Origin of the sequence: Streptomyces sp. NPDC002896 (assembly GCF_040295225.1) — a bacterium.
Taxonomy (GTDB): domain Bacteria; phylum Actinomycetota; class Actinomycetes; order Streptomycetales; family Streptomycetaceae; genus Streptomyces.
On sequence record NZ_JBEOVA010000005.1, the window covers coordinates 283,875 to 505,046 of the forward strand.

At 70.9% G+C, this 221,172-nt stretch carries 189 protein-coding genes, 2 tRNA genes and 5 pseudogenes (1 of these 196 cut by a window edge); 126 read left to right on the plus strand and 70 right to left on the minus strand.

Features of this window, described 5'->3' with window-relative positions:
- On the minus strand, positions 1–30 hold the start of the coding sequence (locus ABT009_RS10760; protein WP_351291814.1) for a pyridoxamine 5'-phosphate oxidase family protein. 384 nt of this gene lie to the left of the window's left edge; only the first 30 of its 414 coding nucleotides appear in the window; the start codon lies at positions 28–30; the stop codon falls past the left edge of the window.
- Positions 31–146: 116 nt separating this feature from the next.
- Here ABT009_RS10760 and clpB point away from each other — a divergent pair, with 116 nt between their 5' ends.
- Together clpB and ABT009_RS10770 are read left to right on the plus strand one after the other, a co-directional pair.
- A complete protein-coding gene (gene clpB, locus ABT009_RS10765) occupies positions 147–2,744 on the plus strand; it encodes an ATP-dependent chaperone ClpB (RefSeq protein ID WP_351291816.1) in 2,598 nt (865 codons plus the stop codon).
- A 145-nt stretch (positions 2,745–2,889) separates the two neighbouring features.
- The gene (locus ABT009_RS10770; protein WP_351291818.1) at positions 2,890–3,426 is read left to right on the plus strand and encodes a YbjN domain-containing protein; all 537 of its coding nucleotides are present in this window, start codon (positions 2,890–2,892) and stop codon (positions 3,424–3,426) included.
- Positions 3,427–3,438: 12 nt separating this feature from the next.
- Here ABT009_RS10770 and ABT009_RS10775 read toward each other — a convergent pair whose 3' ends face one another.
- On the minus strand, positions 3,439–4,551 hold the full coding sequence (locus ABT009_RS10775) for a putative hexosyltransferase (protein WP_351291820.1): 1,113 nt from the start codon (positions 4,549–4,551) through the stop codon (positions 3,439–3,441).
- Between the two features lie 190 nt (positions 4,552–4,741).
- Positions 4,742–6,004, minus strand: coding sequence for a pyridoxal phosphate-dependent aminotransferase (locus ABT009_RS10780; protein ID WP_351291822.1), 1,263 nt, complete (start codon positions 6,002–6,004; stop codon positions 4,742–4,744).
- 932 nt (positions 6,005–6,936) lie between these two features.
- On the opposite strand from ABT009_RS10780, the gene ABT009_RS10785 reads away from it, so the two are divergent.
- The 13 genes from ABT009_RS10785 (at position 6,937) to ABT009_RS10845 (ending at position 20,501) form a co-directional block, all read left to right on the plus strand.
- Positions 6,937–7,455: a DUF2617 family protein gene (locus tag ABT009_RS10785; protein ID WP_351291824.1), complete on the plus strand. Its 519-nt coding sequence runs from the start codon at positions 6,937–6,939 to the stop codon at positions 7,453–7,455.
- A 268-nt stretch (positions 7,456–7,723) separates the two neighbouring features.
- Positions 7,724–9,373, plus strand: coding sequence for a polyamine aminopropyltransferase (locus ABT009_RS10790; protein WP_351291826.1), 1,650 nt, complete (start codon positions 7,724–7,726; stop codon positions 9,371–9,373).
- Between the two features lie 156 nt (positions 9,374–9,529).
- Complete coding sequence (locus ABT009_RS10795) at positions 9,530–10,420, plus strand: SRPBCC domain-containing protein (RefSeq protein ID WP_351291828.1); 891 nt, start codon at positions 9,530–9,532, stop codon at positions 10,418–10,420.
- Between the two features lie 174 nt (positions 10,421–10,594).
- Positions 10,595–11,383 (plus strand): aldose epimerase family protein, encoded by a 789-nt coding sequence (locus ABT009_RS10800; protein WP_351291830.1) that lies wholly within the window; start codon positions 10,595–10,597, stop codon positions 11,381–11,383.
- A gap of 10 nt (positions 11,384–11,393) precedes the next feature.
- Positions 11,394–11,942: an orotate phosphoribosyltransferase gene (gene pyrE, locus ABT009_RS10805; protein WP_351291832.1), complete on the plus strand. Its 549-nt coding sequence runs from the start codon at positions 11,394–11,396 to the stop codon at positions 11,940–11,942.
- A 267-nt stretch (positions 11,943–12,209) separates the two neighbouring features.
- Entirely contained in the window at positions 12,210–13,232 is a 1,023-nt protein-coding gene (gene fbaA / locus ABT009_RS10810; protein WP_351291834.1) for a class II fructose-bisphosphate aldolase, read from the plus strand.
- Between the two features lie 102 nt (positions 13,233–13,334).
- A complete protein-coding gene (locus tag ABT009_RS10815) occupies positions 13,335–13,748 on the plus strand; it encodes a DUF3151 domain-containing protein (RefSeq protein WP_351291836.1) in 414 nt (137 codons plus the stop codon).
- Between the two features lie 154 nt (positions 13,749–13,902).
- On the plus strand, positions 13,903–14,751 hold the full coding sequence (locus tag ABT009_RS10820) for a tryptophan 2,3-dioxygenase (RefSeq protein WP_351291838.1): 849 nt from the start codon (positions 13,903–13,905) through the stop codon (positions 14,749–14,751).
- The gene (gene kynU / locus ABT009_RS10825) at positions 14,744–16,000 is read left to right on the plus strand and encodes a kynureninase (protein ID WP_351291840.1); all 1,257 of its coding nucleotides are present in this window, start codon (positions 14,744–14,746) and stop codon (positions 15,998–16,000) included. The genes ABT009_RS10820 and kynU overlap by 8 nt, the downstream gene beginning before the upstream one ends.
- Before the next feature lie 149 nt (positions 16,001–16,149).
- The gene (locus ABT009_RS10830) at positions 16,150–17,019 is read left to right on the plus strand and encodes an alpha/beta hydrolase (protein WP_351291842.1); all 870 of its coding nucleotides are present in this window, start codon (positions 16,150–16,152) and stop codon (positions 17,017–17,019) included.
- A gap of 124 nt (positions 17,020–17,143) precedes the next feature.
- Complete coding sequence (locus ABT009_RS10835) at positions 17,144–18,511, plus strand: sensor histidine kinase (protein WP_351291844.1); 1,368 nt, start codon at positions 17,144–17,146, stop codon at positions 18,509–18,511.
- Positions 18,508–19,173 carry a response regulator gene (locus ABT009_RS10840; protein ID WP_351291846.1) on the plus strand — a complete coding sequence of 222 codons (666 nt, stop codon included), beginning with the start codon at positions 18,508–18,510 and terminating at the stop codon, positions 19,171–19,173. The genes ABT009_RS10835 and ABT009_RS10840 overlap by 4 nt, the downstream gene beginning before the upstream one ends.
- A gap of 110 nt (positions 19,174–19,283) precedes the next feature.
- Positions 19,284–20,501: a cytochrome P450 gene (locus ABT009_RS10845; protein ID WP_351291848.1), complete on the plus strand. Its 1,218-nt coding sequence runs from the start codon at positions 19,284–19,286 to the stop codon at positions 20,499–20,501.
- Positions 20,502–20,611: 110 nt separating this feature from the next.
- On the opposite strand, the gene ABT009_RS10850 is transcribed toward ABT009_RS10845, so the two are convergent.
- Positions 20,612–22,231: an ABC transporter permease gene (locus ABT009_RS10850; protein ID WP_351291850.1), complete on the minus strand. Its 1,620-nt coding sequence runs from the start codon at positions 22,229–22,231 to the stop codon at positions 20,612–20,614.
- Positions 22,228–23,145, minus strand: coding sequence for an ABC transporter ATP-binding protein (locus ABT009_RS10855; RefSeq protein WP_351291852.1), 918 nt, complete (start codon positions 23,143–23,145; stop codon positions 22,228–22,230). Before ABT009_RS10855 ends, ABT009_RS10850 begins: the two co-directional genes overlap by 4 nt.
- A gap of 113 nt (positions 23,146–23,258) precedes the next feature.
- On the opposite strand from ABT009_RS10855, the gene ABT009_RS10860 reads away from it, so the two are divergent.
- Positions 23,259–23,822, plus strand: a complete 564-nt coding sequence (locus tag ABT009_RS10860; protein WP_351291854.1) for a GbsR/MarR family transcriptional regulator — start codon at positions 23,259–23,261, stop codon at positions 23,820–23,822.
- Positions 23,823–24,117: 295 nt separating this feature from the next.
- Here the strand turns inward: ABT009_RS10860 and ABT009_RS10865 are convergent, their stop codons facing one another.
- Positions 24,118–25,086, minus strand: a complete 969-nt coding sequence (locus tag ABT009_RS10865; protein WP_502989843.1) for a diacylglycerol kinase — start codon at positions 25,084–25,086, stop codon at positions 24,118–24,120.
- Between the two features lie 331 nt (positions 25,087–25,417).
- Here ABT009_RS10865 and ABT009_RS10870 point away from each other — a divergent pair, with 331 nt between their 5' ends.
- On the plus strand, positions 25,418–26,701 hold the full coding sequence (locus tag ABT009_RS10870) for an adenylosuccinate synthase (protein WP_351291858.1): 1,284 nt from the start codon (positions 25,418–25,420) through the stop codon (positions 26,699–26,701).
- Positions 26,702–26,841: 140 nt separating this feature from the next.
- Here ABT009_RS10870 and ABT009_RS10875 read toward each other — a convergent pair whose 3' ends face one another.
- Together ABT009_RS10875 and ABT009_RS10880 are read right to left on the minus strand one after the other, a co-directional pair.
- Positions 26,842–28,380 carry a substrate-binding domain-containing protein gene (locus ABT009_RS10875; protein ID WP_351291860.1) on the minus strand — a complete coding sequence of 513 codons (1,539 nt, stop codon included), beginning with the start codon at positions 28,378–28,380 and terminating at the stop codon, positions 26,842–26,844.
- Between the two features lie 130 nt (positions 28,381–28,510).
- Positions 28,511–30,796 (minus strand): serine/threonine-protein kinase, encoded by a 2,286-nt coding sequence (locus ABT009_RS10880; protein WP_351292185.1) that lies wholly within the window; start codon positions 30,794–30,796, stop codon positions 28,511–28,513.
- 198 nt (positions 30,797–30,994) lie between these two features.
- Between ABT009_RS10880 and ABT009_RS10885 the strand changes: the two genes are divergently transcribed.
- The 3 genes from ABT009_RS10885 (at position 30,995) to ABT009_RS10895 (ending at position 34,114) form a co-directional block, all read left to right on the plus strand.
- Entirely contained in the window at positions 30,995–32,350 is a 1,356-nt protein-coding gene (locus tag ABT009_RS10885) for an aspartate aminotransferase family protein (RefSeq protein ID WP_351291862.1), read from the plus strand.
- Positions 32,351–32,615: 265 nt separating this feature from the next.
- Complete coding sequence (locus ABT009_RS10890; RefSeq protein WP_351291864.1) at positions 32,616–33,341, plus strand: GntR family transcriptional regulator; 726 nt, start codon at positions 32,616–32,618, stop codon at positions 33,339–33,341.
- Positions 33,342–33,463: 122 nt separating this feature from the next.
- Positions 33,464–34,114 carry a putative DNA-mimic protein gene (locus ABT009_RS10895; protein ID WP_351291866.1) on the plus strand — a complete coding sequence of 217 codons (651 nt, stop codon included), beginning with the start codon at positions 33,464–33,466 and terminating at the stop codon, positions 34,112–34,114.
- A 557-nt stretch (positions 34,115–34,671) separates the two neighbouring features.
- On the opposite strand, the gene ABT009_RS10900 is transcribed toward ABT009_RS10895, so the two are convergent.
- Positions 34,672–35,487 (minus strand): SLATT domain-containing protein, encoded by an 816-nt coding sequence (locus tag ABT009_RS10900; RefSeq protein WP_351291868.1) that lies wholly within the window; start codon positions 35,485–35,487, stop codon positions 34,672–34,674.
- Between the two features lie 296 nt (positions 35,488–35,783).
- On the opposite strand from ABT009_RS10900, the gene ABT009_RS10905 reads away from it, so the two are divergent.
- The 5 genes from ABT009_RS10905 (at position 35,784) to ABT009_RS10925 (ending at position 40,230) form a co-directional block, all read left to right on the plus strand.
- On the plus strand, positions 35,784–36,128 hold the full coding sequence (locus tag ABT009_RS10905) for a YbaB/EbfC family nucleoid-associated protein (RefSeq protein ID WP_351292187.1): 345 nt from the start codon (positions 35,784–35,786) through the stop codon (positions 36,126–36,128).
- Positions 36,129–36,209: 81 nt separating this feature from the next.
- Positions 36,210–36,809, plus strand: a complete 600-nt coding sequence (gene recR, locus ABT009_RS10910; protein ID WP_351291870.1) for a recombination mediator RecR — start codon at positions 36,210–36,212, stop codon at positions 36,807–36,809.
- Positions 36,802–37,467, plus strand: coding sequence for a DUF5063 domain-containing protein (locus tag ABT009_RS10915; protein ID WP_351291872.1), 666 nt, complete (start codon positions 36,802–36,804; stop codon positions 37,465–37,467). Before recR ends, ABT009_RS10915 begins: the two co-directional genes overlap by 8 nt.
- 259 nt (positions 37,468–37,726) lie before the next feature.
- A complete protein-coding gene (locus tag ABT009_RS10920; RefSeq protein ID WP_351291874.1) occupies positions 37,727–39,553 on the plus strand; it encodes a thioester domain-containing protein in 1,827 nt (608 codons plus the stop codon).
- Between the two features lie 134 nt (positions 39,554–39,687).
- Entirely contained in the window at positions 39,688–40,230 is a 543-nt protein-coding gene (locus ABT009_RS10925) for an SgcJ/EcaC family oxidoreductase (RefSeq protein WP_351291876.1), read from the plus strand.
- Here ABT009_RS10925 and ABT009_RS10930 read toward each other — a convergent pair.
- Together ABT009_RS10930 and ABT009_RS10935 are read right to left on the minus strand one after the other, a co-directional pair.
- Positions 40,193–41,623, minus strand: coding sequence for a sensor histidine kinase (locus ABT009_RS10930; RefSeq protein WP_351291878.1), 1,431 nt, complete (start codon positions 41,621–41,623; stop codon positions 40,193–40,195). The genes ABT009_RS10925 and ABT009_RS10930 overlap by 38 nt on opposite strands.
- Positions 41,620–42,396, minus strand: coding sequence for a response regulator transcription factor (locus ABT009_RS10935; RefSeq protein ID WP_351291880.1), 777 nt, complete (start codon positions 42,394–42,396; stop codon positions 41,620–41,622). The genes ABT009_RS10930 and ABT009_RS10935 overlap by 4 nt, the downstream gene beginning before the upstream one ends.
- Before the next feature lie 283 nt (positions 42,397–42,679).
- Here ABT009_RS10935 and ABT009_RS10940 point away from each other — a divergent pair, with 283 nt between their 5' ends.
- From ABT009_RS10940 to ABT009_RS10955, 4 genes are all read left to right on the plus strand, one after another.
- A complete protein-coding gene (locus ABT009_RS10940; RefSeq protein WP_351291882.1) occupies positions 42,680–43,951 on the plus strand; it encodes an aspartate kinase in 1,272 nt (423 codons plus the stop codon).
- 72 nt (positions 43,952–44,023) lie between these two features.
- Positions 44,024–45,082 carry an aspartate-semialdehyde dehydrogenase gene (locus ABT009_RS10945; RefSeq protein ID WP_351291884.1) on the plus strand — a complete coding sequence of 353 codons (1,059 nt, stop codon included), beginning with the start codon at positions 44,024–44,026 and terminating at the stop codon, positions 45,080–45,082.
- A 386-nt stretch (positions 45,083–45,468) separates the two neighbouring features.
- A complete protein-coding gene (locus ABT009_RS10950) occupies positions 45,469–46,140 on the plus strand; it encodes a SigE family RNA polymerase sigma factor (RefSeq protein WP_351291886.1) in 672 nt (223 codons plus the stop codon).
- Positions 46,137–47,534 carry a hypothetical protein gene (locus ABT009_RS10955; RefSeq protein WP_351291887.1) on the plus strand — a complete coding sequence of 466 codons (1,398 nt, stop codon included), beginning with the start codon at positions 46,137–46,139 and terminating at the stop codon, positions 47,532–47,534. The genes ABT009_RS10950 and ABT009_RS10955 overlap by 4 nt, the downstream gene beginning before the upstream one ends.
- A gap of 123 nt (positions 47,535–47,657) precedes the next feature.
- Here the strand turns inward: ABT009_RS10955 and ABT009_RS10960 are convergent, their stop codons facing one another.
- A complete protein-coding gene (locus ABT009_RS10960) occupies positions 47,658–48,467 on the minus strand; it encodes an SURF1 family protein (protein WP_351292189.1) in 810 nt (269 codons plus the stop codon).
- Positions 48,468–48,634: 167 nt separating this feature from the next.
- Complete coding sequence (locus ABT009_RS10965) at positions 48,635–50,479, minus strand: S9 family peptidase (RefSeq protein ID WP_502989844.1); 1,845 nt, start codon at positions 50,477–50,479, stop codon at positions 48,635–48,637.
- A gap of 181 nt (positions 50,480–50,660) precedes the next feature.
- Between ABT009_RS10965 and ABT009_RS10970 the strand changes: the two genes are divergently transcribed.
- A complete protein-coding gene (locus ABT009_RS10970; protein ID WP_351291889.1) occupies positions 50,661–51,032 on the plus strand; it encodes a VOC family protein in 372 nt (123 codons plus the stop codon).
- 36 nt (positions 51,033–51,068) lie between these two features.
- Here ABT009_RS10970 and ABT009_RS10975 read toward each other — a convergent pair whose 3' ends face one another.
- From ABT009_RS10975 to ABT009_RS10985, 3 genes are all read right to left on the minus strand, one after another.
- Positions 51,069–52,595, minus strand: a complete 1,527-nt coding sequence (locus tag ABT009_RS10975) for a sulfatase family protein (protein ID WP_351291891.1) — start codon at positions 52,593–52,595, stop codon at positions 51,069–51,071.
- A 134-nt stretch (positions 52,596–52,729) separates the two neighbouring features.
- Positions 52,730–52,825 (minus strand): putative leader peptide, encoded by a 96-nt coding sequence (locus ABT009_RS10980; protein ID WP_351291893.1) that lies wholly within the window; start codon positions 52,823–52,825, stop codon positions 52,730–52,732.
- Between the two features lie 179 nt (positions 52,826–53,004).
- Positions 53,005–53,973 carry a CPBP family intramembrane glutamic endopeptidase gene (locus tag ABT009_RS10985; protein ID WP_351291895.1) on the minus strand — a complete coding sequence of 323 codons (969 nt, stop codon included), beginning with the start codon at positions 53,971–53,973 and terminating at the stop codon, positions 53,005–53,007.
- Positions 53,974–54,285: 312 nt separating this feature from the next.
- Here ABT009_RS10985 and ABT009_RS10990 point away from each other — a divergent pair, with 312 nt between their 5' ends.
- A complete protein-coding gene (locus ABT009_RS10990; protein ID WP_351291897.1) occupies positions 54,286–55,122 on the plus strand; it encodes an ATP-grasp domain-containing protein in 837 nt (278 codons plus the stop codon).
- Positions 55,123–55,664: 542 nt separating this feature from the next.
- Here the strand turns inward: ABT009_RS10990 and ABT009_RS10995 are convergent.
- Positions 55,665–55,925 carry a helix-turn-helix domain-containing protein gene (locus ABT009_RS10995; protein WP_351291899.1) on the minus strand — a complete coding sequence of 87 codons (261 nt, stop codon included), beginning with the start codon at positions 55,923–55,925 and terminating at the stop codon, positions 55,665–55,667.
- Complete coding sequence (locus ABT009_RS11000; protein ID WP_351291901.1) at positions 55,925–56,545, minus strand: hypothetical protein; 621 nt, start codon at positions 56,543–56,545, stop codon at positions 55,925–55,927. The genes ABT009_RS10995 and ABT009_RS11000 overlap by 1 nt, the downstream gene beginning before the upstream one ends.
- 176 nt (positions 56,546–56,721) lie before the next feature.
- On the opposite strand from ABT009_RS11000, the pseudogene ABT009_RS11005 reads away from it, so the two are divergent.
- Positions 56,722–57,084 (plus strand): annotated as a pseudogene (locus tag ABT009_RS11005) (site-specific integrase); the annotation flags it as partial.
- Between the two features lie 65 nt (positions 57,085–57,149).
- Here the strand turns inward: ABT009_RS11005 and ABT009_RS11010 are convergent.
- Positions 57,150–57,223: transfer RNA gene (locus ABT009_RS11010), tRNA-Pro, on the minus strand.
- A gap of 160 nt (positions 57,224–57,383) precedes the next feature.
- Complete coding sequence (locus ABT009_RS11015) at positions 57,384–58,310, minus strand: metallophosphoesterase (protein WP_351291903.1); 927 nt, start codon at positions 58,308–58,310, stop codon at positions 57,384–57,386.
- A 76-nt stretch (positions 58,311–58,386) separates the two neighbouring features.
- Between ABT009_RS11015 and ABT009_RS11020 the strand changes: the two genes are divergently transcribed.
- The gene (locus ABT009_RS11020; RefSeq protein ID WP_351291905.1) at positions 58,387–58,851 is read left to right on the plus strand and encodes a GatB/YqeY domain-containing protein; all 465 of its coding nucleotides are present in this window, start codon (positions 58,387–58,389) and stop codon (positions 58,849–58,851) included.
- 135 nt (positions 58,852–58,986) lie between these two features.
- Here the strand turns inward: ABT009_RS11020 and ABT009_RS11025 are convergent, their stop codons facing one another.
- Positions 58,987–61,218, minus strand: coding sequence for a transglycosylase domain-containing protein (locus ABT009_RS11025; RefSeq protein ID WP_351291907.1), 2,232 nt, complete (start codon positions 61,216–61,218; stop codon positions 58,987–58,989).
- A gap of 475 nt (positions 61,219–61,693) precedes the next feature.
- Here ABT009_RS11025 and ABT009_RS11030 point away from each other — a divergent pair, with 475 nt between their 5' ends.
- Positions 61,694–62,035 carry a WhiB family transcriptional regulator gene (locus tag ABT009_RS11030; RefSeq protein ID WP_351291909.1) on the plus strand — a complete coding sequence of 114 codons (342 nt, stop codon included), beginning with the start codon at positions 61,694–61,696 and terminating at the stop codon, positions 62,033–62,035.
- A 71-nt stretch (positions 62,036–62,106) separates the two neighbouring features.
- Here ABT009_RS11030 and bagB read toward each other — a convergent pair whose 3' ends face one another.
- Together bagB and bagA are read right to left on the minus strand one after the other, a co-directional pair.
- On the minus strand, positions 62,107–63,489 hold the full coding sequence (gene bagB / locus ABT009_RS11035; RefSeq protein WP_351291911.1) for an ATPase BagB: 1,383 nt from the start codon (positions 63,487–63,489) through the stop codon (positions 62,107–62,109).
- Positions 63,486–64,463: an ATPase BagA gene (gene bagA / locus ABT009_RS11040; protein WP_351291913.1), complete on the minus strand. Its 978-nt coding sequence runs from the start codon at positions 64,461–64,463 to the stop codon at positions 63,486–63,488. Before bagA ends, bagB begins: the two co-directional genes overlap by 4 nt.
- Positions 64,464–64,535: 72 nt before the next feature.
- Between bagA and sp36 the strand changes: the two genes are divergently transcribed.
- The 4 genes from sp36 to ABT009_RS11060 all read left to right on the plus strand — a co-directional run bounded on the left by sp36 (position 64,536) and on the right by ABT009_RS11060 (position 66,985).
- The gene (gene sp36 / locus ABT009_RS11045) at positions 64,536–64,694 is read left to right on the plus strand and encodes a Sp36 family protein (RefSeq protein WP_351291915.1); all 159 of its coding nucleotides are present in this window, start codon (positions 64,536–64,538) and stop codon (positions 64,692–64,694) included.
- Positions 64,691–65,164: a RidA family protein gene (locus tag ABT009_RS11050; RefSeq protein WP_351291917.1), complete on the plus strand. Its 474-nt coding sequence runs from the start codon at positions 64,691–64,693 to the stop codon at positions 65,162–65,164. Before sp36 ends, ABT009_RS11050 begins: the two co-directional genes overlap by 4 nt.
- A 73-nt stretch (positions 65,165–65,237) precedes the next feature.
- The gene (locus ABT009_RS11055; RefSeq protein ID WP_351291919.1) at positions 65,238–66,158 is read left to right on the plus strand and encodes an NUDIX hydrolase; all 921 of its coding nucleotides are present in this window, start codon (positions 65,238–65,240) and stop codon (positions 66,156–66,158) included.
- Positions 66,155–66,985, plus strand: coding sequence for an MBL fold metallo-hydrolase (locus ABT009_RS11060; protein ID WP_351291921.1), 831 nt, complete (start codon positions 66,155–66,157; stop codon positions 66,983–66,985). Before ABT009_RS11055 ends, ABT009_RS11060 begins: the two co-directional genes overlap by 4 nt.
- Positions 66,986–67,091: 106 nt before the next feature.
- Here ABT009_RS11060 and ABT009_RS11065 read toward each other — a convergent pair whose 3' ends face one another.
- On the minus strand, positions 67,092–67,766 hold the full coding sequence (locus ABT009_RS11065; protein ID WP_030573597.1) for a Crp/Fnr family transcriptional regulator: 675 nt from the start codon (positions 67,764–67,766) through the stop codon (positions 67,092–67,094).
- Positions 67,767–68,041: 275 nt separating this feature from the next.
- On the opposite strand from ABT009_RS11065, the gene nth reads away from it, so the two are divergent.
- Positions 68,042–69,178 (plus strand): endonuclease III, encoded by a 1,137-nt coding sequence (gene nth, locus ABT009_RS11070; protein ID WP_351291924.1) that lies wholly within the window; start codon positions 68,042–68,044, stop codon positions 69,176–69,178.
- Here nth and ABT009_RS11075 read toward each other — a convergent pair.
- A complete protein-coding gene (locus ABT009_RS11075; protein ID WP_351291926.1) occupies positions 69,123–69,872 on the minus strand; it encodes a hypothetical protein in 750 nt (249 codons plus the stop codon). The genes nth and ABT009_RS11075 overlap by 56 nt on opposite strands.
- Here ABT009_RS11075 and ABT009_RS11080 point away from each other — a divergent pair, their 5' ends adjacent.
- Together ABT009_RS11080 and ABT009_RS11085 are read left to right on the plus strand one after the other, a co-directional pair.
- On the plus strand, positions 69,873–70,577 hold the full coding sequence (locus ABT009_RS11080) for an NUDIX hydrolase (RefSeq protein WP_351291928.1): 705 nt from the start codon (positions 69,873–69,875) through the stop codon (positions 70,575–70,577).
- A 116-nt stretch (positions 70,578–70,693) separates the two neighbouring features.
- Positions 70,694–71,893 (plus strand): MarP family serine protease, encoded by a 1,200-nt coding sequence (locus ABT009_RS11085; protein ID WP_351291930.1) that lies wholly within the window; start codon positions 70,694–70,696, stop codon positions 71,891–71,893.
- A gap of 156 nt (positions 71,894–72,049) precedes the next feature.
- On the opposite strand, the gene ABT009_RS11090 is transcribed toward ABT009_RS11085, so the two are convergent.
- The 6 genes from ABT009_RS11090 to ABT009_RS11115 all read right to left on the minus strand — a co-directional run bounded on the left by ABT009_RS11090 (position 72,050) and on the right by ABT009_RS11115 (position 80,241).
- Positions 72,050–72,238, minus strand: coding sequence for a hypothetical protein (locus tag ABT009_RS11090; protein WP_351291932.1), 189 nt, complete (start codon positions 72,236–72,238; stop codon positions 72,050–72,052).
- Between the two features lie 162 nt (positions 72,239–72,400).
- Complete coding sequence (locus ABT009_RS11095; protein WP_351291934.1) at positions 72,401–73,360, minus strand: alpha/beta fold hydrolase; 960 nt, start codon at positions 73,358–73,360, stop codon at positions 72,401–72,403.
- A complete protein-coding gene (locus ABT009_RS11100) occupies positions 73,357–73,863 on the minus strand; it encodes a phage holin family protein (protein WP_351291936.1) in 507 nt (168 codons plus the stop codon). Before ABT009_RS11100 ends, ABT009_RS11095 begins: the two co-directional genes overlap by 4 nt.
- A gap of 104 nt (positions 73,864–73,967) precedes the next feature.
- Positions 73,968–75,404, minus strand: a complete 1,437-nt coding sequence (gene nhaA, locus ABT009_RS11105; RefSeq protein ID WP_502989845.1) for a Na+/H+ antiporter NhaA — start codon at positions 75,402–75,404, stop codon at positions 73,968–73,970.
- Between the two features lie 204 nt (positions 75,405–75,608).
- A complete protein-coding gene (gene acs / locus ABT009_RS11110; RefSeq protein ID WP_351291940.1) occupies positions 75,609–77,606 on the minus strand; it encodes an acetate--CoA ligase in 1,998 nt (665 codons plus the stop codon).
- Between the two features lie 124 nt (positions 77,607–77,730).
- Entirely contained in the window at positions 77,731–80,241 is a 2,511-nt protein-coding gene (locus ABT009_RS11115) for a bifunctional SulP family inorganic anion transporter/carbonic anhydrase (RefSeq protein ID WP_351291942.1), read from the minus strand.
- 362 nt (positions 80,242–80,603) lie between these two features.
- Between ABT009_RS11115 and ABT009_RS11120 the strand changes: the two genes are divergently transcribed.
- On the plus strand, positions 80,604–81,953 hold the full coding sequence (locus ABT009_RS11120; RefSeq protein WP_351291944.1) for a polysaccharide deacetylase family protein: 1,350 nt from the start codon (positions 80,604–80,606) through the stop codon (positions 81,951–81,953).
- A gap of 75 nt (positions 81,954–82,028) precedes the next feature.
- On the opposite strand, the gene ABT009_RS11125 is transcribed toward ABT009_RS11120, so the two are convergent.
- Entirely contained in the window at positions 82,029–83,030 is a 1,002-nt protein-coding gene (locus tag ABT009_RS11125; protein WP_351291946.1) for an ATP-binding protein, read from the minus strand.
- 143 nt (positions 83,031–83,173) lie between these two features.
- Between ABT009_RS11125 and ABT009_RS11130 the strand changes: the two genes are divergently transcribed.
- Complete coding sequence (locus tag ABT009_RS11130; protein WP_351291948.1) at positions 83,174–83,998, plus strand: Fic family protein; 825 nt, start codon at positions 83,174–83,176, stop codon at positions 83,996–83,998.
- 431 nt (positions 83,999–84,429) lie between these two features.
- Here the strand turns inward: ABT009_RS11130 and ABT009_RS11135 are convergent, their stop codons facing one another.
- On the minus strand, positions 84,430–85,263 hold the full coding sequence (locus ABT009_RS11135; protein WP_351291950.1) for an HAD family hydrolase: 834 nt from the start codon (positions 85,261–85,263) through the stop codon (positions 84,430–84,432).
- Positions 85,264–85,819: 556 nt separating this feature from the next.
- On the opposite strand from ABT009_RS11135, the pseudogene ssd reads away from it, so the two are divergent.
- The 7 genes and pseudogenes from ssd (at position 85,820) to ABT009_RS11170 (ending at position 91,080) form a co-directional block, all read left to right on the plus strand.
- Positions 85,820–86,934, plus strand: a pseudogene (ssd, locus tag ABT009_RS11140) (septum site-determining protein Ssd).
- Entirely contained in the window at positions 86,931–88,139 is a 1,209-nt protein-coding gene (locus tag ABT009_RS11145) for a TadA family conjugal transfer-associated ATPase (protein ID WP_351291952.1), read from the plus strand. The pseudogene ssd and the gene ABT009_RS11145 overlap by 4 nt, the downstream one beginning before the upstream one ends.
- Positions 88,140–88,144: 5 nt before the next feature.
- Entirely contained in the window at positions 88,145–88,999 is an 855-nt protein-coding gene (locus ABT009_RS11150; protein ID WP_351292193.1) for a type II secretion system F family protein, read from the plus strand.
- The gene (locus ABT009_RS11155) at positions 88,996–89,778 is read left to right on the plus strand and encodes a type II secretion system F family protein (protein WP_351291954.1); all 783 of its coding nucleotides are present in this window, start codon (positions 88,996–88,998) and stop codon (positions 89,776–89,778) included. The genes ABT009_RS11150 and ABT009_RS11155 overlap by 4 nt, the downstream gene beginning before the upstream one ends.
- Positions 89,779–89,892: 114 nt before the next feature.
- Positions 89,893–90,102, plus strand: a complete 210-nt coding sequence (locus ABT009_RS11160) for a DUF4244 domain-containing protein (protein ID WP_351291956.1) — start codon at positions 89,893–89,895, stop codon at positions 90,100–90,102.
- 97 nt (positions 90,103–90,199) lie between these two features.
- Positions 90,200–90,580 carry a TadE family type IV pilus minor pilin gene (locus ABT009_RS11165; RefSeq protein WP_351291958.1) on the plus strand — a complete coding sequence of 127 codons (381 nt, stop codon included), beginning with the start codon at positions 90,200–90,202 and terminating at the stop codon, positions 90,578–90,580.
- Entirely contained in the window at positions 90,577–91,080 is a 504-nt protein-coding gene (locus tag ABT009_RS11170) for an Rv3654c family TadE-like protein (RefSeq protein ID WP_502989846.1), read from the plus strand. Before ABT009_RS11165 ends, ABT009_RS11170 begins: the two co-directional genes overlap by 4 nt.
- Here ABT009_RS11170 and ABT009_RS11175 read toward each other — a convergent pair.
- Complete coding sequence (locus ABT009_RS11175) at positions 90,993–93,461, minus strand: DEAD/DEAH box helicase (protein ID WP_351291962.1); 2,469 nt, start codon at positions 93,459–93,461, stop codon at positions 90,993–90,995. The two genes, ABT009_RS11170 and ABT009_RS11175, sit on opposite strands and share 88 nt — an antisense overlap.
- Before the next feature lie 155 nt (positions 93,462–93,616).
- Here ABT009_RS11175 and bldG point away from each other — a divergent pair, with 155 nt between their 5' ends.
- The 13 genes and pseudogenes from bldG (at position 93,617) to ABT009_RS11240 (ending at position 112,858) form a co-directional block, all read left to right on the plus strand.
- Complete coding sequence (gene bldG / locus ABT009_RS11180) at positions 93,617–93,958, plus strand: anti-sigma factor antagonist BldG (protein ID WP_010986038.1); 342 nt, start codon at positions 93,617–93,619, stop codon at positions 93,956–93,958.
- A gap of 100 nt (positions 93,959–94,058) precedes the next feature.
- Positions 94,059–94,499, plus strand: a complete 441-nt coding sequence (locus ABT009_RS11185; RefSeq protein WP_351291964.1) for an ATP-binding protein — start codon at positions 94,059–94,061, stop codon at positions 94,497–94,499.
- A gap of 316 nt (positions 94,500–94,815) precedes the next feature.
- Complete coding sequence (locus tag ABT009_RS11190; RefSeq protein WP_351291966.1) at positions 94,816–97,221, plus strand: sodium-translocating pyrophosphatase; 2,406 nt, start codon at positions 94,816–94,818, stop codon at positions 97,219–97,221.
- A gap of 193 nt (positions 97,222–97,414) precedes the next feature.
- Positions 97,415–98,002: a small secreted protein gene (locus ABT009_RS11195; protein WP_351291968.1), complete on the plus strand. Its 588-nt coding sequence runs from the start codon at positions 97,415–97,417 to the stop codon at positions 98,000–98,002.
- 118 nt (positions 98,003–98,120) lie between these two features.
- Positions 98,121–99,671, plus strand: coding sequence for a DUF7059 domain-containing protein (locus ABT009_RS11200; RefSeq protein ID WP_351291970.1), 1,551 nt, complete (start codon positions 98,121–98,123; stop codon positions 99,669–99,671).
- Between the two features lie 210 nt (positions 99,672–99,881).
- Entirely contained in the window at positions 99,882–102,182 is a 2,301-nt protein-coding gene (locus ABT009_RS11205) for a serine/threonine-protein kinase (protein ID WP_351291972.1), read from the plus strand.
- 405 nt (positions 102,183–102,587) lie between these two features.
- Complete coding sequence (locus tag ABT009_RS11210; RefSeq protein WP_351291974.1) at positions 102,588–102,785, plus strand: hypothetical protein; 198 nt, start codon at positions 102,588–102,590, stop codon at positions 102,783–102,785.
- A 229-nt stretch (positions 102,786–103,014) separates the two neighbouring features.
- Positions 103,015–105,861 (plus strand): type I DNA topoisomerase, encoded by a 2,847-nt coding sequence (gene topA, locus ABT009_RS11215; RefSeq protein WP_351291976.1) that lies wholly within the window; start codon positions 103,015–103,017, stop codon positions 105,859–105,861.
- 124 nt (positions 105,862–105,985) lie between these two features.
- A complete protein-coding gene (gene tmk / locus ABT009_RS11220) occupies positions 105,986–109,165 on the plus strand; it encodes a dTMP kinase (RefSeq protein ID WP_351291978.1) in 3,180 nt (1,059 codons plus the stop codon).
- 178 nt (positions 109,166–109,343) lie between these two features.
- The gene (locus tag ABT009_RS11225; protein ID WP_351291980.1) at positions 109,344–110,549 is read left to right on the plus strand and encodes a DNA polymerase III subunit delta'; all 1,206 of its coding nucleotides are present in this window, start codon (positions 109,344–109,346) and stop codon (positions 110,547–110,549) included.
- Between the two features lie 167 nt (positions 110,550–110,716).
- The gene (locus ABT009_RS11230; RefSeq protein WP_351291982.1) at positions 110,717–112,282 is read left to right on the plus strand and encodes an alpha/beta hydrolase; all 1,566 of its coding nucleotides are present in this window, start codon (positions 110,717–110,719) and stop codon (positions 112,280–112,282) included.
- A 147-nt stretch (positions 112,283–112,429) separates the two neighbouring features.
- Positions 112,430–112,675 (plus strand): annotated as a pseudogene (locus ABT009_RS11235) (hypothetical protein); the annotation flags it as partial.
- A gap of 106 nt (positions 112,676–112,781) precedes the next feature.
- Positions 112,782–112,858, plus strand: a tRNA-Thr gene (locus ABT009_RS11240).
- 310 nt (positions 112,859–113,168) lie between these two features.
- Here the strand turns inward: ABT009_RS11240 and ABT009_RS11245 are convergent.
- Positions 113,169–113,807 (minus strand): AAA family ATPase, encoded by a 639-nt coding sequence (locus ABT009_RS11245; RefSeq protein ID WP_351291984.1) that lies wholly within the window; start codon positions 113,805–113,807, stop codon positions 113,169–113,171.
- Positions 113,808–113,951: 144 nt separating this feature from the next.
- Between ABT009_RS11245 and ABT009_RS11250 the strand changes: the two genes are divergently transcribed.
- From ABT009_RS11250 to ABT009_RS11320, 15 genes are all read left to right on the plus strand, one after another.
- Positions 113,952–114,839 (plus strand): aminoglycoside phosphotransferase family protein, encoded by an 888-nt coding sequence (locus ABT009_RS11250; RefSeq protein ID WP_351291985.1) that lies wholly within the window; start codon positions 113,952–113,954, stop codon positions 114,837–114,839.
- A gap of 155 nt (positions 114,840–114,994) precedes the next feature.
- The gene (locus ABT009_RS11255; protein ID WP_351291987.1) at positions 114,995–115,528 is read left to right on the plus strand and encodes a 3-phenylpropionate/cinnamic acid dioxygenase subunit beta; all 534 of its coding nucleotides are present in this window, start codon (positions 114,995–114,997) and stop codon (positions 115,526–115,528) included.
- Between the two features lie 22 nt (positions 115,529–115,550).
- Positions 115,551–116,927 carry an aromatic ring-hydroxylating oxygenase subunit alpha gene (locus ABT009_RS11260; RefSeq protein WP_351291989.1) on the plus strand — a complete coding sequence of 459 codons (1,377 nt, stop codon included), beginning with the start codon at positions 115,551–115,553 and terminating at the stop codon, positions 116,925–116,927.
- On the plus strand, positions 116,920–117,564 hold the full coding sequence (locus tag ABT009_RS11265; protein ID WP_351291991.1) for an isochorismatase family protein: 645 nt from the start codon (positions 116,920–116,922) through the stop codon (positions 117,562–117,564). Before ABT009_RS11260 ends, ABT009_RS11265 begins: the two co-directional genes overlap by 8 nt.
- On the plus strand, positions 117,561–118,844 hold the full coding sequence (locus ABT009_RS11270; RefSeq protein ID WP_351291993.1) for an NADH-ubiquinone oxidoreductase-F iron-sulfur binding region domain-containing protein: 1,284 nt from the start codon (positions 117,561–117,563) through the stop codon (positions 118,842–118,844). Before ABT009_RS11265 ends, ABT009_RS11270 begins: the two co-directional genes overlap by 4 nt.
- Positions 118,845–118,896: 52 nt before the next feature.
- Positions 118,897–119,085 carry a ferredoxin gene (locus ABT009_RS11275; protein WP_351291995.1) on the plus strand — a complete coding sequence of 63 codons (189 nt, stop codon included), beginning with the start codon at positions 118,897–118,899 and terminating at the stop codon, positions 119,083–119,085.
- 11 nt (positions 119,086–119,096) lie between these two features.
- The gene (locus tag ABT009_RS11280) at positions 119,097–119,852 is read left to right on the plus strand and encodes an SDR family oxidoreductase (RefSeq protein ID WP_351291997.1); all 756 of its coding nucleotides are present in this window, start codon (positions 119,097–119,099) and stop codon (positions 119,850–119,852) included.
- 38 nt (positions 119,853–119,890) lie between these two features.
- Positions 119,891–120,910 carry a 2,5-dihydroxypyridine 5,6-dioxygenase NicX family protein gene (locus ABT009_RS11285; RefSeq protein ID WP_351291999.1) on the plus strand — a complete coding sequence of 340 codons (1,020 nt, stop codon included), beginning with the start codon at positions 119,891–119,893 and terminating at the stop codon, positions 120,908–120,910.
- On the plus strand, positions 120,911–122,035 hold the full coding sequence (locus ABT009_RS11290; RefSeq protein WP_351292001.1) for a DODA-type extradiol aromatic ring-opening family dioxygenase: 1,125 nt from the start codon (positions 120,911–120,913) through the stop codon (positions 122,033–122,035).
- The gene (locus ABT009_RS11295; RefSeq protein ID WP_351292003.1) at positions 122,028–122,900 is read left to right on the plus strand and encodes a nitrilase-related carbon-nitrogen hydrolase; all 873 of its coding nucleotides are present in this window, start codon (positions 122,028–122,030) and stop codon (positions 122,898–122,900) included. The genes ABT009_RS11290 and ABT009_RS11295 overlap by 8 nt, the downstream gene beginning before the upstream one ends.
- Positions 122,897–123,166, plus strand: coding sequence for a hypothetical protein (locus ABT009_RS11300; protein WP_351292005.1), 270 nt, complete (start codon positions 122,897–122,899; stop codon positions 123,164–123,166). The genes ABT009_RS11295 and ABT009_RS11300 overlap by 4 nt, the downstream gene beginning before the upstream one ends.
- Positions 123,166–123,990 (plus strand): GntR family transcriptional regulator, encoded by an 825-nt coding sequence (locus ABT009_RS11305; protein WP_351292007.1) that lies wholly within the window; start codon positions 123,166–123,168, stop codon positions 123,988–123,990. The genes ABT009_RS11300 and ABT009_RS11305 overlap by 1 nt, the downstream gene beginning before the upstream one ends.
- The gene (locus ABT009_RS11310) at positions 123,987–124,724 is read left to right on the plus strand and encodes a maleate cis-trans isomerase family protein (RefSeq protein WP_351292009.1); all 738 of its coding nucleotides are present in this window, start codon (positions 123,987–123,989) and stop codon (positions 124,722–124,724) included. The genes ABT009_RS11305 and ABT009_RS11310 overlap by 4 nt, the downstream gene beginning before the upstream one ends.
- Positions 124,725–124,898: 174 nt before the next feature.
- Positions 124,899–126,800, plus strand: coding sequence for an FAD-dependent oxidoreductase (locus tag ABT009_RS11315; protein WP_351292011.1), 1,902 nt, complete (start codon positions 124,899–124,901; stop codon positions 126,798–126,800).
- 81 nt (positions 126,801–126,881) lie between these two features.
- Entirely contained in the window at positions 126,882–127,682 is an 801-nt protein-coding gene (locus tag ABT009_RS11320) for an SDR family NAD(P)-dependent oxidoreductase (RefSeq protein WP_351292013.1), read from the plus strand.
- Here the strand turns inward: ABT009_RS11320 and ABT009_RS11325 are convergent.
- The 4 genes and pseudogenes from ABT009_RS11325 to ABT009_RS11340 form a co-directional block, all read right to left on the minus strand.
- Positions 127,679–128,068, minus strand: coding sequence for a carbohydrate ABC transporter permease (locus tag ABT009_RS11325; protein ID WP_351292195.1), 390 nt, complete (start codon positions 128,066–128,068; stop codon positions 127,679–127,681). The genes ABT009_RS11320 and ABT009_RS11325 overlap by 4 nt on opposite strands.
- Positions 128,069–128,126: 58 nt before the next feature.
- Positions 128,127–128,435 (minus strand): annotated as a pseudogene (locus ABT009_RS11330) (extracellular solute-binding protein); the annotation flags it as partial.
- A 283-nt stretch (positions 128,436–128,718) separates the two neighbouring features.
- Positions 128,719–129,687, minus strand: coding sequence for a LacI family DNA-binding transcriptional regulator (locus tag ABT009_RS11335; RefSeq protein WP_351292015.1), 969 nt, complete (start codon positions 129,685–129,687; stop codon positions 128,719–128,721).
- Between the two features lie 2 nt (positions 129,688–129,689).
- A complete protein-coding gene (locus tag ABT009_RS11340; protein WP_351292017.1) occupies positions 129,690–132,161 on the minus strand; it encodes an ATP-binding SpoIIE family protein phosphatase in 2,472 nt (823 codons plus the stop codon).
- A gap of 263 nt (positions 132,162–132,424) precedes the next feature.
- On the opposite strand from ABT009_RS11340, the gene ABT009_RS11345 reads away from it, so the two are divergent.
- The gene (locus ABT009_RS11345; RefSeq protein WP_351292019.1) at positions 132,425–133,162 is read left to right on the plus strand and encodes a D-Ala-D-Ala carboxypeptidase family metallohydrolase; all 738 of its coding nucleotides are present in this window, start codon (positions 132,425–132,427) and stop codon (positions 133,160–133,162) included.
- 30 nt (positions 133,163–133,192) lie between these two features.
- Here the strand turns inward: ABT009_RS11345 and ABT009_RS11350 are convergent, their stop codons facing one another.
- A complete protein-coding gene (locus tag ABT009_RS11350; protein ID WP_351292021.1) occupies positions 133,193–135,928 on the minus strand; it encodes a SpoIIE family protein phosphatase in 2,736 nt (911 codons plus the stop codon).
- Positions 135,929–136,057: 129 nt separating this feature from the next.
- Positions 136,058–137,788, minus strand: coding sequence for a bifunctional 3'-5' exonuclease/DNA polymerase (locus ABT009_RS11355; protein ID WP_351292023.1), 1,731 nt, complete (start codon positions 137,786–137,788; stop codon positions 136,058–136,060).
- A gap of 98 nt (positions 137,789–137,886) precedes the next feature.
- Between ABT009_RS11355 and ABT009_RS11360 the strand changes: the two are divergent.
- Positions 137,887–140,388, plus strand: a pseudogene (locus tag ABT009_RS11360) (FUSC family protein); the annotation flags it as partial.
- A 568-nt stretch (positions 140,389–140,956) separates the two neighbouring features.
- Here ABT009_RS11360 and ABT009_RS11365 read toward each other — a convergent pair.
- The gene (locus ABT009_RS11365) at positions 140,957–141,493 is read right to left on the minus strand and encodes a hypothetical protein (protein WP_351292196.1); all 537 of its coding nucleotides are present in this window, start codon (positions 141,491–141,493) and stop codon (positions 140,957–140,959) included.
- A gap of 515 nt (positions 141,494–142,008) precedes the next feature.
- On the opposite strand from ABT009_RS11365, the gene ABT009_RS11370 reads away from it, so the two are divergent.
- Positions 142,009–142,230, plus strand: coding sequence for a DUF397 domain-containing protein (locus tag ABT009_RS11370; protein ID WP_351292198.1), 222 nt, complete (start codon positions 142,009–142,011; stop codon positions 142,228–142,230).
- A gap of 70 nt (positions 142,231–142,300) precedes the next feature.
- On the opposite strand, the gene ABT009_RS11375 is transcribed toward ABT009_RS11370, so the two are convergent.
- Positions 142,301–142,792 carry an ATP-binding protein gene (locus ABT009_RS11375; RefSeq protein ID WP_351292027.1) on the minus strand — a complete coding sequence of 164 codons (492 nt, stop codon included), beginning with the start codon at positions 142,790–142,792 and terminating at the stop codon, positions 142,301–142,303.
- Positions 142,793–143,054: 262 nt separating this feature from the next.
- Between ABT009_RS11375 and ABT009_RS11380 the strand changes: the two genes are divergently transcribed.
- The 4 genes from ABT009_RS11380 to ABT009_RS11395 all read left to right on the plus strand — a co-directional run bounded on the left by ABT009_RS11380 (position 143,055) and on the right by ABT009_RS11395 (position 146,785).
- Positions 143,055–143,951 carry a Sco1979 family transcriptional regulator gene (locus ABT009_RS11380; protein WP_502989847.1) on the plus strand — a complete coding sequence of 299 codons (897 nt, stop codon included), beginning with the start codon at positions 143,055–143,057 and terminating at the stop codon, positions 143,949–143,951.
- Positions 143,952–144,005: 54 nt separating this feature from the next.
- Positions 144,006–145,463 carry an aldehyde dehydrogenase family protein gene (locus tag ABT009_RS11385; RefSeq protein WP_351292029.1) on the plus strand — a complete coding sequence of 486 codons (1,458 nt, stop codon included), beginning with the start codon at positions 144,006–144,008 and terminating at the stop codon, positions 145,461–145,463.
- 106 nt (positions 145,464–145,569) lie between these two features.
- Positions 145,570–146,118: a DinB family protein gene (locus tag ABT009_RS11390; protein WP_351292031.1), complete on the plus strand. Its 549-nt coding sequence runs from the start codon at positions 145,570–145,572 to the stop codon at positions 146,116–146,118.
- Positions 146,119–146,143: 25 nt separating this feature from the next.
- Positions 146,144–146,785: a PadR family transcriptional regulator gene (locus tag ABT009_RS11395; RefSeq protein WP_351292033.1), complete on the plus strand. Its 642-nt coding sequence runs from the start codon at positions 146,144–146,146 to the stop codon at positions 146,783–146,785.
- Positions 146,786–146,824: 39 nt separating this feature from the next.
- Here the strand turns inward: ABT009_RS11395 and gad are convergent, their stop codons facing one another.
- Complete coding sequence (gene gad / locus ABT009_RS11400; RefSeq protein ID WP_351292035.1) at positions 146,825–148,234, minus strand: glutamate decarboxylase; 1,410 nt, start codon at positions 148,232–148,234, stop codon at positions 146,825–146,827.
- Positions 148,235–148,430: 196 nt separating this feature from the next.
- Between gad and ABT009_RS11405 the strand changes: the two genes are divergently transcribed.
- Both ABT009_RS11405 and ABT009_RS11410 read left to right on the plus strand, forming a co-directional pair.
- A complete protein-coding gene (locus tag ABT009_RS11405) occupies positions 148,431–149,192 on the plus strand; it encodes a MerR family transcriptional regulator (RefSeq protein ID WP_351292037.1) in 762 nt (253 codons plus the stop codon).
- A 201-nt stretch (positions 149,193–149,393) separates the two neighbouring features.
- Positions 149,394–150,095: a DedA family protein gene (locus ABT009_RS11410; protein ID WP_351292039.1), complete on the plus strand. Its 702-nt coding sequence runs from the start codon at positions 149,394–149,396 to the stop codon at positions 150,093–150,095.
- A 114-nt stretch (positions 150,096–150,209) separates the two neighbouring features.
- Here the strand turns inward: ABT009_RS11410 and ABT009_RS11415 are convergent, their stop codons facing one another.
- Both ABT009_RS11415 and ABT009_RS11420 read right to left on the minus strand, forming a co-directional pair.
- Positions 150,210–151,862, minus strand: a complete 1,653-nt coding sequence (locus tag ABT009_RS11415) for a threonine/serine exporter family protein (RefSeq protein WP_351292041.1) — start codon at positions 151,860–151,862, stop codon at positions 150,210–150,212.
- A gap of 164 nt (positions 151,863–152,026) precedes the next feature.
- The gene (locus ABT009_RS11420) at positions 152,027–152,518 is read right to left on the minus strand and encodes an inorganic diphosphatase (protein WP_053746895.1); all 492 of its coding nucleotides are present in this window, start codon (positions 152,516–152,518) and stop codon (positions 152,027–152,029) included.
- Positions 152,519–152,727: 209 nt separating this feature from the next.
- On the opposite strand from ABT009_RS11420, the gene dacB reads away from it, so the two are divergent.
- From dacB to folE, 6 genes are all read left to right on the plus strand, one after another.
- On the plus strand, positions 152,728–154,269 hold the full coding sequence (gene dacB, locus ABT009_RS11425) for a D-alanyl-D-alanine carboxypeptidase/D-alanyl-D-alanine endopeptidase (RefSeq protein ID WP_502989848.1): 1,542 nt from the start codon (positions 152,728–152,730) through the stop codon (positions 154,267–154,269).
- A gap of 145 nt (positions 154,270–154,414) precedes the next feature.
- The gene (locus ABT009_RS11430; protein ID WP_351292043.1) at positions 154,415–155,539 is read left to right on the plus strand and encodes an Rv3626c family coenzyme F420 biosynthesis-associated protein; all 1,125 of its coding nucleotides are present in this window, start codon (positions 154,415–154,417) and stop codon (positions 155,537–155,539) included.
- Positions 155,540–155,773: 234 nt separating this feature from the next.
- A complete protein-coding gene (gene tilS / locus ABT009_RS11435; protein ID WP_351292045.1) occupies positions 155,774–156,805 on the plus strand; it encodes a tRNA lysidine(34) synthetase TilS in 1,032 nt (343 codons plus the stop codon).
- 64 nt (positions 156,806–156,869) lie between these two features.
- A complete protein-coding gene (gene hpt, locus ABT009_RS11440; RefSeq protein WP_351292047.1) occupies positions 156,870–157,433 on the plus strand; it encodes a hypoxanthine phosphoribosyltransferase in 564 nt (187 codons plus the stop codon).
- 213 nt (positions 157,434–157,646) lie between these two features.
- A complete protein-coding gene (gene ftsH / locus ABT009_RS11445) occupies positions 157,647–159,692 on the plus strand; it encodes an ATP-dependent zinc metalloprotease FtsH (protein ID WP_351292204.1) in 2,046 nt (681 codons plus the stop codon).
- 124 nt (positions 159,693–159,816) lie between these two features.
- Positions 159,817–160,422 carry a GTP cyclohydrolase I FolE gene (gene folE / locus ABT009_RS11450; protein WP_351292049.1) on the plus strand — a complete coding sequence of 202 codons (606 nt, stop codon included), beginning with the start codon at positions 159,817–159,819 and terminating at the stop codon, positions 160,420–160,422.
- Between the two features lie 25 nt (positions 160,423–160,447).
- Here the strand turns inward: folE and ABT009_RS11455 are convergent, their stop codons facing one another.
- The 6 genes from ABT009_RS11455 to ABT009_RS11480 form a co-directional block, all read right to left on the minus strand.
- Complete coding sequence (locus tag ABT009_RS11455; protein WP_351292051.1) at positions 160,448–160,936, minus strand: DUF3180 domain-containing protein; 489 nt, start codon at positions 160,934–160,936, stop codon at positions 160,448–160,450.
- Positions 160,937–161,006: 70 nt separating this feature from the next.
- Entirely contained in the window at positions 161,007–161,618 is a 612-nt protein-coding gene (gene folK, locus ABT009_RS11460; protein WP_351292053.1) for a 2-amino-4-hydroxy-6-hydroxymethyldihydropteridine diphosphokinase, read from the minus strand.
- Positions 161,615–161,974, minus strand: a complete 360-nt coding sequence (folB, locus tag ABT009_RS11465; protein ID WP_067282949.1) for a dihydroneopterin aldolase — start codon at positions 161,972–161,974, stop codon at positions 161,615–161,617. The genes folK and folB overlap by 4 nt, the downstream gene beginning before the upstream one ends.
- Positions 161,975–162,321: 347 nt before the next feature.
- Positions 162,322–162,885, minus strand: a complete 564-nt coding sequence (locus ABT009_RS11470; RefSeq protein WP_351292056.1) for a nuclear transport factor 2 family protein — start codon at positions 162,883–162,885, stop codon at positions 162,322–162,324.
- Complete coding sequence (gene folP / locus ABT009_RS11475) at positions 162,882–163,742, minus strand: dihydropteroate synthase (RefSeq protein WP_351292058.1); 861 nt, start codon at positions 163,740–163,742, stop codon at positions 162,882–162,884. Before folP ends, ABT009_RS11470 begins: the two co-directional genes overlap by 4 nt.
- Positions 163,743–163,880: 138 nt before the next feature.
- Positions 163,881–165,806: a phosphatidylglycerol lysyltransferase domain-containing protein gene (locus ABT009_RS11480; RefSeq protein ID WP_351292060.1), complete on the minus strand. Its 1,926-nt coding sequence runs from the start codon at positions 165,804–165,806 to the stop codon at positions 163,881–163,883.
- 207 nt (positions 165,807–166,013) lie between these two features.
- Between ABT009_RS11480 and ABT009_RS11485 the strand changes: the two genes are divergently transcribed.
- From ABT009_RS11485 to ABT009_RS11495, 3 genes are all read left to right on the plus strand, one after another.
- Positions 166,014–167,135, plus strand: coding sequence for an alpha/beta hydrolase (locus tag ABT009_RS11485; RefSeq protein WP_351292062.1), 1,122 nt, complete (start codon positions 166,014–166,016; stop codon positions 167,133–167,135).
- Between the two features lie 75 nt (positions 167,136–167,210).
- The gene (locus ABT009_RS11490; RefSeq protein WP_351292064.1) at positions 167,211–167,348 is read left to right on the plus strand and encodes a hypothetical protein; all 138 of its coding nucleotides are present in this window, start codon (positions 167,211–167,213) and stop codon (positions 167,346–167,348) included.
- Positions 167,349–167,662: 314 nt separating this feature from the next.
- Positions 167,663–168,904: a hypothetical protein gene (locus ABT009_RS11495; protein WP_351292066.1), complete on the plus strand. Its 1,242-nt coding sequence runs from the start codon at positions 167,663–167,665 to the stop codon at positions 168,902–168,904.
- A 157-nt stretch (positions 168,905–169,061) separates the two neighbouring features.
- Here the strand turns inward: ABT009_RS11495 and ABT009_RS11500 are convergent, their stop codons facing one another.
- Both ABT009_RS11500 and ABT009_RS11505 read right to left on the minus strand, forming a co-directional pair.
- Positions 169,062–170,345 carry a PH domain-containing protein gene (locus ABT009_RS11500; RefSeq protein WP_351292206.1) on the minus strand — a complete coding sequence of 428 codons (1,284 nt, stop codon included), beginning with the start codon at positions 170,343–170,345 and terminating at the stop codon, positions 169,062–169,064.
- Between the two features lie 206 nt (positions 170,346–170,551).
- Positions 170,552–171,115 (minus strand): PH domain-containing protein, encoded by a 564-nt coding sequence (locus ABT009_RS11505; protein ID WP_351292068.1) that lies wholly within the window; start codon positions 171,113–171,115, stop codon positions 170,552–170,554.
- Between the two features lie 31 nt (positions 171,116–171,146).
- Between ABT009_RS11505 and ABT009_RS11510 the strand changes: the two genes are divergently transcribed.
- A complete protein-coding gene (locus ABT009_RS11510) occupies positions 171,147–172,298 on the plus strand; it encodes an NADH-quinone oxidoreductase subunit D (RefSeq protein WP_351292070.1) in 1,152 nt (383 codons plus the stop codon).
- Positions 172,299–172,362: 64 nt separating this feature from the next.
- On the opposite strand, the gene ABT009_RS11515 is transcribed toward ABT009_RS11510, so the two are convergent.
- The gene (locus ABT009_RS11515) at positions 172,363–173,388 is read right to left on the minus strand and encodes an SAM-dependent methyltransferase (protein ID WP_351292072.1); all 1,026 of its coding nucleotides are present in this window, start codon (positions 173,386–173,388) and stop codon (positions 172,363–172,365) included.
- Positions 173,389–173,506: 118 nt separating this feature from the next.
- Between ABT009_RS11515 and ABT009_RS11520 the strand changes: the two genes are divergently transcribed.
- Entirely contained in the window at positions 173,507–174,712 is a 1,206-nt protein-coding gene (locus tag ABT009_RS11520) for a sensor histidine kinase (RefSeq protein ID WP_351292074.1), read from the plus strand.
- Between the two features lie 115 nt (positions 174,713–174,827).
- Positions 174,828–175,511, plus strand: coding sequence for a response regulator (locus ABT009_RS11525; RefSeq protein ID WP_351292076.1), 684 nt, complete (start codon positions 174,828–174,830; stop codon positions 175,509–175,511).
- A gap of 24 nt (positions 175,512–175,535) precedes the next feature.
- On the opposite strand, the gene ABT009_RS11530 is transcribed toward ABT009_RS11525, so the two are convergent.
- Complete coding sequence (locus ABT009_RS11530) at positions 175,536–176,654, minus strand: DUF5937 family protein (RefSeq protein WP_351292078.1); 1,119 nt, start codon at positions 176,652–176,654, stop codon at positions 175,536–175,538.
- Between the two features lie 317 nt (positions 176,655–176,971).
- Here ABT009_RS11530 and ABT009_RS11535 point away from each other — a divergent pair, with 317 nt between their 5' ends.
- Entirely contained in the window at positions 176,972–177,193 is a 222-nt protein-coding gene (locus ABT009_RS11535) for a hypothetical protein (protein WP_351292080.1), read from the plus strand.
- A gap of 65 nt (positions 177,194–177,258) precedes the next feature.
- Here the strand turns inward: ABT009_RS11535 and ABT009_RS11540 are convergent, their stop codons facing one another.
- Positions 177,259–178,413 carry a threonine aldolase family protein gene (locus tag ABT009_RS11540; protein WP_351292082.1) on the minus strand — a complete coding sequence of 385 codons (1,155 nt, stop codon included), beginning with the start codon at positions 178,411–178,413 and terminating at the stop codon, positions 177,259–177,261.
- Positions 178,414–178,578: 165 nt separating this feature from the next.
- Between ABT009_RS11540 and ABT009_RS11545 the strand changes: the two genes are divergently transcribed.
- The 10 genes from ABT009_RS11545 (at position 178,579) to ABT009_RS11590 (ending at position 187,143) form a co-directional block, all read left to right on the plus strand.
- On the plus strand, positions 178,579–179,514 hold the full coding sequence (locus ABT009_RS11545) for a Rossmann-like and DUF2520 domain-containing protein (protein WP_351292084.1): 936 nt from the start codon (positions 178,579–178,581) through the stop codon (positions 179,512–179,514).
- A complete protein-coding gene (gene panC / locus ABT009_RS11550; RefSeq protein ID WP_351292086.1) occupies positions 179,511–180,509 on the plus strand; it encodes a pantoate--beta-alanine ligase in 999 nt (332 codons plus the stop codon). Before ABT009_RS11545 ends, panC begins: the two co-directional genes overlap by 4 nt.
- 38 nt (positions 180,510–180,547) lie before the next feature.
- Positions 180,548–182,410: an L-aspartate oxidase gene (locus ABT009_RS11555; RefSeq protein ID WP_351292208.1), complete on the plus strand. Its 1,863-nt coding sequence runs from the start codon at positions 180,548–180,550 to the stop codon at positions 182,408–182,410.
- A gap of 5 nt (positions 182,411–182,415) precedes the next feature.
- Positions 182,416–183,411 (plus strand): carboxylating nicotinate-nucleotide diphosphorylase, encoded by a 996-nt coding sequence (gene nadC, locus ABT009_RS11560; RefSeq protein WP_351292088.1) that lies wholly within the window; start codon positions 182,416–182,418, stop codon positions 183,409–183,411.
- Positions 183,412–183,417: 6 nt separating this feature from the next.
- On the plus strand, positions 183,418–184,215 hold the full coding sequence (locus ABT009_RS11565) for a type III pantothenate kinase (RefSeq protein WP_351292089.1): 798 nt from the start codon (positions 183,418–183,420) through the stop codon (positions 184,213–184,215).
- A 339-nt stretch (positions 184,216–184,554) separates the two neighbouring features.
- Positions 184,555–185,286, plus strand: a complete 732-nt coding sequence (locus ABT009_RS11570; RefSeq protein WP_351292091.1) for a hypothetical protein — start codon at positions 184,555–184,557, stop codon at positions 185,284–185,286.
- Between the two features lie 13 nt (positions 185,287–185,299).
- A complete protein-coding gene (locus ABT009_RS11575) occupies positions 185,300–185,479 on the plus strand; it encodes a hypothetical protein (protein WP_351292093.1) in 180 nt (59 codons plus the stop codon).
- A gap of 138 nt (positions 185,480–185,617) precedes the next feature.
- Positions 185,618–186,034, plus strand: a complete 417-nt coding sequence (locus tag ABT009_RS11580) for a BlaI/MecI/CopY family transcriptional regulator (RefSeq protein WP_181656380.1) — start codon at positions 185,618–185,620, stop codon at positions 186,032–186,034.
- Positions 186,035–186,043: 9 nt separating this feature from the next.
- Positions 186,044–186,577 (plus strand): amino-acid N-acetyltransferase, encoded by a 534-nt coding sequence (locus ABT009_RS11585; protein ID WP_351292095.1) that lies wholly within the window; start codon positions 186,044–186,046, stop codon positions 186,575–186,577.
- 227 nt (positions 186,578–186,804) lie between these two features.
- Positions 186,805–187,143, plus strand: a complete 339-nt coding sequence (locus ABT009_RS11590; protein WP_181655948.1) for a histone-like nucleoid-structuring protein Lsr2 — start codon at positions 186,805–186,807, stop codon at positions 187,141–187,143.
- Here ABT009_RS11590 and ABT009_RS11595 read toward each other — a convergent pair.
- The gene (locus ABT009_RS11595) at positions 187,122–187,691 is read right to left on the minus strand and encodes an SCO3374 family protein (RefSeq protein WP_351292098.1); all 570 of its coding nucleotides are present in this window, start codon (positions 187,689–187,691) and stop codon (positions 187,122–187,124) included. The genes ABT009_RS11590 and ABT009_RS11595 overlap by 22 nt on opposite strands.
- Positions 187,692–188,123: 432 nt before the next feature.
- Here ABT009_RS11595 and ABT009_RS11600 point away from each other — a divergent pair, with 432 nt between their 5' ends.
- Complete coding sequence (locus ABT009_RS11600; protein WP_351292100.1) at positions 188,124–190,652, plus strand: ATP-dependent Clp protease ATP-binding subunit; 2,529 nt, start codon at positions 188,124–188,126, stop codon at positions 190,650–190,652.
- An 868-nt stretch (positions 190,653–191,520) separates the two neighbouring features.
- Positions 191,521–192,189 carry a M23 family metallopeptidase gene (locus tag ABT009_RS11605; RefSeq protein ID WP_351292102.1) on the plus strand — a complete coding sequence of 223 codons (669 nt, stop codon included), beginning with the start codon at positions 191,521–191,523 and terminating at the stop codon, positions 192,187–192,189.
- A gap of 75 nt (positions 192,190–192,264) precedes the next feature.
- On the opposite strand, the gene ABT009_RS11610 is transcribed toward ABT009_RS11605, so the two are convergent.
- Positions 192,265–192,849: a TetR/AcrR family transcriptional regulator gene (locus tag ABT009_RS11610; protein ID WP_351292104.1), complete on the minus strand. Its 585-nt coding sequence runs from the start codon at positions 192,847–192,849 to the stop codon at positions 192,265–192,267.
- A 161-nt stretch (positions 192,850–193,010) separates the two neighbouring features.
- Here ABT009_RS11610 and ABT009_RS11615 point away from each other — a divergent pair, with 161 nt between their 5' ends.
- Positions 193,011–194,639, plus strand: coding sequence for an MDR family MFS transporter (locus ABT009_RS11615; RefSeq protein ID WP_351292106.1), 1,629 nt, complete (start codon positions 193,011–193,013; stop codon positions 194,637–194,639).
- A gap of 84 nt (positions 194,640–194,723) precedes the next feature.
- Here the strand turns inward: ABT009_RS11615 and cseC are convergent, their stop codons facing one another.
- The 6 genes from cseC to ABT009_RS11645 form a co-directional block, all read right to left on the minus strand.
- Complete coding sequence (gene cseC / locus ABT009_RS11620; RefSeq protein ID WP_351292210.1) at positions 194,724–196,160, minus strand: two-component system sensor histidine kinase CseC; 1,437 nt, start codon at positions 196,158–196,160, stop codon at positions 194,724–194,726.
- Entirely contained in the window at positions 196,081–196,794 is a 714-nt protein-coding gene (cseB, locus tag ABT009_RS11625; protein ID WP_351292108.1) for a two-component system response regulator CseB, read from the minus strand. Before cseB ends, cseC begins: the two co-directional genes overlap by 80 nt.
- Positions 196,795–196,815: 21 nt before the next feature.
- Positions 196,816–197,475: a hypothetical protein gene (locus ABT009_RS11630; RefSeq protein WP_502989855.1), complete on the minus strand. Its 660-nt coding sequence runs from the start codon at positions 197,473–197,475 to the stop codon at positions 196,816–196,818.
- Positions 197,476–197,540: 65 nt separating this feature from the next.
- On the minus strand, positions 197,541–198,083 hold the full coding sequence (locus ABT009_RS11635; RefSeq protein ID WP_351292110.1) for a SigE family RNA polymerase sigma factor: 543 nt from the start codon (positions 198,081–198,083) through the stop codon (positions 197,541–197,543).
- Between the two features lie 186 nt (positions 198,084–198,269).
- Positions 198,270–199,253 carry an HhH-GPD family protein gene (locus ABT009_RS11640; protein ID WP_351292111.1) on the minus strand — a complete coding sequence of 328 codons (984 nt, stop codon included), beginning with the start codon at positions 199,251–199,253 and terminating at the stop codon, positions 198,270–198,272.
- 421 nt (positions 199,254–199,674) lie between these two features.
- Complete coding sequence (locus ABT009_RS11645) at positions 199,675–200,328, minus strand: phosphatase PAP2 family protein (RefSeq protein WP_351292113.1); 654 nt, start codon at positions 200,326–200,328, stop codon at positions 199,675–199,677.
- 196 nt (positions 200,329–200,524) lie between these two features.
- Here ABT009_RS11645 and ABT009_RS11650 point away from each other — a divergent pair, with 196 nt between their 5' ends.
- Positions 200,525–201,325, plus strand: a complete 801-nt coding sequence (locus ABT009_RS11650) for a hypothetical protein (RefSeq protein ID WP_351292115.1) — start codon at positions 200,525–200,527, stop codon at positions 201,323–201,325.
- A 428-nt stretch (positions 201,326–201,753) separates the two neighbouring features.
- Here the strand turns inward: ABT009_RS11650 and disA are convergent, their stop codons facing one another.
- Both disA and radA read right to left on the minus strand, forming a co-directional pair.
- Complete coding sequence (gene disA / locus ABT009_RS11655; protein ID WP_351292117.1) at positions 201,754–202,878, minus strand: DNA integrity scanning diadenylate cyclase DisA; 1,125 nt, start codon at positions 202,876–202,878, stop codon at positions 201,754–201,756.
- A 67-nt stretch (positions 202,879–202,945) separates the two neighbouring features.
- A complete protein-coding gene (radA, locus tag ABT009_RS11660) occupies positions 202,946–204,355 on the minus strand; it encodes a DNA repair protein RadA (RefSeq protein WP_351292119.1) in 1,410 nt (469 codons plus the stop codon).
- 264 nt (positions 204,356–204,619) lie between these two features.
- Here radA and ABT009_RS11665 point away from each other — a divergent pair, with 264 nt between their 5' ends.
- Entirely contained in the window at positions 204,620–206,452 is a 1,833-nt protein-coding gene (locus ABT009_RS11665; RefSeq protein ID WP_351292121.1) for a BACON domain-containing protein, read from the plus strand.
- A gap of 72 nt (positions 206,453–206,524) precedes the next feature.
- Here the strand turns inward: ABT009_RS11665 and ABT009_RS11670 are convergent, their stop codons facing one another.
- The gene (locus ABT009_RS11670; RefSeq protein WP_351292123.1) at positions 206,525–207,436 is read right to left on the minus strand and encodes a DUF3109 family protein; all 912 of its coding nucleotides are present in this window, start codon (positions 207,434–207,436) and stop codon (positions 206,525–206,527) included.
- Between the two features lie 71 nt (positions 207,437–207,507).
- Here ABT009_RS11670 and ABT009_RS11675 point away from each other — a divergent pair, with 71 nt between their 5' ends.
- The 4 genes from ABT009_RS11675 (at position 207,508) to ilvD (ending at position 212,065) form a co-directional block, all read left to right on the plus strand.
- On the plus strand, positions 207,508–208,437 hold the full coding sequence (locus ABT009_RS11675) for a Ppx/GppA family phosphatase (RefSeq protein WP_351292125.1): 930 nt from the start codon (positions 207,508–207,510) through the stop codon (positions 208,435–208,437).
- Between the two features lie 138 nt (positions 208,438–208,575).
- Positions 208,576–209,400 (plus strand): sugar phosphate isomerase/epimerase family protein, encoded by an 825-nt coding sequence (locus tag ABT009_RS11680; RefSeq protein ID WP_351292127.1) that lies wholly within the window; start codon positions 208,576–208,578, stop codon positions 209,398–209,400.
- Complete coding sequence (locus tag ABT009_RS11685) at positions 209,397–210,011, plus strand: TetR/AcrR family transcriptional regulator (protein WP_351292129.1); 615 nt, start codon at positions 209,397–209,399, stop codon at positions 210,009–210,011. The genes ABT009_RS11680 and ABT009_RS11685 overlap by 4 nt, the downstream gene beginning before the upstream one ends.
- A gap of 200 nt (positions 210,012–210,211) precedes the next feature.
- Positions 210,212–212,065 (plus strand): dihydroxy-acid dehydratase, encoded by a 1,854-nt coding sequence (gene ilvD, locus ABT009_RS11690; RefSeq protein WP_351292131.1) that lies wholly within the window; start codon positions 210,212–210,214, stop codon positions 212,063–212,065.
- Positions 212,066–212,134: 69 nt separating this feature from the next.
- On the opposite strand, the gene ABT009_RS11695 is transcribed toward ilvD, so the two are convergent.
- A complete protein-coding gene (locus ABT009_RS11695) occupies positions 212,135–214,255 on the minus strand; it encodes a serine/threonine-protein kinase (protein WP_351292133.1) in 2,121 nt (706 codons plus the stop codon).
- A gap of 182 nt (positions 214,256–214,437) precedes the next feature.
- On the opposite strand from ABT009_RS11695, the gene ABT009_RS11700 reads away from it, so the two are divergent.
- The 7 genes from ABT009_RS11700 (at position 214,438) to proC (ending at position 219,378) form a co-directional block, all read left to right on the plus strand.
- Complete coding sequence (locus ABT009_RS11700; protein WP_351292135.1) at positions 214,438–214,767, plus strand: SH3 domain-containing protein; 330 nt, start codon at positions 214,438–214,440, stop codon at positions 214,765–214,767.
- Positions 214,768–214,814: 47 nt separating this feature from the next.
- Positions 214,815–215,129, plus strand: a complete 315-nt coding sequence (locus ABT009_RS11705; RefSeq protein ID WP_351292214.1) for an SH3 domain-containing protein — start codon at positions 214,815–214,817, stop codon at positions 215,127–215,129.
- Between the two features lie 77 nt (positions 215,130–215,206).
- Positions 215,207–215,716, plus strand: coding sequence for an EamA/RhaT family transporter (locus ABT009_RS11710; RefSeq protein WP_351292137.1), 510 nt, complete (start codon positions 215,207–215,209; stop codon positions 215,714–215,716).
- A gap of 100 nt (positions 215,717–215,816) precedes the next feature.
- Positions 215,817–216,605: a class I SAM-dependent methyltransferase gene (locus ABT009_RS11715; protein WP_351292139.1), complete on the plus strand. Its 789-nt coding sequence runs from the start codon at positions 215,817–215,819 to the stop codon at positions 216,603–216,605.
- A gap of 113 nt (positions 216,606–216,718) precedes the next feature.
- Entirely contained in the window at positions 216,719–217,549 is an 831-nt protein-coding gene (locus ABT009_RS11720; protein ID WP_351292141.1) for an ABC transporter ATP-binding protein, read from the plus strand.
- The gene (locus ABT009_RS11725) at positions 217,546–218,343 is read left to right on the plus strand and encodes an ABC transporter permease (protein ID WP_351292143.1); all 798 of its coding nucleotides are present in this window, start codon (positions 217,546–217,548) and stop codon (positions 218,341–218,343) included. The genes ABT009_RS11720 and ABT009_RS11725 overlap by 4 nt, the downstream gene beginning before the upstream one ends.
- A 225-nt stretch (positions 218,344–218,568) precedes the next feature.
- The gene (proC, locus tag ABT009_RS11730) at positions 218,569–219,378 is read left to right on the plus strand and encodes a pyrroline-5-carboxylate reductase (protein WP_351292145.1); all 810 of its coding nucleotides are present in this window, start codon (positions 218,569–218,571) and stop codon (positions 219,376–219,378) included.
- 61 nt (positions 219,379–219,439) lie between these two features.
- Here the strand turns inward: proC and trpS are convergent, their stop codons facing one another.
- Positions 219,440–220,438, minus strand: a complete 999-nt coding sequence (gene trpS / locus ABT009_RS11735) for a tryptophan--tRNA ligase (protein ID WP_351292147.1) — start codon at positions 220,436–220,438, stop codon at positions 219,440–219,442.
- Between the last annotated feature and the right edge of the window lie 734 nt (positions 220,439–221,172).

Sequence of the window (221,172 nt, forward strand, 5' to 3'; positions counted from 1 at the left end):
ACGAAGCGGATCGACGGGGTACGCAGCCATGGGTGCGAATGTACTTCGTACTTCCCCGAGCAGTGTTGAGTGGAATAGACTCAACTTTGTGTACGTTGGCAAAGTCAGCTTGAGGATGGGCTGACACCAAGGAGGAGACAGCGAACGTGGACGCCGAGCTGACCAACAGGAGCCGGGACGCGCTTGGCGCGGCGAGCAACCGGGCCGTGACCGAGGGGCATCCGGATCTGACCCCCGCCCACCTGCTCCTCGCGCTGCTCGAGGGCCAGGACAACGAGAACATCACCGACCTGCTCGCCGCGGTCGAGGCCGACATGGCCGCCGTGCGCGCGGGCACCGAGCGCCTGCTCTCCGCGCTGCCCAGCGTCACCGGCTCCACCGTCGCACCGCCGCAGCCCAACCGCGACCTGCTGGCCGTCATCGCCGACGCCACGGAGCGCGCGAAGAGTCTCGGCGACGACTACATCTCCACGGAGCACCTGCTCATCGGCATCGCCGCGAAGGGCGGCCAGGCCGGGGAGCTGCTCTCCCAGCAGGGCGCTACCGCCAAGAAGCTGCTGGACGCTTTCCAGAAGACGAGGGGAGGGCGCCGGGTGACCACACCGGACCCGGAGGGTCAGTACAAGGCCCTGGAGAAGTTCGGTACGGACTTCACCGCGGCCGCGCGCGACGGCAAGCTCGACCCCGTCATCGGGCGGGACCAGGAGATCCGCCGCGTGGTGCAGGTGCTGTCCCGCCGTACGAAGAACAACCCCGTGCTCATCGGTGAGCCCGGCGTCGGCAAGACCGCCGTCGTCGAGGGCCTCGCCCAGCGCATCGTGAAGGGCGACGTGCCCGAGTCGCTGAAGAACAAGCGGCTCGTGGCGCTGGACATCGGCGCGATGGTCGCGGGCGCCAAGTACCGCGGCGAGTTCGAGGAGCGCCTGAAGACCGTCCTCGCCGAGATCAAGGACAGCGACGGGCAGATCATCACGTTCATCGACGAGCTGCACACCGTCGTGGGCGCGGGCGCCGGCGGCGACTCCGCCATGGACGCGGGCAACATGCTCAAGCCCATGCTGGCCCGCGGCGAGCTGCGCATGGTGGGCGCGACCACGCTCGACGAGTACCGCGAACGCATCGAGAAGGACCCGGCCCTGGAGCGCCGCTTCCAGCAGGTCCTGGTCGCCGAGCCCACCGTCGAGGACACCATCGCGATCCTCCGCGGCCTCAAGGGGCGGTACGAGGCCCATCACAAGGTGCAGATCGCGGACAGCGCTCTCGTGGCCGCCGCGACCCTGTCCGACCGGTACATCACCTCGCGGTTCCTCCCCGACAAGGCCATCGACCTGGTCGACGAGTCCGCGTCCCGGCTCCGTATGGAGATCGACTCCTCGCCCGTCGAGATCGACGAGCTCCAGCGGGCAGTGGACCGCCTGAAGATGGAGGAGCTGGCGCTCGAGAAGGAGACCGATCCGGCCTCCCGCGAGCGGCTGGAGAAGCTGCGCCGCGACCTCGCCGACAAGGAGGAGGAGCTGCGCGGGCTGACCGCACGCTGGGAGAAGGAGAAGCAGTCCCTCAACCGCGTCGGTGAGCTGAAGGAGAAGCTCGACGAGCTGCGCGGCCAGGCCGAACGCGCCCAGCGCGACGGCGACTTCGACACCGCGTCCAAGCTGCTGTACGGCGAGATCCCGGCCCTGGAGCGCGACCTGGAGGCCGCGTCCGAGGCCGAGGAGGAGGCCTCCAAGGACACGATGGTCAAGGACGAGGTCGGCGCCGACGACATCGCCGAGGTGGTCGGCGCCTGGACCGGCATCCCCGCAGGCCGGCTCCTCGAAGGCGAGACGCAGAAGCTGCTGCGCATGGAGGACGAGATCGGTCGGCGCCTCATCGGCCAGACCGAGGCCGTACGGGCCGTCTCCGACGCCGTACGCCGCACCCGCGCCGGCATCGCCGACCCGGACCGGCCCACCGGCTCGTTCCTCTTCCTCGGCCCGACGGGCGTCGGCAAGACCGAGCTCGCCAAGGCCCTCGCCGACTTCCTCTTCGACGACGAGCGGGCCATGGTCCGCATCGACATGAGCGAGTACGGCGAGAAGCACAGCGTCGCCCGGCTCGTCGGTGCGCCTCCCGGCTACGTCGGCTACGAGGAGGGCGGCCAGCTCACCGAGGCCGTACGCCGCCGCCCGTACTCGGTGATCCTCCTGGACGAGGTCGAGAAGGCGCACCCCGAGGTCTTCGACATCCTGCTGCAGGTCCTCGACGACGGGCGGCTGACCGACGGCCAGGGGCGGACGGTGGACTTCCGCAACACCATCCTCGTCCTGACCTCGAACCTCGGCAGCCAGTTCCTCGTCGATCCGACGACCGGCGAGCAGGAGAAGAAGGAACAGGTCCTGGAGATCGTCCGCGCGTCCTTCAAGCCGGAGTTCCTCAACCGGCTCGACGACATCGTGGTCTTCTCCGCCCTGGACAAGGACGAGCTGCAGCGCATCGCCAAGCTCCAGATCGACCGGCTCGCGAAGCGGCTGGCCGAACGGCGCCTCACGCTGGAGGTCACGCCCGAGGCGCTGGCCTGGCTCGCGGACGAGGGCAACGACCCGGCGTACGGGGCACGGCCGCTGCGCCGCCTCGTGCAGACCGCCATCGGCGACCGGCTCGCGAAGGAGATCCTCGCCGGCGAGGTCAAGGACGGCGACACGGTCCGCGTCGACGTCTTCGGCGACGGGCTGCTCGTCGGTCCGGCCACCGGCAAGACGCTCTGACCGGAAAGTCCGGTGACCGCAGGTCACCGGCGGGACGCTCTGAGCGGAATCCGGCCACGGATACCCGAACCACCGGGGGCGGGGCTTGCCATGCCCCGCCCCTCCTGAGGGAGGATGGCGAGATCCGTACGAAGGGAAAAACACGGTGAGCATCGACCCGTCCTCGATTCCGAACTTCGGGGGCCAGCCGGGGCCGCAACAGCCCCAAGGACCGGCGGGCCCCGTCGTCCCGGATCAGGACCTCGTGAAGCAGCTCCTGGAGCAGATGGAGCTGAAGTACGTCGTCGACGACGAGGGTGACCTCGCGGCGCCGTGGGAGCAGTTCCGTACGTATTTCATGTTCCGCGGCGAGGGCGACCAGCAGGTTTTCTCTGTGCGTACGTTCTACGACCGGCCGCACCAGATCGACGAGAAGCCGCAGCTGCTCGAGTCCATCGACGACTGGAACCGCCGCACCCTGTGGCCCAAGGTCTACACCCACACGCACGACGACGGCACGGTCCGTCTCATCGGCGAGGCGCAGATGCTGGTCGGCACCGGTGTCAGCCTGGAGCACTTCGTGTCGTCGACCGTCAGCTGGGTGCGGGCCGCCATCGAGTTCGACCGCTGGCTCGTCGAGCAGCTGGGGCTCGAGAAGGAGATCGACAACACCGAGAAGCCCGAAGACGAGGACGACGAGTAGACCACGCTCGCGTCACAGAGGGGTATGGGCGATCGCGACCAGATACGCGCCGTACGCCATCGAGAGCCCGGCCAGGGCGCCGACCACCAGGACGGCGTGCAGCGGCCGGGCTCTCGCCGTCCGTGCGAGCGCGCACGCGAGCGGCAGCAGCAGCGGGAACGCAGGCAGCAGGAAGCGCGGCTTGGACTCGAAGAACCCCGAGCCGGCGATGGTGATCAGCAGCAGGGCGCCGCTGTGGACGAGCAGCGGAAGCGGTGCGCGGTCGGCGATCAGCAGCGCGTACAGGAGCACGCCGGCCGCGACGATCACCATCGTCATGGGGAAGACCAGCCGGTCGCCTTCGAGCAGCAGATGCCTGACGAACAGAAGCGAGTCGGCACCGAAGTCGAAGCGCGAACCCCAGCCGCGCTGCACCGCGAAGTAGCCGCCGAGCGGATCCCCCTTGCGAAATCCGACCCACAGGACGAAGGCGCACCAGCCGACCGGAGCGAGCGCGGCGCCCGTCCACAGGCTGTGGGGAACGCGGCCGCGGCGCTTCCACACCTCGCACCCGGCCGCGGCGACGACCGCGGCGGCCACCGCGAACCCGTTGGGACGCGAGGCCCCGGCGAGCGCCGCCAGCACCCCCGCCCACAGCCAGCGCCCGGTGAGTACCGCGTACAGCGACCAGGCGGCGAAGGCGGTGAGCACCGGCTCGGTGTAGGCCATGGAGAGGACGACCGAGTGGGGGAGCAGGCCCCACAGAAGGACCAGCAGGGTGGCTACGCCGTGTCCGTGCAGCAGCACCCCGATCCGGTACATGCCCCATGCGGCGGCCATGGCGGCCGTCCAGGACACCAGCAGTCCGGCGGCGCCCCCGCTGACCGGGACGACGGCGGTGACCATCCGCACGAGGCCGGGGTAGAGCGGGAAGAACGCCAGGTCGCTGTGGATGACACCCGGCTCGAAGTGCAGGGTGCGGCCGTACCCGTGGACGGCGATCCCGAGGTACCACAGGGAGTCCCAGGACCGTCCCAGCAGCGCGAACGTGCTCTTCCCGGTGAGATGCGCGGCGGCCGCGAGGACGAAAACGCCGCACAGCCGGGCAGCGACGAAGAGCCCGAGAGCCGTGGCCGCCGTCGCCATGAGGCGTTCCGTCCGGGGTCCCACCAGGCGCCTGAGGCGCTGGTGGAGGCCCGGGTGGGCACAACTCGCGGTACCGGCCGCCTCGAGCGGAGCAGGGGCAACAGTGCGCGGGAAGGTCACATCCGCACCCTCTGTCCACCGACACGCCAGCGCGAGCGGAAATCCCCCAGTCGGGTGCGCGGCCGACCGCCTACGCCCTGAGGCGCTTCACGGCCTCCTCCAGGACCTCCTTCTGCTTGCAGAACGCGAAGCGGACGAAGGGCGCTCCCGCGGCCCGGTGGTCGTAGAACACGGCGTTGGGGATGGCGACGACACCGGCGCGCTCCGGTAGCGCCCGGCAGAACGCGAAGCCGTCGGACTCGCCGAGCGGCCGGATGTCGGTCGTCACGAAGTACGTTCCGGCCGGCCGGTAGACCGCGAACCCCGCCTCCGCCAGCCCCTCGCTGAGCAGGTCGCGCTTCTCCTGCATGTCGCGGCGGAAGCTCTCGAAGTACGTGTCGGGAAGCGCGAGCGCCTCGGCCACCGCGTACTGGAACGGTCCGGACGAGACGTACGTCAGGAACTGCTTGGCCGAGCGGACCGCGGTCACCAGCTCCGCCGGGGCCGTCACCCAGCCGACCTTCCAGCCGGTGAACGAGAACGTCTTGCCCGCAGAACCGATGGTGACCGTCCGCTCACGCATCCCCGGGAACGTGGCCAGCGGGATGTGCTCCGCGTCGTCGAAGACCAGATGCTCGTACACCTCGTCCGTGACGACGAGGAGGTCTCGCTCCACGGCCAGCTCCGCGATCGCGGTGAGCTCCTCGCGGGTGAGCACCGTGCCGGTCGGGTTGTGCGGAGTGTTGATCAGCAGCAGGCGCGTGCGGGCCGTGACCGCGTCGCGCAGCTCGTCGAGGTCCAGCCGGAACCGCCTGTGCACGGCGTCCGCGTCGCCCGGGTCACCGTGGGGGCTCGGATACGGCTCCTCGTGCGGGCGCAGCGTGACGGGCACGCGGGTGCCGCCTGCCATCGCGATGCACGCGGCGTACGAGTCGTAGTACGGCTCGAGCGCCACCACCTCGTCGCCGGGCTCCAGCAGCGCAAGGAGCGAGGCCGCGATCGCCTCCGTCGCGCCCGCCGTGACGAGGACCTCGGTGTCCGGGTCGTACGACAGCCCGTACCGGCGCTGCTGGTGCGCGGCGACGGCCTGGCGCAGCTCCGGCACGCCCGGGCCCGGCGGGTACTGGTTGCCGCGCCCGTCGCGCAGCGCCCTGACCGCGGCCTCGCGGACCTCCTCCGGGCCGTCGGTGTCGGGGAAGCCCTGGCCGAGGTTGATCGAGCCGGTCCGTACGGCGAGCGCGGACATCTCCGCGAAGATCGTCGTACCGAACTCGGCGAGACGGCGGTTGAGCAGGGGGCGCCGTTCCGTGCCGGAGGCGGCGGGGGAGCCGGAAGAGGAGGTCATGGCGGCCATCCTGCGCCGAAGCTCTGGACTTCCTCAACTCTGCTTTGGCCCCGCAAGGCCGGGGGCATCCCCAAGCCACGCAGGAAGCGAGGGTCCACGGGGGGCCTGCTTCGGGGGAACGAAAGGAGGGATGCAGCCATGGCAGTAGGCATCATCCTGGCGGCAGTGGTCGTTTTCGCGATCATTCTGATGCTCGTGGCGGCGACGAAGGGCGACAACAGAAGGGCCGGACGGAAGGCCGCACGGGGTTCGCGTGCGCGGGGTTCGTCGGACGGTGGCTGGTGGGCCGCCGGGGGCGTGGACCCCGGCGGGTCTTCGTCCTGCAGCAGCAGCTCGTCGTGCGGGGGTGGCTCTTCGTGTGGCGGCGGTGGTGGCGGCGGCGGAGGCTGCGGAGGCGGCTCCTGACGCGACCGGTCACCGCACGGGGTCACTGGAGCGCGCTACACAGAAGTGCGGAGCCCGGCGACGCGCGGTGACTGGAGCGCGCTACACACGGTGGCGAAGCCGGACGCGCGAACTGACGGTTCCAGGACAACTGGAGCGCGCTACACCCGTACGTGACACACCCGTCCGTACGACGCCGGTTCGGCGCCAGCAGCGGTTCGGTCTCCCTGGCAGAACAGCGCCCGCAGGGCAAGTCCCCTGCGGGCGCTATGCAGTTGAACAGGTGAGCAGTGGAGCCCTCGCGGGGATGGAAAGCTTGCCAAGTTGGGTAAAAGCGCTGTGACACCGCTGTTGTTCATGATTTCCTTTTAACCGTCAACATAGCCGCTCTTAACAGTCAACACAGCTTTCCGTGACCGTCAACGCAGCCCTCGGGGGACCTTCTCGTGGGCACGAGTCGGCGCACCGATCGCCCGGTGTCCGACCGGGCAGATCTCCTGGTGTCTTCCGGGGGCGCGCCGGCCTCCCCCTCTTTTGCGTGTTTATGCGGAGCCCCCATGCTCACCACCCTCAACACCGCCTATACCGACACGCGCGCGGCCGACCTCGCCTGGGCACTCGGAAGGGAGCCGCTCCCCGCGCTCGCCACTCTCGACGTCGAACTCCCAGGCGCAAATTTGCAGTTGAGGCTCCTCGGCGCGTCCCACCAGGTGCTCCTGGAGGAGGAGCACGGCACCTGCTCGGAGACCGTCGCCTGCATCCCGGGCAGCAGCACGCCGCTGCCGCTCGGGGTCGCCAAGCGCGTCGGCGACTGGGAGTACGAGTTCGCGGCGCGCGTCGAGACGCTCTCACCGGGCTCCTTCGCCGGACGCGCACAGGAGCTCCTCGCGCTGGTCGCCGACCATCCGAACGGCCTGGCGGGCGTCTTCCCCGGCAGTCCCTACGCGTTCACCGCGATGCTGGCCCAGCGCAACGAGGGGCAGGTGCACTGGCGTACGTGGCATGCGTACCCGCAGGAGGGGCAGCTTGTGGCGACCCGTACGCGCGTGGGAGTCAGGGTGCCGGCCGTGCTGTGACGACCACCCCGTTGTGTCCCCCGTTGTGACTGCCCTGTTGTGACCGCTCCGTTGTCCCCGCCCCGTTGTGACCGCCTCTTTTTGTGATCGGCGTGCCGTTTTCGGTGTGTTATGTCCGCTATGCCGTTGTCGGTCTGTTGTGTCCGTGTGTGGTGAACGCCCTTCTGGGGAAAGTGCGTTGAGATGTAGCCGAGTATGCGTTCGGCGCACCAGTTTCCACGCGTGTGGGTGACTGGACGCTGCCGTGCGGTGACGTAGCGTTCGCAGCGTGGTGGATACATCAGCGCGCGCCGCACCGACGGGCTCCCCGCCGTCCAGGAGCAGGGAGAGACCGGCGCCCCTGCCCGTGCGCTCCGAGACTGGACGGTTCTTCGTTCTCCTCGGCGCCTTCATCTGTGCGGCCTGCGGTCTTGTATACGAACTCGAACTGGTCGCCATCGCGACGTACTTGACAGGCGACTCGGTCACCCAGACCTCGGTCGTCCTGTCCGTGATGGTCTTCGCCATGGGGATCGGATCGCTCGCCGCCAAGCGGCTGCGGTGCAGGGCGGCGGCCGGATTCGGCGCGGTCGAGGCGGTGCTCGCGCTCGTCGGCGGGTGCAGCGCGATGGCGTTGTATGCGGTCTTCGCCTGGACCGGATCCCTCGGGGGAGCCTGGGCCGGCGGACCTCGGTATCTGCTGGTGGCGCTCTCACTGGTCATCGGCGTGCTCATCGGCGCCGAAGTGCCGCTGCTGATGGTGCTGATCCAGCGCATCCGTCGGCAGGACGCAGGAGGCGCGGTCGCCGATCTCTTCGCCGCCGACTATGTGGGTGCGCTGATCGGGGGGCTCGCCTTCCCGTTCCTTCTCCTCCCGCTGTACGGGCAGTTGACGGGTGCGCTGCTCACCGGCGCGGTCAATGCGCTCACGGGCGCCGCGCTGGTACTCGGCCTGTTCCGGCGGGACCTGTCGGTGCGCAGCCGGCGCACGCTGATCGCCGTCAACGCGGCTGTGCTCGCCCTGCTCGCCACGGGTGTCGCCCTCGTCGACGACTTCGAGCAGGCGGCACGGGAGGCCATGTACGGTCCGCACGTCCGGGCCGTCGTCCGGACCGACGAACAGGAGATCGTTCTCACCGCTGGCAGGAACGGTTCTGTGGATCTTTTCTTCGATGGGCGGCTGCAGATGAGCAGCCTCGACGAGCGCCGCTATCACGAGGCGCTGGTCCAGCCCGCGATGAACGGCCCGCACGCGCACGTGCTCATCCTCGGCGGAGGCGACGGCCTCGCGGCCCGCGAAGTGCTGCGGTACAGCGGGGTGCGGCGGGTGGACGTGGTCGAACTCGACGCGGGCGTCGTGCGGCTGGCACGCACCGATCCGGCGCTCAGCGCGCTGAACGGGCACGTGTACCGGGATCCTCGGGTGAACGTCATCGGCGGCGGTGCCTTCCATCGGCTGCGCGGCATGGACCATACGTACGACGTGGTGATCTCGGATCTGCCCGATCCCGCTCTCACGAGGAGCGCGAAGCTCTACTCCCAGGAGTTCTACGGGCTGGTCTCGCGGGTGCTGGCCGACGACGGGCGGCTCGTGGTCCACGCAGGCTCCGCGAGCTCCCGCCCTCGCGTCTTCTGGACGGTCGAGGCGACCGTCCGCTCCGCCGGGCTGCGGACCGCGCCGTACCGCGTGGAGGGGCGGCTCACCCGTTCCGCTTCCCTGCTCGATCGTGTGTCGAGTGGTTCGCGTGCGCCGCACGACTGGGCGTTCGTGCTGGCCGGCCGTACGCGGCCGCTTCTGGCGCTCGACCCGGCGGGGCCACCGCCCCACTCGCTCACCCAGTCCGTGCTGGACACGGGTGCGCGGGAGCTCGGGCGGGCGCGGCTGGCGGGGCTGCCGCCTTCGACGTTGGTGCATCCGCGGTATGGGGCGGGGAACTGAGGGGCCGGGGTCTGTGGGGCGGTGGCTTCGCCGGGGTTGCTGCATTCGCTGGGGCGGTGGGGCGCTGGGTCTGCCGGCGTTGCTCGGTTCGCAATGTGTGGGACTTCTGCGCGGACGCAGGTACAGGGGGCGGTTGTCGTGAGTAGGCTCGGCGGCATGGAGCATGAGGTGTTCGTTCCGGTTCCGGTGGAGCCTCTGCGGGAGGTGCTGGAGGACCCCGTGCGGGTCGCCCGCGCGGTCCCCGGGCTCCAACAGGATGCGGGGGAGCCGCCCGTGTCCGGCCGCCTCAAGGTCCGCATCGGCGGCCACACGATCACGTACCGCGGTGCGCTGCGGCTCAGCGGGCAGGCCGACGGGTCGTACGCCGTCGAGGGCGAGGCCACGGAGGCCCGGGGCACTGGCGGCATCAAACTCGCCCTGACGCTTGGCCTCACCCCCACGGACGAGGGCACGACGCTCGCGTTCAGCGCGACCGCGACCGCGGACGGCCGCGCCGCCGAACTCAGCCCCGAGTCGGTGGAGTCGGGGGTGCGGCGGCTGCTGAACCGGTTCGGGGAGGGATTGGCGGCGGGGGCCGGGCCCGGCGCCGGTTCGGAAGTGGTTGAGGACGCCTCGGACTCCGAGGGTGCGAGGCCGGCCGAGCCAGTGGAGGCTGAGCCGGCGGAGGCCGGGCCCGCGGAGGCCGGGCCCGCGGAGGCCGGGCCCGCGGAGGCCGGGCCCACGGAGGCTGAGTCCTCAGAGCCTGCGGAGCCCGGAGTGTCGGTCTTCGAGCCCGAGGTGCCGCCGTCGTCGCTGGATCCCTTCGCGGAGGACGAGGAGGTGCCGGGGGCCGAGCCTCCGGCGGAGGCCGCGCATGCGCGTCGGACGATGATCGGGCGCAGCGCGGAGGAGGTTGACCATGCGCCGCCGCGCGGGCGGTACGCGCCTGTGCCGGCGCCGGAGTCGATCTCCACGACGGCTACGTTGCGGTGGGTGGCGCCGGCCGCGGCGCTCGTCGTCGCCTCGGCGATCGTCGTGGGCCGGGCGCTGCGACGGCGCCGGGGCTGATCTCCTCTTTGTGGCCGTTGCGGGCAGGCGTTCCGCAGGGCTGGGGCGCCTCCCAGCGTTAACTGGGGGAGGGTGGGCGCAACCCACGACGGCGGGCGCCCTCGCGTCGTACCTGTGGCGCGGCCCCGCCGGGGCCCCGGAGCTCGCGCCGGGACGGCGCGTAGGGTCGGCAACGTGAGTAGTGGAGACATCACGCTGACCGCGGGCAACGCGGAGGTGACCGTGCAGCCTGCCAACGGCTGCCGACTCGGAAGTCTGCGGACCGCCGGCATCGAACTGCTGCGCCAGGGCGACCGCTACGGCTGCTTCCCCATGGTCCCGTGGTGCGGCCGGATCAGGAACGGCCGCTTCCGGGACGGAGCCGTCGTCCACCAGATGCCGCTCAACGCCGCACCGCACGCCATCCACGGCACGGCCCGCGACGGCAAGTGGCGCACGGGCCGCGTGGAGGAGTCGTCGGCCGTGTTCACGTACGACCTCACGGACCCCTGGCCCTACCCGGCGCGCCTCACCCAGGTCGTCGAGCTGGCGGAGGACGCGCTGACGCTGACCATGTCCGTCGAGACGTACGAGTCCACCTTCCCGGCCCAGGCCGGCTGGCACCCCTGGTTCAACCGCAATCTGGGCGGCGAGGACGTGCGCCTGGACTACGCGCCGGCGTGGCAGGAGGAGCGCGGCAGCGATCATCTGCCGACCGGGCGGCGGATCGCCCCGCGGCCGGGTCCCTGGGACGACTGCTTCGGGATGCCCGACGGCGTCGATGTCACCCTGACCTGGCCCGGGCAGCTGGAGCTGAACGTCAAGAGCCGCGAGCAGTGGGTCGTCGTCTACGACGAGCAGAAGGAGGCCGTGTGCGTGGAGCCGCAGACCGGGCCCCCCGACGGCCTCAACTCGGCCCCGCGCTTCGTCACCCCTCTCGAGCCGCTGGAGACGGCGACGACCTGGACCTGGCGGCGCCTTTAAGCTGACAGGCATGAGTGACGTACGCGGCGCGCTGCTGCAGCAGATCAAGGACAAGGCCGTGGTGCACGGCAAGGTGACCCTCTCCTCGGGTCTTGAGGCCGACTACTACGTGGACCTGCGCCGGGTCACCCTTGACGGCGTCGCCGCACCCCTGGTCGGTCAGGTCATGCTCGACCTGACCGCCGAGCTCGAGTACGACGCGGTCGGCGGCCTCACCATGGGCGCCGACCCGGTCGCCGCGTCGATGCTGCACGCGGCCGCCGCCCGTGGAAAGACCCTCGACGCGTTCGTCGTGCGCAAGGCCGCCAAGGCCCACGGCATGCAGCGGCAGGTCGAGGGTCCGGAGATCAAGGGCCGCCGCGTCCTCGTCGTCGAGGACACGTCGACGACCGGCGGCTCGCCGCTCACCGCCGTCGAAGCGGTCCGGGCGGCCGGTGCCGAGGTGGTCGCCGTCGCGACGATCGTCGACCGCGCGACCGGGGCCGCCGAGAAGATCTCCGAGGGCGCCGGTGTGCCGTATCTCTTCGCCTTCTCCAAGGACGAGCTGGGGCTCGACTGAGGGCGGATCCGACCGGCCACTACGGAATGCATGCAGTCGACGTCAATTCGTGACGCGGTGGCGGAGGTCCGTCATTAGGTCTCTGACCTGCGGCTTTGTTGGAGGGCGGGGGGTTTCACGTGAAACCTTCCGCCCTTTGCGCGTAGAAGGTCCCGTCCGTGGCTGGAGGAATCCGCCAGGTCTGGAAAGATGTGCCACGACGATGACGTCGCCCCCTAGGTCAGGGCTCCGAAGCAAGCCGACCCGCACATCACAAGGAGCGGACAGATGCCCATCGCAACCCCCGAGGTCTACACCGAGATGCTCGACCGGGCGAAGGCAGGCAAGTTCGCCTACCCGGCCATCAATGTGACCTCCTCGCAGACCCTGCACGCGGCGCTGCGCGGCTTCGCGGAGGCGGAGAGCGACGGCATCATCCAGATCTCCACCGGTGGCGCGGAGTTCCTGGGCGGCCAGTACAGCAAGGACATGGTGACCGGCGCGGTCGCGCTCGCCGAGTTCGCGCACGTCGTCGCCAAGAAGTACGACATCACCGTCGCGCTGCACACCGACCACTGCCCGAAGGACAAGCTGGACGGCTATGTCCGCCCGCTGCTCGAGATCTCCGCCGAGCGCGTCAAGGCCGGTCAGAACCCGCTCTTCCAGTCGCACATGTGGGACGGCTCCGCCGAGACCCTCGCCGACAACCTGGCCATCGCCCAGGAGCTGCTCGCCAAGGCCGCCGCCGCCAAGATCATCCTCGAGGTGGAGATCACCCCCACCGGCGGTGAGGAGGACGGCGTCACCCACGAGATCAACGACGAGCTGTACACCACCGTCGAGGACGCGATCCGCACCGCCGAGGCGCTCGGCCTGGGTGAGAAGGGCCGCTACCTGCTGGCCGCCTCCTTCGGCAACGTCCACGGCGTCTACAAGCCGGGCAACGTCGTGCTCCGCCCCGAGCTGCTCAAGGACCTGCAGGCCGGCGTCGCCGCGAAGTTCGGCAAGCAGGACCCGTTCGACTTCGTCTTCCACGGCGGTTCCGGCTCCACGGCCGAGGAGATCGCCACTGCCCTGGAGAACGGCGTCGTGAAGATGAACCTCGACACCGACACCCAGTACGCCTTCACCCGCCCGGTCGCGGACCACATGTTCAAGAACTACGACGGCGTGCTGAAGGTCGACGGCGAGGTCGGCTCCAAGAAGACCTACGACCCGCGTACCTGGGGCAAGTCCGCCGAGGCAGGCATGGCCAAGCGCGTCAGCGAGGCCTGCGCCAACCTGCGCTCCGCCGGCACCAAGCTGAAGTAACAGCCTGCATGACCGGCTGAGTCTTCGGCTGCCTGTGCGTATCCGGGCCCGGCACCCCCCAGGGGTGCCGGGCCCGTCTGCGCGGCAAGGCAGACTGGGGCCATGGCCATTCACGAGAATCTGCTCGGGGGACCGCCCCCGACCCATCTGCCCGACGACCCGGAGCCCCGTGAGCTCCTGGCGAGCGGGGCGGCGCCGGCCGACGTAGCCGCGAAGCACCCGACATCGTCGCTGGCCTGGGCTCAGCTGGCCGACGACGCGTTCCAGGGCGGCCGTGTCGTCGAGTCGTACGCGTATGCACGCACCGGTTACCACCGGGGGCTGGACGCGCTGCGCCGCAGCGGCTGGAAGGGCCACGGCCCGGTGCCGTGGGAGCACGAGCCGAACCGCGGCTTCCTGCGTGCCCTGCACGCCCTCGCCCGCGCCGCGCAGGCGATCGGCGAGCAGGAGGAGTACGAGCGCTGCTCCCAGTTCCTGAAGGACTCCTCGCCGACGGCGGCCCAGACGCTGAGCTGAGCCCCGCGGTACCCCTGAGACCCGTCTGGCCAAAGTGACCCAGGCGGGTCTTGCCGTCTCCGGGGGCCGTTGCGAAAGAATGCCTGTGGGGACCGGGGCCCCCGTGCCGGCACGGCAGGGGCGGACCGCTACCTGGAGTCCACAGGAGACAGAAATGTCCCACGAGGTGATCCATGGGGACGGGGCGCACGAGCCCGAGACCCCCAACCTCGACTTCGCAGGCACCACCCCGTACGAGGACTACGTCCAGGCGGACGTCCTCACCCACCTCCAGCACCCCCTCTCGGACGACCCGGGAGAGATGGTCTTCCTGGTGACCACCCAGGTCATGGAGCTGTGGTTCACGGTCATCGTCCACGAGTGGGAGACGGCGTCGCGGGCGCTGCGCGAGGACGATCTGCCGGTGGCGCTGGCGGCGCTCAAGAGGTCCGTACGCGAGCTGGAGGCCCTCAACGCCTCCTGGACGCCGCTCGCCGGGCTGACCCCCGCACAGTTCAACTCGTACCGGTCGGCCCTCGGCGAGGGCTCCGGATTCCAGTCCGCGATGTACCGGCGGATGGAGTTCCTGCTCGGCGAGAAGGCCGCGTCCATGCTGGTCCCGCACCGGGGCGCGCCGCGTGTGCACGCCGAGCTGGAGAAGGCGCTGCAGCAGCCGAGCCTGTACGACGAGGTGCTGCGGCTGCTGGCGCGCCGCGGGTACGCGATCCCGGCGGAGGTCCTGGAGCGGGACCTCGCGCTGCGGTACGAGCCGTCGGCCGGGGTCGAGGCGGTGTGGACCGAGCTGTACCGCGGTGAGCAGGACGCGGAGCTCGTACGGCTCGGCGAGGCCCTCACCGATGTCGCCGAACTGGTGTGGCGCTGGCGCAACGACCATCTCGTCGCCACCCGCAGGGCCATGGGAGCCAAGACCGGCACCGGCGGCTCCGCGGGCGTGGCCTGGCTGGAGAAGCGCGCCTCGAAGAACGTGTTCCCCGAGCTCTGGACGGCGCGCAGCCATGTCTGAGACGCCCGAGGAGAGGTACGACGAGAAGGCGGCGAAGGCCGCGCTGGCGGCGAAGCTGGATGCCGCGGACGAACTGGCCGGGCTGCGCGACCGGTTCGTGCTCGACACTGCATCTGATCATGCGGGCGGCGCCGCGGGCGTCTATCTGGACGGCAACTCGCTGGGTGCGCTGCCGTGCGCAGTGCCCGGGCGGGTCGAGGACGTCGTACGCCGCCAGTGGGGCGAGCTGCGCATCCGGTCCTGGGACGAGAGCGGCTGGTGGACGGCGCCGGAGCGGATCGGCGACCGTATCGCGCCGCTGGTCGGGGCCGCGCCGGGGCAGATCGTGGTCGGCGACTCCACGAGCGTCAACGTGTTCAAGGCGCTGGTGGCCGCTGTGCGTATGGCGGGTGAGAGTGGTTCGTCGCCGCGGGACGAGATCGTCGTGGACGCCTCGACGTTCCCGACGGACGGCTATATCGCCGAGTCGGCGGCCCGGATGACGGGGTGCCGCCTCATTCCGGTCCTCCCCGCCGACGTGCCGGGCGTGCTCGGTCCGCGTACGGCCGCCGTGCTGCTCAACCACGTCGACTACCGGACGGGCAGGCTGCACGACCTGCCCGGACTCACCGCCGCCGTGCATGCAGCGGGCGCCCTGGCCGTGTGGGACCTGTGCCACAGCGCGGGCGCGCTGCCCGTGGAGCTCGACGCAGGCGCTGTCGACCTTGCTGTCGGCTGCACGTACAAGTACCTCAACGGCGGGCCGGGTTCCCCTGCGTATCTGTACGTGCGCAGGGAACTCCAGCCGCGCTTCGACTCGCCGCTGCCCGGCTGGACCTCGCACGCCGAGCCGTTCGGGATGCGCCCCGAGTACGAGGCCGGAGCCGGTGTGGTGCGCGGCCGGGTCGGCACCCCCGACATCCTGTCCATGCTCGCCCTGGAGGCGGCGCTCGAGGTCTGGGAGGGAGTCTCGGTCAAGGCGGTCCGGGCGAAGTCGCTCGCGCTGACGGACTTCTTCCTGGAGTGCGTGGACGCGTACGTCCCTCAGGGGCTCGTCGAGTCGGTCACGCCCTCGGCTCACGCGGAACGCGGCAGCCAGGTCGCGCTGCGGTGTGCGCGTGCGGGTGACGTGATGCGGCAGCTCATCGAGCGCGGGGTCATCGGCGACTACCGGGCGCCGGACATCCTGCGGTTCGGCTTCACACCGCTGTACGTGGGCTTCGCGGATGTGGAGAGGGCGGCTCGGGTGCTGGGGGAGGTGCTGGGCTGAGCGGCGCCCGTTGCGGGCAGTTGCTCTAGGGCAGCCGCTCCAGGGCAGCGGCTCCGACAGGGCGCCTGTCCGCAACGGGGGTGGCGCGGCGGTGGGCCGTGGCGCTGATAATGTCCCGGCCAACCGCCGGAGCGCTGAGAGGTTGGATCATGTCGGAGGACGCCGCGCGCAGTGCCGCGGAAGAGGAGTCGGCCTTCTCGCATCCCGCCGTCCCGCCGGACGCCACCGTCACCTACGGCGACCATCCCGACCAGGTGATCGACCTCTACGCACCCCGGGACGGGGCCCCGTCGGCACCGCTCGTCGTCGTCCTGCACGGCGGCGCCTGGCGCGCCCCGTACGACCGGGGGCACATCACGCCCTTCGCGGACTTCCTGGCCCGCCGGGGCTTCGCCGTGGCCAACGTCGAGTACCGGCGGGGCAGCCTGATCCCCGCGCAGGGCGGCGAAGGGCCCGTCGCAGGGCGCTGGCCGGAGACCTTCGACGACGTCGCCGCCGCGCTCGACGCGCTGCCCGCGCTCGTACGCGAGGTGCTGCCGCAGGCCGATGCGCGCCGCACCGTCGTCACGGGCCACTCCGCGGGCGGACATCTCGCGCTGTGGGCCGCCGCGCGCCATCTTCTCCCCGAGGACGCGCCGTGGCGGACCGCGCGGCCCGCGCTGCTGCGCGGGGTCGTCGCGCTCGCACCGATCGCCGACTTCGCGGTCGCCCGCAAGCTGGACGTGTGCTCGGGAGCGGTGGAGCAACTCCTCGGTGGGGACGAGACGTTCGCGGAACGGCTGCCGTACGCCGATCCTGTCGCGCTGCTGCCCACGGGGATCGCCACCACGCTCGTCCAGGGCCGGGGCGACATCGACGTGCCCCAGCAGGTCGCCGAGTCGTACGCGGACGCAGCGGCGAAGGCGGGCGAAGTGGTGGGGCTGACGTTGCTTGAGGGCGTGGGGCACTTCCCGCTCATCGATCCGGCGGCGGACGCGTGCGCCGTGGTGGCGGAGGAGATCGCGCAGCTGGCGTGGTGAACGCGCGGCCGGGCGCCGCCGGCTGTGGGCGCGCGCCGTGCCCGAAACTCCTCCGTAGTACCTGAGACGGACCCGGCAGGACCGTTCTTTCTGCTGACGACTCCCGGGCGGGCGCGGCCCTACCTTGCTGTACGTGACCGAGACCCGTACCCAGCCCCTCGCGGCGGGCAAGCCGAAGTCCCGCAGTCCCGAGTACCACCTCGCCATGGGGATGCTCAGCGGACTGCGCACGGACCTGTTCCACGACGCGTTCGCGTATCGCCTGCTGCCTCCCATGAGCGCCGACGGCCCGCTGGTGCGCCGGTTCCCGCGACGGCTGCGCAGGTACACGCCCTGGACGCCGCACGCGTTCGTGGTGGCGAGCGCACTGCTGACGCTGATCATCGGGGTCGAAACCACCCGGTACTACACCAGCGATTTCGTGGCCCTGATGGTCGGCCTCATACCCGCGAGCGCGATTCTGACGACTCTCGTCCGGCCGGTCGCCGCGTTCTGGGCGTCCCTCGCGGTGACGCCGTTCGTCAGCGTCCTCGCCGGCAGGGGCGAATGGCCGTGGTCGCACAGCACGTTCTTCGCGCACCTGGTGGTCCTGACGGTCGTCGCGGCCCGGACGCGGCCGCGTATCGCCGGCTGGATGTGGGTGGTGACCGCCCTGTACGCGCTGCTCGCCGAGGCCGTGGTGCCGGTGAGTTACTACGGCTCCGACACCATGCCGTTCCTCTTCTTCTCCGCGATGGCGCTGCTGGTCGTCACCGTCCGGCACGTCCGCCGCGAGGCGGCGAAGGAGGTCACCGCGCAGCAGACCGTCACCGCACACGAACGCTCCAAGCGCACCCTCCTCGAGGAGCGCACCACCATCGCCCGCGAGCTCCACGACGTCGTCGCCCACCACATGTCGGTGGTCGCCATCCAGGCGGAGGCCGCGCCCTACCGCGTCGAGAACCCGCCGCCCGAGCTCGAGCAGGCCTTCGCGACGATCCGCGAGAACGCGGTGGCCGCGCTCACCGAACTGCGCCGCGTCCTCGGTGTCGTACGGGCAGAGGACTACGAGGCCCCCGACGCGCCGCAGCCGACGCTCGCCGACCTCGACGGGCTGCTCGCCAACGTGCGGGAGGCGGGCCTGCCCGTGGAGAAGACGGTCACCGGAGCCGTCCGTGAACTGCCGCAGGGCGTCGAGCTGTCCGCGTACCGCATCGTGCAGGAGGCGCTCAGCAACGCGCTGCGGCATGCGCCGGGGTCGACCGCGCGCGTCGAGATCGGTTATGTCCTCGGCGGCCTCGGCCTGCGCATCGTCAACGGCCCCTCGCCCACGCCCGCGATGGTGAAGTCCACGCATGGCGCCGGTCACGGCATCACCGGCATGCGTGAGCGCGTCGCGATGCTCGACGGCGAGATGACGGCGGAGGCGACGGCCGACGGCGGATACGAGGTGACTGTCTTCCTTCCGGTTCCGGCGGCGGAGGAGACCGCCGCGGAAAGGGGTCTCCGGTGACCATCCGGGTGCTGATCGCCGACGACCAGATGATGGTGCGCGAAGGCTTCTCGGTCCTGCTGAACGCGATGCCGGACATCGAGGTCGTCGGCGAGGCAGTCAACGGCCGGGAGGCCGTCCAGCGGGTACGTGAACTCGCGCCCGACGTCGTCCTGATGGACATCCGGATGCCGGAGATGAACGGCATCGAGGCAACCCGCGAGATCGTGGCGGCGGACGGTGCCGCCAAGGTGCTGGTGCTGACGACGTTCGACCTCGACGAGTACGTCTACCAGGCGCTGCGTGCCGGGGCCTCCGGCTTTCTGCTCAAGGACGCATCCGCCCGGCAGCTCGCGGACGGCGTACGCGTCGTGGCGGCCGGAGAGGCGCTGCTCGCGCCGAGCGTCACGAAGCGGCTGATCACCGAGTTCTCGAAGCTCGCGGACGCACCGACGCTGCCTGCGGTCAGCCGTGGCGCGTACGGGGAGCTCACCGAGCGTGAGACAGAGGTGCTGGTGCTGATCGCGCAGGGGCTCTCCAACGCGGAGATCGCCGAGCGGCTGGTGGTGGCCGAGTCGACGATCAAGACGCATGTGAGCCGGGTGCTGGTGAAGCTGGGGTTGCGGGATCGCACGCAGGCCGCGGTGTTCGCCTACGAGGCGCGGTTGGTCACCCCGGGGTGAGGCCCTGGGCGCCCCGGGGGCGGGTGGGCGTTTCCTTTGTGCCGCTCCGCTGCACCCGCACCCCGCCGCTCCGCTTCCCCGCTCTGTGGGGAAGCGGTTAGCGTCCCCGCATGGACGCACTGTTCGACCCGTTCGACCCCTGGTCGCCCGACTTCGTCGCCGACCCCTATCCCGCCTACGCGGAGCTGCGTGCCCGTGGCCGGGTGCACTTCTACGAGCCCACCAACCAGTGGCTGGTGCCGCGCCACGCGGACGTGGCCGCACTGCTGCGCGACCGGCGGCTGGGCCGCACCTACCAGCACCGCTTCTCGCACGAGGAGTTCGGCCGCCAGGCCCCACCGGCCGAGCACGAGCCGTTCCACGTGCTCAACGACCACGGCATGCTCGACCTCGAGCCACCGGACCACACTCGTATCCGCCGCCTGGTGTCGAAGGCGTTCACGCCGCGTACCGTCGAGGAGTTGCGTCCGTATGTGCACCGGCTCGCGTCCGAACTGGTCGGCGGGCTGGTCGCGGACGGCGGCGGCGATCTGCTCACCGCGGTCGCCGAACCGCTGCCCGTCGCCGTCATCGCCGAGATGCTCGGCATCCCCGAGGCGGACCGCCCGCAGCTGCGGCCCTGGTCGGCGGACATCTGCGGGATGTACGAGCTGAACCCGCCCGAGGAGACGGCCCGCCGCGCGGTGCAGGCGTCGGTCGAGTTCTCCGCGTATCTGAGGGACCTGATCGAGGCGCGGCGCAAGGAGCCGGGTGAGGACCTGATCTCCGGGCTCATCGCCGCGTACGACGAGGGCGAAAGGCTCACCGAGCAGGAGATGATCTCCACGTGCGTGCTGCTGCTGAACGCGGGGCACGAGGCCACCGTCAACGCCACCGTCAACGGCTGGTGGGCCCTCTTCCGCCACCCCGACCAGCTCGCGGCCCTGCGCGCCGACCGCTCGCTGCTGCCCACGGCCGTGGACGAGCTGCTGCGCTACGACACGCCGCTCCAGCTCTTCGAGCGCTGGGTGCTCGACGACATCGAGATAGGCGGTACGACGATCCCGCGCGGCTCCGAGATCGCCATGCTCTTCGGCTCCGCCAATCGCGACCCGGACGCCTTCGCCGACCCCGACACGCTGGACCTGGCCCGCAAGGACAACCCGCACATCTCGTTCAGCGCGGGCATCCACTACTGCATCGGCGCCCCGCTCGCCCGTATCGAACTCGCCGCCTCCCTGGGGGCGTTGCTCGACCAGGCCCCGACGCTCCGGCCGGCGGCCGAGCCGGAGCAGAAGCCGAACTTCGTCATGCGGGGGCTGAAGGAGCTGCGGGTCGAGCTCGGTTGATCATCCCGGCCCAGAGCCGCCCCACAGCTCAGGGATCACCGCGCCCCGGCGCCGGCCCTTCGGGGAAGGGCCGGCGCACGGCGCCCTCCCCACCCCGGCGCCGGCAGGCGTCAGGCCGACATGTCCCTCCGCCGCAACCCCACCAGGCCCCCCACCGCCAGCGCCACCGCGATCACGGTCAGCGCCACCACCGGCGTCCACGCCATCTCCGGCCCGGGCAGCTTCGGCAGATGTCCGAACGGCGACACGTTCATCACCGCCTGGGGGATGTCGAGCGCCGGGCCGATCCAGCCGAGTACCAGGGCCAGGCCCGCGGCCGCCCAGCCCGCCGCCACCGACGCCCTCGGGAACACGCCGTACAGGAACAGGGCGAGCGCGCCGAGTGTCCAGATCGCCGGGACCTGGAGCAGGGAAGCGCCCAGTACGGAGCCGAACTCCCTGCCATAGCCCAGTGCCAGGCCGAGGCCGCCGACCAGCATGATCAGTACCGCGCCGCCGAAGGCGATGAGCAGGTGGCCGCTCGCCCAGCGCAGCCGGCCGACCGCGTTCGCCAGTACGGGCTCGGCGCGCCCGGAGGTCTCCTCGCCGTACAGCCGCAGGACGGACTGCACCACGTACAGCGCGGCGACCATGCCCAGCATGCCGACCATCGCGGCGAGGAACGCGTCGGTCAGGCCTGCCTGGCCGCCCATGCGCTCGAAGATCTCGCGGGCGTCCTCGTTGTCGCCGACCAGGTCGGCAGCGCCCTCCGTCATCCCGCCGAAGACGAGTCCCGCGAGCAGGAAGCCGACGCCCCAGCCGACGACGCTGCCGCGCTGCAACCGCCAGGCCAGTCCGGCGGCGGTGGCGATCCGGCCCTCGGCCGGGCCCGGCCGGGTCGGCAGGAAGCTCATCCCGGCGTCGCGCCGCTCCGTGAGGACGTAGCCGATGCCCAACTGGATCACGACGGCCGCCGTGAGCAGCGCCAGCACCCACCAGCGCTCGTCCGCGTACGGCCGGGCGTTCTCGGCCCAGCCGAGCGGCGACAGCCAGGTCAGCACGGATGAACCGTCGTCGCTCGCGGAGTCGCCGGTGGCCCTCAGCAGGAAGGCGGCGCCGAGCACCGCGGCCGTGAGGCCCCTGGCGAACCGGGCGCTCTCGGTGAGCTGCGCCATGATCGCCGCCATGCCCGCGAAGAGCATGCCGATGCCACCGATGGCGAGGCCCAGCGCGAGTGCTCCCGCCGAGCCCTGACCGGACAGTCCGGCGGTGATGAGCAGAGCCACCGCCGCGTTGGCGACCAGTGCGGCGAGCAGCGCGGCCGTCAGGGGCGCCCTGCGGCCCACCACGGCGGAGGCCAGCAGCTCATGGCGGCCGGTCTCCTCTTCCTCCCGGGTGTGCCGGACGACGATCATCAGGCTCATCACAGCTGCCAGTACGGCCGCGAAGCCGCCGAACCGCCATGCGACGATCGCGCCGAGGGAGTCGCCGAAAACCGGCCCGTACATCGCGCGCATCGAGCCGTTGGCACTCATGTCCGCTGCCAGCTCCGCACGCTTGGCGGCCGTGTCGTAGAGCTGCCCGATGGACGAGACGCCGCTGACGACCATCAGGGCGACCACGGCCACCCACACCGGCATCATGACCCGGTCGCGGCGCAGCGCGAGCCTCAGCAGGGTGCCCGTCCCGGCCAGTTGACCAGTGCCCCCGCCCACCCGCGCGCCGAACCTTGCTTCGGTGACGGCGGTCATCGGGCCATCGCCTCTTCCCCGTCGGACCGGGCGTCGTCCTGGTAGTGGCGGAGGAACAGCTCTTCCAACGTCGGCGGGGTCGAGGTCAGGGACCGCACGCCCGACTGGGTCAGCGACCGCAGTACGGCGTCCAGCTTGTCGGTCTCGACCTGCAGCCTGACCCGGCGGCCCTGTACGTCGAGGTCGTGCACGCCCGGCAGGTGTGAGAGCCCGTTGGGCGGACCGGCGAGTTCGGCCGTCACGCTCGTACGCGTCAGATGCCTCAGGTCCGCGAGCGAGCCCGACTCGACGGTCCGGCCCTTGCGGATGATGCTCACCCGGTCGCAGAGCGCCTCGACCTCGCTGAGCACATGGCTGGAGAGCAGCACGGTCCGCCCGCGCTCGCGCTCCTCGGCGACGCAGTTCTGGAAGACCTCCTCCATGAGCGGGTCGAGGCCGGAGGTCGGCTCGTCGAGGATCAGCAGGTCCACGTCGGATGCGAAGGCGGCGACCAGGGCGACCTTCTGCCGGTTGCCCTTGGAGTACGTGCGCCCCTTCTTCGTCGGGTCGAGTTCGAACCGCTCGACGAGGTCCGCTCGCCGCGCCTTGTCGAGCCCGCCGCGCAGCCGCCCGTAAAGGTCGATGACCTCGCCGCCGCTCAGGTTCCGCCACAGGGTGACGTCGCCGGGGACGTAGGCGACCCGGCGGTGCAGTTCGACCGCGTCGGCCCAGGGGTCCATGCCCAGCATCTGCGTGGCGCCGGAGTCGGCGCGCAGCAGCCCGAGGAGGACGCGGATGGTGGTGGACTTCCCGGATCCGTTGGGGCCCAGGAAGCCGTGGACCTCACCTGCCTCGACCTCCAGGTCGAGACCGTCCAGCGCGCGGGTCCTGCCGAACGACTTGTGCAGGCCCGAGACAGTGATCGCCTTCGTCATGCTTCAGAAGCTACGGTACTTTCACAAAGTTGTGAAGTTAAGGAAGCGTATAAACTCGACCGGGCGTGGGGGAGGAGCGACGTGGGGGCGGCAGCAGGGGAGATGATCCGGACATGACGCGACAGAGCGAGGCCGCCGAACGGGCCGGACGAGCCCCTGAGCCCGGCGAGCCCGTCGAGCACGGGGAGGCCGCGACCGGGGCACGGAACGAGGAGGCCGTCTCGCGGTTTGTGGAGCGCTTCGCCTCGCAGCTCGTCGAGGCCGGGATGCCGCGGATGCCCGCCCGGGTCTTCGCGGCCCTGCTGTCCTCCGACTCCGGCGTGCTCACCTCCGCCGAACTCGGCGAGCTGCTCCGGATCAGCCCGGCCGCTGTCTCCGGCGCCGTGCGCTATCTGGCGCAGCAGCACATGGTCTCCCGCGAGCGCGAGCCCGGCTCACGCCGCGACCGCTACCGCGTGCACAGCAACCAGTGGTACGAGGCGCTGACCAACCGGGACTCGCTGATCAGACGCTGGGAGGACGCCCTGCGCGAGGGCGTCACCAGCCTCGGCCCCGACACCGCGGCCGGCCGCCGACTGGCCGAGACCCTGGCCTTCTTCGACTTCCTCCAGAACGAACTGACCGAGATGATGGAACGCTGGCGGGTCCACAGGGAGAAGGTCTTCGGCTCGGGTTGAGTGCTCGGGTTGAGTGCTCGGGTCGAGCGCCCGGGCTGAGCGCCCGGGCTGAGCGGGCGAGCCGCGCTGCGCCGGCCAGCTGGGCGCCGGTGCCCGCCCGATCGAGAGCTGCGCCCGCTCGACGCCGGGCACCCTGCGCCTGCCGGTCGAAGGCTGCGCGGCGGGCCCGCCGGGGTCCTGCGCCGGCCCGCTGGGGGCTCGTGCCCGCCGGGCGGGCACTGGCCTCCGCCCCATCGGGATCTGCCACCGGCCCGCCGGGGCCGGTCGCGCGCCCCGCTGCGGCCGGGTGCCGTCGCTAGCCCGCGGGCACCGTAAGCCCCCACGCCCGAGGCAGCACCGTCCACGTGCGGGTCCGTACGGGCCCCGCCACCAGCGCGTCCGCGCGATAGCGGAAATCCGCGCCGGACACGGTGATGATCCGCCCCAGCGCATGAAGGGGGGAGGCCTCCGCCCCCACCGACGAGGGGCGCACCTCGATGCGGGCCCGCCCAGCCGTGCCCGGCGTGACCGAGACCGCCTCGACCGGATGGTCGAGGTCGATCAGCGTGACGCCGTCCACCTCGATCCTCAGCCGCGCGGGCGCCACCCCACCAGGCGGCGCCGAAGCAGCCTTCGGCGGCCGGACCGCCAGCGTGCGGACGAGCGACTGGCAGGTCGACAACAGCCAGTGCCCGGCATGCCCAGCGGGCCCGAAGCTGCCCCGGCCGAATCCCGCGGCCCCGCCGGATTCCCCGGTCTCGCTTCGTCCGCCCGCCCCATCCGCGCCGCCGGACCGGCCGGATCCTCCGGGCCACCCGGGCACGCCGAAGTCCGCCCCGCCGGACCTTTCCGCCCCGCCGAATTCCGTAGAACCTCCTGACCCGCTCCCCGGTCTCCCCTGCCCACCGGACCGGCCCAGCGCTGCGAAGCCGCCGGATCCACCGAACCGCCCAGACCACCCGGACCCGGAGAACACGGAGCCGGACCCGGACCCCGCGGTCCCGTCGCCGTCATCCGACGCCGCCGGATCTCCGCCGACGGGAGGGATCCGCAGATCCCCGATCACCACCCCGTCCCGGTCGTCCACCAGCAGATCCAGCCGCCGCTCGACGCCCTCCAGTACGGCCCGTGCCGCCGCCACCGCCCCCGTGGGCACCCCGAGCGCCTCCGCCAGCGACAGTGAGGCGCCCACCGGCACCAGCGAGAGCACGGCCGAGGCCAGCTCCCGCTCACGGTGCAGAAGGGCGACCGTGCGCGCCAGGGCTCGGTCGTCGCCGATCACCACGGGCCGCCGGGACCCTCGCCGGGCAAGAGCCCTGGCAAATTCCTCGGGCCCGTCAGGGAGACAGACTTTCGTCGCCGCACCCGCGCTGAGCACGTCTTTCGCAATCCGTACCGACTCGCCATCGCTGCGCCGGGCCACTGGATCGATGACCACAAGCAGCTGGTCGGAAGCCGCCACCTCGGTCCTGCCTCGCTTCCTCGGGTAGCATCTTGGTGCAAGAGCCCCTTTGCGCTATTGCGCCCAGGGGCTTCGTCTATTCCGGGGCACACCGGTACGGGCGGCTTCGGCCCCCTGACCCTGGACATGCCCCGCCCGGAAGGGGTGTACGCCTGTGCCCGCACTTGTGCTGCTCGGTGCTCAGTGGGGTGACGAAGGCAAGGGAAAGGCCACCGACCTGCTCGGTGGATCCGTGGACTATGTGGTGCGCTACCAGGGCGGCAACAACGCCGGCCACACGGTGGTCGTCGGCGACCAGAAGTATGCGCTCCACCTCCTCCCTTCCGGAATCCTCTCCCCGGGATGCGTCCCGGTCATCGGCAACGGTGTCGTCGTGGACCCGTCGGTACTGCTCTCCGAGCTGAGCGGACTGAACGAGCGCGGCGTGGACACGTCGAAGCTGCTGATCAGCGGTAACGCGCACATCATCACGCCGTACAACGTCACCGTCGACAAGGTGACGGAACGCTTCCTCGGGAAGCGGAAGATCGGCACCACCGGCCGCGGCATCGGCCCGACGTACGCCGACAAGATCAACCGCGTCGGCATCCGCGTCCAGGACCTCTACGACGAGTCGATCCTGCAGCAGAAGGTCGAGGCGGCCCTCGACGTCAAGAACCAGCTGCTCACCAAGCTCTACAACCGCCGTGCGATCTCCGCGGACCAGGTCGTCGAGGAGCTGCTCGGCTACGCCGCCCAGATCGAGAGCTACGTCGCCGACACGACCCTGATCCTCAACGACGCCCTCGACCAGGACAAGGTCGTCCTCTTCGAAGGCGGCCAGGGAACGCTGCTCGACATCGACCACGGCACGTACCCCTTCGTCACCTCCTCGAACCCGACCGCGGGCGGCGCCTGCACGGGCACGGGCGTGGGCCCGACGAAGATCAGCCGGGTCATCGGCATCCTGAAGGCCTACACGACGCGCGTCGGCGCGGGCCCCTTCCCGACCGAGCTGTTCGACGCGGACGGCGAGGCGCTGCGCCGCATCGGCGGCGAGCGGGGCGTCACCACCGGCCGTGACCGCCGCTGCGGCTGGTTCGACGCGGTCATCGCGCGCTACGCGACCCGCGTGAACGGCCTGACCGACTTCTTCCTCACCAAGCTGGACGTCCTCACCGGCTGGGAGCAGATCCCGGTCTGCGTCGCGTACGAGATCGACGGCAAGCGCGTCGAGGAACTCCCGTACTCCCAGTCCGACTTCCACCACGCGAAGCCGGTCTACGAGACGCTGCCGGGCTGGTCCGAGGACATCACCGGCGCCAAGTCCTTCTCCGACCTGCCGAAGAACGCCCAGGCATACGTGAAGGCACTGGAGGAGATGTCCGGCGCACCGATCTCCGCGATCGGCGTGGGCCCGGGCCGGGACGAGACGATCCAGATCAACTCGTTCCTCTGATCCCTCGGTCTGCTGAGGCGCCCCGCGCGGGTGCCGCGAGTGCGCCCCTGGTCCGGTCCGGACCGGGGGCGCCTTGCTGTGTCACGGGCGGCGCCGTTCCGGGGCTGTCTTGGCGCGTACCGGCTTCGCCGCCCCGGTCGTCACCCGTCCTCGCCACAGATCCGCAGCCCCTCCGGCGTCGCGCACGGCAGGTGGCCGTGGGTGCGGATGACGTCCTGGCCGCTGCCTCGGCTCATGTAGGCGAGGAAGCTGGAGGCGAGGGAGTCGGCGGGTGGCTGGCCGTAGGTGTAGCCGTACTCGATCTCGCGGTATGGGTAGCCGTCGTGGGCGCCGTGTTCGAGGGCGTCCAGGGACGGCTCCCTGTTGTCGAGCTTCAGGCGGTGGAGGCCCTTGAGGCTGGTGGCGGCGCGCAGCTCGCTGTAGCCGATGGCGCCGGGGACCTTGGCCACCGTATTGAGGACCTGCTCGGTGCTGTCGAGTTCGCAGCGCGCCACCGGGGCGTCCTTTGTGTCCTTGTTGACGCAGTCGAGCGAGGTGTTGGCGAGTTCGCCGGTTTCGAGGACGCGGCGCTGGAAGACCTGCCGGGTGCCGGAGTTCGCGTCGCGGCTGACCAGGCGTACGGGCAGGTCGGGGCCGCCGAGCTGCTTCCAGTTGCGGATCTCGCCGCGGTAGATGCGGCGTACGTCGGAGAGCTTGAGGTTCTTCAGCGGGACGTCGTCGTTCAGGACGAGGGCGAAGACCGACACGGCGACCCGGCTTTCGCGCAGCTGCGGATAGCCGCTCGGCTTCGGGCCGTCGGAGAGCGTGATGACCGCCGGGGAGCCGCCCTTCGCGTCCGCGCCCGCCTCGGCGAGGGCGCGGATCCCGGCGGTGCTGCCGTGGGTGTCCACCGTGACGGTGGAACCCTCGCAGTCCTTCTCGTACTTGTCGGCGAGCTCCTCGATCACCGGGGCGAAGGCCGTGGAGCCCATGACCCGCAGCTCGCCCGTGGCGCAGCCCATCGGGGGCCGGGAGTCATCGCGTACGACGATGATGCCGGCGAGGACGACGACGCAGACGGTGAGCAGCACGGTGATGACGCGGGCCGCGCGGCTGAACAGCGGGGGCTTGTCGTCCGGTGTGGTGGACCGGTTGGGCTTGACCTCGCCCTCCTTGATGCCGCCCTCGATGCTGACCGCGCGGCCGACGCCGCCGCCGGAGAGCACGAGCAGCAGTTTGTAGTGCTCGCCCCTGTTGAGCGGGACGCGGGGGATACAGAGGGTGGCGCCTTCGTAGCGCAGGCCCGCGGCCTCGGTGAAATGGCTCATCAGGTGGGGGGAGGTCCGGGGCACGCTGACGACGACGCCCCGTATGGTCCGCTCCGTGAAGATCGCTTCCAGGCCGTGCAGTTCGTGCCGCGTGTAGTCGCTCTCGTCGATGCTCTGCGAGCCGTCGTTCTCTATCCGCAGGAGGACGAGTGTGGCGTCCTCCATGCCGGGGGCCTCGGCGAACCAGCCGAGGCGAACGTTCGCCCGGCCGTTGTGGCCGTCCCGGCCTATGGGGGTGTCGAGCTGGATCCGGTAGCCGATGCGTTTGCGGCGGGGTACGCGGCGCTCGTACCAGAGCACGCCGGCCGAGGTCAGCACACCGAGCACGGCGGTGCCGACGGCCACGATGTTCTCGGCGCTGAGCCACTCCACGACGTTCCCCCCGCCCCCTCATCGCCGGTTACCGGCTCTTCGGTCCGGTTACCGTACGGGCCTCCGGCCAGGGGCGGAACGGTTGTCCTGAATGGTCGTCAGATGTTCGTCCGGAGTTCAACGAGGGTGGTCAGCCGGCCTTCGTGTACGTCAACTGCTCGCCGGTTTCCGTGTTCACGCGCCGGAGGCGGCCGTCCGGCAGGATCGTGAGAGTGGTGGCGGCGCCGGGCGTGCAGGAGGACGCGGGTTCGCCGACCGTCACCGTCGACGGGCCGATACGGAGGGGCCCGTCGCCGGACGGGGCGGACGCGAGCTCCGCCTGGAACACGCAGTGATACGTTCCGCCGCCCTCGGCAGGCCCGTCCGCTGTCAGCGAGAGCACGGTGTCGCCGACCTCGCCCTGCTGGATGACGAGACGGCGGGTGTTGTGGCCGGCGTCGTTGTCGATGCCGCCGGTCCAGGCACCGAGGTACTTCTCCGGCACCCGGCCGTCGGCGGAGGCGCTCGGGGACGTCTGCGGCGTCCCGGGGCTCCCGGACCCGGGAGTCCCGCTCGTCCCGGGCGTCTGCGAGCCCGGCTCCCTCTGGCTGCTGGACGAGGCCGACGGCTTGGCGTCGCCCCCGGCGAGCGGTTCGCCGTCGCCCTTCATCACCGCATAGACGGATCCGCCCGCACCGACCGCCACGACGAGAGCGGCCGCGACCAGGGCGATGGTCGTGCGACGGCTTCTGGGCGGGGGCTCGTGCCCGCTCCCGGGACCCCCGACGATGGTGCCGTACGGGGGCGGGGTGCCGCCCGGTCCGTATGGGGAGACGGCGCCTGGTCCGTTCGGGAGCGTGGGCGCGGTGCCGCCAGGCTCGTAGGGGGATGTGGCGGCGCCGCCCGGGCCGTACGGGGGTGTGGAGCCGCCGTACCCGCCTGGCTGCGGGTAGCCGTAGGCCGAGGGGTGAGGCTGGGAATGGCCCTGCGGATAGCCGTACCCGGGCGCAGCGGGGTGGCCCGCGGGCCGCGGGGCGGGGATGGGCGCGGAGCCGGAGATCTGCGTGGGGAGGTGGTCGACAGGGGTCGCCTGCCCGGGGGTGCCGGGCTGGGGCACGGTTCCCTCCGGTCCGGCAGGGCCCAGGTGCTGTGCGCCAGCGGTGCTCGCGCTCTGTGCTCCGGCAGGGGCGTTCCCTTGTGTTCCGGCGGGTCCGGGGCCGTGCGCGCCCGCGGGCGCAGGCCCTTGGGCTCCGGCCGGCGCCGCCCCCGCCCCCTGGCCTTCGGCCGGCCCAGGCCCATGGGCCGCAGCCGGCGCACCGTCGCGAACAGCGGGGTGCGTCCCGGCGGGACCTGCTCCTTGTACCGCAGCGGGGCCACCCTCTTGGGCCGCGGCCGCCGCGGCCCCCGACGCCGCTGCGGAACCGTATCGCCACGCTCCCGCGGAATCCGTCCCCGGGGCGCCCGCCGGCGGTCCTCCCTCGGGCCGCGCGGTCCCGGCCCCCGCCAGGCTGCCACCCGCCGGATTCTCCGTCTCCAGCAACTGCACCGCATGCCGCCCCAGTTGGGCGACCAGCGTGCTCGGCAGCCACGGGTCGCGGGCGCGGCCGTCGCCGACCGTGTCCTGCGCACCCGTGCGGTCCAGGATGTCGTCGAGGGTCGGGCGGGCGGCCGGGTCCTTGCGGAGGCAGTCGCGGACCAGGTCGGTGAGGCGTTCGGGGAGCCGGTCCAGGTCCGGTTCCTCCTGGGCGATACGGAACATCAGCGCGTGCACACCGCTGTTGGCCGTACCGAAGGGCAGCTGTCCCGTCGCCGCGTAGGCCAGCACCGAGCCGAGGCAGAACACGTCGCACGCCGGAGTGATCCGGTCGCCCCGTACCTGCTCGGGAGCCATGAAACCGGGGGAGCCGACCAGCGCGCCGGTGCGCGTCAGGCCCCCGTCCGTCACGGTCTCCAGGGCCCGCGCTATGCCGAAGTCGATGACGCGCGGCCCGTCGATGGTCACCAGCACATTGGACGGCTTGAGGTCCCGGTGGATGAGGCCCGCCGAGTGGATGTCCTTCAGCGCGTGCGCGAGCCCGGCCGCGAGGATACGCACGGAACGTTCCGGCAGCGCCCCGTGGTCATGGGACACGACGGCCCCCAGGGACGGCCCGGCGACATACCCCGTGGCCACCCACGGAATCGCCGCCTCGGTGTCCGCGTCGAGCACCGGCGCCGTCCACTGCCCGCCGACCCGCCGCGCGGCCTGCACCTCGAGCCGGAAGCGGTTCCTGAACTCCTCCTGCTCGGCGAGTTCCTGGCGGACCAGCTTGACTGCGACCGTGCGCCCCCGGTCCGAGCGGGCCAGATAGACCTGGCCCATGCCTCCCGCACCGAGCCGCGCCAGCAGCCGGTACGCCCCGATTTCCTGCGGATCCCCCGGCCCCAGCTTCTCCAGTGCCACGGCTCCCCCTCCCCCCGGTCCGTACGTGCTCCCCAAGCACATGCCCCCGCACGTGCAGCAGACCGAGAATAGTGCGGGCCCCGGCGCGATGAGCAGTGCCGCGCCAGGCCCGACACACTGTCGCGGAAAGCGCCGGACCGCAGACAGGACGCCGATACCGGATAGGTGCCCGCCACACCTACGCTCGCGCCCATGACCCCTCAGACCTCTTCCCAGGCCGGCGCCGCCGTGAAGGCCGCGGACCGTGCGCACGTCTTCCACTCCTGGTCAGCGCAGGAGCTCATCGACCCGCTCGCCGTCGCCGGAGCCGAGGGGTCGTACTTCTGGGACTACGAAGGCAACCGCTACCTGGACTTCACCAGCGGGCTCGTCTTCACGAACATCGGATACCAGCATCCGAAGGTCGTCGCGGCCATCCAGGAGCAGGCCGGGAAGCTCGTCACCTTCGCGCCCGCCTTCGCCATCGAGGCCCGCTCGGAGGCCGCGCGCCTCATCGCCGAGCGGACCCCCGGCGACCTGGACAAGATCTTCTTCACCAACGGCGGCGCGGAAGCCGTGGAGAACGCCGTCCGCATGGCCCGTCTGCACACGGGCCGCCACAAGGTCCTCAGCGCATACCGCTCCTACCACGGCGCGACCTCGACGGCGATCAACGTCACGGGCGATCCGCGCCGCTGGCCGTCCGACAACGGCTCGGCGGGCGTCGTGCACTTCTGGGCGCCGTTCCTCTACCGGTCGCCGTTCCACGCGGAGACCGAGGAGCAGGAGTGCCAGCGCGCGCTGCAGCACCTCGAGGACACGATCGCCTTCGAGGGCCCGGCGACGATCGCCGCGATCATCCTCGAAACGATCCCCGGCACGGCCGGGATCATGGTGCCGCCGCCCGGCTACCTCGCGGGCGTCCGCGAGATCTGCGACCGCTACGGCATCGTCTTCGTCCTGGACGAGGTCATGGCGGGCTTCGGCCGTACGGGCACCTGGTTCGCGGCCGAGCACTTCGACGTGACGCCGGACCTGATGACGTTCGCCAAGGGCGTCAACTCGGGGTACGTGCCCCTCGGCGGGGTCGCGATCTCGGGCGCCATCGCCGAGACGTTCGCCCGCAGGCCGTACCCGGGTGGGCTCACGTACTCCGGCCACCCGCTGGCCTGCGCGGCCGCCGTCGCGACGATCGACGTCATGGCGGAGGAGAGTGTCGTGGAGCGCGCCGCGCACCTCGGTGCGACCGTGCTCGGGCCCGGCCTGCGCGAGCTCGCCGAGCGCCACCCGAGCGTCGGCGAGGTGCGCGGTCTTGGGGCGTTCTGGGCCGTGGAGCTGGTCCGGGACCGGGAGACGCGGGAGCCGCTGGTGCCGTACAACGCGGCAGGGGAGGCCAACGCGCCCATGGCGGCGTTCGCCGCCGCCGCGAAGAAGCACGGGCTGTGGCCTTTCCTGAACATGAACCGCACCCATGTCGTGCCGCCGTGCACGATCTCGGAGGCCGAGGCGAAGGAGGGGCTGGCGGCGCTGGACGAGGCGCTGTCCGTGGCGGACGAGCACACCGTCTGAGCGGGTTGGCTGCCGCCGGCCGCCGGAGTCAGGTGCGACGCCGGGCGACCGCCGTCGTGGGTTGTGCCCACCCTCCGCCAGCTACCGCTGGGAGGTGCCCCCAGCCCAGCGGTTGCCCACAACGGTGACGGCGGAGCCCCGACCCGCCCACCGGCCGGTGGCGAACCAGCCACCGGCCGGAGGTCCTCACCGGTGCACTCCGGTGCACACCGCACCGATCCGCGTAGGCTGATCTGCCATAAGCGACACGGAGAGGGACCTCACCATGCGCGGCAGCGCCGTCACCCGCAGCACTCTGCGCCAGCAGATCGCCGACGCGCTCCGTGACGAGGTACTCGCCGGCCGCCTCAAGCCGGGCCAGGAGTTCACCGTCAAGGAGATCGCCGAGCAGTACGGCGTCTCGGCGACCCCGGTCCGCGAGGCCCTCGTCGATCTCTCCGCGCAGGGCCTGCTGGACTCCGTCCAGCACCGCGGGTTCTGCGTCCACGAGTTCTCGCTGGCCGACTACCGCAGGCTCGTCGAGGCCCGCGGCCTCCTCGCGGACGCGATGTTCCGGGATATCGATGCCATCCGCATCCGACGCGAGGCGACGTCACCGCCCACAGACGAGTCCGGCGCTCCCGTACAGAGGCGGGAGGCCATCGTCGCGACCTTCATCGCCGTACGCCGCCGAGGAGAGGAGGCCCGGCGCGCCGCGGTCGCCGGCGACCTGATCGTCCTCATCGGCTACGACATCCGCTTCTGGCGCGAGCTCGCCTCGCTGTTCGGCAACCCGTACCTCTCCGACTTCTCGAACCGCCTGCTCGTCCAGTCCTGGGCCTGCGCGGTCGGCCATCTGCGCCGCGTCGACGACCTCAAGGGGCTTTTGTGGTCCGGCCACACCGACCTCATCGACGCGTTCCTGCGCCGCGACAGAAGCGCCGCGTACTCGATCGTCGCCGACTACCACGAGCACTCCCTCGCGCTCCTCGAGCGACTGGCGGCCGAATGAGCGCAGGCCCGGGGGAGTGGGCCGACGGTGTCTGGATATGGGATCTGCAGCAGGGCAGCTGAGGGACAGGCTCCGGCACTACGCTGCCCTGACCACCGTGAAGTGCTATGCGAGGAGATCCCTTGGCCTGTGACCTCTGGCTGGTCCCGCTCGTCGACGTGCTGTGCCACAGCCCCGACAACCCGTTCGCCGAGGAACTCGCGATCTACGACAAGGCACTGGACGAGGCCGGACTGCCGCCGGTCCCGGTCTACGCGTACATGCCGGGCCTGTCCGGGGACGTGGCTCCCGTGGCGGGCTTCGACTACGACGCGCTGCACTTCCTGCGCCGCGCGTATCTGCTCCAGATCTGCGGGCTGGCCGTCACTCCCGTCGACGAGCTGGGCGGCGACTACGAACAGCTCTTGGAGATGTTCGAGTCGACGGCACAGCAGTCCCACCTGGTGTGGCACTACGACCACGCGGGCGCCTACGTCCCCGTGGACTTCCCCTCACCCCTGACCAACGACGAGCTCCTGGCCGGGGGCGGTCCGCTGGGCTCCTCGCACGCGCTCCTGCGGGAGCTGGAGTACGTGGCCCCCTCCATAGGCATCGATCCCGCCAATCCTCCGGCGGCCCCGCTGCCGCCTGCGGCGCCCACGGCCCTGGAGGAACCGGCGGCCCCGCCTCCGCGCGACGACAGCCCCTTCGCGCGGGAGCGCCACGTGTGGCTGGGCCTCCACGCGGCCGCAACCCGAAGCCTTGCCCAGGGCTCCATGATCGTCTTCAGCTGAGACCGGCCACCGGCCGGTGGCCGGCCGCGTATGCACGGAACGACGTGCCTGGCGGTGCGCCCGCAGCAACTGGTCACCGTCGGGTAGCCGCGTACGCACGGAAGGGGACGTGCCGGGATGTGCGCCCGCTGGAGGTACCTCCCAGGCCTTTAAGGCACTGGGGGAGGCTGGCGCAACCGTTCGGCACCGGCCAACGACGTACGGCCGGTGCCGGACCGAGGACGTACATCCCGGCGCGGCCCGACCCGAAGCCAGGAGAAGGCGCACCACCAACGGCGCCGCAGCCGCGAGAGCGGCCGCATCGGGAACGGTGAAGGCGTACCGCGAGCGGCGCCGCAGCCGCGAGAGCTGCCGCACCCGGAACGGTGAGGGCGACCCACGGCCTCGGGCCGCCCCGGCCCCGATCCGGTGGCCCGGCCCCGATCCGGTGGCCCGGCCCCCTCCGGTGGCCCGGGGTCCGAGCCGCTGGCCCGGGGCCGGAGCTGCCGGCCGGGGCGCCGCCGGCCCGGCGCCCGGCGGCGCCCCCAAAAACACGGCCGCCCCCAAGGCGGGAGCCGTCACCGCGGCTCCGGCGGCCGCTGCCGCGGCATGTTCGGGCGGGTCCCCGGCGTAACCGGCGCCCCGAGGAGCCGCCCCGCCGACGGCCCCTCGGGCACCCGCGCCCCACCGTCCCCACCGGCGCCGACCCCGGCGCCCAGCGTCCCCAGTGGCGCCACCCCCGACCGGAACTGCAGCATCCAGTCCGCGGTCTCGGCCCGCACCAGCTCCGTCAGATCCTCCGAGAACCGCCGCAGCACCCCCAGGCACCGCTCGGCGGCCTCCCCGGCCGTCCCCTCGGTGGGCCCCAGCACCTCCCGTACGCACTCCGAGGCCCAATCGAACTGCAGCGCCTGCAGCCGCCGCTGCACGGCCTGTGCCGTGGCCACGTCCCGCATCCACCCGGACGTCAGCCCGAAGTACCGGTCGGCCAGGGCGCACGCCAGTGCGAGCAGCAGGGCCAGACACCCCCAGGGCGCCACTCCGCCGACCACCCGCGTCAGATCGAGGACCGGCAGCGCGGCCCCCACGACCCCGCCCAGGGCCGTCCCGGCCCGCAGCGCACGCGCGCCGCGCCGCTTCCAGGCCCGGTCCCTCAGATACCACTCGGCGGTGGTCAGCGCGCCCCGCTCCACCCAGCGGTACAGCTCGTCTAGCCGCTGGGCAGGCTCGCCCCAGTCCCCGAGAGGGAACGGCCGCCCCGCGAGGTCGTCCCGCCGGGGGCCGCCACGCTCTCCGCGCCCGGACCCATCGAACTCACCTGAATCTCCGGACCCTCCACGCTCGCCCCGCCCCACCTGGGGCGGCCCCTCGGACTGCATCTCCGGCTGGCTCACCCGGCACTCCCTACCTGCTGCTCTGCTGCAGTACGTGATGAACGTGCGATGAATGTGCGGCGCCTGATGCTGAAGCGCGGCACCCTTCCTACCGCCCAATGGGTGGGCATGAGGCCTGTTTCGAGGTCTTTCCGCCCGGAAGGGGGGCTTGATCAGATATAGGGGTTCCCTCCGCGTCACTCGAAAGAGTGCTGGAGCGCGCGCCACCCTGACCACGTAGGCTCGTGCCAGGTGAAGAACAGCGGAATCCCGGCAAGAATCCGCTTCCCAGTCCCAGCCAGTCCCAGGAGCTGATCGTGATCCCCGGTGGTGGCCAGCCCAACATGCAGCAGCTGCTGCAGCAGGCCCAGAAGATGCAGCAGGACCTCGCCCAGGCGCAGGAGGAGCTCGCGGCGACGGAGGTCGACGGCCAGGCAGGCGGCGGCCTCGTGAAGGCGACGGTGACCGGCTCCGGTGAGCTGCGCGCCCTCGCGATCGATCCGAAGGCGGTGGACCCGGAGGACACCGAGACCCTGGCCGACCTGATCGTCGCGGCGGTCCAGGCGGCGAACGAGAACGCACAGGCGCTGCAGCAGGAGAAGCTGGGCCCGCTGGCCCAGGGCCTCGGCGGCGGCAGCGGCATCCCGGGCCTTCCCTTCTAGGACCAGGCGCGGCCAACTACCGTACGTACCAAGGGCGAAGCAGCACGGCACGTACAGAAGCAGCAAAAGGAAGGCAGTCCGTTGTACGAAGGCGTGGTCCAGGACCTCATCGACGAGTTGGGCAGGCTGCCCGGCGTCGGTCCCAAGAGCGCGCAGCGGATCGCTTTCCACATCCTGCAGGCGGAGCCCACGGACGTGCGCAGGCTGGCCCAGGCGCTCCTCGAGGTGAAGGCCAAGGTCCGCTTCTGCGCGGTCTGCGGCAACGTCGCCCAGGAGGAGCACTGCGGCATCTGCCGCGACCAGCGCCGCGATCCCGCCGTGATCTGCGTGGTCGAGGAGCCCAAGGACGTCGTGGCGATCGAGCGGACCCGGGAGTTCCGCGGCCGCTACCACGTCCTGGGCGGCGCGATCAGCCCGATCGAGGGCGTCGGCCCCGACGACCTGCGGATCCGGGAGCTGCTGGCCCGGCTCGCCGACGGCACGGTCACCGAGCTGATCCTGGCCACGGACCCGAATCTGGAGGGCGAGGCCACGGCCACGTACCTCGCGCGCATGATCAAGCCCATGGGCCTCAAGGTCACCCGTCTGGCCAGCGGACTCCCGGTGGGAGGCGATCTGGAATACGCGGACGAGGTCACTCTCGGCCGCGCTTTCGAGGGGAGACGACTCCTAGATGTCTGACGCCACGCTGAACACGGTCAAGAACGATCCGGGCGACTTCGCCGTCCAGATCTCGGACCAGGTCGGCAGCTTCCTCGTCGCCGTCGATGAGGTCGCGAAGGGCGACGAGCCGGACTCGGCCGTGCCCTTCCTGCTGCTGGAGGTGTCCCAGCTCCTCCTGGCGGGTGGCAGGCTCGGCGCGCACGAGGACTTCCTCCCGGAGGAGCGCTACGAGCCGGACCTGGGCCCGGAGCAGGACGTGGACGACCTGCGCGAGCGCCTCGCCGTCCTCCTCGACCCGGTCGACGTCTATTCCGAGGTCTTCGACCCGTACGAGCCGCGGAAGGCGCCGGTCGCCTGCCGGATCTCGGACGACCTGGCCGATGTCGTCGCGGACCTGCGCCACGGCATGGCCCACTACCGCGAGGGGCGCACCGTCGAGGCCCTGTGGTGGTGGCAGTTCTCCTACTTCTCCAACTGGGGTGCCACGGCCTCGGCCGCCCTGCGCGCCCTGCAGTCCCTGGTGGCCCATGTCCGCCTGAACCAGCCCCTGGAGGACCTGGACGGCCTCGACACCGACCAGGACCTCGGCGACGACGCGCTCGCGGAGGAGGCCGGCAAGGTCATGGCGAGGGAGATCGCGGGACCGCTGGGGATGCGCGCGCGGACGGTCAAGTAGACGCCTGGCCCGGCCGGAGTGCATCCACCCTGGCCGGAGTCCGTCCATCTCGGTCGGTGCGTATGCCCGCTTCGTACGCCTGCCCGAATCGTCAACCGTAGGCGTGGTCCGTGACGACTAACGCGATGTCGTGGTCAACCTGACATGACGTCCTGTCACGATTTGCCCGAAAGTCACCAAATCTTTGTATGGGGCCGTGAGTTTTTCATGTGCCCCGTTCATTACTGCAGGGGACATTTTGGGCAAGCGTCACCATTGCGTGCTCCGGCTGTGCCGGACCCTGGCGAAGACGGCCACCCGAACGCTGATCGTCGCCGTGGCGGGGGTGCTCCTGGCCCTGGCCAACCCCACGGCGGCATTCGCGGTGTTCAGGCCGACCCCCGTGTACACCGACCCGGCAGGCCTGTTCACCGAGGCCACGATCACCGGTACCGGCGTTGGCACCACCGTCAACGGCTCCACCGCACCGGCCGGTTTCAACCCGCTCGACGGCTATCCCGCCACCATCCCTGACGGATCCACCGTGCACGCCGCCGCGTACGCCGGGACGATCGTGATCCAGGACACGGTCACCGGGCGAACCGGCCTCACGTACTGCATCGACCTGTTCACCGACACCGAGACCGGGGTGAACTACGAGCTCGGTGAGTGGAGCGAAGCGCACATCACGAACCTCGGCTACGTCGAGTACATCCTGCAGCACTATTACCCCACCACGGGCGAACCGTCCGGTGCCACCGTCGCCCAACGAGCGGCCGCGGTGCAGGCGGCCATCTGGTTCTTCACCGACAACTACATCCTGGCGACCACCGGCACCAGCGCCACGATCCGTACGTACACCGCGGCCATCGTCGCGGACGCCCTGGCCAACGGGCCGAGCGCGGAGCCGGCGGAACCGGAGCTGTCCGTCACCCCCGAGCAGATGCCGGCGCCGGCGACCGGCGAGATCGTCGGCCCGTTCACGGTCACCGCTGACGGCCCGTCAACGATCCAGATCACCGGGGTCGAGGTGTTCACCGACTCCGCGGGCCAGAACCAGCTCCAGGACGGCGACACCGTGCAGCCCGGCACACGGCTGTGGGCCCGCAGCGTCTCGGACGACGACCCGCAGGGCTTCGTCCTGGAGCGCGTCGCCAACGTCGTGGAGGGCAATGTCCTGCTCTACGACGGGACGAACGCCGGCCTGGAGGACGCCCAGACGCTCGTACTGGCTCAGGAGACCGAACTGGTCGTGCGGGCCGGCGCGGTGCTCCAGCCGTTCCCCGCGGGCGCCCTGCAGTTCGGGCTCCAGATCGGCGGGGAAGCGGCGGGGCTCCAGGCCGCGAAGGTGATCGAAGTGGACTGCCAGGACCCGGAGTCCGGCCTCGACCAGCACCGCACCGTGACCCTCGCGGCCGGCACGCCCGCCGGTGACTACTCGCGGTCGCTCACCGGCATTCCGGCCGGCAGTGTCTGCACGATCACCGAGAGCTCGAACGGCGACAACGGCCTCGTCACTGCCACAACGGCCATCGAACCCTCCACCGTCACGATCGCGTCGGAGGAGAACCAGCAGGTGTCGGTCACCAACACGTTTGCGCGGGCGGTCGGTTCGGTGCAGGTCGCCGTCACCATCGAGGGTCCGGCAGCCGGGCGGCAGGGGACCAAGGTCGTCGACCTCGACTGCGACGACCCGGACGGCAGGTTCGACCGGCAGTTCGCCGTCGACGCGCGCGCGAAGGCAGGCACCTACGACCAGCCGGTGGTGACCGGTATCCCGACGGGCACACACTGCACGGTGACCGAGCGGGACACGGGCGAGAACAACGACGTGGCGCTCGCCACCGCCGCACACATCGAACCGGCCACCGTCACGATCGCCGAGGGCGTGACCAGCGCCGTCTCCGTCACCAACAGGTACGTCCGGCGAGGCTGCCTCTCCGGGACCGGGACCGGGACCGGGGCCGGGACATCCGGAGGCTGCCTCGCGGAGACCGGGGCACCCGCACTGATGGCCCCCATGACCGTGACGAGCCTCGCGCTGGTACTGGCCGGCTGCACGCTCACCTCGACCATGACCGGAGTACGGCGCAGACGCACCCCTTAGCGTCGCTCTCCGTGGTTTGGATCGGACTTGGTTGAGGGCTGGAGGTCCGTTGTACGGCGCTTTACCCGTGTGACGAAAGGGTGGAACTGCTCCCGCAAAAGGGAGCAACCACCCCCCAGCACACTGGAGTTGCGATGAAGCGTCAGATACGTACCCGTGCCGCCGTGGTCACCGCCGGCGCCCTGATCGCGGCAGCCACGGTCGCGGTGGGCGTCGGTGTGGCGAGCCCCGAGCACAGCGACGTACCGGCCGCAGCCAAGTCCGCCAACTCCGCCAAGTCCGGCAAGCCGACCAAGGCGGAGATAGCCGGCCTCTTCGACCAGTGGAACGCCGCCCTCCAGACCGGCGACCCGGAGAAGGTCGCCGACCGCTACGCCCCCGACGCGGTGCTGCTGCCCACCGCGTCCCCCAAGATCCGTACGAACCGGGCCGAGATCGTCGACTACTTCGAGCACTTCCTGCAGAAGAAGCCGCAGGGCGAGAAGATCAGATCGGTCGTCAACGTCCTGGACCGCAACTCGGCGATCGACGCCGGCCTGTACGAGTTCCACATCACCGACCCCGCCACCGGTGAGAAGAAGACGGTCGAGGCCCGCTACACCTACGAGTACGAGAAGCGCGGCGGCAAGTGGCTCATCGTCAACCACCACTCCTCGGTGCTGCCGGCCGAAGGCTGATCCGTACGCAGAGCCCGCCGGAGCCGCCTGAGCCGCTTGAGCCGCCGTCCGGCGCCGGTGCGTCCCGCAGGGTCACGCTGCCGCCGTCGTCCGTCACCAGCTGCTTGGCGATGGCGAGGCCGAGCCCGGAGCCGGAGCGGCCGGTGAGGCCCTGACCGCGCCAGAAGCGGTCGAAGGCGCGGGACTTCTCGGCGTCGGACATTCCCGGCCCCTGGTCGAGGATCTCCAGCACCACCTCGTCGGGGTGGGCGCCCTGAGCGGGTTCCACGCGGATGGTGATGGTGCCGCCGTCCGGCGAGACCTCCAGGGCGTTCGACAGGACGTTGTCCAGCACCTGGTCCAGATGACCGGGGCTGGCCAGCACCCGCAGCCGGACGTCGACTTCCCCTCCGAACGCGATCCGCACCCCGCGCTCGTCGGCGGCCGGCCTCCACACCGCGAGCCGTTCCCCGACCAGCTCGGCCAGGACCAGGGGTTCGGCAGCCGTCACTTTTGCCTCCGCGCGGGCCAGCACCAGCAGGCCGTTGACGAGGCGGCTCATCCGTACGACCTCGGCGGTGGCCTGCTCGACGTCCTCGCGTACGAACTCGTCGTCGACGCCGTCCGCGATGTTGTCCAGGGACAGGCGGAGCGCCGTCAACGGGGTGCGCAGCTGGTGCGAGGCGTCCGCGACGAACATGCGCTGCGACGCGACCAGGGTGTCCAGGCGCTCGGCGCCCGAGTTGAGCGTGCGGGCCAGGGTCTGGGTCTCCTGCGGACCCGTCTCCGGGGAGCGCGCCGTCAGGTCGCCGTCCCTGAACCGGCTCGCCATCTCGTTGAGCTGGCGCAGCGGGCGGGTGAGCCGCCGGGCTGCCAGCGCACCAAGACCGGCGGCCACCGCCAGGACGCTCACGGCGAGGACCGCGCGGAAACCCCAGATACGCCACAGCCGAGCGGAGAGATCGGAGGTCGCGTATGTGATCCGCACCGCGCCCACGACCCGGTCGCCGTCGTCCGTCGAGCGCGCCGGGACGGTGACGACCAGGTGCGGTCCCCAGACGAAGGAGGAGCCCCAGTCGACCGTGGAGCGGCCGTCCTGCAGGGCCCGCGTCATGGCCGCGTCGTCCGGCCGGGAGGGCAGCGGGAGGGGTGCCACGGTGGTTCCGTCGGACGAGATCGCCTCGACGCTGCCGGGCGTCTCGTCGGCGTACGCCTCGGCCATCCGGGCCAGCGCCTGCCGCGCGGGCGCGTCGCCGTCAGCGAGCAGCAGGGCCATGGTGGTGGCCTCGCGGTGCACGGACTGCTCGGTGTCGCCGCGCAGTTGGGCGGTCAGCGTGAAGGCGACCGGGACGGTGAAGGCCGTGAGGGCGACCGCCACGAGCAGGACGTAGCTGACGATCAGCTGCCGGATCACGGCGCCGGTCTCCGGTCCGAGGCGTCGAGGCCGGTTCCGGAAGGGGCCTCGCCACCGCCCCGGGAACGGGCGTCGCCGGTCCCGCCGCTGCCGTCCTCGATCACCAGGCGGAAACCGACCCCCCGTACCGCCTCGATCGTGATCGCCCCGGCCAGCTTCCGGCGCAGCGCCGCCACATGCACGTCCAGCGTCTTGGTCGGCCCGAACCAGTTGGCGTCCCAGACGGCTTCCATGATCTGCTCGCGGGACATCAGGGCGCCCGGCTCCTCGGTGAGGAAGGCCAGCAGGTCGTACTCCTTGGGCGTGAGCACGACCTCGGTGCCGTCCAGATGGACGCGGGCGGCCTTGCGGTCGACGGTCAGCCGCGGGCCGTAGCGGTCGGGCCCGGTCACCGCCTGCTGGGCGCGTGGCTGCACGCGGCGCAGTACCGCCCTGATGCGGGCGATGACCTCGCGGACGCCGAAGGGTTTGGAGACGTAGTCGTCGGCGCCGATCTCCAGGCCCACCACGCGGTCGGTCTCGTCGCTGCGGGCGCTGATCACGATGATCGGCACGTCGCTGCCCGCCCGCAGCGCCTTGCACACGTCGAGCCCGTCGGTGTCGGGCAGTCCGAGATCGAGCAGCACGACGTCGTACGGATCATGAGGGGCGCCGGCCGCCTTCAGGGCCTCCTGGCCCGTGGTGACCCACTCCACCTCGAAGCCATAGCGCAGCAGGCCGCGCCGCAGCGATTCGGCGACCGGTTCGTCGTCTTCCACCAGGAGTACGCGCACGGGGCGAACCCTAATATTTGAACTTTAACGATTCGTGTGCGGGTGTGTGACCCGCCCCACTTTCCGAGTGCGCGGGGCCGGATCGGGCATGCGCCAGTCCGAGCGGCCGGAGCGTCGTCCCTGGCGATCGAGCGTCGATGCGCGTCGTGAGCGGGACATCTCACGATGCGATATCACAGGGGCGGAATTCGGCCGCTCGTTAGACTGAGTCGACCGCAGTCATGTGGGTCGACCGCATATACGCGATATATGCGGGACGAAACGGATTGAGCGAGGAGCGCACGTGGGCCTTGTCGTGCAGAAGTACGGAGGCTCCTCCGTAGCCGATGCCGAAGGCATCAAGCGCGTCGCCAAGCGGATCGTGGAAGCGAAGAAGAACGGCAACCAGGTGGTTGTGGTCGTTTCTGCGATGGGCGACACGACGGACGAGCTGATCGATCTCGCCGAGCAGGTATCCCCGATGCCTACCGGGCGTGAGTTCGACATGCTGCTGACCGCCGGAGAGCGGATCTCCATGGCCCTGCTGGCGATGGCGATCAAAAACCTGGGCCACGAGGCCCAGTCGTTCACCGGCAGCCAGGCAGGCGTCATCACCGACTCGGTCCACAACAAAGCGCGGATCATCGATGTCACGCCGGGCCGCATCAGGACGGCGCTCGACGAGGGCAACATCGCCATCGTCGCCGGCTTCCAGGGCGTGTCCCAGGACAGCAAGGACATCACCACGCTGGGCCGCGGCGGCTCGGACACGACCGCCGTCGCCCTCGCCGCCGCCCTCGACGCCGAGGTCTGCGAGATCTACACCGACGTGGACGGCGTCTTCACCGCCGACCCGCGCGTCGTGAAGAAGGCTCGCAAGATCGACTGGATCTCGTTCGAGGACATGCTGGAGCTCGCGGCCTCCGGCTCGAAGGTGCTGCTGCACCGCTGCGTCGAGTACGCACGTCGTTACAACATCCCGATCCACGTCCGCTCGTCCTTCTCGGGACTGCAGGGCACCTGGGTCAGCAACGAACCGCAAGGGGACACGAAGGTGGAGCAGGCCATCATTTCCGGTGTCGCTCACGACACCTCCGAGGCCAAGGTCACGGTCGTCGGCGTGCCGGACAAGCCGGGTGAGGCCGCCTCGATCTTCCGCGCGATCGCCGACGCGGAGATCAACATCGACATGGTCGTGCAGAACGTGTCGGCCGCGGCCACGGGCCTGACGGACATCTCCTTCACGCTGCCGAAGACCGAGGGCCGCAAGGCCATCGACGCGCTGGAGAAGGCCAAGTCCGTCATCGGCTTCGAGTCCCTGCGCTACGACGACCAGATCGGCAAGATCTCCCTGGTCGGCGCGGGTATGAAGACCAACCCGGGTGTCACGGCCGCCTTCTTCGAGGCGCTCAGCGACGCACGCGTCAACATCGAGCTGATCTCGACCTCCGAGATCCGCATCTCGGTCGTGACCCGCGCCGACGACGTCCCGGAGGCCGTGCGCGCCGTGCACACCGCGTTCGGGCTGGACTCCGACAGCGACGAGGCCGTCGTCTACGGCGGCACCGGGCGCTGACCTGCGCCGTCGGCCACAGAGGGCCACGAAGATGCGTACGACGATGACCGCCGGCCAGGAAGGCGTACGGGGATGACCGGACGACCGACGCTCGCTGTCGTGGGAGCGACCGGGGCCGTCGGCACCGTCATGCTCCAGATCCTCTCTCAGCACGCGGACATCTGGGGCGAGATCCGACTCATCGCCTCGCCGCGCTCGGTCGGCCGCAAGCTGACCGTGCGCGGCGAGGAGGTCGAGGTCGTGGCCCTGGGCGAGGAGGCCTTCGACGGCGTCGACATCGCGATGTTCGACGTACCGGACGAGGTGTCCGCGCAGTGGGCGCCCGTCGCCGCCGCCAAGGGCGCGGTCGTCGTGGACAACTCGGCCGCCTTCCGGATGGACCCGGAGGTGCCACTCGTGGTGCCCGAGGTCAATCCGCATGCCGCACGCGTGCGTCCGCGCGGCATCATCGCCAACCCCAACTGCACGACTCTCTCGATGATCGTGGCAGTGGGAGCGCTCCACGCCGAGTTCGGGCTGCGCGAGCTGGTCGTCTCCTCGTACCAGGCGGTGAGCGGTGCCGGGCGCGCGGGCATCGACACCTTGCGGGAGCAGCTGAAACTCGTCGCCGGTACGGAGCTCGGGACGTCGCCCGGTGACGTACGGCGGGCCGTGGGCGACGCCACCGGACCGTTCCCCGAGCCGGTCGCGCTGAACGTCGTGCCCTGGGCGGGGTCGCTCCGGGACGACGGGTGGTCGTCGGAGGAGATGAAGGTGCGGGACGAGTCCCGCAAGATCCTCGGACTGCCCGAGCTGAAGGTCGCCGCGACCTGCGTGCGCGTCCCCGTCGTCACCACGCACTCCTTGACCGTCCACGCCCGCTTCGAGGGCGAGGTCACCGTCGACCGGGCGCGCGAGATCCTGGCGACGGCGCCCGGCGTCGTCCTCGTCGACGACCCGGCCGCTGGTGAGTTCCCCACGCCCGCGGACGTGGTGGGGACCGACCCGACATGGGTCGGCCGGGTGCGGCGCGCACTCGACGATCCGACCGCGCTCGAACTCTTCGTGTGCGGTGACAATCTGCGCAAGGGTGCGGCGCTGAACACGGCGCAGATCGCCGAGCTGGTGGCTGCGGAGTTCAGGGCGGCGTGATGTCGGGTCGCACTGTGTGCGGGTGCCGGCTCGTCAGCCGACCGTCCGATATCCGGAATCTCCCTGGCCAAGTCCGGGATCGTTTGAAAGAATCGTTGAAGGTTTAAGGGGCTGCCAAAAAAGGTCCAGACCACTTGAGCCGAGCCCATCCGGCGTTCGAAGATTTCGCTCCCCGCCCCGTGCAACCGCGCACGGGGCGGGGAGCGTCTTTAGCGGTCGCCCGTCTGGGGCGCCTGGGGCTGTGACGAACGCGGCATGGACAAACGGGGCATAGGGGAAGAGCTGGTACGCATGAGGTCAAGTGATGCACCGTCAAAAGCGGTGTCCCCGGCACATGTGATGCCTGACGCGTACAACCCTGACGGGGGGAGGCGCGTCAAACTGGCGTGGCAGAGGTACTCGACTTCACAACGGTACGGGCGAGGGGCGCATCCCTTCGGCCGCCCCGCCGACCCCGCACGCCCGGCTCGGCCGGCGGCGGTATGCCGGTGATCGCCCCCATGCCCCAGGCGCGGCCCGCCCGCATTCCGTCCCAACGAGAGGGCGCTGAGGAGAGCATGGCCGCCGGCACGACGGTCGACCATCTCACCGAGACCTATCGCGCCCACTACCGGTCGCTCCTCGGACTGGCGGCGCTCCTCCTCGACGACACGGCCTCCTGCGAGGACGTCGTCCAGGAGGCCTTCATCCGCGTGCACTCCGCGCGCAAACGCGTCCGCGATCCGGAGAAGACCCTCGCGTATCTGCGGCAGACCGTGGTCAACCTCTCGCGGTCCGCGCTGCGCCGCCGCATCCTCGGGCTGAAGCTGCTCTCCAAGCCGATGCCCGACATGGCGAGCGCCGAGGAGGGTGCGTACGACCAGCTGGAGCGCGACGCGCTGATCAAGGCCATGCGCGGCCTGCAGCGGCGCCAGCGCGAGGTGCTGGTGCTGCGCTACTTCGCGGACATGACCGAGGCACAGGTCGCCGACACTCTGGGCATATCGCTTGGTTCGGTGAAGGCGTACGGCTCTCGCGGCATCGCGGCCCTGCGCGTCGCCATGGAGGCGCCCGCATGAGCGAGCAGCGGTGGCGGCCGGGCGGCGGTGAGGCCGGACGGGGACGGCCCGAGCGGCCTGAGTGGCGCGGCGGCGGCGAGGCCGGGCGCGGACGGCCTGAATGGGCCGAGGTGAATGGCCCGGACGGGGTCGAGCACGGGCGGCCTGATGGGGCCGAGTGGTACGAGTACGAGCGGCATGCTGGGAACGGAACTGTGAATCACGGCCCCGAAAGCTCCTACGACGGGCCGGACACCCCTCGCGACGGCTCTGACACGTCTTACGACGGCTCCGACATGTCCTACGACGGCTCCGACACGTCCTACCGCGGCTACGGCGACTCCAACGGCGGTCGCCAGGCCGGCGGTGCGGGCTCCGGTCCGCGTGGTGGGGACGGGGCGTATCCGGATGAGCTGGGCTCCGACGAGCTGGCTCTGCGCAGGATGCTGCACCATGCGGTCCAGGACATCGAGCCGACCGACGGTTCCCTCGAACATCTGCGGCGTGCCGTGCCCGCGCGCCGTGCGCGCAAGCGCCAGGCCGTCGTCGGCATGGCCGCGGCCGCACTCTTCGTCGGCACCGCCATCCCGGCGCTCGTCCATGTCTCGAACTCGGCAGGCTCTCCGGACGTGTCCTCCGCCGTCGGGCACGTCGGCGAGGCAGAGGGCCAAAACGGTGACGGTGCGAGCCCGGACGGCAGCGAGAAGAACGACGGCAGCGGCTCGAGCACGTCGAAGTCCAAGGGCAAGAACGGCGACAAGGGCAAGAACGACCAGGGCAAGGGCGCGACGGGCAGCGCCACCGGCGCCCCGGACTCTGCCAGTACGGCGGCCGCGAGCTCGCCCGCCTGCGGCGTGAACGAACTGGGGAAGGCCACGCCGAGCGTCGGGTCAGCGGACGCCGAGGGCAAGGTCTACGGGAGCTTCACGATCACGAACGTCTCCAGCGCCGCCTGCACGGTCGAAGGCGCCGGGACCATGAACACCACTGCGCAGGGCGCGGCGGACACCACGAAGATCAACCTCGTGGACCACACCGCCGGGGACGGCTCCGGGCTTCCCGATCCGTCCCTGGAGGCAAGCCAGCTGGTTCTCGCGCCGGGCAAGTCGTACCAGGTGCGGTTCGCCTGGATGCCGTCGGAGACCTGTCCCACCACGAGTGGCGATGGCGGCGGTGGCGGCGGAGAACCCTCGCCCGACCCGTCACCGTCGGGGGACAGCGCCACCGGTTCCACCAGTGGCACGTCCGAGCAGAGCGGCACGACGACGCAGCTCGTCACCGAGGACGGCGGCACGGCGGACGGCAGCGTGCTCCTCACCCTGACCGCGGAGCCCGGCACCCCGACGGTGTCGGCGACCATCTCCAACGCGTGCGCAGGGACGATCTACCACACGGGAGTGCTCGCGACGGAGTAGGTGTGCTCACGCTCACCTCGAGTGGAGCGGACCCCTGGGGCGGCTTTCCGAAGCCGTCGGGGTCCTGCCGCCTCTTTCGGGCAGCCTGCGGCCTATTTCCCGCAGTGGGGACCCGGTCCGCTTTCAGGCAGTGGGGACCCGGTCCCCGGCGCTCTGGTCCTCCAGTTCATCGCCCTCGGGGCTCAGCCCGAGCTCGGCGTCCCTGGCGAACTCCGCCTCCCGGCGCAGCAGCCGGAACCACATGAAGACGACGAACCCCGCGAAGACGAACCACTCACCGGTGTAGCCGAGGTTCTGGAACGCCTTGAGGTCGAGCCCGCCGCCCTGCGGCTCCGTCGCAGGTACCGCCTTCATGCCCGCGTCGGCCTTGTCGAGGGTGATCCACGCGTCGTACACGTCGTACGGCACGAGGTTCACCAACGACGCGGCGCTGATCATGCCGAGCTGTCCCGCGGGCAGCCCGCCCGTCGCCATCACCCCGTCGGAGTCCGCGTTCTCCGACGCCTGCAGCGCGCCGGTCACGGTGACCTCGCCGGCGGGCGGGGCCGGGGCCTTCGCGGCGGACGCGTCGCCGGGCAGCCACCCGCGTACGACGGGCAGGGCCTTGCCGCTGTCCGTGCGCAGCATCGTCACCACGTAGAACCCGCGCTTGCCGTCCAGCTCCCGGTCCGGGACGAGGAGCTGCTTGCCGTACCGGCCGGTCGCCGTGGCGCGGTCGCCCGACGTCTCCTGGTCGACGGGCAGGAGCGAGTCGAGCGGCCGGGCCGCGGCCCGCTTGTCCTGAGCGGACTCCTCGGAGGCGGACCGGTGGTCCTGGACGCGGTCCTCGAACCGCCCCAGCTGCCACGACCCCATGAAGATGCAGAAGGGGATGGCCAGCAGGACGAAGACGTTGATCCCCCACCAGCGAGGGGTCAGCAGGAACCGGTACACACCTCCACGGTACGGGGGCCGCGCGGGCGGCTCGGCCGTGGGGGTGGTCACCGGTCTACGTCACGGGTCCGCGTCCCCCGTTCGCGTCCCCACGTCCGCGTCCCCGTTCCGCGCCCCCACGTCCGCGTCCCCGTTCCGCGCCCCCACGTCCGCGTCCCCGTCGAGCGTCAGCCGCTGAGGCCGTTGAGGTGCCGCTCCGCGAAGTCCAGCTCGAGCCGCACCTGCTTGATCCGCTCGTCCACCACCAGCGACCCGTGCCCCGCGTCGTAGCGGTAGACCTCGTGGACCGCACCACGCGCCGCGAGCCGGTCCACATAATTGTCGATCTGGTGGATCGGGCAGCGCGGGTCGTTGACGCCGGCCGAGATGTAGACGGGCGCCTTCACCGCGTCCACGTACGTCAGCGGGGAGGACGCCTCGAAGCGCTCCGGCACCTCCTCCGGCGTACCGCCCAGAAGGGTGCGGTCCATCGCCTTCAGGGCCTCCATCTCGTCGTGGTACGCCGTGACGTAGTCCGCGACCGGGACCGCTGCCAGCCCTATCGCCCAGGCGTCGGGCTGGGTGCCGAGGCCGAGCAGGGTCAGATAGCCGCCCCACGAACCGCCGGCGAGCACGAGCTTCGCCGGGTCCGCGAGGCCCGACGTCACCGCCCACTCCCGGACCGCCGCGATGTCCTCCAGCTCGATGAGGCCCACCCGGTGCTTGAGCGCGTCCGTCCACTCCCGTCCGTACCCCGTCGACCCCCGGTAGTTGACGCGGACCACCGCATAGCCGTGGTCCACCCAGGCCGCCGGACCCCCCGCGAAGGAGTCGCTGTCGTGCCAGGTCGGGCCGCCGTGGATCTCGAACACGGTGGGAAGAGGGCCGGTCGCACCGGCGGGCTTCTGAACGAGGGCGTGAATACGGCCCCCGGGCCCCTCCACCCACACGTCCTCGACGGGCACCGAACCCGGCGACCTCATCCCGGGCGGATCCAGCACCACACCACCGGACGTCGACCGGACCACCGGGGGCTCAGCCGCGGACGACCACAGGAACTCGACGCTTCCGTCGGGCCGCGCCGTCGCTCCGGACACCGAGCCGGGGGGCGTGTCCAGACGGACCAGCGCGCGCGTGGCCGGCTCGAAGCGCCACAGCTCGCTGCGTGCCTCGAAGCTGTGCGCGATCAGCAGCGCCGACCCGTCCGGATACCACTCCGCCGAGACGTCGCCGGGCAGCTCCAGCGCCAGGTCCGTCTCCTTTCCCGAGGCGACGTCCCACACCATCGGCTCCCAGCGCCCGCGCCGCTGGTGCCCGACGAGCAGCCGCGTGTCCCCGTCGACCGGGGCGAAGCCGAGGACCTCGAGCCCCAGCTCGACCGTGCCGCCCTTGGTGTCGTCCAGCTCGGCGACCACCGAGCCGTCCGGCCGGAGCACCCGGATCGCGGAGTGCATGGCGTCGCCGTGCTCGGTGTGCTCGATCGCGATCAGTGAGCCGTCGTGGGAGAGGTCGCCGACGCCGGCCGACTCGGGGTGCCGGTAGACCTCGACGGGCCCGCCCACCCCTCGTACGACATGGATCGTCGAGCCCTCCTCGTCGGTCGAACGGCCGACGACCACCGTGCGCCCGTCCCGGCCGATGGCCAGGCCTGCCGGATACGACGCCTTGAGGCCGGCCACCGCGGCTTCGTCGGCGCCCCCGTGGAAGGGCTGGCGCTTCCAGACGCCGAACTCGTCGCCGTCCGTGTCGTCGAACCACCAGATCCACTCGCCGTCCGGCGAGAGCACGCCGTCCGTGGTGCCGTTCGGCCGGTCGGTGACCTGGCGCTGCTCGCCCGTGGCCCGGTCCCACCCATACAGCTCGTACGTCCCCGACGCGTTGGACACGAACAGCGACCGGTCCGGCGCGTCCTGTGCCCAGTCCGGCAGGGACACTCTCGGCGCACGGAAGCGCTTCTCCCAGTCGGGCATCCCCGCGTCGTCCCGGGTGGCTGCATCGTCCGGCATGGGCCCGGACCCGTTGCTCTCAGTCATGGCCCCATAGTGCCTGGACCCGCCGACATCGCGCCGATGAGCACCTCAGCCTGTGGATAACAACCGGACTGTGGATAACTTCCGGGGCCGAGGCACCGGGCGATGAGTTCCGGGCCGCCGCCCGGTCTCCACAAGTGAGGAACAGAGGGACAAGCGAGACGGCCCGGGAGGCGATCAGATCATGTTCGGCACGACGAAGGCGTTCAGCGGTTTCTCGGTGGACGACATCGATGCGGCCAGGAAGTTCTACGGCGAGACGCTCGGCATCAGGGTGTCGGAAGCGAACGGCCTCCTGACGCTGCACATCGCGGGTGACCGGGACACCCTGGTCTACCCCAAGCCGGACCACACCCCGGCGACGTACACGATCCTCAACTTCCCCGTGGACGACATCGAGGCGGCGGTCGACGAACTGAGCAGAAGGGGCGTGCAGTTCCAGCGCTACGACCAACTCGAGACCGACGAGAAAGGCATCTTCCGCGGCGGCCCGCTGATCGCGTGGTTCACCGATCCTGCCGGGAACGTGCTGTCTGTCCTGGAGGAACCTTCGTGATCCCGGACGTCGCACGCGCCCGGCCGTCGGACAACGTCATCCGGCCGCCGGATACGGAAGCAGCTCCGCTGCCGTCTTCTCCCAGGACGCCTTGAGCTCCGCGAGCAGCTCCGGCCGGTCGGGTGCCAGGTCGGCCTGCTCGCGCGAGTCCTGGGCGAGGTTGTACAGGTGGTCCTTGCCACCCGCGTCCTGGTAGTACTTCCAGTCGCCGCGCCGCAGCGCCCTGTTGGCCCGTACGCGCCAGAACAGCTCGCGCTCGGGCAGCTCCTCGCCCCGCAGCAGATAGCCGGCGAGACTGGTGCCGTCCAGCGGGTACGCGGGGTGGGGCCGCGCGCCGCCCAGTTCAAGGAAGGTGGCGGTCCAGTCGGGGGAGAAGCTGGGCTCGTGGCTCACCTGGTGCCCGTCGATCCGGGCGGGCCAGCGCACGATGGTCGGCACGCGGATGCCGCCCTCCAGCAGCTGGGACTTGTTGCCGCTGAGCGGCCAGTTGTAGGAGAAGCGCTCGCCTCCGTTGTCACTGGCGAACAGCACCAGCGTGTTCTCCTCCTGCCCGGAACGCCGCAGCGCCGCCAGCACTTCGCCGACCGCGGCGTCGAGGCTCTCGACCATCTCCGTGTACTTGTCGACCGAACCGCCGTCGTTGTGGAGCAGCGCGCTGAGGACCTGCCCCTGATTGCTCGCCGCGCGTATCTTCGCCGCGATCTCGGCCCCGGTCTCCGCGTCGTCCTCGGCGAGCCAGGGCCAGTGCGGGGTGGTGAAGTTGAGGTTGAGCAGCCACGGCTTGTCGTGGTCCCGGCTGACGTACTCCACGGCCCGCTCGGTCAGGACCGTCGTGTAGTAGCGCAGGTCCTGGTACGTCGCGTCGCCCTCGTAGAGGTCGTAGTCGCCGAGCTGCCCGAGCTTGGAGAAGTACTCCAGTACGCCGCCGAAGTTGCCGAAGAACTCGTCCCAACCGGACTTCGTGGGGCTGTAGTCCGGCAGCCACCCGCAGTGCCACTTGCCGATGAGCGCGGTCGAGTAACCCGCCGCCTTCAACAGCGATGCGAGCGTGGGGTGGTTGGGGTCGAGCCCCTGGGACCTGTCGCCGACGGGTTCGGCGAGCCCGCCCTTCGTACGGCCCGGATAGCGGCCGGTGTACAGGCTGAACCGGGTCGGGGAGCAGGTCGCCGAGCCGGAGTACGCGTCGGTGAACCGGACACCCTCACGGGCGAGGCGGTCCAGGTTCGGGGTCTTGATGTGCGGTGCGCCGTAGGACGACAGATCGGCCCAGCCGAGGTCGTCGCCGAGGATGACCAGCAGGTTCGGGCGCCGACCGTGCCCAGCGCCCGCGCGGGCCCGGAAGGGCTTCTCCGCGGATGCGCCGGAGGCGTTCGTACCGGATGCGGTCGTGCTTGTCCCGGTCGTGCCCGACGCGGCGGCAGCCGGCCCGGCCACAGCGGTCAGGGCGCCGCCGCCGACCAACCCGCCGAACAGCCGCCGGGAGATGCCGTCACGGGCGCCGCCGGGCGTTGCGGCCTCGGAAGGTAGGGAGGAGTTTTCGGATATGCGTGAGGTATCGGACATAGGTGTTCCTTGAAACCTAGGGGGAGCGCGCGAGAGCAGGCGGGACCTCGTGGGTGCGCGCAGACGTCCGTAAGTACGGAGGCGTGCGCGAGCGCGACGAAGGAGAGTGCGAAGAAGGAGAGAGACCCGTGGGATCAGCGACAGATGGCGCTGGACTGCCGGCACAGATCGACATGGCGCCGCTCCACCAGCGCGGCGGACGCGCACAGGTGATCAGCGGAAGCATTCATGATCGAGACCCTGCCGGTGCGGCACTCGCGGTGTCAAGGGCGTGTCCGCACCGTGAGCCATGGGACGCCTGTGCCCGCAGGTGAAATGTGCAGAGAACGCCAGAAGGGCCTGATCCTCGTTGAGGACCAGGCCCTTCCCGCTCGACCTGCTGTTTTCATCGTCGGGGCGCCGGCGGACGTCACCCCGTGGTCGCCGGAGCCTTGACCAGCCTCCGAGGGACTTCCGGGGCGGTACGTGCGATGCGGAACCGGGAGGCCAGGCGCAGGATCACCCACCCGTACAACGGCCAAACGACCGCGCCGGCCGCCAGCATCGGCCAGGGGGAAGCCGCGATGCCGGCGCTCCCGTCATCGCTGAGCCCGCCCACGAAGGCGGCGGAGAGCAGGAAGAAGAAGAGGTTGTTGACCACATGGACGGCGATGGCCGCCTCCAGCCCTCCGGTACGGAGCACCAGCACACCCAGGACGAAGCTGAACAGGAACAGCTCGGCGAAGCCCCATGGCGTGCCGAGCCCGTGGGCCAGGGCGAACAGCCCACCTGCCACGATGATGCCGACCCAGGGGGCGCGCAGGTAGGAGCCGAAGACCTGCGGGAGCCAGCCGCGGAAGACGTACTCCTCAGCGGCGGCCTGGAACGGCGTCAGCAATACGAGCACCACGGCGGCGGTCAGGAACGTCGGCCAGTCCGCCCAACCACTGGATGGCAGGGCGAACATCGAGTTCCAGGGCACGTCCCCGGCTGCGGCGGTGAAGACAGCTATCAGGTTGAACAGGAGCGCCACCGCGACCATGGCCGCCGCCATGCAGACCAGCAGCCAGCGCCAGCGCAGCCGTCCGGTCACCGAGGACAGGGAGCCGGCCGGCCGGCGTTGCACCAGGCGCGCGGCAATCAGCACCCCTGGTAGGAGTAGCGCGAGTGTAAGCAGCACGGCAGCGTTGTCCCAGAGCGGATCGGCGAAGAGCAGGTCGCCCGTGCCCTGCTCGACCCCGGTCAGCCCCGCCGCCACGCCCATTCCGATTCCCACGTTGAGCTGGAGCAGAAACCAGCCGATCACGGCGACCACCGTGGCCACCAGCGGGCGCCACCAGCGGTGCAGCTCGGTCCGCGCCAACCGGTGATAGGGCGTTCCGGCCGGTGCGGCGACCACGCGTGATTCCGGTGGGGGTGGCGCATGGCCCCAGCCACGGGGTGCTTCACTCACCCATGCAGGATTGAGAGTGCTCATGGATTACACCTCGACTCGATCTCAAAGGCTTGACTGAGGGCTGCATCCCTTGATGCGGCCCTGAGGCCTTGATGCGGCCCTAAGGTCAGCAGACAGGATCGGGAGATGACGGTCATGCCCCAAAAAAGCGTGACTTGACACGGCGGCGTGTCTTCGTCAACGAGTGGCGGAGAGCGCATGCCCGCGCCGTGACCTGATTACATGTGCTGGCCACCGACCGCGAGGAGACGCAACGTGCGAGCCCGCCCCAGCCTCCTGTACGTGACCGACCTCGCCTATCAGGCCCGAGGGCGGCGGTACTGCGACGAGGACATCCACCTGTCCTCCCGGCTGCGCGCGGACTTCGACATCGCGTTGTGCCACCCGCTGGATGCCGTGGCTCTGATGGACGGCTTCGATGCCGTCGTGGTCCGCAACAGCGGGCCCGTCCTGCACTACCAGAAGGAGTACGACGCCTTCCGCGATCAGGCCGTTGCCCGCGGCACCCGGGTCTACAACCCGCTGACCGGCCGGGCTGACATGAAGGGCAAGCAGTACCTGCTCGACCTGACAGAGGCCGGATACCCGGTCATCCCCACCATCGACCGGCCCGGGGATCTGGGGCGGCTGCCCGAGACCGCCTTGTACGCGGCCAAGCCGAAGGCCGGAGCGGACTCCATAGGCCTGAGCTTCGTGTCACGGGAGGAGCTGGAGGGCCAGGACTGGGGCGACATCCTCGTCCAGCCACGCATCGACTTCCGCTACGAGGTCTCCTTCTACTACGTCGACGACGACTGCCAGTACGCCCTCCACGCCCCCGACCCCGGCCGACGCTGGGTCCTCGAGCCCTACGAGCCCACGGCAGCCGACCTGGCCTTCGCCCGGCGCTTCATCGACTGGAACACCATCGACCACGGCATCCAGCGCGTGGACGCCTGCCGCACCCAGGACGGGGACCTCCTGCTGGTCGAACTGGAGGACCTCAACCCCTACCTGTCCCTCGACCTCGTCCCCGACCGGACCCGCGACGCCTTCGTCACCAGCATGACGACGTCTCTCCGCCGGTTCCTGGCCGCCGGCCCCCGTACCTGAACTCTGCGGCGCGCCGCCGCCGCGCGCGCCGCCGCGGCGCGCGGCGCCGCTCAGGTCGCCGGTCATGCAGCAACGCCAAAGGGCGACCGGTGGCCCGCTTGCCGGGGGATCGTCCGGCCTCGGCAGGTTGGCGAGCATCGCAGGTGGGCAGTCGCGCCCAGCGCCTCCGACGCCTGTGGACCGTCTCCGAGGAACTGACCGGCATCACCTTCCCCGTACCCGCCATGACAGCGCGGGGCTGAACAGCCGGGAGGCGACCCTGTGGGTCACCGGGTGATCGCGGCGCCCGCGACGTCGGGACCGGCCATTGCCAGTGTGAGGAGCTGCCTGTGTCAACGACATGTCGGCGTACGCCCGAACTACGTACGCCGACGGAAGTACGGGAAGCGGTCTCAGCGGCGGGTGAGCCACCGGCCCACGACGAACACCGCGGTGATCATGACGGCCAGGACGACCGCGATCGCGATCTTCGTACCGGTGTCCATGAGGCTGAACATATGGGTCTCCTTTTCAGGGGGAACATGTCGAGTTGATCGTGCGGGTCAGGACTTCCGAGGGCTTCCGGAGGGCGATCCGGGGCGGTAGCTGAGCAGGTCTCCCGGCTGGCACTGCAGGACTTCGCAGATCCGGGTGAGGGTGGTGAACCGGATCGCCTTGGCGCGTCCGTTCTTGAGCACGGACAGGTTGACGTTGGTCACGCCGACGCGGTTGGCGAGTTCGGTGACGGTCATGCCGCGCTCGCTGAGGAGCTTGTCGAGGTGCACCTCGATGTCATGGCCCTCGTGGTCGTCGGCGGCGGCCATCAGACGACCCCTTCAAGGTCCTCGCGCATGGACGCGCCTGCGCGGGTGATCCGTGCGAAGGTCAGCAGGCCGAGACCGGTCAGTACGGCCAGGTAGGGGGGTGTCCACATGCTCAGCCAGGTCCCGGCCGAGAAGTCCGCGTTCTTGGCCAGTGCCGCGAGCAGAGCTGCTCTGGCGTTGGCCTCGGCGATCTCGACGGCCAGGCTCCCGACGAGCAGCCACCAGCCGAGCAGGCGAAGCCGGGATGCCGTCTGCACGGTGTAGACACCCTCGCGCGCCGCTCCCTGCAGGAGTCGGTGCAGCAGGAAGAGGCCGCTGATCAGTAGCAACGTCGACGGCAGTTCGCTGAGTTCGTCCAGGAGACGCAGGTGTGCGTCGGGTGTCTCGGCGCAGTAGCGGGGGATCGAGTCGACCTGCGCCCCGCTCTCGGGGGTGAAGGCGAAGCCGCCGGTGGTGACCGAGCTGGTGGTCGACTCGTCGACGATGCAGACGTTGAGGTCCGCCCAACTGCCGCGGATGACCGAGAAGACGACCCCTGCCGTCAGGAGGGCCAACAGGGTGCGGAGGACGATGGACACGACCGTGGCCATGGGTTCGAGCATCTTCCGGTCTTCGGTCATGGCGCCCCGCCTCGCTTATCGTTTATCGATGTTATCGAGAAACGATAAGCGCCGCGGGTGCGCGAAGCAACCCCTGCTCTGCGCGACTATGAAGACGGTCTCGCGATCGCTCCGACGGGTTACACCGTCGCCGACGCGGTGAACGACTGGCTCGCGTACGGCCTGGCGGGACGTCGCCGGACTCCGACCCGCCGCAGCCTCCGCACATCGCGATGTGGCGTTCGGTCCGGCGTGGCGGGGACACGAAAACCCGGAAGTCCCGACGGACGCTCGCCCTGCCGGCCAGATGCGTCGACGTCCTCTGGCAGCACTTCGAGGATCAGGACTGGGGTCGGCTCGCCGCTGGCGACAAGTGGAGGAACACTGGCTCGTCTGACCGTGGCGTCCCCCTGGAGGAGATCTCCCGGCTCGTCGGTCACTCCGGCACGGCCGTGGCCGAGGAGGTGTACCGGAAGCAGATCCGGCCGGTGATCCAAACGGGCGCCGTGGTCATGGACGGCATCTTCGCTCGGGATCTGGAGCGGTGGTCACGCAGATAGACACGCACAAGGCGAGAGGCCAGGTACTGAATTCAGTACCTGGCCTCTGACCTTTTACTTCACTGTCGGGGTGGCGGGATTTGAACCCACGACCTCTTCGTCCCGAACGAAGCGCGCTACCAAGCTGCGCCACACCCCGATGTCGCTGTTGCGGCCCGCAGGTCGCGGCGACATCGATTACTTTAGCGGACCGGCGGCCGGAGACGAAATCCGGTTTTCCGGGGCCGGCGGGCGGGGCTGACCTGGGGCGTCGTGCCGGCCGACGCGGAGCGCCGCAAACCGGTGCCGAACCCGTCGGGTCAGACCCGCGGCGTCAGGGTCAGCAGCGTCGCCTCCGGCGGGCACGCGAACCGTACCGGCGTGTAGCGGTTGGTGCCGCAGCCCGCCGAGACGTGCAGGTAGGAGACGTTGCCGGCCGCCGAGTGTGTGGAGAGGCCCTTCACCCGGTCCGTGTCCAGGTCGCAGTTGGTGACCAGGGCGCCGTAGAAGGGGATGCACAGCTGGCCGCCGTGGGTGTGGCCCGCCAGGATCAGCGGATAGCCGTCCTCGGTGAAGGCGTCGAGGTTGCGCAGATACGGGGCGTGCACGATGCCCATCGAGAAGTCGGCGCCCGCCGGGGGACCGCCCGCCACGCGCGCGTACCGGTCGCGTTTGATGTGCGGGTCGTCCACGCCCGTCAGTGCGATCTCGAAGCCGTCTATCTTCAGCGAACCGCGGGTGTTGGTCAGATTCACCCAACCTGCCGCGTCGAAGCCGTCGCGCAGGCCCTCCCACGGGTTGTGGACGGCGCCGACGGAGGGCGGATTGCCGTTGAGCCCGTGCCGGCCGCGTGCCTTGTCGACGAGGTAGCGGGCGGGGTTGCGCAGCTTCGGGCCGTAGTAGTCGTTCGAGCCGAAGACGTACGCGCCCGGGTAGTCCAGCAGCGGGCCCAGGGCGTCCAGTACCTCCGGTACGCCCTCCGGGTCCGAGAGGTTGTCCCCGGTGTTGATCACGAAGTCGGGGCGCAGCCCGGCCAGCGAGCGCAGCCAGCGCTGCTTCTTGCGCTGGCCGGAGACCATGTGGATGTCGGAGACCTGGAGGACGCGCAGGGGGCGCATGCCTCTCGGCAGGACGGGCACGGTGACCCGTCGGAGCCGGAAGGAGCGGGCCTCGAAGCCCGCCGCGTAGACGAGCCCCGCCGCCGCGGTCGCCGTGATGCCCAGGGGTACTCCGTATCGCGCGCGCATACGCTCATCGTGTCAGAACCCCGGGGCGCCGGAAATCAGCGGGCGTCCGGCTGGACGCACCTGCGAGAATCGCGGCATGACCACGCTCAAGTCGAAGCTGCAGGAAGACCTCACCGCGGCGATCAAGGAGCGCGATGAGCTGCGCTCCTCGACGCTCCGGCTCACCCTCGCCGCCATCACGAAGGAGGAGGTCGCGGGCAAGACGGCGCGCGAGCTCTCCGACGACGAGGTGCTGAAGGTGATCACCAAGGAGGCGAAGAAGCGGCGTGAGGCCGCGGACGCCTTCGCGCAGGGCGGCCGCGCCGAGCAGGCCGAGCGGGAGAAGGAGGAGGGCGAGGTCCTCGCCGCGTACCTGCCGAAGCAGCTGTCCGACGACGAGCTCCAGCAGATCGTCGCGCAGGCGGTCGAGGAGGCGAAGGCGGCCGGCGCCGAGGGGCCACGCGCCATGGGTCAGGTCATGAAGATCGTGAACCCCAAGGTCGCGGGCCAGGCGGAGGGCGGCCGCGTCGCGGCGATCGTCAAGAAGCTCCTCGCGGGCTGACCGCTAGAAGCTCTCGCGGGCTGACCGCGCGTCCGCAGCCCCCGTCTCCATACGTCAGTGAGGGCGCCCCCTGCCTCAGGGGGCGCCCTCACTTGCGTCTCAGCAGCGATCAGCAACGATCGGCAGCGACTGGCGTCATCCGCCGTTCCTCCCGTTGCCGCCCCCGTTGTTCCCGCCGCTGGTCACCCCTCCGAGGAAGTCCGGCGGGATGCTGATGCTGGGCAGCGGGGTCTGCGTTGCGCCCCCGTTTCCCTTGTCGTCGCCCTTCTTGCCCTTGTCCTTGTTCTTGTCCGTGTTCTGGTCGGGGATGTTGATCAGGTTGAAGTCGGGCGCGGGCTTGCCCGCGAGCGCCCCGTCCATCGCGTCCCGCCAGATCGGTCCGGGGACCTCGCCGCCGTAGACCTTGTCGTAGTAGCTGCCGCCGATGGTGATGTTGGTCATCTGCCGCTTGTGCTGCGGGTCGCCGACCCAGACGGCGCCCGACATGTTCGGCGTGTAGCCGACGAACCAGGCGGCGTAGCGGGAGTCCGTCGTACCGGTCTTGCCAGCGCTCGGGCGGCTGCCCAGGCCGGCCTGCTGGCCCGTACCGTCCTCGACGACGCCCCTCAGGATCGTGTTGACCGTGTCGGCGGTCTTCTCCGACATCGCGCGCGTGCAGGTCGACTTCGGCACGTCCAGCGGCTTCTTCTCCTCGCCGCCGAGCTCCTGCGTGATCGACTCGATCGCGATCGGCGTGCAGTACGTGCCGCGCGAGGCGAACGTCGCGTACGCGTTCGCCATCGTCAGCGGCGACATCTCCTGCGTGCCCAGCGCGATGGACGGACCCTGGCCCAGGGCCCCGCCGTCGGCGCGCTCGACGCCCATCTTCTTCGCCATCTGAACCACCGGGCAGACGCCGATGTCGGCGATCAGCTGTACGTAGTAGGTGTTGACCGACTTCGCGGTCGCCTCCTTCATGGCGTACGGGCCGACCTCGGACTTGTTCTCGTTGGTGAGCTTTTCGCCCTTGGTGTTCACATACCGCTGGCCGTTGCACTGCGCGACCGGGCTCGGATACGGCATCTCGTACGGCGACGGGTACGTCTGCGTCGCCGGCTTGCCACCCTCTATGGCCGCCGCCGCGACGATCGGCTTGAACGTCGATCCGGGCTGGTAACCCGCGCCGCCGCCCATCGACTTGTCCACGGACAGGTTGATGGCGCTCTCGCTCTTCCCGAAGCCGTACGGCCGGGACTGGCCCATCGCGAGGATCTTGCCGGTGCCGGGCTCGACGATGGTCGCTGCGGTCGCCACGTCGTCGCTCTGCTTCACGTGCTGCTTGATCGACGCCTGCACCGACTTCTGCGCCTGCGGGTCGAGCGTCGTACGGATCGTGAGGCCGCCCTGGTTCCAGATCTTCTGGCGGTCCTTCTTGGTCTTGCCGAAGACCGGGTCGCTCTTGAAGACCCGCTCCACGTAGTCGCAGAAGAACCCGGCGCCCTTGACCGCCGTGATGCAGCCGTTCTTGGGCCTGCTGACGTTCAGTCCGAGCGGCTTCTCCTTGGCCTTGTCGGCATCCTCCTGGGAGATGTCGCCGGTGTCGGCCATGCGCTGCAGCACGACGTTGCGCCGCCTCTTGGCCTCGGTCTCGTCGTTGATCGGGTCGTAGCGGCTCGGCGACTGGACGATGCCGGCGAGCAGCGCGGCCTCTTCCAGGTTCAGGTCCTTGGCGGACTTGGAGAAGTACCGCCGGGACGCGGCCTCGACGCCGTACGCCTGCTGCCCGAAGAACGTGATGTTCAGGTAGTTCTCGAGGATGCGCTTCTTGCCCAGCTTCTCCTCGACCTGGATCGCGTACTTCAGCTCGCGGATCTTGCGGCCGATGGTCTGCTGGGTGGCCTGCGCGACCTTCGTCGGGTCGTCGCCGGCCTCCTCGACGAAGACGTTCTTGACGTACTGCTGGGTCAGCGTGGACGCGCCCTGGGCCACCCCGCCGCTCTGCGCGTTCTCGTTGAGCGCGCGCAGGATGCCCTTGAGGTCGACCGCGCCGTGCTCGTAGAAGCGGGCGTCCTCGATCGCGACGATCGCCTTCTGCATGTACGGCGAGATGTCCTTGAGGTCGACCACCGTACGGTCGCGTGAGTAGACCGTGGCGATCGTGCCGCCCTTGCTGTCCAGGATCGTGGTGCGCTGGCTCAGGGGCGGCCGCTTCAGATTCGCCGGGATCTCGTCGAAGCTGTCGACCGACCCCTTGGCCGCAAGTCCGAGCGCGCCCACGGCGGGCAGCGCGATACCGGCCAGCACCGCTCCAGCGAGCACGCTGACACCGAGGAACTTGGCGGCCTGCTGCGTTGGCGAGAGACCACCGCCCGAGCGCTTGTTTGCCATGGAGGAAGCGTACGTTCTGATTCGCCGGACATCCGTATATCCCTTGGCCTAAGCTGCTCTCGGCTGTCACGGCAGTGTTGGTCATACCTGGTCGTATGGGACTTTGGGGTCGCTCCCCGACTGGTCCCTCCGGCAGTCCCACCGCAAGTCACGGCGCAGCGTCCGGCGAGCCCGAATCGTTACTGGACGTCAACCTTCCCCTGCGGTGGGGGCATGTCCGAATCTGCCTTATGTGTCACTGGCCGTCCGTTGTGACTCAACTGAACTGCCCCGGTTTGCCGGGTTCCTTACGCATGTCCCCAGCTCACTCCGTTGGGTGATCTGCCGCGTACGCATAGTCCGTTCGGGCCATTCAAGATTGGGCCCGAAGGGGGTGTTGCGCTGTGCCCACCTTCCGTAACGTCCTCAACTGGCGGCGGTGAATATGCCGCTGCCGCCGTGGGGGAGCCTCGATTCGGGAGAGGACGGCGCCGGTATGGGCTGGGTAACCGACTGGAGTGCGCAGGCGGCCTGCCGCACTACTGATCCGGACGAACTGTTCGTACAAGGAGCAGCGCAGAACAGGGCCAAGGCGGTCTGCACCGGGTGTCCGGTGCGCACCGAGTGCCTGGCCGACGCGCTGGACAACCGCGTCGAGTTCGGCGTGTGGGGCGGTATGACCGAGCGGGAGCGCCGTGCGCTTCTGCGCCGGCGCCCCACCGTCACCTCGTGGCGCAGGCTGCTCGAGACCGCGCGTACGGAATACGAGCGCGGGGCAGGTCTGCTGCCTGTCGACGCCGACGAAGAGGTGTACGAGAGCCTCGTCGCGGTGGGCTGATCGCCCACCGCGGTCGCGGGGGATTCCCGTCTGCAGATGCGGGGTGACCAACCCATCTGCGGATACGGGGTTCAGGCAGCTCCGGTCGGTCGTTCTCCGGCCGCGAGCCGGTCTCCGATGGCCCGAAGTCCTGCGATGTCGTGCACATCGCCGGGCAGAGCGGCCACTTCGGTCACGGCCACCTCCGGGTGGAGCGCGGTGAAGCGGTCGCGTGTGCGCTGCTCGCGGGTGAGCAGCTGCATCCGCTCGGCGTGCAGCCTGAGCAGGCCTGCGGTCAGTGTGGTCAGTTGTTCTGCTGCTTGCTCGGCCGACCGGTTGGTTCCGTCGGCCCGGTCGGTTCGGTCCGAGGCGGGGGAGCCTTCGTCGGGAGTGTCCGAACCTGCGGCTGAGCCGGTATCACGTGAACTGCCGTGGGGGTCAGGAGACTTGGCAGAATCGGCGGGCGTTTCGGGGGAGTTACGAACTCCAGCTTTCCCGCCCTCCTGATCCACAATGCGGCTCTCGTCAAGATTTTCTGCTTCGAGGTTTTCCGCGGCTGCGAGCGCCCGCTCCGCCGACAGCCGGGCCGCTCCGCTGCCGTGCACCCGGTTCAGCACGAGACCGGCCAGCGGCATGTCCTCCGCGGCCAACCGCTCCACGAAGTACGCCGCCTCGCGCAGCGCGTCCCGCTCCGGGGCCGCCACCACGAGGAACGCCGTGCCCGGCGCCTGCAGCAGCCGGTACGTGGCGTCGGCCCGGGTGCGGAAGCCGCCGAACATGGTGTCCATCGCGGCCACGAACGTCTGGACGTCCTGCAGGAGTTGCCCGCCGAGCAGCTTGCCCAGGGCGCCCGTCATCATCGACATGCCGACGTTCAGGAACTTCATCCCGGCCCGGCCGCCCATCTTCGCCGGCGCCATCAGGACCCGGATCAGCTTGCCGTCCAGGAACGAACCGAGCCGCTTGGGCGCGTCCAGGAAGTCCAGCGCGGAGCGCGACGGCGGGGTGTCGACGACGATCAGGTCCCACTGGTCGCGGGAGCGCAGCTGGCCCAGCTTCTCCATCGCCATGTACTCCTGCGTACCGGCGAAACCGGCCGACAGGGACTGGTAGAAGGGGTTCTCCAGGATCTGGCGGGCCCGGTCGCCGTTCGCGTGCGCCTCGACGATCTCGTCGAACGTGCGCTTCATGTCGAGCATCATGGCGTGCAGTTCGCCGCCCGCGGACTCGTCGATGCCCTTGACCTGGCGCGGAGTGTTGTCGAGGGTGTCGATGCCCATGGACTGGGCGAGCCTGCGGGCCGGGTCGATGGTCAGCACCACGACCTTCCGGCCGCGCTCGGCGGCGCGCAGCCCCAGGGCCGCGGCCGTGGTCGTCTTGCCGACACCGCCCGAGCCGCAGCAGACCACGATGCGGGTCTTCGGGTCGTCGAGCAGGGGGTCGACGTCGAGCGTGCGCACCGCGTCCAGCGTCATGAGATCCCTTGCTTCCGCAGTTCCGTGGCGAGCCGGTAGAGGCCTGCCAGGTCCATTCCCTCGGCGAGCAGCGGCAGTTCGTGCAGCGGCAGCCCGAGGTCGGTCAGTACGGCGCGCTGGTCGCGCTCCAGGGCGTACCGCTCGGCGTACTCCTCGGCCTGTTCGAGCAGCGGGTCCACGAGCCGCTCCGCGAGGCCGCCGCGGCGCGCGCCGCCGAGACCGGCCGACGACAGCGTCTTGGCGAGCGCCGTCCGCGGCACGCTCTGCGCGAGCTCCACAGAGGCCTCGTCGAGGACGGCGGGCCGCACCATGTTCACGATGACCCGCCCCACCGGCAGCCGCGCGGCACGCAGCTCACCGACGCCGTCCGCCGTCTCCTGGACCGGCATCTCCTCGAGGAGCGTCACCAGATGCACCTCGGTCTCGGGCGACTTGATGACCCGCATGACGGCCTGCGCCTGATTGTGTATGGGGCCGATCTTCGCCAGGCCCGCGACCTCGTCGTTCACGTTCAGGAAGCGGGTGATGCGGCCGGTCGGCGGCGCGTCCATCACCACGTAGTCGTACACGAAACGGCCACGCTTGTCCTTGCGGCGGACCGCCTCGCAGGCCTTGCCGGTGAGGAGCACGTCGCGCAGCCCTGGCGCGATGGTGGTCGCGAAGTCGATGGCGCCGAGCTTCTTGAGCGCGCGGCCGGCGCCGCCCATCTTGTAGAACATCTGGAGGTAGTCGAGCAGCGCCAACTCGGGGTCGATGGCGAGGGCGAACACCTCCCCGCCCCCGGGAGCCACCGCGATCTTGCGCTCCTCGTACGGAAGGGCCTCCGTCTCGAAGAGCTGTGCGATGCCCTGTCTGCCCTCGACCTCGACCAGGAGGGTGCGCTTTCCCTCGGTCGCGAGGGCGAGCGCGAGGGCTGCGGCCACCGTGGTCTTGCCGGTACCGCCCTTGCCGCTGACGACCTGGAGCCTGCTCACGTCTTCGAGCCTAACCAGTGACGCACCGGGCTACGCAGGAGGCCACCGTTCGCAACGGCTACAGTCGGCCACATGACCAAGTGGGAATACGCGACCGTACCTCTTCTCGTGCACGCGACGAAGCAGATTCTGGACACCTGGGGCGAGGACGGCTGGGAGCTCGTCCAAGTCGTGCCCGGGCCCAACCCCGAGCAGCTGGTGGCCTATCTGAAGCGCGAGAAGTCCGCATGAGCGGGACGGTCGAGGCGCGGATCGCCGAGCTGGGTCTGACCCTGCCGGAGGTCGTGCCGCCGCTCGCCGCGTACCAGCCCGCCGTCCGGACCGGCGTGTACGTCTACACCGCGGGCCAGCTCCCGATGGTGGAAGGCAAGCTTCCGGTCACCGGGAAGGTCGGCGCCGAGGTCACGCCCGAGGAGGCCAGGGACCTGGCCCGTACGTGTGCGCTAAACGCGCTGGCCGCGGTCAAGTCGGTCGCCGGCGATCTGGACCGGATCGCGCGGGTCGTGAAGGTGGTCGGCTTCGTCGCCTCCGCCCCCGACTTCACGGGCCAGCCCGCCGTGCTCAACGGCGCGAGCGAGCTGCTCGGCGAGGTCCTCGGCGAGAAGGGCGTCCATGCGCGCAGCGCGGTCGGTGTCGCCGTGCTGCCGTTGGACTCGCCGGTGGAGGTCGAGATCCAGGTGGAGCTCACGGGCGAGGGCTGAGAAGCCGCCCCGAGGGGCGGCGCGGCGGATCATGCCCCTCGAACATTCGCCCGCCACGAGTTAGCCTCCGGCCATGGCAAATGGTCAGTGGTACCCACCGGAGTGGCCCGACCGCATCCGCGCCCTCGCGAGCGGTGAGCTCACACCGGCGACCCCGCGCCGGGCCGCCACCGTCATGCTGCTGAGGGACGACGGCGGCCCTGCCGTCCATATGCTGCGCAGGCGCGCCTCCATGGCCTTCGCCGGAGGCGCGTACGCGTATCCGGGCGGCGGCGTGGACCCGCGCGACGACGACCGCCTGGTCCGCTGGGCGGGCCCCACGCGCGCGGAGTGGGCTGCCCGCCTCGGCGTGGACGAGGCGTCCGCGCAGGCCATCGTGTGCGCGGCGGTGCGCGAGACGTACGAGGAGGCGGGCGTTCTGCTCGCCGGGCCGACCGCGGACAGCGTCGTGGGGGACGTCACCGGCGATGACTGGGACGCGGACCGCGTGGCGCTGGTCGACCGCGACCTGTCCTTCGCGGAGTTCCTGGACCGCCGCGGCCTGGTCCTCCGCTCCGACCTCCTCGGCGCCTGGGGCCGCTGGATCACGCCCGAGTTCGAACCGCGCCGCTACGACACGTGGTTCTTCGTGGCCGCGCTCCCGGATGGGCAGCGCACCCTCCGCACCTCCCTGGAGGCCGACCGCACCGTGTGGATCCGCCCCGCCGAGGCGGCCGCCCGCTACGACGCCGGCGAGCTGATGATGATGCCGCCGACCATCGCGATGCTGCGTCGGCTCGCCGCGTACGACTCGGCGGCCGAGGCACTTGCCGCCGCGCCGTCCTGCGACATGACCCCGGTGCTGGCCGAGGCCCGCCTGGAGGACGGCCAGGTGGTCCTGACCTGGCCGGGCCACGACGAGTTCACCAAGCGCATTGGAATCAAAGGGGCGGTGCGAAGCACCCCGGATGGGGTGGTGGCGGGAGACGGGTGGGACGGGGGGCCTGCCGCATGACCGACGCAACCGCCCTTCCTGGCCAGCCCCGCGGCGGGGTGCTCTCCGGCCCCGCGACCGAACGCGCCGTCAACGTCCTCGCCCCCAACGCCTCGGCGATGACCCTCGACGGGACGAACACCTGGATCGTCTCCGAACCGGACTCCGCGCTCGCCGTGGTCATCGACCCGGGACCGCTGGACGACACCCACCTGCGCCACGTCATCGAGTCGGCCGAGCAGGCCGGCAAGCGGGTCGCGCTGACGCTGCTCACGCACGGGCACCCGGACCACGCGGAGGGCGCAGCGCGCTTCGCGGAGCTGACACGCACGAAGGTACGCGCCCTCGACCCGGACCTGCGGCTCGGCGACGAGGGCCTGGCCGCGGGCGACGTGGTGCGCCTCGACGGTCTTGAGCTGCGCGTCGTACCGACGCCGGGGCACACCGCCGACTCGCTCTGCTTCCATCTTCCGGCCGACCGCGCGGTGCTCACCGGGGACACGATCCTGGGCCGCGGTACGACCGTGGTGGCACACCCGGACGGGCGGCTCGGCGACTATCTGGACTCCCTGCGCCGGCTGCGCTCCCTCACCGTCGACGACGGCGTGCACACGGTGCTGCCCGGCCACGGGCCGGTGCTCGAGGACGCCCAGGGCGCCGTCGAGTTCTACCTGGCCCATCGCGCCCACCGCCTCGCGCAAGTCGAGACGGCCGTCGAGGACGGGCATCGCACGGCCCTCGAGATCGTGGCGCACGTGTACGCCGACGTGGACCGCTCGCTGTGGCCGGCCGCCGAACTGTCCGTCAGGGCGCAGCTGGACTATCTGCGGGAGCACGGGCTGATCTAGCCGTTCTCGGTACGCGTGGCGTGCCCTGGTGGCGGAAAGCACGACGGGGTCCCGCCCAACCGTGGGCGGGACCCCGTCGCCGTGATGTCGTGGGGACGACCGTGCGTCAGCGCGACCGCTTGGCGAGCCGCTCCACGTCCAGCAGGATCACGGCACGGGCTTCCAGGCGGAGCCAGCCGCGGCCCGCGAAGTCCGCGAGAGCCTTGTTGACCGTCTCGCGCGAAGCGCCGACCAGCTGGGCGAGCTCCTCCTGCGTCAGGTCGTGCACGACGTGGATGCCCTCCTCGGACTGCACGCCGAAGCGGCGCGACAGGTCCAGGAGCGCTCGGGCGACACGGCCCGGGACGTCGGAGAAGACCAGGTCGGACATCTGGTCGTTGGTCTTGCGCAGGCGCCGGGCGACGGCGCGCAGCAGGGCGGCGGCCACCTCGGGGCGTGCGTTGAGCCACGGCTGCAGGTCGCCGTGGCCGAGGCCGAGGAGCTTGACCTCGGTGAGGGCCGTGGCGGTGGCCGTACGCGGGCCCGGGTCGAACAGCGACAGTTCGCCGATGAGCTCGCCGGGGCCAAGGACGGCCAGCATGTTCTCGCGGCCGTCGGGGGACGTGCGGTGGAGCTTGACCTTGCCTTCCATGACCACGTACAGGCGGTCACCGGGGTCGCCCTCGTGGAACAGCGAGTCACCGCGGGCGAGGGTCACCTCACTCATGGAGGCGCGGAGCTCCGCGGCCTGCTCGTCATCGAGCGCCGCGAAGAGCGGGGCGCGCCGCAGAACGTCGTCCACGAGTTCTCTCCTTGTCGACCTGCTCAGGGGATCTTGCTCCCCCGTGTACCAGGGGACCGTGTTCCCCATTTTGCCGGACGGTCCAAACAGTGTGATCAGTCACAAGTCTGCCGCACCGGCGTCGCAAGCTGTGCGGGAGGGGGCCAATCGGGGGCCGATCCCGTGGGTCCGGGGCGGATGTCAGTTGCTGGCTTTAGGCTGGTCGGGTGTCCAAAACGCCAGTGAGAGCACGGGCCAAGGGGGCTGGGCTGGTGGCTGTACGCCGTAATTCCGCTATGGGCGAACAGGTTGCCGCCGAGCCTGAGAATGCGACAAAAGCGACAAATTCGACACCAGGTGAGGCGGCCACCGGGCGGCCGGCCCCGACCAGGGCCGGGGCTGAGAAGAAGGCGACGGGAGCCGCGGCGAAGAAGGTGACGGGCGGCGCGAAGAAGACGGCGCCTGCGAAGAAGGCGGCACCTGCCAAGGCGGCGGGCGCGAAGAAGACGGTGGCTGCGAAGAAGGCGGTGGCCGCGAAGAAGGCGGCGGCCGGAAAGCAAGCGGCGCCCGCCAAGAAGGCGACGCGCGCCAAGAGCGCTCCCGTGGAGGCCGTTCCCGCGCAGGCGGCCCTCGCCGAGAGTGCTCGCGCGGCCAAGGCCACCGCCAAGCCAGAGTCCCGTACCGCGCTCGTCCGCCGTGCCCGCCGAATCAACCGCGAGCTCGCCGACGTCTATCCGTACGCCCACCCCGAGCTGGACTTCGAGAACCCCTTCCAGCTTCTGCTCGCCACCGTGCTCTCTGCCCAGACCACGGACCTGCGGGTGAACCAGACCACGCCCGCCCTCTTCGCCAAGTACCCGACCCCGGAGGACCTGGCCGCGGCCAATCCCGAAGAGGTCGAGGAACTCATCCGGCCGACGGGGTTCTTCCGCGCCAAGACCAAGTCGATCATGGGTATCGCGAAAACCCTGCGGGACGAGTTCGACGGCGAAGTCCCCGGCAGGCTCGAGGACTTGGTGAAGCTCCCGGGTGTGGGCCGCAAGACGGCCTTCGTCGTGCTCGGCAACGCCTTCGGCGTCCCGGGGCTGACCGTCGACACCCATTTCGGCCGGCTCGTCCGCCGCTGGAAGTGGACCGACGAGACGGACCCGGACAAGGTCGAGGCGGCCGTCGGCGCGCTGTTCCCGAAGAGCGAGTGGACGATGCTCTCGCACCGCGTGATCTTCCACGGCCGGCGCATCTGCCACTCCCGCAAGCCGGCCTGCGGTGCCTGCCCCATCGCCCCGCTCTGCCCGGCGTACGGCGAGGGCGAGACGGACCCGGAGAAGGCGAAGAAGCTCCTGAAGTACGAGAAGGGCGGCATGCCGGGCCAGCGCCTCAAGCCGCCACCGAACTATCCGGGCCGGCCCGCGCCACCCCTGGGGGCCGGGTGAGGGGGCCGGCGGGGCTGCCCGCGACCCGGTCGGCCGGGCCGTCCGCGGTCTGGTCGGCGGGGCCGTCCGCGATCTGGTCGGTGGGGGCATCCGCGACCAGGCTGGCGGGGCCGTCCGCGCCTAGGTCGGCGGGGCTGCCCGCGCCTACGTCGGCTGGGTCGTCCGCCCCCGGGTCAGCCGCGCCGTCCGCGACCATGCCGACTGAGTCATTCGCGACCGGGCCGGCGGAACGACCGGCGAGCCCTCCAGCCAGGCCGTCGGAGCGGCGCCTGGCGGTGCCGTCCGTGGCACCGACGGGAACGTCCGTGCCGCCGTGGGCGGAGCCCTCGGTGAACCACTGGCCGCCGAAGCCACAGGCGCTTCGATCCGTGGGGCCATCGGCGGGCGAGCCGGCCGGTCCCTGGGCGAGCCGCCCGACCGTGCCCTCGGCGAGCCAGCCGGTTGTTTCGGTGTCCCGTCGGCCGTCCCGCCCGGCGGAACGACCGACGAGCCGGCTGACGGACCAATCCAGGAGCCGGCCGACCGGCCCGCTGCCCGGCTCACGGGCGAGCCAGGCGACCGGCCCAACGGCGGGCGAGCTCTCGCTGACGGGCCGACCGGTCGGCCCATCGGCACGCCGCCCGGTGGAACCATCCGCATGCGCGCAGGCGTTGTGCTCAGAGGGACGGGGGTGGCGATGACGCACGCTAGCCATATGCACACCAGCAGGGCCTGGGATCAGGACGGCCCGCCGGCGGTGAGCACCGAGGGCCTGCCCGAGTGGCTGGCCCCCGTGGTGCGCGCCGCCGAGTCGGTCGAGCCGCGGCAGCTCAGCCGCTTTCTGCCGCCGGAGAACGGCGCGGGCCGCCAGTCGGCCGTACTGATCCTGTTCGGCGAGGGCGAGGGCGAGCGCGGCCCGGAACTGCTGCTGATGGAGCGGGCCGGCTCCCTGAGATCGCATGCCGGGCAGCCGTCGTTCCCCGGCGGCGCCCTGGACCCGGAGGACGGCGACCCGGCGACCGTGGGGCCGCTGCGCGCCGCCCTGCGCGAGGCCGAGGAGGAGACGGGGCTCGACCCGCGCGGCGTCCAGCTCTTCGGCGTGCTGCCGAAGCTGTACATCCCGGTGAGCCGATTCGTCGTCACCCCCGTACTGGGCTGGTGGCGCGAGCCGTCCCCTGTCGGCGTCGTCGACCCGGCGGAGACGGCCCGTGTCTTCACGGTCCCCGTGGCGGATCTCACGGACCCGGACAACCGTGCGACCACAGTGCACCCGAGCGGTCACCGAGGCCCCGCGTTCCTTGTCGCATCGGCCCTGGTCTGGGGTTTCACCGCGGGGGTGATCGACCGGCTCCTCCACTACTCGGGCTGGGAGCGGCCTTGGGACGCCGACAAGCAGGTCCCGCTCGACTGGCGTGCATGACAGGGTGGCGTACGTGATGTGTGATCCCGGGGACCTGACATCGGCAGCTCCGCCGCGGGCCCTCGGGAGCCCCGGCCAGGAGACGGCGGCCGCAATGCGAGGCGAGGCTTGAATCGGTGAACGTGCTGGACATCCTGTTGCTGGTCGCCGCTGTGTGGTTCGCGATCGTGGGCTACCGCCAGGGGTTCGTCGTCGGCATCCTGTCGGTGATCGGCTTCCTCGGCGGCGGTCTCGTCGCCGTGTATCTCCTGCCCGTCCTCTGGGACAAGGTGACGGACGGTGCCCAGGTGACCACCACGGCCGCCGTCGTCGCGGTCGTCGTGGTCATCGTCTGCGCCTCCGTCGGCCAGGCCTTCACCACGCACCTCGGCAACAAGCTCCGCCGGTACATCACGTGGTCCCCGGCCCGCGCCCTGGACGCCACGGGCGGCGCCCTGGTGAACGTGGTGGCGATGCTGTTGGTGGCCTGGCTCATCGGCTCGGCCCTCGCCGGCACGACACTGCCGACGCTCGGCAAGGAAGTGCGCAACTCCAAGGTGCTGCAGGGCGTTTCCCAGGCGTTGCCCGAGCAGGCGAACACCTGGTTCGCGGACTTCTCCTCGGCCCTCGCGCAGAACGGCTTCCCGCAGGTGTTCAGCCCGTTCTCGAACGAGCCCATCACCGAGGTGCAGGCCCCCGACCCGGCGCTCGCCAACAGCCCCGTGGCCACCCGCGCCCAGCGCTCCATCGTCAAGGTCGTCGGCACCGCGGAGAGCTGCGGCAAGGTCCTCGAAGGCACGGGCTTCGTCTTCAGCGACCGCCGGGTCATGACCAACGCCCATGTGGTGGGCGGCGTGGACGAGCCCACGGTGCAGATAGGCGGCAAGGGCAAGCTCTACGACGCCACAGTCGTGCTCTACGACTGGCAGCGGGACATCGCCGTACTGGACGTACCGAACCTCAACGCGCCCGCACTGAAGTTCGCCTCCACCGACGCCACCAGCGGCAGCAGCGCGATCGTCGCCGGTTTCCCGGAGAACGGCTCGTACGACGTGCGGCCCGCCCGCGTGCGCGCGCGCATCCCGGCCAACGGCCCGGACATCTACCACCGCGGCACGGTGAGCCGCGATGTGTACTCGCTCTACGCGACGGTGCGCCAGGGCAACTCCGGCGGCCCGCTGCTCACCCCCGACGGCAAGGTCTACGGCGTGGTCTTCGCCAAGTCGCTCGACGATCCCGACACGGGGTACGCGCTCACTGCGGACGAGGTGCGCCAGGACGTCAACCGTGGCCGCACCGCGAACCAGCAGGTCGACAGCGACGGGTGCGCCCTGTAACAGGCACGGGCCCGTAGCAGGCGCCTGCTCGCAGCAGGGGTGTGCCTGCGGCCACGGGGGCCACGGTGCGCCTGCAGCAGGGTCGTGCCTGTGGAGGGCGCGCGTACGTCCGGAGGGACGCCGGAGGAACCGAGAGCCGCGCGTATGCCGCCGCGGCTAGCCGCGCGTGTGCCGCAGCCGCGCCGAGACCCAGCGGGCCCTGCGGCGGAGAATGCGGGGAATGCCGATCGCCTGGGAGGAATCGTCCGGGCCCGCATGCTGCGGGCCACCCTCCTGATGACGGCTCAGCCCCGTGGCCGAGCGGCGGTTGCGTGCTGCGTCACTGTAGTCGTGCGTCCAGCCCATACCCCGAGGTCTGCCCGTGCCTCAAGGTCGGTAACCGCGTGCCGGGCCCCCAATTGGCCTATGCGGCAGGCATTTGGCGTTCGAAGGACTGGCGTTCCCGTCCGATTAACGGTCACTCGGACAGTCGCCGGAAGAGGCCAGCCACAGGCCCGGCACACACCGTCAGCGGTCGGGCTCCGGGTCCTTCAGCCAGTTGACCAGCTCGGCCGAGAACGCCACCGGATCCTCCTCATGCGGGAAGTGGCCCAGGCCGTCGAACAGCCGCCAGCGGTACGGGGCTTCCACGTACTCGCCTGAACCCGCCGCGCTGCGCGTACGCATCACCGGATCGAGGGAGCCGTGCAGATGGAGCGTCGGCACCCGCACCGGCCGCTTCATACGGCGGTTGAACTGGATGCCGTCGGGCCGCGCCATGGAGCGGACCATCCACCGGTACGGCTCGATCGAGCAGTGCGCCGTCGAGGGGATGCACATCGCCCTCTGGTACGTCTCCACCGCCTCGTCCTCCGGCAGCCGCGGACCGGACCAGTCCCGGATCAGCCGGCCCGTCAGGGCGCCGCCGTCCGCGACCAGCCGGCGCTCGGGCAGCCACGGCCGCTGGAAGCCCCAGATGTAGGAGCCCGCGGCGGTCTGCCGGGCGTCGGAGAGCATCGCCGAGCGCCAGCGCCGCGGATGCGGCATCGAGGAGACGGCGAGCCGGCGCACCAGCTTGGGGCGCATCACGGCCGCCGTCCATGCGAGATAGCCGCCGAGGTCGTGGCCCACCAGCGCCGCGTCGGGCTCGCCGAGGGACCGTACGACTCCCGTGATGTCGAGCGCGAGGTTCGCGGGGTCGTAGCCGCGGGGGGTCCGGTCGCTGCCGCCCACGCCGCGCAGGTCCATCGCGACCGCGCGGAAGCCCGCGTCCGCGAGCGCGACCATCTGATGCCGCCAGGCCCACCAGAACTGCGGGAATCCGTGCAGCAGCAGGACCAGCGGCCCGTCGCCCAGTTCGGCGATGTGGAAGCGCGCGCCGTTGGCGGCGACGTCCCGGTGCGTCACCTTTTTCCCGCCGGGGACGTCGATGCGTACGACTGAAGCAGGCTGCGCCGGATGGGCCGAGGGGGCGGAGGGGTCCGTCATGAGGACGAGCGTGCCACAGCCTCGGCCTTGCCGCCGACGCCTTCCGGCAGGCCGAGCCGGGAGGAGGCGGGCACCGCGGCACGCGGATGCGGCTTGGCCTTCTGCAGGACCGCGGCCGTCTCCTTGGCGGAGGCGACGGCCTTCTGCGGGCCGCCGCCCTTCTTGGCCTTCTTCGCGAACACCGTTCCGATCAGCGCAAGGAGGCCGGCCACCAGTACGTTCGCGGCGAAGGACAGCAGGAAGCAGACCGACAGATGCCAGCCGCTCCACGCGTTGATGCCGTACGCCAGGGCGAAGCTCAGCATCGGCAGGGAGAAGATCAGCACCGCGCCCGCCGTCGCGAACGCTCCGCCGCCGACCGCACCGCGCTTGACGTCCTGGCGCAGCTGGGCCTTGGCCAGCGCGATCTCGTCGTGCACCAGCGCGGACATCTCGCTGGTCGCCGAGGCGAACAGCTGGCCGATGCTGCGGTCGGTGCCGACAGGGCCGTCGGGTGCGCTCATCGCGGTCTCCCTCTTCTCTTCTGCGGGTCTGACACCTGCGGGTCCCCCCAGCGGTGGCTGGGGGAGTGCGTACTGCACATGCGTATTGCGCCTCTGGTGTCAGATCATGCCGGACGGTCGTCCCGGCCGCCTGCCCCGGACGCAGCTTCCGCACGCCTGCGGTGTTCGGCGGCCTTCTCTTCGTAGATCCGCGCCATGCGCAGGTGGTACTCGGGGTCGTGCAGCTCGTAGACGTCGGGGATGCCGTCGAGGTCCTCGTCGCGCTCCTCGTCCTCGCAAAGCCTTCGATACTTGGCGTTGCGGATCTTGAGCAGTACGCCTGAGACGAGGGCCGCTATGACGGAGCCCGTGAGGACGGCGGCCTTGACCACGTCCGACAGCGCCGGGTCCTCGGCGAAGGCGAGCTCGTCGATCAGCAGCGAGACGGTGAAGCCGATGCCCGCGAGGGACGCCACCGCGAAGACATCGGGCCATACGAGATCCTCGCTGAGCGAAGCCCTGGTGAACCGGGCCGTCAGCCAGGTGCCGCCGAAGATGCCCACCGCCTTGCCGACGACCAGGCCCAGCACCACACCCAGCGCCTCGGGCCGCGTGAAGACCTCCCCGAGAGCCCCGCCGGAGACCGCCACACCGGCGCTGAGCAGCGCGAACAGCGGCACGGCGAGGCCCGCCGAGAGGGGACGTACGAGGTGCTCGATGCGCTCACCGGGGGACTGCTGCTCGCCCTCGCGGCGTGTGCAGCGCAGCATCAGGCCCATGGCGACGCCCGCGATGGTGGCGTGGACGCCGCTGTTGTACATCAGCCCCCAGACGACCAGGGCCAGCGGCACGTAGACGTACCAGCCCCGCACGTTCTTGCGCAGCAGCAGCCAGAACACGGCGAGGCCGGCGACGGCGCCGCCGAGAGCCGCGAAGTTCAGGTCGCTGGTGAAGAACACGGCGATGATCAGGATCGCGAAGAGGTCGTCGACGACGGCCAGCGTGAGCAGGAACGCGCGCAGCGCGGACGGCAATGAGGTGCCGATGACGGCGAGGACGGCGAGCGCGAAGGCGATGTCGGTCGCCATCGGCACGGCCCATCCTTCGAGTGAACCGCCGCCGACAGTGTTGACCAGCGTGTAGACGAGCGCGGGTACGGCCATACCGCAGATCGCGGCGACGACCGGGAGCACCGCGGCCTTGGGGTCGCGCAGATCGCCCGCGACGAGTTCCCGTTTGAGCTCGATACCGGCGACGAAGAAGAAGACGGCGAGCAGCCCGTCGGCGGCCCAGTGCTCAAGGGAGAGGTCCAGGCCGAGTGCGGCGGGTCCGACATGGAAGTCGCGCACGGCGTCGTAGCTGCCGTGGAGCGGGGTGTTCGCCCAGATCAGCGCGGCGACGGCGGCGACGAGCAGGATGACGCCGCCGAGGGTTTCGGTGCGCAGGGCGTCCGCGACGTAGTTCCGCTCGGGGAGGGACAGGCGGCCCAGTACCTTGCGGCTCTTGGAGGGTGCGGGCGGGGCCACGGGCGGACCTCCTGGTCGTGTTCGGCAAAACGGCATGCTGTGCTGCGTTGCCGACCAGACTTCCCGGCGCACCCTGACACGATCGTTACGTGATCGTTTACGCGTTCCTGACGCGAGAACCACCCTACCGGGTGACCGCAAGGCCTACCTGATGATCTTCATGTGACGTGCGATGTGCGATGACGTGCGAAAGGGCACCCAGCGCGCTGCCAGGTGCCCTTCCCAGACCTCGATGGGGCCTCAGTCCTCGCTCGACGCAGCCGGGAGCTTCGACTGGATCAGCTCCATGACGGACGAGTCCGTGAGCGTCGTGACATCTCCCAGCTGACGGTTCTCGGCGACATCGCGCAGCAGCCGCCGCATGATCTTGCCGGAGCGGGTCTTCGGCAGCTCGGCCACCGGCAGGATCCGCTTCGGCTTGGCGATCGGGCCCAGCGTGGAGCCGACGTGGTTCCGCAGCTCGCCGACCAGGTCGGCGGTCTCCGCTGCCGTACCCCGCAGGATCACGAACGCGACGATGGCCTGGCCGGTCGTCTCGTCCGCCGCGCCCACGACCGCGGCCTCGGCCACCGACGGGTGCGAGACCAGCGCCGACTCCACCTCGGTGGTCGAGATGTTGTGTCCGGAGACCAGCATCACGTCGTCGACCCGGCCGAGCAGCCAGATGTCGCCGTCCTCGTCCTTCTTGGCGCCGTCGCCGGCGAAGTACTTGCCCTCGAAACGGGACCAGTAGGTGTCGATGAACCGCTGGTCGTCGCCCCAGATGGTGCGCAGCATCGACGGCCACGGCTCGGTCAGGACGAGGTAGCCGCCTCCGCCGTTGGGCACCTCGTTCGCCTCGTCGTCGACGACGGTCGCGGAGATGCCGGGCAGCGGCGTCTGGGCGGAGCCCGGCTTGGTCTCGGTGACGCCCGGCAGCGGCGAGATCATCATCGCGCCGGTCTCGGTCTGCCACCAGGTGTCCACGATCGGGGTCCTGTCGGCACCGATGTGCTTCCGGTACCAGATCCACGCCTCCGGGTTGATCGGCTCACCGACCGACCCCAGGATGCGCAGGCTGCTCAGGTCGAACTTCGCGGGGATGTCGTCGCCCCACTTCATGAACGTACGGATGGCCGTCGGCGCCGTGTACAGGATGGTCACCCCGTACTTCTGCACGATCTCCCAGAAGCGCCCCTGGTGCGGGGTGTCGGGCGTGCCCTCGTACATGACCTGCGTCGCGCCGTTCGCCAGCGGCCCGTAGACGATGTACGAGTGGCCGGTGACCCAGCCGACGTCCGCGGTGCACCAGTAGACGTCCGTCTCGGGCTTGAGGTCGAAGACCGCGTCGTGCGTGTACGCGGCCTGCGTGAGGTAGCCGCCGGAGGTGTGCAGGATGCCCTTCGGCTTACCCGTCGTACCGGACGTGTACAGGATGAACAGCGGGTGCTCGGCGTCGAAGGCCTCCGGGGTGTGCTCGGCCGACTGCTCCTCGACCAGCTCGTGCCACCACACGTCGCGGCCCTCGGTCCAGGCCACGTCTTGGCCGGTTCGGCGCACCACCAAGACGTGCTCGACGCGGTCCACACGCGCGATGGCGTCGTCCACGGCGGGCTTGAGCGCCGCCGGCTTGCCACGCCGGTAGCCGCCGTCGGAGGTGATGACGACCTTGGCGTCGGCGTCCTCGATACGGGTGGCCAGCGCGTCGGCCGAGAAGCCGCCGAAGACGACCGAGTGCGCGGCGCCGATGCGGGCGCAGGCCAGCATGGCGATCGCGGTCTCCGGGATCATCGGCATATAGACGGCGACCCGGTCGCCCTTCTGCACACCGAGCGAGGTCAGGGCGTTCGCGGCCTTGGAGACCTCGTCCTTCAGCTCGGCGTAGGTGATGGCCCGGCTGTCGCCCGGCTCGCCCTCGAAGTGGATCGCGACACGGTCGCCGAGGCCCGCCTCGACATGGCGGTCCACGCAGTTGTACGCGACATTGAGCTTGCCGTCCGCGAACCACTTGGCGAACGGCGGGTTCGACCAGTCCAGCGTCTCGGTCGGCTCCTTGGCCCAGGTCAGCCGACGTGCCTGCGCGGCCCAGAAACCGAGCCGGTCAGCCTTGGCCTGTTCATACGCCTCCGCGGTGACGTTGGCGTGCGCGGCCAGGTCGGCGGGCGGCGCGAACCTCCGCTCCTCACGAAGCAGGTTGGCCAGGCTTTCGTTGCTCACGACATCTCCCTTTCCAAGGGTGTCCGTTGTGTCCCAGGCCATAGCTCATCAGTCCGAGGCCACGGGTGCAAGGGTCTGCTGAACATTGGTTTAGACCTTTACGCCGGTATGACCCCGCACACGGGCGCGGGGTCATACCTACTCACGGATGGGATCAGGGAAGAGTTCAGGCGCGCGAGTCCTGCAGCGACACCTCGCCTACCTGGTCGAAGACCATGCCGTCCGGTGCGGTGCCGGAGAGCAGATACGCCTGGGCCTCGCCCACATGGAAGTACATGCCGTGCAGCTCGAGCGTGCCGTCCGCGAGCCGCCGAGCCACCGACTCGTGCGCCCGCAGATGTTCCAACTGCTGCATGACATTGGTCAGGCAGAGCTTCTCGGCGTCATCGGCCGGCTCCCGTCCGGCCAGCCGCGCCCAGGGCCGCTCCGCGTCCGCCAGGCGCCGCAGGCTGGGCAGCCCGTGCCGCAGCCAGCGCCTGAGCGGTGTCTGCGTACTGTCGGCCGGCTCCGGACGGGAGTCGGCGGGCTGTTGCCCGGCATGCTCTTCGGCCTGCTCCCCGGCCTGCTCCTCGGACTGATCCCGGGCCTGCAGAAGAGCCTGCATCGCACCGCATCCGGAGTGCCCGCACACAGTGATCGACTGCACCTTCAGCACATCCACGGCGTACTCGATGGCTGCCGCAACCGAGTCGTCACCGCTCTCCTCGCCCGGCAGCGGCACCAGATTGCCCACATTGCGTACGACGAAGAGGTCGCCCGGGCCGCTCGAGGTGATCATCGAGGTGACGAGCCGGGAGTCGGCGCAGGTCAGAAACAGCTGGGTGGGCCGCTGTCCTTCGCGCGCCAGCCGGGCGAGCTCACCGCGCACCAAGGGAGCGGTGTTGCGCTGGAAGGCGCTGATCCCGCTGGCGAGTTGGTGACCGCTGGGCAGACCGTCCTCCGGCGGCCGGGGCCGGTCGCAGTGGTGGTTGTGCCACGGCGTCCACGGGCGGCAGCACGAGTGCGAGGCGGTCGTGGGCTCCATGAGCCTTCCCCAGGCCCGCGCCTTCTCCGCCACTCTCGACCTCCTGCGAGCGGGGTGATCCTGCTGAGCGCGCTCGCCGCCCCGTGCGGAGCCGCCCCCATGAGCAGGGGAGGCCGCGATCCCGGCACGGCCGGCCATCTCGACCGATCCGCCGTGTGCCCGGTGGGAGTCCTGCCAGTCCTGGAGCGATTCGTACGCGGCATGGTCCATGAACGAGCCGTCCAGCTCGACCACGACATGGGCGCCGTGGGGCACGAGGTGCAGGGCCCGGCTGAGCCGGGGCACGGCGAGGAACGTCAGCTGCCCGCGGACCCGGACGTGGTGGGTGCCGTAGGCGTCCTGCTCGTGGGTGATGCGGGTGTGGGCCAGCCGGTGCAGGGCGACGGCGACCGCGACGGCGATGCCGACTCCGACGCCCTCCAGGACGCCGAGGAACACCACGCCGACCGTGGTCACCACGTAGACCAGCACCTCGCGGTGGCGGGTGACCGTACGGATGTGGTTGATGCTGACCATCTGGACGCCGACGGCCATGACCAGCGCGGCCAGCGCGGCCAGCGGGATCAGGTCGAGCACCGGCACGAGAAGGAGCGATGCCACCACGACCCACAGGCCGTGCAGCATGGTGGAGTTGCGGCTGACGGCGCCCGCCTGGACGTTCGCCGCACTGCGCACCGCGACACCGGTGACGGGCAGGCCGCCGAGCGCTCCCGAGACGATGTTGGCCGCGCCCTGGCCGCGCAGCTCCTTGTCGAGGTTCGCCCGCGGCACGCGGGGCCCCTTGCGGGCCGAGGCCAGCTTGTCCACGGCGACGGCCGAGAGCAGCGATTCGACGCTGCCGACGAGCGTGACGGTCAGCACGGCGGCCGCGATGCCCAGCACGGGTCCGTCGGGCAGCTCCGGCAGTGCATGGCTCGACCATGAGGGCAGATCCACCCTCGGCAGCCGCAGCCCGGCCAGGGCCGCCACGGCTGTGGCCAGCGCGACCGCCGCGAGGGCGGCGGGGATCTTACGGGCGGCACGCCCTGCCCGCCCGGGAATCCGGGGCCAGGCCAGCAGAACGGCCAGGGTCAGCAGGCTCACCGAGAGAGCGGCCGGATGCAGCTGGGCCAGCTGGCCGGGGAGTGACCGGAGGTTGTCGATCACGGAACTCTGCGGGGTGCTGCCCAGCACGACGTGCAGCTGGGCGACGGCGATGGTGACGCCGATACCGGCCAGCATGCCGTGGACGATGGCGGGGCTGACGGCGAGCGCCGAGCGCGCCACCCGGAGCACGGCCAGGCCGAGTTGGGCGAGGCCGGCGAGGACGGTGATGGCGCAGGCCGTACGCCATCCGTAGCGGTGGATGATCTCGGCGGTCACCACGGTGAGCCCGGCGGCGGGCCCGCTCACCTGGAGCGGTGCGCCGCCGAACCGGCCGACCACGAGGCCGCCCACCGCGGCGGCGACGAGGCCCGCCTGGAGCGGTGCTCCGGTGGCGAGGGCGATGCCCAGCGACAGCGGCAGGGCGATCAGGAAGACGGCCACCGAGGCGGACAGGTCGGCGCCGGTGATCCGGAACCTCCCGTGCCGATTCGAGGGCGGGCTGTGGGGTCCATGGGCGTCGGTAGCGAGTGATGAGTCGTCGGTGCGAGTGGGGACGCAGGCTGACATCTTTTCCCGTCTCCTCCGGGGCGGCGCGGTCGCGGAACAAGGGGCCCGGCCTTTGCCGGGTGGGTCGCGGCCGTGGGTCACGGCGTTGCAGCGGCGGGATTTCTCAACTCTTGGTAAACGAACCGTAATGCAGAGTAAAGGCGGCCGCCCGATTATCGGGGCAAAAGGGTCACTTTTTCATTCCGGCGAGTGAATGTGCCCCTTTATCGGCTCGTCGGACTAATTCCCCCGCGGCCTCGTGCGAGGTTGAGCGCGCCGTTGACATTCCCGGCATAACGCCTCGATCGACGCTTTGCCCTGGTTCGGCGCGCGGCTCCGCATCGACGTACTGCCCCGACTCGAAGGAAGAAGGTGGGCGGAAGATGGCCGTCACCATGAGGATCGCCGCGGGGATCACGACCGCCGCGGCCTGCGCCGCAGCCCTCGCCGGCTGCTCCGGCGGCGCCACCGGCGCCAAGGGGGGCGCGAAAGAGGGTGCCAAGGGCCCGAAGGGGGCGGTGGCTCCCGCTCCGGCGCCGAAGAGTGCGGTGCGCCTGATCGGTGACGGCTCGACCGCGTACACCGGAGTGCAGCCGCATCTGGCGAAGCCGCAGCGCCTGAAGTCCGGTCAGAGGCCCCCGCAGTTCGTGGTGTTCTCGTGGGACGGCGCGGGCGAGGACAGCCAGAAGCTGTTCTCGTACTTCCGCAAGGTGGCGAAGAAGAACAACGCCACCATGACGTACTTCCTCAGCGGCGTGTACATGCTCCCCGAGGCGAAGGCCGACCTCTACCGGCCGCCGCACCACTCGCCCGGCCGCTCCGACATCGGCTTCAACGACCGCGAGGGCATCAAGGCGACTGTGGAGCAGCTCCGCGGCGCCTGGCTCGAGGGCAACGAGATCGGCACGCACTTCAACGGCCACTTCTGCGGCAGCGGAGGGGGCGTCGGCGAGTGGTCGGTGGAGGACTGGAAGGACGAGATCCGGCAGGCCAAGTCCTTTGTGAAGTCGTGGAAGACGAATGCGGGCCTGAAGACGACGGCGCCGCTGCCCTTCGACTACGACAAGGAGCTCATCGGCGCCCGCACACCCTGCCTGGAGGGCAAGCAGAACTTCGGGCGGGCGGCCCGCGAGCTCGGTTTCCGCTACGACACCAGCGGCGTCGACAACCAGGTGTGGCCCGAGCGGAAGGGCGGCCTGTGGGATTTGTCGATGCAGCTCGTCCCGGTCCCGGGGCGGTCCTTCGAGACGCTGACCATGGACTACAACTTCATGGTCAACCAGTCGGGTACCTCGACCCAGGGCGACCCGTCGAAGCGTGTGTACTGGGGCAACCAGATGCGCGACGGCCTACTGCAGGGCTTCAACCGCGCCTACAACGGCAACCGCGCGCCGCTGATCATCGGCAACCACTTCGAGTCCTGGAACGGCGGCACGTATATGCGGGCCATCGAGGAGACCATCGAGCGTGTCTGCAACAAGCCGGACGTACGCTGCGTCTCCTTCCGTCAGCTCGCCGACTGGCTCGACGCCCAGGACCCGGCCGTCCTCGACAAGCTGCGCCGGCTGGAGGTCGGCGAGGCCCCGAAGGCGGGCTGGGCCGCCTACCTCGCCGCCGAACCCTCACCGGCCCCCAAGGGCGCACCGGGCGCTTCGACGCCCAGGGGTTCGACCTCCGGGACTTCGGCGTCCGGCGCTTCGGCATCCGGGACTTCGGCGTCCAGGCAGCGCTAGGGACGTCCCGGGAGTGAGGCGTCCCGGGGCCGCTCGGGCCGGTGCCGTGGCGCCGAGGCCCGGGCGACCCGGCGGTCATGCCGGCTGGGGGGCGCCGACCTCCGAGCCGTCGAGGCTCTCCCGCAGCACGAAGCCGGGGTCGACCTGCGATGCCAGATCCGCTCCCGTCCTCGCGTTGCCCCAACTCTGTGCGTTCTTCAGATGGAAGTGCACCATCTGGCGCGTATAGCGGTCCCAGTCACGAACGTCGTACGCCGCGTCGGCCGCGGCCTGAAGCGCCTGCAGGGCGCGGTGGTTGGCGTCCTCCAAGAGCTCGAACCGGGGCGGGCGGCCCTTCTCCATGGCGCGCACCCAGTCCGAGTGCCCGACCGTCACCAGCAGGTCCTCTCCCACTTCCGCTCGCAGAAAATCGATGTCGTCCTGCCCCTGCACCTTGTTGCCGACGACCTTCAGCGCGACGCCGAAGTCCCGTGCGTACTCCTTGTACTGGCGGTAGACGGACACTCCCTTGCGGGTCGGCTCGGCCACCAGGAAGGTCATGTCGAAGCGGGTGAACATGCCGGACGCGAAGGAATCCGAGCCTGCCGTCATGTCGACGACCACGTACTCTCCGCGGCCGTCCACCAGATGGTTCAGGCACAGCTCCACCGCGCCCGTCTTCGAGTGGTAGCAGGCGACGCCGAGGTCGGCTTCGGTGAAGGGGCCGGTGACCATCAAACGGACGGCGGCGCCGTCGAGTTCCACCGGTCGGGCGCACGCCTCGTACACCGGATTGGTCTCGCACACCCGCAGCAGCCGGGAGCCCGCGCCTGGCGGTGTCGTCTTGATCATCGTCTCGGCGGAGGAGATCCGCGGGTTGGTGCCGCGCAGATGGTCCTTGATCAGCGGCAGCCGGTCGCCCATCGCGGGCAGCGCGGCGGCCTCCGCCTCGTCTAGCCCGAGCGCGGGGCCCAGGTGCTGGTTGATGTCCGCGTCGACGGCGAGCACCGGAGCGCCGGTGGCGGCGAGATGACGGATGAAGAGGGAGGACAGCGTGGTCTTGCCGCTGCCGCCCTTACCCACGAAAGCGATCTTCATGTTCGCCAAGCGTAATGGCGCGATCTCGGAGCGTGGCAACCCGGGAGGGGCAAGACCACTCCTTCGTGGCCGGATACGGGTGTGGTGAGAAGCTCATCGGAGCAGTGGTGGTGGGAGATCGCCCGCCGCGTAGGGTCGTACTCATGAGTACGACAGGTGCGTCAGCCGACCCGCTCGCGGCCCTGGGCTCGCTGCCCGGCGTCGCCGAGTCCGTGGAGTCGGTGCGCAGGGCGGTGGACCGGGTCTACGGACACAGGATCATGCGGCGCCGTAGCAACGAGATCACCTCCGAGGCGGCGCTGCGCGGCGCACGCGGATCGGCCGCGCTGTCCGGTGCCGACTGGGCGCTCGAGGAGGTGCGTCGGCGTACCGACTTCAGCGGCGAGGAGGAGGCGCGCACCGTCGGCGCGGCCCTGCGGCTGACCGCAGAGGCGGGCCAACTGCTCTCCATCTGGCGGCAGTCGCCGCTGCGGGTGCTGGCCCGCCTCCACCTCGTGGCGGCCGCCGGCCGGTCCGAGGAGGTCGGGCGACCCCGGCAGGACGGTGAACCGGTCGACGAACCGCTGATCGGTCTTCCGCTGCCGGACGCGGAGGAGGTGGCCGCCCGCCTGGAGGGACTGTCGCAGCTGATCATCACGGGCAGCCAGGCCCCGGCGCTGGTGACCGCGGCCGTGGTGCACGGTGAACTGCTGGCGCTGCGCCCCTTCGGCTCCCACAACGGGCTGGTGGCGCGCGCGGCCGAGCGTATCGTGCTGGTCGGCAGCGGCCTCGACCCGAAGTCCATCTGCCCGGCCGAGGTCGGCCATGCGGAACAGGGGCGGGCCGCGTATGTGGCAGCGCTCGAGGGCTACGCGTCCGGTACGGCGGAGGGGATGGCGGCCTGGATCGCGCACTGCGGGCGCGCAGTCGAGCTGGGTGTCAGGGAGTCGACGGCGGTCTGCGAGGCGCTCCAGCGCGGGGCGGCGTGAGGCCGACGGGCTGAGGTCGACCGGCTACTGGGAGCAGGGCTGCGGCGGTACGAGGGTTCGTACCGCCGCTGGTATGTCCACCCGGTTACCAAGCGTCCTCGATATCTGCCCATCAGGCCGGGGACTCTGCCCGTACCTGGTGCGGCTGGCCCGTAATCGACGGGTCGACGTCGCGTGGGTGCCCGGTGTTCATACATCGGTCCGTGGGCCTTCGGTTGCGTTACAAGTGATCCTTCCGGATATGCCTTGGTCTCGCGGGCCGTTGAGTCCTTTCTACTCCAGGGTCAAGGGCAAGCGGAAGCGATTCGCTGCACTTCTTTACTTTTAGGTTCAAACAACGGTAATTCGGGCGCCGAATGCGGCGTCTTTGCTGGTGGTGGCCCCCGCTCGGAGTCGCGGGGTGACCGGGTCGGGTCAGGCGGCCGATTCCGTCAGACCGTCGCGGTACGACGCCGGCTCGCGTACCAGACGAGGCCCGCGGTGGCCGCGGCGGCGCCGACGGCGGCCATCGCGACCAGAGCCGGGCGCGGGGGCACCTTGAGCGCGGGGATCCGCTGCTTGAGCCGGACGGGCCGGTGGAAGTCGAGAATCGGCCACTGGCGCGCGATGGCCTCACGGCGCAGTGCGCGGTCGGGGTTGACCGCAAATGGATGACCGACGGACTCCAGCATGGGTACGTCGGTCACCGAGTCGCTGTACGCATAACATCGCGCGAGGTCGTACCCCTCCGACGCGGCCAGCTCCTTGATCGCCTCAGCCTTGGTGGGCCCGTACGCGTAGTACTCCACCTCGCCCGTGAAGCAGCCGTCCTCGCCGACGACCATCCGCGTCGCCACGACCCTGTCCGCCCCGAGCAGTTCGCCGATGGGCTCGACGACCTCCGCGCCCGAGGTGGAGACGATCACGACGTCGCGGCCGGCGGTGTGGTGCTCCTCGATGAGAGAGGCGGCCTCGTCGTAGATGATCGGGTCGATCAGGTCGTGCAGGGTCTCGGCGACGATCTCCTTCACCTGCTGCACGTTCCACCCGCGGCACAGCGCTGACAGGTACTGACGCATGCGCTCCATCTGATCGTGGTCGGCCCCGCCCGCCAGGAAGACGAACTGGGCGTACGCGGTACGCAGTACCGCCCGGCGGTTGATCAGTCCGCCTTGGTAGAAGGACTTGCTGAAGGTGAGCGTGCTGGACTTCGCAATGACCGTCTTGTCCAGGTCGAAGAAGGCCGCAGTGCGGGGCGACGAGTGGTTTTCCACGAGCGAGAGCATAAGCGCCCACCATTCGGCGTAAGGTGTGGCGCGTGGGTTTGCCTGAGAGGGCTCTCGGGTACACCATGGAAGTCACGGATCGTTCGCGACCGTGCTAACCCGGTCCGACTCCTCCCCCCCCGAGTCGGCCGTGGGGACGACCCCCGCTCTCCCCCCCGGCGGGGGTCGTCGCATGTCCGGACGTATTTCGTCCTCTCTTCTCCGTTCATCGAGCCCTCCCTGTGGCTTCAGTGGTGCTGCGGTCCGACTGCCTCAACTGGTCACTCTGCGTAGTGGTTGCGCTCCTCTGTGGAAGTTCCGGCGATGTCACCGGTATGGGTGAGGGGGATATTCACAACCGCTGGCTTGTCCACAGTTATTGACCAAGATCCACACGATTTCCGGGATCGCTGCACGGTGATTCCGCTCGTCCCGCTCGCGGAGTTCATGACCGGCTCGGTTTCGCCGGTTCGCACCGCCGGTTCCCTGCCACTTCTCTTTGGCGAATTGGCGGCCGGTCCTCCGCGGTCACGGGTTCACGGGCGCATGACGTGTACAGCGAGAGGGGCTGGGGATCATGGCGGGAGCCATCGCATACGACCGGTCGCCGGCCGCCGAGGGGCGGCAGGGCGCACCGCTGATCGTCACGGAGGACGTGGAGCTGCTGGACGACCTGCTGCGGCTGTGTGCCGCGGCCGGGGCGAGACCGGACGTGCACCACGGGGTGCCCGAGCAGCGGGGCGACTGGGAAGCGGCGCCGCTCGTGCTGGTGGGGGACGATGCCGCCGTCCGGGTGCGGGGTGCCGTGCGCAGACGGGGCGTGGTGCTGGTCGGGCGCGACCAGGACGATCCGGACGTGTGGCAGCGGGCCGTGGAGATCGGCGCCGACCATGTGCTGCGGCTGCCCGACGGTGAGCAGTGGCTGGTGGACCGGATCGCCGACGTGGCCGAGGGTGCGGGACGGCCCGCGCTCACGGTCGGCGTGATCGGCGGGCGCGGAGGGGCGGGGGCCTCCACGCTCGCGTGCGCTCTCGCGGTGACGTCGGCACGGGAGGGGCGCCGACCCTGCTGGTGGACGCCGACCCGTTGGGCGGCGGCCTCGACGTGCTGCTGGGTGGTGAGACCGCCGACGGACTGCGCTGGCCCGCGTTCGCCGAGTCCCGCGGGAGGGTCGGGGGCGCGGCCCTCGAGGAGTCGCTGCCCGAGCTGCATGCGCTAAGGGTCCTCAGCTGGGACCGGGGCGATTCGGTGGTCGTTCCGCCGGAGGCCGTGCGTGCCGTGCTCGCCGCTGCCCGCAGGCGGGGCGGCTCGGTGGTCGTGGACCTGCCGCGCCGCGTGGACGACGGGACCGCCGAGGTCCTCGCCCAGCTGGACCTGGGGCTGCTGGTGGTGCCTCCGGAACTGCGCGCGGTGGCCGCGGCCAGACGGGTCGCGTCGGTGGTCGGCATGGTGCTGCAGGACCTGCGGGTCGTGGTGGGTGCGGGGCGCGGCACCGGGGGACTCGGCGGGCTCCCCGCGGACGAGGTGGCGCGGCTCCTTTCGCTGCCGCTGGCGGGAGAACTCCCGGTGGAGCCCGGGCTGTTGGCTGATCAGGCGGGCGGCGCGCCGCCCGGGGCAGCAGCGCGGGGTCCGCTGGCGCGGTTCTGCCGGGCCTTCTGGGAGCGGGTGCCCGCCGAAGGAGGGGGCGTATGAGCCGCCAGGCAGTCGCGCCGGCAGGCAGCTCCGCACACGCGGGGCAGGCCGGCAGGAGCGCCGGGCTGCTGGACGGGGTGCGGCAGTGGCTCGCCGAGAGCGGTTCCGACCCGACCCCCGCTCGGGTCGCTCAGGCACTGAGGGAGCAGGGCAAGGTGCTCGGCGACGCCGAAGTGCTGGGCGCAGCTGAACAGTTGCGGTCCGAGCTGGTCGGCGCAGGGCCCCTGGAGCCGCTGCTCGCCGACCCGCGGGTGACGGACGTTCTGGTCTCCGCGCCTGACCGGGTATGGGTGGACCGCGGGGGCGGCCTGGAGCTCACCAGGGTGACCTTTCCGGACGCCGCGGCGGTACGCCGACTTGCGCAGCGTCTGGCGGCGGTGGCCGGGCGGCGGCTCGACGACGCACGGCCCTGGGTGGACGCCCGGCTGCCGGACGGGACGCGCTTGCACGCGGTGCTTCCACCGGTCGCCGTGGGCTCGACCTGCCTGTCTCTCCGGGTCGTGCGGCCGCGTGCCTTCACTCTGGACGAGCTGGTGGCTGCGGGCACGGTGCCACCCGGCGGAGAGGGGGTGCTGCGTGCGCTGCTCGAGGCGAGGCTGTCGTTCTTGATCAGCGGCGGCACGGGTTCGGGCAAGACGACCCTGTTGAGCGCCCTGCTCGGCCTGGTCGGGCCGGGTCAGCGGATCGTGCTCGCCGAGGACTCCGCGGAACTGCGGCCCGACCATCCGCATGTGGTGCGCCTGGAGACCAGGCCCGCCAACCAGGAGGGTGCGGGGCTCGTCACGCTCGAGGACCTGGTGCGCCAGGCGCTGAGGATGCGCCCCGACCGGCTGGTGGTCGGCGAAGTGCGGGGTGCGGAGGTCGTCGATCTGCTCGCCGCCCTCAACACGGGTCACGAAGGGGGCTGCGGCACTGTCCACGCCAATGCGGCGGGCGATGTGCCGGCGCGCCTGGAGGCGCTGGGCACTGCGGCCGGTCTCGACCGGGCGGCGCTCCACAGCCAGTTGGCGGCCGCGCTGTCCGTGGTGCTCCATCTCGTCCGCGACCGCGACGGACGACGGCGTATCGCCGAGGTGCATGTCCTGGAGCGGGAGGCCTCCGGGCTTGTAGTGACGGTGCCCGCGCTGCGCTGGGGCCCGGATGCCTTCCGGTTCGAGCGGGGCTGGCAGCGGCTGCAGGGACTGCTCGGGGGTGGGGCGCTGTGACGGGGATGGTGTCCTCGGCGCCGATCTGCGCGGCGATGGTGTGCGCGGGAGCGGCGGCCTGGCTGATGGGCGGGCGTGACCGAGCAGTACGAAGGGCCCGGCTGCTGCTGGCGGACGGCGGGACGACGGGACCCGTCCGGCCGCCGTGGGAACAGGCGAGGGCCTGGTGTCGCGATCGGCTGCGGCCCGAATGGTGGTGCCTCCTGGCCGGGGTTGTGGTCGCGCTCATCGGGGAGTCGTTCGTGCCGGTTCTCGTGGGGGCAGTGGGTGTGCCCCTCGCCGGGCGGGCGCGGCGGGCCAGGGTGGCACGGCACTTGGGCGAGCAACGGATCGATGCGGTGATCGCCCTGTGCGACGCGCTCGCCGGAGAGGTGCGCGCCGGGCGGCAGCCCGCCGATGCGCTGCTCGTCACGGCCCGCGATTCGGGAGGGCTCGGCGCGGCCCGGGCCGCCGTGGTGGCGGCAGCCCGGTTCGGCGGGGACGTGCCGGGCGCCCTTGGAGAGGCCGCGCGGGAGCCGGGGGCCGAAGGCCTGCGGGGACTCGCGGCGTGCTGGCGGGTCGCCGTGGACCGAGGCGCCGGCCTGGCCACCGGGTTGGAGCGGCTGGAGGGCGCACTCCGCGCGGAGCGTGATCAACGTGCCGACCTGCGAGCCCAGTTGGCGGGAGCCCGCTCAACGGCCGTACTGCTCGCGTCGCTCCCCCTCCTGGGCCTGCTTCTCGGCACGGCACTGGGCGCCGATCCGCTGCGGGTCCTGCTGCACACGGGGCCGGGGCTCGGTTGCCTGCTCGTCGGAGGGGTGCTGGAGGGCGCGGGGCTGTGGTGGGCGCTGAGGATCGTACGAGGGGCGGAGGAGCGGTGAACGTTGTCCACAGGCTGGGGGCGGCGGTGTGCGTCGCAGCGGCCGCGCTGTGGCTGGTGCACGTACTGAGTTCCGGGCGGCGTGAACGGGCGGTGCGGCGCCGGCTGGGTGTGCTGCTGGGCACGGCGAGCCGGGCGGCTCCCCCCAGGAGAGCACGGGTGCGGGATGCGGTACGGCGATGGGCGCCGGTGGTGGGCGCGGTGTGTGCCGGATATGCGCTGGTGGGCGGGCCAGTGGGCTGCCTGGTCGGGGCGTTCGCCGGATACGGCGCCTTGCGCTGGCGGCGAGCGGGGCGGACAGGTGCACCGGTCCTGGGCGCCGATCAGGATGCGGCGGCACGCCAGCTGCCGCTCGCCGCCGATCTGCTGGCGGCATGCATCGCGGCCGGCGCCGACCCGGTCAGCGCGGCGCAGGCAGTTGGCGGATCGCTGGGCGGCCCGGTGGGCGAACGGCTGGCGTGGGGAGCGGCCGAGGTGCGGCTCGGTGGCGAACCTGCGGAGGCATGGCGGCGGCTGGCCGCGATACCGAGGGCCGGAGCGCTGGCCCGGCTCCTGGAGCGGGCGGGGGATTCGGGTGCACCGGCGGCGGTGCCGGTCGCGCGGCTCGCCTCGGAGGCCAGGGCCGAGTGGGGGCGTACCGCCGCGGCCAAGGCGCGCCGCGCCGGGGTCCTGATCACTGCTCCCGTCGGGCTGTGCTTCCTGCCTGCGTTCATCGCCGTCGGAGTCGTCCCGGTGCTTATCGGTCTGGCGGGTGGTGTGTTGGGCGGGGGTGGTCGCTGAGGGGAAGGCGCGCGGCCGGTCTCCGGCCTGTGAAACGAAGGCCCGCCGAGCAAGGGCGGGCCTGCAAGTACCGAAGTTCTTCAGAGATTTCCGGGGGTTGGGATGTGTGAAGTGATGCGGGCACGCGTGCGTGGCCTGTTGCGCAGGGTTCGTACGGCATCCGCGGAGCGGCGGAGGGACACGGGGATGGTCACCTCCGAGTACGCGATGGGCCTGATCGCGGCCGTGGGGTTCGCCTCGTTGCTCTACAAGGTGCTGACGAGTGGCCAGGTGATGGCCGCGCTGCAGGGCATCGTGGACAAGGCGCTCAATGTCCAGTTCTGAGACAAGGCTGGAAGCGGATCGGCAGCAGGTGCATGCGGGCGGAGACGAGACACATGCGGTGGCGGACGAGGGGCACGCCGCTGGGGCGGGAACGAACATGCCCGCTGTGAGCCGGCCGGTCCGGCGGCCTCGGGACCAGGGGTTCGCGACGGCCGAGGCGGCGGTGGTGCTCCCCGCTCTGGTGCTGTTCGCGATGGGACTGGTCTGGGCGCTGCTGGCCGCGTCCGCCCAGATCCAGTGTGTGGACGCCGCGCGGGCCGGGGCCCGTGCGGCGGCCCGCCAGGATCCCGAGGAGGTCGCTCTGGCAGCGGCGGAGCAGGCCGCACCGGACGGGGCGCGGGTCACCGTGCGGCGGGACGGCGACCTGGTCCGGGTGGAGGTCACAGCGGACTCACCGGGTCCCGGTGCGCTGTCCCTGCGACTGAGGCACGAGGCCGTGGCGCTGGCCGAGGAGACGGTGGGGGTGAGTGACGGATGAGGCGCTGCTGGGCCAGGCGCCGGTGGAAACGGCTCGGCCGGACAAGGCGCTGGTTGCCGGCCCGCACATCGGACCGTGGCTCCGCCACCGTCTGGGTCGTCGGCGCGATCGCGGTGTTGTGCCTGGTGTTCGGCGCCGTGCTGACCATGGGGCAGGCCGTGATCGCTCGTCATGAGGCGGGCGGTGCCGCCGACCTGGCGGCGCTGGCGGCGGCGGACCACTGGATGGAGGGGAGTATGCGCGCGTGTGCCCGGGCGGAACGGGTGGCCCGGGCACAGGGCGCGCGGCTCGTGCGGTGCACCGTGTCCGGCGAGATCTCCGACGTCACGGCGGCGGCCGGCCTCGGCCCGTGGACGGCGGAGGTCAGATCGCGGGCGGGACCGGCGGGTCCTGTTGCTCCGGGACCAGATACTCAAGCGTCACTGGACTCCGCGCTTACCGCAGGACGAGGCGCCTCGCATTTCGCAGCACCAGGTGCCTCGTCGCCGGGAGCCCCTTGAAGCAGCACGGTCAGGAGGCGTACGGCTCCGCGCTTGTGCAGGGGATCGTTGCCGTTGCCGCACTTCGGGGACTGGATGCACGACGGGCAGCCCGCCTCGCACTCGCAGGAGGCGATGGCCTCGCGGGTGGCGGTGAGCCACTCCCGGGCAGTGTGGAAGGCGCGCTCCGCGAAGCCGGCGCCGCCGGGGTGGCCGTCGTACACGAAGACGGTGGGCAGCAGGGTGTCCGGGTGCAGCGGGATGGAGACGCCGCCGATGTCCCAGCGGTCGCAGGTCGCGAAGAGCGGGAGCATGCCGATCGAAGCGTGCTCCGCGGCGTGCAGCGCGCCGCCCAGCTGCTCCGGGTTGACCCGTGCGGCCTCCACCTGGTCCTCGGTGACCGTCCACCACACGGCGCGCGTGCGGAGCGTACGAGGAGGGAGGTCGAGTCTGGTCTCGCCCAGCACCTCGCCCGTGATGAGTTTGCGACGCAGAAAGGAGACGACCTGGTTGGTGACTTCGACGGAGCCGTAGCACAGACGGGCCTCGCCCCACGGGACCTCGACGTCGGTCTCCAGGACGGAGATGGAGGTGATGTCGCGGGCCACGGTCGAATAGGGCGGATCGGCCTCCTCGACCAGCGCGACCGAGTCCTCCAGGTCCAGCTGCCGCACCAGGTACGTACGGCCCTGGTGAAGGTGGACCGCGCCGTCGTGGACGGTGGCGTGCGCGGCGGAGGCGTCGACGGTGCCGAGCAGTCGGCCGGTCGCGGCCTCCACGACCTGTACCGGCCGGCCGCCCTCGCCGCGGATGTCGGCCAGGTCCGCGGCCCGTTCCCTGCGGGTCCAGTGCCAGGCCTTGGCGCGGCGGCGCAGCAGCTTCGCGGCCTCCAGCTGCGGCAGCAGCTCGGCGGTGGCCGGGCCGAAGAGGGGCAGGTCGTCATCCGTGAGCGGCAGCTCGGCGGCCGCGGCGCACAGGTGCGGCGCGAGGACGTACGGGTTGTCCGGGTCGAGGACCGTGGACTCCACCGGCTGCTGGAACAGGGCCTCCGGATGATGGACGAGATACGTGTCCAGCGGGTCGTCCCGGGCGACCAACACGGCCAGTGCGCCCTGTCCGGAGCGGCCGGCGCGGCCCGCCTGCTGCCACAGCGATGCCCGGGTGCCCGGGTAGCCGGCGATGACGACGGCGTCCAGACCGGACACGTCGACCCCCAGCTCGAGGGCGGTCGTGGCGGCCAGGCCGAGGAGCTCTCCGGAGTGGAGGGCGCGCTCCAGGGCGCGGCGCTCCTCGGGCAGGTAGCCGCCTCGGTAGGCCGCGACGCGCTGGGCGAGCGACCGGTCGCCCGGTGTGTCGGCCGCCGACGCCACTGCGGCCAGACGCTCCTGGGCGATCACGGAGATCAGCTCGGCGCCTCTGCGCGACCGTACGAAGGCGACCGTGCGCACGCCCTGCACGACCAGGTCGGTCAGCAGGTCGGCGGTCTCGGCGGTGGCCGTGCGGCGCACGGGCGCGCCCTTCTCGCCGTGGAGTTCGGTGAGCGGTGGCTCCCAGAGGGCGAAGACGAGCTCGCCGCGGGGCGATGCGTCGTCGGAGATCTCGCGTACGGGGAGTCCGGTGAGGCGCTGGGCGGCCACGGCGGGTTCGGCGGCGGTGGCGGAGGCCATGAGGAAGACGGGTTCGGAGCCGTAGCGGGCGCACACGCGGCGCAGCCGGCGCAGCACCTGGGCGACGTGGGAGCCGAAGACACCGCGGTAGGTGTGGCACTCGTCGATGACGACATAGCGCAAGGCACGCAGGAAGGAGGACCAGCGGGGGTGGGACGGGAGTATTCCGCGGTGCAGCATGTCGGGGTTGGTCAGCACGTAGTTGGCGTACTGACGCACCCACTCGCGCTCCTCGACGGGGGTGTCGCCGTCGTAGGCCGCGGGCCGTACGGCGTGGCCCAGGGGCCGCGCGAGATCCTTCACCGCCCGGCACTGGTCGGCCGCGAGCGCCTTCGTGGGGGCGAGATAGAGGGCGGTCGCGCCCCGCCCGTTGGGTGCGTCGGAGCCGTCGAGCAGGGTGCTGAGGACCGGTACGAGATAGCCGAGGGACTTCCCGGACGCGGTACCGGTGGAGACGACCACGCACTCGCCGTCCAGGGCGTGCTCCGCGGCGAGTGCCTGATGGGACCAGGGGTGCTCGATCCCGGCTGCCTGCACGGCCGCGATCACCTCCGGGCGGACACGGTCCGGCCAGATGGCATGGCGCCCCGCTCTCGGGGGCAAGTGCTCCGTATGAGTGATACGGGAAGCCCGGCTCGGGCCCGGGGCGAGCCGGTCCAGGACAGCACGCGGGGAGGGGCGCACCGTGGTGTCCCCCGTGCGTCGATCGGATCGGTGATTCTTGGCCATCGGCATCGAGTGTGTCACTGGGGTGACGGACAATGGCCTAAGGCGTCGTACACGCCTGCCAGTAAGTGATTGAATGCCATCGCGGCTGGCGATCCGTCCCGGGGGCTCAAGCCGAGGTGTCCCTAGGGGCGACCGCTCGATAGCAAGGTGCTGGAGGATCCGTGGACCTGTCCCTGTCGACCCGTACCGTCGGCGATCGTACGGTCGTCGAGGTCGGTGGCGAAATTGATGTATATACCGCGCCCAAGCTGCGCGAGCAGCTGGTCGAGCTGGTGAACGACGGCAATTTCCACCTCGTCGTCGACATGGAGGGCGTGGACTTCCTCGACTCCACCGGGCTCGGCGTGCTGGTTGGCGGGCTGAAGCGGGTGCGCGCCCATGAGGGCTCGCTGCGCCTCGTCTGCAACCAGGAGCGCATTCTGAAGATCTTCCGGATCACCGGTCTGACGAAGGTGTTCCCGATCCACACCTCGGTCGAGGAAGCGGTCGCGGCCACCGACTGAGCCGGTCTCCCGGGCCTGGACCCGGGTGGCACAAGCAGGGGGACCGGGCCGTCGGCGGCCCGGTCTTCCGAGAGCACGCCCATACGTCCGAGGGGGATGCATGGCCACCGTTGAACTCCGCTTCAGCGCGCTGCCCGAGCATGTCAGGACCGCCCGACTCGTGGCGGCAGCAGTGGCGCGCAGGGCTGGGGTGGACGAGGCCGTTCTCGACGAGGTAAGGCTCGCCGTCGGCGAGGCCTGCACCCGAGCCGTCGGGCTGCACCAGAACGGCGGCGTCACCGCGCCGGTGAGGGTGCTGCTGACCGAGGAGGAGAAGCAGTTCTCCATCGAGGTCGGTGACGAGGTGCCGCATGCGGCCGCCTCTCACGGGGCGCCAGGCGAGGACGGCGTAGGGGCCGACGAGCCCGAGCCGGAAGAGGACGAGATGGGCCTCGCCGTCATCAGCGGTCTCGTGGACGACGTCGAGGTGAGCGCCGACGAGCACGGCGGCCTGATCCGGATGAGCTGGCCGACCACCTCCGCGACGACGGTACTGCCATGATCGTCAGCGGTGATCGAATGAAACCCCTCGCCGTCCCCGGGTGAGGGACGCGCCTTCTGATCGTTTTTCTTTTCAGGCCCTGTTGAACAGGGCCTTTTTCATTTTCCTAGATCACTCCCCAGGTCAATCATTAGATCATTCGCGCGACGTCAATGCTTTCAGGGCGTTACTCCGTTTGGATGTAGTCGGCATTGAGGGATCATTTACTGAAGAGCACATCAAGGTCGATTCCGTTTGTCGCGCTCTGTTTTGATCAGGGCCTGGTACCTACAATCCGTCCACATCTTGAGCTCAGCCCAAGCGTCAAGGAGGACGAATGGCGGGGCTTTCTACCCCTCATCAGCTGGACCACCCCTCAACCTTCGCAGCCGCGGTACTGACCGACGACAACCGGCTCATCGTGACGGTCATCGCGGCCGTCGCGCTCGCGGCTCTGGTGGTCGCCGGAGTACTGGTGCGCCAGGTGCTCGCGGCAGGCCAGGGCACCGACACCATGAAGAAGATCGCGGCGGCGGTCCAGGAAGGCGCGAATGCCTATCTGGCCCGGCAGCTGCGCACGCTCGCGGTATTCGCCGTCGTGGTGTTCTTCCTGCTCATGCTGCTGCCCGCGGACGACTGGAATCAGCGCGCCGGACGCTCGGTGTTCTTCCTGATCGGCGCGGCATTCTCGGCGGCCACCGGCTATATCGGCATGCAGCTCGCTGTACGGAGCAATGTGCGGGTGGCAGCCGCCGCCCGCGAAGCGACTCCCGCAGAAGGAGAACCGGAAAAAGATCTGACGGCCGTCTCGCACAAAGCCATGAAGATCGCGTTCCGTACCGGCGGCGTCGTCGGCATGTTCACGGTGGGGCTCGGTCTGCTCGGCGCCTCCTGTGTGGTGCTGGTGTACGCGGCCGACGCGCCGAAGGTGCTGGAGGGCTTCGGTCTCGGCGCCGCGCTGATCGCGATGTTCATGCGTGTCGGCGGCGGCATCTTCACCAAGGCCGCCGACGTCGGCGCCGACCTGGTCGGCAAGGTCGAGCAGGGCATTCCGGAGGACGACCCGCGTAATGCCGCGACCATCGCCGACAATGTGGGCGACAACGTCGGCGACTGCGCAGGTATGGCCGCGGACCTCTTCGAGTCGTACGCCGTGACGCTGGTCGCCGCGCTGATCCTCGGCAAGGCGGCCTTCGGCGACTCCGGACTCGCCTTCCCGCTGATCGTCCCGGCGATCGGCGTCGTGACGGCGATGATCGGCATCTTCGCGGTGGCGCCCCGCCGCGCGGACCGCAGCGGCATGACCGCGATCAACCGCGGGTTCTTCATCTCCGCGCTGATCTCGCTCGCGCTGGTGGCCGCCGCGGTCTTCATCTACCTGCCGTCCTCGTACGCCGACCTGAAGGGCGTCACCGACGCGGCGATCCAGGCCAAGAGCGGTGATCCGCGGGTCCTCGCACTGGTCGCCGTGGCGATCGGCATCGTCCTGGCCGCGCTGATCCAGCAGCTCACCGGCTACTTCACCGAGACCAGCCGGCGGCCCGTACGGGACATCGGCAAGACGTCGCTCACCGGCCCGGCCACCGTCGTCCTCGCCGGTATCTCCCTCGGTCTCGAATCGGCTGTCTACACCGCGCTGCTGATCGGCCTGGGCGTGTACGGGGCGTTCCTGCTCGGCGGTACGTCGATCATGCTGGCGCTCTTCGCGGTGGCGCTGGCCGGCACCGGTCTGCTCACGACGGTCGGCGTGATCGTCGCCATGGACACCTTCGGTCCGGTCTCCGACAACGCGCAGGGCATCGCCGAGATGTCCGGCGACGTCACGGGCGCGGGCGCCCAGGTGCTCACCGACCTGGACGCCGTGGGCAACACGACGAAGGCCATCACCAAGGGCATCGCCATCGCCACGGCGGTCCTCGCGGCGTCGGCGCTCTTCGGCTCGTACCGGGACGCGATCGTCACCGCCGCGCAGGAGGTCGGCGAGAGCGTCACCGGCAGGAACGCACCGATGAACCTGCTGATGGACATCTCGCAGCCCAACAACCTGGTGGGTCTGATCGCCGGTGCGGCCGTCGTCTTCCTCTTCTCCGGTCTCGCCATCAACGCGGTGTCGCGGTCGGCGGGCGCGGTGGTCTACGAGGTGCGGCGGCAGTTCCGCGAGCACCCCGGGATCATGGACTACACGGAGAAGCCGGAGTACGGGCGCGTCGTCGACATCTGCACCAAGGACGCGCTGCGCGAGCTCGCGACGCCGGGGCTGCTCGCCGTGATGGCGCCGATCGCGATCGGGTTCACGCTCGGTGTCGGCGCGCTCGGTGCGTATCTCGCGGGCGCGATCGGCACGGGCACGCTGATGGCGGTCTTCCTCGCCAATTCCGGAGGTGCCTGGGACAACGCGAAGAAGCTCGTCGAGGACGGCCACCACGGCGGCAAGGGCAGCGAGGCCCATGCCGCGACGGTGATCGGCGACACGGTCGGCGACCCCTTCAAGGACACCGCCGGGCCGGCGATCAACCCGCTGCTGAAGGTGATGAACCTGGTGGCGCTGCTCATCGCGCCCGCAGTAGTCAAATTCAACTATGGCGACGATGCCAGTCTCGGTATCCGGGTGCTCATCGCGGCGGTGGCCATCGTCGTCATCGTCGGTGCGGTGTACGTATCGAAGCGGCGAGGGATCGCTGTGGGTGACGAAGACAACGCCGAGCGGTCGTCCAAGCCGGCCGATCCGGCGGTGGTTTCCTGACGTCTGGTCAGAACACCTGATCAGGCGGGGCTCGAAGGGCGGGCGTGCGACGCGTTACTGCGCGTCGCACGCCCGTTTCTGTGCGCTCGTGACCCTTCTCTCCCTTGGTGCAAATGGCTTCAATAGCGTTCATATCGGACGTCCGACATGAGATAGTCGCCCACTTGGCGTGTAAGTTCCGGGGCCGAGAGCCATGGAAGGGACCAATCCGGTGAACAAGAAGCTCGCTGCCGCACTGTCCGGCGGTGCGGTACTGGTACTGGCGCTGTCGGGATGCAGTAACGACAGCAACGAGGAGCTGGACGCCTGGGCCAAGTCGGTCTGTGACGCGGTGAAGCCGCAGGCGAAGGCGATCGAGGACGCCAACGCCGCGATCCAGAAGCAGACCTCGGACAACAGCACGCCGGAGGATGTCCAGAAGACCGACTCCCAGGCCTTCCAGGACATGTCGGACGCATACAAGGCGATCGGCGCTGCCGTAGACAAGGCCGGTTCGCCGCCGGTCGACAACGGCGACAAGAAGCAGCAGGACGCCGTCAAGGAGCTCAAGAGCATCTCCGCGTCGTACGCCGACCTGAAGAAGAAGGTCGACGACCTCAACACCGACGACCAGGCGAAGTTCGCCGACGGCCTCAAGGACATCGCGAGCCAGCTGGACAAGCTCAGCAAGAGCGGCAACGACGCCCTGGAGAAGCTCGAGGAGGGCGACGTCGGGAAGGCGATGCAGCGGCAGGCCAGCTGCAAGAGTGCGTCTTCCTCGCCGGCGGCTACGCAGGGCTGACGCGCGCCGCCCCTTTCGGGGGCGGCTTGGTCGCCCCGAGCCCGGGACCCACAGCGGTGCGGGCACGCCGGTCCACAGCGGTGAGGGTGGCGCGCCCTTCTGCGTTCTGGACGACACAATGGGTCGCGTGAGTACCGCCAGTCAGTCCTCCCTGTCCTCCTTGCCCTCGCCCGGTCGGGCCGACGTCGCCGCTCGGCTGCGCGACGCCCTCCTGGCCGCCGATTTCACCGCCGACGGGCTGCTCGAGCTGCTCGGCGCCCCCGCGTACGCGGCGCTGGCGCGCAGCGAGACGGTCCCCGCCCTGCGCGCCACCCGCGGGGACACACCGCTGGAAGGGCTCGTACGGCTCTTCCTGCTGCAGCAGCCGGTGGCGCACGCGCGCGTGGCGGACGTTTTGCCGGTCGAGGAGTGCCTCGACAGCGGGTGGCTGGTCCGGGTGGGCGGCCACGAGGTCGCGGCGACGGTGGATGTGCGGCCGTACGGCGGGCCGGACGGCGAGGACTGGTTCATCGTGTCGGACCTCGGGTGCGCGGTCGGCGGTGCCGGGGGTATCGGCAACCGCGACGAGGGCGTCGTACTGGGGGTCGGCGGGGCGTCCACGACGCTGGCCGGTATCACGGTGCGCACGCCCGTAGCGTCGGCCCTGGACCTCGGTACCGGCTCCGGCATCCAGGCGCTGCACGCCGCCCAGCACGCGACCCGGGTGACGGCGACCGACCTCAACCCCCGGGCGCTGCACATCACCCGGCTCACGCTCGCGCTGTCCGGGGCCCCGGAGGCGGATCTGCGCCAGGGCTCGCTCTTCGAGCCGGTGGCCGACGAGACGTACGACCTGATCGTGTCCAACCCGCCGTTCGTGATCTCGCCACTCTCTCCCGAAGGGTCTCGGCTCACCTACCGGGACGGCGGGATGGGCGGGGACGACCTGTGCCGGACACTCGTCCGGCAGGCGGGGGAGCGGCTGAACCCGGGCGGGTACGCGCAGTTCCTCGCCAACTGGCAGCACGTGGAGGGCGAGGAGTGGACCGACCGGCTCCGCTCCTGGGTGCCGCGCGGCTGCGACGCCTGGATCGTGCAGCGAGAGGTGCAGGACATCACGCAGTACGCCGAGCTGTGGCTGCGCGACGCGGGCGACCACCGCACGGACCCGGCCGAGTACGCCGCGCGCTACGACGCATGGCTCGACGAGTTCGAGGCCCGCAAGACCAGGTCCGTCGGCTTCGGATGGATCACGCTGCACAGGACGGACGCGGCGGAACCCGCCATCACGGTGGAGGAGTGGCCGCACTCCGTCGAACAGCCGCTCGGCGAGGCCGTGCGGCGGCACTTCGAGCGCCAGGACTATCTGCGGACGCACGACGACGCGGCGCTGCTCACCTCGCACTTCGCACTCGCCGCCGAGGTGGTGCAGGAGCAGGTCGGGCTGCCCGGAGCCGAGGACCCCGAGCATGTGGTGCTGCGTCAGCACCGCGGGATGCGGCGGGCGACCAAGGTGGACACGGTCGGCGCCGGATTCGCGGGCGTGTGCGACGGCACGCTGAGCGCGGGACGCATCCTCGACGCGATCGCCCAACTGGTTGGCGAGGACCCCGTGTCGCTGCGCGACCGGACGCCCGCTCAGATCCGGCTGCTGATCGAGCAGGGGTTCCTGGAGCCGGCGATTCCGTAGACGCTCCGCGGCGTCTCCTACCGCAACGGGCCGATTCCTGCCGTAGCGCGCCGTTGCCGCTGGGGCTGGACCTCGCCAGTGGGGCTGGCGGGTCCGGTATGACGGGATTGGTCCGTAAAAGGTCTCCTGTCAGTGGCGTCTGCGAAGCTACCTTCTTGAGACAAGCTCCACGCGTCCTCGGGGGAGGCGCGCTGTCTCGGGGGAGGCGCCATGGCGGGGGAGACGCCGGATCACGGTGAAGGCAGGGTCATCAACGGCCGGTACCGGCTGCTGAGGACGCTGGGCGCGGGCGGCATGGGGCGCGTCTGGCTCGCGTACGACGAGGAGCTGGCCTGCGAGGTCTCCATGAAGGAGATCGCCATGCCGGACGTGCCGATGGACGCATCGGAGCCCGCGCAGCGCATCGCTCGGGCGCGCAGCGAGGCCCGGCATGCGGCGCGGTTGCGGGGCCATCCGCATGTGGCGACGGTGCACGACGTGCTGCTGCACGAGGGGCTGCCATGGATCGTCATGGAGTACGTGCCGGACGCGGTCGATCTCGGGGCACTCGTCCGCCGTTCGGGACCGCGGACGCCCGAGCAGACGGCCCGGATCGGGCTCGCGGTGCTGGACGCGCTCACCGCCGGGCATCGCATCGGCATCCTGCACCGGGATGTGAAACCGGCCAACATCCTTCTCGCGCCGGACGCTTCGGGCGATCCGCACGCGCGCGTGCTCCTCACGGACTACGGCATCGCGCTGCAGCCGGAGTCGAGGGAGCCCCGGCTGACCGCGACCGCGGGGATCCTCGGAACTCCCGGCTATCTGGCGCCCGAACGCGCGCGTGGCGAGCCGCCGACGCCCGCGGCGGACCTCTTCTCGCTGGGCGCCACGCTGTATCAGGCCGTGGAGGGCCGAGGCCCATTCGACCGCAACGACGAGTACTCGACGCTGACCGCCCTGCTCACCGAGGATCCCCATCCGCCGCAGCGCGCCGGTCAACTCGCGCCCGTGCTACACGGGTTGCTCATCAAGGACCCGGTGCGGCGGTCGGCTCCCGAGGCCGTGGCCCGTGGCCTGGAGCGGGTCCTCCAGGGGCCGGCGGGCGGTTTCTTCGGGCCTCCACCGGTGGTGACGCCCGTGCCGGGGTCGACGCCCGGACAGGGCGGATGGGCACCCGGACCGACGCCGGACGGATCCGGCCATGCGGTGGGCCATGCGGCAGGACACGCATCGGGGTACGGATCCGGGCCGAGGACTCCGGTTACGCCCGGACCGGTGGGCGCCGGCACCCCGCAGACGCCGCAGTCCGCCCCGGCCGCGCAGACGCCGCACACACCGCAGACCCCGGCATCCGGACCGAGCACACCGGGTGGGCCGCAGGTGGGAGCGCCCATGGGCACGCCGTTCGGCTCATCGGCGCCCGCGCAGGGCGGCGCCTCCGGGTACGAGGGATGGAATCCCTACGCGGTCGGGTCCGGTGTCCCCGGGTCGCCCTATTCCGGTTCCGGTTCCCCTTATTCGGGGGTGGCGGGGCCTCAGTTCGGCGGGCCCGGGCAGACCGGGGGCCCGGGCGGTCCGGGCCCGGGCAGCCCAGGGCCGGGCGGACCAGGCGGCCCGCGCCGCCGGCTGCCCGCCGCGTCCGTCGTCGCGATCGTGATCGCCGTCGTGCTCTCCATCGGCACCGGAACCTGGGCGGCTCTCTCGTTCGGCGGCGGGGGCGGCGACGGAGGAAAGGGCGGAGGTAAGAAGGACACGAGTGCGAAGCAATCGGCATCGCCGAGCGTCTCCGACTCGCCGACCGGCCCTGCGTATCCGTACGGCGAGAAGGTGGGGCTGACCAAGCGGTTGCAGGTCGGAGACTGTGTGAACGCCGTCTGGTCCGGAGACGCGTTCAAGTCCGTGCCCAACCTCGGCGTCGTGGACTGCGCGGAGGACGTTCCGGACGGGCAGGTCGTCGCCGTCGACATCGCCAAGGACTACGACGAGGCCCTCAGCGAGGGCGCGAGGCGCTGCGAGCAGCAGACCGAGGAGATAGCGACGGCCATGCCCGACGCCGGCTCCTACGCCCTCAAGCCGGCGAAGGACGGGTTCGTGGCGGCCGGTGGCGGCACGGTATGTCTGGTACTGGGACGCCATGTCCCGATCGGCGGTGAAGTAGGCAAGTTCCGCGACGCGGGCACGAATTTGTGGGTCAGCCAGATGAGCATGGGGGACTGCTGGAACTACGTCGAGGAGAAGGACACTTACAAGGCACCGCTCGTCGACTGCGCCCAACCGCACACCGACCAGGTCATCGGGATGGTCCCGGCGCCGGACGACATGGAGCACAAGAAGGCACTCGACAACGCCAACAAGCTCTGCCAGAACAAGTTCGAGTCGACTTGGGCGTCCGGCGCCGAGCTCGCGGTGTACGGCTGGATTCCAGGCAAGGACGACTGGGACGCGGGGTTCACCAAGGCCGTGTGCACGGTGGGCAGGGCGGACGGCGAGAAGACGAGCGGGAAGATACCGGCGCCGGGCGCGGTCTGAACCGGACGGGCGTCGAGCGTGGTCTGAACCGGACGGGCGTCGAGCGTGGTCTGAACGGGCCGGGGGGCGGGTGCGGTCTGAACCGGACGGGCCCTCGAGCTGCTCGCGCAACCACGCCGGAGCCGCAGGCGGCCCCCCGCTCCCTCCGCCCCTCCGAGTGCGCGCCAGCACGCCGTCCGCTGTTCACTTCGGGTTCGCGCCGTGGCTGTCCGGCTGTGCCAGCCTCCCGCTCTGGACCGAGTCGGTCCGGGTGGCTCCAGGAAGCCAAGGGCCGGCCCAGGCCAGCAGAGCGGCAGCCCGGGCAGTCACCTATGAGTCCCAGGGAGCCAACGCTGTCCCAGGGAGCTCACCTGGCCCAGGAGACCCACCCGGACCCACCCAAGCCAGCGGCGGAGGACAGGGCACATGGAGAGCGGACCGGCGATCTTCGCAGGGACGGTGTTCGTGCTGTTCGGAGCCGGACTGCTGCTTTGGACCGGGGCACGGGTGCTGCACCGCGCACCCGTGGCACACGGTGTGAACCGCGTCGCATCGGCGACCCTCGCGACCGTCGCCGGAGCAGGCGCACTGCTGCTCGGCCTGTGGTGCTTCGCACGGCTGTGACGTCGGCGGCGGCGATGTAGCCGGGCCCGCGCCCCTCACTGCTCCGGGCCGCCCGGAAAAGACCAGGTCGCCACTCCATGCGGCAGGAATACCGGTACTCGGGTTACCGTTCGAGTGGCCGTTGTGGGCTTTTCCCGTTTGACACGGGGGCGGGATGTACCGTCACACTCCGCAGCGTCACCCTACGTACCGCACAGTCATCGAGTGCCGACCGGAGAGAAGAGCGAAGTTGTCCCCGACCAGCGAGACCGCACAGGGCGGCCGCCGACTCGTCATCGTCGAGTCGCCTGCCAAGGCGAAGACGATCAAGGGCTACCTGGGCCCCGGATACATCGTCGAGGCGAGCGTCGGGCACATCCGCGACCTTCCGAACGGTGCCGCGGAGGTGCCCGAGAAGTACACCGGCGAGGTGCGCCGCCTCGGCGTGGACGTCGAACACGACTTCCAGCCGATCTATGTCGTCAACGCCGACAAGAAGGCCCAGGTCAAGAAGCTCAAGGACCTGCTGCGCGAATCCGACGAGCTCTTCCTCGCCACCGATGAGGACCGCGAGGGCGAGGCCATCGCCTGGCACCTGCTCGAGGTGCTCAAGCCCAAGGTCCCCGTCCACCGGATGGTCTTCCACGAGATCACCAAGGAGGCGATCCGCGAGGCCGTCGCGAACCCGCGCGACCTGAACAAGCGCATGGTCGACGCCCAGGAGACCCGCCGCATCCTCGACCGCCTCTACGGCTACGAGGTCTCGCCGGTCCTGTGGAAGAAGGTCATGCCGCGGCTGTCGGCCGGCCGCGTCCAGTCCGTGGCGACCCGGCTCGTCGTCGAGCGGGAGCGCGAGCGCATCGCCTTCCGGTCCGCCGAGTACTGGGACCTGACCGGCACCTTCGCGACCGGCCGTCCCGGCGACTCGTCCGACCCGTCGTCGCTGGTCGCACGCCTGAACACGGTCGACGGCAAGCGCGTCGCACAGGGTCGCGACTTCGACTCGCTCGGGCAGCTGAAGAGCGACACGCTCCACCTCGACGAGGCGAACGCCCGCGCGCTCGCCGCAGCCCTGGAGAACACGCAGTTCTCGGTGCGCTCCGTCGAGTCCAAGCCGTACCGCCGCTCGCCGTACGCGCCGTTCCGCACCACGACCCTCCAGCAGGAGGCGAGCCGCAAGCTCGGCTTCGGCGCGAAGGCCACGATGCAGGTCGCGCAGAAGCTGTACGAGAACGGCTACATCACCTACATGCGTACGGACTCCACGACGCTGTCGGACACGGCGGTCGCGGCCGCCCGTGCGCAGGTCACCCAGCTGTACGGCGCCGACTACCTGCCGGCCCAGCCGCGCACGTACGCCGGGAAGGTCAAGAACGCACAGGAGGCGCACGAGGCGATCCGCCCCTCGGGCGATCGTTTCCGCACCCCCGCCGAGACGGGTCTGACCGGCGACCAGTTCAAGCTCTACGAGCTGATCTGGAAGCGGACCGTCGCATCGCAGATGAAGGACGCCGTCGGAAACAGCGTGACGGTGAGGATCGGCGGCCGCGCCAGCGACGGCCGGGACGCCGAGTTCACCGCGTCCGGCAAGACGATCACCTTCCACGGCTTCCTCAAGGCGTACGTTGAGGGCGCCGACGACCCGAACGCCGAGCTCGACGACCGCGAGCGCAGGCTGCCGCAGGTCAGCGAAGGCGACGCGCTGTCCGCCGAGGAGATCACGGTCGACGGCCACGCGACCAAGCCGCCGGCCCGCTACACCGAGGCCAGCCTGGTCAAGGAGCTGGAAGAGCGCGAGATCGGCCGCCCGTCGACGTACGCGTCGATCATCGGCACGATCCTCGACCGCGGCTACGTCTTCAAGAAGGGCACCGCGCTCGTCCCGTCCTTCCTGTCCTTCGCCGTGGTCAACCTGCTGGAGAAGCACTTCGGCCGGCTCGTCGACTACGACTTCACCGCGAAGATGGAGGACGACCTCGACCGCATCGCTCGCGGCGAGGCGCAGGCCGTGCCGTGGCTGAAGCGCTTCTACTTCGGCGAGGGCGAGGGCCACGGTGGCGCGGCGGACGCCGGGAACGGCGACGGCGACCACCTCGGCGGCCTCAAGGAGCTCGTCACCGACCTGGGCGCGATCGACGCCCGCGAGGTCTCGACGTTCCCCGTCGGCAACGACATCGTGCTGCGCGTCGGTCGCTACGGCCCGTACATCGAGCGGGGCGAGCGCGACTCCGAGAACCACCAGCGCGCGGACATTCCGGGCGACATGGCCCCGGACGAGCTGTCCGTCGAGTACGCCGAGGAGCTACTGGCCAAGCCGAGCGGCGACTTCGAGCTGGGCAAGGACCCGGAGACGGGCCACCAGATCGTGGCGAAGGACGGTCGCTACGGCCCGTACGTCACCGAGGTGCTCCCCGAGGGCACCCCGAAGACCGGCAAGAACGCCGTCAAGCCGCGCACGGCCTCGCTCTTCAAGTCGATGTCCCTCGACACGGTGACGCTCGAGGACGCGCTCAAGCTGATGTCGCTGCCGCGCGTGGTCGGGACGGACGCTGAAGGTGTCGAGATCACCGCGCAGAACGGGCGCTACGGGCCGTATCTGAAGAAGGGCACGGACTCGCGCTCCCTGGAGAGCGAGGAGCAGCTCTTCACGATCACGCTGGACGAGGCCCTCGCGATCTACGCCCAGCCCAAGCAGCGCGGGCGGGCCGCGGCCAAGCCGCCGCTGAAGGAGCTCGGCGAGGACCCGGTCAGCGGCAAGCCGGTGGTCGTCAAGGACGGTCGATTCGGCCCGTACGTCACGGACGGCGAGAGCAACGCGACGCTGCGCTCCGGCGACAGCGTCGAGACGATCACGCCCGAGCGCGGTTTCGAGCTGCTCGCCGAGAAGCGGGCGAAGAGCCCGGCCAAGAAGACCGCGAAGAAGACCGCGGCGAAGAAGGCCCCGGCGAAGAAGACGGCTGCCAAGAAGACGACGGCCGCCAAGAAGACCGCGGCGAAGAAGACGACGACGGCGGCCAAGACCACGGCGGCGAAGAAGACCACGGCGAAGAAGACGACCGTCAAGAAGGCGGCGGCTTCTCCGGCGGCGGACGACTGAGCAGCCGGGACGACTGAAAACAGCGGCCCGAAGGGCCTGCGACGCCCCGGCGCCACCCGGCGCCGGGGCGCCCATCTGTTCGGGCGCCCTTCGGGGAGTATCCGCCTCCGGATAGGCTGGCAAGATGACGCGAGCCGAGCAGCCACCGGCCCAGAATCCGGCCCCTGACGACGCCCTGGTCGCAGATTCCCGAGAGCGCGCCGTCCGCGCACTGTTGCGCGGGCCGCAGCTGAAGCGGTTGTGGAGCGCCCAATTCGTGGGCGGAGTGGGAGACGCACTCGCCCTTCTCGTCCTGGTGCTGCTGACGCTCCAGGCGGCGATCTCCGCGGGTTCCTTCGGCGGCGGCTACCGCGGCGTGGCGTCCGCCGTCGCCACCGTCTTCGCGGCGCGGATCCTCGCGACGCTGCTGTTCGGTGCGGTCCTGCTCGGTCCGCTGACCTCTCTCACGTCCCCGGGCGGTCCTCTGGACCGCCGCTGGACCATGGTCGGCTCGGACGGCGTGCGTGCCGCGCTGCTGATCGTCGCCCCGCTGTGGATCGACTGGACCCCGGACAACGCGCTGGCGCTCCTCCTCGTCACGGCCTTCGTGACCGGCGTCGCCGAACGCTTCTGGACGGTGTGCCGGGAGAGCGCGGCGCCCGCGCTGCTGCCCCCGCCCCCGCTCGAGGGCGCAGCGGTGCGACCGCTGCCGGACCACATGGACGCGCTGCGGCGGCTGTCGCTGCGTACCGGTTTCGTGGCGCTGCCGATCGCCGCGGCCGCGCTCGTCGTGGTCACGCTCATCGGCAATCTGCTGGGCGCCGGCATCGCCTGGTTCGGGCAGCATCAGGCCGCTCTCGCCTCGTATGTGGCAGCGGGCCTGTTCGCCGCGTCGCTGTCCGTCCTGTACTTCCTCGAACTGCCCGACGCGCAGACGCCACGCGCGCGTTCCCCGCTCGAGGGCCTGCGACGCCCGAAGACGGGCTCGGGCGTGGACAAGGGGCGTACGAACGCGATCCCGCTGCTGGTGCTGGCCTGCGCCGCGGTCGCCACGGCCGTCGCGGCCGCTTTCGCCGTGGCGGTCCTGCACGCCACGGACCTGCGCGGCGGCCCGGTGCTCTACGGGCTGCAGGTGCTCGCGCTGACCGGCGGCACCGTCGTGGGCATCCGTACCGCGCCGTCCGTCCTGCCGTCCCTGTCGCGCCGCCGGCTTCTGGCGCTCGCCGTGGCGCTCACCGGTGTGGCGCTGCTCGCGGCGGGTCTCGTCCCGGATGTGACGAGCGTGCTGCTGATCCTGGCACTCGCGGGCGTCGCCGCAGGTGTCGCCGCGAACACCGGGCACACGCTGCTGGACCAGGAGACCGAGGAGTACCGGCGTGCGCGGACGACCGAGCACCTGCACGCGGTCGTACGGGTGTGCGTGGCGCTCGGCGCCGTGGCCGCGCCGCTGCTGGCGGCGGCGATCGGGCCGTACCGGCTGGTCAGCGGCAAGTTCGTGTTCGCACACGGCGGTGCCGCGTTCACGCTGATGCTCGTCGGGGCGCTGCTGCTGCCGGTGGCCGTGCTGGTGCTGGCGAAGACCGACGACCGGTCCGGGGTGCCGCTGAGGCACGATCTGCGGGACGCGGTGCGCGGCGGTGACCCCGCGCAGGCGCCCGCCGCCTCCGGTTTCTTCATCGCCCTGGAGGGCGGCGACGGCGCCGGGAAGTCGACGCAGGCCGAGGCGCTCGCGGAGTGGATCCGTGCGAAGGGCCACGAGGTCGTGGTCACGCGCGAGCCCGGTGCGACGCCCGTCGGCAAGCGGCTGCGGTCGATCCTGCTGGACGTGTCGTCGGCGGGCCTGTCGCACCGGGCCGAGGCCCTGCTGTACGCGGCCGACCGCGCCGAGCATGTCGACACGGTCGTCAGGCCCGCTCTGGAGCGCGGTGCCGTCGTCATCTCCGACCGCTACATCGACTCGTCGGTGGCGTACCAGGGTGCGGGCCGCGACCTGTCGCCGACCGAGATCGCCCGTATCTCGCGCTGGGCGACGGACGGCCTGGTACCGCATCTGACCGTCCTGCTGGACGTGTCGCCTGAAGCGGCGCGGGAGCGGTTCACGGAGGCGCCGGACCGTCTGGAGTCGGAGCCCGCCGAGTTCCACGCGCGCGTGCGGGCCGGTTTCCTGACGCTCGCGGCCGCAGACCCCGGCCGTTACCTGGTCGTCGACGGGGCTCAGGAGCCGGAGGCGGTGACGACCGTGATCCGGCACCGGCTCGACGTGATGCTGCCGCTCTCGGACGCCGAGGTGAAGGCCCAGGAGGAGGCCCGCAAGGCCGCCGAGGAGGAGGCGCGGCGGAAGGCCGAGGAGGAGGCCGCACGCAAGGCCGAGGAGGAGCGCCTGGAGCGTGAGCGCCAGGAGCAGCTCGCGAAGCTCCGCGCCGAGGAAGAGGAGCGCAAGCGCCGCGAGATCGAGGAGGCCCAGCGCCGCGAGGCCGAACGGCAGGCGGAGGAGGCCCGGCAGCGCGCCGAGGAGGCCCGCCGCCTCGCGGAGGAGGAGCGGGCCCGGCGGGCTGCCGAGGAGCAGGTACGGGCCGCCGAGCAGGAGCGGCTGCGCCGGCAGAAGGACGAAGAGGCCCGGCTGCGCGCCGAGGCCGAGGAACGGCGCCTGGAGAAGCAGCGCAAGGCGGAAGAGGCGCTGCTGCGGGCGGAGGAGGCCCGGAGGCTGGCCGCGGAGGCGGCTGCGGCCTCGGCGGCCGCGTCCGCGGCACAGACGGCCGAAACGGGCACGGGACGCTCCGGGGTCTCGCCCGACAACGAGCGGACGGTGCCCACGCCGATCGTGACGCCGACCAACGCGTCCGGCGGACCGGCGGACGAGACCGCGGTGCTGCCGCCGGTGCAGGCGCCGGGTGCGGCGGACGAGACGGCTGTGCTGCCGCCCGTGCAGCACGGTGGCGCGGCGGCCGGCTCCGACGCGGAGGAGACGGCGGTGCTGCCGCAGCCGCCCGCGGCTCCCGACGAGCCGGCGGGTGCGGCGGACGAGACGGCCGTTCTGCCTCCGGTACGCGATGCCGGGCCGGGTGAGGCCCCCGCCGACCGGGTGCCGCCGGGCTTCTTCCGCGACGAGCGCCCGGCCGGCCCGCAGCCGGACGGTTCGATCGACAGGACGCACGAGCTGCCCCGCGTCGAGGCCGAGGGCCGCACCGGCCGCTCCCGGTCCGACTGGGCGGAGGAGACCCCGCTGGACGACCTCCCGACCCTGGCGGACGAGCTGCTGGGGCCGCACGAGGATCCGGACGGCGACGACGGCGAGCGCTGGGGCAGGGGCCGGGGCCGTCACTGACGGCTGGATCCGCGGCCCGGACCGGCGCTGACGGCCCGGATCCGCGGCCCGGACCGGCGCTGACGGCCCGGATCCGCGGTACGGACCGTCTGCCCGGCCCGCCCTGACCGTCGCTGTCAGTGGGCGGCCCCACAATGGACCGGGCAAGCCGAAGTGCGACGAAAGGGGTGGTGGACCCATGAGCGTGTGGGACGACCTGGTCGGCCAGGAGAAGGTGAGCGCCCAGCTCGCCGCTGCCGCCCGCGACGCCGACGCCCTGGTGACCGCCGCCGCCTCGGACGCCCCGCTCCCGGAGGCGTCGAAGATGACGCACGCGTGGCTGTTCACGGGCCCGCCCGGCTCCGGCCGCTCCACGGCCGCCCGCGCCTTCGCAGCCGCGCTCCACTGCGTCAGCCCCGACCGCGCGCTCGGCGGCGCCCCCGGCTGCGGCTTCTGCGACGGCTGCCACACGGCGCTGGTGGGCACCCACGCGGACGTCGAGATCGTCCGCACCGACCTGCTCTCCATCGGCGTCAAGGAGACCCGCGATCTCGTACGCCGGTCCCAGCTGTCGCCCGCCGGCGGCCGCTGGCAGGTCATCGTCCTCGAGGACGCCGACCGCCTCACGGAGGGCGCGGGCAACGTCCTGCTGAAGGCCGTGGAGGAGCCCGCCCCCCGCACGGTCTGGCTGCTGTGCGCGCCGTCCCTCGAAGACGTCCTGCCGACCATCCGCTCGCGCTGCCGCCACCTCACGCTGCGCACGCCTCCGGTGGACGCGGTGGCCGATGTGCTCGTACGACGCGACGGCATCGAGCCCGACGTCGCGGCCGCCGCGGCCCGCGCCACGCAGGGGCACATCGGCCGCGCCCGGCGCCTCGCGACGGACGAGCGGGCGCGGGAGCGCCGCGCCGCCGTGCTGAAGCTGCCACTCCGTGTCGCCGACATAGGGGGGTGCCTGAAGGCCGCGCAGGAGCTGATCGACGCGGCGGCGGAGGACGCCAGACAGGTCGCCGAGGACGTCGACGCAAAGGAGACCGAGGACATGAAGGCCGCCCTCGGCGCGGCACAGGGCGGCCGCATGCCGCGCGGCACCGCAGGGGTGATGAAGGAGCTCGAGGACAGGCAGAAGCGCCGCAGGACGCGAACCCAGCGCGACAGCCTGGACCTCGCCCTGATCGACCTCACGGGCTTCTACCGCGATGTGCTCGCCCTGCAGTTCGGCTCCCGTGTCGCCGTCGCCAACACGGAGGTGCAGGACGCGCTGGAGCGGATAGCCCGCAGCACCTCGCCCGAGTCGACGCTGCGTCGCATCGAGGCGATCGCCGCGTGCCGGGAGGCCCTCGACAGCAACGTCGCACCGCTGCTGGCCGTGGAGGCGATGACGGTCGCCCTGCGGGCGGGCTGACGGCCACCGGCCGCTGGGCTGGTGTGCGGCCGCCGTTCCGGGGCCAGCACCTCGCGATGGACACGGACGGCCTGAAAATGCCGCCAGACGTGATCGCCACTCGACTCGCAAAAGTCCGTCGCGTCACGGAGTGCAATCATGTCATCGCGGACAGTTAGGCTCGCATGATGAACACCATGCGTCACATCGAGGCAAGCGGGCTCCGGGCGGCCGGCGCCCTTATCGTCGCCGCCGGGCTGCTCGCCACCGGCTGCTCACGGGGAGGCTCGACGACCGACGCCGCGCTGGCGGCACTGCCCAGGTCCACGCCGGCGAGTCTCTCGGCGTACTACGGCCAGGAGCTGCGCTGGCGTGACTGCGGTGCCCCCGGATTCGAGTGCTCCACGTTGAAGGTCCCGCTCGACTACGACAAGCCGGACTCGGGCGACATCGAGCTGGCCGTCGCCCGCAAGAAGGCCACGGGCCCCGGCAAACGCCTCGGCTCACTGCTGGTCAACCCGGGCGGCCCGGGCGGCTCGGCGGTCGGTTATCTCCAGTCGTACGCGGCTCTCGGGTACCCGGCGGAGGTCCGCGCGCGGTACGACATGGTGGGCGTCGACCCGCGCGGCGTGGCGCGCAGCGAACCCGTCGAGTGCCTCGACGGCAGCCAGATGGACGCGTACACGAAGACCGATATCACTCCGGACGACCAGCGCGAGACCGACGAGCTGGCCGCCGCGTTCAAGAAGTTCGCGAACGGCTGCGAGAGCCGGTCGGGCACGGTCCTGCCGCATGTCTCCACGGTCGAGACGGCACGCGACATGGACATCCTGCGCGCCGTGCTGGGCGACAAGAAGCTGACGTATGCCGGCGCCTCGTACGGAACGTTCCTGGGCGCCACGTACGCCGGGCTGTTTCCCGAGCGGGTCGGCCGCCTCGTCCTGGACGGCGCGATGGACCCCTCGCTGGCCTCCCGCCGGCTGGCCGAGGAGCAGACCGCCGGATTCGAGACCGCGTTCCGAGCCTTCGCCGAGGACTGCGTGAAGCAGTCGGACTGCCCCCTCGGCGGCCCGGGCACCACGGCGGAGGCCGCGGGCAAGAACCTCAAGGCGTTCCTCCGGCAGCTGGACGCCGCCCCCCTCGCCGCCGGCTCCTCGGACGGACGCAAGCTCACCGAGTCGCTGGCGACCTTCGGTGTGATCGCGGCGATGTACGACGAAGGGGCGTGGTCCCAGCTGCGCGGCGCCCTCACCACGGCAATGAAGCAGAAGGACGGCGCGGGTCTGCTGGCACTCGCGGACAGCTACTACGAGCGGGGCGAGAAGGGCACGTACACGAACCTGATGTTCGCCAACGCCGCCGTGAACTGCCTCGACCTGCCGCCCGCCTTCACCTCTCCCGAGCAGGTCGAGCAGTCGCTCCCCGCCTTCGAGAAGGCGTCGCCGGTCTTCGGTGAGAGCCTCGCCTGGTCGTCCCTGAACTGCGCGTACTGGCCGGTGCGGGCCACGGGCACCGCGCACCGCATCGAGGCGAACGGCGCGGCCCCCATCGTCGTCGTCGGCACCACCCGCGACCCCGCCACCCCCTACCACTGGGCCGAGGCCCTGGCCGGCCAGCTCTCCTCCGGCAGGCTCCTGACGTACGAGGGCGACGGCCACACGGCGTACGGCCGCGGCAGCACGTGCATCGACACCGCGATCAACCGCTACCTGATCGAGGGAATCGCCCCGGAGGACGGGAAGCGCTGCTCGTAGCTCACGGAGCGCGATGCTCTCAGGGGTTGGGAGCTGCCGCCGGTGTGCTGAGCAGGAATGAGTCCTGGTGGGCGCAGGGGCGCGTGGCCGGTATGGGGCTGGGCTGGTCGTCTGGCCACGCGCTGGAGGCTGACTTCCGGATGTGGTGAGAAGCACGGCCGCAACAAGCGGTTCCGGCAGTTGATCTCCCGCTTCCCGACCGCGAAACTCACGGCCCGGCTGGTGTCCATGGCCTGGAGCAGGACGTGGCGATTGTCGCCCGGCCCCCACCTGCCCCGACCACGCACGAGATGCGCGTCGCCGGTGGTTGAGCGAACGCGGGGGACCAGCGCGCCCAACACCGTTCGGGGCAGCGCCACCGAGCAGCAGTCCTGGCAACAGGACTCACAGTGATGATTGCGGTGGCACCGCTCAGTGCCTCAGGAGCGGTGTGCGGAGCACCCCCGGAAACTGTGTAGACTTGGCGACGCCGCTGATCGCACCATAGTGATCGCGACAAGCCGCCTTAGCTCAGATGGCCAGAGCAACGCACTCGTAATGCGTAGGTCTCGGGTTCGAATCCCGAAGGCGGCTCCAGTGAAACCCCAGCTCAGACAGCATCTGAGCTGGGGTTTTTCGTTCAGCGGATGCTGCGGCGAAGTCGGGCCGGGGCCGCGCGGCTGTCGGTGGTCTCCGTTCTGGTCTCAGTCGGGGGTTCCGGCCAGCTCAGGCCCGGTGTCTCGCCCTCCCGGGAATCCCATGGATGACTAAGTCCGAAGTCTTCAGTGGTCGTACGTGATCACCGAGCGCTTGACCGTTCGCTGCGTGATCCGGTTGTGCCAGATGGCGGCGGCCAGGGCGGGTCGCGGGCCCCACGAGTGAAGTAAGGAACCGGCTGGCCCGCCGGCTACTTCACCAAGGCGCGGTGACGCGCCTCGCGGACGATCTGCTCGGCGGTCTGGTCGGGAGTGAGTGCCGAGGTGTCGAACCACCAACCGACATCGCCGAGTTCGCGCTTCATGTCGGCGTCGAGGGCTTCATAGCCATCGAAGTCGAACCGCGAAATGGGATCTCTGATGGTGTTGCGGTACCGGCAGACCTCGGAGCCCGGCGCGAGGACGACGAACAGGACCGGCCGAGGCGCGAGGAGAGTGACGAAGAAGTCCAGTTGCTGACGGGTGGGAATGATCCAGTCGATCACGGGCGTGAAACCGGCGTCGGCGAAGTTGTTCGCAAGCGTGCACAGATTCCGGTTGCACAGCTCTACTTGCCGTGCGGCTTCGTCGGCAGGCTCGCCCAGAGCCCAGACTCGGCCGCTGAGGATCATCAGGTTCAGGTCGTCCCCGTCGATCCGGGCGGCGCGGAGCAGGCGCTCGGCGACCAGCCGGGTAACCGTGGACTTTCCGGCCGCCGGCATCCCGGTGACGATCAGGCATTCCGGCGCTTCGGGAGCTTCGGGCGTGATCACACCCGGGATGGTGGCAGCGCGCCTTCCAGCCTGCAATCGTATTTCCAGTTCGCGCGACGCCCGGCACGACAGGCTCACCGCCGCTCCCAACCGGTTGTATGGTCGCGGCCTGCCCGGACACCGGACCCACTCATCTGGCTGGACATCCGCTGGGGGGACGCCCACAGGCTCAGGCCGCATGGCGCCCGCCCTTGGACGCGAAAGGGCGATGCTGTGATCTCCGTGCCCCCTGGACTCCTGGCCTTCGGCCGCTGGCAGCTCGAAGGAGAGCAGGGACGCGCCTGGATCCAGGCTCTGCCGGAGCATGTGGAGGCACTGCTCGCCCGGTGGGACCTGGCGCCCGACGGCGAGGCCATGCACGGCTACAACGGCATGGTTCTTCCAGTCCGCCGCGGACAGGAGCGGTGCGCCCTCAAGGTCTCCTGGCCGCCAGAGACCGCTGCCTGCCGCGAGGCGCTTGCCCTGGAGATCTGGGAAGGCCGCGGTGCCGTCCGCCTCCTGGAGACCTCTCCCGCCGAAGGCGCCCTGCTTCTCGAACGCGCCAACAGCCGCACACTCCTACGCGACCTCGCCCTCAGCGCAGCCGTGCCGGTGGCCGGCACGCTACTGCGCAGACTGGCTGTTCCCGCACCGGCGGGGCCCCGTCGACTCTCCGAGGTCGCCGCCGAGATCCGCGACGGCCTGGTCGATCGGTGGGAGCGACTCGGCCGCCCATTCCCCTTGGGACTGGCGGATCAGGTACGGGACTTGGCCGGCGGACTCAGCCTCCGGACTGGATCCCTGCTGGTCAATCACGACCTCCACTACGACAACGTCCTAGCCGCAGACCGGGAACCGTGGTTGGCCATCGACCCGAAGGTCTACGCTGGAGACCCTGAGTATCAGGTCGCTCAGCTGCTGTGGACACGGCTCGATGAGATGGACGGGCGAGCAGACCTCTTCTTCCACTTCCACGCCCTTGTCGACGCCGCCGAGCTGGATCCGGACGTCGCGCGCGCCTGGACCGTGGTGCGATGCATCGACTACTGGCTGTGGGGACTGGGCGCCGGCTTCACGGAGGATCCGCTGCGATGCGAAGCCATGGTCGATGTCTTCACCCCGGAGGGGTGACAGGACCGGCTTCACCAGGCGCGCTCGCCGGGCCGGCCGGGCCGCTCCCCCCGCCGGGCTCCCCTGATAGCTGTAACCGCCAATTAACTCCGACCTATTGCCGTGGGCAAAAGTGCATGCAAAAGTGTGTTCATCTTCGGAAGGGAGGGGTCTCCGTGGTCGGGACTGGGGTCAGGGTGAGGGTGGGCAGCGCCCTCTACAACGAGGTCGTCGAGTGGATGGACACCGAGACCGAGCTGCTGGATGAGTACCGGGAACGCGAGTGGCTGGAGGCGATGGTCAGCCGCGACGTGGTGTACCAGGTGCCGATCCGGCAGACCGTGGAGCGGGCGCGCGGGAACGGGTTCGTCCCCGGGGCGTTCCACCTGGACGAGACGTACGGATCGCTGGAGAGCCGGGTGGCGCGGAACGAGACCGCGTACGCCTGGGCGGAGGACCCGCCGTCCCGTATCCGCCACTTCGTGACCGGCATCAGGGTCACCGCGGATGCCGATGACGCGGACCTCGTGAGCGTACGCAGCAATCTGCTGATCTACCGCACGCGGCAGGAGCAGACCCAGCCGCAGTTGCTCTCGGGTGAGCGGCAGGACCGGTTGCGCAGGGAGGACGGCGCGCTGCGCCTCCTGCGCCGCGAGGTCCTGCTGGATCTCACGGTGATCGGCACCCACAACCTTTCCATCTTCTTCTGACTCTTCTGAGAGGAACGCGGCGATGACGCAGGCGAAGAGCACGAGAGCCGACGCGCTTCTCGACGAACTCGACACGGGGCTGGCCGAGGGCGAGCTTCCCGCGGGGCTGTTCGGCAACCAGGAGATCTACGACCGCGAGCTGCGGTCGATCTTCGGCCGGTGCTGGGTGTTCCTGGCCCACGAGTCGGAGATCGAGGCGAAGGGCGACTACGTCCTGCGCAAGATCGGTGAGGACAACTTCATCGTGATCCGCGATGAGGAGGGCGGGATCAACGTCCTGTTCGACGCGTGCCGGCACCGCGGAGTGCAGGTGTGTCGCGCGGACTCGGGCAACACCTCGCACTTCCGATGTCCGTACCACGGCTGGACGTACAACGCGAAGGGCGACCTGGTGGGTGCGCCGCTGTGGCGCAACGCGTTCGGCGGGATGCCCAAGGAGGGCAACGGGCTGTCGAAGGCCGCGCGGGTGCAGTCGTACCACGGGCTGATCTTCGCGACGCTGGACCCGTCGGCTCCTCCGCTGGAGGAGTATCTGGGCGGCATGGCCTGGTATTTGGACCTGCTGTTCGGTCTGAACGAGCACGGTATGGAGGTCGTCGGGCCGCCGCAGCGGTTCGTCATCGACGCCAACTGGAAGTCGGGCAGCGAGAACTTCGCCGGCGACGACTACCACCTCGGCACGCTGCACCGGTCGGTGTGGGAGATCGGTGCCTTCCCGGTGCCCTTCCGCGAGAACATGATGGGCTATCACATCCAGGCGGCCCCCGGGCATTCGCTGTCGTTCTCGATGGCGCCGACCGAGGACGAGCCGGGTCCGAAGTTCTTCGGGTTCCCCGAGGAGCTCGCCGAGACCTTCGACACGAGCCGCATCAGCGACCACCAGCTCGAGATCGCACGGCGTTCCCGCGTCATGGTCGCCAACGTGTTCCCCAACTTCTCGATGCTGGCGCTGCCGATGACCGAGGACGGCGCCAATCACGAGCCGACCGGCGTCGTGACCATCCGCATGTGGCAGCCGCACGGAGTCGGCCAGGTCGAGATCTGGAACTGGTTCTGCGTCTACAAGAACATGACGCCCGAGCAGAAGGACCGGGCCTACCGGGCCGGGCTCGGCACGTTCTCCATGGGCGGCGCGTTCGAGATGGACGACACCGAGCCGTGGATCACCGTCAGCCGCACCGGCCGCTCCGTCGCCGCCGACCTCCTCGACTTCAAGCTCAACTACCAGATGGGCATGCCGGGCGTCGGTATCGCCAAGCCGGTGGAGGACTGGCCGGGCCCGGGCATCGCCTTCTGGACCCGCTACGAGGAGGGCGTGCAGCGCAACCTCTACCGCCACTACGCCGACATGATGCGTGCCGAGCCCGGCACCTGGCCGAAGCCGACGTTCGATGAGTGAGTGGATGGAGGCGGTACGGGAGCAGTACCGCGGTCGGGGAGTAGGGGAGCGGCTGGGACCCGGCGCAGGCGGCCGGAAGCCCGGCATCGTGGTCGTGGACCTCATCAACGGCTTCACCGACCCCGCCTGCCCTCCCGGCTCCGACCTGGACGCGGTCGTCGACCGTACAGCCGAGCTGCTGGACCGGGCCCGCGCGGCCGGGCTGCCGGTCTTCTTCACCACGATCTCGTACGAGCCGCGCGACCTGGACGAACTGGTCTGGCTGCGCAAGATGCCCGCGCTTCGCGCGCTCACCGCGGGTTCGCGGTGGGTGGACGTGGACGAGCGGCTGGCGCCCCTGGACACGGAGCCCGTGATCGCCAAGAAGGCGGCCTCGGCCTTCCACGGCACGGATCTCGCCCAGCGGCTGGCGGCCGCGGGGGTGGACAGCCTGATCGTCTGCGGCGCCACCACCTCCGGCTGCATCCGGGCCACCGCGATCGACGCGTGTGCGGAGAACTACCCGGTGCTCGTCCCGCGCGAGTGCGTGGGGGACCGGGCCGAAGGACCGCATGAGGCCAACCTCTTCGACATCGACGCCAAGTACGCGGATGTGGTGGGCCTGGATGAGGTGCTGGGCGAGGTGATGGCCGGATGACGCAGACGCTGAGCCCCGCGCTCGCCACGAGCCCCGCGCTCGGGCAGACCGCCGGGCACGCTCCCGGCATCGAGCCCCGCCTGGCCGTCGACCGCCCGCTCGACCTCGGCGCGGAGCTGGAGCGCGGTACGTACGGACCGCAGACGTGCCCCGACGTGATCGCCGAACTTCAGGCCGCAGGACTGCGTGGCCGCGGTGGCGCCGGGTTCCCCGCGCACATCAAGTGGCGCGGGGTCGCGGAAGCGGACGGGCCCCGGGTGGTCGTGGCCAACGGCGAGGAGGGCGAACCCAGTTCGTACAAGGATCGCTGGCTGCTGACGCACCGGCCGCACCTGGTGCTGGACGGGCTGCTGCTCGCCGCCCGCACCGTGGGCGCCGACCGCGCGGTCGTGTACCTCTCTCACCCGGAGACCGAGACGGCGGTCCGCGCCGCGATCGCCGAGCTCGACCCGGCGGCCGGGGCGGCTTCGGCTTCGGCGGCCCCTGCGGCTCCGGTGGCCGGGGTGCGCCTTGAGGTGCACGTCGTGGAGCCGACGTATGTGGCGGGCGACGAGACGGCGGTCTGCCGGTCGATCAGCGGAGGCCCGGCACTGCCGACGGCCCGCCCGCCCCGGGTCGGCGAGAAGGGGGTCGACGGCCTGCCGACGCTCGTATCGAACGTCGAGACGCTCGCCCACGCCGCCTGGATCGCCCGAAACGGTGCCGCGGCCTACCGCGCCCACGGCACCGCCGATTCGCCCGGCACGACCCTCGTCACGCTCAGCGGCGCGTGCGCGCGACCGGGCGTCTACGAGGTCCCCTACGGGCTGACCGTCGCCGAACTCTTCGAGCTGGCAGGCGGGTTCACCTCGTCTCCGGCCGGGTTCCTGATGGGCGGCTGGTTCGGCGGCCTGCTCGGCCCGGCGCATGCGGCGACCGGCTGCACATATGAGGACGTCCGGGTGGCCGGATCGGGACTGGGCTGCGGGGCGATCACCGCGCTCCACGCCGACCAGGACCCGCTCGCCGTCGCGGCCGAGGTATCGGCCTGGTACGCGGCGGAGTCCGCGCAGCAGTGTGGGGTGTGCGTCAAGGGCACCGCGTCCATCCGGGACGCCTTCGCCTCGCTCGGCGCGGGCACGGCCACCGACGTGGACCGGAACAACCTCGCCCGCTGGGGGCAGACCCTGCCCGGCCGGGGCGCCTGCGCCTTCCTCGACGGCGCCGCGACCTGGGCGCGCACCGTGCTGACGGAGTTTCCGGAGCACATCGACGCCGGCAACGGCGACACCGGCAACTGAGCCGCCGCGGCACCAGCGACGCCGGCACCAGCGACACCGAAGGAGACACACCATGAAAGCAACCGTCGACTCGACCAAGTGCAACGGATACGGCACCTGTGCGGACGACGCGCCCACCGTCTTCCAGCTCGACGAGTGGGGCTACGCCGGCGTCATCGGCGACGGCACGGTGACCGACAAGGACGCCGCCTGCCGCGCCGCCGCGGGCTGCCCCGAGCGCGCCATCACCCTTCACGACTGAGCGGGGGCGTCATGGATCTCGGACTCAAGGGCAAGGTGGCGCTGGTCACCGCCGCAAGCAAGGGCATCGGCCAGGCGATCGCGCGGCAGCTGGTCGCCGAGGACGCCGTCGTGGCCGTCAGCGCCCGTACGCCGGTCGAGGCGGAAGGCCAGACCTCGTATCCCACGGACCTGCTGGACCCCGCAGCCGTCGAACGGCTGATCCCCGATGTGATCGCCGCGCACGGCTCCCTGGACGTCCTGGTCGTCAACACACCAGGACCGAAGATCATGCCGGTGCTCGAGCCCCGGATGGAGGACTGGGACGCGGCCTACGCGCAACTGGTGCGTCCTGCCGTGCAGTTGGCCACAGGCGCGGCACGCGTGATGGCGGCGAACGGCGGCGGTTCGATCCTCTTCATCACCTCGACCTGGGTGAAGCAGCCCGCTGTCGGCGGCGCCCTGTCGGCGTCCATGCGCTCGATGCTGTCGGCCCTGGCCAAGCAGATGTCGCTGGAACTCGCGGAGCAGGGCGTGCGCGTCAACCAGCTCATGCCCGGCGCCACCGGTACCGACCGGATGGAGAACATCGTGGCGGCCAAGTCGGCGGCCAACGGCACGACCCGCGAAGAGGAGATCGGCAAGGTCGTCTCCGCCATTCCGCTGGGCCGCTGGGCCGAGCCGGAGGAGATCGCCCGGGCCGCCGCCTATCTGGTCTCCCCGGCCGCCGCGTTCGTCACGGGCGAGACGCTCGCCGTCGACGGCGGCGCCATCCGCTCCACCCTCTGACCTCCGACCTCTGACCGATCAGAAAGAGAGGCATCGATATGCCGAAGACCCTGCGTGAGCTGTTCGTCGACCAGTACCGGCTGTGCAAGCTCGCCCCGAACGAGACGGTCGCCGTCATCCAGGAACTCGGCCAGAAGACCGAGTACGCCGAAGCCGCGGTGGCCGCCGCCCGGGACATCGGCGCGGGCGCCCTGGTGCTCACCGCCTCCAGCTTGTCCAACCCGATGCTGCCGCCGTACGAGGCCGACGGCCGCGAGGTCGCCGCGCTCCTGGCCGCCGCCGCCGAGTGCGACCTGGTGATCGACGTGACCGTCGGCGGCCTCATCCACTCCGACGTGCGCACCCGGATCACCGGCAACGGCAAGCGGATGCTGTTCGTCGCGGAGCCCGCCGACGTGCTCGAGCGCCTGATGGGCGACGAGGACCTCCGCAAGACGGTCGAGGCCGGCGGCCGCCTGCTCAAGGCGGGCAGCACGCTGCGTGTCACCAGCGCCGCGGGCACCGACCTGACCGCCGACATCTCCGGCGAGGACCTCCCGATCACCCACCAGTGGGGTTACGTCGACGAGCCCGGCCGCTGGGACCACTGGCCGAGCGGCTTCGTCGCCTGCTTCCCCCGCGACCGCACGGCCGAGGGCACCATCGTGCTCCAGCCGGGCGACGTGCTGATCCCGTGGCAGCGCGCCGTGCGCGACACCGTCACCCTCACCGTCGAGAAGGGCTTCATCACCGGCGTCGAGGGCAAGGGCAACGACGCGTTCGTCCTGCAGGACTACTTCGACGCCTGGGAGGACCCGGAGGTTTTCGCGGTCTCCCACATGGGCTGGGGCGTGCACCCGATCGCCCGCTGGTCGGCCTTCGAGGTGTACGAGCCGCGCTCCCTGTACGGGCAGGAACTGCGTTCCACCGCAGGCAACTTCATGTGGTCGACCGGCCCCAACCGCTTCGCGAACCGCGAGACCCCCGCGCACCTCGACATCCCGATGCGCAGCTGCACCGTCGAGATCGACGGCACGGCGGTCGTCCGGGACGGCAAGCTGACCGGCGAGGGAGCGTAGATGGACACCCGCACACTCGAGCGCGCGATCCTCGCGCTCGGCAAGGACACCGGGCTGCTCGGCCGGTTCCGCGCCGACCCGGCCGGCGTGGGCGCCGCCGAGCTCGGCCTGGACGCCGAATGGGCGGGCGTGATCGCCGGAGGCGACCGCGACCGGCTGCGCTCGGCCGGGGTCGTGGACGGCATCACCATCCTGGTCAGCCGCTGGTTCGCCGACGACCTGGGCGACTCGACGAGCTCCGGCCGCTTCCACGTCGAGACGTCGACGCCGCTGCCCGAGCCGAACGTGCCGGAGAACCTGGTCTTCGCTGGTGGCTGCTCGCACGTACCGGACCTGCTGGCCCGGCCCGAGGTGGACCCCGCCGACGCGGTGGCCCGCCTGACCGAGGGCTACCAGCGGCTGGCCGAGCGGATCGCCGCCGCCGACCCCGACGTGCTGATCGTGACGGCCGACTGCCACTTCCAGTCGTTCCGTACCGGCGCGTTCGTCATCGGCACCGGCAAGGAACACGTCGGGTCGATGGAGTTCTTCAAGCGCCCCGACCTGGACCTCACCCTGACCGGCGCGCCCGAGTACGCCCGCGCCATGGCCAACGCGATCCGCGCCGAGGGCATGGAGGTCGAGGAGTCCGAGCAGATCGACCTCGACCACGGCCTGATCGTCCCGCTGCGGCAGCTGCTGCCCCGCCCGGACCTGCCGGTGATCCCGATCATCACGCAGCCGGCCCGCTCCTTCTCGCCGTTCGGCGCCCGCGCCTTCGGCGAGGTGCTGCGCTGCGTGGTCGACGGGCGCGACCTGAAGGTGGCGATGCTGGCCACCGGCGGTCTGTCGCACTGGCTCGACCCGGGCAAGTTCGGTGGTGTGGACGTCGAGTTCGACACCTACATCCTGGAGATGCTGCAGGCCGGACGAGGCACCGACCTGGCGAACCTCGAGCCGTACGCACTGCTCGACCACGGCCAGTACGAGTTCCCCAACTGGCTGATCATGCTCGGTCTCACCGGCCCCGGCGTCCGCGGCGAGGTGTTCGCGTACGAGCCCATGGAGGCGTCCGGCGGCGGCTGGACCGTCGTCGACATGCTCCTGCCGGAGCGGGAGCCCGTGAAGGCGGGCAGCGGTGACTGAGCGGACGCTGCGGGTCGGCCTCACCCAGTGGCACGCCACCCGGGACCTGGCCGCCAACACGGCCACCGCCGTGCGGATGGTGCACGAGTGCGCCGCCGCCGGAGCCGATCTGGTGCTGCTGCCCGAGAACGGGCTGATGCTCGGCACGAACACCGAGATGCGTGAGGCCGCACTGACGGTGGAATCGCCGGAGATCACCAGCCTGCGGCAGGCCGCCAAGGAGGCGGGCGCTGTGGTCGTCCTCGGCGGCTTCAAGCGGCGCGGCCCGGACGACATCCGCAACACCGCCCTGGTGATCGACGCCCAGGGCGAGATCGTCGGCGGCTACGACAAGATCCACCTGTTCGACGCCCGCGTCGGCGGCCAGTCCTTCGAGGCGTCCGGCGTCGAGACCGCGGGCGACCGCCCGGCGCTGCTGCGCATCGGCGGCACCACCGTGGGCCTGACGATCTGCTACGACGTGCGCTTCCCGGAGCTCTACCGGGCACTCGCACTGTCAGGCGCCGAAGTCCTGCTGGTCCCGGCGGCGTTCACGCAGCGGACCGGCGAGGCCCACTGGGAGGTGCTGCTGCGCGCCCGCGCCATCGAGAACGCCGCGTACGTGGTGGCCTCGGCGACGGTCCGGGGCCAGGGCGACGACGCGGACGACGCGTTCCCCACCTACGGGCACGCCCTCGCGGTCGGTCCCTGGGGCGAGGTGCTCGCCGACCTCGGGGAGCAGGCGGCGGCCTGGCAGATCGTCGACCTGGACCTCTCCCAGGTGGCGGCGCGGCGCCAGGCTCTGCCGGTGCTGAACGGTGTGAAGACCGGCGTCTACGGGGTCTCTCCTGAGATCATTGATGCAGACGCGAGGGAGGGAACATGAGCACCGAACCGCCACTGGGTGAGGGCATCGTCCGGGCCGGCGAGAGCTTCGGCATCGGCAACGAGTTCACCGGCGTGCGCGTGCGCAAGGTGTGGACGCGCCAGGGCGAGAGGCTGGAACTCTACGTCCCCAAGCGGGACTACCGCATCCTGCTCGACGCCATGCAGCTGGAGATCATCGCCGCCCAGGAACCGGAGCGCTTCAGCGAGTTGTTCGCCATCTCGTTCGGCGCCGAGGAACCCGCGGACGGGGAGGGCGGCGTCTGATGGCAGCGGGAACCCGGCCGGGGACGACGGTCGAAGAGATCTACCGGACACTGCGGGAGCGGATCATAGAGGGCCGGTACATGCCCGGCTTCCGTATGTCGCAGGGCGCGCTCGCCGCCGAGCTGGAGACCTCCCGCACGCCGCTGCGCGAAGCACTGCACCGCCTGGAGGCCGACGGTCTGGTGGTGGCCGAGGCCAACCGCGGCATGGAAGTGGCGCCCACCAGTCCGGCCGACGTCGAACAGCACTATGTGCTGCGGCTGCTGGTGGAGCCGCCGACGATCTCGGGCATCATCGACCAGCTCACCGAGGACGACCTGGCACGGATGACCGAGGACCTGGAAGCGATGGAGGCGGCCCGCCACCGCATCCGCGACTTCCAGGAGGCGCACCACCGCTTCCACCAGAACGCGCTGCGCCGCTACCCGAAGGCCCTGGCCGAGCTCACCGAGTCGCTGACCCTGAAGATCTACCGCCACCAGCGCCTCTATCTGTCGCATCCGCACACCCCCGAGCACTTCACCAGCGTCGACCGCCGGTTCCTGGAGGCCGTCCGCGACCGCGACACCGAACTCGCCCGCCAGATCCTGGAGTTCCACCTCATCGACGCCGCGCTCGGCCTGGTCCTGGACAGCGACCCGGACCACCGCTTCGACGCGCTGCTCGTCGCGACCAGAGGGCTCGGCATCGAGCTGGGCACCACCTCCGACAACCGGGTGGACCGCCCCGCACCGCTGGGCTGGCGGCGCCTCGGTGCGTACGCCGACCTCGAACTGCACACGTCCAACCTGCGCATGCTGCGCACCGAAGGAGACAGCTCATGACCGCGACCCGGGTCGGCCTCATCGTGCCGAGCTCGAACACCACGATGGAGACGGAGATCCCCGCGATGCTCCGGGCCCGCGAGGAGATACGCCCCGAGCGGTTCACCTTCCACTCGTCCCGTATGCGGATGCAGCAGGTGACTCCGGAACAGCTGCGGGACATGGACGACCAGTCGCTGCGCTGCGCCCGCGAACTCGCGGACGCCGAGGTCGACGTCATGGCCTACGCCTGCCTCGTCGCGATCATGGCGCGGGCCACGGGCTACCACCGCGAGAGCCAGCGGCGCCTGGCCGAGATCGCGGAGGGCACCCCCGTCGTCTCGTCCGCGGGCGCGCTGGTGGAGGGTCTCGAGCACCTCGGCGCGAAGAAGATCTCGGTGATCGCGCCGTACATGAAGCCGCTCACCCAGACCGTCTGCAACTACATCGAGGCCGAGGGCGTGGAGGTCCACGACTCGATCAGCCTGGAGGTCCCGGACAACCTGGAGGTCGGCCGCCTGGACCCGGCGCAGCTCGTCGACATCGCCGCCAAGGTCGACACCTCCGGCGTGGACGCCCTGGTGCTCAGCGCGTGCGTGCAGATGCCCTCGCTGCCGGTGGTCGAGCAGATCCAGAACGCCTTCGACATCCCGGTGGTGACCGCCTCCGTGGCCACGGTCTGGAAGACCCTGCGGGAACTCGGACTCGAGCCGGTCGTGCCGCGCGCGGGGTGGCTGCTGGCCGATCGCGGCTGACCTTCTTTTGAACGCTGCTAGTGCATGCATTTCTGCATGCATCAGCAGCGAGGGGGGACCCCGGCGCGGGCAGGCGCCGCATTCGCACCAACCGCACGAGCCCGGACCCCTTCCGCCCCGACCCGGTCGGAGCGGTCCGGAACCGCTGAGGAACCGAACCAGGAGATGGATGCCATGGCACTGCACACCCTGTTCCGCCCCGGCCGTATCGGCTCGCTCGAACTGAAGAACCGCGTCATCAAGTCGCCCCAGACCACCGCCCTGGCCAACCAGGACGGCACGGTCACGCAGCGGCTGGTCAACCACTACAAGCGGCTCGCCGAGGGCGGCCCCGGCCTGATCATCGTCGAGTACAGCTACGTCGACGACGACGCCAGCAAGTCCATCCACGCCCAGCTCGGGATCTCCCGCCGCGAGCACATCCCGGGCCTCGGCTGGCTCGTCGACGAGGTCCACGCCGCGGGCGCGAAGATCGGCATCCAGCTCGAGCACTGCGGCCGGCAGAAGTTCCTCGGCACGCAGCCGATCAAGACCGCGTCGGACGTCTCCTGGGACTACGTCGAGTCCCAGTACGGCGAGCGGCCCCAGGTCCTGACCGAGGAGGAGATCCAGGGAGTCGTCGCGGCCTTCGCGGACGCCGCCGAGCGCGCCTGGCTGGCCCGGTTCGACCTGGTCGAGGTGCACGCGGGCCACGGCTATCTGCTGACCAACTTCCTGTCCCCGCACACCAACAAGCGCACCGACCGCTACGGCGGGTCCTTCGAGAACCGCGCCCGGCTGACCCTGGAGGTCGTCGCCGCCATCCGGGAACGCGTCCCGCGCGACTTCCCGCTCAGCGTCCGCCTCTCGGTCACCGACTACGAGGCCGACGGCATCCCGATCGAGGAGACCATCCGGCTGGCGCAGCTCCTCGAGGCGGCGGGCGTGGACGTCATCCACGGCTCCGGTGGCCACCACGCGCTGATGGAGTACGAGGTCAGCCCCTGGTACATGCCGCGCGCCGTGCACCGCTGGGGCTGGGAGAAGATCAAGCCCGAGGTGACGATCCCGGTCATCGGCTCCGGTTCCCTGGTCACTCCCGAGGTCGCGGCCGACGTACTGGAGACCGGCGCCGACTTCGTCTCCCTCGGCCGGGCGATGCTGGCCGACCCGGACTGGACCCGCAAGGCCCAGGAGGGACGGCTGCTGGACATCGTCCCGTGTATCCGCTGCAACGACGGCTGTCTCGACCGGGGCCTCAACGCGGGCCGCAGCACCGGCTGCACGGTCAACCCGTCGATGGGCGAGGAGTACCGCCACCCCGTCGAACCGGCGGCCGTCCGCCGCCGTGTCGCGGTGGCCGGCGGCGGTCCCGCCGGGCTGCGCGCCGCCGCCGTGCTCGCCGACCGGGGCCACGACGTGACGCTCTACGAGCCCGGGGAGCTCGGCGGCGCCCTGGTGCCCGCGACCCGCTCGCCGTACAAGCAGGACCTGGCGGCACTTCGGGACCACCTCATCCACCAGGTGCGTTCCCGCCCCGTGGAGATCATCGCCGAGCGCGCCGATGCCAAGACGCTCGCGGCCGGCGGCTTCGATCTGGTGTACGTGGCCACGGGGGCCGTTCCGCGCACACTCCAGGGCGTAAGCCTGGCCCGGGACGTCGCGGATGCGAAGGACGTCGCCTCGCCGGTCGTGGTCGTCGGCGGCGGGATGACCGGAGCGGACACCGCGTTGTGGCTGGCCGACGCCGGACACGAGGTCACGCTGGTCGAGGCAGGGTCTGCGATCCTCGGCAACCGCGAGGTGTTCACCGACGCGGGGGTGCTGCCGAAGATCCTCGCCGAGAAGGGGGTTTCGGTCCTCACCGACACCGAGGTGACGGGCTCCGGCGAGGACGGTGTCCGTACCGCGGACGGCCGGGTCATACCCGCCGCCACCGTCCTGGCGGCCATCGGCAACGACAGCGGCTCCGAGCTCGCGAGCGCGCTGCGCGAGGCCGCCCCCGAGCTGGAGGTCATCGCGCTCGGCAGCGCCGCGCGCAACGGCCGGGTCTTCGACGCCCTGCACGGGGCGTTCTTCGAGGCACGTCGCGCGTGATCTTTCGCTGGGTGCCGCCCCGCAGACGGGGCGGCGCCCGGGACGGGGTTCCATAAGGAAACGCAAACAAGGAGGTCAGTCATGGGTGCACTGGACGGGCAGGTCGTGGTGTTCACCGGCGCCGGATCCGGCATCGGACGGGCGGTCGTCACCCGCTATGTCGCGGAGGGCGCCCGCGTGGTGGCCGTGGATGTGTCCGACACCGTCGAGCAGCTGGCCAAGGAACTCGGGGACGCCGTCGTCCCGGTGGTCACGGACGTACGGTCCTGGGAGGGCAACGTCCGGGCGGCCGCCGCGGCCAGGGAGACGTGGGGGCGCATCGACGTCTTCGTCGGCAACGCCGGCATCACGGACGCCGCCCGGCCCCTGGAGGAGATTCCCGGCGAGCGGCTCACCGACGCCTTCTCCGAACTGTTCGGGGTGAACGTCCTCGCCCCGATGCTGGGCGTACGGGCCGTGGTCGACGACCTCGTGCAGTCCCGCGGAAGCATCATCCTGACCGGCTCGTTCGCCAGCTCCAACGCCGCGGGCGGCGGTGTGCTGTACACCGCGTCCAAGCACGCGGTGCAGGGACTCGTCCGGCAGCTCGCGTACGAACTCGCCCCGGACGTCCGGGTCAACGGTGTGGCACCGGGTGTGGCGCCGACCCGGCTGCGCGGAACGGCCTCCCTCGGGCAGACGGCCTCCGACTCGGTCCTCGACGGCACCCGCGAGGTGCTGCCACTGCAGGAGGTCCCGGACGTCGACGCGTACAGCGGCCTCTTCACCCTGCTCGCGTCGCCGTCGCAGTCGGCCGCGATGACCGGGACCATGGTCACCGCCGACAGCGGACTGTCGATCCGGGGGCTGGCGCGGCCCGGCGGCCGGGTGGTCCAGAACTAGCCCCTGACACCCCCGGCGGTCAGCCCTCCGACGATGAACCGCTGGAAGATCGCGAAGATGCACACCACCGGGACGCTGACGAGCGTCGCGGTGGCCATCAGCGGCCCCCACGAGGTGCCGTACTGGCCGACGAACGTGTTGAGCAGGACCGTGACGGGCTGGACGTCGGGCCGGTCGGCGAGGGTCAGGCCGAAGACGAACTCGCCCCAGGCGAGCAGGAAGGAGAGCCCGGCCACCGCCACCAGGCCGGGCACCATCACCGGCAGGACGACGTGCCGCACCACGCCGGGCAGGCCGCACCCGTCGACCAGGGCGGCCTCCTCCAACTCGACGGGGACGCCGCGCAGGACGGGCCGGAGCACGATCACCGCGAAGGGCAGGGTCAGGGAACCGGTCCCCCTCGGTCAGCCGCTGAGTGGCGTCGGCCAGCTCGTCCCACGTGGTCGGGGGCCCCACTCCGGCGGACTCGAGCATCCTCGTGTTGTAGTAGAGCGCCAGGCAGTTGCTGTTGTTGGGGATTCCCAGGGTCTTCCCGCCGACCTGGCAGCCGGCCCAGGGACCGCGGTAGTACGCGCTCTCCTGGCCCCACTCCCGCACCCTGCCGGTGAGGTCGGCAAGAAGTCCGCCGCCGCCCAGCGAGTTCATCGCGACGTTGTCGACGATGGCGATGTCCGGGAGATCGCCGGAGACCGCGCCCAGGGTGAGGGCGTTGTCGAGGTCCGCGAAGGGGATGGCCCTGCGCTGGATCTTCACGCCGGGAATGCTCGCCTCGATGTCCTCGATCAGGGCCCGCATGCCGGGCTGGAAGTGCTCCCCGGTGAAGTAGTCCCACCAGGTCAGCGTCGCCGGGCCCGGCTCCTTCGAGCCGCAGGAGGCCAGCGCGCCGCCCAGGCCGATGGCCGCCGCTCCCGCTCCGACGGCACGCAGGAAGCCGCGACGGTCGACGGTGTACGACGTGGTCCACTCCCGGTCGTACGACATGCTCCACTCCCCGTCCGGGTCGGGCTCGGTGCCGGAAATCGCGTCAGAAATCGCGTCACAAATCAAAATCCAGGTCGAGGTCCCCTCCGGTCGCGGTGCTGCACGGACCGGTGCTGGCCCGAAGGGAGATCAGGGGCTTCAGCAGGACGTGGCGGGGGCGTGAGCCGGGTGATCTAAGGCGTTCGATCATCAGGTCGACGCCGGTCCGGCTCATCTCCCCGGCGGGTATCTCGGCCGCGGTGAGCTGCGGTGTGACCTGCTCGGCCCAGGGGCTGGCCGCCACGCCGACGACCGAGAAGTCGCGCGGCACGGCGCGGCCGTGACGCGTCAGCCCCCGGTACACGCCCACCAGCGCCGCCTCGTTCATGGTGACCAGCGACGTGGTCTCCGGGTCGTCCTGCAGGATGCGCTCCAGGACCGCCTCGCCCGACGCGACGTCGTCGCCGCAGAGGTACGCGCGTGCGGTGATCCCCAGCTTGGCCATGGCCTCGGTGTAGCCCTCGAGTCCGAGGTGCGCGAACCCGTATCCGCTCTCGAAGAGCTGCTCGGACCGGTTGACGAACGCGATGTTGCGGTGGCCGAGGTCGGCCAGGTGCTGGACGCAGCCCGCAGCCAGGCCAGCGAAGTCCAGATCGACCCAACTGGCCTCCTCCGTCCCGCGGTTCCGCCCGATCGCGACGAACGGGAAGGACGCCTTGGCGAGGTGGTCGACCCGGTCGTCCTCCTGCCGGATCTCCATGACGATCACGCCGTCAACGCGTCGCTCGCCCACCATCCGCCGGAACGAGGGATCGCTCTCCGTACCGCTGGGCGAGAGCAGCAGGTCGTAGCCGTACTTCGCGGCGGCCTCGGCGACCCCGCCGATGAAGGCGAGCTGCTGTCCGGTGTAGTTGCCGGCCGGCCCCGCGGGCGGATAGAGGAGCCCGAGCGTGTGTGTCGCGCCCCCGGCCTCGCGGGGGGCGCCTCCACTCGCGTCCGCCCCGGATTCCGCCGGGTCGCCCGTGTGCCGCGGGTCCGGTTCCATGGTCAGCCGACCGGCAGGGGCTGCTCGGCCCAGATGGTCTTGCCCGTGGGGGTCTGGCGGGTGCCCCAGCCCTGGGTGAGCTGGGCGACCATGTGCAGTCCCCGGCCGCCCTCGTCGTAGACACGGGCGCGGCGGAGGTGCGGAGCCGTGTTGCTGGCGTCGGAGACCTCGCAGATCAGGGTCCGGTCGCGGATCAGCCGCAGGCCGATGGGGACGGCCCCGTACCGGATGGCGTTGGTGACCAGCTCGCTCACCACCAGCTCGGTGACGAACGCGCACTCCTCGAGACCCCACACGGCGAGCTGACGGGCGGTCTGCGCCCGGGCGTCGGCGACGATCGCGGGGTCGGCGGGCAGGGCCCACGCCGCGACCTGGTCGGCGTGGAGCGCACGGGTACGGGCGAGGAGCAGGGCCACGTCGTCGGAGGGACTGTCGGGGAGCATGGCCTTGAGCACCGCGTCGCAGTGGACCTCGAGCGACGGCACGGGCGATGACAGCGCCTTGCAGAGCCTGTTGATGCCGCGGCCGACGTCGAAGTCGCGGGCCTCGATCAGACCGTCGGTGTAGAAGGCGAGCAGACTGCCTTCGGGCAGCTCCACCTCGGTGGCCTCGAAGGGCAGTCCGCCGACGCCCAGCAGCGGGCCGGGGGAGAGCTCGACGACGCTGACCGTGCCGTCGGGGAGCAGCACGGCGGGCGGGGGATGGCCGGCGCTGGCGAGGGTGCAGATTCGGGAGACCGGGTCGTAGACGGCGTACAGGCAGGTGGCGCCGATTTCTCCGGCGTCCGGGACGCCCGCGGGGTCCCCGTCGCAGTCCGAGGTGAGGTGCGCGACCAGGTCGTCGAGGTGGGTCAGCAGCTCGTCCGGGGGCAGGTCGACGTCGGCGAGGGTGCGCACCGCCGTACGGAGGCGCCCCATGGTGGCGGAGGCATGGATGCCGTGGCCGACCACGTCGCCGACGACGAGCGCCACCCGGGTGCCGGACAGCGGAACGACGTCGAACCAGTCGCCGCCCACACCGGCGTGGGAGCCGGCCGGCAGATAGCGGGACGCGACCTGGACGGCCGCCTGCCGGGGCAGCCCCTGGGGCAGCAGGCTGCGTTGCAGCGTGAGGGCGTTGGTGTGCTCGCGGGTGAAGCGGCGTGCGTTGTCCACGCTGACGGCGGCCCGCGCGGAGAGTTCCTCGGCGAGGATCAGGTCGTCCGGCTCGAAGCGGTCCGACGACCTGCCCCGCGCGAAGACGGCGACGCCGAGCATCAATCCGCGGGCCCTCAGCGGAGCCGCCATGATCGAGTGGAAGCCGTACCCGCTGACGCTGGCGCTCCTGGCCTTGTGCTGCGCGATCCACCGGGTGAAGTCGGGATCGTCCGCACCACTGAGCAGCGGCTCCCCGGTCGCGAGGCAGCGGGCGGGTGGTGAGTACGACGGGTAGGTGTCGACCTCGCCGAGCGGGATCGCGGCCTCGGGAACGCCCTCGGCCGACGACTGGTGCGCGACGCGGCGCAGCACCACGGCCGAGTCGACGGATCCGGTGGTCGGCTCCTCGCCCTTGAGTACGGAGTCGAGCAGATCCACGCTGACGAAGTCGGCGAGCCCGGGCACGGCCAGGTCGGCGAGCTCCTGGGCGGTGCGCACCACGTCCAGGGTGGTGCCGATGTGGGTGCCCGCCTCGTTCAGCAGGGCCAGCCGCTGCCGGGCCCAGTGCTCCTCGCTGCTGTCGAACGTGGCGGTGCCGACCCCGCACACCCGGCCCGACGCGGGATCCCTGATGGGCCACATCTCGCTGATCCACGCGTGCCGGCGCGAGGAGGACGGGCCTTGCGTGTAGCTCTCGTAGCGCAGCGGCACCCCGTACTCGGCGACCCGGCGGACGTGCGTCAGGAACCCCTCGTCCGCGCGGTCCGCCTCCAGGGCGTCCAGGGTCGGCGGTCGGCGCAGCACGCGCTTCCACGGCCCTCCTGCTCGTCCGCCTGTTTCGTCGTGCGGGGGCGGGGCGCCGTCCCTGCCGGACGCGACCGCGTTGAGCCGTCGCCGGTGCGACTCCCTGCTGAAGGTGGACATGGCAACGGACGACTGCGTGAACGACCACTCCAGCAGCCTCAGTTCGTCTTCCGGTACGGGTGACTCGGATGCGGCCGTCACCACGAACTCCCGGGCCCGGCCGTCGGAGTCAAGGGACGGTGAGGCGTGCAGCCGGAGATCGAGTTGGCGGCCGTCCCGGTGCCGGAGGGCCGCAACGCCGCTCCACTCCTGAGAGCCCGTCAGGGAGTACCCGGTCGCGCTCGACGGCGCGGCGGCGGCGAGCAGGTCGGCCGCGGGGCGCCCCACGGCCTCGTGGGCGCGCCAGCCCAGCAGTCGCTGAGCCCCCTCGCTCCAGCCCGTCACGATCCCGTGCAGGCCGACGGTGGCCGTCGCACCGGCCGAGCGCACAACGTGACCCGGATCCCGGTCGGAGACGGCCTTTCCGCTGTTCATCGTCGTTCAACCCGCACCCGTCGTGCTGCCCATAGGCCCAGCGTGCACGCTAGGAAAATTTAGGACAAGTTGGACTCGCGCGGGTGTAGCCGAGAGGCTGCAGGCCTCTCGGGTGACGGCCCGCGACCTCATCCTGGCCGGTGCCCGGGCCGCCTCCTCGCGGGGTTGACGCGCGTCGACAACGCCGCCACTCTCTGCTCCGTACATCTGTCTCGGTATGCGTCTCACGTCGTTCCCGACATCCGTCTCGGTATGGAGGCCCCGTGCTCCGGCGAACCGTAAGACTTCTCCTCTCTGTTGTCATGATCATGGCTGGCGTCCTGGCCGGGACGGTGGCGACCACCGGCACCGCACACGCGGACGGCTGCTACACCTGGTCCCGAACCCTCTCCGAGGGCACGTCCGGCGCCGACGTCACCCAGCTGCAGATCCGCCTCGGCGGCTACGCCGGATACGGCGCGGTGCTCGCGACCGACGGGGACTTCGGCCCGGCCACCAAGGCCGCGGTGACCCGCTTCCAGCAGGCATACGGGCTGTCCGCCGACGGCGTCGCAGGGTCCCAGACGTTCAACCAGCTCTACGCCCTCCAGGACGACGACTGCACGCCCGTCCACTTCTCGTACAGCGAGCTGAACGACTGCAACAGCGACTGGTCCGGCGGCGCCGTCAGCGCGGCCACCGCGAAGTCCAACGCCCTGCGCACGATGTGGAAGCTGGAGGCGCTGCGGCACGCCCTCGGCGACCAGCCGATCACCGTCACCAGCGGCTTCCGCTCCTACTCCTGCAACAGCGCCGTGGGCGGCGCGTCCGACAGCCGACACCTCTACGGCGACGCCGCCGATCTCGCCGCCGGCCCGCACTCCCTGTGCACCCTCGCGCAGCGCGCCCGCTACCACGGCTTCCGCGGCATCCTCGGCCCCGGCTACCCCGGACACAGCGACCACACGCACGTCGACTACCGGGCGAGCCAGTACTGGTCCGCGTCCAGCTGCGGGATCTGACGGCGCAACGCGAACGAAGGGGAGTACCCGTCAGACGTCGGCCGGCAGCGTCTGCTCCGCCCAGATCGTCTTGCCGCCGTACGTCTGGCGGGTGCCCCACGCCTGCGTCAGCTGCGCCACCAGGAGCAGGCCGCGGCCGCCCTCGTCGTAGGCGCGGGCGCGGCGCAGATGCGGGCTGGTGGTGCTGGCGTCGGAGACCTCGCAAATGAGGCTGCGGTCGTGGATCAGCCGGAGCCGGATGGGCGGCGCGGCGTGCCGGATCGCGTTGGTGACCAGCTCGCTGACCACCAGTTCGGTGACGAACACCGCCTCGTCAAGGCCCCAGTCGGCCAGCTGCCGGCAGGCGAGCTTACGGGCCTCGGCGACCGCGGCCGGGTCCGCCGGCACGTCCCAGGTGGCGACCTGGTTCGCGTCCAGGGAGCGGGTACGGGCGAGCAGCAGCGCCACGTCGTCGACGGGACGGCCCGGGAGCAGGGCCTGGATCACGGCGTCACAGGTGCTCTCCAGGGACGCGGCCGGATGGGCCAGCACCTCGCGCAGCGCGGCGATGCCCTCGTCGACGTCCCGGCCGCGGACCTCGATGAGACCGTCCGTGTACAGCGCCAGGAGGCTCCCTTCGGGGAGCTCCAGTTCGACGGCCTCGAAGGGCAGGCCGCCCAGGCCGAGCGGCGGGCCGGCGGGAATGTCGAGGATCCCCACCGCACCGTCGGGCGTCGCCAGCGCAGGTGCGGGATGGGCGGCGCGGGCCATGGCGCAGCGGCGGGAGACCGGGTCGTAGACGGCGTACAGACAGCTCGCGCCGATCACGCCGCTGTCGCCGCTGCTGACCGATGAGCCGTCGCCTTCGCCGGCGATGCGGTTGATCAGGTCGTCCACGTGGGTCAGCAGCTCGTCGGGCGGGAGATCGACGTCGGCGAGGGTGCGTACGGCTGTGCGCAGGCGGGCCATGGTGGCCGAGGCCTGGATGCCGTGGCCGACGACATCGCCGACGACCAGGGCCACCCGGGCCCCGGACAGCGGGATCACGTCGAACCAGTCACCGCCGACGCCGCTCTGTCCGCTGGCCGGCAGATAGCGGGATGCGACCTCGACGGCGGCCTGCCGGGGTAGTCGCTGGGGCAGAAGGCTGCTCTGCAGGGTGAGGGACGTGCTGCGCTCGGTCGCATAGCGGCGGGCGTTGTCGATGCACACGGCCGCCCTGGCGGTGATCTCCTCGGCCAGCAGCAGATCATCCGTCTCGAACGGCTCGGGACGCCGGTGGCGCGAGAAGGTGGCCACTCCGAGGGTGATGCCGCGCGCCTGCATCGGGACTGCCAGCACCGAGTGGAAGCCGTACCGTCTCACCCGCTCGGCCCGGTCCCCGTCCCCGCTCTCCCATCGGGCCACGGCTGCGGGGGTCACCTCGCGGATCAGCGGCCGGCCGACGGCCAGGCACTCGGCCGCGGGCGACCCGTCCGGGTAGGCGGCCAAGGCGCCGATCTCGACAACGGCCTCCGGGCAGCCGGGCAGGACCGACTGGCAGGCGACACGGCGCAGCGTGACGGTGCCGGACAGCGGGCCGCTACGCGGGTCCTGACTTCCTTCGACGGCGGGCAGTAGGTCGACCGTGGCGAAGTCCGCCAGGGCGGGGACGGCGACGTCGGCGAGCTCCTGCGCGGTGCGGGCGAGGTCCAGCGTGCTGCCGATGCGGATGCTCGCGTCGTTGAGCAGGACCAGCCGCTGCCGGGCCAGATGCTGTTCGGTGATGTCGTGCGCCGAGAGCAGCACCCCCTGGGTCACTCCGCTGGCGTCCCGTACAGGGATGAGGGAAGTCGCCCAGACGCTCACGCGGTCATGGCCGGCCAGGCCTTGGGAGACCTGGAGATGCTGTTGCTCGCCGGTCTCCAGCGCCCGGCGCATGCATTCTTCGGTCAGTTCGGCCTGCGGGTCGGCCACGATCTCCGGCAGGCGCAGGCCGCGCATCGCGTCCTCGGACAGGCCCATCACCCGCTCCATGTCCGCGTTCGCCCGCCGCAGCCGCAGTCCGGTGTCGTAGAGGGCCAGCGTGCACGGGGATTGGGTGAACCCCCACATCACCAGGGCGTCGTCCCCGGGAGACCGCGACGGGCCGGCGGACGGGCCGGCGGACGGGGCGAGGGCGGACACCAGGAACCACTCGCCGTCCGGGTTGTCCTGCCCCTCGGCCGGGGGCTGTTGCGGGTGCTGTAGTCGGTTCTCGGCCGGGGGCTGTTGCGGGTGCTGTGCTCGGTCCTCGACTGCGTCCTGCCCCGGGTGCTGTGCTCCGTTCCCGTCCGAGGCTCGTTGCGGGCGCCGCGCTCGGTTCTCGGCCGGGTCCTGTTCCAGGCGCCGTGCCCGATCCTCATCCGCGTCCTGTTCCAGGTGGTACGCCTGGTTTGGCCCCGACCCCGGGTCGAACGCCCGTTCCTGCTCCCGGTCCTGATCCCGGTTCAGCTTCCGTCGGTGCGCCAGCAGAGCCACTTCGAGGCGGCGGCCGTCCCGGTGCCGCAGCACCGCCGTACCGCTCCACCGCCGCAGACCCGCCAGGGCCCGGGGCATCCCGGCGGGCGGATCCTCCGCCAGCAGCAGGGCCGCAGGCCGTCCGACGACCTCGGAGGGCTCGTATCCGAGCAGCCGCCGGGCGCCCTCGCTCCAACCCGTCACGAGCCCCTGCGGATCCACGGTGGCCCTGGCCGTGGCCGATTCGTCGACGGGCTCCTCGCGCCATACCGGTCTCTCGTCGCGCCCGGCGGTTCCAGATCCCGTCATGGCCCTCATCCCGCTTCCGCCCGCGCCACGCCCTCGGTCTCTCCACCATCGACCGCCCGGCCGGGCCAGGGCAACAGACGGCCGGAAGTTGTGGCACTCGGCCCTGCGGACAGTCCTCCCGACGGGCGGTCACTTCGCGTCCGCGTAGCACTCGACCACCGCCGTCGTGAACGGAAAGCGGACCGGTGTCTCGCCGAACGCGATGCGGCCCGCCAGCTCCGCTGCCTCCCGTATCGCCGCCGTCACGGCCTCGGTCTCCTCCGCCGGGCAGTGCACGATCACCTCGTCGTGCTGGAAGAAGACGAGCTCGGCCGCCAGGCCGACGCAACTGCGGCGGAGCGCCGCGAGCATCAGCAGGGCCCAGTCGGCGGCGCTGCCCTGGACGACGAAGTTGCGGGCGAAACGGCCCCGGGCGCGGGTGTTCGTGGATGCGTAACCCGGGGTGAAGTCCAGGTCCCCCGACCCCTGGGCGCTTCCGGTGCCCCATGCGCCCCCGCCGCCCTCCTCGACAGGATCGTCCTGAGGGATGCCGGCCTCCTCCGTCGCGTCGCCCGAGCCCACCGCCGGGGGACAGGTCCGGCCCAGCCAGGTGCGGACGAGACGGCCCTCCTCGCCAGCGCGGGCGGCCTCGTCGACGTACGCGACGGCCTTCGGGAAGCGTCGGCGCAGCGCTGCGAGGTTCTTCAGGCCGTCGCCGGACGTCTGACCGTAGATCGCGCCCAGTACGGCGATCTTGGCCTTGGCGCGGTCGCCGGAGAACGCCCGGTCCGACACCGCCTGGTAGAGGTCCGTGGCGCGGCCCGCCACCTCCATCAGGCCGGGGTCGCGGGAGATCGCGGCCAGAACGCGCGGCTCCATCTGGTCGGCGTCGGCGACGACCAGCCGCCAGCCGGGGTCGGCGACCACCGCGCGCCGGATCACCTTGGGGATCTGCAGCGCTCCGCCGCCGTTGGTCACCCAGCGCCCGGTGACCGTCCCGCCCGGCAGGTACTCGGGCCGGAACCGGCCGGCCCGCACCCAGTCCTGCAGCCACGACCAGCCGTGGGCCACCCAGATCCGGTACAGCTTCTTGTACTCGATCAGCGGCCGCACGGCCGGGTGGTCGATGGACTCGAGCTCCCAGCGGCGGGTCGACCGCACCTTGATCCCCGCCTGCGCGAACGCCTTCACCACGTCCGCGGGCAGATCGGGACGGACCCTGCGGCCGAAGGCGGCCGACACCTCGTCCGCGAGCTCCGCCAGCCGCCGGGGCTCACCGCCGCCCGCATAGCGCTCGCCGAGCAGCTCGTGCAGCACCTCGCGGTGCACGTCCGCCCGCCACGGCAGTCCGGCCTCGTTCATCTCGGCAGCGACCAGCATCCCGGCCGACTCGGCCGCCGTCAGCAGCCGCATCCGGTCCGGGCGCGCGGTCGCGTCGTGGCGGCGCTGCTGGTCGGCGTACACCTCGATGAGCGCGTCCAGCGGTATGTCCTTCGGCCGCGGCTCGAAGAGCGGCGACGGGGAGCCGGGCGGCTCGGCGGCCCGCTGCGGGGGGTCCGGCGGTACGGGACCGCCGCGCAGCCTGGCCCAGGCGGCCGCCGCCGAGCGGGGTTCGCCGAGCCGGCCCGCATGGCCGAGGAGCAGCATCTCGGCGTCCTCGATGTCGTAGCAGCGGTCCACGCGGACGCCCGCGGCGAGCAGCCTCGGATAGATCTCGGCGGTCGACCGCCAGACCCAGCGGGTCACGCCCGGACGGGAACGCACGGACTCGGCGAGGTCGGGCTCCCGGCGCACGGGCCCGGTGGGCAGCCCGCCGGGACCGAGGGCGGCGAGCTCGGCCCCGCCGTCCTCGGTCGGGGCCAGGACCCACCGTTCGGTCATGTCCGCGAGTCTCGCAGCAGGCACTGACAATCCCCGTCGGCGCCGTCCGTCCCCCTCTGGACCCGCGGATGTCCAGGACCCTCCCTTACGCTGGCGGAATGAGCTGGCTCCGGGCGCTGACGGAGACCGCCCGTGCGGGGCTGAAGATCGAACGGACGCGTCTCGAACCCCTTGTCGCGCTCCGCGGCGCCGCCGGGCTCGCGATCGTGATCGCGGTGAGCGTGTGGGCCGTCGGGCCCGTCGCCGCTGTGAGCTCAGCGTTCGGTGCGTTCCAGGCAGCCATCGCCACGTTCCAGCGCAGCTGGCGCCCGCGCCCCGAACTCGCCCTCGCCTCCGGGACGAGCCTCGCCGTCACCACGTTCCTCGGCTACCTCACCATCTCCCGTCCGGTCCTGTTCCTGGCCCTGCTCGCCCTGTGGGCCTTCCTCGCTGGGCTGACCTGGGCCGCGGGCCCGACCATCGGCCTTATCGCCTCGTCGAACGTCGCGATGATGCTGGTCACCGTCACGCTTCCGACATCGGTCGCCCAGGCTGCGGGCCACGGCCTGATCATGATCATCGGAGGCATGGTGCAGGCGGCTCTGATCGTGCTGTTCCCGATACGGAGATGGGGCGCCCACCGCGACGCGCTCGCCGACGCACTGGCCGGCGAGGCCGACTACGCCCGGCGGCTCCGCCACGACCCGGTCGCGCCGTTCGACCCGGAACCGCTGATGGAGGCCCGCAACGCGGCCGCCGTCACCCGCCGCCAGGCCCGCACCCGCCCCGCCGAGCTGCACGGGACCCGCGGCCTCGCGGAACGCATCCGTCCGGTGCTCGCGTCCCTCGCCGACCCGGCGGTCGGCGTCCCCGAGGAGGGCCCCGAACGGGCCCGGGTACGCGAACTGCTCGGCGCCTCGGGCGCGATCCTGGACGCCGCGGCCCACGCCATCCGGCACGGCGAACCCGTCGACCTCCCGCCCGCCGCGGCCGCCGCCTTCAGGACCCCGGACACGTCCGCCATCCTCTCGGGCCCCGCCAAGCGCGCCGCCACCCGGCTGGCGGCGCTCCTGGAAGACGTGGTCGAAACAGCAGGCGCGTCCCGCACCCCCGTGTCCCTGGCGGCGCCGCCGGACATGGCGGGCGCCGCACCTCCCGACGCGGGGGCCGCCGCAGCCCCGGACGCGGGCGAAGGGACCTCGGGGGCGTGGACGGAGTCGCAGGGACTGGGGACGTCTGGTGCTGCTGAGGGCTCGGCGGGTGCGGCGGCTATGGCGAGTTCCGACGGCGCGCAGGCCGCTTCCGGGGCGCGGATGGCGTCGGCGGAACCGGGAGCGTCCGATTCGGCAACGGCTCCGGCGACCCGCGCCGCTCCGGTCCCGGCTTCCCCGGCGGTCGGCGCTCCGCCGGGTCCAGGCCCGCAACATCACGGCGCCCGTCCCGCCGCCGCGGGTCCCGAAGACACCGGCACCGAAGGCACCGATACCGAAGGCACCGATACCGAAGTCACCGTCATCAAAGACGCCGACCCAGAAGGCGCCAGAGCCGAACGCGCCCACCCCGACGGCACCCACTCCGACACCCGCCCGATCGTCCTCGTCCGGCCCACCCTCCTCGGCCTCGTCCCGGAGGCCGTGAAGTCCGTGCGCAAGGAGATCCGCCGCGGCTCCCCGGTGCTGCGCCACGCGCTGCGCGTGACCGTGGTGGCCTGCGTCGGCTATCTGATCGGTGAGGCGCTGCCGCTCGGCCACGGCTACTGGGCCCCTCTGACGTCCGTCATGATCATGCGCCCGGACTTCTCGCAGACGTACTCCCGAGCGGTCGGCCGTCTTGCCGGGACCCTCGTCGGCGTCGCCGTGGCCACGGCGATCGTGCAGCTCACGGACCTGGGGCCGTATCTCTCGGGCGCACTCGCCGTCGTCTGCGCAGGCCTGATGTACCTGCTGATGCGCAGCGGCCAGGTCGCAGCGCAGGCGTGCGTCGCCGCGTACGTCGTCTTCCTGCTCGGCATGGGTGGCGAGGAGTGGACCCAGACGGTGCCCGAGCGCGTGCTGCTGACCCTCATCGGCGGAATCCTGGCGATGCTCTCGTACGCCGTCTATCCGGCCTGGGAGACCCCGCGGCTGCGCACGCGGCTCGCCGACTGGCTGCTGCAGAACGGCCGCTATGCCGCCGCGGTCGTCGGCAGCTACGCCGCCCCCGCGGGCCGCACCTCCTCGGACGTACGGGAGGCCCTGCTTGCGGCCCGCGATGCCCGTATCGGCTGGCATCAGGCCTCCGCGCGGGCCAGAACCGAACCGGTACGCCACCGCGGGCTGTCCCGCGCGGCGGCCGACGACGCCGCGGAGGCCCTGGCCCAGATGGCGCGCGTCGCGATGCTGATGGAGGCCCACCTCCCCGAACGCGGCACTACGCCCGTGCCCGCCGCCGCCCGTCTCGCCGAGGCCCTGCGCACGTCGACGGAGCAGGGCGCCAAGGCGGTACGCGAACGCCGCGTACCCAAGTGGGACGCCGTCCGTGCCGTGCTCGACGAGTGGGACGGGGAGGGCGTCCCCGACCGGGTCGTACGCAGGGGAGCCGGCCTGCTCCTGGGGACCCTCGACGAACTCTCCGACGCCCTCGACACGTCCGCGCCCCCCATGTCGCTCGACGGGACGGGCACGAGGGCCACGGGGACAGAGGGGACAGCGGGGACAGAAGCGGACACCGGGATCGGTACGGGCGGCGGGTCCCGCGGGCCCGGGATTGCAGACGGGCCGCGGAACCCGGAAGGCCCCGCAGCGCGCTGAGGCTCCCGGTCCGCCTGTGGCTTCGCCCCGCCTGAGGTTTTCGGCTGCCGCGAGGGGTCCGGGAATGAGGACGGGCCGCGGAACCCCGAGGGCCCCGCAGCCTGCTGAGGCTTCCGGTCCGCCTGAGGTTTTCGGCCGCCGGTGCGACTCGGTGCCACACGAGTCCGGTCTGCCCGCCGCTCGGGAGCGCCGCGAGCGGTCGGGGCGGCTGGGCGGCTGATGGGGTGTCGCGGAAGCCTTCGGGACGAGAGCGACGCCGTCGGGCGCCGGGGAGCCGCCGGGCGCCGGGAGCGACGCCGATGGGCGTCGGCGATGCCGTCAGGACGCCGGGTGCGATGCCATCGGGCGCCGACGGGCGTCGCGACGCCGGGAGCGACGTCGCCGGGCGTCGGCGATGCCGTCAGGACCCCGGGAGCGATGCCGTCGGCAGTCCCGTCGGCAGCTTCCCGCCCTCGGCCTTCTGGTAGGTCTCCTCTCCGAGGCCCTCCCAGTCGACCTTCAGCGTCGTGTCGCTGACGGAATCGACCATGCCCTCGCTGCGGTCGTTGCCGCCGCCCCTGCACTTGAGCGCGATCATCTGCATGCCCGCCTGCTCCCCGGCCGTGCCGTGGCACACGGTCCCGCCGGTCACGAAGAGGCCCGCCTGCTTGCCGTCGATCACCAGTACGACGGCCTTGCCGCCGGTGGTGGCCAGCCAGCTGCCCTCCAGACTCCCGCCGGACGCCCCCGAACCGCCACCGCTGCTGCCGCCGGAGTCCGGTGACGCGGACGCGGACGCGGAGGAGCCGCTGTCCGAGCTCTTGTCCGTGCCGCCGTCGTCACCTCCGCCGCTGCTGCAACCGGTCAGAACGAGCGCTGCCGCGACTCCGGCCGCGGCTGCGGCGACCCGCACCCGAGGCCGCCCGAGCGCGGCGGACGCAGTAGAGGCGGCGGTGATCACTGGTCTCCCCCTGTGGCACTGGTACGGCAGCGGTATGGCACTGGTGTTTGCTCAGCAGACCGCAGCAAGCTACCAGGGACCGCCGCGGCCGCTACCAGGACGACTTGCGCACCTCCGGCAGGAATCCGGCATGCGCCTGCTCGCGCAGGTTCCCCTGCTCGGGCGAAGCCGAGAGCTTGGGGGAGGGTGGGCACAACCCACGGCGTACGGTGCCGCGCGTACGGCCTGGGCACACCTTCGCGCGGCGCACCCGAACGCCCCGCGGAACAAGAAGCCCCCCACACACGTCTCTACGGTGTACGGGACGCGCAGGCCGGGGGCGGAAGCCCCCGTTCCCGCATGCAATGTGGACAAGAGGGCAGACGCGCCGCAGCTGTAACCGTAAGACCACCCGTCGTGCACGTGCATCTGCCCATGCATCGGCACGTGAACAGAGCTATGATCCCGAACAGTTGACCGCTGTCATCAGCCCAGCCACACGGGAGCGATCTGTGCACGACGTGTACAACGGCATGGCGGCCACAGAGCTTCACGGGGTGGCCTGGCAGAAGAGCCGGCACAGCAACTCACAGGGATCATGCGTGGAGTTTGCGAAACTGCCGGGCGGCGACGTCGCCGTACGCAACTCGCGGTTCCCCGACGGCCCCGCGCTCATCTACACGCGCGCAGAGATAGAGGCAATGCTGCTGGGGATCAAGGATGGCGAGTTCGACCATCTGATTGGGGGCAACTGACCGCAATCAGCGAGCAACTGTTCGTAACGACGCGCGTAGACAAACGACAAGCGAAAACCGTCGGGCAGAACTAGTCGGTCGGCAGGCGGAACAGCGCCCAGACCACCTTGCCGTTCAGCGCGCCGGCGAGCGGATGCCAGCCCCAGCTGTCGGCGAACGACTCCACCAGCAGCAGGCCGCGCCCCGACTCGGCGGCGCAGTCCTCCTCCGTCTCGCGAGCGACGGGGTTCTGGCGGCTGGGATCGCGCACCGCGCACACCAGGCGCGAGGTCCAGTGCATGAGGTGCAGCCGCACGGGCGCCTCTTCGTCCCGCGGGGTGTCCGATGGCAGTGCGTGCCGCAGCGCGTTGGTGACGAGTTCGGAGACGACCAGTGCGACGTCGTCGAATCTTTCCGACAGGTTCCACTGGGTGAGTGTTCGACCGGTGAACTGCCGCGCCTCGCGCACCGCTTCGTAGCGGGCGGGCAACGCGCAGGACGCTGCAGTGGAGACGGCTGCGGGGTCTATCGGGGGAAGCCCCTGCCTTAACGGCTCGAGCATGGTCGATCCATTCATCCCCATGCGAGGCACTCCCGGGATTCGCGGTCGCGGCGATACTGCGGTGGTGCGAGACCATGGTTCCGAATGCGTTCGGCAGATGCAAGGGCAGATGCACGTGCACGCGCCGGAGTTGAGCGTTCTGGTACCGCTTCTTACGGATTTCTTCCTCCGTCTACTTCTGTCACTCCTCGAAAGGCTTTCCATTTCTGTAACCGGACGAGTACGGGCTGGTGCGTTTTAGTGGCAGACTTCGGCCTCTGGAGACGTTGGGAAGGGTGACGAAGTGACCGCAGGCGAGTCATGGGGGTCCCCCCAGGCGTTGAGTCCTGGGGGAGGCTCCGTGGTGCGGCGCATCCTCCTGGGTTCACAGCTCAGGCGGCTGCGGGAAGCGCGCGGCGTCACGCGCGAGAAGGCCGGTTATTCGATCCGTGCGTCCGAATCGAAGATCAGCCGCATGGAGTTGGGGCGCGTGAGCTTCAAGGCGAGGGACGTGGAGGATCTGCTGACGCTGTACGGCGTCACGGACGAGGCCGAGCGCGGTGCGCTGCTCTCCCTGGCGAAGGAGGCCAACGTCGCGGGCTGGTGGCACAGTTACTCGGACGTGCTCCCCGGCTGGTTCCAGACATACGTGGGACTTGAAGGTGCCGCATCCCTCATCCGTGTCTACGAGGTCCAGTTCGTGCACGGCCTGCTGCAGACCGAGGCGTATGCGCACGCGGTCGTCGAGCGCGGTATGGGGGAGGGGGCGAGCCCGGCCGACATCGAGCGGCGCGTCGCGCTGCGCCTGGAGCGCCAGAAACTGCTCGTCTCCGAACGCGCCCCGGACTTCCACGTCGTACTGGACGAGGCTGCCCTGCGCCGGCCCTACGGGAACAGGGACATCATGCGCGGGCAGCTCCAGCATCTGATCGAGGTGTCCGAGCGGCCGAACGTCAAGCTCCAGGTGATGCCCTTCAGCTTCGGCGGGCACTCCGGCGAGAGCGGTGCCTTCACCGTGCTCAGCTTCCCCGAGTCCGATCTGTCCGACGTCGTCTATCTCGAACAACTCACCAGCGCGCTGTACCTGGACAAGCGGGAAGACGTCACACAGTACGCAAAAGCCATGGACCGGCTGCAGGGCGAGAGTCCGGATCCGGCCCAATCGCGGGACGTTCTCCGAGGGCTACTCCAACTCATATAAGACACAAGTACGATGACGTCTCATCAGGCGTCGCCTCTCGCAGTTGGGGATCGCATGTCCTTCTTCACCGACCTGGCCCACCAGTACATCGACGGCGAGTGGCGGACCGGCAGCGGCTCGTGGGACATCATCGACTTCAATCCGTACAACGGTGAGAAGCTCGCCGCGCTGACGGTCGCGACCGTTTCCGAGGTCGACGAGGCCTTCCGCGCCGCGGCGCGGGCCCAGAAGTCCTGGGAGCAGGCGGGCCCCTACGACAGACGGCAGGTGCTGGAGCGGGCGCTGCGGATCACCGAGGCCCGTGAGGACGAGATCGTCGAGGCCATCGTCGAGGAGCTCGGCGGGACCTGGACCAAGGCGCGGTACGAGGTGCATCTCGCCAAGGAGTTCATCCGCGAGGCGGTGCACATCTCGATGTGGCCCGAGGCGCAGATCGTGCCCTCGCCCATCCCCGGCAAGGAGAGCCGCGTCTTCCGGCAGCCCGCCGGTGTCGTGACGGTGATCAGCCCCTTCAACTTCCCGTTCCTGATCACGCTCAAGTCGGTCGCGCCCGCGCTGGCACTGGGCAACGCCGTCGTCGTCAAGCCCAACCAGAACACGCCCGTCGTCGGCGGCGGGCTCATCGCGCGGATCTTCGAGGACGCGGGCCTGCCGGCCGGGCTGCTGAACGTCATCGTCACCGACATAGCCGAGATCGGCGACGCCCTCATCGAGCATCCGCTCGCGAAGGTCATCTCGTTCGCCGGCTCTGACCGCGTGGGGCGGCACATCGCCTCCGTGGCGGCCGGCCATCTCAAGCGCGCCGTCCTGCAGATGAGCGGGAACAGCGCGCTGGTGGTCCTCGACGACGCGGATATCGACTACGCCGTGGATGCCGCGGTCTTCAGTCGGTACGTGTACCAGGGGCAGGTCTGCATGGCCGCCAACCGCATCCTGGTCGACCGCTCCGTTGAGCAGGAGTTCACGGAGAAGTTCACCGCCCGGGTCAAGGCGCTGAAGACCGGCGACCCGCGCGATCCCGACACCCATATCGGCCCGCTCATCAACGCCTTCCAGGCGGACGCGCTCACCACCCTGGTCGACCAGGCGCTCGCCGACGGCGCCACGGCGCTCGTACGCGGGCGGACCATGGGCAACCTGGTGGAGCCGACCGTCCTCACCGGCCTGCCGGCGGACTCGCCCGTGCTGCGGCAGGAGATCTTCGGCCCGGTGGCCCTCCTCGTCCCGTTCGACGGCGAGGAGGAGGCGATACGTATCGCCAACGACACGCCGTACGGGCTCAGCGGCGCCGTGCACGCCGCCGACATCGAGCGTGCGGTGCGCTTCGCACGCCGCATCGAGAGCGGCATGGTGCACGTCAACGACGGCACGGTGCACGACGATCCGCTGGTCGCCTTCGGAGGCGAGAAGGACTCGGGCCTCGGGCGGCTGAACGGCGAGTCCACGGTGGACGCCTTCACCACGAAGAGGTGGATCTCGGTGCAGCACGGGCGGAGCGAGTTCCCGCTCTGAGTTTCCCGCGGCTCCGCCGCGCAGTTGCGGACCGAACCTGACCGCAAGGGTTCCTAACGTCGTACGTACCGAAAGCGGCAACGCACCGACGAAAGGCAGCCCGATCATGGTCACTCACGTTTCCGCAGAGGCACATGGCGACGAGCGCGGAGCGTTGCTCGGCTTCCTGGAGGAGGCGCGCGGCGGCATCCGGCGGGCGCTGCTCGGCCTGACCGAGGAGCAGGCGGCGAAGAAACCCAGCGCGAGCGAGCTGTCGCTATCCGGGCTGCTCAAGCACGTGGCCGAGGTCGAGCAGGGCTGGGTGGCCCGGGCCAAGGGCGAGGAGCCGCCGGTCAGGCGGACCGAGGAGAACTGGCACGAGTGCTTCCAGCTCATCGGCGAGGAGACCGTCGAGCAGCAGCTCGCGCACTGGGCGGAGATCGCCGGGCAGACCGAGGAGTTCATCCGCGCGGTGCCCAGCCTGAACGACACCTTCGCGCTGCCGGACCAGCCGTGGTTCCCCAAGGAGCGCGTCTCGATGCGCTGGCTGCTGCTCCGGCTGATCAGCGAGATGGACCGGCATGCCGGGCACGCCGACATCATCCGTGAGTCGCTCGACGGCAGGACGGCCTTCGAGCTGGTGGCCATGGAGCAGGGCTACGCTGGTCAAAGTTGACCAGCATGCAGGTGAGGGGCGTGGGATGTCGGCGATCCGGTTGCTGGTGCTCGGTGCGGTCCGCCAGCACGGACGGGCCCATGGGTACCAGGTGCGCAACGACCTCGAGTACTGGGGCGCCCACGAGTGGTCGAACGCCAAGCCGGGTTCGATCTACCACGCCCTCAAGCAGATGGCCAAGCAGGGCCTGCTGCACGCCCACGAGATCGCGCCCTCCACGGCCGGCGGCCCGCCGCGCACCGAGTACGAGGTCACCGACAAGGGCAACCAGGAGTACTTCAAGCTGCTGCGCGAGTCCCTGACGGCGTACGACCAGAAGCCGGACGTCCTGTCGGCCGCTCTCGGGTGCATGGTCGACCTGGAACGCGAGGAGGCGCTCGAACTCCTCGAGGAGCGGGTGCGCGGCATAGGGGAGTGGCGCGCGGCCGTCACCGAGTACTACACCCCGGCGGACGGGCCCGAACAGCTAGGCCACATCGGCGAGATCATGAACTTCTGGGTGTACTCGGCGGACCGCGGAGCCGAGTGGACACGGGGCCTGATCGACCGCATCAAGGGCGGGGCGTACACGTTCGCGGGCGAGGGCGAGCCGTTCGTGGGGGTGCTGGCGGAGGGGGAGAAGAACCCGTACGCGACCGGGGTGCCGCACAGGGGCGACCAGGAGTAACCGATGGGTGGCTTGAGGCCGGTCCGCTGACCGGCGGCCTCAGTGGTGGAACGCGATGGCCGCCTCCCGGTCGTGCGTCAACGGGTGCGGCTGGCACCGCAGTTCCGGCAGGAGCCGCTCCAGATCCTCCACCAGGAGCGTCGCGAGGTCCGACGAGAAGCCGTTGCGCACCACGATCCGCAGCACGGAGAGGTCCTCCCGCTTGGCGGGGAAGGTGTAGGCGGGCACCAGCCAGCCGTGCTCGCGCAGCCGCCGGGACACGTCGAAGACGTCGTACGCGGTGACGTCCGGCGCCGTCGTGAACGCGAACACGGGCAGCTGGTCGCCGCGGGTGAGCAGTTGGAAGTCGCCCAGGGCCTGGATACGTTCGGCGAGGGACCGGGCGACGTCCCGGGCGGTCTGCTGGACGGCCCGGTATCCCTCGCGGCCGAGCCGGAGCAGTGTGTAGTACTGCGCGACGACCTGGGCGCCGGGCCGGGAGAAGTTCAGGGCGAAGGTGGGCATGTCGCCGCCCAGATAGTTGACCCGGAAGACCAGCTCCTCGGGCAGCTCGGCGTCCGACCGCCACAGCGCCCAGCCGACACCCGGATAGACGAGCCCGTACTTGTGGCCCGACGTGTTGATGGACGACACCCGCGGCAGCCGGAAGTCCCAGACCAGGTCGGTGTCGAGGAACGGTGCGAACATTGCGCCCGATGCGCCGTCGACATGCACGGGGATGTCCAGGCCGGTGCGCTCCTGCAGACCGTCCAGGGCCGCGCAGAGCTCCGCCACGGGTTCGTACGATCCGTCGAAGGTGGAGCCCAGGACGGCGACCACGCCGATGGTGTTCTCGTCGCACAGCTCCGTGGCGGCCTGGGGGTCGAGGTGGTAGCGGTTGCCCTCCATGGGCACCGTCCGGGGCTCGACCTCCCAGAAGGTGCAGAACTTGCCCCAGCACACCTGCACGTTGATGCCCATGACGAGGTTCGGCCGGGCCTCCCGGGACGGATAGCGGTCGGCGTTGCGGTTCGCCCAGCGGCGTTTGAGCGCCATACCGGCGAGCATGCAGGCCTCGCTCGAGCCGGTGGTCGAACAGCCGATGGCAGCGGACGGGTCGGGCGCGTTCCACAGATCGGCGAGCATCGCCACACAGCGCCGCTCCAGCTCGGCCGTGCGCGGATACTCGTCCTTGTCGATCATGTTCTTGTCCCGGCACTCGCCCATCAGCGCCCCGGCCTGCGGCTCCATCCAGGTGGTGACGAAGGTGGCCAGGTTGAGCCGGGAGTTGCCGTCGAGCATCAGCTCGTCATGCACGAGCTGGTACGCGGTGTCGGGTGGCATCGGCCCGTCGGGGAGCCGGTGCGTGGGCGGGGCCAGCTCCCTGCCGCCGACCGGATTCGCCTCGCCGAAGAAGGGGTTGACGGACAGCGGTCGCTCGTCGGGCCTCGTGCCTTTGTGGAGGGGCATGGCTCTCCTCGCGGTGGGATGGTGCCCCCATCGCGAGGTTACGTAGGTATCGGGCGTGGCGCTCGGTGGGAGGTGCCGACGGGCCGGCAGTCGAGCCCGCGGTTCAGTCGTCGAGCCGAGGATGCGGCTTCGGGCTTGCACCTCACGTCGCGTGAGGACCCATCGTGGCGTGCGTACCGAGAAAGGAGCGGGAGCCGTGAGCTACTCCGTGGGACAGGTGGCCGCGTTCGCGAAGATCACCGTGCGCACCCTGCACCACTACGACGAGATCGGGCTGCTCGTACCGAGCGAGCGCAGCCATGCCGGCCACCGCCGGTACGGCGACGCGGACCTCGACCGGCTGCAGCAGATCCTCTTCTACCGGGAGCTCGGCTTTCCGCTCGACGAGGTCGCGGCCCTGCTCGACGACCCGGGCGCGGATCCGCGCGAGCACCTGCGGCGCCAGCACGAGCTGCTGACCGCCCGGATCGCCGAGCTGCAGAAGATGGCCGAGGCCGTGGAACACGCCATGGAGGCGAGGAAGTTGGGTATCAATCTCACGCCCGAAGAGAAGTTCGAGGTCTTCGGGGACAAGGACCCGGAGGCGTACGCGGAGGAGGCGGAGGCGCGCTGGGGTGGCACGGAGACGTACGCCGAATCCCAGCGGCGTGCCGCCCGCTACACGAAGGCCGACTGGAAGCGGATGCAGGACGAGGTCGCCGACTGGGCCGCGCGCTACGACGCCTTGATGGCGGAAGGGGAGCCGGCGTCGGGCGAGCGGGCCATGGACATGGCCGAGGAGCACCGGCAGCACATCACCAAGTGGTTCTACGAGTGCACCCTCGAGATCCACCAGGGTCTCGGCGAGATGTATGTCTCGGACGAGAGGTTCCGGGAGTTCTACGACTCCATGCGGCCGGGACTTGCCGTCCATCTGCGTGACGCGATCGTGGCCAACGTCACACGACGCCAGGCCTGACCTGGACGGATCAGGATCAGCGCCCGGGCACCGGACCGCTAGGGGACGAATGCGGCTGGGGCAGCCACAGGTTTGCCCCAGTTCGCGCACAGTGCATCCTGAGGAGGCCGGGGGAACCTGGCAGTGTCACCTTGCGTTGGTAACTTTGTGCGGCCAGGACCGCCCCTTTGCCCCTTCATGACCCCTCAGGAGCCCGGAACCGTGATGACGCTTGCGCTCGGACCAAGCTGGCTGGATCCGGACTACCTGCTCAACACCTTCGGCATCTGGGGCCTACTCCTCATCGTCTTCGCCGAGTCCGGCCTGCTCATCGGCTTCTTCCTGCCGGGCGACTCGCTGCTGTTCACCACCGGTCTGCTGATCACGTCCAAGCAGCTGGACTTCCCGCTGTGGGGGGCCATCGGCCTGATCTGCCTCGCCGCGATCCTCGGCGACCAGGCGGGCTACATGTTCGGCAAGAAGGTCGGCCCCGCGCTCTTCACCCGCCCGGACTCCCGCCTCTTCAAGCAGGAGAACGTGGTCAAGGCCCACGAGTTCTTCGAGAAGTACGGCCCCAAGTCCCTGGTCCTGGCCCGCTTCGTGCCCATCGTGCGCACGTTCACGCCGATCATCGCCGGCGTCAGCGGCATGCGGTACCGCTCGTTCCTCATCTTCAACGTCATCGGCGGCGTGCTCTGGGGCGCCGGCGTCACGCTGCTCGGCTCCTGGCTCGGCAACATCGACTTCGTCCACAAGAACATCGAGGCGATCCTGATCCTGATCGTCCTCATCTCGGTGGTCCCGATCATCATCGAGTTCCTGCGCGCTCGCGGCAAGGCCAAGAGGAGCGCCGCGGCGGACGCCGGGTCCGGCCGGGACGCGGTGGCTCCGACGGCCCAGCGCGGCCGCCACGCCAAGCGCTGACGCGCCTTTTTGCGCCTAAGCCGGCGCCGCTCTCGCGGACGTGGTTGCTCGCCGCCGTGGTTCCTCAATGGGTGGTTGATGTGATCCTGGGATCTCTGATGTGACCCCGGGGTCTCAGAAACCTCTGGTCCGCTTGGCCGCGCGGCGGCCCGCCGCCGTCGCGCCTGGCACCCGCAGGAACAGCCGGGAGATCTCCGACCCCAGGTTCACGCCGATTGCGATGGCCATCGCCAGCGCGGCCGCCTTGGTGAGCGAGACCATGCCCTTGTCGACGTTGTTCTGAGCGATCGCCAGCAGCCCGAAGTACGTGGCGGAACCGGGCAGCAGCGGCCCGATCGCGGCCGTGGTGTACGGCAGCGCGGACGCGAACCGGTAACGCGACAGGAGCTGGCCGAAGAGGCCCACCAGGCCCGCCGCGATCGCCGTCGACGCGACCGGCGAGAGGCCGCCCGCGTAGTGCAGCGCGCCGTAGACCACCCAGGCCACGCCGCCGTTCAGCGTCACCAGCAGCACGGTGGACCGTTCCTGCTGGAGCAGCACCGCGAAGGCCAGCGACAGCACCATCGACGCGGCGATCTGCCACACAGGCCGCTCGACGGTCAGCAGCGCCGCGTCCGGATTGAGCTTGGCGCCGAACTTCACGCCGAAGTAGAGCACCACCAGGACACCGGTGACGATGCCGACGAACAGGTACAGAACCTCCAGCAGCCGCGCGGACGCGGTGATGTAGTAGCCGGTCAGCCCGTCCTGCACGCCCGCAACGAGGGCGCGCCCCGGCAGCAGTGCGAAGAGCCCACCGGTGACCACCGCGGAGGCCGGTGCGGGGACGTGTGCGAGGGTCAGCGCGATGCCGATCGCGGCTGGCGGCATGGCGGCCACCACGAACTGGTAGAACTCCGGCAGCCCGCGCCCCGCGCACAGCCAGGCGAGCCGGTCGCCCAGCATCGCGCCGAGTGCCGCCGCCACGAACACGATGAAGCCGCCGCCGACCAGAACCGACGCGGCACCCGCGAGAAGCCCGCCGGCCGCGGTCAGCACCCAGCCCGGATAGGGGTGCCGGTTGCGGCGGATCTCCGCGAGGCGCCTGTAGGCCTCCTCCAGGGAGATCTCGGTCTCAGGGTCGCTGATGTCGTCGACCAGCTGGAAGACGGCCGCGAGCCGCGTGTAGTCGGTGCCCCGGCGGCGGACGATCCGCGACGCCGTCACCGGGTCGTCCACCAGCGAGGGCTGGTGCGTGATCGACAGCTGGGTGAACGTGACGGTCGGCTCGCACCGGTCCAGGCCGTAACTGCGGCAGACGGCGAACATCGCCGCCTCCACGTCCTCGGCGCCCTCACCGCCCGCGAGCAGCAGTTCGCCGATACGCAGGGTCAGGTCCAGCACACGCGGAACGGCCGGCCCGGAATCGTCGTCGTGCTTCTGCACGGGCTCCGGCGCCGGACGCTCGGCCACCGGCATGCGCAGCATCGTGCGCATCCGGTCCTGCCAAGGGGCCTCCTTGGTCAGCCTGACCATGGGGATGCCCGACGGCGGCGTGAACGTGGGGATGCTGTGCCGGGCGCTGTAGGCGCTGGGTGTGCTGAACGCCGAGCCCTCCGGCTCCTGCGTGGCCGGCGCGGCCAGCCCGTCCGGGATGGCGAACTCGGACGTCGTCTGCGACTCGTCCTCGGCCGCCGGTGCCTGGGACACCACGCCGATCGGCTGTGTGAAGGCGCTCCTCGCCTCGTCCGACTGCGGCTTGCGGTCCTCCGCCTCGGGGTGAGCCACGGACTGTTGCCCTCCTTTCCTCAATTGATGGTTGCTGTGGCAATACGCCCCAGTATGCGCAGGGGGAAGTGCACCATCCGACCGGCGCGAACGCACGAACGGGCCGCGCGGTCCCGAGCGGGATCACGCGGCCCGTTCAAAAAGGCCCGTTCAAGAACCGGGGGTCAGTGACCGCCCTGCTCCTTCAAGCGCTTGTAGGAACGCTCGATCTCGGCCTCGGCGTCCGCGCGGCCCACCCAGTTGGCGCCCTCGACGGACTTGCCGGGCTCCAGGTCCTTGTAGACCTCGAAGAAGTGCTGGATCTCCAGGCGGTCGAACTCCGACACGTGGTGGATGTCACGCAGGTGCTCCACGCGCGGGTCGTGCGCCGGGACGCACAGCAGCTTGTCGTCGCCGCCCGCCTCGTCCGTCATCCGGAACATGCCGATGGCGCGGCACTGGATGAGGCAGCCGGGGAAGGTCGGCTCGTCAAGGATGACCAGCGCGTCCAGCGGGTCGCCGTCCTCGCCGAGGGTGTTCTCGACGAAGCCGTAGTCCGCCGGGTAGCTGGTCGAGGTGAAGAGCCGACGGTCCAGGCGGATCCGACCGGTCTCGTGGTCCACCTCGTACTTGTTACGCGATCCCTTCGGAATCTCGATCGTGACGTCGAACTCCACCGGTGGCTCCTCCATGATCAGCACATACATGCACATACATCGGGTGGTGCTGCATCCTCCCGGGGCCGTATGTGTCAAACGGCTCCGCCACGGGCCCCGGACACCCGGCCGGACGTGTGGCCGGGCCTGCCGTGGTGCGGTCCCGCGGCAAGACGCAGTGATTAAGTGTCCCTCACGCAGTTGTGTGATCGCGAAAGGGGCTGGTGCTCGTGCCAGAGCTGACGGCTGGGCGGTTCGCGAGGCGGTGCGGGGTTCGGTTCGCGAAACTCGCAACCTGGCAGCTCACGGCAGGCGCGGCCGTGGTCGGCCTGGCCCTCGCGGCCGGCTCGGTTGCCGCGGCCGGTCCCTGGGACTCCGGCCAGCGTACGGCGGAGCGGGACCGGGCCGCCGCACTGGAGGACGGGGGTGGCGCAGATCACGGGAACCCCGCCTCCCGCAAGGACGCCGCGGACGGGACGGGCGGGACGGACGCGCGGGCCCGGAAGACACCGGCTGCCGCCCCGAGCGCGCCTTCCGTGCTCGCGGCCCTCGGAGCGTCCACGGGCTCCGCACAGGTCCCCGAGGAGCACGCACTCGCCAAGCTGCTCGACCCGCTGCTGGACAGCGGCTCCCTGGGCCCCCAGCGCACGGCCGCCGTCGTAGACGCCGCCACAGGGAAGCAGCTGTACGGCAAGGCGGCGGGCCAGGCGCTCACGCCCGCGTCGACCACCAAGATCGCGACGGCCGTGGCGGTGCTCACCGCGGCGGGCCCGGACCACCGCATCACGACGCGGGCGGTCATCGAGCCCGGCTCCGCAAAGGACGCGAAAGTCGTGCTGGTCGGCGGCGGCGACCCGACCCTCACCGCCCGCAAGGACGCGAAGGGCAACGCGAGCCTGCGCACCCTGGCCGACGACACGGCCCGCGCGCTCAAGGCCAAGGGCGTGGACGAGATCTCCCTCGGCTACGACACGTCGCTGTACTCGGGTCCGCTGGTACACCCCATCGGCCTCAACTCGAACATCGCGCCCGTCAGCGCGCTGATGACCGACGAGGGCCGCCTCGACGACTCGGCCAGCGGTCCGGCGCCGCGCAGCGGGGACCCGGCGGCGGATGCGGCACGTACGTTCGCGAACCTGCTGCGCGACCGCGGCATCAAGACCGAGACGACCGACCCGTCCTCGGCCAAGGCGACGGACCGCGCCGAGCAACTGGCCGCGGTGCAGTCCCCCACCCTCTCCGCGCTGGTCGAGCGGATGCTGACGAACAGCGACAACGACATCGCGGAGGCGCTGTCCCGGCAGGCGGCGCTCGCGACCGACGAGCCGGCGAGCTTCGACGGCGGGGCGAAGGCGATCGGCAAGCAGCTGAAGAAGCTGAAACTCCCCCTGACCGGCGCCCAGTTCGCCGACGGCAGCGGCCTGAACCGCGCCGACCGGCTCAGCGCAAGCCTGCTGACCGCCCTCCTCGCCCGCGCTGCCGACCCCGACCACCCGGAGCTCCGCCCGGTCCTGACCGGCCTGCCGGTCGCCGGCTTCACCGGCACGCTGCGCAATCGCTACGCCGATGCCGCAGACGCCCTCGGCACCGGCCTCGTACGCGCCAAAACCGGCACCCTGACCGGCGTGAACACCCTCGCCGGCACAGTGGCCGACACAGACGGCCGCCTCCTGGTCTTCGCCTTCATGACAACAGGCACGACGGACCCGCAGACGGCCCAGTCGACCCTGGACAGAGCAGCGTCGGCACTGGCGGGCTGCGGTTGCAGTTGACGGCTACTGCTGTGCCCACCCGTTCCGCTGGGCGGAACGGGTGGGCACAGCACCACGACATACGGTGCCGTCGACCCGGAGGTCCAGCCAAGGCTGGGAGCTCCAACAACCTCCGCAGCCGGACACGCTCACGTACCGTTGACGCATGACGAGCATCGGTGGCACCGAGATGGTCGACTGGAATCTCGCGGTGGCAACCGCGACCCGGCTCGTGCGGCCGGGCCCAGAGGTGACACGCGACGAGGCCCGAGCCGTCGTCGCGGAACTTCGCCGGCATGCCAAGGCATCGGAGGAGCACGTCCGGGGCTTCACCCGGCTGGCCACGGACGAGGCCCACGACACCCCCGTGCTCGTCGTCGACCGGCCCGGCTGGGTCCGGGCCAACGTCGCCGGGTTCCGGGAGATCCTCAAGCCCCTCCTCGACAAGATGCAGCAGCGCCGCGGCGGCGGCCCGGGCGGCGCGGTCCTCGGCGCCGTCGGCGGCAAGGTCACCGGCGTCGAGCTGGGCATGCTGCTGTCCTTCCTCGCCTCGCGGGTCCTCGGCCAGTACGAGACGTTCGCCCCGGCGACGCGCGAACTCCCGGCCGGCAGCAACGGCGGCGGCAGACTGCTGCTCGTGGCGCCGAACGTCGTCCACGTGGAGCGCGAGCTCGATGTGGACCCGCACGACTTCCGGCTCTGGGTGTGCCTGCACGAGGAGACACACCGCACCCAGTTCACGGCCGTGCCCTGGCTGCGCGACCACCTCGAGGGCGAGATCCAGTCGTTCCTGGCGGAGGCGGACGTCGACCCCATGACCGTCCTCGAACGCATCAGGGAGGCCGCGCAGTCGCTGGCCGGCGGCCGTCCGGAGGGCGAGGAGGAGGACGGCGGCCACTCCCTCGTCGAGCTGGTGCAGACCCCCGCCCAGCGGGAGATCCTCGCCCGGCTGACCGCCGTGATGTCGCTCCTAGAAGGCCACGCGGACTACGTGATGGACGGCGTCGGCCCGGCTGTCGTGCCGTCCGTGGGCGAGATCCGCGAGAAGTTCCAGCAGCGCCGCGCGCGAGGCGCATCCCGCCTCGACCAGGCGCTGCGCAAGCTGCTGGGCCTCGACGCGAAGCTGCGGCAATACAAGGACGGCGAGCGGTTCGTACGGACCGTCGTCGACGAGGTCGGCATGGACGGCTTCAACCGGATCTGGACCTCCCCCAACACGCTCCCCACCAAGTCGGAGATCGCCAAACCGGCTGACTGGGTCGCCCGGGTGCACCGCAAGGCGGAGTCGTGAGCCGGGGCGTGATGAGTGGGATGCCGCGACGGCTATGAACGCCCGTAATCACCCGTCCGAGGGACCGTGAGGCTTGAGAAGGCGTGCAATGCTCGGGTAACGGCTCGGCTCTGTCACCATCGAACCACTCTGAGTGACTGAACGGCCCGTGTGAGACGGGCAGCCAGTGCAGCCACTCGGTGACCGAGTGACAGATTCCGAGGCACACTCCCGAACTCCCGAAGGGAACCGGACATGGGTCCCCATCCTGCGGTCGCGGCGATACGCCTGGCGGTCCGCCGCGTCCTCCACGACGTCCTCATCGACCTCAGCGACCAACGCACTCCCGAGGCCCGCACCGAGCGCGCGCCAGGGCATGCGCTTGTGCTCGTGGCCTGCTCCGGCGGCGCCGACTCCATGGCGCTCGCCTCCGCCCTCGCCTTCGAAGCCCCCAAACTCGGCATCCGCGCCGGTGGCATCACCGTCGACCACGGTCTGCAGCCCGGCTCGGACCTCCGCGCTGCCGAAGTCGTCGCGCGGCTCACCGCCCTCGGCCTGGACCCCGTCGACTCCGTCGGCGTGTCGGTCGGCCGCGACGGCGGTCCCGAGGCTGCCGCCCGAGAGGCCCGGTACGCCGCGCTGGACGCCGCCGCAGAGCGCCACGGCGCCGCGGCGATCCTGCTCGGCCACACACGCGATGATCAAGCCGAAACCGTCCTCCTGGGCCTCGCCCGCGGCTCCGGCATCCGCTCCCTGTCCGGGATGGCCGCGGTCTCGGGGGCCGCCGGCCGTTACCGCCGCCCCTTCCTGCACCTCGACCGGCAGACCGCCCGCAAGGCCTGCCTGGTCCAGTCGCTGCCCGTCTGGGACGACCCGCACAACACCGACCCCGCGTACACGCGCTCGCGCCTGCGCCACGAAGGCCTGCCCGCCCTGGAGAAGGCGCTCGGCAAGGGCGTCGTGGAGGCCCTCGCCCGTACGGCCCAGCTCTCCCGCGACGACGCCGACGCCCTGGACGCCTGGGCCGCCGAGGCCGAGGCCTCCGTGCGCGACGCCGCCGGGCTGCTCGAGTGCGCCAAGCTCTACGCGCTGCCGCCCGCCGTACGCCGCCGCGTCCTGCGCCGCGCCGCCATCGCCGCGGGCTCCCCGGCCGGTTCGCTGTTCGCCCGCCACATCGAAGAAGTCGACCGGCTGATCACCGGCTGGCGCGGTCAGGGCGCCATCAATCTCCCCGGCCGGGTCGTCGCCCAGCGGCAGGGTGGCAGACTGGTGATTCGGCAAGGCTGACGAAGAGCCCCGGTCCGCCTGGTACGGCAGACGGCCGGGACGTCGGTTCGAACGACCGAAAGTGATGCGGGTGGACGCGAAAGACATGGGTGCGGACCTCAAGTCGGTGCTCATCACCAAGGAAGAGATCGACGCGAAGCTGGCAGAGCTGGCCGCGAAGATCGACGCGGAGTACGCGGGCAAGGACCTGCTGATCGTCGGTGTGCTCAAGGGCGCCGTGATGGTCATGGCCGACCTGGCCCGTGCGCTGTCCACCCCCGTCACCATGGACTGGATGGCCGTGTCGTCATACGGCGCGGGCACCCAGTCGTCCGGAGTCGTGCGGATCCTCAAGGACCTCGACACCGACATCAAGGGCAAGCACGTCCTCATCGTCGAGGACATCATCGACTCGGGGCTGACGCTGTCCTGGCTCATCTCCAACCTCGGCTCGCGCGAGCCGGCGTCGCTGAAGGTGTGCACGCTGCTGCGCAAGCCGGAGGCGGCGAAGGTCGCGATCGACGTCGAGTGGGTCGGCTTCGACATCCCCAACGAGTTCGTCATCGGGTACGGCCTGGACTACGCCGAGAAGTACCGCAACCTCCCGTTCGTCGGTACGCTCGCGCCCCACGTCTACGGCGGTGCCTGAGCGTTCTCGGGGTTCCTGAGCCGGTGGTCCGGGTGTGCCCGGGCCCACAGGACATTCGGGAACCACTGGGCGTTTCCCGCCGTTGGACGATGCGAGGGCGGTATCACCGGTCTTCCCCGCAGCGTCGGGTGACGATCCTGAGGTACCGTCCGAAGAACAGTCTTTATCAAACTCACTATGGCAGGAGGGACGGGGCGGCACCGCTCCGTATGGATGGACGTGAAGCGATACTTCCGTGGGCCGGTCATGTGGATCGTGCTGGCCGTCCTTGCCGTGGTCGTGTTGATGCAGGTCGTCGGCTCGTCCGGCGGCTACAAGACAGTGGACACCGGCCAGGTCGTCCAGGCCATCAACGACAACCGGGTGAAGCAGGCCAAGCTGACCACCGGTGACGAGCAGACCATCAAGGTCGAGCTCAAGGATGGCCAGAAGGTAGAGAACAGCAGCAAGATCCAGGCGAGCTACATCGGCGACCAGGGCGTCGACCTCGCCAAGGACCTGCAGGCCAAGTTCGAGGACAAGCAGATCCCCGACGGCTACACCGTCGCGCCGTCGAAGCAGAACCCGTTCCTCGGGATTCTGCTCTCGCTGCTGCCCTTCGTCCTCATCGTGGTCGTCTTCCTGTTCCTGATGAACCAGATGCAGGGCGGCGGCTCCCGGGTCATGAACTTCGGGAAGTCCAAGGCCAAGCTCATCACCAAGGACACCCCGAAGACGACGTTCTCCGACGTGGCGGGCTCGGACGAGGCCGTCGAGGAGCTCCAGGAGATCAAGGAGTTCCTGCAGGAGCCGGCGAAGTTCCAGGCAGTCGGCGCCAAGATCCCCAAGGGCGTGCTGCTGTACGGCCCGCCCGGAACCGGTAAGACGCTGCTCGCGCGCGCCGTCGCCGGTGAGGCCGGGGTCCCGTTCTACTCGATCTCCGGTTCCGACTTCGTCGAGATGTTCGTCGGTGTCGGTGCCTCCCGAGTGCGCGACCTCTTCGAGCAGGCCAAGGCGAACGCCCCGGCGATCGTCTTCGTCGACGAGATCGACGCCGTCGGCCGGCACCGCGGTGCGGGTCTCGGCGGCGGCCACGACGAGCGCGAGCAGACGCTGAACCAGCTGCTCGTCGAGATGGACGGCTTCGACGTGAAGGGCGGCGTCATCCTGATCGCCGCCACCAACCGGCCCGACATCCTCGACCCGGCGCTGCTGCGCCCGGGCCGCTTCGACCGGCAGATCGCCGTCGACCGCCCGGACATGCAGGGCCGTCTGGAGATCCTCAAGGTCCACCAGAAGGGCAAGCCGGTCGCCCCGGACGTCGACCTGTCGGCCGTCGCACGGCGTACGCCGGGCTTCACGGGCGCAGACCTGTCGAACGTGCTGAACGAAGCGGCGCTGCTCACCGCGCGCAGCGACAGGAAGCTGATCGACAACTCGATGCTGGACGAGGCGATCGACCGCGTCGTGGCGGGCCCGCAGAAGCGGACCCGGATCATGTCGGACAAGGAGAAGAAGATCACCGCGTACCACGAGGGCGGTCACGCCCTGGTCGCGGCGGCCTCACCGAACTCCGACCCGGTCCACAAGATCACGATCCTGTCCCGCGGCCGCGCACTGGGCTACACGATGGTCCTGCCGGACGAGGACAAGTACTCGACCACGCGCAACGAGATGCTCGATCAGCTTGCGTACATGCTGGGCGGGCGCGCGGCCGAGGAACTGGTCTTCCACGACCCGACCACGGGTGCGGCCAACGACATCGAGAAGGCGACCGCGACCGCGCGGGCCATGGTCACGCAGTACGGCATGACCGAGCGGCTCGGCGCGATCAAGTTCGGCGGCGACAACACCGAGCCGTTCCTGGGCCGCGAGATGTCGCACCCGCGGGACTACTCGGAAGAGGTCGCGGCGCTGGTCGACGAAGAGGTCAAGAAGCTCATCGAGAACGCGCACAACGAGGCCTGGGAGATCCTCGTCGAGAACCGCGACGTCCTCGACAACCTGGTTCTGGCGCTCCTTGAGAAGGAGACGCTGAACAAGGAGCAGATTGCCGAGATCTTCGCCCCCATCGTCAAGCGCCCGACCCGCCCCGCGTGGACCGGCTCCTCGCGGCGTACGCCCTCGACCCGTCCGCCGGTGCTCTCCCCGAAGGAGCTGTCGCTGACGAACGGTGCCAACGGCTCCACGCCCGCGGTGACGGCAGGCGCGGCCACGGAGGCGGCTCCCGTGTCGTCCACCGAGATCGCTTCGGCCCCGGAGGACCGCACCGACAGCTGATCATCGCGGTGGTCACGCAGGTCACAGCTGTACCGGAATGGATGCCGCGCCCCCCATGGTTCTAGCCTTGGGGGGCGCGGCATTGCCGTATGCCCGTACGCGACACCACAGGAACGAGGCACACATGACCGACCCCGTGACGCTGGACGGCGAGGGCGCCATCGGTGAGTTCGACGAGAAGCGCGCCGAGAACGCCGTACGGGAACTGCTGATCGCGGTCGGCGAGGACCCGGACCGGGAGGGCCTGCGCGACACGCCGGGACGCGTGGCACGGGCGTACAAGGAGATATTCGCCGGCCTGTGGCAGAAGCCCGAGGACGTCCTGACGACGACGTTCGACCTGGGGCATGACGAGATGGTCCTGGTGAAGGACATCGAGGTGCTCAGCTCCTGTGAGCACCATCTCGTCCCGTTCGTGGGGTTCGCTCACATCGGGTACATCCCGTCCACCGACGGCAAGATCACCGGGCTGTCGAAGCTGGCCCGGCTCGTGGACGTCTTCGCCCGCCGCCCGCAGGTGCAGGAGCGCCTGACCACGCAGATCGCCGACTCCCTGATGGACATCCTGGAGCCGCGCGGGGCGATCGTGGTGATCGAGTGCGAGCACATGTGCATGACCATGCGGGGTGTGCGGAAGCCCGGCGCCAAGACCATCACCTCGGCGGTCCGCGGCCAGCTGCGGGATCCGGCCACGCGCGCCGAGGCGATGAGCCTGATCATGGCGAAGTAAGGGCGCCCGGTTCCCCGGTGGCGGGTTACGTCGTCGGGGTCGCGCCCTGACCGGGGGTGTCCTCGTCCTCCGGGAGTTTGCACACGCGCTCCATGAAGAACGCGGCCGCGATCACGGCGATACCGGCGAGGACCGAGAAGCCCGCGTAGAGCGCCTGGTCGCGGCGGGCCGGGACGTCGAGGGACTCCAGCAGGAAGACGCCCGTTCCGCCGTACATCCCCGAGACGAGGGCCGCTACGAGCGCGCTGGCCTGGCCGAAGACGACGGCGCGGGCCGCCATCAGCGGGTCGACGCCCTTGGCGCCGGGGCGGCGCTCGCGCTGGGCGCGGAGCCGGTTGCGGATGGAGAGCGCCGTCGCCACCAGGACGACGGCGATCAGCGCCAGCACGATGGGCGCGGCCAGCGGAACCCGCGGCAGGGTGCCGACCGAGTCCCACAGCCGGGCTCCCGCCCAGGACAGCACCCCCGCCACCACGAAGAGGCCGGCCAGCACCCTGATGCGCAGCTGTTTCACGTCGTCCCTTCGTCGCCGCCGCCGGGCTTCGCCGCCCTCGGTGAAAGCATGGTCCGGTAGACCCTAACGACTATTCGGGCAGCCGGAGTTCCAGGTCGGCGCGCGGCGTGACACCCGCCCGGGTGACGCCGGCCAGCAGCTGTGCGACGGGGCCGCGGCCGGGCAGCTGGGCCTCCGGCTCGACGTCGTGCCACGGCGCGAGGACGAAGGCGCGCTCGTGGGCGCGCGGGTGGGGGAGCGTCAGCACCGGATCCTCGGAGACCACGTCGGCGTAGGCGACGATGTCCACGTCGATCGTGCGCGGGCCCCAGCGCTCGTCCCGTACGCGGTTGAAGGCCTCCTCGATCGCGTGTGCGCGCTCCAGGAGCGAGGAGGGCGGGAGGGTGGTCTTCACGACGACCACGGCGTTGAAGTACGCGGGCTGGCTGCCCGGCTCGACGCCCCAGGGCTCGGTCTCGTAGACGGGGGAGACGGCCTTGACGCGCATGCCCGGCGTGTCCTCCAGGGCGTCGATGGCGCCCTGCAGGGTCTCCAGGCGGTTGCCGAGGTTCGACCCCAGGGAGATCACGGCCTGTTTCGGGTTGCTCAGGGTCGTGTCGGCGGCGTCCACCTTCTCCACCACGGAGACGGGAACAGGCTGCACGGTCGGGTCGCTCTGCCCCCAGCTGACAAACGAAGTCATACTCGGCTCCGGGTGATCGTGACGGTCACGTCGTCGAAGGGCACGGTGATCGGGGCGTCCGGCTTGTGGACGCACACCTCGACCTCCTGGACCCCGTCGTGCTTCAGGCAGGTGCCCGCGATGCGCTCGGCCAGCGTCTCGATGAGATCGACCGGCTCGCCCTCGACGACGGCCACGACCTCCTCCGCCACGATGCCGTAGTGCACGGTCTTCGCCAGGTCGTCGTCGGCGGCGGCAGGCCGGGTGTCCAGCCCGAGCACCAGGTCCACGATGAAGACCTGGCCCTCCTCGCGCTCCTTAGGGAATACGCCGTGGTACCCGCGGGCCTTGAGGCCGCGCAGCGCGACACGATCCACGCGAATCACTCCTGCTCTCGTCGGACGGTTTTCATCTGGCGGATGGCGGACACGACCTGTCCCCGGGCCGGGACGAGCGGCCCCAGGAGCCATCCTGGCCACCTGAAGGACGCCCCGGACGACCGGGACGCCCATGGCCCGATCCGCCTCATCCGAGAGCGGTCGGCACACCAGCCACGGTCGAATCTACCCGTGAGCACCGACAGTCCCAGCGCGCGGACGGTGGGGACAGGCTGGTACAAGGGCCTTCCGGGCGGTTGGAGGCGCCCCCGACCGGGCTGGTAGCCGTCCATACCCCGGCCGACGTGATTCCAACCACTCCTCGTCCCTGCCTGGCCCCTACCCACTCAGGCGGAGGTCTCGTCGTCCTCGTCCCCGTCGGTTTCGGCCAGTACGGGCGAGGCGTGGTGGGACCAGAGTTTCCAGCCGTCGGATGTGCGGCGGAACACGTTCGTGGTGACCACGAGCTGGCCGACGAGCGGGCCGGGTTCGGGGCCGCCGTCCGGGGCGGGGGCGCCGCTGAGGATGTTCTCCGTACAGCTCACCAGCGCGGTGTCCCCGCTGACGGACACGTGCACATCCGTCAGGAAGAACTGGATGTACTCGGTGTTCGCCATGATCAGCGCGTACGACCTCAGGACCTCGCCGCGGCCCGTCAGCACCGGCCAGCCGGGATGCACGCAGGAGATCTCGGGGTGTGCGGACACCACGGCGTCCGCCATATCCGCGTGATCCGTGATCTCCGTGTCGTCGAGTGCGTCTGCCGTGACAGCGGGACCCGCTCCGTCCTCGGTGTCCGAGGCCGTCAGCCACAGGGCGGACAGCTCCTCGAAGTCGCCGCGCTCCATCGCCTCGTAGAAGGCGGTGTTGGCGCGTTCGACCTGCTCGACGTCGGTACGGGGGCCGGTCACCGGGCTCCTTCTACGGCCCGGGCGACGCGGACCGCGTCCGCGGTGGCCCGGACCTCGTGGACGCGCACCGCCCACGCGCCCTGGTGGGCGGCGATGGCCGAGACCGCGGCGGTGGCGGCGTCCCGCTCCCGGGCGGGCGGCGGGGCGCCGTCGGGGTCGGCCAGTACCTGGCCGAGGAACCGCTTGCGGGACGCGGCGACCAGCAGCGGATAGCCGAGCGCGCGCAGGCGGTCCAGGTGCGCGAGGAGCGCCAGATCGTGCTCGGTCCCCTTCGAGAAGCCCAGGCCCGGGTCGACGACGATGCGGTCCGGGGCGATGCCGCCCCCGATGGCGGCCTCCACGCGCGCGTGGAGCTCCGATACGACTTCGGAGACCACGTCGTCGTACGTGCCGGGGATGTTCCCGCCCTCCAGGAGCCCGCGCCAGTGCATGACCACGAAGGGGGCGCCGGCGTCGGCGACGACGGGGACCATCGCGGGGTCCGCGAGGCCGCCGCTGACGTCGTTGACGAGCGCGGCGCCGGCTGCAAGGGACTGCTCGGCCACGGAGGCGCGCATCGTGTCGACGGAGACCGTGACGCCCTCGGAGGCCAGGCCGCGGACGACGGGGATGACGCGGCGCAGCTCCTCCTCGGCGTCGACGCGGGTCGCGCCGGGGCGGGTGGACTCGCCGCCGACGTCGATGAGGTCCGCGCCCTGGGCGACGAGGTCGAGGCCGTGCTTGACGGCGGCCGTCGTGTCGAACCAGCGGCCGCCGTCCGAGAAGGAGTCGGGGGTCACATTGACGACGCCCATGACCGCGCAGCGGTCCCATGTGGGCAGACCGGTCACCTGGCCGCGGCTACGCAACGTACTCATGGCTTCCAGCCTAGGCCCGGGGGAGGTGTGCTGTGGTCCCCCACCTTTGCGCCTGCGGCGCGGCTTTCCGCCTGGGGCGGGGGCTTTCGGCGGCTCCGGGGCCGGTTCCCGCCCACTTGCTCTTTTTGCCCGCTTCTCCTAATGGGCCGCCCCCACCTTCTGCCCCCTCTCCACCGTCGCCGCCCCGTGCACGCACTGCCGCCGTGCCTGCGCGCCGATCCGTGAGAGCCGGGCCAGCCTCGGTGTCACGAAGCCCTCCGCCTGCAGCGCGGCGAAGCCGATGCGCGGCAGGTCGCGGGTGTTGCGGAACACCACGAACCTCGGCTCCCAGCGCGGCTGGAACTTCTCGTTGAACTTGTACAGCGATTCGATCTGGAACCAGCGCGAGAGGAAGACCAGCAGGCCGCGCCAGGCGCGCAGCACCGGGCCCGCGCCGAGCTTCTCGCCGCGTGAGAGGGCCGAGCGGAACATGGCGAAGTTCAGGGACATGCGCTCGATGCCGAACTTCGGGGCGGCCTGCAGCGCCGCCACGATGAGCAGTTCGTTCATTCCGGGGTCCGCGGCGCGGTCGCGGCGCATGAGGTCGAGCGAGACGCCGTCCACACCCCAGGGGACGAAGTGGAGTACGGCCTTGAGGTCGCCGTACGGCCCCGGCACGGCGTCGTCCCGCCCGTCTCCCGCCACCGCCCTGCCCGAGGCGCTTCGCGCCGCCCCTTCGACTCTGTGCGCCGTCGCGATCAGGCAGTCGCCGTCGGCCGCGTCGCCGAGGCGTCCGAGCGCCATGGAGAACCCGCGTTCGGTGTCGGTGCCGCGCCAGTCGTCGACGGCGCGCCGGACCCGGTCCAGCTCCTGTTCGCCGAGGTCACCGACGCGTCGTACGCGGGTCTCGTAACCGGCCCGCTCGATCCGCCTGACCATCTGGCGGACATTGCGCATCGCGCGCCCGGAGAGGGAGAAATCCGCGACGTCCACCACGGCCTCGTCGCCCAGTTCGAGCGCGTCCAGGCCGGTTTCGCGGGCCCACACCTCGCCACCGGTCTCGGAGCAGCCCATCACGGCGGGCGTCCAGGAGTGGATCTTGGCCTCGTCCATGAAGCGTTCGATCGCGCCCGGCCAGGCCTCGACGTCGCCGATCGGGTCGCCGCTGGCGAGCATGACGCCGGACACGACGCGGTAGCAGACGGCTGCCTTGCCACTGGGCGAGAAGACGACGCCCTTGTCGCGGCGGAGCGCGAAATGGCCGAGCGAGTCGCGGCCGCCGTGCCGGGCGAGCAGGTCGCGCAGCCGCGCCTCGTCGTCCGAGGTGAGCCGCGCGACCGGGTGTTCCGGGCGGAGCGCCAGGTAGATGGTGGTGATCGCGGTGATGAGGCCGAGGGCGCCGAGCGAGTACGCGACAGTCCATGACGTGGGCCCGGTGTAGTCGACGGGGCCTTCGAAGCCGAACAGCCCGTACAGGACGTGCTCGAGACGGGCCGCGAGGCTCGGGTTGCCGACCGTCTCGCCCGGGTGGACGCTGACGATGACCAGGCCGAGCCCGAGCGAACCGGCGCCCATGAGGACGAAGTTGGCGAGCGCGAGCCAGCGGCTGCGCGGGTCGGGCAGCGCCGCGAACTCGTCCCGGTGGCGCAGCAGCAGCGCCAGCAGCACGAGCGAGATCAGCACGCCCACCAGCGAGTGCCGATACAGGAACTGCGCCAGGGCGCCGGCCGGCAGCAGCCCCACGGCGGCCCGCCAGGCGCGCCGCTTGTGGCGCCGCAGTCCGTGGGCGAGGAGCAGCAGCAGGATGCCCGCGCTGAGCGAGAGTGCGGCGGCGAACGGGCCGAGCGCGCCGGGCAGCACCTCTGCAATGGCGTGCATCCGGCTGTGCCGGAAGCGCGGGAAGACGCCGGCCGCGACATCCACAAGGCCGACGAACGCACAGGCCCGGGCGACGATGGCAGGGACGGTGTCGGCGCGGGGGCCGCGCAGTATGCGTCGGGGTCCGGTGCGTCGGAGCCTGCCCGTGTCTCCGGGCGCCGAGTTTCCGCCGATCGTGCCGCCGTGCACGGTGCCGTCAGGGGTCATGCCCGATATTTCCCTATCTATCCTGAGCGGGCATCGTATCCCGTAGCCCTGCCAGCACCCTGAATCCGGACGACTCCGGGGACGTGAGGCCCGGAGCCAACCCGTGCCCGCGACGGTGCGTCCTCTATGACGGTGCATCGAGGGGACGAGTTCACCCACGGAAGGACAACAGGCGCTAAAGCAACGGCAAAGGTATGTAGGCACTCCATGGGACTTACGAGCGACAACGTGATGGCGCTGTCGGTACTGCTGGTGGTGGCGCTGTTCGGCGGCACCGTCTGGTGGTGGCCGCGACTGGCGAGACGCACCTGGCGGGCCGTCACGGGGCGTGTCGCGCTGCTGCTGGCCACACAGCTCGCGATCTTCGTCTCGGTCGGGCTCGCGGCCAACCGGGCGGGCGAGTTCTACGCGTCCTGGGCCGATCTTTTCGGCAGGGAGCAGGGTCAGGGGGTGGTCGTCGACCACACCGCTGCCGGTGTCGGCCCGGTCCGTGTGCTCGGCACACGGCGCGTGAACGTGCCCGGCGGCTCCCGGCCCGCCGTCGGCGGCCAGATCCAGAAGATCCGCATCGTGGGCGGCGAGTCGCACATCGCCGCTCCCGCGTACGTCTATCTGCCGCCCGAGTACTTCCAGCCGCGGTACCAGGACCGCAGGTTCCCCGCCGCCGTCGTCCTCACCGGCTACCCGGGCACCGCCGAGTCGCTCATCAAGAGCCTGCGCTATCCGCGGACGGCACACGAGCAGGCCGAGGACGGCCGGATGCGGCCGATGATCCTGGTGATGCTGCGGCCGACCGTGGCGCCTCCGCGGGACACCGAGTGCGTGGACGTGCCCGGCGGCCCGCACACCGAGACGTTCTTCGCCGATGACCTGCCGAACGCCGTCTCGGGGCACTACCGGGTCGGCAGGAAGCCCGGCGGCTGGGGCATCATCGGCGACTCCACGGGCGGCTACTGCGCGCTGAAGATCGCCATGCACCACCCCGACGTGTACGCCGCCGGGGCGGGCCTGTCCGCGCACTACCGGGCGCCGCTCGACGTCACCACGGGTGATCTCTTCAAGGGCGACGAGGGGTTGAAGAAGCGCGCCGACCTGATGTGGTGCCTCGACCACATGCCTGCACCCCGTACGTCCCTGCTGGTCACCACGAGCAGACAGGGAGAGGCCAACTACGCGGCCACCATGAGGTTCATCGACAAGGCGAGGTCGAGGCCGCCGACGCGGATCTCGTCGATCACCCTCGGAACAGGCGGCCACAACCTCAACACCTGGCGGCGTGAGATCCCGCCTGCGCTGGGGTGGCTGAGCGGACGGCTCGACGCGGACTGAGCAGGTTTCCGGACTCGGCTGCGACCGCTGAACCCGGGACGTGATCCTCCCGTTGACGATATCTGTGAGCGGGAGTTGGAGAAGGGTGCCGGCGACGTCGTCGTCGAATACGCCGCGATACTCCAGGAATTCCTCAACGCGTTCGCCGTGACCCGCGAATTCGGGAAGAAGCACGGCCTCGGGACGCTTTCGATCCGGGGAAGTCGGGTCTGAAGGTCAAGATCGCGGCCGGGGTGAATGCGAGATGCTGCCGTTCCCCGCCGGTGGTCAACGCGAAGGGTGCGGGTGGATGCGGATGGCTGCGGGTGCTGTGGGCGCTGCTGGTGGCTGCGGGTGGCAAGGAGAAAACCGGCGTACTGGGGGAGTTGACCGAAACACTCACCACGGCCGATATCCGGAGTCGACGGGGGTGATCAAGAGGTGATCATGAGCTGATCGAGAAGGGGGCGTGCAACGGGCGCCGTCGGCGACCAGGATTTTGCCTGCCGGGGCACCATCATTCGCCTACGCGCGGTAAGTTTCTGGCCATGCCACGTGGACGTCACCGCCATTCACCACCCCTGCACAGGCTGCTGCCACCCTCGACCATCGCGGGCGCCTCGCTCGTATGCGCCGCCGGCGCCTGGCTGTTCACGGAGCCCGTGGTGCTCCGCGGGCTGGCCGGGGCTGCCGCGGCGGTGGCCGTCCTGGGTTCGGTCGTCATGCGCCGCTGGGACCGGCTGGCGGGCAAACGTGTCGCGGAGCTGACCCGAGCGCGCAAGAGCGACGAGTGGCGTTACGAGGAGCGGACGGCCGAGCTCGAGTCCGACCTCGACGAGTCGCGCGAGCTGCGCATCAAGCTGGAGCACAAGCTGCGGGCGAAGCGCGCCGAACTGGCTGCGCTGCGCACGGAGCACGCGGCGCTGCTGCGGCGATACGCGAACGCGGAGACCGAGCGGGCCTCCGCGCTTGAGGGGCGGCGGCTGCTCGCCATAGAGGCGGCGACCCCGGCACGGGCGTTGCCGCCGGCGGACGGGCCCAGGGGAGCCGGCCTGGAGCCCGTCTCCGCGGCCCTTGCTCCTACGGTCCCCGCTCCTGCCGTCCCCGCTCCTGCCGTCCCCGCTCCTGCCGTCCCCGCTCTTACGGAGCCTGCGTCCCGTGAGTCCGCGTCCAACGAGTCCCCGTCCAACCACTCCGCCGACGCCGGGCCTGAGTCCACCGGGAGCGTCGCCGCGGCTTCCCGCCCTGAGGCTCCGAGCCCGGACCTCTTCCTGCGGGCCAACTCCGCGCTGGACCGCCTTGCGCGGGGCGGCAGGTCGGCGAACGCGGCGCCGGCGGAGCATGCGGCATCGGCGGAGCACGCGGCCGTGACCGAGTCCGCCTCCGCGGGGGAGAGTGCCTCCGCCGGGGAGGGCGGGTCACAGGGGAAGCCCATGGCGGCCGTCGAGCACACGCGGGCGGCCGCCACGCCCAAGGGCCACTATCTGGTGCCGACGGCAGCGGCGGTCGTACCGCCCGCGCCGGTGCGGCGCCGAGAGGTCGAGGGAAGCTTCGACTTCTTCGGTACCACCAAGAGCGCGGCACCGGCCGCACTCGAAGCGGTGCAGAACCAGGACCTGGCGGACGTCGTCGGCGAGGAGGCCCTCGCTCTCCACAAGGCGGAGGCCGAGGCCGACTTCAAGCCGGCGGCGGACACCGAACGGGCCGTCGGCCAGGTCATCGACCTGACCGAGCACGACGAGACGGAACAGATCGACGTGGCGGACCTGAGGTCGGCTCTGCAGGCCTGACGGCGGGCAGATGGCAGGCGGCGGGCGGCACTCGGCGGGCGGGCCGGCCGACGCGGCGCCGGCTCCGTAGGTCCGGCCCTCATGCCCGGCCCGCAAACCCGGCCCTCATGCCCGGCCCTCATGCCCGGCCCTCATGCCTTGCCCGCAAACCCGGCCCTCAGGCCATCCACCGGTCCGGGCGGGCCTCTCGGCGGCCCGTCCTTGAGCGGTCCGCCTGGGCGTGGAGGAGGCCCGCGGCCTCGGCGGCATCGCGGAGGCCGGCGGTCACCGTCTTGTTGGCGCCGGTGTCCACGTGGACGTCGGCCAGCGACCTGGCGCGCTGCCAGGGCCCCTGAGCAAGCCGTACGCTCTGCACCTTCGCGTGCGGCACCAGCGACAGGCTGCGGCGCAGCAGCCCGTGGCGCGAGGCGAACACCGCGTCCGTGACCGCGAGACCGTAACCGCGCCACCAGAACGGGGTGCACCATCGTGCCCGGCTCGGCGGCCGGGACAGCGCGTCCGGCACCGTCACACCCGGCAGGATCCGCGAGATGACCCTCTCGGCGACCTCCCGCGGAGCCACCGGCACCAGTACGGAGTTGGACGAACCGGCCACGTCCAGCTCGACGCGGACCCAGCCGCGCCGCCGCCACAGCAGCGGTTCGATGATGCGGACGGTCTGCACGCGTCCCGGCGGCACCGTCTCGTGCGTACGGTCGAGCAGCCCGTGGTCGATACGGAGCCCGTCCGGGGATTCGGCGACCGTCCAGTCGTACTCGCCTATGAACCGGCCCGCGCTGTTGGTCCCGGCCGCGCCCAGCAGCGGCAGCGCGGTGGCCAGCACCGTCCACAGGTTGTGGGTGGCCATCCAGAGCAGCGGCGGTACGACGAGCGCGGCCGCCAGCATCGCCCAGGGCGCGCCGGTGAGCAGCAGCGACACCGCGAGCATCCGCGGCGGCACGTGCACCAGCCGCTGTGCCGGGGCCTCGCCGACGTGCTGTGCGGTCTCGGGCGCGAACCCGGCGGCGCGGGCGAGCAGTTCGGCCCGGAGGACGCGGGCCTCCTTCTCGCCGAGATAGGCGAGTTCGTCTTTCTTGTCCGTTCCTATGACGTCGAGTCTGAGCTTCGCCACGCCTGCGAGGCGGGCCAGCAGGGGCTGGGTGACGTCCACGGCCTGGAGCCGGTCGAGGCGGATGTGGGCGGTACGGCGGAACAGCAGGCCGGTGCGGATGCGCAGTTCCGTGCCTGTGACGGCGAAGTGGGTGTACCACCAGGTCAGAAAGCCGTAGAGGGCGGCGACCGGGATCAGTACGGCCAGGCCGAGCAGCAGCGTGAACGTCGTCAGCTCGGTCAGCCGCCGCTGCGCCTGGTCCGGATCGTGTACCGCCCACCCGGCGATGACGGCGATCGGCGCCCAGGCACGCCGCAGCGGCGTGACGGGATGCAACCGCCGCTCGACCACACCGCCGGCAGTGCCCGCGCCTGCGCCCTTGCCGCCAGTGCTTGCGCCCGTGCCTGCGTCCTCGCCCGTGCTTGCGCCTGCGCCCGCGCCCGCATCCACCTCTGCGTCCGCGTCCCCGCGCGCGCCAGGGCCTTCCCCCGCGCCCCCGTCGTTCAAAGGCGCGCCACCACTCAAGGGCCCCTCACCACTCGAAGGCCCCCCGCCGTTCACAGGCCGGCCGATCTTGCTTCGCCCAGTTCCGTGAGGCGGTCGCGCAGGCGTTCCGCCTCCGGTGGGAGCAGGCCGGGGATGCGTGCGTCGGAGGCCGCGGCCGCCGTGTGCAGCTGCACGCTTGCGAGGCCGAAGCGGCGTTCGACCGGGCCTGATGTGACCTCGACCAGCTGCATCCTGCCGTAAGGCACGATCGTCTCCTCCCGCCACAACACGCCCCGGCTGATCAGCAGGTCGTCCGCGCGCTCCGCGTACCGCCACGAGCGCCAGTTGCGTCCCAGCATCGACCAGGCCCACAGCAGCAGCGCGAACGGCAGCAGCGCGAAGGCCGCCCAGCCGGGTCCGGCGAGCAGTCCCGGCAGCAGCCCCGCCGCCACTGTCAGCGGCACCAGCCACACCACGAGCAACAGCCGGCGCATCCGCAGCAGCCCCGACGGCAGCCCCGTCCACTCGGGCTCCGCCCCGGCCTTCACCGTCCCCGCGGCCTGCGGGCCCCCAGCCCCCGCTCCGGCCGCACTACCCGCTTCGGCCCCGGCGTCTGCCCCACTCCCCGTCTCCATGCAGCAAGCGTACGTACGAGAGACTGTTCCCATGACTCCTACGACGGAGACCACGATCGGCATCGGCGGCGCCGCCGAGAGCACCGACATGGTGCTCAACATCGGGCCCCAGCACCCGTCCACGCACGGCGTGCTGCGGCTGCGGCTCGTCCTGGACGGCGAGCGGATCCAGCATGCGGAGCCGGTCATCGGCTATATGCACCGCGGTGCCGAGAAGCTGTTCGAGGCGCGTGACTACCGGCAGATCGTGATGCTGGCCAACCGCCACGACTGGCTCTCCGCGTTCTCGAACGAGCTCGGCGTCGTGCTCGCCGTCGAGCGGATGCTCGGCATGGAGGTGCCCGAGCGCGCGGTGTGGATGCGCACGCTGCTCGCCGAGCTGAACCGCGTACTCAACCACCTCATGTTCCTCGGGTCGTACCCCCTCGAACTGGGCGGTATCACCCCGGTCTTCTACGCGTTCCGGGAGCGCGAGGAGCTCCAGGCCGTGATGGAGGAGATCTCCGGCGGCCGGATGCACTACATGTTCAACCGGGTCGGCGGCCTGAAGGAGGACCTGCCCGCCGGCTGGCTCGGCCGTGCCCGGCACGCCGTCGCCGACGTCCGCTCCCGCATGGACGTGTACGACCGGCTGGTCATCGGCAACGAGATCTTCCGCGGCCGCACCCGCGGCGTCGGCGTCCTCACGCCGGAGACGGTCCACGCGTACGGCGTGAGCGGCCCCATCGCCCGCGCGTCCGGTGTCGACTTCGACCTGCGCCGGGACGAGCCCTACCTCGCGTACGGAGAGCTCCAGGACACGCTCCACGTGGTCACGCGCCAGGAGGGCGACTGCCTGGCCCGCTTCGAGTGCCTGCTGGAGCAGACGCACAACTCGCTCGACCTCGCCGACGCCTGCCTCGACCGCATGGCCGAGCTGCCCCCGGGCCCCATCAACCAGCGCCTGCCGAAGGTCCTGAAGGCACCGGAGGGGCACACGTACGCCTGGACCGAGAACCCCCTCGGGATCAACGGCTACTACCTGGTCAGCAAGGGCGAGAAGACCCCGTACCGGCTGAAGCTCCGCTCCGCCTCGTACAACAACATCCAGGCGCTCACCGAGCTGCTGCCGGGCACGCTGGTCGCGGACATGGTGGCGATCCTGGGGTCGCTGTTCTTCGTCGTCGGGGACATCGACAAGTAGGCCGGGACCATCGGCAAGCAGGCCGGGGCCATCGGCAAGCAGCCCGGCCTCGTCTGCGAGCGCCTCACCGGCCGGTATGCACGTCCCCGGCCGGTACGTCGAGCAGGTCCCCCGGTACGCCGACGGGCTGCAGGAGCCAGCCGAAGTCGCCGAGCCCGCCGGGCGCGGTGAGCTCGGCGGCCGCTCCCGCGTCCGCGAGGGCGCGCACGTACGCCGCAGGATCCGACGAGGCCAGGGACAGCGGCGGCCGCGCCCCCGTCACGCCCAGCGCCTGGAGGGCGGCGCGCTGGGTGACGATCCGGGCGCCCGGCAACGCGCACGCGTCCAGCGCGACATGCGCCGTGATGTCGCAGGAGCCGTCAGGCACCGGCGTCGTCTCCCGGCCCTCGCGGAAACCGGTCAGTGTGCCGAAGGGCGGCCGAGCGTCCCTGACGTGGCCGTAGTCGACGGCGACGGCGAGCCCGCGGGCGAGCGTGCCGACGGCTGCGGCCCAGGCGTCGTCCCGGGGGTGGCCGATCTCCGCGCGCAGGCCGGGTTCCGGCGTCAGGGGCCACCACCGCGCGAGCCACTCCGCGTCGCGGCCGCCGATCGGAGCCCCAAGCGTCTCGGTGCCGTCCTCGCGTACGAGGACCAGCCGCGGGACACCCGCGGGGTCCGTCTCGGCGACGTCCAGTGGAACATTGTCGAGCCACTCGTTGGCGAACAGCAGCCCCGTCACATTCCGGGGCGGTTCGGCCAGCCACTCGATCCGGTGGTCGAGCCCGGCCGGCCTGGGCACGGCCAGTTCCACCGCGTACGCGCGCGTGCGGGCCGCCACGTCGGCGGGCAGCGCCGCGAGGACCCCCGCCACGAGCTCACCGCGGCCCGCGCCCATGTCGACGAAGGCGAGCTCCGCGGGGTGCCCCAGCGCCTCGTCGACCCGGCACAGCAGCCGTGCCACCGCCGCGGCGAACAGCGGCGACGCATGCACTGACGTGCGGAAATGGCCTGCGGGACCCTCCGGCCCGCGATAGAAGCCAGCCGGCCCGTACAGCGCCTCCGCTGCGGCCTTTCGCCAGCCGTGCCCGTCCTCGTACTGCGCATCCGTCACGGCGTCAGGCTATGCGCAGGGGTCACAAGCACCTCCACCTTGGGGAGTACAAGGCCGGGGTGCGGATCGAACCTCCGGTTGACTCCTGCACACTGCACGCTTCCCTACGCTGGGTGACGTGCAGCGCGTCTACGACTTCTTCCGCAGGCACCCGACATGGGTCGACGGCTTCTGGGCCGTCGTCATCCTCGGGATCGCCGGCGTGCACTTCGTGGGCGGGCTGGGTTCCCCGCAGGAGGAGGACCCGCCCCTCGCGTCCGTACCGATCGCGCTGGTCCTCTGCCTCGTCGTCGCCCTGCGCCGCCGTATGCCCGAGAAGATGCTGCTGGTCGCCGCCGCGGCGGGCGTGGCCCAGCTGGTGCTCGACGTCAAGGTGATGCCCGCCGACTTCGCGATGCTGGTGGCGATCTACACCGTGGCCGTGGTCGGTGAGCGCTGGGCGTCCCGCCTGGCGCTGGTCGGCGGCCTGTGCGCGGCGCCGCTGGCCCAGCTGCGCTGGCCGGCGGAGAACGTCAGCGATGCGGGGCAGGTGCTGGTCACGGTCTTCCAGACCGTGCCGTTCGCGCTCGCCTGGGTGCTCGGCGACTCCCTCCGCACCCGCCGCGCCTATCTCGCCCAGCTCGAGGAGCGCGCCGCCCGGCTGGAGAGGGAGCGCGAGGCGCAGGCCAAGGTCGCGGTCGCGGCCGAACGGGCCCGTATCGCCCGCGAGCTGCACGACGTCGTCGCGCACAACGTGTCGGTCATGGTGGTGCAGGCGGACGGCGCGGCGTATGTGATGGACACCGCCCCTGACCAGGCAAGGAATGCGCTGGAGACGATCTCCGGCACCGGGCGGCAGGCGCTCGCGGAGATGCGGCGGCTGCTCGGCGTGCTGCGCACGGGGGAGCACGAGGAGAGTGGCGAGTACGTTCCGCAGCCCGATGTGGAGCAGATAGACGAGCTCATCGAGCAGGTACGCACCGCGGGCCTGCCGGTCGACTTCAAGGTCGAGGGCACCCCGCGCCCGCTGCCCAGCGGCGTGGAGCTCACCGCGTACCGCATCGTGCAGGAGGCGCTGACCAACACCCGCAAGCATGGCGGCCCGAACGCCGGGGCGAGCGTGCGGCTCGTCTACTTCGACGACGGCCTCGGGCTGCTCGTCGAGGACGACGGCAAGGGCGCACCGCACGAGCTGTGCGAGGAAGGGGGCGCCGACGGCAAGGGGCACGGCCTGATCGGCATGCGCGAACGCATCGGCATGGTCGGCGGCACGCTGGACGCCGGGCCGCGGCCCGGGGGAGGCTTCCGCATCAGCGCACTGCTGCCGCTCAAGCCCGCCAACTGACACGTTTCTCAGGTCTTCAAGGCCCGGTCCTACGTCTTTTACTCGCTTTCGTCTTTCGCTCTCTAACGTCTTTTGATGTCCACCGTCCTCCGAGGTCCACGAAGGGACTCGCCTCATGCCGCCGATCCGCGTGATGCTCGTCGACGACCAGGTGCTCCTGCGCACCGGCTTCCGCATGGTGCTCGCCGCCCAGCCGGACATGGAGGTCGTCGCGGAGGCGGGCGACGGCGTCGAGGCGCTGCAGGTGCTGCGGTCCACCGCGGTCGACGTGGTGCTGATGGACGTACGCATGCCGAAGCTGGACGGAGTGGAGACCACCCGCCGTGTCTGTGGGGACGGGCAGCGCGATGGCGCGCCGAAGGTGCTCATCCTGACCACCTTCGACCTCGACGAGTACGCCTTCTCGGCGCTGAAGGCGGGTGCCTCCGGATTCATGCTCAAGGACGTGCCGCCCGGCGAGCTGCTGGCCGCGATACGTGCCGTGCACAGCGGCGACGCCGTCGTCGCGCCGTCCACGACCCGGCGGCTGCTCGACCGCTTCGCGCCGATGCTGCCGACCGCCGGCAAGGAGCCGCGCCACAAGGAGCTGGAGCGGCTGACGGACCGCGAGCGCGAGGTGATGGTGCTGGTCGCGCAGGGCATGTCGAACGGCGAGATCGCGGCGCGGCTCGTCCTGTCGGAGGCGACCGTGAAGACGCACGTCGGCCGCATCCTCACCAAGCTCGGGCTGCGCGACCGGGTACAGGTGGTCGTCCTCGCATACGAGACGGGGCTTGTCCGGGCCGGAGGAGGGGCCTGACTCAGGTCGCGGTATGGCGACGGGTCAGCGGAGGATGCCCTCCAGGAAGTCGCTGCCCAGCCGGGCCACCACGGTCACGTCCAGCTGGTACAGGACGTAACGGCCACGGCGGCGGGTGGTGATCAGGCCCGCCTTCTTCAGCACGGCCAGGTGGCGGGAGACCTCCGGCGCGCTCAGGTCGTTCGCAACGGCCAGCTCGCCCGTCGTGTACGGTGCGCGGGCTATGTTGCGGCACAGGCGCAGACGTATGGGGTGGGAGAGGGCTTCGAGGCGCAGCTTCAACGTCTCCACCGAGGCGGGGCTGGGCAGTTCGGGCGAGGCCACCGGGTAGTGGACGACGGGCCGCCAGCCGGGGGCGTGCAGCACCAGCAGATGGGGCCAGCCGAAGTGCGACGGCACGAAGGTGACGCCCGCGCCGACCGCCGGGTCCACGGCTGTCGTCCTGCCCAGCGCCAGCTTGTCGACCTCGATCCGGCGTGCGTCCTCGCTCAGGCTCAGCGCGGGAGATACGGCGGTCAGCGCGTCGGGGAGGCCCTTGTGGCGCAGGATCTCGGTCTTGTGCCGGGCGTCGGCGGCCAGCTGGATGCCGACGCGCCGCCAGGTGTCGGCGAAGAACGCCTCGTCGCAGTCCTCCAGCAGGCGACGCACCCAGGCCCGCACGGACCTCGGGTCCTTCAGCAGCCGCTCGGCGAAGTCCAGCTGCCGGGGGCCGCGGATGGCGGCCAGCTCCAGTGAGCGGGCGGCGCGCCCGGCGTCCACGAGCGGTGACGGGCCGCCCTCCTGGTACGAGGCGCCGCAGGTGAACTCCAGGGCTGCCAGGACGAACCGCTCGTCGTCCAGCCGGTCCAGGATGTCGAGGTCCTCGGCGAGCGTCGCCCCCGGCCGACCGGGTCCGCCGGCCACGCCCGCGAACGGCATGAAGATGTCGGAGAACGTGTTGCGCCACAGGAAGTCCGCCTCGTGCAGCCGGTCGGCGAGGTCCGGCTTGAGCGAGGCGGTGGTGGCGGTCGCCCACCCGTGCAGCCCCGGGTGATGCCCCGGCTCGGCCAGGGCGTGCAGGGCCACGCCCAGCTCGGCCAGCGGAGACGGGTCGAAGACGATCCGCTCCTGGGGCAGGCCCGAGATGTCGATGCTCACGCTCATGGCCCCATCGTGCACCCCGCCACTGACAACGCGGCCGTCGATTGACGGCCGCCGTCAATCGACGCGACGGCGGCCGCCGGACGCGCGCACTCTCGGATCAGCGGGCGCCCCGGGCGGCCCCTGTTGGGGAGAAGTCCGCGGCGTCCCCGCTTCGGGTCCCGGTCCTGTGTCCGGTCCCGAGCCGGCTGGTCCTGCGCCCGGTTCCGACTCAGGTCCTGTGCCGGGACCTGCTCCTGCCGGTCCCGGTCCCGGTCCAGTTCCCGGTCCAGTTCCGTTCCCGTACGAGTACCCGTCCCCGTCCCGAGAGGCGAGCCGCCATGAACCTGACCCAGCAGTACCTGCTCGACACGTACCGTGCCAGGCAGCGGGGCGAGCCCGGCCCGCCCGCCCCCGGCAGCAAGGACTGGCAGGTCGTGCGCGAGCTGCGTGACTACCGCCGCTTCCGTGCCGTCGTCGCCGAGCGCCGGCCGGCCCGTGGCCGGCTCCGCGCCGCACTGGCCCGCCGGCTGCCCCCGCGGCGCCCCGGCCCTAGCTGCTGACCAGGCACCTGCGGCCCTCGGCCCTAGCTGCTGACCTGGCCTACTGCACCCGCGGCGTTCCGGCCCTAGCTGCTGACTCCGCCGGGCAGCCGCTCGACGAAGTCCGCGACGGCCGCGCGGACGTCGTCCGCCGTCCACTCGAGACCGTCGGCGGTGACCGTGACCTCGGTGACCGACACCCCGGGCGGCCCGCCGCCCTCCCAGAAGCGCCGGAACAGCGCCGTCTTCGTCTCCTCGGCCTGCCGTACCAGCGCGTCGTTCAGGGTCTCGGCGGCGTACGGGAGCCAGACCTGGAACTGGTGCGTGTGCGGCTCCTCGGGGTGGACACGCGCCCACGGAACCCCCGCCTCCACAAACCCCTCGCGCAGTGCCGCGGCGATCACGCGCGCGTGCGCCACGTACTCCGGCAGCCGCGGCAGCTCGCGCTCCAGGCCGATCAAGACGGACAGGGCGGTCGGGAACTGCTGGAAGACCTGGCCGCCGTACCGGTGGCGCCAGGCCTTCGCCTCGTCGATCAGCGTCCGGGGACCGGCCAGCACGGACCCCCCGAGACCGCCGAGCGACTTGTAGAACGACACGTACACGCTGTCCGCGAGCCCGGCTATCTCCTCCAGCGGGCGGCCGAAATGGGTGGGGCACTCCCAGAGGCGCGCCCCGTCGAAGTGCACGACCGCGTCCCGCTCCCGCGCCACCTCGACGACGGCTTCGAGCTCCTCCCACGACGGCAGCACGAAACCGGCCTCCCTGAGCGGCAGTTCGAGCATGAGGGTCCCGAAGGGCTCCTCGAAGTCCCGTACCTCGTCGGCGGTCGGCAGCCGCGGTTCGCTCGTCGGGTGGACGGTGCGCAGGCCGCTGAGCGTTTCGAGGGCGCCGCGCTCGTGCTGCATCGGGTGCGCGAGCGGGTGCAGGGCGACGGTCGGGTTGCCGGTGCGCCCTGCCCAGCAGCGCAGGGCCACCTGCTGCGCCATCGTCCCGGTGGGGAAGAAGGCGCCGGCGTCCTTGCCGAGCAGACCGGCGACGCGGCGCTCGAGTTCCTCGACGACGCCGTTCCCGTAGATGTCGGTGGCCTCTTCGAGGTCGTATACGACAGGAGCCGCGTCCACCAGCTGATCGAGCTGTTCCCGGAGGGTGGTGTCCATCGCCGTGCGAGCGAGAGTCCGCTCGGCGCCCCGCAGCGCGGCGAGCCGCCGCTTGCGCTCCTGCTCTTTGGGATCGGTCATCCACAGATCATGTCGTACGGCCAGGGGGATGCCCACAGCCTGTGGACAAACCGGCCCGCGTGGACCGGTGCCGTGACACAGGAAGAACCGCCCGAACCGATCGCGTTAGCATGACGAGAAATCGTCCGGTACCCCGAGCGGACTGGAACGGAAGGCCGTCGTCGAGTGAACACACCTCAACCGCCCGATCCGAAGGACCGCCCCGCGCGGCTCTCCGTCGGGGTCGTGGGAGCAGGCCGGGTCGGACCCGCGCTGGCCGCGTCCCTCCAGCTCGCCGGGCACCGCCCGGTCGCCGTCTCCGGGGTTTCCGACGCATCGAGGCGCCGGGCCGCCGCGATGCTGCCCGACGTCCCGCTGGTGACGCCCGCCGAGGTACTGGAGCGGGCCGAGCTGGTGCTGCTGACCGTGCCCGACGACGCGCTGCCGAGCCTCGTCGAAGGCCTCGCCGAGACGGGGGCGGTGCGTCCAGGGCAGCTGATCGTGCACACCTCCGGGCGGTACGGCACCAAGGTGCTGGACCCCGCGCTGCGCGCCGGTGCGCTGCCGCTCGCGCTGCACCCCGCGATGACGTTCACCGGCACCCCCGTCGACGTACAGCGGCTGGCCGGATGCTCGTTCGGCGTGACCGCGCCCGAGGAGCTGCGGCTTGCCGCCGAGGCGCTGGTCATCGAGATGGGCGGCGAGCCGGAGTGGATCGAGGAGGAGGCCCGCCCGCTGTACCACGCGGCGCTCGCCCTCGGCGCGAACCACCTGGTCACGCTGGTCGCCGAGGCCATGGAGCTGCTGCGCGCCGCGGGCGTCGGGGCCCCGGACCGCATGCTCGGCCCGCTGCTCGGCGCCGCCCTGGACAACGCGCTGCGGTCCGGCGACGCGGCGCTCACCGGCCCCGTCGCACGCGGGGACGCCGGCACGGTCGCCGCCCATGTCGCGGAGCTGCGCAAGCACGCGCCGGGTACGGTCGCCGGGTATCTCGCCATGGCGCGGGCCACCGCCGACCGCGCGCTCGCCCACGGACTGCTCAAGCCGGAACTTGCCGAGGATCTGCTCGGGGTACTGGCCAATGGGGCGGACATCGACGGCGCCGACGGAGAGGTGCGATGACCACGCTGCTGCACACCGCCGAGGAGCTGCGCGCACGCGCGCGTGCCGGCCGCCGCACCGTCGTGATGACCATGGGCGCCCTGCACGAGGGGCACGCGACCCTGATCCGCGAGGCCCGGAAGCTGGCCGGTCGCGAGGGCGAGGTCGTCGTCACCGTCTTCGTGAACCCGCTGCAGTTCGGCGCGGGAGAGGATCTCGACCGCTATCCGCGCACCCTGGACGCGGACGTGAAGGTCGCCGAACAGGCGGGCGCGGACGTGGTGTTCGCACCGTCCGTGGACGAGGTCTACCCGGGCGGCGAACCTCAGGTGCGTATCACCGCGGGCCCCATGGGCGAGCGTCTGGAGGGCGCGTCGCGCCCCGGCCACTTCGACGGCATGCTGACCGTCGTCGCCAAGCTGCTCCACCTCACCGCGCCCGACATGGCGCTCTACGGGCAGAAGGACGCCCAGCAGCTCGCCATGATCCGCCGCATGGTGCGCGACCTCAACTTCGGCATGGAGATCGTGGGCGTGCCGACCGTGCGCGAGGAGGACGGGCTCGCCCTGTCCAGCCGCAACCGCTACCTGTCGCCCGCCGAGCGGCGCACCGCGCTCGCCCTGTCCCAGGCCCTGTTCGCGGGCCAGGACCGGCATGCCGCGCAGGAGGCGCTCCGCGCGCGTGCCGCCCTCGCACCGTCCACGCACGCGCGTGCCGAGGCGCTCAGCGCGCTCGGCGAGTCTCGCGCCGCCGCGGACGCCCACGCCGTCGCCACAGCCGTGCCCGGCGGCCCCGCCGCCGTCCGCGCCGCCGCTCAGCTGGTCCTCGACGAGGCGTCCCGCCTCGAGCCGCCGCTCGAACTCGACTATCTGGCCCTGGTCGACCCCTCCGACTTCACGGAGGTCTCCGACGGCTTCACGGGCGACGCGGTCCTCGCGATCGCCGCGAAGGTCGGCACGACCCGGCTGATCGACAACATCCCCCTCACCTTCGGAGCTCTCGGAGCCGCCTCGTGACCGGCACAGGAACGTCATCCACCGGGACAGGACCCGCGATAGCGCCCCCGGGCGGCACGAGCACGGGGCCGGCGACGACGCCGGGCCGCGCCACCGGGATACGGCTGCACGCGCCCGCCCCCGGCTGGTCCCTGGCCGCGGACGTCGTGGTCGTCGGCTCAGGCGTCGCCGGACTCACCGCGGCGCTCCGCTGCGAGGCGGCGGGCCTGAAGACCGTCGTGGTCACCAAGGCCCGGCTGGACGACGGCTCCACGCGCTGGGCGCAGGGAGGCATCGCCGCCGCCCTCGGTGAGGGCGACACCCCCGAGCAGCACCTGCAGGACACGCTCGTCGCGGGCGCGGGCCTGTGCGACGAGGAGGCCGTGCGCATCCTCGTCACCGAGGGCCCCGACGCGGTGCGCCGCCTCATCGACACGGGCGCCCACTTCGACACGTCCCCGGAGACCGGCGACATCGAGCTGACCCGCGAGGGCGGCCACCACCGCCGCCGTATCGCACACGCGGGCGGCGACGCGACCGGCGCCGAGATCTCCCGGGCACTCGTCGAGGCGGTACGCGCGCGTGGCGTGCGTACCGTCGAGAACGCGCTGGTCCTGGACCTGCTGACGGACGCCGAAGGCCGCGCGGCCGGCGTCACGCTGCACGTCATGGGCGAGGGCCAGCACGACGGCGTCGGTGCGGTCCACGCGTCCGCCGTGGTGCTCGCGACCGGCGGCATGGGCCAGGTCTTCTCCGCGACCACCAACCCCTCCGTGTCGACAGGCGACGGCGTCGCGCTCGCGCTGCGCGCCGGAGCCGAGGTCAGCGACCTCGAGTTCGTCCAGTTCCACCCCACCGTGCTGTTCCTCGGCGCCGACGCGGAGGGCCAGCAGCCGCTGGTCTCCGAGGCGGTACGAGGCGAGGGCGCCCACCTCGTGGACGGGGACGGCGTGCGCTTCATGGCCGGACAGCACGAACTCGCGGAGCTCGCGCCCCGGGACATCGTCGCCAAGGGCATCATGCGACGCATGCAGGAGCTGGGCGCCGAGCACATGTACCTGGACGCCCGCCACTTCGGTGCCGAGATGTGGGAGCAGCGCTTCCCGACGATCCTCGCCGCGTGCCGCGCCCACGGCATCGACCCCGTCACCGAGCCCGTCCCGGTGGCCCCGGCCGCGCACTACGCCTCCGGCGGCGTCCGCACCGACGAGCGCGGACGCACCACGGTGCCCGGCCTGTACGCGTGCGGCGAGGTCGCCTGCACCGGCGTCCACGGCGCCAACCGCCTCGCCTCCAACTCCCTCCTGGAGGGCCTTGTCTACGCGGAGCGCATCGCGGCCGACATCGCAGGGGCGGCCCGGGAAAACAGCCTCCACGCGCGCGTGCCGTCCCCTGTGGAGCACCCCGAGACGCCCGCGCACCCCCTGCTCGCGCCCGAGGCCCGGTTCGCGATCCAGCGGATCATGACCGAGGGCGCAGGCGTCCTGCGCTCCGCGCAGTCCCTGGCGCGCGCCGCCGAGGAGCTGCAGCAGCTGCACTCCGACGCGAAGGACGCCCTCGCCGAGAACGGAAAGACCGCCGAGCCCGGCGTCGACACCTGGGAGACGACCAACCTGCTGTGCGTCGCCCGCGTCCTCGTCGCCGCCGCCCGGCAGCGCGAGGAGACCCGCGGCTGCCACTGGCGCGAGGACCACGCCGACCGGAACGACGAGGTGTGGGGCCGCCACATCGTCGTACGGCTGAACCCCGACCGGTCGCTGGACGTGCATACGACCGAGAGCGCGGCCTTCCCCTCGACCCGGCCCGGCCGGCCGCTGCCGGCCGAGGCCTCCCCGGACCCGGACCCAGCCCGGCCCCCGTCCCCGTCCCCGTCCGGCGACCTCCCCCCGACCCACCCGCAGTCCCGTCCCCAGGAGCAGTGACCGACGTGAGCACCCCCGACCTTCCCGTCTTCCCAAGCGGTGGCTGCGGCGACGGCTGCGGCTGCGGCGGCGAGGACGAGCACGACCCCATGGAGTGCGGGCTCGACCCCGCGCTCGCCCAGCTCCTGGCCGACGCCGGACTCGACCCGGTCGAAGTCGAGGACATCGCGCACATGGCCGTAGCGGAGGACCTCGCGGGCGGCGTGGACGTCACGTCCGTCGCGACCATCCCCGAGGACGCCGTCGCGACCGGCGACTTCACCGCCCGTGAAGCGGGCACGGTCGCGGGTCTGCGCGTAGCGGAGGCCGTCATCTCCGTCGTCTGCACCGACGAGTTCGAGGTGGAGCGGCACGTGGAGGACGGCGACCGGGTCGCCGCCGGCCAGAAGCTGCTCAGCGTCACGACCCGCACCCGCGATCTGCTGACCGCGGAGCGCAGCGCGCTCAACCTGCTGTGCCGCCTCTCCGGCATCGCGACGGCCACGCGCGCGTGGGCGGACGTGCTGGAGGGCACGAAGGCGAAGGTCCGCGACACCCGCAAGACCACGCCGGGCCTCAGGTCGCTGGAGAAGTACGCGGTGCGCTGCGGCGGCGGCGTCAACCACCGCATGTCGCTGTCCGACGCCGCGCTGGTCAAGGACAACCACGTGGTCGCGGCGGGCGGCGTGGCGCAGGCTTTCAAGGCCGTGCGCGAGGGGTTCCCCGGCCTGCCGGTCGAGGTTGAGGTGGACACCCTGCACCAGCTGCGCGAGGCCGTGGACGCGGGCGCCGACCTGATCCTGCTGGACAACTTCACGCCCGGCGAGACCGAGGAGGCCGTGTCCCTCGTGCACGGCCGCGCGTTCCTCGAGTCCTCCGGCCGCCTCACTCTGGCCAACGCCCGCGCGTACGCCGAGACGGGCGTCGACTACCTGGCGGTGGGCGGCCTCACGCACTCCTCGCCGATCCTCGACATCGGCCTGGACCTGCGGGAGGCCCCGGCCGTGGCGGAGGCGGAGTAAACGCACATGCTTCTCACCATCGACGTGGGCAACACCCACACCGTGCTGGGCCTCTTCGACGGCGACGACATCGTCGAGCACTGGCGGATCTCCACCGACGCCCGTCGCACCGCCGACGAGCTCGCCGTCGTGCTCAACGGCCTCATGGGCATGCACCCGCTCCTCGGCGAGGAGCTGGGCGACGGCATCGACGGCATCGCGATCTGCTCGACCGTCCCGTCGGTCCTGCACGAGCTGCGCGAGGTCACCCGCCGCTACTACGGCGACGTCCCCGCCGTCCTGGTCGAGCCGGGCATCAAGACCGGCGTGCCGATCCTCATGGACAACCCCAAGGAGGTCGGCGCGGACCGCATCATCAACGCGGTCGCCGCGGTCGAGCTCTACGGGGGACCGGCGATCGTGGTCGACTTCGGCACGGCGACGACGTTCGACGCGGTCTCCGCGCGCGGGGAGTACACCGGCGGCGTCATCGCGCCCGGCATCGAGATCTCGGTCGAGGCCCTCGGCGTACGGGGCGCGCAGCTCCGCAAGATCGAGATCGCCCGGCCCCGCAGCGTCATCGGCAAGAACACCGTCGAGGCCATGCAGTCGGGCATCGTCTACGGGTTCGCGGGGCAGGTCGACGGTGTCGTGAACCGTATGGCGCGCGAGCTGGCCGACGATCCGGACGACGTCACGGTCATCGCCACCGGGGGGTTGGCGCCGATGGTTCTCGGCGAGGCCTCGAGCATCGACGAGCACGAGCCCTGGCTGACCCTGATCGGCCTCCGCCTCGTGTATGAGCGGAACGTGTCCCGTACCTGACGCCCCCGGGGGCGGGCCCGCGGTTTCACGGCACCCGCCGTCGTGGGTTGTGGGCAGGCGTTCCGCCTTGCGGAGCGCCTGCCCACAACGGCAGCGGCGTCTGCCCACCCCTGCCGCGGCGCAACGGCGGAACCGACCACCGGCTCGAAGCCGCCCACGTCCCCGCCCCACCCACCGGCAGGTGGCGCACCAGCCGACCACCACCCGGGAGCCGCCCGCGCTCGCCGAGCCCCCACCGGCAGGTGGCGCTCCGCCCACCCGCCGGAGGCGTCCGCGCGGAGCCACGCCCAAGAATGAGTGATAGCTGGCTTTTGTCTGATTAGCGCGTATCGTCGGGACATGCCCACGCCTTACGGATCCCGCGGTGGCATGGCGTTCGGTGCCGAGGAGCTGCGTGTGCTCCGACGCGCCCTCGCCCTTGCCCTTCACCCCAGCTCCGTGTCCGCCGAGGACGTCCAGGCCTGCCTGCGCCTCGCCGAGTCCGTCGATGAGGCGGTTCGCGAGGGCGACCGGCTCTGCGCCTTCCTGGTGGCGGACCTCGCCCGTTACCGGGCCGCTCTCCCGGGCAGCGCGATCGGCTATCTCGCGCTGCTGGAGGACGCCATGAACAGCGGCCACCAGCCGGGCCCTGACGACGTCACGGCCCTCCGCGCGCTGGGCGCCAACGGCAACCCCGTCGCCGGGGCCCTCCTGGACCGCTGCCCGGGTTACGTCGGCCAGGCCGCAGCCGCGGCCGTACGGGCCGGCGCCGCCGTACCCGGCGAACCCGCGGCCGACCAGGCGTACCGGCAAACCGGTCAGGCAGACCAGCAGACAGCCGGGCAGGCAGGCTGGCAGGTGGCCGCCGCGGCGCACCCCCGGCGCCCCTCCCTGGCCGCCACCTCCCGCATCCGCCTGCTCGCCCTCCCCGGCGGCCTCGCCGCCAAGGAGCCGGTCAAGCCGAAGCCGAAGCAGCCCCCGGCCGAGCGCCCGGCCCCGCAGCGACCCGTGCCGACCCCGGCCGAGGTGTTCCCTCCCAAGCGCAAGCCCGCGCCACCCCCCGCCCCGCCGCAGAAGCTCGCCGCCGTCTAGCTACCCTGGGGGCATGGAATACGTCTCCGCGCTCTTGCCCCCGGTCGTGATGGCCGTGTTCTTCACCGGTCTGGTGGTGACGATGGTGAAGTCCCAAGGCGGTGCCAACAAGTCCAAGGAGGACGCGGCCGTCGACGCCGCCATCGCGCGCGCCGAGGCTGCCCGCCCGGCCGGTGAGCCCCGCGACGCCTGACGCCTGACGGCTGATCCACCGGGTCGCCGAGACCCGAAGTGGCGTATGACTCGTAGCTTTTCGAGTCATACGCCCTTTTTGTTGCAGAAAAGGCACGTTCGGCGCGTCATTGGCGGCTTCTCCCACTATTGTTCTGGTGTGCCTCGCCCATTGGGAGAACTCGAAGACGCGGTCATGACGCGGGTGTGGAAGTGGAACCGCCCGGTGACCGTTCGAGAAGTCCTGGAAGATCTCCAGCAGGAGCGGTCGATCGCCTACACCACCGTGATGACCGTTTTGGACAATCTCCATCAGAAGGGCTGGGTGCGCCGCGAGGCGGAAGGCCGCGCCTATCGATATGAGGCGGTCTCCACACGTGCCGCCTACGCCGCTGCACTCATGAACGAAGCCTGGTCGCAGAGCGACAACGCCGCCGCCGCACTCGTCGCCTTCTTCGGCATGATGTCGCCGGAACAGCGCGAGGCGCTGCGCGCGGCCATCCGCATCGTGCAAGGCCCCGAGATCCTGGAAGGCCGGGAGAGCCCCGGTTCAGCGGAGGGCGAGGCCGGGCGATAGCGTCCGCTCATGCCAGGAGAGCCACCAGAAGCCACCGCTAAAGCCGTCACCGTTCGCAGAGCGCGCACCTCGGATGTACCGGCCGTACGCCGTCTCCTCGACTCGTACGTCCGTGAGCGGATCCTGCTCGACAAAGCGACCGTGACGCTTTACGAGGACATCCAGGAGTTCTGGGTCGCGGAACGCGACGACAACGCGGAGGTCGTAGGCTGCGGTGCCCTGCATGTGATGTGGGAAGACCTCGCAGAAGTCCGCACACTCGCCGTGAACCCCGTGGTCAGGGGCGCGGGAGTCGGACATCAGTTGCTGGGGAAGCTGCTGCAGACCGCCCGCTGGCTCGGTGTTCGCCGGGTTTTCTGCCTCACCTTCGAAGTCGAGTTCTTCGCCAAGCACGGCTTCGTCGAGATCGGTGAGACGCCGGTCGACACAGATGTCTACAGCGAGCTGCTGCGTTCCTATGACGAGGGCGTCGCGGAGTTCCTCGGTCTCGAACGAGTGAAACCGAACACCTTGGGCAACAGTCGGATGCTTCTGCATCTGTGATCATCAGGCGCTATTCCAAGCCTGACCGCTGTTCCCGGGTGCCCTATGTCCGAAACGCGCACGTTTCCAGGCGCCCTTGGGTCCCGGGTCTCTGTCAGGGGTTTGTGTTTTTCCAGGAAAAGCGGTTTGCTTTCCGACGTACTGCAGCACTGCATATAACAGGGGCCGGCGAATCAGCGGCTGAAGCCGCAGGCCCCGGTCCTGAAGTTTCGATGAAAGGAAATCCGGTGGCACAGAAGGTTCAGGTCCTTCTTGTCGATGACCTCGACGGCGGCGAGGCGGACGAGACCGTGACGTTCGCGCTGGACGGCAAGACGTACGAGATCGACCTCACCACCGCCAATGCCGACAAGCTCCGCGGACTGCTGGAGCCCTACGTCAAGGGCGGTCGTCGTACCGGAGGCCGCGGCGCCGGGGCCCGCGGCAAGGCACGCGCAGCAGCGTCCGGCGGCAGCCAGGACACCGCACAGATCCGCGCCTGGGCGAAGGAGAACGGCTACGAGGTCAACGACCGCGGCCGTGTCCCCGCGACCATCCGCGAGGCCTACGAGAAGGCCAACGCCTGAGCGCTCAGACGCCGCAGCCGGGCCCGGTGGCACTCCGTCGCCGCCGCGTCCACGAGTCGTACGAGATCGAGAGCGGGGGCGCCCCCACCGCCCCCCAGCGAAGCCAGAGTCGGCAGGGCCGGTTCCGCCTCGCATCCTGGCTCGGGGGGCCGCAGCCATACAGCGGCCCCCGGCGAGCCCGACCACCCCGGAGGCGTCGGCGCGTCGATCCGACCGCCCGCCCCGATCGCGGTGAGATCCCGGGCGAGAGCGCCCCACTCCAGCCAGTCGAGCAGCCCAGGCAGCTCCTCGGCGCTTCCCGCGGCCACCAGCAGCCGCATCACCGGCCCCTGCAAAGCCACCGGGCACCGCGGCGAGAGCCGCCCCACCACCGCGTGCCCCGCGTCGGCAGGCAGTTCCAGTACGTCGAAGCGCAGCCCCGTCAGCAGCTGCACCGGCGTCCCGTCGGCCGTCTCCCAGCCCAGCTCGTGCTCGTACCACCGCCGTACCGGATCGGCCGGGCGGCTCGGGTGGACCGGGCGCGACGGAGGGGGGACCGTAGGAACCATGCAAGGGCAACACCTGGCAGAGGCTCCAGGTTACGCAAGGTGGTGTGAGCGATGCGCAGAGTATCCGTCAAGGGGGCGTGTGGACGCATGCGGGCGCGCAAGGTTGTTCGCCCGTAGCGGAGGGAACCGGGGCACGCCGCATGGAGTGTCAGTCGTTACGGGTAAGACATCCCTAGTGGGGAGGGGCGACACGCAGAGTTGGGGCGTCTCACGTTCGCCATCGGCGTACTGGCGGCGGGGGTAACTACCTGGCCTGCGGGAACATCGTCTCGCACCATCGGGTTGGAGCAGTTGTCGGCGTTCCGGGTTGGGAGGCCAAGGACGGGTGTCGGCAGTTGGAATGAGCGGTCCCCGCTTGCGGGACTAAGCTGCGGAAGGACAGGGAGGGGAGCGTCCCCTTCACTGCCTGACCGCTCTGAGGAGCGATTAACGATGTTCGAGAGGTTCACCGACCGCGCGCGGCGGGTTGTCGTCCTGGCTCAGGAAGAAGCCCGGATGCTCAACCACAACTACATCGGCACCGAGCACATCCTCCTGGGTCTCATCCACGAGGGTGAGGGTGTCGCCGCTAAGGCCCTGGAGAGCCTCGGGATTTCGCTCGAGGCGGTCCGCCAGCAGGTGGAGGAGATCATCGGCCAGGGCCAGCAGGCCCCGTCCGGGCACATCCCCTTCACCCCCCGTGCCAAGAAGGTCCTGGAGCTGTCGCTCCGCGAGGCCCTTCAGCTGGGCCACAACTACATCGGCACGGAGCACATCCTGCTCGGCCTGATCCGTGAGGGCGAGGGCGTCGCCGCCCAGGTCCTGGTCAAGCTGGGCGCAGACCTCAACCGGGTGCGGCAGCAGGTCATCCAGCTGCTCTCCGGCTACCAGGGCAAGGAGACCGCCGCCGCCGGTGGTCCTGCCGAGGGCACCCCCTCCACGTCCCTGGTCCTCGACCAGTTCGGCCGGAATCTCACCCAGGCCGCTCGCGAGTCCAAGCTCGACCCGGTCATCGGGCGCGAGAAGGAGATCGAGCGGGTCATGCAGGTGCTGTCCCGCCGTACGAAGAACAACCCCGTGCTCATCGGCGAGCCCGGCGTCGGCAAGACCGCCGTCGTCGAGGGCCTGGCGCAGGCCATCGTCAAGGGCGAGGTGCCCGAGACCCTCAAGGACAAGCACCTCTACACCCTCGACCTGGGCGCCCTGGTCGCCGGCTCCCGGTACCGCGGTGACTTCGAGGAGCGCCTGAAGAAGGTGCTCAAGGAGATCCGCACCCGCGGCGACATCATCCTGTTCATCGACGAGCTGCACACGCTGGTCGGTGCGGGTGCCGCCGAGGGCGCCATCGACGCCGCTTCGATCCTGAAGCCGATGCTGGCCCGCGGTGAGCTGCAGACGATCGGTGCGACGACGCTCGACGAGTACCGCAAGCACCTGGAGAAGGACGCCGCGCTCGAGCGCCGCTTCCAGCCGATCCAGGTCGCGGAGCCGTCGCTGCCGCACACCATCGAGATCCTGAAGGGCCTCCGCGACCGGTACGAGGCGCACCACCGCGTCTCCATCACGGACGAGGCCCTGGTCCAGGCCGCCACGCTGGCCGACCGGTACATCTCGGACCGCTTCCTGCCGGACAAGGCGATCGACCTGATCGACGAGGCCGGTTCCCGGATGCGTATCCGCCGGATGACCGCTCCGCCGGACCTCCGCGAGTTCGACGAGAAGATCGCGGCCGTGCGCCGGGACAAGGAGTCGGCGATCGACTCCCAGGACTTCGAGAAGGCGGCCTCTCTCCGCGACAAGGAGAAGCAGCTGCTCGCGGCGAAGACCAAGCGGGAGAAGGAGTGGAAGGCCGGCGACATGGACGTCGTCGCCGAGGTCGACGGCGAGCTGATCGCCGAGGTCCTCGCCACCGCCACCGGCATCCCGGTCTTCAAGCTGACCGAGGAGGAGTCCTCGCGTCTGCTGCGCATGGAGGACGAGCTCCACAAGCGGGTCATCGGCCAGAAGGACGCCATCAAGGCGCTCTCGCAGGCCATCCGTCGTACGCGTGCGGGTCTGAAGGACCCGAAGCGTCCCGGTGGCTCCTTCATCTTCGCCGGCCCCTCGGGTGTCGGTAAGACGGAGCTGTCGAAGACCCTCGCCGAGTTCCTCTTCGGTGACGAGGACGCGCTGATCTCCCTCGACATGTCGGAGTTCAGCGAGAAGCACACGGTGTCGCGTCTCTTCGGTTCGCCCCCCGGTTACGTGGGCTACGAAGAGGGCGGCCAGCTGACCGAGAAGGTGCGCCGCAAGCCGTTCTCCGTCGTCCTGTTCGACGAGGTGGAGAAGGCCCACCCGGACATCTTCAACAGCCTGCTGCAGATCCTGGAGGACGGTCGCCTGACCGACTCCCAGGGCCGGGTCGTGGACTTCAAGAACACGGTCATCATCATGACGACCAACCTCGGCACCCGGGACATCTCCAAGGGCTTCAACCTCGGCTTCGCCGCCGCAGGTGACACGAAGACCAACTACGAGCGCATGAAGTCCAAGGTCAACGACGAGCTGAAGCAGCACTTCCGCCCGGAGTTCCTGAACCGTGTCGACGACACGGTGGTCTTCCACCAGCTCACCGAGGAAGACATCATCCAGATCGTCGACCTCATGATCGCCAAGGTGGACGAGCGCCTGAAGGACCGCGACATGGGCATCGAGCTCAGCTCGACCGCCAAGTCGCTCCTCGCGAAGAAGGGCTACGACCCCGTTCTGGGCGCCCGGCCGCTGCGCCGGACCATCCAGCGCGAGATCGAGGACCTGCTCTCGGAGAAGATCCTCTTCGGCGAGCTGCGCCCCGGCCACATCGTGGTCGTCGACACGGAGGGCGAGGGCGAGGCCCGCACGTTCACCTTCCGCGGCGAGGAGAAGTCGGCCCTGCCGGACGTGCCGCCGGTCGAGTCGGCGGCGGGCGGCGGCTCGGGGCCGAACCTGAGCAAGGACGCATGACGCGACGCTCGCGCTGAGCTGAGCACTGAAAGGGGCTGGCCCCGGAACTTCGGTTCCGGGGCCAGCCCCTTTTGCTGCTCAGCGGCCCCCGAATGCTGCTGCGAAGCCCCAGCTACCGCTGGAGGTACCTACCCGGCGCAGCTACCGCTGAGAGGCGCCCCTCGCATCACTCTGGTGCGGGGTGCGGTGCCGTCTGTCGCCGGATCGGAAAGCCCTGGGCTTGGTTCGTGTCGACGCCCGTCGTGGCGACCCTGTCCGTGCCCCGGCCGGCCTGTGCGTGCCCCGGGGCACGTCGCTTCCCCCACGGCACGGTGCAGGTGTTGTCAGCGAAGGCCGCGCGGGGCCGCACGGGGCCGGCGCTGAGGCCCGCGTCACGCCCGGAAACCCTGGCGGCCGGGGCGAATTCGAGTAGCCCAGGTCACATTTCCCGAGTAGCCCTCCGAGTAGCCCAGGTCACATTTCCAGGGCATTGATCTTGCCTTTCCGTGACATGACGCACAGGCGTTTTGTCCGGTACTAGGTTGAATAGTGGGCAATAGGGCGTGGTGGGCCCGGATTCTCGTTACGGGGTGGGTCCGGGGTCCGGATGGTTCGGTGCGAAGACGAGGGCGGATCCATGTTTGAGCGCTGCGCACCAGCTGCCAAGTGCGGCTAAACCTCGGGTCGGGCGGATATGTCTGTGCCGGTTTGGGGTGATTCCAGGGGGTTCGTGGCACATGTCAAGAGGTCCTGAATGTGATGTTTTGCTACGAGCGTGGCTAGTAGAAGGGGCTTTTGGGCGTAAGCGAGGTGGCGGGTTACCAATGTGTGGTCCCGACCGGCACATGGCTTTTGAGTGCTGGGTTCGCTTACGCCCGGAGGTCCCTGAATGTCCAAGTTCGCCACGTCCCGCATTCCCGGCTCGTCCCTGCTTCGTACCCGTGCGGCCGTCGTCGCCGTCAGCCTGGGAGCATCGGCGTTCCTCGGTGCCGGGGTCGCGGCCGCTGCGGACACCGGTGTGACCGCCTCCGTGCTGCCCAAGACCACCGCCGCTTCCGTCGCCGCGCAGGCCGATGCCCAGGCAAAGGCCGCCACCGTGGCCAAGACGTCGGTCACCGAGGCCGCGGCCAAGAAGGCCGGCGGCTGGGTCATCCCGGTCAAGCACTACACGCTCTCCGCGAGCTTCGCCCAGGCCGGCGGCATGTGGTCGCACAAGCACTCCGGCCAGGACTTCGCGGTTCCGACCGGTACCCCGGTCGCCGCCGCTTCCAGCGGCACCGTTGTCAAGGCCGGCCCGAACGGTGCCGGTGACGGCCCGGCGTACGGCAACGCCATCGTGATCAAGCACGGCAACGGCACGTACTCGCAGTACGCGCACCTGTCGAAGGTCAACGTGCGGATAGGCCAGACCGTGAAGGCGGGGCAGAACATCGCCCTGTCCGGCAACACCGGCAACTCCAGCGGCCCGCACCTGCACTTCGAGATCCGTACGACCCCGAACTACGGGTCCGCGATCAACCCCGCCAGCTTCCTGCGCGCGCACGGCGTGGGCCTCTGACCCAGCCGACGGCCCATAGCGGCAGCTGACGGACTCGGACTCGGACCGGCGTACTCACGACCGTGTCTGACAAGGTCAGCCGCCGGAGTGGGCCTGCGTCACCAGATCGATGGCGACCTCGAGGACAGCCTTGCGCTTCTCCTCGGGGTCGCCTTCGACGTCCCTGAGGACGAACATGCCGGCGTGCATCGAGAACAGGGCGCTGATGCACCGGACCTGGTCGGTCAGCGGGGCGTCGGGGTCCTTGATGATGTCGAGCATGGTGATCATGCGGTCCTTGAACATCTCGCCGATGCTCAGTTCGCGCACCGTCGCCTGGTTCTCCTGCATGAAGCGGAAGAGGGGGGCGGCCCCGGTCAGCGCCTCGCTGTAGCGGCGCAGCACCTCCTGCTTGGTCTCCAGGGTGTGCGGCTGGGTCCTGCCCCACTCGATCAGCTCGTCCATGGGCCTCACCAGGTCCTCGAAGAGGCTGATGAGGATGTCTTCCTTGGTCTTGAAGTGGTAGTAGAGCGCGGCCTTCGTGACCTCCAGGCGCTCGGCGATCTCGCGCAGCGAGGTCTTCTCGTAGCCCTGCGCGGAGAAGAGTTCGAGCGCCACGTCCTGGATGCGCTGGCGAGTGTTCCCCCGGCGCTGCTGCTTGCTGCTCCCCGTGATGCCCATCGTGGCTGCTCCTCGCACTCCGCAAAACCGCTTGTCAAAAACTTACTTGACGCCCGGCTAGTTGCCGCTCTACTTTCCTCAGTGTAGTTAGCTAGCCGGGCGGCAAGTAAGTGCGTACGCGGGTCGCCTCGCTTCCTTATCGTCCCAGGGGGAGTGCAGAGATGTCCCAGACCCAGCCACCAGCCGACGCCGTCCCGGCAGGCACTGGCGAAGCGGCGCCCGAAGGAGGCAGGCAGCCGCGCAGCGTCCGCGTCGTGCTGCTCGCCCTCATGATCGCCATGCTGCTCGCGATGCTCGACAACATGATCATCGGCACCGCGATGCCCACCATCGTGGGCGATCTCGGCGGCCTCGAGCACCTTTCGTGGGTCGTCACCGCCTATACGCTCGCCACCGCCGCCTCCACCCCCATCTGGGGCAAGCTCGGCGACATGTACGGGCGGAAGGGCGTCTTCCTGACGTCCATCGTCATCTTCCTGATCGGCTCCGCACTGAGCGGCATGGCCCGGGACATGGAGCAACTGATCGGGTTCCGTGCCGTACAGGGGCTCGGTGCCGGCGGACTCATGGTCGGCGTGATGGCGATCATCGGTGATCTGATTCCGCCCCGGGAGCGTGGCAAGTACCAGGGCATGATGGCCGGCGTGATGGCGCTCGCCATGATCGGCGGGCCGCTGGTCGGCGGCACGATCACCGACCACCTCGGCTGGCGCTGGTCCTTCTACATCAACCTGCCGCTCGGCGCCGTCGCCCTCGCCGCGGTGAGTACGGTGCTGCATCTGCCGAAGAAGCGGACACAGAGCCGGATCGACTACCTGGGTGCGGCCCTGCTCGCCGTCGGCATCACCGCGATCGTGCTGGTCACCACCTGGGGCGGTACGCAGTACGCCTGGGGCTCGGCCGTGATCATGGAGCTCATCGGCATCGGTGTCGCCTCGCTCGTCGGCTTCTTCTTCGTCCAGACGAAGGCCGCAGAACCGATCCTGCCGCTGCACATCTTCCGCAGCCGCAACTTCACGCTCATGTCGGTGGTCGGCTTTGTCACCGGCTTCGTGATGTTCGGCGCGGTGCTGTTCCTGCCGCTGTACCAGCAGTCCGTACAGGGGGCGTCTGCGACCAACTCCGGTCTGCTCCTGCTGCCCATGCTGCTGGCGATGATGGTCCTCTCGCTGATCGCGGGACGGGTCACCACCAGCAGCGGCAGGTACAAGATCTTCCCCGTGGCGGGGAGTGTGCTGATGATCGCCGGGCTGTTCCTGCTGGCGCAGATGGACACCGGGACGTCACGTTTCACCTCGGGTCTGTACATGGCGGTGCTCGGCGCGGGCATGGGCTGCCTGATGCAGATCACCATGCTGGTCGCGCAGAACAGCGTCGAGATGAGGGACATGGGCGTCGCCTCCTCCTCGACCACCCTCTTCCGTACGCTCGGCTCCTCCTTCGGCGTCGCGATCATGGGCGCCCTCTTCAACCACCGGGTGCAGGACGTCATGGCCGAGCGCGCCGGGGACCTCGGCAGCCAGATCACCGAGAAATCCGCACAGCTCGACGCGGCGAGCCTGGCCAAGCTGCCCGAGGCGGCCCGCGAGGCCTACCAGCACGCGGTGTCGGCCGGCACGCACTCGGCGTTCCTGCTCGGCTCGGCCGTCGCCGTGGTCGCCCTGCTGGCGGCGGTGTTCGTGAAGGAGGTCCCGTTGCGCGGCGCGGGAGCCCAGAAGCCTGCCGGGGGCGCGGACGGCGCGGACGGCGAGGCCGCGCGGGCAGGGAAGGCGGCGGCAGACGCCGTGTGATCCGGTTCCCCGAGGCGTGGTCGATGGCCTCCGGTGCGCGCGGCGTGCCGGGGGCCATCGGCGTGTGTCAGTGGGGGGCCACCGTCAGTCCTCCAGCATCGGGAAACTCCCGGTGCTCGTCGGTGCGTGCTCCGGCAGCCACAGCACCGCGACCGCACCCTCCGCCGGTATGTGGTCGGGTGCCCCGGGCGGCCGTACGTTGCGGAAGGTCAGGCGTGCGCCGAGCACCCGGGCCTGGCCCGCCGCGATCGTCAGGCCGAGGCCGTGGCCCTGCCCGGAGCGGTCCCTGCTGCCGGTGCGGAACCGGCTGGGCCCCTCGGCGAGGAGTTCCTCCGGGAAGCCGGGCCCGTGGTCGCGCACGCGGATCACCCGGCCCTCCACCGTGACCTCGATCGGCGGTTTGCCGTGCCTGGCGGCGTTGGCCAGCAGATTGCCGAGAACCCGCTCCAGGCGCCGCGGGTCGGTCGTGACCTCCGACTCGTGCACCACGCGCACCGCGATGTCGGCGTCCCTCACCGCGACCCGCCGGGTCACGAACTCGCCCAGCATGATGTCCTGCAGTTCGGCCCGCTCCGAGGCGCTGTCGAGCCGCGCCACCTCGAGCACGTCCTCGACGAGCGTGCGCATGGCCTGCGCCCGGTCGCGTACGAGCTCGGTCGGACGGCCCGGCGGCAGCAGTTCCGCCGCGGTCAGCAGCCCCGTCACAGGGGTGCGCAGTTCATGCGCGATGTCGGCGGTCACCCGGCGTTCCGCCTCCAGGCGCTGCTTGAGTGCGTCCGCCATCGCGTCCACGGCCCGCGCGAGGTCGTCGGTCTCGTCGCGTACGACACCGCCGATGGCGTCGCGCACCCGTACGTCCGTCTGCCCCTGGGCGACCTCGCCCGCCGCGGCAGCGGCCTTGCGCAGCCGCCGGGAGATCTGGCCGCCGATGAGCACACCGAGCGCGCAACCGCCGAAGACCACCGCGATCGAACCCACGATCAACGCCTGGTCCAGGTCCTTCATGACCTCGGCGCTGCGGTCCGTGAACCGGGTGTGCAGCGACAGGACGCGGCCGTCGCTGAGCGGGACGGCGGCCCAGATGTCGGGCACGCCGTTGGGCCGCTCCGACACGTAGGTGGCCCGGCGCCCGGCCATGGCCTTCGCCCGCAGGTCTTTCGGCATGGCCGGATCGTCGATCTTGAGGCCCATGAAGTTCAGCCGGCCGGTCGTCTCGTACATGCGCTCGGCGAGCTGGATGCGTTCGTCCTGCACGTCGCGGGCGTTGTCGAGTATCGAGACCTGCGCCGCGTTGTGCACGACCAGGCTCAGGGCGAGCGCCACCAGCGCGCCGACCAGCGTGATCGCGGCGCTGATCTTCCACCGCACACCGGTACGCAGCGTTCTGCCCACGCGCAGCCGTCGCCGGCCGTCGAAACCCCCCAGGTCCACGGCGTGCTCCTCAGGCCCTGAGTTTGTAGCCGAAGCCGCGGACCGTCTCGATCCGGTCCTGGCCGATCTTGGTGCGCAGCCGCTGCACATGGACGTCGACGACGCGGGTGTCACCGCCCCAGCCGTAGTCCCACACGCGCTCCAGCAGCTTGTCGCGGGAGAGCACCGTGCCGGGCGCCGATGAGAACTCGAGCAGCAGCCGCATCTCGGTCGGTGTCAGCCCCACCAGCGCGCCACCGCGCCGTACCTCCATCCCCTCCGTGTCGATCTCCAGATCGCCGAAGCTCAGCACACCGCCGTTCGCCTGCCCCGCACCGCCTGCGCCCCCGGCAGCGGAGGCGGCAGCGTTCGCGTGTCCGAAGCGGCGCAGCACGGCGCGGATCCTGGCCATCAGCACGGCGCCGTCGAACGGCTTGGTCACATAGTCGTCGGCGCCCGCTTCCAGGCCCAGGACGACGTCGATCGAGTCGGCGCGGGCGGACAGCATGATCACCGGCACGCTGGACTCGTCGCGGATGCGCCGGCAGAGCGAGACGCCGTCCAGGCCCGGGACCATCACATCGAGCAGCGCGATGTCGGGCCGGTCGGCCCGGAACGCCTCGAGCCCCGAGAGACCGTCGGGCATGGCGGTGACCACGAAGCCGTCGCGCTCCAGCGCCAGCTGGGTGGCCTCGCGGATGACGTCGTCGTCCTCGACGAACAGGACGTGGGTCTGCTCTGCCATCCGAATGTGCTGCCTTCTGTGTCAGTTCTCCGAGGCGGTGGGCGAACCCCCGCCCACCGCGTTGCTGTAGTCGTTGTGCGTACGGGATTGCTCGACGAACCTGTTCGCGGACCAGTGGTAGGTGATCACGTTCTCGCCGGACGGGTACTCCACCGGATCGCCTTTTTCGTACACCTGCATGGTGACGACGAGGTCGCCCCGGTCGATCTCCGCATAGACCGGCGGCTCCTCGACCCGGAAGACACTCTGGTACTTCCGGCCGACCGCGCGGTATACGTACGAGCCGACGCCGACCGCATCACCGCAGGTCATGACGTTGACGACGATGTCGTTCGAGGAGCCGCCGGTCAGCTTGCCATAGGACACGTCCACCGGGTACTCGTCGGCGACGCACGGTTTCAGGTCCCGTTTGACCTCGGCGCTCACCTTCGGATCGTTCTTGACCAGCGCGACCGCGTCGACGCGCTTCACCGTGGGCGCGGGAGAGGAGGACGGTGCGGGCTGGGCGACCGAGGCTCCCCGTGCCGGGCCCTCGTCGCGCGCACCGGTGCCGCCGGTGCCGCAGCCGGCGAGCGAAAGGCCGAGGGCGGCGAGCCCGGCCGCCGCCGCGCCCCCCGCCGTCAGGACTCTCTTTCCGGTCCGGCCGCCGCCGCGTCCGGCGGCGGGAGCGTCACCGCGTATCGCCCGCGTCCGTCGTATGGCCCGTATCCGTCGTATGACCCGTATACGTCGTATGGCCCGAGGGCCTAGGCGGCCGCGCAACGCTCCCGCTCCTCACGTTCGAGCGCGCGCACATCGAGGTCGCGGCTCTCCAGCTCCTGGCGGAGCCGGGCGAGCGCCCGGTGCAGCGTGCTCTTTACCGTGCCGGCCGACATGCCGAGGGCGGCGGCCGTCTCCTCCGTGGACATCTGTTCCCAGTGTCGCAGCACGACGACGCTGCGCTGCTTGGGCGCCAGCACCTTCATGACGTCCATGAGCAGGGCGCGGTCGGCGTGCTGCTCGGTGGAGTCGTCGATGCTCGCGTCCGGGAGCTGCTCGGTGGGCACCTCCTGCAGCTTGCGGGCCCGCCACCACTCCGTCCGCGTGTTGATCATGACGCGACGCAGATACGCGTCCGCCAGCCGCTTGTCGGCTATATCCGCCCAGTGGCCGTACGTCCGCACGAGCGCGGTCTGCAGCAGGTCCTGCGCGTCGACGGGATCCGGGACCAGGCGCCTGGCGCTGCGCAGCAGGGCGTCCTGCCTGCTGCGGACGTACTCCTCGAATTCGAGCACCTCGCCGTGCGCCATCGCCAACCGCCTCCGTTCGACCCCGTGTTCGCGCTGGTGCGCGCCCCTGTGCGGTACGGCATGAAGCTACGGAGCAGTTGTCACGAGGCTGTCCGAGGCAGCCTGCGGCGGACGCACGGCTGTGCGGCGGTTGTGTAACAGAAGCCGGACGGGCGTAACGGGTGGTGGGCCCGGCCGTGAGGGGAGTCAGGCGTGCGGCAGGCGGTAGAGGCCGCCCTGCAGCGGTTCGACCAGACCGTCGGCGACCAGGCCGTCCAGCGCCCGGGCCCGCTGCACGGGCTCGTCCCACACACGGTCGAGTACGGCCTGCGGAACGGGCGCGACGGCTTCCCGCAGCACGGCCAGCAGCCGGCCGCGCACCTGGCGGTCGGTCCCCGCGTACGTCTGGCCGCGTCGCGGCGGCCCGTCGTGCGCCGGCTTCCCGGCCAGCCGCCACGCGCACTGCGCTGCGACGGGGCAGCGGACACAACTCTCGTTCTTGGCCGTGCAGATCAGCGCCCCGAGCTCCATGGACGCGGCGGCCCAGCGCGCCGCCGTGTGCTCGTCCTCGGGAAGCAGCTCGCGGGCCAGCCTGCGCTCGGCCGCGGTGGTGGCGTTGGGCGGGTACTGCGCGCCGGTGACGGCGCGCGCGAGGACCCGGCGCACATTGGTGTCGAGGACGGCGTGCCGCTGCCCGTAGGCGAAGGACGCCACGGCGGCGGCTGTGTACTCGCCGATGCCGGGGAGCGCGAGCAGCTGCGTGTGCTGCGTCGGTACGTCGCCGCCGTGCCGCTCTGTTATGGCGACCGCGGCACCGTGCAGCCGCAGCGCGCGCCGCGGATAGCCGAGCCTGCCCCAGGCGCGGACGGCTTCGCCGGGCGCCTCCTCGGCCAGGTCGGCGGGGCGCGGCCAGCGGGCCATCCACTGCTCGTACACGGGCAGCACACGGTTGACCGGTGTCTGCTGCAGCATGAACTCGCTGACCATCACGCCCCACGGTCCCGCTTCGGGGCGGCGCCACGGCAGGTCGCGTGCGTTCTCCTCGAACCATGCGATGACGGGCGTGTGCAGGGCGGCTCCGTCCGGGGCGCCCGGGGTCGCCCCCGAGGTGCCGGATGCGGTGCGGCAGGACGGCATGGGCGCCGTGGACGGGGCGGGCTGGGCTTGCATGGGTTTCGTGGGAGCAGTCATGGCACGCACGATCCTGCCACGGTGCCGCACGCCTGGCGGTCATCCGCGCCCGTGGCCGTACAGAAGGCCAGGTGAGAGGCGGGAGGGACACGCCGGAGGACCTGATTCCGGGCCGTGTCGGGGGTTTCGGGCGCCCTGTACGTCATGCTTCCGGCGATCGAGAGGGCGCCCCGGGGGGCGTGGCAGCTGCCACCGAGCCCGGGCCTGTGCGGCCCTTTCCCCGGCACCAACCGCAGCCTGGCCGGCGGCCCGACCCCGTACCGGCCGGGGCCGCACCCGCCGGACGTACCGCCCGCCCAGCGGCGGGTGATGCCGCTGGTTCACCTCAGCGGGACGACGCGTTCGGAGCGCCGGGGAGGCGCGTGCCGCTCGGCAGCCGGCCGGGCGTTTCGCGGCCTTGGTGGCCGCAGGCCGGGCCGCGTCAGCCGGGGCCGGCCGTTTGCGGCTGAGACAGGCCCGAGCCAGGCACCGTGCACCCCGGTCCGGCGAACCACCGGACCGGTCCCGCGGATGACGCGCGCAGCGCCTCGGCCACGCGCGTCATCGGCTGCCTGCCGAGGCGTACCACCGCGTAGCCCACGACGGCGCCGATGAGCAGCCCCACGAGCACGTCGTGCGGGTAGTGGACGCCCACGAACACCCGTGAGTACGCCATCAGCAGCGCCATCGGGAAGGCGAGCCGGGCGATGCCGCGCCAGGCGAGCGTCAGCGCCACCGCCGCGGCACCTGCGATCGTCGCGTGGTTGCTCGGGAACGACCAGTCGCCGTGGGGCGGACAGGCGACGAGCGAGGCGGGGGCGCCGGCCACGGCGCGGCACGGACGTTCCTCGTCCACCGCGGACTTGACCAACTCGCTGCACACATACGCCACCGCCGTGGCGAGCGGTGCGAGCACGGCGAGGGCCAGCGCGCCGGGCCCGCCGCGCCGGGCCCGCCACCAGGCAGCGGCGAACAGCACACCGAACAGCAGCAGTCCGGCCTCCGTCCATGCCTCCAGGAGGTGCTGCACCCACGCAGGGGTGTCATGCGCGAAGTCGCCGATGTCGCGGTAGAGACCGGAGTCGATGTCTTCCATGAGCAGGGACGGTACGCAATGAGCCCGCACGTCACGCGATACGACGGTTCCGTCCCGTATCTGACGAAAGGCTGGGGCCTGGAGCGGGGCAGGGATGTGTACGGGCTGCGCGGCCAGGATGATGATCCGCAAAAGTTGCGGCGCAGGGCGGCGGGTGGGGCAGGATAACCCGCTGATCTCTCGTACAGTTTGCGCCGTGGGATCTCTGCGCAATCCAGTCGGGCCGCTTCCCTCCACCATCTACTGGCGACGGAGGGCCGTTCTGCTGTCCGTGGTCGCCCTGCTGGCACTGCTTGTCGTATGGACCGTCAATTCCGGCGGCGGAGGCGGCAGCGACAACACCGCCGGCGGCGCCGACGGCAAGAACCCCGCGCCGTCGATCACGCCGGGTCCCTCCGGGTCCGGGCCTGCGATCAGCCAACACCCGGGCGGCCGCGACGAGTCGGGCGGCAGTGGTGACGGCTCGGGAGAGAGCGAGGGCTCCGGCGATACGGGCAGCACCGACGGTTCGGACGGGACCGGCTCCACGGACTCCTCGGACGGCGCCACGGGCGGCAGTTCCTCGGGCGATCGCGTACCGGCCGGATCGAGCCTGCCCAACTGCACTGCCAGCACTGTGAAGTTGACCGTGCGCAGCGTACGCAACACTTACGAGCCCGGTGAGAAGCCGGAGTTTGAGCTGATCGCGCGGAACACGTCGGGGACGGCGTGCAAGGTGGATCTCGGGCCGAAACAAGCCGTACTGACTATCACACTGACCGGGAGCGACGACGCCTTCTGGACGTCGTCGGACTGCCCGAAGGCCAGTGGGAGCCTGTTGCTTCGGGTGCCGGCGGACGGACGCGTCACGCAGACCCTGGTGTGGGACCGGCGTGCGAGTGCGGCTCAGTGTGCGACGCCGGCCGCGGGCTCGGCGAAGCCGGGTACGTACCTCGTCGAGGCGAAGGCCCCGGGCCTCGGGACGGCCCAGACGTCGTTCGTCCTGGAGAACGACTAGCCCCTGCGGCGCTGGAAACAGGGGGGACCCCCATCGCCCTGCGGAACTCCTGCCCACAACAGTGAGACCCGCAGGTGCTCTCCGGCCGAAGGGGACGTGGCGGGATGTGCGCCCGCTGGGGGTACCTCCCAGGCCTTTAAGGCACTGGGGGAGGCTGGCGCAAACTTCGGGCTAGCCCAACGATGACGGTTCGGCGCCAGGCCGAGGACGTACATCCCGGCGCGGCCCCGACCCGCCACCGGCCGGTGGCGCACCGAAGCGGACCCGCGGACGCGTTCGCCCCGACCCACCCACCGACAGGTGGCGAACCACCCAGGAACGGCAAGCCGCGCGCGTGCCCGAGCCTGCCACCGGCAGGTGGCGAACCCACACCCAAAGCGGCGGCACCCAAAAATCGGGGGCGCCTGAGAACCGCAGCCCGCCGGAGGCTAGACGTAGCGCTCGAGGATCGACGACTCCGCCAACCGCGACAGCCCCTCCCGAACGCTCCGCGCCCGGGCCTCCCCGACCCCGTCCACCGTCTGCAGGTCGTCGACGCTCGCGGCGAGCAGCTTCTGCAGGCCGCCGAAGTGCTCCACGAGGCGGTCGATGATGGCGCCGGGCAGCCGCGGAACCTTCGCCAGCAGCCGGAACCCGCGCGGCGACACGGCCGAGTCGAGCGTCTCCGGCGACCCGGTGTAACCCAACGCCCGTGCCACCACTGGAAGTTCCAGCAGCTCGGTGTGCGAGAGAGAGTCCAGCTCGGCCAGCGCCTCCTCGACCGTGCGGGACCGCTTGGCGGTCGGCTCCGGCACGTAGTCCCGGACGACGAGCTCCCGCTCCGGTTCTACGCCCGCGATCAACTCCTCGAGCTGGAGCGCGAGAAGCCGCCCGTCCGTGCCGAGCTCCACCACGTACTCGGCGATCTCGGTCGCGATGCGCCGCACCATCTCCAGGCGCTGCGCCACGGCCGAGACGTCCCGGACCGTCACCAGGTCCTCGATCTCGAGCGCGGACAGCGTGCCCGCGACCTCGTCGAGCCGCAGCTTGTACCGCTCGAGGGTCGCCAGGGCCTGGTTGGCCCGGGAGAGGATCGCGGCCGAGTCCTCCAGGACCCGCCGCTGACCGTCCACGTACAGCGCGATGAGCCGCATGGACTGGGACACCGACACGACCGGGAAACCGACCTGCTTGCTCACGCGGTCCGCGGTGCGGTGCCGCGTGCCGGTCTCCTCGGTCGGGATCGTCGGGTCCGGCACGAGCTGGACGCCCGCGCGGAGGATCTTGGTGAGGTCCTTGTCGAGGACGATGCCGCCGTCGAGCTTGCACAGCTCGCGCAGGCGCGTCGCCGTGAACTCGACATCCAGGACGAAACCGCCGGTGCACATGGCTTCGACGGTCTTGTCGGTGCCGAGGACGATCAGTCCTCCGGTGTTGCCGCGGAGGACGCGCTCCAAGCCGTCCCGCAGCGCCGTACCCGGCGCGACAGCGCTCAGAGAGGCGCGCATGAGCCCATCGGCACCGGAGCTCCCACCGGACTTGCCGGGAGCTGCTGCCCGGTCGTTGGCTGCCACTGCACTCCTCCGGTCGCAGGTTCTGGGCGCCCTCGGTTCGTACGGATGGGCGAGACCGGGGCAAAGTCTACCGGCGGTCCTCCTCCTCCCGTGGGGCCTCTCGCCGACGCGACCTCGGCAGCACCCGCAGAGCGTCCCCTATGTCGGCGACTTCCAGGACCTTCATACCGGGCGGGACCTTGCCCGGATCCGTCGGCACGAGGGCGTGCGTGAAGCCGAGGCGGTGCGCCTCAGCGAGCCTGCGCTGGACCCCGGTGACCCGTCTGACCTCGCCCGCGAGGCCCACCTCGCCGATCGCGACGAGGTTCTTCGGCAGCGGGGTGTCGCTCGCGGCGCTGGCGAGCGCGAGCGCGACGGCCAGGTCCGCGGCGGGCTCGGAGAGCTTCACGCCGCCGACCGTCGCCGAGTAGATGTCGCGCTTGCCGAGCGCGCTGATCCGGCCGCGCTGCTCGAGCACGGCGAGCATCATCGAGACGCGCGAGGTCTCCAGGCCCGAGGTGGTGCGCCGGGGCGAGGGGATCTGCGAGTCGACGGTGAGCGCCTGCACCTCGGCGACGAGCGGGCGGCGCCCCTCCAGCGTCACGGTCAGGCAGGTGCCCGGAACCGGCTCGTCACGGCGGGTGAGGAAGAGGCCGCTGGGGTCGGCGAGACCGGTGATGCCCTCGTCGTGCAGCTCGAAGCAGCCGACCTCGTCCGTCGTCCCGTACCGGTTCTTCACGCCGCGGACCAGCCGCAGGCGCGCGTGCCGGTCGCCCTCGAAGTGCAGCACGACGTCCACGAGATGCTCGAGCAGCCGCGGGCCCGCGATGGCGCCGTCCTTCGTGACATGGCCGACCAGGAGCGTCGCCATGCCGCGATCCTTGGAGGCGCGGATGAGGGCCCCGGCCACCTCGCGGACCTGGGCCATGCCGCCGGGCGCCCCGTCGATCTCCGGCGAGGCCACGGTCTGCACGGAGTCGAGGATCAGCAGCGACGGCTTCACCGCGTCCAGATGACCGAGGATGGCCGCGAGATCCGTCTCCGCGGCCAGGTACAGATGGTCGTCGATCGCCTTGATGCGGTCCGCGCGCAGCCGCACCTGGCTCGCGGACTCCTCGCCCGTGACATACAGCGTGCGGTGCTCGTCGCTGGCCGACTTGGCCGCCACGTCCAGCAGGAGCGTCGACTTGCCGACGCCCGGCTCGCCCGCGACGAGGACCACGGCGCCGGGGACAAGTCCGCCGCCGAGCACCCGGTCCAACTCGGGCACGCCGGTCGAGCGGGCGGTGGCCTGGCGGCCGTCGACCTGGCCGATCGGCACGGCCGAGGTGGTGACGCGGCCGGGCGTCGTCGTACGGACCGCGGGCGCGCCGTACTCCTCGACCGTGCCCCATGCCTGGCACTCGGGGCAGCGGCCGAGCCACTTGGCCGTCTGCCAGCCGCACTCGGTGCAGCGGTAGGACGGCCGGTCCTTGCCGGATTTCGTACGGGCAGCCATGGACGAAACCGTAGCGGTGACCACTGACAGCCCGGCCCCCGGCCGTCGGCTGCGGCCCCTTCGGCGGGCACGGCGGGCGGGCTGCGCACTCGCGCGCGGGGGTCGGCGGCCCCTGCCCGAGGGCCCACGCGCGCGTGCCTCTGTAACGCTCAGAGTGCGGAATGACGGGCTCCTGTCCCCTTTTGAGGGATCTGTTCACCCGTAAGGATTAAATGTCCGCGACGGTGAAGAGGGCCCCACCACCACCGGCCTACGGTCGCACGGGTGACGAGCAGTAGGCCGCAGCCCTCCCCGCAGACCCCCGGAGCCCGCCGGTCGCATCGCGATGCGCGGCACCGCGGGGCGGCGCACCGTACCCAGGTCCAGCGGCCGCCCGCGCGCTACGAGCCGTATCTGGACGGCCTGTTCACGTACTGCCTGTCCGTGCTGTGCGACCACGACGCCGCGACCGCCGCCCTCGGAGAGGCCCTCGCATGTGCCGAGCGCCGCGGCTCGCGCGGGCCGGACGCCGACGGCGACCGCAAGGCCTGGCTGTACGCGCTCGCACGCTGGTCGTGTCTGCGCAAACTCGCCGAGGCCAAGCGGAAGCGGGCAGGCTCGCGTGCCGCCGGTCGCAGAGCCGACCGGACCGCGGCCGCCTCGGGCTCCGGGGAGACCGGCCGGACCTCCGGCCACTCCGTCGACCGCTCCGTCTCCGCAGAGGCGGAGCGCGAGCGCCGGCGGGAACTCGCCCTGCTCGCCTGGCCCGAGGCGGCAGGGACGACCCCCGAGCAGCGCGAGGCGCTCGAACTCGCCGTACGCCACCAGCTCGCCGCCCACGAGGTCGCCGCGGTCCTCGGCATGGACCTCGCCTCGGCCCGGGAGCTCCTGGCCGCCGCGGCCTGCGAGGTGGAGCGCACCCGTACCGCGCTCGCCGTCGTGGAGACCGGCACCTGCCCCGCCGTCGCCCGCCTCACCGGCGACGATCAGCTGCTGCTCGGCGCGGCCCTGCGCACCGAGCTCGTACGGCACGTCGACGACTGCCCGCGCTGCCGCCGCACCGCCGAGCGGGCGGGCATCGCCTGGCCCGGCACCGGCGTCACCCCGACCGCGCTGCCCGTGGTCGAGGCCCCGCGCCCGGCCCTGCACACCGCGATGGCGCATGCCCCGCGCGCGCGGGACCGCGCCCCGCGCTTCGACCGGCGGGGTTTCCCGATGGACCCCAGGGACCGTGCCGCCCGCCGCGGCCGGCTACGCGCGCGTGCCGTGGCGACGACCGTCGTCGCCACGGTCGTCGCGGCCCCCGTGCTCGCCCTCTGGGCCGCCTACCGCGGCGCGCCTCTCACCGGCGAGGGCCAGGACGGCCGCTCCGTCTCCGTCAGCGAGGCCGACGACCCCGGCGCTCTCGGCGGGGACCACCCTGGCGGCTACGAGAACGCGGGCAACGCCAGCCCCGACCCCGACGCGCGCTTTACCGCGGGCAGCCGCACGCCCGACGTGTCCGTGGAGGTGATCAGCCCGGGAGCGCCGCCGTCCCGGAGCGCGGTGGGGCCGGGCAGGCTCACGGTCGAGGCTCAGCCGAGCAGCGGCGAGACGACACTGATCACGATGCGGGCGTCCGGGGGCGCACCTGTGCACTGGTCGGCGTACGCCGACGCCCCGTGGCTCTACCTCAGCCAGTACTCGGGAACGCTCGCGCCGGGCGAGTCCTTCACGATCGAGGTGTACGTCGATCACCATCGCGAGCCCGCCGGCCACTGGCGCGCGCAGATCGTGATCGACCCGTCGGGCGCGGTGATCGGCCTCGAGGGGGACGGACACCCGGCCCCGCCGTCCTCCAGCCCCCCGCCGTCGTCGCCGCCCGGTTCACCGTCCCCGTCCGACCCGGGGCCCACGCCGAGCGATCCGCCCTCGTCGGATCCGCCGCCGTCCTCCGACCCGCCGCCGTCGTCGGATCCGCCCCCGTCCGGTCAGGATCCGGACCCGGAAGAACCGTCGCCCTCCGACCCCGGCCCTAGCGACACCGCCCCTTCTGACTCACCTGCCCCGTCAGACCCCGGGGACTCGTCCCCGCCACCGAGCGACGGGGGAGAGGGGAGCCCCAGCGAAGGGGCGTAGGGGCCGGCCCGCCTGCCGGCCGCCGTCCGCACCGCGGCCCCGTCCCTGGCTGGGCGGCCCCCCGCGTGAGGCTCAGGGCGCCGGATCGGCGGGGTGCGGCGCCACCAGCGGCAGCTCGGACGCCAGCCGGGCCTCACACAGCTCGACCAGCCGGTCGTATCCCGCCTTGCCCATGAGCTCCGTGAGCTCCGGCCGGTACGAGACGTACACCGGGTCGCCCGCCCCGTGCGCCGAGGTCGCCGACGTGCACCACCAGTGCAGATCGTGGCCGCCCGGGCCCCAGCCCCGGCGGTCGTACTCGCCGATCGACACCTGCAGGACGCGGGTGTCGTCGGGCCGGTCGATCCACTCGTACGTCCGGCGGATCGGCAGCTGCCAGCAGACGTCCGGCTTCGTCTCCAGCGGCTCACGGCCCTCGCGCAGCGCCAGGATGTGCAGCGAGCAGCCCGCGCCGCCCGCGAATCCGGGCCGGTTCTGGAAGATGCAGGAGCCCTCGAAGCGGCGGGTCTGGCGCTCGCCGTCCTCGTCCTCCTGGACCCAGCCCGTCTGCGTGCCCACGTCGTGGTGCTGCCAGATCTCGGGAGTGAGCCTCGCCACATGCTCGGCGACGCGCTTCTCGTCGTCGTCCTCCGAGAAGTGCGCGCCCAGCGTGCAGCACCCGTCGTCCGCGCGGCCCGCCTGGATGCCCTGGCAGCCGCTTCCGAAGATGCAGTTCCAACGGGAGGTAAGCCATGTCAGATCGCAGCGGAATACCTGCTCGTCGTCCGCCGGATCAGGGAACTCGACCCATGCGCGGGCGAAGTCCAGGGCCTTCTCGTCGGGGACCGGCTGCTGCCCCTGCGCCGGCCCGATCGACCGCTTCGACTGCTTCGGCGGTTTCGACTGCTTCTCCTCCGGCTGCTTCTGCTCCGGCGCCGTCGCCTTCGAGGACTCCGTGGCAGAGCTGGCGGATTTGTCGGTCTTTGCCTTTTTCGTCTTTGGCACGCCTCCAGGGTATGCGGGCGGAAGCCCGCCCAGGGAGTTCTGCCCGGCGCCCGCGCAGTAGCGTTCCGTACATGAGACTCGGTGTCCTCGACGTGGGTTCGAACACGGTGCATCTCCTCGTGGTGGATGCACACCCGGGCGCGCGCCCGCTGCCCGCGCACTCGCACAAGGCGGAGCTGCGCCTCGCCCAACTCCTCGACGACGACGGAGCCATCGGCCCCGAGGGTGTCGGCAAACTGATCGGCACCGTCCACGAAGCGCTGCAGGCCGCCGAGGACAAGGGCGTCGAGGACCTGCTGCCGTTCGCCACCTCCGCGGTCCGCGAGGCCAGCAACGCCGACGACGTGCTGGCCCGGATCAAGGACGAGACCGGTGTCGAACTGCAGGTCCTGACCGGTGAGGAGGAGGCCCGTCTCACCTTCCTCGCGGCCCGCCGCTGGTTCGGCTGGTCGGCCGGGAAACTGCTCGTCCTGGACATCGGCGGCGGCTCGCTCGAGATCGCGTACGGCATGGACGAGGAGCCGGACGCCGCCGTCTCGCTGCCGCTCGGCGCCGGCCGGCTGACCGCGGGCTGGCTGCCCGGTGATCCGCCGGACCCGGCGGACGTGCGGGCCCTGCGGCGGCACGTGCGGGCGCAGATCGCCCGGACCGTCGGGGACTTCAGCCGTCTCGGCACCCCGGACCATGTGGTCGCCACCTCCAAGACCTTCCGGCAGCTCGCCCGGATCTCCGGTGCCGCCCGCTCCGCCGACGGCCTCTACGTTCAACGGGAGCTCAAGCGCAGGGACCTGGAGGACTGGGTGCCCCGGCTCACCGAGATGAGCGCCGACGAGCGCGTAGAGCTGCCCGGCGTCTCGGAGGGCCGCTCCGGCCAGCTGCTCGCCGGCGCGCTCGTCGCGGAGGGCGCGATGGACCTCTTCGGCGTGGAGTCAGCGGAGATCTGCCCGTGGGCGCTGCGCGAGGGCGTGATCCTCCGCCGCCTGGACCACATGCCGAGCTAGGGACGGCGGGGGCGCCTCCGCTGTGGGCATACGTTCCGCAAAGGGCGATGGCGTACGTGGGAGGCGGCCGCGGTGTACCCAGGGCGGCGCCCCCGGCGGATGCGCCCCCACCACCCCCGCCCCCGTACCCTGTCCCTCGTGGCAGAACCAGTGGTGCGCATCCCGGATGCGAAGGTCGCCCTGTCGACGGCCTCGGTCTATCCGGAGTCGACGGCGACGGCCTTCGAGATCGCCGCGCGCCTCGGGTACGACGGCCTCGAGATCATGGTCTGGAACGACCCCGTCAGCCAGGACATCGACGCGCTCCGCAGGCTCAGCGACTACCACCGCATCCCGATCCTCGCCGTCCACGCCCCCTGTCTCCTGATCACGCAGCGCGTGTGGTCCACCGACCCCTGGGTCAAGCTCCAGCGCGCGAGGTCCGCCGCCGAGCAGCTGGGCGCCTCCACCGTCGTCGTGCATCCGCCGTTCCGCTGGCAGCGGCAGTATGCCCGGGACTTCGTACGCGGCATCTGGCGCATGGCCGACGAGACGGATGTGCGGTTCGCCGTCGAGAACATGTATCCGTGGCGCTACCGGGACCGCGAGATGCTCGCGTACGCCCCGGACTGGGACGTCACCAAGGAGGACTACCGGCACTTCACGATCGACCTCTCGCACACGGCGACCGCCCGCACCGACGCCCTGCAGATGATCGACCGCATGGGCGACCGGCTCGGCCACGTCCACCTCGCCGACGGCACCGGCTCAGGCAAGGACGAGCACCTGGTCCCGGGCCGCGGCACGCAGCCCTGTGCCGAGATCCTGGAGCGCCTGGCGCTGAGCGGCTTCGACGGCCATGTCGTCCTGGAGGTCAACACGCGGCGGGCCATGTCCAGCGCCGAGCGCGAGGCCGATCTTGCGGAGGCCCTGGCCTTCACCCGGCTGTATCTCGCGTCGGCCGTGAGGGTGCCGAGATCATGACCGACACCGCCCCCAGGCGCCGGGGACGGCCCTCCCGTACGCAGACGGCAGAGGGGCCGGACACCCGGGAGCGCATCCTGCGGGCGGCCCGCGAGGAGTTCTCCGAGCGGGGGTACGAGAAGGCGTCGGTGCGCGGCATCGCCAAGGCGGCCGGTGTCGACTCCGCGCTCGTCCACCACTACTTCGGCACCAAGGAGCAGGTCTTCGAGGCGGCCGTCGAGGTCGTCTTCGCGCCCGCCCTGAAGGCCCCGGAGGCCATCACGGAGGGGCCGCTCGAGGGGGTCGGTGAGCGGTTCACCCGGTTCCTCTTCGGAGTCTGGGAGAACCCGGCCACCCGTACGCCCCTGCTTGCCGTGGTCCGGTCCGCGATGAACAACGAGGCGGCCGCCGCGGTCTTCCGCCGCCTCATCACCGGCCAGCTGCTGCGCAGGGTCGCGGGCCATGTGGGCGGGCCGGAGGCCGAACTGCGGGCCGAGCTGGCGGCGGCCCAGCTGGTCGGCGTGGCCATGATGCGGTACGTGATCAAGCTGGAGCCGCTGGCCTCAGCGGACGTGGAGCAGATCATCGCGCGGGTGGCGCCGGTGGTGCAGAGGCATCTGACGGGGGAGTGAAGGGCCGCCCGTAACCCCCGAACGGGTGCCGGGGACCGAGACGGGCGTCCCGTTATCCGGACAAGCTGTCCAGGTCGTGGAGTCCCGGCGTAGGCTCGACGGAAGTCATCCTGCCTACATACGCCGGCCGAACGGACACCGCGCAGTCACCGTCCGGAACGCACCGTGCCGTAGGCATCTGCCTGAAGGAGCGAGCGACGATGCCCGAGCTGAGGTCCCGCACTGTCACCCACGGCCGCAACATGGCGGGCGCCCGCGCCCTTATGCGCGCCTCCGGTGTACCGGGTGCGGACATCGGGCGGAAGCCGATCATCGCCGTCGCCAACTCGTTCACGGAGTTCGTGCCGGGCCACACCCACCTCCAGCCGGTCGGCCGGATCGTCAGCGAGGCCGTCAAGGAGGCCGGCGGCATCCCGCGCGAGTTCAACACGATCGCCGTCGACGACGGCATCGCGATGGGCCACGGCGGCATGCTGTACTCCCTCCCGTCCCGCGACCTGATCGCGGACTCGGTCGAGTACATGGTCGAGGCCCACTGCGCCGACGCCCTGATCTGCATCTCCAACTGCGACAAGATCACCCCGGGCATGCTGATGGCGGCTCTGCGCCTCAACATCCCCACGGTCTTCGTCTCCGGTGGCCCGATGGAGGCCGGCCGCGCGACCCTCGTCGACGGCACGGTCCGCACGCTCGACCTGATCGACGCGATCTCCGACGCCGTGAACGACAAGGTCTCGGACGAGGACATCCTCCGTATCGAGGAGAACGCCTGTCCGACCTGCGGCTCCTGTTCCGGCATGTTCACCGCCAACTCGATGAACTGCCTGACCGAGGCCATCGGCCTCTCGCTGCCCGGTAACGGCTCGGTGCTCGCCACGCACACCGCGCGAAAGGCCCTCTACGAGAACGCCGGCGCCACGGTCGTCGAGCTGACCAAGCGCTACTACGAGCAGGACGACGACAGCGTTCTGCCGCGCTCCATCGCCACCCACGCCGCCTTCGAGAACGCCATGGCGCTCGATATCGCGATGGGCGGCTCCACGAACACGATCCTGCACCTCCTGGCCGCCGCCCAGGAGGCCGAGGCCGGCTACGACCTGTCCGACATCGACGCCGTCTCGCGCCGGGTGCCGTGCCTCGCGAAGGTCGCGCCCAACGTGGCGCCCACGCGGACGTACTACATGGAGGACGTGCACCGCGCGGGCGGCATCCCCGCGATCCTGGGCGAGCTGTACCGCGGCGGTCTGCTCAACGAGGACGTGCACACCGTCCACAGCCCCTCCATCAAGGAGTGGCTGGACGACTGGGACGTCCGTAGCGGCTCGGCGACCGCCGAGGCCCTCGAGCTATGGCACGCGGCCCCCGGCTGCAAGCGCTCCGCCGAGGCCTTCTCCCAGTCCGAGCGCTGGGAGGAGCTGGACACGGACGCGGCGAACGGCTGCATCCGCGACGTCGCCCACGCGTACTCGAAGGACGGCGGCCTGGCGGTCCTCAAGGGCAACCTCGCCGTGGACGGCTGCGTCGTGAAGACGGCGGGCGTCGACGCGTCGATCTGGACCTTCGAGGGCCCGGCCGTCGTCTGCGAGTCGCAGGAAGAGGCCGTCGAGAAGATCCTCAACAAGCAGGTCAAGGAGGGCGACGTCGTCGTCATCCGCTACGAGGGCCCCAAGGGCGGCCCCGGCATGCAGGAGATGCTCTACCCGACCTCGTTCCTCAAGGGCCGCGGCCTCGGCAAGGCCTGCGCCCTGGTCACGGACGGCCGCTTCTCCGGCGGCACGTCCGGCCTCTCCATCGGCCACGCCTCCCCGGAGGCGGCCTCCGGCGGCATCATCGCCCTCGTCGAGGACGGCGACCGCATCCGCATCGACATCCCGGGCCGCACGATCGAACTCCTCGTCGACGACGCCACGCTGGCGACCCGCCGCGAGGCCCTCGCCGGCGTCTACGCCCCGAAGTCCCGCGACCGCAAGGTGTCGGCGGCGCTGCGGGCGTATGCGGCGATGGCTACGAGTGCGGACAAGGGTGCGGTGCGGGACGTGTCGAAGCTGGGCTGACCGTTTTCGGTTCTTTCGGTCCTTTCGGTGAGGGCCGCCTCCCGCTGTTCGGGGCGGCCCTCCCGCGTGCTACCAGGCCGACGGGTCGCGTCCGTCGACTGCGAAGACGGTGCCGTCGGGGGCGGTGGCGTAGACGTGCTCGCCCGCGATCACGGGCTCTGACAGGGAGGCCATGATCTTGTCGCCGTTCGCGCCCAAACGTGGGGACGTCTGGCCGAGGAGTTTCCCATCGCGCGCGGCGACGGCGAGGAGCCGCCCGTCGGGGGCGCTGATGTACACGTGCCGACCGTCAGCGACCGGCGCGGAGGCGCGGGTCACGGACGTCTCGAGAGCCCACAGCTGCTTGCGGGCGTTCATGTCGACGGCCACCAGCGATCCGCCGCCCCCCGTGAGGTAGACGAGGTTCCCGCGCACGGTGCCGTGGGCCTGCATCAGCGGGACCGGCAGGGTCACCCGCTGCTCCGTCCGGGTATCCGGGGTGTAGCGGACCACGGCCTTGGTGTCCCCGTAGACCGCGTCGAGGGAGGCGAGGAAGACGGACCCGCCCGCCGTGCCGAGCGGCTTCAGGTCCCCCTTCAGCTGTGCGTTCCACCGCACGTCACCCGTCTCCGGATCCACCGCCGTGATCCGCGTGCCCGCCCCGTCGTCGGACGTGCTCACCGCGTACGCCAGTGGGTCCCCGGCGAGCGAGGTGAAGTACGGCACGCTGTGGCCCGGAATCCGGTGGCTCCACCGCGTGTCACCCGAGGCACTGTCCACGCCGGCGACGGTCCCGTCGGTACTGGTGAAAAGGAGCATGCCTCCGGCGCACTCCAGGCCGCTGTACGCAGGCATGGTCCGTTGCCAACGCGCCTTGCCCGAGGCGGGATCGAGCGCCTCCAGACGGCGGCCCGAGCCGAGCAAAGGCTGCACGAGGCCACCCGACACGACGGGCGGTCCGCTCCTGTGTGTCGGGGCGACGGTGTGCCGCCACAGCAGATGGCCGTCGGCTGGATCGAGGGCGTAGAGCAGGCCAGGCTGGGCGCAGAGCAACCTCCCGTCCCCATAGGAGCATTGAGGCATGCTCTTCTTGGACGCCGGCGTCGCCTCCCACCCGCTGAACCCGGCCGACGTGATCCGCGGCGTTGCGCTCGTGGGCGTGGAGTCTGCCCGGTCGGGCAGGTGGACCAAGGCCAGCGCACCGATCACGGCGAGCCCGAGCGCCCCGGCTCCGAGGGCCGCCCGCCTGCCCGAGCGCTTCCCGGGCCGCCGCTCAGGCCCTTCGGTTCCTTCGGGCTCCTCGGCTTCTTCAGCGCGAGGTTCAGGCCTCGGCGCCTGATCCCCCGCCCGCTGTGCCGGTATGAACGCCTGTGTGTCGTACGAGGCCGCCACCGACCGCAGCTCGCGCATCAACTCGTCCGGCGTGGGCCGGTCCTCGGGCTCCTTCGTGAGACAGCGCAGCACGAGCGGCGCCAGTTCCTCCGGTACGCCCGTCAGGTCGGGCTCGTCGTGCACGACCTGGTAGGCGACGACGTACGGACTGTCGGAGTCGAACGGCCCGCGCCCGGTCGCCGCGTGCACCATCACCGACCCGAGCGCGAAGATGTCGGCGGCAGGCCCCACCTCACGTGGCCGTCGGAACTGCTCGGGCGCCATGAACGGCGGCGTACCGATCAACTTCCCGGTTTCGGTCCGCAGTTCGCTGTCCTTTGGCCGAGAGATACCGAAGTCGATGACCTTGGGGCCGTCCTCGGCGAGCAGTACGTTGCTCGGCTTCAGATCACGGTGCACCACTCCGACCCGGTGAATGTCGCGTAGCGCCTCCGCGAGTCCGGCCATCAGCCGACGCAACTGGGCCGGCGGCATGGACCCGTTCCGCTTCACATGGTCGGAGAGGGTCGGCCCGGGGATGAACAGTGTGGCCATCCAGGGCCGTTCGGCCTCTGGGTCGGCGTCGACGACGGGCGCGGTGAAGGCGCCGCTGACCCTCCGCGCCGCGGCCACCTCCTGCTTGAACCGACCCCTGAACTCGGGATCTCTGGCCAGCTCGGCGTGCACGACCTTCACCGCGAGCTTCATGCCGGAGGTGCTGCGGGCCAGATGCACCACCCCCATGCCGCCCGACCCCAGACAGGACTCCAGGCGGTAGTGACCGGCGTACTCGGGAAGTTCCGCTTCCGCGCCCTCTTCGACGTTCTGCTGTGGCGCCATGGGAAACACCCCCGTGCTGTTCGTCCGCACGCGCGACGTATGGAGCCTAGTCGATGACTCGTATGAGACTGAGGAGGCTTGCTAGTCTCCGCGTGCGAGTTGCGTACATGTGTTTCATGGCGTGTTTTAGGGGATTCAACGGCACCCCATGACAGGCATGGGGTGCAACGGGGGAGGTTTTCATGTCTGTTGACCGTGTCGAAGAGGCCGAGGGCAGAGACGAGCCGGAGGCCGTCACCACGGCAGCGGTTTCGGCCACGGCCCTGCGCTACTACTCGGTAGCGCCGGGAGTTCGCCTCAACGTCCGCAGCGGGCCCGGCACCAACTACACCGTCGTCCGCGTCCTGCCCGAGGGGGCAAAGATCCCGATCTACTGCCAGACACCAGGCACATGGGTCACGGGCCCGTACGGCACGTCGAACATCTGGGACAACATCGACGACGGCCAGTACGTCTCGGACGCGTACGTAAACACCGGCAGCGACGGCTACATCGCGCCGCGCTGCGCCTGACGAAGGGGACAGGGATCACCATGAAGCTCTTGGCGGGCAGTCGCGCCATGGCTGCCGGAGGCGCCGCCGCCGCGCTGGCCCTTGTGCTGGGCGCCGCATCGGAAGCCGCGGCTGCCAGCACCTACCCGATCGCGCCGGGATACACCGTCAACGTCCGCAGCGGGCCGAGTACGAGCTACAGCATCGTCAAGGTTCTGCCCGAGGGCTCGAAGGTGACCATCTTCTGCCAGACTCCCGGCCAGACCGTCAGCGGTCCGTACGGAACCTCGAACGTCTGGGACAACATCGCCAGCGGGCAGTACGTGTCCGATGCATACGTGAACACGGGCAGCGACGGGTACGTCGCCCCGCGCTGCAGCTGAGTGTTCGGCCCGCCCGTGCCCTGGGCGGGCCGACCGGCTCCTGCCGGACGCGGCGGGTCCGGCGCGATAATCAACGCATGAGCGACGACACCGGTGCCGACGCAGCCGGCACCCCGGCCACCCCCGCGGGCCCCCGCCCCGAACCCATCCGCTTCTTCGGCACCACCTGGGTCAACCACGACGGCGGCTACGGGGCGCGCCGCGCGGCCGTAGCAGTCGGCTCGCTCGCCGCGGCCGTGGTGGCGTGCCTGGTCCTGCGCTTCGCGTACGAGGGACTGGAGATCGCCGCCATCGGAGGGCTGGCGACCGTCCTGGTCGTCGTGATGTTCGCGGTCTGCAGCGCGCTCGCGTTCCGGCACACCTGGGACGGCTTCGGCAAGCGTGCCGACCCCGACCGCCAGGCCTCCCTCCGCGGCCTCCTCGCCATCGGCTTCGTCGGCTCCCTCCTCGCGTACTTCTTCCGGACCCTCATCGAGGCCCCGGGCGAGCGGCTGCACCGCGAGGAGTACGAAACGTCACGCGAGGAGTACGAGCGCCGTGCGGCCCGCCGCGCGGGCAACCCGTCGAAGAGGAAGCGGAAGGGCTGAACTCGCCGGTCCGGGATCCAGCGGCACGGCCGCCCCACCGGACCGACGAGCTGCGCACCCACCGCACCATCCGCCCGGATCGCACCGGAAGGGTGACCCGATGACCGACGACCACACCCGGCCGACTTCCCGCTTCGCCCTGTCCTTCGACGCCGTCGCGGCCCAGTACGCCACCGCCCGCCCCGGCTATCCGCCCGTACTGTTCGACACCGTCGAGGACTTGACGGGCCGACGTCTCCGTGGCGCCCGCGTCGTCGACGTGGGAGCGGGCACCGGCATCGCCACCGCACTGCTGGCCGGCCGAGGCGCCCGCGTCATCGCGGTCGAACCCGGCTCGGGCATGGGCGCCCAGCTGAAGGCGCGCCTCCCCGAGGTGCCCCTCGTCCGCGGCCTCGGCGACGCCCTCCCGCTCAGCGACGCCTGCGCCGACCTGATCACCTACGCCCAGGCCTGGCACTGGACGGACCCGCGGCGTTCCCTCCCCGAGGCCTTGAGGGTGCTGCGCCCCGGCGGATCCCTCGCCCTGTGGTGGAACGTGCCCGACCCGGACGTGCCATGGGCCGCCGAGCAGGAGCAGCGGCTCCAGGCCCGCCTCCCCGGCTACCACGCGCACGGCATCACCGGCGAGGCGCCGCAGATCATCGGCCGGCTGGTGCCCGGACTCGGCCCCGTCCACCGCCGTCTGCACTGGACCCGCCGCGTCCCCGTCGACGTCCATCTCGCCCACCTCGGCAGCCGCTCCTACTTCGCGACCCTGGGCCCCGAGCAGTCCGCACCCGTGCTGGCCGACGAGCGCCGCCACCTGCTGCGGCACTTCCCCGACGGCATGGTCGAGGAGGCGTATGCCGTGGACCTCACGGTCGTAAGCCGGCCCGGCGGCCGCGCCTGACACGGGCGGCCGCGCGTCCCTCCTGCCGGGTCTGACACCGCCAGCCGCGCGTTCCGACTCCATGGGTTCACGCTCCTTGACGCCATCTCCCGCCGCGCCCCATTATTCATCGCATGATGAATTTTACTTCCGGACGTCCCGCCCGGGAGGGAATCCCCGCCGAGCCGCCACCCGCCGTCCGCGCCGACGCCCTCACCGTCGTACGAGGCCCACGCACCGTGCTCCACGGCCTCGGCTTCACCGTCCCGCGCGGCCAGATCACCGGCCTGCTCGGCCCCTCCGGCTGCGGCAAATCGACCCTCCTGCGCGCGATCGTCGGTACGCAGGCCAAGGTCACCGGCACCCTGGAGGTCCTCGGCCGCCCCGCCGGCGACCCCGCCCTCCGCTCCCGCGTCGGATACGTCACCCAGGCGCCCTCCGTCTACGACGACCTGACGGTCCGCCAGAACCTCGACTACTTCGCGGCCGTCCTGGACCCGGGTCGAGCGGCCGCCGAGCGCCGCCACGAGAACGTCGCGCGCGCAATCGCCGACGTCGACCTCACCTCGCACAGCGACGCCCTGGCCGGGAACCTCTCCGGCGGCCAGCGAAGCCGCGTCTCCCTCGCCGTGGCCCTGCTCGGCGCCCCCGAACTCCTCGTACTCGACGAACCCACCGTCGGCCTCGACCCGGTACTCCGCCGCGACCTGTGGAGCCTCTTCCACTCCATCGCAGCCGAGCGCGGCGCCACGCTCCTCGTCTCCTCGCACGTCATGGACGAGGCCGAACGCTGCCACCGCCTCCTCCTCATGCGCGAGGGCGAGATCCTCGCGGACGACACCCCCGACGCCCTGCGTGAGCGCACGCACTCGGAGACCGTCGAAGCAGCGTTCCTCCACCTGGTCGACGAGGCCGTCGAAGCCGCCGCGGCCAGCGCCCGCGCCCGTAAGGAGACGGCCCGATGACCACGACGAGCACGCACCACGTACGCCCCACGGCTGCCGCACCCCGGCCCACCGCGATCAACGCGTCCCGCACCCTCGCCACCGCCGCCCGTGTCCTGCGCCAGCTCCGCCACGACCCGCGGTCCATTGCGCTGATGATCCTCGTCCCGTGCGTGATGCTCTTCCTGCTCCGCTACGTGTTCGACGGCAGCCCGCGGACCTTCGACTCGATCGGCGCCTCGCTGCTCGGCATCTTCCCGCTGATCACGATGTTCCTGGTGACCTCCATCGCCACCCTGCGCGAACGGACCTCGGGCACCCTCGAACGCCTCCTCGCCATGCCCCTCGGCAAGGCCGACCTGATCGCGGGGTACGCGCTCGCCTTCGGCGCCCTGGCCATCGTCCAGTCCGCCCTCGCCACCGGCCTCGCCCTGTGGGTCCTGGGGCTCGACGTGACCGGCTCCCCCTGGCTGCTGCTCCTCGTCGCCCTGCTCGACGCCCTCCTCGGCACGGCACTCGGACTCTTCGTCTCGGCCTTCGCGGCCTCCGAGTTCCAGGCGGTGCAGTTCATGCCGGCGGTGATCTTCCCGCAACTCCTCCTCTGCGGCCTCTTCACCGATCGCTCCAACATGCACCCGGTCCTCGAAGGGATCTCCAACGTCCTCCCCATGTCCTACGCCGTGGACGGCATGAACGAGGTCCTCAGGCACACGGACATGACGGCGAACTTCGTACGGGATGCGCTGGTCGTGGCAGGGTGTGCGCTGCTGGTGCTGAGCTTGGGCGCGGCGACGCTACGCCGCCGCACCGCGTGATCGACCCATTCAGCCTGTCCAGCGCTTTAGGACGAGGCCGTCCAGGCCGAAGCGGGGTCTGGGGGCGCAGCCCCCAGGGACGGGAAGGGAAGGGGCGGCGGGGGCGAAAACCCTGCAAGGGAAACCCGCCACCCGACGTCCGCCCACCGGACAACCGAGCCACCCCCACGCCCCCGGTGCGAGGATGAATCCGGACGACGCAACCCCCGGGAGGGCACCCCAGCCATGACCCAGAAAGTCGCAGTACTCGGCACCGGCAAGATCGGCGAGGCCCTGCTCAGCGGAATGATCCGAGCCGGCTGGGCCCCCGCCGACCTCCTCGTGACCGCCCGCCGCCGCGACCGCGCAGAAGAGCTCCGCAGCCGCTACGGCGTCACGCCCGTCTCGAACACCGAGGCCGCCAAGATCGCCGACACCCTCATCCTCACGGTCAAGCCGCAGGACATGGGCACCCTCCTCGACGAGCTCGCCCCGCACGTCCCCGCCGGCCGCCTGATCATCAGCGGCGCGGCAGGCATCCCCACCACGTACTTCGAGGACCGGCTTCCCGCAGGCACCCCCGTCGTCCGCGTCATGACGAACACCCCCGCCCTGGTCGACGAGGCCATGTCCGTCATCTCCGCGGGCACCCACGCCACCGGCGAGCACGTCGCCCACGCCGAGGAGATCTTCGGCGCCGTCGGCAAGACGCTCCGCGTCCCCGAGTCCCAGCAGGACGCCTGCACCGCCCTCTCCGGCTCCGGCCCGGCGTACTTCTTCTACCTGGTCGAAGCCATGACCGACGCCGGCATCCTTCTCGGCCTGCCCCGAGACAAGGCCCACGACCTGATCGTCCAGTCGGCGATCGGCGCCGCGACGATGCTTCGTGACAGCGGCGAACACCCGGTCAAGCTCCGCGAGAACGTCACTTCCCCGGCCGGCACCACCATCAGCGCCATCCGCGAGCTCGAGAACCACGGCGTACGCGCGGCCCTCATCGCCGCTCTCGAAGCGGCCCGCGACCGCAGCCGCGAACTGGCCTCCGGCAACAGCTGACGCACCGCCCACCGCCTTCGCCGGGCCGGCCGACCAGAGGGACGGCCGGTCCGCCGGTCGGTCACGAAGGCGGCAGCAGCCCGATCGCCCGATAGGCCGCGTCCACCGTCGGCCTGGCCATCCCCCTGGCCTTCTCCGCCCCGTCCTTCAACACACCCTCGAGATACGCAGGGTCCGCAACCAACTGCCTGTGCCTCTCCTGCAAGGGCCTGAGCAGCTCGACGACGGCATCGGCGGTGTCCTTCTTCAAGGCCCCGTACGACGTGTACGCATCGCTCAGCTTCTCGGGCTCCCCGCCCACACAAGCCGCAAGGATCTCGAGCAGATTCGAGACACCTGGCTTGGACTCCCGGTCGTACGCGACCTCCTGCCCGCTGTCGGTCACCGCCCGCATGATCTTCTTCCGCACCACGTCCGGCTCGTCGAGCAGATAGACGATCCCGGCCCCGGCGTAGTCGGACTTGCCCATCTTCGACGTCGGCTCCTGCAGATCCATGACCCGCGCCGCCACCACCGGAAGCGTCGCGCGAGGCGTCACGAACGTGTGGCCGTAGCGCTGGTTGAACCGCACCGCCAGATCCCGCGTCAGCTCGACGTGCTGCCTCTGGTCGTCCCCGACCGGCACCTCATCGGCCCCGTACGCCAGGATGTCCGCCGCCATCAGCACGGGATACGTCAGCAGCGACAGCCGCACGCTCCCGCCACGGGCGCGCTCCCGCGCGGACTTCTCCTTGTACTGGATCATCCGCCGCATCTCACCGTCGGTCGCGACGCACTCGAGCAGATACGACAGGCGCGCGTGCTCGTCCACATGACTCTGTACGAACACGGTGCACCGCTCCGGATCGAGCCCGGCCGCCAGCAGCAGAGTCGCCGCCTGCCGACTGAGCCTGCGCACCCGCCCCGGATCGTGCTCCACCGTCAGTGCGTGCAGATCGACGATGCAGAACAGCGCATCGGCGCGGTGCTGGTCGACTTCCGCCCACTGCCGGACGGCCCCCAGATAGTTCCCGAGCGTCAGATGCCCCGTCGGCTTGATCCCGCTGAAGATCCGCGTCATCTCTCAACCTCCTGGTCGTCGGCCGCCGCTGCCCGCCGGCCGGCTCAGGTTCCTCAGGAGGGAGACACACGAACGGCCGCCGAAGCGGCGGCCGTTGAGTGCATGCGTAAGTACGGCCGCCGTCAGGCGGCCCACCACTGCTGGGTGAACGCATGCTTGGACATGCTCACGAGCATACGCCCCTCAGGTACGCCCTGGGGCGCCAAGTTGACATGACCCGCCGACATACGTAGTGTTCTCCGAGTTGTCCGACGTGAGCACCGACTCCGGTCGGCCCCGGACAGCCATTCCGCAGGAACCATTCAAACGAACGACGACTCGTCGTCGATTCGTTTCCATGCGTGTTGCGAAATGAGGAATCCGCGTTCGAAAGGGCGCGACTCCCCGATTAGCTCGGGAGGCAGGATTCCGCTAAAGTCTCACTCGTCGGAACGGCCCAACGGCCGGGAAGACAGCCCACTCTGACTGGGAATCAGGCGCGAAAGGATCTGATAGAGTCGGAACCGCCGGAAAGGGAAACGCGAAAGCGAGAACCTGGAAAGCACCGAGGAAATCGGATCGGAAAGATCTGATAGAGTCGGAAACGCAAGACCGAAGGGAAGCGCCCGGAGGAAAGCCTGAGAGAGTCTCTCGGGTGAGTACAAAGGAAGCGTCCGTTCCTTGAGAACTCAACAGCGTGCCAAAAATCAACGCCAGATATGTTGATACCCCGTCCATCTTGATGATGGTCGAGG

Bases quoted from the DNA above. Each gene is read 5' to 3' on its own strand.
- gad (WP_351292035.1), bottom strand. From the start codon at position 148,234: ATGCCCCTCCACAAAGGCACGAGGCCCGACGAGCGACCGCTGTCCGTC.
- ABT009_RS11080 (WP_351291928.1), top strand. From the start codon at position 69,873: ATGCACACCAGCAGGGCCTGGGATCAGGACGGCCCGCCGGCGGTGAGC.
- ABT009_RS11020 (WP_351291905.1), top strand. From the start codon at position 58,387: ATGACCACGCTCAAGTCGAAGCTGCAGGAAGACCTCACCGCGGCGATC.
- ABT009_RS11280 (WP_351291997.1), top strand. From the start codon at position 119,097: ATGGATCTCGGACTCAAGGGCAAGGTGGCGCTGGTCACCGCCGCAAGC.
- ABT009_RS10775 (WP_351291820.1), bottom strand. From the start codon at position 4,551: ATGGCGACGGCGGCCACGGCTCTCGGGCTCTTCGTCGCTGCCCGGCTG.
- ABT009_RS11605 (WP_351292102.1), top strand. From the start codon at position 191,521: ATGTCCAAGTTCGCCACGTCCCGCATTCCCGGCTCGTCCCTGCTTCGT.
- folE (WP_351292049.1), top strand. From the start codon at position 159,817: ATGACCGACCCCGTGACGCTGGACGGCGAGGGCGCCATCGGTGAGTTC.
- ABT009_RS11575 (WP_351292093.1), top strand. From the start codon at position 185,300: ATGGAATACGTCTCCGCGCTCTTGCCCCCGGTCGTGATGGCCGTGTTC.
- ABT009_RS11225 (WP_351291980.1), top strand. From the start codon at position 109,344: ATGAGCGTGTGGGACGACCTGGTCGGCCAGGAGAAGGTGAGCGCCCAG.
- ABT009_RS11395 (WP_351292033.1), top strand. From the start codon at position 146,144: ATGTCGGCGATCCGGTTGCTGGTGCTCGGTGCGGTCCGCCAGCACGGA.
- ABT009_RS10855 (WP_351291852.1), bottom strand. From the start codon at position 23,145: ATGACGAAGGCGATCACTGTCTCGGGCCTGCACAAGTCGTTCGGCAGG.
- ABT009_RS11200 (WP_351291970.1), top strand. From the start codon at position 98,121: ATGGGTCGCGTGAGTACCGCCAGTCAGTCCTCCCTGTCCTCCTTGCCC.
- ABT009_RS11305 (WP_351292007.1), top strand. From the start codon at position 123,166: ATGGCAGCGGGAACCCGGCCGGGGACGACGGTCGAAGAGATCTACCGG.
- ABT009_RS11340 (WP_351292017.1), bottom strand. From the start codon at position 132,161: ATGAACAGCGGAAAGGCCGTCTCCGACCGGGATCCGGGTCACGTTGTG.
- ABT009_RS11170 (WP_502989846.1), top strand. From the start codon at position 90,577: ATGAGGCGCTGCTGGGCCAGGCGCCGGTGGAAACGGCTCGGCCGGACA.
- ABT009_RS11290 (WP_351292001.1), top strand. From the start codon at position 120,911: ATGGACACCCGCACACTCGAGCGCGCGATCCTCGCGCTCGGCAAGGAC.
- ABT009_RS11375 (WP_351292027.1), bottom strand. From the start codon at position 142,792: ATGGGGATGAATGGATCGACCATGCTCGAGCCGTTAAGGCAGGGGCTT.
- ABT009_RS11430 (WP_351292043.1), top strand. From the start codon at position 154,415: ATGACGAGCATCGGTGGCACCGAGATGGTCGACTGGAATCTCGCGGTG.
- sp36 (WP_351291915.1), top strand. From the start codon at position 64,536: ATGACCAAGTGGGAATACGCGACCGTACCTCTTCTCGTGCACGCGACG.
- ABT009_RS11275 (WP_351291995.1), top strand. From the start codon at position 118,897: ATGAAAGCAACCGTCGACTCGACCAAGTGCAACGGATACGGCACCTGT.
- folP (WP_351292058.1), bottom strand. From the start codon at position 163,742: ATGAGTACGTTGCGTAGCCGCGGCCAGGTGACCGGTCTGCCCACATGG.
- ABT009_RS11495 (WP_351292066.1), top strand. From the start codon at position 167,663: ATGCCACGTGGACGTCACCGCCATTCACCACCCCTGCACAGGCTGCTG.
- ABT009_RS10925 (WP_351291876.1), top strand. From the start codon at position 39,688: ATGAAGCGTCAGATACGTACCCGTGCCGCCGTGGTCACCGCCGGCGCC.
- nhaA (WP_502989845.1), bottom strand. From the start codon at position 75,404: ATGCCGTTTTGCCGAACACGACCAGGAGGTCCGCCCGTGGCCCCGCCC.
- ABT009_RS11000 (WP_351291901.1), bottom strand. From the start codon at position 56,545: ATGACCGAAGACCGGAAGATGCTCGAACCCATGGCCACGGTCGTGTCC.
- ABT009_RS11270 (WP_351291993.1), top strand. From the start codon at position 117,561: ATGACGCAGACGCTGAGCCCCGCGCTCGCCACGAGCCCCGCGCTCGGG.
- ABT009_RS11370 (WP_351292198.1), top strand. From the start codon at position 142,009: ATGGCGGCCACAGAGCTTCACGGGGTGGCCTGGCAGAAGAGCCGGCAC.
- fbaA (WP_351291834.1), top strand. From the start codon at position 12,210: ATGCCCATCGCAACCCCCGAGGTCTACACCGAGATGCTCGACCGGGCG.
- ABT009_RS11355 (WP_351292023.1), bottom strand. From the start codon at position 137,788: ATGACCGAACGGTGGGTCCTGGCCCCGACCGAGGACGGCGGGGCCGAG.
- ABT009_RS11685 (WP_351292129.1), top strand. From the start codon at position 209,397: ATGACCGACACCGCCCCCAGGCGCCGGGGACGGCCCTCCCGTACGCAG.
- ABT009_RS11700 (WP_351292135.1), top strand. From the start codon at position 214,438: ATGTCTGTTGACCGTGTCGAAGAGGCCGAGGGCAGAGACGAGCCGGAG.
- proC (WP_351292145.1), top strand. From the start codon at position 218,569: ATGACCCAGAAAGTCGCAGTACTCGGCACCGGCAAGATCGGCGAGGCC.
- ABT009_RS10845 (WP_351291848.1), top strand. From the start codon at position 19,284: ATGGACGCACTGTTCGACCCGTTCGACCCCTGGTCGCCCGACTTCGTC.
- ABT009_RS11175 (WP_351291962.1), bottom strand. From the start codon at position 93,461: ATGCCGATGGCCAAGAATCACCGATCCGATCGACGCACGGGGGACACC.
- ABT009_RS10975 (WP_351291891.1), bottom strand. From the start codon at position 52,595: ATGTCCGATACCTCACGCATATCCGAAAACTCCTCCCTACCTTCCGAG.
- ABT009_RS10890 (WP_351291864.1), top strand. From the start codon at position 32,616: ATGCGCGGCAGCGCCGTCACCCGCAGCACTCTGCGCCAGCAGATCGCC.
- ABT009_RS11025 (WP_351291907.1), bottom strand. From the start codon at position 61,218: ATGGCAAACAAGCGCTCGGGCGGTGGTCTCTCGCCAACGCAGCAGGCC.
- ABT009_RS11485 (WP_351292062.1), top strand. From the start codon at position 166,014: ATGGGACTTACGAGCGACAACGTGATGGCGCTGTCGGTACTGCTGGTG.
- bagB (WP_351291911.1), bottom strand. From the start codon at position 63,489: ATGACGCTGGACGCGGTGCGCACGCTCGACGTCGACCCCCTGCTCGAC.
- ABT009_RS10860 (WP_351291854.1), top strand. From the start codon at position 23,259: ATGACGCGACAGAGCGAGGCCGCCGAACGGGCCGGACGAGCCCCTGAG.
- ABT009_RS11505 (WP_351292068.1), bottom strand. From the start codon at position 171,115: ATGGAGACGGGGAGTGGGGCAGACGCCGGGGCCGAAGCGGGTAGTGCG.
- ABT009_RS11015 (WP_351291903.1), bottom strand. From the start codon at position 58,310: ATGCGCGCGCGATACGGAGTACCCCTGGGCATCACGGCGACCGCGGCG.
- ABT009_RS11115 (WP_351291942.1), bottom strand. From the start codon at position 80,241: ATGTCAGCCTGCGTCCCCACTCGCACCGACGACTCATCACTCGCTACC.
- acs (WP_351291940.1), bottom strand. From the start codon at position 77,606: ATGGCCTGGGACACAACGGACACCCTTGGAAAGGGAGATGTCGTGAGC.
- ABT009_RS11120 (WP_351291944.1), top strand. From the start codon at position 80,604: ATGGCCGTCACCATGAGGATCGCCGCGGGGATCACGACCGCCGCGGCC.
- ilvD (WP_351292131.1), top strand. From the start codon at position 210,212: ATGCCCGAGCTGAGGTCCCGCACTGTCACCCACGGCCGCAACATGGCG.
- kynU (WP_351291840.1), top strand. From the start codon at position 14,744: ATGTCTGAGACGCCCGAGGAGAGGTACGACGAGAAGGCGGCGAAGGCC.
- ABT009_RS10955 (WP_351291887.1), top strand. From the start codon at position 46,137: ATGAGCGAGCAGCGGTGGCGGCCGGGCGGCGGTGAGGCCGGACGGGGA.
- ABT009_RS11095 (WP_351291934.1), bottom strand. From the start codon at position 73,360: ATGACGGACCCCTCCGCCCCCTCGGCCCATCCGGCGCAGCCTGCTTCA.
- ABT009_RS11585 (WP_351292095.1), top strand. From the start codon at position 186,044: ATGCCAGGAGAGCCACCAGAAGCCACCGCTAAAGCCGTCACCGTTCGC.
- ftsH (WP_351292204.1), top strand. From the start codon at position 157,647: ATGGACGTGAAGCGATACTTCCGTGGGCCGGTCATGTGGATCGTGCTG.
- ABT009_RS11600 (WP_351292100.1), top strand. From the start codon at position 188,124: ATGTTCGAGAGGTTCACCGACCGCGCGCGGCGGGTTGTCGTCCTGGCT.
- ABT009_RS10785 (WP_351291824.1), top strand. From the start codon at position 6,937: ATGCTCACCACCCTCAACACCGCCTATACCGACACGCGCGCGGCCGAC.
- ABT009_RS11540 (WP_351292082.1), bottom strand. From the start codon at position 178,413: ATGACCGATCCCAAAGAGCAGGAGCGCAAGCGGCGGCTCGCCGCGCTG.
- ABT009_RS11525 (WP_351292076.1), top strand. From the start codon at position 174,828: ATGCCGCCGATCCGCGTGATGCTCGTCGACGACCAGGTGCTCCTGCGC.
- ABT009_RS11195 (WP_351291968.1), top strand. From the start codon at position 97,415: ATGGAAGGGACCAATCCGGTGAACAAGAAGCTCGCTGCCGCACTGTCC.
- ABT009_RS11535 (WP_351292080.1), top strand. From the start codon at position 176,972: ATGAACCTGACCCAGCAGTACCTGCTCGACACGTACCGTGCCAGGCAG.
- ABT009_RS11075 (WP_351291926.1), bottom strand. From the start codon at position 69,872: ATGGCTAGCGTGCGTCATCGCCACCCCCGTCCCTCTGAGCACAACGCC.
- ABT009_RS11090 (WP_351291932.1), bottom strand. From the start codon at position 72,238: ATGGGCTGGACGCACGACTACAGTGACGCAGCACGCAACCGCCGCTCG.
- ABT009_RS11725 (WP_351292143.1), top strand. From the start codon at position 217,546: ATGACCACGACGAGCACGCACCACGTACGCCCCACGGCTGCCGCACCC.
- ABT009_RS11705 (WP_351292214.1), top strand. From the start codon at position 214,815: ATGGCTGCCGGAGGCGCCGCCGCCGCGCTGGCCCTTGTGCTGGGCGCC.
- ABT009_RS11695 (WP_351292133.1), bottom strand. From the start codon at position 214,255: ATGGCGCCACAGCAGAACGTCGAAGAGGGCGCGGAAGCGGAACTTCCC.
- ABT009_RS11210 (WP_351291974.1), top strand. From the start codon at position 102,588: ATGGAGAGCGGACCGGCGATCTTCGCAGGGACGGTGTTCGTGCTGTTC.
- ABT009_RS10815 (WP_351291836.1), top strand. From the start codon at position 13,335: ATGGCCATTCACGAGAATCTGCTCGGGGGACCGCCCCCGACCCATCTG.
- ABT009_RS11050 (WP_351291917.1), top strand. From the start codon at position 64,691: ATGAGCGGGACGGTCGAGGCGCGGATCGCCGAGCTGGGTCTGACCCTG.
- ABT009_RS10795 (WP_351291828.1), top strand. From the start codon at position 9,530: ATGGAGCATGAGGTGTTCGTTCCGGTTCCGGTGGAGCCTCTGCGGGAG.
- ABT009_RS10915 (WP_351291872.1), top strand. From the start codon at position 36,802: ATGTCTGACGCCACGCTGAACACGGTCAAGAACGATCCGGGCGACTTC.
- ABT009_RS10945 (WP_351291884.1), top strand. From the start codon at position 44,024: ATGACCGGACGACCGACGCTCGCTGTCGTGGGAGCGACCGGGGCCGTC.
- ABT009_RS11565 (WP_351292089.1), top strand. From the start codon at position 183,418: ATGCTTCTCACCATCGACGTGGGCAACACCCACACCGTGCTGGGCCTC.
- cseB (WP_351292108.1), bottom strand. From the start codon at position 196,794: ATGGCAGAGCAGACCCACGTCCTGTTCGTCGAGGACGACGACGTCATC.
- ABT009_RS11570 (WP_351292091.1), top strand. From the start codon at position 184,555: ATGCCCACGCCTTACGGATCCCGCGGTGGCATGGCGTTCGGTGCCGAG.
- ABT009_RS11160 (WP_351291956.1), top strand. From the start codon at position 89,893: ATGCGGGCACGCGTGCGTGGCCTGTTGCGCAGGGTTCGTACGGCATCC.
- ABT009_RS11320 (WP_351292013.1), top strand. From the start codon at position 126,882: ATGGGTGCACTGGACGGGCAGGTCGTGGTGTTCACCGGCGCCGGATCC.
- ABT009_RS11675 (WP_351292125.1), top strand. From the start codon at position 207,508: ATGAGACTCGGTGTCCTCGACGTGGGTTCGAACACGGTGCATCTCCTC.
- ABT009_RS11125 (WP_351291946.1), bottom strand. From the start codon at position 83,030: ATGAAGATCGCTTTCGTGGGTAAGGGCGGCAGCGGCAAGACCACGCTG.
- ABT009_RS10780 (WP_351291822.1), bottom strand. From the start codon at position 6,004: ATGGCCGCCATGACCTCCTCTTCCGGCTCCCCCGCCGCCTCCGGCACG.
- ABT009_RS11060 (WP_351291921.1), top strand. From the start codon at position 66,155: ATGACCGACGCAACCGCCCTTCCTGGCCAGCCCCGCGGCGGGGTGCTC.
- ABT009_RS11720 (WP_351292141.1), top strand. From the start codon at position 216,719: ATGATGAATTTTACTTCCGGACGTCCCGCCCGGGAGGGAATCCCCGCC.
- ABT009_RS11615 (WP_351292106.1), top strand. From the start codon at position 193,011: ATGTCCCAGACCCAGCCACCAGCCGACGCCGTCCCGGCAGGCACTGGC.
- ABT009_RS11480 (WP_351292060.1), bottom strand. From the start codon at position 165,806: ATGACCCCTGACGGCACCGTGCACGGCGGCACGATCGGCGGAAACTCG.
- ABT009_RS11260 (WP_351291989.1), top strand. From the start codon at position 115,551: ATGACGCAGGCGAAGAGCACGAGAGCCGACGCGCTTCTCGACGAACTC.
- ABT009_RS10965 (WP_502989844.1), bottom strand. From the start codon at position 50,479: ATGACTGAGAGCAACGGGTCCGGGCCCATGCCGGACGATGCAGCCACC.
- ABT009_RS11030 (WP_351291909.1), top strand. From the start codon at position 61,694: ATGGGCTGGGTAACCGACTGGAGTGCGCAGGCGGCCTGCCGCACTACT.
- ABT009_RS11185 (WP_351291964.1), top strand. From the start codon at position 94,059: ATGGCCACCGTTGAACTCCGCTTCAGCGCGCTGCCCGAGCATGTCAGG.
- ABT009_RS10980 (WP_351291893.1), bottom strand. From the start codon at position 52,825: ATGAATGCTTCCGCTGATCACCTGTGCGCGTCCGCCGCGCTGGTGGAG.
- ABT009_RS10995 (WP_351291899.1), bottom strand. From the start codon at position 55,925: ATGGCCGCCGCCGACGACCACGAGGGCCATGACATCGAGGTGCACCTC.
- ABT009_RS11385 (WP_351292029.1), top strand. From the start codon at position 144,006: ATGTCCTTCTTCACCGACCTGGCCCACCAGTACATCGACGGCGAGTGG.
- ABT009_RS11315 (WP_351292011.1), top strand. From the start codon at position 124,899: ATGGCACTGCACACCCTGTTCCGCCCCGGCCGTATCGGCTCGCTCGAA.
- trpS (WP_351292147.1), bottom strand. From the start codon at position 220,438: ATGACGCGGATCTTCAGCGGGATCAAGCCGACGGGGCATCTGACGCTC.
- ABT009_RS11285 (WP_351291999.1), top strand. From the start codon at position 119,891: ATGCCGAAGACCCTGCGTGAGCTGTTCGTCGACCAGTACCGGCTGTGC.
- nth (WP_351291924.1), top strand. From the start codon at position 68,042: ATGGGCGAACAGGTTGCCGCCGAGCCTGAGAATGCGACAAAAGCGACA.
- ABT009_RS11530 (WP_351292078.1), bottom strand. From the start codon at position 176,654: ATGAGCGTGAGCATCGACATCTCGGGCCTGCCCCAGGAGCGGATCGTC.
- ABT009_RS11610 (WP_351292104.1), bottom strand. From the start codon at position 192,849: ATGGGCATCACGGGGAGCAGCAAGCAGCAGCGCCGGGGGAACACTCGC.
- ABT009_RS11390 (WP_351292031.1), top strand. From the start codon at position 145,570: ATGGTCACTCACGTTTCCGCAGAGGCACATGGCGACGAGCGCGGAGCG.
- ABT009_RS11350 (WP_351292021.1), bottom strand. From the start codon at position 135,928: ATGACGGGATCTGGAACCGCCGGGCGCGACGAGAGACCGGTATGGCGC.
- ABT009_RS10850 (WP_351291850.1), bottom strand. From the start codon at position 22,231: ATGACCGCCGTCACCGAAGCAAGGTTCGGCGCGCGGGTGGGCGGGGGC.
- ABT009_RS10885 (WP_351291862.1), top strand. From the start codon at position 30,995: ATGACCCCTCAGACCTCTTCCCAGGCCGGCGCCGCCGTGAAGGCCGCG.
- ABT009_RS10970 (WP_351291889.1), top strand. From the start codon at position 50,661: ATGTTCGGCACGACGAAGGCGTTCAGCGGTTTCTCGGTGGACGACATC.
- ABT009_RS11715 (WP_351292139.1), top strand. From the start codon at position 215,817: ATGACCGACGACCACACCCGGCCGACTTCCCGCTTCGCCCTGTCCTTC.
- folK (WP_351292053.1), bottom strand. From the start codon at position 161,618: ATGACTTCGTTTGTCAGCTGGGGGCAGAGCGACCCGACCGTGCAGCCT.
- ABT009_RS10830 (WP_351291842.1), top strand. From the start codon at position 16,150: ATGTCGGAGGACGCCGCGCGCAGTGCCGCGGAAGAGGAGTCGGCCTTC.
- ABT009_RS11265 (WP_351291991.1), top strand. From the start codon at position 116,920: ATGAGTGAGTGGATGGAGGCGGTACGGGAGCAGTACCGCGGTCGGGGA.
- ABT009_RS11165 (WP_351291958.1), top strand. From the start codon at position 90,200: ATGCCCGCTGTGAGCCGGCCGGTCCGGCGGCCTCGGGACCAGGGGTTC.
- ABT009_RS11310 (WP_351292009.1), top strand. From the start codon at position 123,987: ATGACCGCGACCCGGGTCGGCCTCATCGTGCCGAGCTCGAACACCACG.
- panC (WP_351292086.1), top strand. From the start codon at position 179,511: ATGACCACGCTGCTGCACACCGCCGAGGAGCTGCGCGCACGCGCGCGT.
- ABT009_RS11335 (WP_351292015.1), bottom strand. From the start codon at position 129,687: ATGGAACCGGACCCGCGGCACACGGGCGACCCGGCGGAATCCGGGGCG.
- ABT009_RS11055 (WP_351291919.1), top strand. From the start codon at position 65,238: ATGGCAAATGGTCAGTGGTACCCACCGGAGTGGCCCGACCGCATCCGC.
- ABT009_RS11230 (WP_351291982.1), top strand. From the start codon at position 110,717: ATGAACACCATGCGTCACATCGAGGCAAGCGGGCTCCGGGCGGCCGGC.
- ABT009_RS11135 (WP_351291950.1), bottom strand. From the start codon at position 85,263: ATGCTCTCGCTCGTGGAAAACCACTCGTCGCCCCGCACTGCGGCCTTC.
- ABT009_RS11150 (WP_351292193.1), top strand. From the start codon at position 88,145: ATGGTGTCCTCGGCGCCGATCTGCGCGGCGATGGTGTGCGCGGGAGCG.
- ABT009_RS11190 (WP_351291966.1), top strand. From the start codon at position 94,816: ATGGCGGGGCTTTCTACCCCTCATCAGCTGGACCACCCCTCAACCTTC.
- ABT009_RS11300 (WP_351292005.1), top strand. From the start codon at position 122,897: ATGAGCACCGAACCGCCACTGGGTGAGGGCATCGTCCGGGCCGGCGAG.
- ABT009_RS11635 (WP_351292110.1), bottom strand. From the start codon at position 198,083: ATGGCGCACGGCGAGGTGCTCGAATTCGAGGAGTACGTCCGCAGCAGG.
- pyrE (WP_351291832.1), top strand. From the start codon at position 11,394: ATGAGTGACGTACGCGGCGCGCTGCTGCAGCAGATCAAGGACAAGGCC.
- ABT009_RS11100 (WP_351291936.1), bottom strand. From the start codon at position 73,863: ATGAGCGCACCCGACGGCCCTGTCGGCACCGACCGCAGCATCGGCCAG.
- ABT009_RS11145 (WP_351291952.1), top strand. From the start codon at position 86,931: ATGAGCCGCCAGGCAGTCGCGCCGGCAGGCAGCTCCGCACACGCGGGG.
- ABT009_RS11510 (WP_351292070.1), top strand. From the start codon at position 171,147: ATGACTCCTACGACGGAGACCACGATCGGCATCGGCGGCGCCGCCGAG.
- hpt (WP_351292047.1), top strand. From the start codon at position 156,870: ATGCGGGTGGACGCGAAAGACATGGGTGCGGACCTCAAGTCGGTGCTC.
- tmk (WP_351291978.1), top strand. From the start codon at position 105,986: ATGACGCGAGCCGAGCAGCCACCGGCCCAGAATCCGGCCCCTGACGAC.
- ABT009_RS11595 (WP_351292098.1), bottom strand. From the start codon at position 187,691: ATGGTTCCTACGGTCCCCCCTCCGTCGCGCCCGGTCCACCCGAGCCGC.
- ABT009_RS11645 (WP_351292113.1), bottom strand. From the start codon at position 200,328: ATGGAAGACATCGACTCCGGTCTCTACCGCGACATCGGCGACTTCGCG.
- radA (WP_351292119.1), bottom strand. From the start codon at position 204,355: ATGGCTGCCCGTACGAAATCCGGCAAGGACCGGCCGTCCTACCGCTGC.
- ABT009_RS11640 (WP_351292111.1), bottom strand. From the start codon at position 199,253: ATGACTGCTCCCACGAAACCCATGCAAGCCCAGCCCGCCCCGTCCACG.
- ABT009_RS11710 (WP_351292137.1), top strand. From the start codon at position 215,207: ATGAGCGACGACACCGGTGCCGACGCAGCCGGCACCCCGGCCACCCCC.
- ABT009_RS11205 (WP_351291972.1), top strand. From the start codon at position 99,882: ATGGCGGGGGAGACGCCGGATCACGGTGAAGGCAGGGTCATCAACGGC.
- cseC (WP_351292210.1), bottom strand. From the start codon at position 196,160: ATGTGCAGCGGCTGCGCACCAAGATCGGCCAGGACCGGATCGAGACGG.
- tilS (WP_351292045.1), top strand. From the start codon at position 155,774: ATGGGTCCCCATCCTGCGGTCGCGGCGATACGCCTGGCGGTCCGCCGC.
- ABT009_RS11130 (WP_351291948.1), top strand. From the start codon at position 83,174: ATGAGTACGACAGGTGCGTCAGCCGACCCGCTCGCGGCCCTGGGCTCG.
- ABT009_RS10820 (WP_351291838.1), top strand. From the start codon at position 13,903: ATGTCCCACGAGGTGATCCATGGGGACGGGGCGCACGAGCCCGAGACC.